The organism is Burkholderia sp. AU16741 (assembly GCF_002223345.1).
Lineage (GTDB): Bacteria > Pseudomonadota > Gammaproteobacteria > Burkholderiales > Burkholderiaceae > Burkholderia > Burkholderia sola.
Window position 1 is genome coordinate 1 of record NZ_NKEZ01000005.1, and the last position, 226605, is coordinate 226605.

The 226605-nt window shown below is 67.0% G+C and carries 203 protein-coding genes, 1 tRNA gene, 3 pseudogenes and 1 riboswitch (1 of these 208 only partly in view); of the genes and pseudogenes, 93 read left to right on the forward strand and 114 right to left on the reverse strand.

What is annotated here, in order from left to right; translation table 11 throughout:
- Nucleotides 1-349, forward strand: a 349-nt coding sequence (locus CFB89_RS13200; RefSeq protein ID WP_179233429.1) for a hypothetical protein, incomplete at its 5' end; no start/stop codon positions are given.
- Between the two features lie 27 nt (nucleotides 350-376).
- On the opposite strand, the gene CFB89_RS13205 is transcribed toward CFB89_RS13200, so the two are convergent.
- Nucleotides 377-1222, reverse strand: coding sequence for an aldo/keto reductase (locus CFB89_RS13205; RefSeq protein WP_089468278.1), 846 nt, complete (start codon nucleotides 1220-1222; stop codon nucleotides 377-379).
- Nucleotides 1223-1389: 167 nt separating this feature from the next.
- On the opposite strand from CFB89_RS13205, the gene CFB89_RS13210 reads away from it, so the two are divergent.
- Nucleotides 1390-2136 carry a GntR family transcriptional regulator gene (locus tag CFB89_RS13210; RefSeq protein ID WP_006489667.1) on the forward strand — a complete coding sequence of 249 codons (747 nt, stop codon included), beginning with the start codon at nucleotides 1390-1392 and terminating at the stop codon, nucleotides 2134-2136.
- A 21-nt stretch (nucleotides 2137-2157) separates the two neighbouring features.
- Here the strand turns inward: CFB89_RS13210 and CFB89_RS13215 are convergent, their stop codons facing one another.
- Complete coding sequence (locus CFB89_RS13215) at nucleotides 2158-3549, reverse strand: CoA transferase (RefSeq protein ID WP_089468279.1); 1392 nt, start codon at nucleotides 3547-3549, stop codon at nucleotides 2158-2160.
- 140 nt (nucleotides 3550-3689) lie between these two features.
- Here CFB89_RS13215 and CFB89_RS13220 point away from each other — a divergent pair, with 140 nt between their 5' ends.
- Nucleotides 3690-4922, forward strand: a complete 1233-nt coding sequence (locus CFB89_RS13220) for a citrate/2-methylcitrate synthase (RefSeq protein WP_089468280.1) — start codon at nucleotides 3690-3692, stop codon at nucleotides 4920-4922.
- On the opposite strand, the gene CFB89_RS13225 is transcribed toward CFB89_RS13220, so the two are convergent.
- The gene (locus CFB89_RS13225) at nucleotides 4895-5218 is read right to left on the reverse strand and encodes a DUF2917 domain-containing protein (RefSeq protein ID WP_089468281.1); all 324 of its coding nucleotides are present in this window, start codon (nucleotides 5216-5218) and stop codon (nucleotides 4895-4897) included. The two genes, CFB89_RS13220 and CFB89_RS13225, sit on opposite strands and share 28 nt — an antisense overlap.
- A 242-nt stretch (nucleotides 5219-5460) precedes the next feature.
- Here CFB89_RS13225 and mdtD point away from each other — a divergent pair, with 242 nt between their 5' ends.
- Nucleotides 5461-6897 (forward strand): multidrug transporter subunit MdtD, encoded by a 1437-nt coding sequence (mdtD, locus tag CFB89_RS13235; RefSeq protein ID WP_089468282.1) that lies wholly within the window; start codon nucleotides 5461-5463, stop codon nucleotides 6895-6897.
- A gap of 168 nt (nucleotides 6898-7065) precedes the next feature.
- Complete coding sequence (locus CFB89_RS13240) at nucleotides 7066-8340, forward strand: EAL domain-containing protein (protein WP_089468283.1); 1275 nt, start codon at nucleotides 7066-7068, stop codon at nucleotides 8338-8340.
- 17 nt (nucleotides 8341-8357) lie between these two features.
- Here the strand turns inward: CFB89_RS13240 and CFB89_RS13245 are convergent, their stop codons facing one another.
- Both CFB89_RS13245 and CFB89_RS13250 read right to left on the reverse strand, forming a co-directional pair.
- Nucleotides 8358-8963 (reverse strand): bifunctional 2-polyprenyl-6-hydroxyphenol methylase/3-demethylubiquinol 3-O-methyltransferase UbiG, encoded by a 606-nt coding sequence (locus tag CFB89_RS13245; RefSeq protein ID WP_089468284.1) that lies wholly within the window; start codon nucleotides 8961-8963, stop codon nucleotides 8358-8360.
- 95 nt (nucleotides 8964-9058) lie between these two features.
- On the reverse strand, nucleotides 9059-9583 hold the full coding sequence (locus tag CFB89_RS13250) for a DUF962 domain-containing protein (RefSeq protein ID WP_089468285.1): 525 nt from the start codon (nucleotides 9581-9583) through the stop codon (nucleotides 9059-9061).
- 81 nt (nucleotides 9584-9664) lie between these two features.
- Between CFB89_RS13250 and CFB89_RS13255 the strand changes: the two genes are divergently transcribed.
- Entirely contained in the window at nucleotides 9665-10372 is a 708-nt protein-coding gene (locus tag CFB89_RS13255; RefSeq protein ID WP_089468286.1) for a Crp/Fnr family transcriptional regulator, read from the forward strand.
- Nucleotides 10373-10478: 106 nt separating this feature from the next.
- Nucleotides 10479-11690 carry a chromate efflux transporter gene (chrA, locus tag CFB89_RS13260; RefSeq protein ID WP_089468287.1) on the forward strand — a complete coding sequence of 404 codons (1212 nt, stop codon included), beginning with the start codon at nucleotides 10479-10481 and terminating at the stop codon, nucleotides 11688-11690.
- 102 nt (nucleotides 11691-11792) lie between these two features.
- Here chrA and sodB read toward each other — a convergent pair whose 3' ends face one another.
- Both sodB and xseA read right to left on the reverse strand, forming a co-directional pair.
- Nucleotides 11793-12371 carry a superoxide dismutase [Fe] gene (gene sodB, locus CFB89_RS13265; protein WP_006489396.1) on the reverse strand — a complete coding sequence of 193 codons (579 nt, stop codon included), beginning with the start codon at nucleotides 12369-12371 and terminating at the stop codon, nucleotides 11793-11795.
- A 227-nt stretch (nucleotides 12372-12598) separates the two neighbouring features.
- Nucleotides 12599-13981: an exodeoxyribonuclease VII large subunit gene (xseA, locus tag CFB89_RS13270; protein WP_089468288.1), complete on the reverse strand. Its 1383-nt coding sequence runs from the start codon at nucleotides 13979-13981 to the stop codon at nucleotides 12599-12601.
- Nucleotides 13982-14430: 449 nt separating this feature from the next.
- On the opposite strand from xseA, the gene lpxK reads away from it, so the two are divergent.
- From lpxK to adk, 4 genes are all read left to right on the forward strand, one after another.
- A complete protein-coding gene (lpxK, locus tag CFB89_RS13280; protein ID WP_089468290.1) occupies nucleotides 14431-15459 on the forward strand; it encodes a tetraacyldisaccharide 4'-kinase in 1029 nt (342 codons plus the stop codon).
- On the forward strand, nucleotides 15440-15634 hold the full coding sequence (locus CFB89_RS13285) for a Trm112 family protein (protein ID WP_006482216.1): 195 nt from the start codon (nucleotides 15440-15442) through the stop codon (nucleotides 15632-15634). Before lpxK ends, CFB89_RS13285 begins: the two co-directional genes overlap by 20 nt.
- Before the next feature lie 132 nt (nucleotides 15635-15766).
- A complete protein-coding gene (gene kdsB, locus CFB89_RS13290) occupies nucleotides 15767-16558 on the forward strand; it encodes a 3-deoxy-manno-octulosonate cytidylyltransferase (RefSeq protein ID WP_089468291.1) in 792 nt (263 codons plus the stop codon).
- 208 nt (nucleotides 16559-16766) lie between these two features.
- On the forward strand, nucleotides 16767-17429 hold the full coding sequence (gene adk / locus CFB89_RS13295) for an adenylate kinase (RefSeq protein WP_006482212.1): 663 nt from the start codon (nucleotides 16767-16769) through the stop codon (nucleotides 17427-17429).
- Between the two features lie 141 nt (nucleotides 17430-17570).
- Here adk and CFB89_RS13300 read toward each other — a convergent pair whose 3' ends face one another.
- Nucleotides 17571-18413 carry a SirB1 family protein gene (locus tag CFB89_RS13300; RefSeq protein ID WP_011546044.1) on the reverse strand — a complete coding sequence of 281 codons (843 nt, stop codon included), beginning with the start codon at nucleotides 18411-18413 and terminating at the stop codon, nucleotides 17571-17573.
- An 8-nt stretch (nucleotides 18414-18421) separates the two neighbouring features.
- A complete protein-coding gene (gene murJ / locus CFB89_RS13305) occupies nucleotides 18422-19972 on the reverse strand; it encodes a murein biosynthesis integral membrane protein MurJ (protein ID WP_089468292.1) in 1551 nt (516 codons plus the stop codon).
- A gap of 305 nt (nucleotides 19973-20277) precedes the next feature.
- Here murJ and rpsT point away from each other — a divergent pair, with 305 nt between their 5' ends.
- The gene (gene rpsT / locus CFB89_RS13310) at nucleotides 20278-20550 is read left to right on the forward strand and encodes a 30S ribosomal protein S20 (RefSeq protein ID WP_006482211.1); all 273 of its coding nucleotides are present in this window, start codon (nucleotides 20278-20280) and stop codon (nucleotides 20548-20550) included.
- Between the two features lie 169 nt (nucleotides 20551-20719).
- On the opposite strand, the gene CFB89_RS13315 is transcribed toward rpsT, so the two are convergent.
- Nucleotides 20720-21040, reverse strand: a complete 321-nt coding sequence (locus tag CFB89_RS13315) for a DUF3579 domain-containing protein (protein WP_011546046.1) — start codon at nucleotides 21038-21040, stop codon at nucleotides 20720-20722.
- Nucleotides 21041-21452: 412 nt separating this feature from the next.
- Between CFB89_RS13315 and argF the strand changes: the two genes are divergently transcribed.
- Nucleotides 21453-22382, forward strand: a complete 930-nt coding sequence (gene argF / locus CFB89_RS13325) for an ornithine carbamoyltransferase (RefSeq protein WP_006482207.1) — start codon at nucleotides 21453-21455, stop codon at nucleotides 22380-22382.
- 85 nt (nucleotides 22383-22467) lie between these two features.
- On the opposite strand, the gene murB is transcribed toward argF, so the two are convergent.
- The gene (gene murB, locus CFB89_RS13330; protein WP_089468293.1) at nucleotides 22468-23517 is read right to left on the reverse strand and encodes a UDP-N-acetylmuramate dehydrogenase; all 1050 of its coding nucleotides are present in this window, start codon (nucleotides 23515-23517) and stop codon (nucleotides 22468-22470) included.
- A gap of 135 nt (nucleotides 23518-23652) precedes the next feature.
- On the opposite strand from murB, the gene CFB89_RS13335 reads away from it, so the two are divergent.
- On the forward strand, nucleotides 23653-24138 hold the full coding sequence (locus tag CFB89_RS13335) for a YajQ family cyclic di-GMP-binding protein (protein ID WP_006482217.1): 486 nt from the start codon (nucleotides 23653-23655) through the stop codon (nucleotides 24136-24138).
- A 79-nt stretch (nucleotides 24139-24217) separates the two neighbouring features.
- On the opposite strand, the gene plsY is transcribed toward CFB89_RS13335, so the two are convergent.
- Complete coding sequence (plsY, locus tag CFB89_RS13340) at nucleotides 24218-24859, reverse strand: glycerol-3-phosphate 1-O-acyltransferase PlsY (RefSeq protein WP_089468294.1); 642 nt, start codon at nucleotides 24857-24859, stop codon at nucleotides 24218-24220.
- Between the two features lie 116 nt (nucleotides 24860-24975).
- Entirely contained in the window at nucleotides 24976-25467 is a 492-nt protein-coding gene (gene ybaK, locus CFB89_RS13345) for a Cys-tRNA(Pro) deacylase (protein WP_089468295.1), read from the reverse strand.
- 235 nt (nucleotides 25468-25702) lie between these two features.
- On the opposite strand from ybaK, the gene CFB89_RS13350 reads away from it, so the two are divergent.
- The gene (locus CFB89_RS13350) at nucleotides 25703-27265 is read left to right on the forward strand and encodes a class I adenylate-forming enzyme family protein (RefSeq protein WP_089468296.1); all 1563 of its coding nucleotides are present in this window, start codon (nucleotides 25703-25705) and stop codon (nucleotides 27263-27265) included.
- Between the two features lie 95 nt (nucleotides 27266-27360).
- On the opposite strand, the gene xerD is transcribed toward CFB89_RS13350, so the two are convergent.
- The 3 genes from xerD to queG all read right to left on the reverse strand — a co-directional run bounded on the left by xerD (nucleotide 27361) and on the right by queG (nucleotide 30091).
- Nucleotides 27361-28311 carry a site-specific tyrosine recombinase XerD gene (xerD, locus tag CFB89_RS13355; RefSeq protein WP_089468297.1) on the reverse strand — a complete coding sequence of 317 codons (951 nt, stop codon included), beginning with the start codon at nucleotides 28309-28311 and terminating at the stop codon, nucleotides 27361-27363.
- Complete coding sequence (locus CFB89_RS13360) at nucleotides 28308-28778, reverse strand: methylated-DNA--[protein]-cysteine S-methyltransferase (protein ID WP_089468298.1); 471 nt, start codon at nucleotides 28776-28778, stop codon at nucleotides 28308-28310. The genes xerD and CFB89_RS13360 overlap by 4 nt, the downstream gene beginning before the upstream one ends.
- A 65-nt stretch (nucleotides 28779-28843) precedes the next feature.
- Nucleotides 28844-30091, reverse strand: coding sequence for a tRNA epoxyqueuosine(34) reductase QueG (gene queG / locus CFB89_RS13365; RefSeq protein ID WP_089468299.1), 1248 nt, complete (start codon nucleotides 30089-30091; stop codon nucleotides 28844-28846).
- A 17-nt stretch (nucleotides 30092-30108) separates the two neighbouring features.
- On the opposite strand from queG, the gene tsaE reads away from it, so the two are divergent.
- On the forward strand, nucleotides 30109-30660 hold the full coding sequence (gene tsaE, locus CFB89_RS13370; protein ID WP_089468300.1) for a tRNA (adenosine(37)-N6)-threonylcarbamoyltransferase complex ATPase subunit type 1 TsaE: 552 nt from the start codon (nucleotides 30109-30111) through the stop codon (nucleotides 30658-30660).
- Nucleotides 30642-32168 carry an N-acetylmuramoyl-L-alanine amidase gene (locus tag CFB89_RS13375; protein WP_089468301.1) on the forward strand — a complete coding sequence of 509 codons (1527 nt, stop codon included), beginning with the start codon at nucleotides 30642-30644 and terminating at the stop codon, nucleotides 32166-32168. The genes tsaE and CFB89_RS13375 overlap by 19 nt, the downstream gene beginning before the upstream one ends.
- A gap of 44 nt (nucleotides 32169-32212) precedes the next feature.
- On the opposite strand, the gene CFB89_RS13380 is transcribed toward CFB89_RS13375, so the two are convergent.
- The gene (locus CFB89_RS13380) at nucleotides 32213-33091 is read right to left on the reverse strand and encodes an EamA family transporter (protein WP_179233449.1); all 879 of its coding nucleotides are present in this window, start codon (nucleotides 33089-33091) and stop codon (nucleotides 32213-32215) included.
- 266 nt (nucleotides 33092-33357) lie between these two features.
- Between CFB89_RS13380 and CFB89_RS13385 the strand changes: the two genes are divergently transcribed.
- Both CFB89_RS13385 and trxA read left to right on the forward strand, forming a co-directional pair.
- Nucleotides 33358-34239, forward strand: coding sequence for a pirin family protein (locus CFB89_RS13385; protein WP_089468303.1), 882 nt, complete (start codon nucleotides 33358-33360; stop codon nucleotides 34237-34239).
- A gap of 52 nt (nucleotides 34240-34291) precedes the next feature.
- A complete protein-coding gene (trxA, locus tag CFB89_RS13390; protein WP_089468304.1) occupies nucleotides 34292-35140 on the forward strand; it encodes a thioredoxin in 849 nt (282 codons plus the stop codon).
- 143 nt (nucleotides 35141-35283) lie between these two features.
- Here the strand turns inward: trxA and CFB89_RS13395 are convergent, their stop codons facing one another.
- On the reverse strand, nucleotides 35284-36141 hold the full coding sequence (locus tag CFB89_RS13395) for a ThiF family adenylyltransferase (RefSeq protein ID WP_050017033.1): 858 nt from the start codon (nucleotides 36139-36141) through the stop codon (nucleotides 35284-35286).
- Nucleotides 36142-36270: 129 nt separating this feature from the next.
- On the opposite strand from CFB89_RS13395, the gene pdxH reads away from it, so the two are divergent.
- From pdxH to CFB89_RS13410, 3 genes are all read left to right on the forward strand, one after another.
- Entirely contained in the window at nucleotides 36271-36915 is a 645-nt protein-coding gene (gene pdxH, locus CFB89_RS13400) for a pyridoxamine 5'-phosphate oxidase (RefSeq protein ID WP_089468305.1), read from the forward strand.
- A 121-nt stretch (nucleotides 36916-37036) separates the two neighbouring features.
- Nucleotides 37037-38257 carry a cyclopropane-fatty-acyl-phospholipid synthase family protein gene (locus CFB89_RS13405; protein ID WP_089468306.1) on the forward strand — a complete coding sequence of 407 codons (1221 nt, stop codon included), beginning with the start codon at nucleotides 37037-37039 and terminating at the stop codon, nucleotides 38255-38257.
- A 23-nt stretch (nucleotides 38258-38280) separates the two neighbouring features.
- A complete protein-coding gene (locus tag CFB89_RS13410) occupies nucleotides 38281-39582 on the forward strand; it encodes a DUF72 domain-containing protein (protein WP_089468307.1) in 1302 nt (433 codons plus the stop codon).
- 22 nt (nucleotides 39583-39604) lie between these two features.
- Here CFB89_RS13410 and msrA read toward each other — a convergent pair whose 3' ends face one another.
- On the reverse strand, nucleotides 39605-40165 hold the full coding sequence (gene msrA, locus CFB89_RS13415) for a peptide-methionine (S)-S-oxide reductase MsrA (protein ID WP_089468308.1): 561 nt from the start codon (nucleotides 40163-40165) through the stop codon (nucleotides 39605-39607).
- Between the two features lie 590 nt (nucleotides 40166-40755).
- Between msrA and CFB89_RS13425 the strand changes: the two genes are divergently transcribed.
- The 3 genes from CFB89_RS13425 to CFB89_RS13435 all read left to right on the forward strand — a co-directional run bounded on the left by CFB89_RS13425 (nucleotide 40756) and on the right by CFB89_RS13435 (nucleotide 43613).
- Nucleotides 40756-42162: a selenium-binding protein SBP56-related protein gene (locus tag CFB89_RS13425; protein WP_089468309.1), complete on the forward strand. Its 1407-nt coding sequence runs from the start codon at nucleotides 40756-40758 to the stop codon at nucleotides 42160-42162.
- Complete coding sequence (locus tag CFB89_RS13430) at nucleotides 42159-42824, forward strand: hypothetical protein (RefSeq protein ID WP_089468310.1); 666 nt, start codon at nucleotides 42159-42161, stop codon at nucleotides 42822-42824. Before CFB89_RS13425 ends, CFB89_RS13430 begins: the two co-directional genes overlap by 4 nt.
- Nucleotides 42825-43100: 276 nt before the next feature.
- Nucleotides 43101-43613 (forward strand): flavin reductase family protein, encoded by a 513-nt coding sequence (locus CFB89_RS13435; protein ID WP_089468311.1) that lies wholly within the window; start codon nucleotides 43101-43103, stop codon nucleotides 43611-43613.
- On the opposite strand, the gene CFB89_RS13440 is transcribed toward CFB89_RS13435, so the two are convergent.
- A complete protein-coding gene (locus tag CFB89_RS13440; protein WP_006477992.1) occupies nucleotides 43600-44100 on the reverse strand; it encodes an Lrp/AsnC family transcriptional regulator in 501 nt (166 codons plus the stop codon). The two genes, CFB89_RS13435 and CFB89_RS13440, sit on opposite strands and share 14 nt — an antisense overlap.
- Before the next feature lie 130 nt (nucleotides 44101-44230).
- On the opposite strand from CFB89_RS13440, the gene kynB reads away from it, so the two are divergent.
- From kynB to CFB89_RS13470, 7 genes and pseudogenes are all read left to right on the forward strand, one after another.
- Entirely contained in the window at nucleotides 44231-44872 is a 642-nt protein-coding gene (gene kynB, locus CFB89_RS13445) for an arylformamidase (RefSeq protein WP_089468312.1), read from the forward strand.
- Between the two features lie 27 nt (nucleotides 44873-44899).
- Complete coding sequence (gene kynU / locus CFB89_RS13450; protein ID WP_373559863.1) at nucleotides 44900-46153, forward strand: kynureninase; 1254 nt, start codon at nucleotides 44900-44902, stop codon at nucleotides 46151-46153.
- Nucleotides 46154-46254: 101 nt separating this feature from the next.
- The gene (gene kynA, locus CFB89_RS13455; RefSeq protein WP_089468313.1) at nucleotides 46255-47190 is read left to right on the forward strand and encodes a tryptophan 2,3-dioxygenase; all 936 of its coding nucleotides are present in this window, start codon (nucleotides 46255-46257) and stop codon (nucleotides 47188-47190) included.
- Nucleotides 47191-47300: 110 nt separating this feature from the next.
- Nucleotides 47301-47456: pseudogene (locus tag CFB89_RS34190) on the forward strand (LysR family transcriptional regulator); the annotation flags it as partial.
- A 176-nt stretch (nucleotides 47457-47632) separates the two neighbouring features.
- On the forward strand, nucleotides 47633-49027 hold the full coding sequence (dalD, locus tag CFB89_RS13460) for a D-arabinitol 4-dehydrogenase (RefSeq protein WP_089468314.1): 1395 nt from the start codon (nucleotides 47633-47635) through the stop codon (nucleotides 49025-49027).
- A 105-nt stretch (nucleotides 49028-49132) separates the two neighbouring features.
- Nucleotides 49133-50614 carry a xylulokinase gene (gene xylB / locus CFB89_RS13465; protein ID WP_089468315.1) on the forward strand — a complete coding sequence of 494 codons (1482 nt, stop codon included), beginning with the start codon at nucleotides 49133-49135 and terminating at the stop codon, nucleotides 50612-50614.
- A 121-nt stretch (nucleotides 50615-50735) separates the two neighbouring features.
- Entirely contained in the window at nucleotides 50736-51692 is a 957-nt protein-coding gene (locus CFB89_RS13470) for a sugar-binding transcriptional regulator (RefSeq protein ID WP_034174431.1), read from the forward strand.
- Between the two features lie 51 nt (nucleotides 51693-51743).
- On the opposite strand, the gene CFB89_RS13475 is transcribed toward CFB89_RS13470, so the two are convergent.
- From CFB89_RS13475 to CFB89_RS13510, 8 genes are all read right to left on the reverse strand, one after another.
- The gene (locus tag CFB89_RS13475; protein WP_089468316.1) at nucleotides 51744-52853 is read right to left on the reverse strand and encodes an ABC transporter ATP-binding protein; all 1110 of its coding nucleotides are present in this window, start codon (nucleotides 52851-52853) and stop codon (nucleotides 51744-51746) included.
- A gap of 55 nt (nucleotides 52854-52908) precedes the next feature.
- Entirely contained in the window at nucleotides 52909-53637 is a 729-nt protein-coding gene (locus CFB89_RS13480) for an HAD family phosphatase (protein WP_089468317.1), read from the reverse strand.
- Nucleotides 53634-54485: a carbohydrate ABC transporter permease gene (locus tag CFB89_RS13485; protein ID WP_089468318.1), complete on the reverse strand. Its 852-nt coding sequence runs from the start codon at nucleotides 54483-54485 to the stop codon at nucleotides 53634-53636. The genes CFB89_RS13480 and CFB89_RS13485 overlap by 4 nt, the downstream gene beginning before the upstream one ends.
- Entirely contained in the window at nucleotides 54482-55435 is a 954-nt protein-coding gene (locus CFB89_RS13490) for a carbohydrate ABC transporter permease (protein ID WP_089468319.1), read from the reverse strand. Before CFB89_RS13490 ends, CFB89_RS13485 begins: the two co-directional genes overlap by 4 nt.
- 119 nt (nucleotides 55436-55554) lie before the next feature.
- Entirely contained in the window at nucleotides 55555-56880 is a 1326-nt protein-coding gene (locus tag CFB89_RS13495; RefSeq protein ID WP_089468320.1) for a sugar ABC transporter substrate-binding protein, read from the reverse strand.
- A gap of 71 nt (nucleotides 56881-56951) precedes the next feature.
- On the reverse strand, nucleotides 56952-58316 hold the full coding sequence (locus CFB89_RS13500) for a D-tagatose-bisphosphate aldolase, class II, non-catalytic subunit (protein ID WP_089468321.1): 1365 nt from the start codon (nucleotides 58314-58316) through the stop codon (nucleotides 56952-56954).
- Complete coding sequence (locus CFB89_RS13505; protein ID WP_089468322.1) at nucleotides 58304-59260, reverse strand: sugar kinase; 957 nt, start codon at nucleotides 59258-59260, stop codon at nucleotides 58304-58306. The genes CFB89_RS13500 and CFB89_RS13505 overlap by 13 nt, the downstream gene beginning before the upstream one ends.
- 78 nt (nucleotides 59261-59338) lie before the next feature.
- Nucleotides 59339-60115, reverse strand: a complete 777-nt coding sequence (locus CFB89_RS13510; RefSeq protein ID WP_089468323.1) for an L-iditol 2-dehydrogenase — start codon at nucleotides 60113-60115, stop codon at nucleotides 59339-59341.
- 330 nt (nucleotides 60116-60445) lie between these two features.
- On the opposite strand from CFB89_RS13510, the gene CFB89_RS13515 reads away from it, so the two are divergent.
- The 4 genes from CFB89_RS13515 to CFB89_RS13530 are packed head-to-tail and all read left to right on the forward strand — an operon-like array spanning nucleotide 60446 to nucleotide 63548.
- Complete coding sequence (locus CFB89_RS13515; protein WP_089468787.1) at nucleotides 60446-60907, forward strand: Fur family transcriptional regulator; 462 nt, start codon at nucleotides 60446-60448, stop codon at nucleotides 60905-60907.
- Between the two features lie 46 nt (nucleotides 60908-60953).
- A complete protein-coding gene (locus CFB89_RS13520; protein WP_089468324.1) occupies nucleotides 60954-61865 on the forward strand; it encodes a metal ABC transporter solute-binding protein in 912 nt (303 codons plus the stop codon).
- Nucleotides 61866-61882: 17 nt separating this feature from the next.
- Nucleotides 61883-62773, forward strand: a complete 891-nt coding sequence (locus tag CFB89_RS13525) for an ABC transporter ATP-binding protein (protein WP_089468325.1) — start codon at nucleotides 61883-61885, stop codon at nucleotides 62771-62773.
- Nucleotides 62766-63548: a metal ABC transporter permease gene (locus CFB89_RS13530; RefSeq protein ID WP_089468786.1), complete on the forward strand. Its 783-nt coding sequence runs from the start codon at nucleotides 62766-62768 to the stop codon at nucleotides 63546-63548. Before CFB89_RS13525 ends, CFB89_RS13530 begins: the two co-directional genes overlap by 8 nt.
- A gap of 24 nt (nucleotides 63549-63572) precedes the next feature.
- Here CFB89_RS13530 and CFB89_RS34855 read toward each other — a convergent pair whose 3' ends face one another.
- The 4 genes from CFB89_RS34855 to CFB89_RS13550 all read right to left on the reverse strand — a co-directional run bounded on the left by CFB89_RS34855 (nucleotide 63573) and on the right by CFB89_RS13550 (nucleotide 68176).
- Entirely contained in the window at nucleotides 63573-64259 is a 687-nt protein-coding gene (locus tag CFB89_RS34855) for a hypothetical protein (protein ID WP_179233430.1), read from the reverse strand.
- A gap of 250 nt (nucleotides 64260-64509) precedes the next feature.
- Nucleotides 64510-65358 carry an S-formylglutathione hydrolase gene (fghA, locus tag CFB89_RS13540; RefSeq protein WP_089468326.1) on the reverse strand — a complete coding sequence of 283 codons (849 nt, stop codon included), beginning with the start codon at nucleotides 65356-65358 and terminating at the stop codon, nucleotides 64510-64512.
- A 16-nt stretch (nucleotides 65359-65374) separates the two neighbouring features.
- A complete protein-coding gene (locus tag CFB89_RS13545) occupies nucleotides 65375-66481 on the reverse strand; it encodes an S-(hydroxymethyl)glutathione dehydrogenase/class III alcohol dehydrogenase (RefSeq protein WP_089468327.1) in 1107 nt (368 codons plus the stop codon).
- A 213-nt stretch (nucleotides 66482-66694) separates the two neighbouring features.
- The gene (locus CFB89_RS13550) at nucleotides 66695-68176 is read right to left on the reverse strand and encodes a xylulokinase (RefSeq protein WP_089468328.1); all 1482 of its coding nucleotides are present in this window, start codon (nucleotides 68174-68176) and stop codon (nucleotides 66695-66697) included.
- Nucleotides 68177-68615: 439 nt separating this feature from the next.
- On the opposite strand from CFB89_RS13550, the gene CFB89_RS13555 reads away from it, so the two are divergent.
- On the forward strand, nucleotides 68616-69989 hold the full coding sequence (locus CFB89_RS13555) for a nucleobase:cation symporter-2 family protein (RefSeq protein WP_179233431.1): 1374 nt from the start codon (nucleotides 68616-68618) through the stop codon (nucleotides 69987-69989).
- A 115-nt stretch (nucleotides 69990-70104) separates the two neighbouring features.
- Here CFB89_RS13555 and CFB89_RS34195 read toward each other — a convergent pair whose 3' ends face one another.
- The 6 genes from CFB89_RS34195 to CFB89_RS13590 form a co-directional block, all read right to left on the reverse strand.
- Nucleotides 70105-70524: a hypothetical protein gene (locus tag CFB89_RS34195; protein ID WP_144030100.1), complete on the reverse strand. Its 420-nt coding sequence runs from the start codon at nucleotides 70522-70524 to the stop codon at nucleotides 70105-70107.
- A gap of 57 nt (nucleotides 70525-70581) precedes the next feature.
- Entirely contained in the window at nucleotides 70582-71106 is a 525-nt protein-coding gene (locus CFB89_RS13565; RefSeq protein ID WP_306427125.1) for a M35 family metallo-endopeptidase, read from the reverse strand.
- Entirely contained in the window at nucleotides 70988-71425 is a 438-nt protein-coding gene (locus CFB89_RS13570; RefSeq protein WP_256979670.1) for a PAAR domain-containing protein, read from the reverse strand. Before CFB89_RS13570 ends, CFB89_RS13565 begins: the two co-directional genes overlap by 119 nt.
- A gap of 465 nt (nucleotides 71426-71890) precedes the next feature.
- Entirely contained in the window at nucleotides 71891-73414 is a 1524-nt protein-coding gene (locus CFB89_RS13580) for an efflux transporter outer membrane subunit (RefSeq protein WP_089468332.1), read from the reverse strand.
- Nucleotides 73414-76614: an efflux RND transporter permease BpeB gene (gene bpeB, locus CFB89_RS13585; protein WP_089468333.1), complete on the reverse strand. Its 3201-nt coding sequence runs from the start codon at nucleotides 76612-76614 to the stop codon at nucleotides 73414-73416. The genes CFB89_RS13580 and bpeB overlap by 1 nt, the downstream gene beginning before the upstream one ends.
- 15 nt (nucleotides 76615-76629) lie before the next feature.
- Complete coding sequence (locus tag CFB89_RS13590; RefSeq protein ID WP_089468334.1) at nucleotides 76630-77904, reverse strand: efflux RND transporter periplasmic adaptor subunit; 1275 nt, start codon at nucleotides 77902-77904, stop codon at nucleotides 76630-76632.
- A 400-nt stretch (nucleotides 77905-78304) separates the two neighbouring features.
- Between CFB89_RS13590 and CFB89_RS13595 the strand changes: the two genes are divergently transcribed.
- Nucleotides 78305-78946: a TetR family transcriptional regulator gene (locus CFB89_RS13595; RefSeq protein ID WP_089468335.1), complete on the forward strand. Its 642-nt coding sequence runs from the start codon at nucleotides 78305-78307 to the stop codon at nucleotides 78944-78946.
- Between the two features lie 37 nt (nucleotides 78947-78983).
- Here the strand turns inward: CFB89_RS13595 and CFB89_RS13600 are convergent, their stop codons facing one another.
- The gene (locus CFB89_RS13600; RefSeq protein WP_089468788.1) at nucleotides 78984-79649 is read right to left on the reverse strand and encodes a cysteine hydrolase family protein; all 666 of its coding nucleotides are present in this window, start codon (nucleotides 79647-79649) and stop codon (nucleotides 78984-78986) included.
- 152 nt (nucleotides 79650-79801) lie between these two features.
- Here CFB89_RS13600 and CFB89_RS13605 point away from each other — a divergent pair, with 152 nt between their 5' ends.
- Nucleotides 79802-80815 (forward strand): helix-turn-helix domain-containing protein, encoded by a 1014-nt coding sequence (locus CFB89_RS13605; RefSeq protein WP_089468336.1) that lies wholly within the window; start codon nucleotides 79802-79804, stop codon nucleotides 80813-80815.
- Between the two features lie 59 nt (nucleotides 80816-80874).
- Here the strand turns inward: CFB89_RS13605 and CFB89_RS13610 are convergent, their stop codons facing one another.
- From CFB89_RS13610 to CFB89_RS13635, 6 genes are all read right to left on the reverse strand, one after another.
- Nucleotides 80875-81582 carry a CoxG family protein gene (locus CFB89_RS13610; protein WP_089468337.1) on the reverse strand — a complete coding sequence of 236 codons (708 nt, stop codon included), beginning with the start codon at nucleotides 81580-81582 and terminating at the stop codon, nucleotides 80875-80877.
- A 28-nt stretch (nucleotides 81583-81610) separates the two neighbouring features.
- Nucleotides 81611-81970, reverse strand: coding sequence for a DUF427 domain-containing protein (locus CFB89_RS13615; RefSeq protein ID WP_089468338.1), 360 nt, complete (start codon nucleotides 81968-81970; stop codon nucleotides 81611-81613).
- 126 nt (nucleotides 81971-82096) lie between these two features.
- Nucleotides 82097-82534, reverse strand: a complete 438-nt coding sequence (locus CFB89_RS13620) for a carboxypeptidase-like regulatory domain-containing protein (RefSeq protein WP_089468339.1) — start codon at nucleotides 82532-82534, stop codon at nucleotides 82097-82099.
- Nucleotides 82535-82638: 104 nt separating this feature from the next.
- Nucleotides 82639-84120, reverse strand: a complete 1482-nt coding sequence (locus tag CFB89_RS13625) for a DegQ family serine endoprotease (RefSeq protein ID WP_089468340.1) — start codon at nucleotides 84118-84120, stop codon at nucleotides 82639-82641.
- 107 nt (nucleotides 84121-84227) lie between these two features.
- On the reverse strand, nucleotides 84228-85574 hold the full coding sequence (locus CFB89_RS13630; protein ID WP_089468341.1) for an ATP-binding protein: 1347 nt from the start codon (nucleotides 85572-85574) through the stop codon (nucleotides 84228-84230).
- 3 nt (nucleotides 85575-85577) lie between these two features.
- A complete protein-coding gene (locus CFB89_RS13635; protein ID WP_006481728.1) occupies nucleotides 85578-86240 on the reverse strand; it encodes a response regulator in 663 nt (220 codons plus the stop codon).
- Between the two features lie 186 nt (nucleotides 86241-86426).
- Here CFB89_RS13635 and dacB point away from each other — a divergent pair, with 186 nt between their 5' ends.
- The 3 genes from dacB (at nucleotide 86427) to CFB89_RS13650 (ending at nucleotide 90440) form a co-directional block, all read left to right on the forward strand.
- Nucleotides 86427-87959 carry a D-alanyl-D-alanine carboxypeptidase/D-alanyl-D-alanine-endopeptidase gene (gene dacB / locus CFB89_RS13640; protein WP_089468342.1) on the forward strand — a complete coding sequence of 511 codons (1533 nt, stop codon included), beginning with the start codon at nucleotides 86427-86429 and terminating at the stop codon, nucleotides 87957-87959.
- 330 nt (nucleotides 87960-88289) lie between these two features.
- On the forward strand, nucleotides 88290-89204 hold the full coding sequence (locus tag CFB89_RS13645; protein ID WP_089468343.1) for a sterol desaturase family protein: 915 nt from the start codon (nucleotides 88290-88292) through the stop codon (nucleotides 89202-89204).
- Nucleotides 89205-89300: 96 nt separating this feature from the next.
- The gene (locus CFB89_RS13650; RefSeq protein ID WP_089468344.1) at nucleotides 89301-90440 is read left to right on the forward strand and encodes an SGNH/GDSL hydrolase family protein; all 1140 of its coding nucleotides are present in this window, start codon (nucleotides 89301-89303) and stop codon (nucleotides 90438-90440) included.
- Nucleotides 90441-90529: 89 nt separating this feature from the next.
- On the opposite strand, the gene CFB89_RS13655 is transcribed toward CFB89_RS13650, so the two are convergent.
- The 6 genes from CFB89_RS13655 to pyk all read right to left on the reverse strand — a co-directional run bounded on the left by CFB89_RS13655 (nucleotide 90530) and on the right by pyk (nucleotide 97337).
- Nucleotides 90530-91558: an L-threonylcarbamoyladenylate synthase gene (locus CFB89_RS13655; protein WP_089468345.1), complete on the reverse strand. Its 1029-nt coding sequence runs from the start codon at nucleotides 91556-91558 to the stop codon at nucleotides 90530-90532.
- Between the two features lie 11 nt (nucleotides 91559-91569).
- Nucleotides 91570-92766: a 5-(carboxyamino)imidazole ribonucleotide synthase gene (locus tag CFB89_RS13660; protein WP_089468346.1), complete on the reverse strand. Its 1197-nt coding sequence runs from the start codon at nucleotides 92764-92766 to the stop codon at nucleotides 91570-91572.
- 91 nt (nucleotides 92767-92857) lie between these two features.
- A complete protein-coding gene (purE, locus tag CFB89_RS13665) occupies nucleotides 92858-93379 on the reverse strand; it encodes a 5-(carboxyamino)imidazole ribonucleotide mutase (protein WP_050014544.1) in 522 nt (173 codons plus the stop codon).
- A gap of 17 nt (nucleotides 93380-93396) precedes the next feature.
- Nucleotides 93397-94287, reverse strand: coding sequence for a phosphoribosylaminoimidazolesuccinocarboxamide synthase (locus CFB89_RS13670; protein WP_089468347.1), 891 nt, complete (start codon nucleotides 94285-94287; stop codon nucleotides 93397-93399).
- Nucleotides 94288-94519: 232 nt separating this feature from the next.
- Nucleotides 94520-95584 carry a class II fructose-bisphosphate aldolase gene (gene fba, locus CFB89_RS13675; RefSeq protein ID WP_006481730.1) on the reverse strand — a complete coding sequence of 355 codons (1065 nt, stop codon included), beginning with the start codon at nucleotides 95582-95584 and terminating at the stop codon, nucleotides 94520-94522.
- A 316-nt stretch (nucleotides 95585-95900) separates the two neighbouring features.
- The gene (pyk, locus tag CFB89_RS13680) at nucleotides 95901-97337 is read right to left on the reverse strand and encodes a pyruvate kinase (protein ID WP_050014704.1); all 1437 of its coding nucleotides are present in this window, start codon (nucleotides 97335-97337) and stop codon (nucleotides 95901-95903) included.
- Between pyk and CFB89_RS35320 the strand changes: the two genes are divergently transcribed.
- Nucleotides 97336-97464: a hypothetical protein gene (locus tag CFB89_RS35320; protein WP_256979671.1), complete on the forward strand. Its 129-nt coding sequence runs from the start codon at nucleotides 97336-97338 to the stop codon at nucleotides 97462-97464. The two genes, pyk and CFB89_RS35320, sit on opposite strands and share 2 nt — an antisense overlap.
- Nucleotides 97465-97621: 157 nt before the next feature.
- On the opposite strand, the gene CFB89_RS13685 is transcribed toward CFB89_RS35320, so the two are convergent.
- The 3 genes from CFB89_RS13685 to CFB89_RS13695 form a co-directional block, all read right to left on the reverse strand.
- The gene (locus tag CFB89_RS13685; protein WP_089468348.1) at nucleotides 97622-98818 is read right to left on the reverse strand and encodes a phosphoglycerate kinase; all 1197 of its coding nucleotides are present in this window, start codon (nucleotides 98816-98818) and stop codon (nucleotides 97622-97624) included.
- Between the two features lie 281 nt (nucleotides 98819-99099).
- Nucleotides 99100-99423 (reverse strand): AzlD domain-containing protein, encoded by a 324-nt coding sequence (locus CFB89_RS13690; RefSeq protein ID WP_006477942.1) that lies wholly within the window; start codon nucleotides 99421-99423, stop codon nucleotides 99100-99102.
- Nucleotides 99420-100175 (reverse strand): AzlC family ABC transporter permease, encoded by a 756-nt coding sequence (locus tag CFB89_RS13695; protein ID WP_089468349.1) that lies wholly within the window; start codon nucleotides 100173-100175, stop codon nucleotides 99420-99422. Before CFB89_RS13695 ends, CFB89_RS13690 begins: the two co-directional genes overlap by 4 nt.
- 207 nt (nucleotides 100176-100382) lie before the next feature.
- Between CFB89_RS13695 and CFB89_RS13700 the strand changes: the two genes are divergently transcribed.
- From CFB89_RS13700 to CFB89_RS13725, 6 genes are all read left to right on the forward strand, one after another.
- A complete protein-coding gene (locus tag CFB89_RS13700; protein ID WP_089468350.1) occupies nucleotides 100383-101306 on the forward strand; it encodes a branched-chain amino acid transaminase in 924 nt (307 codons plus the stop codon).
- Nucleotides 101307-101356: 50 nt separating this feature from the next.
- A complete protein-coding gene (locus tag CFB89_RS13705; protein ID WP_006482499.1) occupies nucleotides 101357-101551 on the forward strand; it encodes a zinc-finger domain-containing protein in 195 nt (64 codons plus the stop codon).
- Between the two features lie 140 nt (nucleotides 101552-101691).
- Entirely contained in the window at nucleotides 101692-102729 is a 1038-nt protein-coding gene (gene waaF, locus CFB89_RS13710; RefSeq protein WP_089468351.1) for a lipopolysaccharide heptosyltransferase II, read from the forward strand.
- 115 nt (nucleotides 102730-102844) lie between these two features.
- Nucleotides 102845-103291 carry a nuclear transport factor 2 family protein gene (locus CFB89_RS13715; protein ID WP_034178922.1) on the forward strand — a complete coding sequence of 149 codons (447 nt, stop codon included), beginning with the start codon at nucleotides 102845-102847 and terminating at the stop codon, nucleotides 103289-103291.
- Nucleotides 103292-103324: 33 nt separating this feature from the next.
- Nucleotides 103325-104362, forward strand: coding sequence for a hydrolase (locus CFB89_RS13720; RefSeq protein ID WP_089468352.1), 1038 nt, complete (start codon nucleotides 103325-103327; stop codon nucleotides 104360-104362).
- Complete coding sequence (locus CFB89_RS13725; protein WP_089468353.1) at nucleotides 104355-104942, forward strand: DUF2946 family protein; 588 nt, start codon at nucleotides 104355-104357, stop codon at nucleotides 104940-104942. Before CFB89_RS13720 ends, CFB89_RS13725 begins: the two co-directional genes overlap by 8 nt.
- A 39-nt stretch (nucleotides 104943-104981) precedes the next feature.
- Here the strand turns inward: CFB89_RS13725 and CFB89_RS13730 are convergent, their stop codons facing one another.
- Complete coding sequence (locus tag CFB89_RS13730; protein ID WP_089468354.1) at nucleotides 104982-106676, reverse strand: M48 family metalloprotease; 1695 nt, start codon at nucleotides 106674-106676, stop codon at nucleotides 104982-104984.
- Between the two features lie 268 nt (nucleotides 106677-106944).
- On the opposite strand from CFB89_RS13730, the gene moaC reads away from it, so the two are divergent.
- A complete protein-coding gene (gene moaC, locus CFB89_RS13735; RefSeq protein WP_089468355.1) occupies nucleotides 106945-107424 on the forward strand; it encodes a cyclic pyranopterin monophosphate synthase MoaC in 480 nt (159 codons plus the stop codon).
- Nucleotides 107425-107633: 209 nt separating this feature from the next.
- On the opposite strand, the gene CFB89_RS13740 is transcribed toward moaC, so the two are convergent.
- The 10 genes from CFB89_RS13740 to CFB89_RS34860 form a co-directional block, all read right to left on the reverse strand.
- Nucleotides 107634-107984, reverse strand: a complete 351-nt coding sequence (locus CFB89_RS13740; protein ID WP_089468356.1) for a TonB family protein — start codon at nucleotides 107982-107984, stop codon at nucleotides 107634-107636.
- Nucleotides 107985-108432: 448 nt separating this feature from the next.
- Entirely contained in the window at nucleotides 108433-110211 is a 1779-nt protein-coding gene (locus CFB89_RS13750; RefSeq protein WP_089468357.1) for a Wzy polymerase domain-containing protein, read from the reverse strand.
- 155 nt (nucleotides 110212-110366) lie between these two features.
- On the reverse strand, nucleotides 110367-110963 hold the full coding sequence (locus tag CFB89_RS13755; protein WP_089468358.1) for a pilin: 597 nt from the start codon (nucleotides 110961-110963) through the stop codon (nucleotides 110367-110369).
- A 95-nt stretch (nucleotides 110964-111058) separates the two neighbouring features.
- Nucleotides 111059-111760: a TerC family protein gene (locus CFB89_RS13760; RefSeq protein ID WP_089468359.1), complete on the reverse strand. Its 702-nt coding sequence runs from the start codon at nucleotides 111758-111760 to the stop codon at nucleotides 111059-111061.
- 157 nt (nucleotides 111761-111917) lie between these two features.
- On the reverse strand, nucleotides 111918-112799 hold the full coding sequence (gene sucD / locus CFB89_RS13765; RefSeq protein ID WP_006477916.1) for a succinate--CoA ligase subunit alpha: 882 nt from the start codon (nucleotides 112797-112799) through the stop codon (nucleotides 111918-111920).
- Between the two features lie 69 nt (nucleotides 112800-112868).
- Entirely contained in the window at nucleotides 112869-114035 is a 1167-nt protein-coding gene (gene sucC / locus CFB89_RS13770) for an ADP-forming succinate--CoA ligase subunit beta (protein ID WP_006477915.1), read from the reverse strand.
- A gap of 68 nt (nucleotides 114036-114103) precedes the next feature.
- Nucleotides 114104-114712 carry a DUF2889 domain-containing protein gene (locus CFB89_RS13775; RefSeq protein WP_050014576.1) on the reverse strand — a complete coding sequence of 203 codons (609 nt, stop codon included), beginning with the start codon at nucleotides 114710-114712 and terminating at the stop codon, nucleotides 114104-114106.
- A gap of 146 nt (nucleotides 114713-114858) precedes the next feature.
- Nucleotides 114859-115752 (reverse strand): recombination regulator RecX, encoded by an 894-nt coding sequence (recX, locus tag CFB89_RS13780; protein WP_089468360.1) that lies wholly within the window; start codon nucleotides 115750-115752, stop codon nucleotides 114859-114861.
- The gene (gene recA / locus CFB89_RS13785) at nucleotides 115752-116822 is read right to left on the reverse strand and encodes a recombinase RecA (RefSeq protein ID WP_011546125.1); all 1071 of its coding nucleotides are present in this window, start codon (nucleotides 116820-116822) and stop codon (nucleotides 115752-115754) included. The genes recX and recA overlap by 1 nt, the downstream gene beginning before the upstream one ends.
- A gap of 49 nt (nucleotides 116823-116871) precedes the next feature.
- On the reverse strand, nucleotides 116872-117009 hold the full coding sequence (locus tag CFB89_RS34860; RefSeq protein WP_179233432.1) for a hypothetical protein: 138 nt from the start codon (nucleotides 117007-117009) through the stop codon (nucleotides 116872-116874).
- On the opposite strand from CFB89_RS34860, the gene CFB89_RS13790 reads away from it, so the two are divergent.
- The 6 genes from CFB89_RS13790 to mobV all read left to right on the forward strand — a co-directional run bounded on the left by CFB89_RS13790 (nucleotide 117008) and on the right by mobV (nucleotide 124261).
- Nucleotides 117008-117736 (forward strand): response regulator transcription factor, encoded by a 729-nt coding sequence (locus CFB89_RS13790; RefSeq protein ID WP_089435843.1) that lies wholly within the window; start codon nucleotides 117008-117010, stop codon nucleotides 117734-117736. The genes CFB89_RS34860 and CFB89_RS13790 overlap by 2 nt on opposite strands.
- A 17-nt stretch (nucleotides 117737-117753) precedes the next feature.
- Nucleotides 117754-119307 carry a sensor histidine kinase gene (locus CFB89_RS13795; RefSeq protein WP_089468361.1) on the forward strand — a complete coding sequence of 518 codons (1554 nt, stop codon included), beginning with the start codon at nucleotides 117754-117756 and terminating at the stop codon, nucleotides 119305-119307.
- A gap of 227 nt (nucleotides 119308-119534) precedes the next feature.
- On the forward strand, nucleotides 119535-121193 hold the full coding sequence (locus CFB89_RS13800) for an MFS transporter (protein WP_089468362.1): 1659 nt from the start codon (nucleotides 119535-119537) through the stop codon (nucleotides 121191-121193).
- Between the two features lie 159 nt (nucleotides 121194-121352).
- Nucleotides 121353-121429 (forward strand) — tRNA-Met (locus tag CFB89_RS13805).
- A gap of 77 nt (nucleotides 121430-121506) precedes the next feature.
- Nucleotides 121507-122877, forward strand: a complete 1371-nt coding sequence (locus tag CFB89_RS13810) for a site-specific integrase (RefSeq protein WP_089468363.1) — start codon at nucleotides 121507-121509, stop codon at nucleotides 122875-122877.
- Nucleotides 122878-123232: 355 nt separating this feature from the next.
- On the forward strand, nucleotides 123233-124261 hold the full coding sequence (gene mobV, locus CFB89_RS13815; protein ID WP_089468364.1) for a MobV family relaxase: 1029 nt from the start codon (nucleotides 123233-123235) through the stop codon (nucleotides 124259-124261).
- 953 nt (nucleotides 124262-125214) lie between these two features.
- On the opposite strand, the gene CFB89_RS34200 is transcribed toward mobV, so the two are convergent.
- Together CFB89_RS34200 and CFB89_RS13820 are read right to left on the reverse strand one after the other, a co-directional pair.
- Nucleotides 125215-125439 (reverse strand): hypothetical protein, encoded by a 225-nt coding sequence (locus CFB89_RS34200; RefSeq protein ID WP_144030101.1) that lies wholly within the window; start codon nucleotides 125437-125439, stop codon nucleotides 125215-125217.
- Nucleotides 125440-125450: 11 nt separating this feature from the next.
- Complete coding sequence (locus CFB89_RS13820; protein ID WP_089468365.1) at nucleotides 125451-125669, reverse strand: helix-turn-helix domain-containing protein; 219 nt, start codon at nucleotides 125667-125669, stop codon at nucleotides 125451-125453.
- Nucleotides 125670-125734: 65 nt separating this feature from the next.
- Between CFB89_RS13820 and CFB89_RS34205 the strand changes: the two genes are divergently transcribed.
- Complete coding sequence (locus tag CFB89_RS34205) at nucleotides 125735-126166, forward strand: hypothetical protein (RefSeq protein ID WP_124680032.1); 432 nt, start codon at nucleotides 125735-125737, stop codon at nucleotides 126164-126166.
- Nucleotides 126167-126228: 62 nt separating this feature from the next.
- On the opposite strand, the gene CFB89_RS34210 is transcribed toward CFB89_RS34205, so the two are convergent.
- Entirely contained in the window at nucleotides 126229-126438 is a 210-nt protein-coding gene (locus CFB89_RS34210) for a hypothetical protein (protein WP_144030102.1), read from the reverse strand.
- Between the two features lie 717 nt (nucleotides 126439-127155).
- Between CFB89_RS34210 and CFB89_RS13825 the strand changes: the two genes are divergently transcribed.
- Entirely contained in the window at nucleotides 127156-127638 is a 483-nt protein-coding gene (locus CFB89_RS13825; RefSeq protein WP_089468366.1) for a DUF488 family protein, read from the forward strand.
- Here the strand turns inward: CFB89_RS13825 and CFB89_RS13830 are convergent.
- The 3 genes from CFB89_RS13830 to CFB89_RS35765 form a co-directional block, all read right to left on the reverse strand.
- Nucleotides 127595-128425, reverse strand: a complete 831-nt coding sequence (locus CFB89_RS13830) for a hypothetical protein (protein ID WP_089468367.1) — start codon at nucleotides 128423-128425, stop codon at nucleotides 127595-127597. The genes CFB89_RS13825 and CFB89_RS13830 overlap by 44 nt on opposite strands.
- A gap of 157 nt (nucleotides 128426-128582) precedes the next feature.
- Nucleotides 128583-129512, reverse strand: coding sequence for a hypothetical protein (locus tag CFB89_RS34215; protein WP_144030103.1), 930 nt, complete (start codon nucleotides 129510-129512; stop codon nucleotides 128583-128585).
- A gap of 112 nt (nucleotides 129513-129624) precedes the next feature.
- Complete coding sequence (locus CFB89_RS35765) at nucleotides 129625-129855, reverse strand: DUF746 domain-containing protein (RefSeq protein ID WP_089468368.1); 231 nt, start codon at nucleotides 129853-129855, stop codon at nucleotides 129625-129627.
- Nucleotides 129856-130050: 195 nt separating this feature from the next.
- On the opposite strand from CFB89_RS35765, the gene CFB89_RS13840 reads away from it, so the two are divergent.
- Nucleotides 130051-130281, forward strand: coding sequence for a hypothetical protein (locus CFB89_RS13840; RefSeq protein WP_089468369.1), 231 nt, complete (start codon nucleotides 130051-130053; stop codon nucleotides 130279-130281).
- Between the two features lie 47 nt (nucleotides 130282-130328).
- Here the strand turns inward: CFB89_RS13840 and CFB89_RS13845 are convergent, their stop codons facing one another.
- From CFB89_RS13845 to CFB89_RS13865, 6 genes are all read right to left on the reverse strand, one after another.
- A complete protein-coding gene (locus CFB89_RS13845; RefSeq protein WP_179233433.1) occupies nucleotides 130329-132086 on the reverse strand; it encodes a ShlB/FhaC/HecB family hemolysin secretion/activation protein in 1758 nt (585 codons plus the stop codon).
- The gene (locus CFB89_RS34220; protein WP_144030105.1) at nucleotides 132083-132451 is read right to left on the reverse strand and encodes a hypothetical protein; all 369 of its coding nucleotides are present in this window, start codon (nucleotides 132449-132451) and stop codon (nucleotides 132083-132085) included. Before CFB89_RS34220 ends, CFB89_RS13845 begins: the two co-directional genes overlap by 4 nt.
- On the reverse strand, nucleotides 132448-142410 hold the full coding sequence (locus CFB89_RS13850) for a hemagglutinin repeat-containing protein (RefSeq protein WP_144030106.1): 9963 nt from the start codon (nucleotides 142408-142410) through the stop codon (nucleotides 132448-132450). The genes CFB89_RS34220 and CFB89_RS13850 overlap by 4 nt, the downstream gene beginning before the upstream one ends.
- Before the next feature lie 407 nt (nucleotides 142411-142817).
- A complete protein-coding gene (locus tag CFB89_RS35325; RefSeq protein ID WP_256979672.1) occupies nucleotides 142818-143243 on the reverse strand; it encodes a transposase in 426 nt (141 codons plus the stop codon).
- Between the two features lie 68 nt (nucleotides 143244-143311).
- Nucleotides 143312-144277 (reverse strand): LysR family transcriptional regulator, encoded by a 966-nt coding sequence (locus CFB89_RS13860; protein ID WP_089468371.1) that lies wholly within the window; start codon nucleotides 144275-144277, stop codon nucleotides 143312-143314.
- 177 nt (nucleotides 144278-144454) lie between these two features.
- Nucleotides 144455-145429, reverse strand: coding sequence for a GlxA family transcriptional regulator (locus tag CFB89_RS13865; RefSeq protein ID WP_089468372.1), 975 nt, complete (start codon nucleotides 145427-145429; stop codon nucleotides 144455-144457).
- Between the two features lie 116 nt (nucleotides 145430-145545).
- Here CFB89_RS13865 and CFB89_RS13870 point away from each other — a divergent pair, with 116 nt between their 5' ends.
- Nucleotides 145546-146229 carry a DJ-1/PfpI family protein gene (locus CFB89_RS13870; protein WP_089468373.1) on the forward strand — a complete coding sequence of 228 codons (684 nt, stop codon included), beginning with the start codon at nucleotides 145546-145548 and terminating at the stop codon, nucleotides 146227-146229.
- Nucleotides 146230-146288: 59 nt separating this feature from the next.
- The gene (locus tag CFB89_RS13875; RefSeq protein ID WP_089468790.1) at nucleotides 146289-146600 is read left to right on the forward strand and encodes a cupin domain-containing protein; all 312 of its coding nucleotides are present in this window, start codon (nucleotides 146289-146291) and stop codon (nucleotides 146598-146600) included.
- Nucleotides 146601-146657: 57 nt separating this feature from the next.
- On the opposite strand, the pseudogene CFB89_RS34225 reads toward CFB89_RS13875, so the two are convergent.
- Nucleotides 146658-146831 (reverse strand): annotated as a pseudogene (locus CFB89_RS34225) (PAAR domain-containing protein); the annotation flags it as partial.
- 413 nt (nucleotides 146832-147244) lie between these two features.
- Here CFB89_RS34225 and CFB89_RS13880 point away from each other — a divergent pair.
- Nucleotides 147245-148132, forward strand: a complete 888-nt coding sequence (locus tag CFB89_RS13880) for a LysR family transcriptional regulator (RefSeq protein WP_089468374.1) — start codon at nucleotides 147245-147247, stop codon at nucleotides 148130-148132.
- Between the two features lie 244 nt (nucleotides 148133-148376).
- Nucleotides 148377-151484: a transglycosylase domain-containing protein gene (locus tag CFB89_RS13885; protein ID WP_089468375.1), complete on the forward strand. Its 3108-nt coding sequence runs from the start codon at nucleotides 148377-148379 to the stop codon at nucleotides 151482-151484.
- 39 nt (nucleotides 151485-151523) lie between these two features.
- Here CFB89_RS13885 and CFB89_RS13890 read toward each other — a convergent pair whose 3' ends face one another.
- On the reverse strand, nucleotides 151524-151871 hold the full coding sequence (locus CFB89_RS13890; RefSeq protein WP_089468376.1) for a GFA family protein: 348 nt from the start codon (nucleotides 151869-151871) through the stop codon (nucleotides 151524-151526).
- Nucleotides 151872-152019: 148 nt separating this feature from the next.
- Between CFB89_RS13890 and CFB89_RS13895 the strand changes: the two genes are divergently transcribed.
- Nucleotides 152020-152265, forward strand: a complete 246-nt coding sequence (locus CFB89_RS13895) for a DUF1272 domain-containing protein (protein ID WP_089468377.1) — start codon at nucleotides 152020-152022, stop codon at nucleotides 152263-152265.
- Between the two features lie 24 nt (nucleotides 152266-152289).
- Here CFB89_RS13895 and CFB89_RS13900 read toward each other — a convergent pair whose 3' ends face one another.
- A complete protein-coding gene (locus CFB89_RS13900; RefSeq protein ID WP_089468378.1) occupies nucleotides 152290-153000 on the reverse strand; it encodes a FadR/GntR family transcriptional regulator in 711 nt (236 codons plus the stop codon).
- Nucleotides 153001-153120: 120 nt separating this feature from the next.
- On the opposite strand from CFB89_RS13900, the gene dgoD reads away from it, so the two are divergent.
- Complete coding sequence (gene dgoD / locus CFB89_RS13905; RefSeq protein ID WP_089468379.1) at nucleotides 153121-154269, forward strand: galactonate dehydratase; 1149 nt, start codon at nucleotides 153121-153123, stop codon at nucleotides 154267-154269.
- A gap of 148 nt (nucleotides 154270-154417) precedes the next feature.
- Here the strand turns inward: dgoD and CFB89_RS13910 are convergent, their stop codons facing one another.
- A complete protein-coding gene (locus tag CFB89_RS13910) occupies nucleotides 154418-155350 on the reverse strand; it encodes a CopD family protein (protein WP_089468380.1) in 933 nt (310 codons plus the stop codon).
- A 378-nt stretch (nucleotides 155351-155728) separates the two neighbouring features.
- On the opposite strand from CFB89_RS13910, the gene CFB89_RS13915 reads away from it, so the two are divergent.
- The 3 genes from CFB89_RS13915 to CFB89_RS13925 all read left to right on the forward strand — a co-directional run bounded on the left by CFB89_RS13915 (nucleotide 155729) and on the right by CFB89_RS13925 (nucleotide 159400).
- A complete protein-coding gene (locus tag CFB89_RS13915) occupies nucleotides 155729-156493 on the forward strand; it encodes a c-type cytochrome (RefSeq protein WP_089468381.1) in 765 nt (254 codons plus the stop codon).
- Nucleotides 156494-156512: 19 nt separating this feature from the next.
- Nucleotides 156513-157811 carry a cytochrome c gene (locus CFB89_RS13920; RefSeq protein WP_006477897.1) on the forward strand — a complete coding sequence of 433 codons (1299 nt, stop codon included), beginning with the start codon at nucleotides 156513-156515 and terminating at the stop codon, nucleotides 157809-157811.
- A gap of 137 nt (nucleotides 157812-157948) precedes the next feature.
- Entirely contained in the window at nucleotides 157949-159400 is a 1452-nt protein-coding gene (locus CFB89_RS13925; RefSeq protein WP_089468382.1) for a DEAD/DEAH box helicase, read from the forward strand.
- Here the strand turns inward: CFB89_RS13925 and CFB89_RS13930 are convergent.
- The 3 genes from CFB89_RS13930 to CFB89_RS13940 all read right to left on the reverse strand — a co-directional run bounded on the left by CFB89_RS13930 (nucleotide 159394) and on the right by CFB89_RS13940 (nucleotide 162766).
- Complete coding sequence (locus tag CFB89_RS13930; RefSeq protein WP_089468383.1) at nucleotides 159394-159900, reverse strand: hypothetical protein; 507 nt, start codon at nucleotides 159898-159900, stop codon at nucleotides 159394-159396. The genes CFB89_RS13925 and CFB89_RS13930 overlap by 7 nt on opposite strands.
- 70 nt (nucleotides 159901-159970) lie before the next feature.
- The gene (locus CFB89_RS13935) at nucleotides 159971-160798 is read right to left on the reverse strand and encodes a ferritin-like domain-containing protein (protein WP_089468384.1); all 828 of its coding nucleotides are present in this window, start codon (nucleotides 160796-160798) and stop codon (nucleotides 159971-159973) included.
- 327 nt (nucleotides 160799-161125) lie between these two features.
- On the reverse strand, nucleotides 161126-162766 hold the full coding sequence (locus CFB89_RS13940; RefSeq protein ID WP_089468385.1) for a gamma-glutamyltransferase family protein: 1641 nt from the start codon (nucleotides 162764-162766) through the stop codon (nucleotides 161126-161128).
- 209 nt (nucleotides 162767-162975) lie between these two features.
- Between CFB89_RS13940 and CFB89_RS13945 the strand changes: the two genes are divergently transcribed.
- Together CFB89_RS13945 and CFB89_RS13950 are read left to right on the forward strand one after the other, a co-directional pair.
- The gene (locus CFB89_RS13945; RefSeq protein WP_006493999.1) at nucleotides 162976-163755 is read left to right on the forward strand and encodes a DeoR/GlpR family DNA-binding transcription regulator; all 780 of its coding nucleotides are present in this window, start codon (nucleotides 162976-162978) and stop codon (nucleotides 163753-163755) included.
- A gap of 300 nt (nucleotides 163756-164055) precedes the next feature.
- Nucleotides 164056-164253, forward strand: coding sequence for a hypothetical protein (locus tag CFB89_RS13950; protein WP_050014609.1), 198 nt, complete (start codon nucleotides 164056-164058; stop codon nucleotides 164251-164253).
- A 93-nt stretch (nucleotides 164254-164346) separates the two neighbouring features.
- On the opposite strand, the gene CFB89_RS13955 is transcribed toward CFB89_RS13950, so the two are convergent.
- Nucleotides 164347-164715 (reverse strand): hypothetical protein, encoded by a 369-nt coding sequence (locus tag CFB89_RS13955; protein WP_179233434.1) that lies wholly within the window; start codon nucleotides 164713-164715, stop codon nucleotides 164347-164349.
- Between the two features lie 161 nt (nucleotides 164716-164876).
- Here CFB89_RS13955 and glpD point away from each other — a divergent pair, with 161 nt between their 5' ends.
- From glpD to CFB89_RS13975, 4 genes are all read left to right on the forward strand, one after another.
- The gene (gene glpD, locus CFB89_RS13960) at nucleotides 164877-166400 is read left to right on the forward strand and encodes a glycerol-3-phosphate dehydrogenase (RefSeq protein WP_089468387.1); all 1524 of its coding nucleotides are present in this window, start codon (nucleotides 164877-164879) and stop codon (nucleotides 166398-166400) included.
- Between the two features lie 111 nt (nucleotides 166401-166511).
- A complete protein-coding gene (gene glpK, locus CFB89_RS13965; protein WP_089468388.1) occupies nucleotides 166512-168014 on the forward strand; it encodes a glycerol kinase GlpK in 1503 nt (500 codons plus the stop codon).
- An 80-nt stretch (nucleotides 168015-168094) separates the two neighbouring features.
- Complete coding sequence (locus tag CFB89_RS13970) at nucleotides 168095-168811, forward strand: MIP/aquaporin family protein (protein ID WP_050014615.1); 717 nt, start codon at nucleotides 168095-168097, stop codon at nucleotides 168809-168811.
- A 280-nt stretch (nucleotides 168812-169091) separates the two neighbouring features.
- Nucleotides 169092-169778, forward strand: a complete 687-nt coding sequence (locus tag CFB89_RS13975; protein WP_089468389.1) for an HAD family phosphatase — start codon at nucleotides 169092-169094, stop codon at nucleotides 169776-169778.
- A 68-nt stretch (nucleotides 169779-169846) separates the two neighbouring features.
- On the opposite strand, the gene ribB is transcribed toward CFB89_RS13975, so the two are convergent.
- The 3 genes and pseudogenes from ribB to CFB89_RS13990 all read right to left on the reverse strand — a co-directional run bounded on the left by ribB (nucleotide 169847) and on the right by CFB89_RS13990 (nucleotide 173086).
- Entirely contained in the window at nucleotides 169847-170557 is a 711-nt protein-coding gene (ribB, locus tag CFB89_RS13980; RefSeq protein WP_006489272.1) for a 3,4-dihydroxy-2-butanone-4-phosphate synthase, read from the reverse strand.
- Nucleotides 170558-170675: 118 nt separating this feature from the next.
- A riboswitch (FMN riboswitch) is annotated at nucleotides 170676-170824 on the reverse strand.
- 187 nt (nucleotides 170825-171011) lie between these two features.
- Nucleotides 171012-171698 (reverse strand): helix-turn-helix domain-containing protein, encoded by a 687-nt coding sequence (locus CFB89_RS13985; RefSeq protein ID WP_089468390.1) that lies wholly within the window; start codon nucleotides 171696-171698, stop codon nucleotides 171012-171014.
- Between the two features lie 213 nt (nucleotides 171699-171911).
- Nucleotides 171912-173086 (reverse strand): annotated as a pseudogene (locus CFB89_RS13990) (MFS transporter).
- 148 nt (nucleotides 173087-173234) lie between these two features.
- On the opposite strand from CFB89_RS13990, the gene CFB89_RS13995 reads away from it, so the two are divergent.
- The 8 genes from CFB89_RS13995 (at nucleotide 173235) to lnt (ending at nucleotide 181527) form a co-directional block, all read left to right on the forward strand.
- On the forward strand, nucleotides 173235-174167 hold the full coding sequence (locus CFB89_RS13995) for a LysR family transcriptional regulator (protein ID WP_089468391.1): 933 nt from the start codon (nucleotides 173235-173237) through the stop codon (nucleotides 174165-174167).
- Nucleotides 174168-174378: 211 nt separating this feature from the next.
- Entirely contained in the window at nucleotides 174379-175752 is a 1374-nt protein-coding gene (gene miaB, locus CFB89_RS14000) for a tRNA (N6-isopentenyl adenosine(37)-C2)-methylthiotransferase MiaB (protein WP_089468392.1), read from the forward strand.
- A gap of 33 nt (nucleotides 175753-175785) precedes the next feature.
- Nucleotides 175786-176832, forward strand: a complete 1047-nt coding sequence (locus CFB89_RS14005) for a PhoH family protein (RefSeq protein ID WP_006477874.1) — start codon at nucleotides 175786-175788, stop codon at nucleotides 176830-176832.
- Between the two features lie 148 nt (nucleotides 176833-176980).
- Nucleotides 176981-177757, forward strand: coding sequence for an rRNA maturation RNase YbeY (ybeY, locus tag CFB89_RS14010; RefSeq protein ID WP_089468393.1), 777 nt, complete (start codon nucleotides 176981-176983; stop codon nucleotides 177755-177757).
- Between the two features lie 12 nt (nucleotides 177758-177769).
- Nucleotides 177770-178402: a gamma-glutamylcyclotransferase gene (locus CFB89_RS14015; protein WP_089468394.1), complete on the forward strand. Its 633-nt coding sequence runs from the start codon at nucleotides 177770-177772 to the stop codon at nucleotides 178400-178402.
- A 43-nt stretch (nucleotides 178403-178445) separates the two neighbouring features.
- Complete coding sequence (locus tag CFB89_RS34875) at nucleotides 178446-178595, forward strand: hypothetical protein (RefSeq protein WP_179233436.1); 150 nt, start codon at nucleotides 178446-178448, stop codon at nucleotides 178593-178595.
- 291 nt (nucleotides 178596-178886) lie between these two features.
- The gene (locus CFB89_RS14020; RefSeq protein ID WP_021160150.1) at nucleotides 178887-179774 is read left to right on the forward strand and encodes an HlyC/CorC family transporter; all 888 of its coding nucleotides are present in this window, start codon (nucleotides 178887-178889) and stop codon (nucleotides 179772-179774) included.
- Nucleotides 179775-179826: 52 nt separating this feature from the next.
- Nucleotides 179827-181527 (forward strand): apolipoprotein N-acyltransferase, encoded by a 1701-nt coding sequence (gene lnt, locus CFB89_RS14025; RefSeq protein ID WP_089468395.1) that lies wholly within the window; start codon nucleotides 179827-179829, stop codon nucleotides 181525-181527.
- A 54-nt stretch (nucleotides 181528-181581) separates the two neighbouring features.
- On the opposite strand, the gene CFB89_RS14030 is transcribed toward lnt, so the two are convergent.
- Nucleotides 181582-183282, reverse strand: a complete 1701-nt coding sequence (locus CFB89_RS14030) for a tetratricopeptide repeat protein (protein ID WP_089468791.1) — start codon at nucleotides 183280-183282, stop codon at nucleotides 181582-181584.
- 320 nt (nucleotides 183283-183602) lie between these two features.
- Between CFB89_RS14030 and glyQ the strand changes: the two genes are divergently transcribed.
- The 5 genes from glyQ to CFB89_RS14055 are packed head-to-tail and all read left to right on the forward strand — an operon-like array spanning nucleotide 183603 to nucleotide 189044.
- On the forward strand, nucleotides 183603-184607 hold the full coding sequence (gene glyQ / locus CFB89_RS14035; protein ID WP_089468396.1) for a glycine--tRNA ligase subunit alpha: 1005 nt from the start codon (nucleotides 183603-183605) through the stop codon (nucleotides 184605-184607).
- Nucleotides 184608-184629: 22 nt separating this feature from the next.
- Complete coding sequence (glyS, locus tag CFB89_RS14040) at nucleotides 184630-186729, forward strand: glycine--tRNA ligase subunit beta (protein ID WP_089468397.1); 2100 nt, start codon at nucleotides 184630-184632, stop codon at nucleotides 186727-186729.
- Nucleotides 186730-186739: 10 nt separating this feature from the next.
- Nucleotides 186740-187303 carry a D-glycero-beta-D-manno-heptose 1,7-bisphosphate 7-phosphatase gene (gene gmhB, locus CFB89_RS14045; protein WP_089468398.1) on the forward strand — a complete coding sequence of 188 codons (564 nt, stop codon included), beginning with the start codon at nucleotides 186740-186742 and terminating at the stop codon, nucleotides 187301-187303.
- Between the two features lie 43 nt (nucleotides 187304-187346).
- Nucleotides 187347-188111 carry a 1-acyl-sn-glycerol-3-phosphate acyltransferase gene (locus tag CFB89_RS14050; protein ID WP_050014656.1) on the forward strand — a complete coding sequence of 255 codons (765 nt, stop codon included), beginning with the start codon at nucleotides 187347-187349 and terminating at the stop codon, nucleotides 188109-188111.
- A 45-nt stretch (nucleotides 188112-188156) separates the two neighbouring features.
- The gene (locus CFB89_RS14055) at nucleotides 188157-189044 is read left to right on the forward strand and encodes a M48 family metallopeptidase (protein WP_027785378.1); all 888 of its coding nucleotides are present in this window, start codon (nucleotides 188157-188159) and stop codon (nucleotides 189042-189044) included.
- A gap of 108 nt (nucleotides 189045-189152) precedes the next feature.
- Here the strand turns inward: CFB89_RS14055 and gloA are convergent, their stop codons facing one another.
- Nucleotides 189153-189536 (reverse strand): lactoylglutathione lyase, encoded by a 384-nt coding sequence (gene gloA, locus CFB89_RS14060; RefSeq protein ID WP_006477863.1) that lies wholly within the window; start codon nucleotides 189534-189536, stop codon nucleotides 189153-189155.
- Between the two features lie 405 nt (nucleotides 189537-189941).
- On the opposite strand from gloA, the gene CFB89_RS14065 reads away from it, so the two are divergent.
- Nucleotides 189942-190877, forward strand: a complete 936-nt coding sequence (locus tag CFB89_RS14065; protein WP_089468399.1) for a DMT family transporter — start codon at nucleotides 189942-189944, stop codon at nucleotides 190875-190877.
- Between the two features lie 90 nt (nucleotides 190878-190967).
- Here CFB89_RS14065 and rsmA read toward each other — a convergent pair whose 3' ends face one another.
- From rsmA to CFB89_RS14085, 4 genes are read right to left on the reverse strand one after another with little or no spacing between them, the layout of a single operon-like run.
- On the reverse strand, nucleotides 190968-191795 hold the full coding sequence (rsmA, locus tag CFB89_RS14070; protein ID WP_089468400.1) for a 16S rRNA (adenine(1518)-N(6)/adenine(1519)-N(6))-dimethyltransferase RsmA: 828 nt from the start codon (nucleotides 191793-191795) through the stop codon (nucleotides 190968-190970).
- A gap of 46 nt (nucleotides 191796-191841) precedes the next feature.
- Entirely contained in the window at nucleotides 191842-192831 is a 990-nt protein-coding gene (gene pdxA / locus CFB89_RS14075; RefSeq protein ID WP_089468401.1) for a 4-hydroxythreonine-4-phosphate dehydrogenase PdxA, read from the reverse strand.
- Between the two features lie 11 nt (nucleotides 192832-192842).
- A complete protein-coding gene (locus tag CFB89_RS14080) occupies nucleotides 192843-194201 on the reverse strand; it encodes a peptidylprolyl isomerase (RefSeq protein WP_089468402.1) in 1359 nt (452 codons plus the stop codon).
- A gap of 51 nt (nucleotides 194202-194252) precedes the next feature.
- A complete protein-coding gene (locus CFB89_RS14085) occupies nucleotides 194253-196613 on the reverse strand; it encodes an LPS-assembly protein LptD (RefSeq protein WP_089468403.1) in 2361 nt (786 codons plus the stop codon).
- 223 nt (nucleotides 196614-196836) lie between these two features.
- Here CFB89_RS14085 and CFB89_RS14090 point away from each other — a divergent pair, with 223 nt between their 5' ends.
- Together CFB89_RS14090 and murU are read left to right on the forward strand one after the other, a co-directional pair.
- The gene (locus CFB89_RS14090; protein WP_089468404.1) at nucleotides 196837-197886 is read left to right on the forward strand and encodes an aminoglycoside phosphotransferase family protein; all 1050 of its coding nucleotides are present in this window, start codon (nucleotides 196837-196839) and stop codon (nucleotides 197884-197886) included.
- Nucleotides 197887-197908: 22 nt separating this feature from the next.
- Entirely contained in the window at nucleotides 197909-198631 is a 723-nt protein-coding gene (gene murU, locus CFB89_RS14095) for an N-acetylmuramate alpha-1-phosphate uridylyltransferase MurU (RefSeq protein ID WP_089468405.1), read from the forward strand.
- Nucleotides 198632-198847: 216 nt separating this feature from the next.
- Here murU and CFB89_RS14100 read toward each other — a convergent pair whose 3' ends face one another.
- On the reverse strand, nucleotides 198848-200719 hold the full coding sequence (locus CFB89_RS14100) for an ABC transporter ATP-binding protein/permease (RefSeq protein WP_089468406.1): 1872 nt from the start codon (nucleotides 200717-200719) through the stop codon (nucleotides 198848-198850).
- A gap of 175 nt (nucleotides 200720-200894) precedes the next feature.
- On the opposite strand from CFB89_RS14100, the gene CFB89_RS14110 reads away from it, so the two are divergent.
- Complete coding sequence (locus CFB89_RS14110; protein ID WP_027809384.1) at nucleotides 200895-201290, forward strand: acyl-CoA thioesterase; 396 nt, start codon at nucleotides 200895-200897, stop codon at nucleotides 201288-201290.
- Nucleotides 201291-201324: 34 nt separating this feature from the next.
- Here the strand turns inward: CFB89_RS14110 and CFB89_RS14115 are convergent, their stop codons facing one another.
- Nucleotides 201325-201807: a nitrate reductase associated protein gene (locus CFB89_RS14115; RefSeq protein WP_089468407.1), complete on the reverse strand. Its 483-nt coding sequence runs from the start codon at nucleotides 201805-201807 to the stop codon at nucleotides 201325-201327.
- A 114-nt stretch (nucleotides 201808-201921) separates the two neighbouring features.
- Between CFB89_RS14115 and fdhD the strand changes: the two genes are divergently transcribed.
- Complete coding sequence (gene fdhD, locus CFB89_RS14120; RefSeq protein WP_089468408.1) at nucleotides 201922-202776, forward strand: formate dehydrogenase accessory sulfurtransferase FdhD; 855 nt, start codon at nucleotides 201922-201924, stop codon at nucleotides 202774-202776.
- A 51-nt stretch (nucleotides 202777-202827) separates the two neighbouring features.
- On the opposite strand, the gene CFB89_RS14125 is transcribed toward fdhD, so the two are convergent.
- From CFB89_RS14125 to CFB89_RS14210, 18 genes are all read right to left on the reverse strand, one after another.
- Nucleotides 202828-203595 carry an enoyl-CoA hydratase gene (locus CFB89_RS14125; protein WP_089468409.1) on the reverse strand — a complete coding sequence of 256 codons (768 nt, stop codon included), beginning with the start codon at nucleotides 203593-203595 and terminating at the stop codon, nucleotides 202828-202830.
- Between the two features lie 91 nt (nucleotides 203596-203686).
- The gene (locus CFB89_RS14130; protein ID WP_006477849.1) at nucleotides 203687-204886 is read right to left on the reverse strand and encodes an acetyl-CoA C-acyltransferase; all 1200 of its coding nucleotides are present in this window, start codon (nucleotides 204884-204886) and stop codon (nucleotides 203687-203689) included.
- A 22-nt stretch (nucleotides 204887-204908) separates the two neighbouring features.
- Nucleotides 204909-207344, reverse strand: a complete 2436-nt coding sequence (locus CFB89_RS14135; RefSeq protein ID WP_089468410.1) for a 3-hydroxyacyl-CoA dehydrogenase/enoyl-CoA hydratase family protein — start codon at nucleotides 207342-207344, stop codon at nucleotides 204909-204911.
- Nucleotides 207345-207461: 117 nt separating this feature from the next.
- On the reverse strand, nucleotides 207462-209249 hold the full coding sequence (locus CFB89_RS14140) for an acyl-CoA dehydrogenase C-terminal domain-containing protein (RefSeq protein WP_089468411.1): 1788 nt from the start codon (nucleotides 209247-209249) through the stop codon (nucleotides 207462-207464).
- Nucleotides 209250-209305: 56 nt separating this feature from the next.
- Nucleotides 209306-209905: a TetR/AcrR family transcriptional regulator gene (locus CFB89_RS14145; RefSeq protein WP_006477846.1), complete on the reverse strand. Its 600-nt coding sequence runs from the start codon at nucleotides 209903-209905 to the stop codon at nucleotides 209306-209308.
- A gap of 200 nt (nucleotides 209906-210105) precedes the next feature.
- Entirely contained in the window at nucleotides 210106-211380 is a 1275-nt protein-coding gene (gene clsB, locus CFB89_RS14150) for a cardiolipin synthase ClsB (RefSeq protein ID WP_089468412.1), read from the reverse strand.
- Nucleotides 211377-211871, reverse strand: coding sequence for a dihydroneopterin triphosphate diphosphatase (gene nudB, locus CFB89_RS14155; protein ID WP_089468413.1), 495 nt, complete (start codon nucleotides 211869-211871; stop codon nucleotides 211377-211379). The genes clsB and nudB overlap by 4 nt, the downstream gene beginning before the upstream one ends.
- A 155-nt stretch (nucleotides 211872-212026) precedes the next feature.
- Nucleotides 212027-213829, reverse strand: coding sequence for an aspartate--tRNA ligase (aspS, locus tag CFB89_RS14160; protein ID WP_011657896.1), 1803 nt, complete (start codon nucleotides 213827-213829; stop codon nucleotides 212027-212029).
- 67 nt (nucleotides 213830-213896) lie between these two features.
- Nucleotides 213897-214547 (reverse strand): DUF502 domain-containing protein, encoded by a 651-nt coding sequence (locus CFB89_RS14165; protein WP_012329208.1) that lies wholly within the window; start codon nucleotides 214545-214547, stop codon nucleotides 213897-213899.
- A gap of 61 nt (nucleotides 214548-214608) precedes the next feature.
- Complete coding sequence (locus CFB89_RS14170) at nucleotides 214609-214962, reverse strand: FmdB family zinc ribbon protein (RefSeq protein WP_089468414.1); 354 nt, start codon at nucleotides 214960-214962, stop codon at nucleotides 214609-214611.
- Nucleotides 214963-215058: 96 nt separating this feature from the next.
- Complete coding sequence (locus CFB89_RS14175; RefSeq protein WP_089468415.1) at nucleotides 215059-215685, reverse strand: SAM-dependent methyltransferase; 627 nt, start codon at nucleotides 215683-215685, stop codon at nucleotides 215059-215061.
- A gap of 17 nt (nucleotides 215686-215702) precedes the next feature.
- Complete coding sequence (ubiB, locus tag CFB89_RS14180) at nucleotides 215703-217280, reverse strand: ubiquinone biosynthesis regulatory protein kinase UbiB (RefSeq protein WP_089468416.1); 1578 nt, start codon at nucleotides 217278-217280, stop codon at nucleotides 215703-215705.
- A 12-nt stretch (nucleotides 217281-217292) separates the two neighbouring features.
- Nucleotides 217293-217919 (reverse strand): SCP2 domain-containing protein, encoded by a 627-nt coding sequence (locus CFB89_RS14185; protein ID WP_006487883.1) that lies wholly within the window; start codon nucleotides 217917-217919, stop codon nucleotides 217293-217295.
- A gap of 164 nt (nucleotides 217920-218083) precedes the next feature.
- Entirely contained in the window at nucleotides 218084-219118 is a 1035-nt protein-coding gene (locus tag CFB89_RS14190; RefSeq protein WP_089468417.1) for a Tim44 domain-containing protein, read from the reverse strand.
- A gap of 41 nt (nucleotides 219119-219159) precedes the next feature.
- On the reverse strand, nucleotides 219160-219891 hold the full coding sequence (gene ubiE / locus CFB89_RS14195; protein ID WP_011546189.1) for a bifunctional demethylmenaquinone methyltransferase/2-methoxy-6-polyprenyl-1,4-benzoquinol methylase UbiE: 732 nt from the start codon (nucleotides 219889-219891) through the stop codon (nucleotides 219160-219162).
- A 52-nt stretch (nucleotides 219892-219943) separates the two neighbouring features.
- Complete coding sequence (locus CFB89_RS14200) at nucleotides 219944-220357, reverse strand: gamma-butyrobetaine hydroxylase-like domain-containing protein (protein WP_089468418.1); 414 nt, start codon at nucleotides 220355-220357, stop codon at nucleotides 219944-219946.
- The gene (locus CFB89_RS14205; protein WP_011546191.1) at nucleotides 220354-220797 is read right to left on the reverse strand and encodes an HIT family protein; all 444 of its coding nucleotides are present in this window, start codon (nucleotides 220795-220797) and stop codon (nucleotides 220354-220356) included. Before CFB89_RS14205 ends, CFB89_RS14200 begins: the two co-directional genes overlap by 4 nt.
- 86 nt (nucleotides 220798-220883) lie before the next feature.
- Nucleotides 220884-224909, reverse strand: a complete 4026-nt coding sequence (locus CFB89_RS14210; RefSeq protein WP_089468419.1) for a DUF3683 domain-containing protein — start codon at nucleotides 224907-224909, stop codon at nucleotides 220884-220886.
- A gap of 599 nt (nucleotides 224910-225508) precedes the next feature.
- Between CFB89_RS14210 and ilvA the strand changes: the two genes are divergently transcribed.
- A protein-coding gene (gene ilvA / locus CFB89_RS14220) for a threonine ammonia-lyase, biosynthetic (protein WP_089468420.1) crosses the window boundary here: on the forward strand, nucleotides 225509-226605 show its 5' portion. The gene runs 427 nt beyond the window's last position; the window shows 1097 of its 1524 coding nt (coding positions 1-1097); its start codon is at nucleotides 225509-225511; its stop codon lies off the right edge, out of view.

Here is a 226605-nt window from a genome sequence, read left to right on the forward strand (position 1 = left end):
TGGCGGTGGCGGTGGCGGTGGCGGTGGCGGCGGTGGCGGTGGCGGCAACGGCGGCGGCGGCGGCGGCAACGGCGGCGGCGGCGGCGGCGGCAACGGCGGCGGCGGCCACGGCAACGGCGGCGGCGGTAACGGCAACGGTGCCGGTGGCAATGGCGGTGGAAACGGTAACGGCGGCAGCGGCGGCGCCAACGGCACCGGCGGCCACGGCAATGGCGGCGGCAACGGTAACGGCAATGGCAGTGGCGGCGCCGGCAACGGCGGAGCCAACGGCGTCGGCAATGGCCACGGCACGGGCAACGGCAATGGCGGCGGTCACGGCAACGGCGGCTCGTCCGGCGGCCGCCACTGACCCGAAGCGTTGCCCTGCCGATGTCGGTCAGAGCATCTCGAGCGCGCGCTTGCTACGTGGCGGACGGAAATACGCGTCAAGCTGCGCGCGCTCGTCATCGCTCAACACGACATCGAGCGCGGCGCGGTTGTCGCGCACGTGCTCGATCCGCGACGCCTTCGGAATCGCGAATACACCCGGCTGCGCGAGCACCCATGCCAGTGCGACGCGCATCACCGACACGCCGCGCAGCCGCGCGATTTCGTCGAGCGGCGAGCGCTTCGGCAGCCGCCCGTGATCGACCGGGCTGTACGCCATCGCCGGGATCCGACGATCGGCCAGCCACGGCAGCAGGTCGAACTCCGGGCCGCGTCGCGCGAGGTTGTAGAGAATCTGGTTGGTGGCGCACGCGCCGCCGCCAGCCTCGTCGACGAGTTCGGCCATGTCGGCCGTATCGAAATTGCTCACGCCCCAGTGCCGGATCTTGCCCGCACGCTGCAACGCATCGAAACCCTCGACCGTTTCCGCGAGCGGCACCGAACCGCGCCAGTGCAGCAGGTACAGGTCGAGGCGATCGGTACGCAGGCGCTTGAGGCTCGCGTCGCACGCGGCGACGACACCGCGCCGGCTCGCATGGTGCGGATAGACCTTGCTGACGAGGAACACGTCGTCGCGCAGGCCCGCAAGCGCATCGCCGACCAGTTCCTCGGTCGCGCCGTCGCCGTACATCTCGGCGGTATCGACCAGCGTCATCCCGAGCTCGATGCCCTCGCGCAGCGCGGCGATCTCGTCCGCGCGCCGCGCCGGCCGCTCGCCCATTTCCCAGGTGCCCAGGCCCAGCTTCGGAATCGTCTCGCCGTTCGGCAAAACGACCGTGGCGATCGTGTCTGTCATGCGTTTCCTCGTTGCGGATTCGTGGCCGCACGCCGCGGCCGAAGCATCGGATACGACGCATCAGTGTAGTCAATCGGTGCGCCCCCGGCCTATGACGCGGCAAAAACCGGCTATAACGGCGCGGCATGATGACTTAGAATGGCCGCAACCTGATCGATACCCATTGTATGAAGGCACCCACGGACGACCGCTGGCAGGACCTGCGCCCCGACCCCGACAACGATACGCCGCTCTACCTGCAGCTCGCCCGCAAGCTCGGCGATGCGATCCACGACAACCGCTGGACGGCCGGCGAAGCGCTGCCGTCCGAGCGTGTGTTGTCCGAAGCGCTCGGCGTGTCGCGCATCACCGCGCGCAAGGCGATCGCGCTGCTCGTCGAGCAAGGCCTGATCCGCCGCACGCAGGGCGCCGGCAACTTCATCCAGCCGCGCTACGAGGATCCGCTGTCGCGGCTGTCGAGCTTCAGTGAAATGCTCGAGCGCCGCGGCTTCAAGCCGAGCTCGCAGTGGCTCGCGCGCGAAATCCAGCCCGCGAACCGCGACGAAGTGATCCAGCTCGGGCTGTCGCCGGCCGCCTCGGTTACACGCCTGAAACGCCTGCGCCTCGCCGACGGCATCGTGATGGCCGTCGAGAACTCGACGTTCCCCGCGACGCTGATTCCCGATCCGCAGGCGATCGTCGGCTCGCTGTACAGCTATCTCGAAGCGCGCGGCACGCCGATCGTGCGGGCGCTGCAGCATTTCCGCGCGGTCAACGCGACCGACGAGATCGCCGAGCAGATGGGCATCGCCCCGCACGACGCGCTGCTGCTGATCACGCGGATCGGCTATACGTCCGACCAGCGCGCGATCGAACTGACCGATACCTACTGCCGCAACGACTACTACGATTTCGTCGTCGAACTGCGCAAGTAACGCGGGCCGCGTCGCCGGCGCTCACAGCCAGCGCGCGTCGTCGGTGCCGAGCGGCACGGGCGGCCGCGCGAACGACGGCGGCGTCGCCGACAACCGCTCGGCCGGCCGCACGGTGTCGAGCACGCCGAACGGCGACGCGATGCGGTCGATCCGGTCGCGCACGTCGGCCAACGCGAGATCGGGCGCATGCAACCCGTCCGGCACGGCGCCGAACGACTGCAGCCAGCGCCCCGTCTGCGCGAGCGACATCCGCACGTGCCAGCTTCCCCCTTCGCGTGCCCGCCGGGCGAGCGCGATCATCGCGCCGAACGCCGCGAGATACCCCGTTGCATGATCGAGCGCCTGGCACGGCAGATGGCGCGGCCCGCTCGCCTGCGCGGCCTGCTGCTCCTGCCATGCGATCCCGCTCGCCGACTGCACGAGGCTGTCGAACCCGCGCCGCTTCGCCCACGGCCCGGCGTGCCCGTACGCCGACACCGACACGCACACGATGCCGGGCCGCCGTTCGGCCAACGCCTGCGGCGCGAAACCGCGCGCCGCGAGCGCGCCCGGCCGGTACGACTGCAGAAACACGTCCGCCTCGCGCGCCAGTGCGTGCAGCGTATCGACGCCTGCCGCGTCGCGCAGGTCGATCCACGTCGAGCGCTTGCCGCGCCCGTTGTCGATCACGAGCGGCGCGATGTTCGGCAGGTGCGGGCCGTTGACGAGCAGCGTCTGCGCGCCGTGCGACGCCAGCGTGCGGCCCGCGACCGGCCCCGCGATGATGCGCGTCAGATCGAGCACGCGCACGCCGGCCAGCGGCTGGCCGGCTTCGCCGCGGCCGATCGGCTCGGCCGGCGCGTCGCCGATCCGCTCGATCTCGAACAGCGGCAGCGACGCGATCGCGCGCGCCTGCTCGTGCGCCGCCCATTCGTCAGGGGTTCTGATCAATGCCGCGCACAGGCCGGCGTCGGCCAGCGCGGTATCGAGCGCCGCGCCGTCCCAGGTGCGGATTGCCGCGGCGACGTCGGCGGGCTGCGGGCCGCAGCCGAGCACATCGAGAATGCCGTGCAGGTGATGCGGGAAATTCGCGTGCAGTTGAATCCAGCGTCCGTCGCGCGTCTCGAAGAAGCCGGTCACCGGATGGCGCAACTCCGGCGGCGGGCCGTCGTCCACGCGCAGGTAGCGTTCGCTGCGGAACGCCACGAGCGCGTCGCGCACCGACACGTCGACCGATTGCGCGACGCCCGTTCGCAGCCGATGGCATTCGGCAGCCGCGAGCCCGGCCGCGGCGATCGTCGCGGCGGCGAGCGTGCCGACATGGAACGTCGATGGCAGCGTCGGGTCCTGCCCAGTCAGGGTCGTGCGGGCCAGCGCGTCGCGCTCGCCGTGCGCGAGTTGCCAAAGGTGGGTCAATGCGGATTCGGGTGTCATGGTGAGGAAGATGCCGTGGAGGAGACGGAATCGAGTCTAGAATTCGCGACAGGCACGATCAATCTTGATTGCGCGAATCAATACATAACGAATAGTTGTAGCGCGCCCGCGCTTCATGTGCGGCGACAGGAGCCATCGGCATGACATCCGTCAGTGCGCAGGAAGCCGCCGGCATGCTCGGCGTCAGCGTGAGCACTCTCTACGCGTACGTGAGCCGCGGCCTGCTGCGCTCGCTGCCCGACGGCGCGACCAAGCGCCGCCGCTACGACGCCAACGAGGTGCGCCTGCTCGCGCGCCGCCGTGCCGATGCGAAGCGCGCGGGCGGCGTCGCCGAACGTTCGCTCGACTGGGGCGTGCCGGTCCTGGAATCGCGGATCACGCAGATCGCCGACGGCCGCCTGCGCTACCGCGGCGTCGATGCGCTCGCACTGGCCGACGCAGCGACGCTCGAAGAAACGGCCGCGCGGCTGTGGGACTGTCCGCCCGCGCGGCTGGCCGCCGCGTCGCTCGCTGCGAGCGGTTTCGACGCGGCGCAGTGGGACGACTGGGCGCGTCGCTGGGCACATCTCGCGCCGCTCGAACGCACGCTGGTGCTGCTGCCGGCCGCGGCCGCATCGCTGCCGCGCCTGTGGGCGCAAGGGCGCGATGCGCAGCTCGATTCCGCGGCGCTGCTGCTGCGCGTCGCGGCGGCCGCGCTCGCCGGCATCGCGCCGAACGACGCGCCCGTGCACTGCCAGCTCGCGGCCGCGTGGCGCGTGCGACGGCGCGACGAAGCCGACCTGCTGCGGCGTGCGCTCGTGTTGTGCGCCGATCACGAACTGAATCCGTCGACGTTCGCGGTGCGCTGCATCGCATCGACCGGCACCCATCTGTTCGGCGCGATCTCGGGCGGGCTCGCGGCGCTGTCGGGGCCGCGCCACGGCGGCGAGACGTTCCGCGCGGGCACGCTGCTCGACGAAGCGGCCCGCGCCGCCGATCTCGATCGCTACCTCGCGCTGCGGCTGGCGCACGACGAACGCGCGGACGGCGGCCGCACGACCCTGTCCGGCTTCGCGCATCCGCTGTACCCCGACGGCGACCCGCGCGCACGGGCGCTGCTCGATGCGCTGCATGCGACGGCGCCCGACCGGCCGGCGCTGCGCACGGCGCGCGCGCTCGCCGCACGCGTCGAAGCGGCGACGAGCCTGCGGCCCGCGATCGACTTCGCGCTCGCCGCGCTGGAGCGCACGCTCGCGCTGCCCGACGGCGCGGCGTTCACGCTGTTCGCGGCCGGCCGCACGGCCGGCTGGATCGCGCATGCGCTCGAACAGTACGCGGACGGGAAGCTGATCCGGCCGCGGGCACGCTACGTCGGCAGCGACGCGGCCGCGTGACGCCGGCCATCGCGCCGCGCGGCGATTAGGCGCCACCACGCGGGCGCGGTGCGCACGGCCGACACCGCCAGCGGCCCGAACGCGAACGTCGCGCCGCGCGGCCCGGCGCTGACCCACGCGCGCATGCCGGGCAGCAAGGTCAGCGACGCACCGGCACCCAGCCAGTGATCGTCGGGCCGGCCCTCGACGGTCACCCACACGTCGCCTTGCGCCACTTCGAGCAACGTGTGATCGACGATCCGCCACCGTCCGGCCGGCTCGTCGCCGTCCATGACGTAAAGTCGCAGTTCGCGCATCGCAGCCTCCTGGTCGCACCGGTTCGATGACACCAGTATTTCGGAGAGCGGCGGCACCCGGACAGATACGGCCGCGAACAGTTCCGGCTGAACTGTACTGGCCGTCCGACGGGGACGGGCACCCGGCCGCGGTTCGCGCCGGGCCGGATCCCGCCGGGCCGCACGACATACCGCCCCGAACCTGCACGACGCGGCGGCTTTCCCTACAATGTCGGCTGTCCCGCGCCACCGCCCCTGCCCTCATGTTCCAACGCCCGCCCGCCGCCGCTCCCGGCGAAAAGAACCTCACCGTGATGCTCTGGCTCGTTGCGACGGGCTTCTTCATGCAGACGCTCGACGCGACGATCGTCAACACGGCGCTGCCGTCGATGGCCGCGAGCCTCGGCGAATCGCCGCTGCGGATGCAATCGGTCGTGATCGCGTACTCGCTGACGATGGCGGTGATGATCCCCGTGTCGGGCTGGCTCGCCGATACGTTCGGCACGCGGCGCGTGTTCTTCAGCGCGATCCTGGTGTTCTCGCTCGGCTCGCTGCTGTGCGCGAACGCGCATACGCTGACGCAGCTCGTCGCGTTCCGCGTCGTGCAGGGCGTCGGCGGCGCGATGCTGCTGCCGGTCGGACGGCTCGCGGTGCTGCGCACGTTCCCGGCCGAGCGCTACCTGGCCGCGCTGTCGTTCGTCGCGATTCCCGGCCTGATCGGCCCGCTGATCGGGCCGACGCTCGGCGGCTGGCTCGTGAAGATCGCGTCGTGGCACTGGATCTTCCTGATCAACGTGCCGGTCGGCGTGGCGGGCTGCGTCGCGACCTTCTATTCGATGCCCGATTCGCGCAACCCGGCCGCCGGCCGCTTCGACCTGAAGGGCTATCTGCTGCTGACGATCGGCATGGTCGCGATCTCGCTGTCGCTCGACGGGCTCGCCGATCTCGGCATGCAGCACGCGGCCGTGCTGGTGCTGCTGATCCTGAGCCTCGCGTGCTTCGTCGCATACGGGCTGTACGCGGTGCGCGCGCCGCAGCCGATCTTCTCGCTCGAGCTGTTCAAGATCCACACGTTCAGCGTCGGGCTGCTCGGCAACCTGTTCGCGCGGATCGGCAGCGGCGCGATGCCGTACCTGATCCCGCTGCTGCTCCAGGTGAGCCTCGGCTACTCGGCGTTCGAGGCCGGGCTGATGATGCTGCCGGTCGCGGCGGCCGGCATGTTCTCGAAGCGGATCATCACGCACCTGATCACGCAGCACGGCTACCGCAAGGTGCTGCTCGCGAATACGATCATGGTCGGCGTGATGATGGCGAGCTTCGCGCTGATGCGCGACACGGTACCGGTGTGGGTGAAGGTCGTGCATCTCGCGCTGTTCGGCGGCTTCAACTCGATGCAGTTCACCGCGATGAACACGCTGACGCTGAAGGATCTCGGCACCGGCGGCGCGAGCAGCGGCAACAGCCTGTTCTCGCTCGTGCAGATGCTGTCGATGAGCCTCGGCGTCACGGTCGCCGGCGCGCTGCTCGCGACGTTCACCGGCATGCTGCGCACCGTGACGCCGAGCAACACGCTGCCTGCATTCCACGCGACGTTCATCTGCGTGGGCATCATCACCGCCGCGTCCGCGTGGATCTTCGCGCAGCTCGCGCCCGAGATCCGCAGCACCGCGCGCAAGACCGACCCGTCCGAACGCGCGTGACGCGCAGGGCGCGCCGAATCGGGCCGGAACGCACCATCGCGGTGCAACGCGGCCCGGCACGCGTGCGCGTATCGGCCGCGACGGGCGGCCGCACGCGGCGCCCTGCCGTGCATGCTTCTTGCTCGCCTATTCTGTAGGTAAACTGGCAGTCTTCCTTCGGCCGACATCATGAGCATGATCGAAATCGATCCCCCCGGCTTTCAGCCGCCCCGCCCGGTCGCCGGCGACGACGGCAACCGGCGCACCGTGCTGTACGGCGGCTACACCGTGTTCAGCGTGTTCCAGCCCGTGTTCTCGGTGTCGCACCGGCGCGCGATCGGCTATCACGCGTCGCTGCGCGCGCACGACGAGGAAAGCCGCCAGGTGGCGTCGCACGAGGTGTTCACACAGGCGGCGCGGCGCGGCGACCTGCTCGAGCTCGGCCGGCTCGCCGAATCGTTGCATCTCGGTAACTTCCACGCGTTCGACAGCCACGACGAATGGCTCTTCCTGAGCCTGCATCCGGCCGCGCTGATGGACACCATCTACGGCGACGCGCTGCTCGCGAACCTGAAGGCGCTCGGGCTGCCGCCGCACCGCGTGGTGCTCGAGGTGCCCGAACAGGCCGGCGGCGAGACGCCGCGCTATGCGGCGATCATCGACGGGCTGCGCAAGGCCGGCTTCCTGATCGCGCTCGTCGGGTTCGGCGCGAAGCATTCGAACATCGATCGGGTGTGGCATCTGCATCCCGACATCGTCACGCTCGACCGCGGCATCCTCGCGCAGGCGAGCGAGCACTCGCATCTCGAACGCGTGCTGCCGGGGCTCGTGTCGCTGTTGCACGAATCCGGCCAGCTCGTGCTGATGGGCGGCCTCTCGACCGAACGCGACGCGCTGATCGCGCTCGAATGCGACGTCGATTTCGTGCAGGGCCAGTACTTCGCGGGGCCGAGCGTCGATCCCGTGCAGCCGCAGGCCGCCGCGGGCTGCATGGATACGCTGTCGGCCGCGCTGCGGCTGCGCGTCGCGCAGCGCGAGCGCACGCAGGCGGAACGGCTCGCGCCGTACGTCGCCGCGCTCGAGGAAGCGAGCCGTCGGCTCGGCGCGGGCGAATCGCTCACCGATGCGGCCACCGCCGTGCTGGGGCTGCCCGAAACCGCACGCTGCTTCCTGCTCGACGCGTCGGGCCGCCAGATCGGCGACAACGTGCTCGCGCGCGGCAGCGTATCGCAACGCGCGAAGCGCTTCCGGCCGCTGCTGCATTCCGAAGGCGCGAGCTGGGAGCGCCGCCCGTACTTCATCGACGCGATGCGCGCGCCGGGCCGCGTGCATCTGACGCCGCCCTACCTGTCGATCAACGAGGCGCACCTGTGCGTGACCGCGTCGATCGCCGCGCCGGCCGCGACCGGCATGCAGGTGCTCTGCGTCGACATCAACTGGGAAGCGGCGCTCAGCCGCGAATAAGCGCCGGCGCGCCGCGTTCAGGCGTCGCCGCCCGCCTTGCGCACGATCAGCCGGTGCACGCGCTTGCCGGACGACGCGCTGACGACCTCGTGTTCGTCGATCACCTGCACGCCGGCGCCCAGCGCCGCATGCATCCGCGCCGAGTCGAGCGGCGTATAGAGGCGGCCGCGCTCGTCGCGCAACACGCCGTTTCCGGCCACCCGCCAGCTCAGGTACAACGTGCCGCCCGGCATCAGCAGATCGGCCAGGCGCGCGGCGGCGGCCGCTGCGTCCGCCTGTTCGAGATGCATGACGACCGTTTCGCACAAGACGTTGCGGAACGCGCCCGACGGTACGCCGGCCAGCGCCGGCAGCGCGGCCAGCTCGAAAGTCAGCCCGCGATGGCGCCGCCGCGCCTCGTCGAGCAGCGCGGCGCTCGCGTCGTAGCCGCGCACGTCGAAGCCGCGCGACGCGAGCCACGCGGTGTCGCGCCCCGCGCCGCAGCCGACGTCGGCGGTCAGGCCCGGCGAGAAATGCTGTTCGAGCAGCGCGTACATGTCGTCGGGCGCGGCCTGGTCGAGCCAGTCCTGCGCGTATTGCGCGGCGTGGGTGTCGTAGGCATCGAGAGTCGGGCGATCCGCCATGGCGAGTGCTCCGCGAAGACGTCGGATGACGCACTCCGCATCTTAGCCGCTGCGCGCGGCCAGCGCCGAACACGCGGACCGGCGCGGCCAGCCCCTCAGACATGCGAATGCGCGCCGCCATGCACGGGACCCGCGCGCCGCTCGACTTCGCGGCGCACGTCGCCGCGCAGCCCCGCGAAGAACGCGACCTCGGCGACGACGAACAACGGCCCGACGATCAGGCCGACCAGATCGTCGACGAATGCCGGCTTGCGGCCTTCGAACCAGTGTCCGACGAACTGCACGATCCAGCCGACGACGAACGCGCCGACGCCGATCGCGAGCCATTGCGCGGTCGGCCGCAGCGCCAGCGACTGCGCGGCCCACAGGCCGAGCGCGAGCAGCACGGTCATCACGATCCCGAACCGCAGGTCCAGACGCAGGTAGAACACCGCGGACACCACGGCGAGCAGCAGCGCCGGCGACAGCGCGACGCCGGCCAGCGCCCCGAGCACCGGCCTCGACAGCAGCACCTCGACCGCGAACACGATCATCGGAATGCCGACCAGATGCGTCGCGATGTTGCGCGCATCGCGGTGGTAGGCCGCATACTGGGAAAGATGGTCTTCGAGGGTTTTCATGGCGTCTCCCGATCGGTTATTGAGCGCTATGATGCGCGTCACGCCCGAGAACCTCTGTCAGCTACCCGACATCGCGCGCCCATGCCTGCCTCGCTCGCCCCGTACCTGCCGCAGATCGAAGCGAACCCGTGGTTCGCCGCGCTGCCGCCTGCGCTGCGCGCGGAGTTGATCGCCCGCGCGACGCTGCGCCGTCTGCCGTCCGGCCACGCGCTGTTCCGGCGCGGCGACCCGCCGTGCGGGCTGTACGCGGTCCTGGCCGGTTCACTCACGATAGGTGCGGTCGATCCGCAGGGCAAGGAAGCGCTGCTGACGGTGGCCGAGCCCGTCACGTGGTTCGGCGAGATCGCGTTGTTCGACGGCCAGCCGCGCACGCACGACGCCATCGCGCTCGACGACGCGCTGCTGCTGCACGTGCCGCAGGCCGCGCTGCTCGCGATCCTCGATACGACGCCGCAATACTGGCGGCAGTTCGCGCTGCTGATGGCGCAAAAGCTGCGCCTGAGCTTCCTGACGGTCGAATCGATGAGCGTGATGCCGGCCGCGCAGCGGCTCGCCGCGCGGCTGCTGATGATCGCCGAAGGCTACGGCGGCATCAGCGCCGGGCGCACGCACATCCGGCTGTCGCAGGAAACGCTCGCGTCGATGCTGTCGCTGACGCGGCAGACCACCAACCAGTTGCTGAAGGCGCTGCAGGCGGACGGCGTCGTGCGGCTGCACGTCGGCGAGATCGAACTCGTGGACATCGACGCGTTGCGCCGCGCGAGCGGGCTCGGCGACGGCGCGTACTGAACGCCGCGCAACGACGTCCATCGGCCGGTACTGGCCGCCATGCGCTGCCCGCGGCCACCGAGTTGCGCTATCGTGGCGGCTCCTTCCGTCCACCGCGCGCACCGCCTTGAACACGTCGACCGTCCCCGCCCCCGCCCGCCATCCGTGGCCCGTCTTCATCGCGTTCCTGCGGCTCGGCCTCACGTCGTTCGGCGGCCCGGTCGCGCATCTCGGCTACTTTCGCGCGGAATTCGTCACGCGGCGCGGCTGGCTCAGCGAGCGCACCTATGTCGATCTCGTCGGGCTGTGCCAGTTCCTGCCGGGCCCGGCGAGCAGCCAGGTCGGGATGGCGATCGGTCTCGCGCGCGCCGGCTATGCCGGCATGTTCGCCGCGTGGCTCGGGTTCACGCTGCCGTCGGCGCTGCTGATGATGCTGTTCGCGCTCGGCGTCCATGCAACGGGCGCGCCGATGGAAGCCGGCGCGCTGCACGGGCTGCGCATCGTGTCGGTCGCGGTGATCGCGCAAGCCGTGTGGGGCATGGCGCGCACGCTGTGCCCGGATGCGCGGCGCGTCACGCTGATGGCCGCGGCAGCGTGCGTCGCGCTGCTCGCGCCGGCCGCGTGGACGCAAGTCGCGGTGATCGTCGTGGCCGGCGCGGCCGGTCTCGTGCTGCTGCCGCAACCGGCGCGCGATGCGCACGAACCGTTGCCGCTGCACGTGTCGCGCCGCGCGGGCGTGCTGTGGCTCGCGCTGTTCGCGGCGCTGCTCGTCGCGCTGCCGTTCGCGGCCCGCGCGCTGCGCTCGGATACGCTCGCCGTCGTCGATGCGTTCTTCCGCACGGGCGCGCTGGTGTTCGGCGGCGGCCACGTGGTGCTCCCGCTGCTGCAGGCGGCCGTGGTCGCACCCGGCTGGGTCGGCGATTCGGCGTTTCTCGCCGGGTATGGCGTCGCGCAGGCGGTGCCGGGGCCGCTGTTCACGTTCGCGGCGTTCCTCGGTGCGTCGCTGCGCGATGCGCCGACCGGCTGGCTCGGCGGCACGCTCGCACTCGTGTCGATCTTCGCGCCGTCGTTCCTGCTCGTTGCCGGCACCGCGCCGTTCTGGGAGCGCCTGCGCCGCAGCGCGCACATGCAGGCCGCGCTCGCCGGCGTGAACGCGGCCGTCGTCGGGCTGCTGCTCGCCGCGCTCTATCATCCGGTCTGGACCGACACGATCGTCGCGCCGCGCGACCTGGCCGCCGCGCTGGTCGCGTTCGTCGCGCTGGTGTTCTGGCGCATGCCGCCATGGGCCGTGGTGATCGCGAGCGCGGCGCTCGGCTGGCTGCTCGGCATGGCCGGCTGATCCGGCCATCTCCGCACGTTCGGCCACGCAAAAAACAAAAAGCCCTCGAAACGAGGGCTTTTCTTCGATGCCGCGCGCCGTGACGGCGCGCAGGCGCCGGACTTACGCGAAATTCTTCGCGGCGAAGTCCCAGTTCACGATGTTCCAGAACGCTTCGACGAACTTCGGACGCGCGTTGCGGTAGTCGATGTAGTACGCGTGTTCCCACACGTCGATCGTCAGCAGCGCCTTGTCGGCGGTCGTCAGCGGCGTGGCGGCGTTGCTCGTCGACACGATGTCGAGCGAACCGTCGGCCTTCTTCACGAGCCATGCCCAGCCCGAACCGAACGTGCCGACCGCGGCCTTCGTGAACGCTTCCTTGAATGCGTCGTACGAACCCCACTTCGCGTTGATCGCGTCGCCCAGCGCGCCCGTCGGTGCGCCGCCGCCGTTCGGCGACAGGCTGTTCCAGAAGAACGTGTGGTTCCAGATTTGCGCGGCGTTGTTGAAGATGCCGCCCGACGACTTCTTCACGATCTCTTCCAGCGGCAGGTTTTCGAATTCCGTGCCCGGGATCAGATTGTTCAGGTTCGTCACATAAGCCTGATGGTGCTTGCCGTAGTGGTACTCGATCGTCTCTTTCGAGATGGTCGGCGCGAGTGCGTCTTCAGCGTACGGGAGCGGCGGGAGCGTATGAGCCATGGCGATTCCTTCGTTGAGTATGTAGGGAGGCTGTGTTGGATGCTGCCGAGCGTCCGATTGTAGGCGAGGACGAATAACCCCGCAAACTCACGGGCCATTTATCCGCGGTATGCGGAAAAGCGATGCTGGCGCGACGTCCGGCAGGACGAACCCGACGATGCGCAGCATCCGTTCCCGCCGCGAGGCGCGTGTTGCGACGACGCGCGTTTCGCTCGGCACCCGTTAAGTCAGATCGTATCGGTCAGGCGCGGCTGCACGTCGGCGAGCGACACGTCCGCCGAGCCTTCGGCGAGATGCACGGTCAGGCGCCGCTGCGGCTTCAGCGCGTTCGGCGCGCGCACCGCACGGCCCGTCTGCGCATCGATCAGCGCCGCATAACCGCGCTCGAGCGTGCGCTGCGGGCTCAGCACCTCGAGCCGTGCCGCACAGGCCGACACACGCGCCGTGTCGCGTTCGTGACGGCGCTGCAACGCGCTCGCGAGACGTTGCGACAGCCCCGCGAGCGCGTGGCGCGCCTGGGACGGATCGGGCCGCGCGCGCTGCCAGCGCAGTTGCGCGAGCGCGAAACGCGCACGCGCATCGCGCACCGGCCGCGACGCCGCCGACGCGAGCCGCACCGCGAGCTGCTCGACGTGCGTGCGCTGGCGCTGCAGCCGCTCGGCCGGGCTCACGAGCCGGCGCGCGAGCCAGTCGAGCTGCTGCGCACGCTGTTCGAGCCGGCGCGCCATGCCGCGCGCGAGCGCGCGCTGGCGCTCGTCGACCTCGCGCAGCAGCAGCGCCCGCTGCGGGCTCGCGAGCTCGGCCGCGCCGGTGGGCGTCGGCGCGCGCAGGTCGGCCGCGAAGTCCGCGATCGTGAAATCGGTTTCGTGCCCGACGCCGCTCACGACCGGCAGCTCGCTCGCCGCGATCGCACGCGCCAGCGCTTCGTCGTTGAACGACCACAGATCCTCGATCGAACCGCCGCCGCGACACACCAGCAGCACGTCGACCTCGCGCCGCGCGTTCGCGGTCGCCACCGCCGCGACGAGCTTTTCGGCGGAACCGGCGCCCTGCACGGGGGCCGGATAGACGATCACCGGAATGTGCGGCGCCCGGCGGGCGAGCGTGGTCACCACGTCGCGCAGCGCGGCGGCCTGCAGCGACGTGACGATGCCGATCGCGCGCGGATGAGCCGGCAACGGACGCTTGCGCTCGGGGGCGAACAGACCCTCGCCTTCGAGTTGCGCCTTCAGCCGCAGGAACGCCTCGTACAGGCGCCCCTGCCCGGTGCGCCGCACGGCTTCGACGTTGAGCTGCACCTCGCCGCGCGGCTCGTACATCGTGACGACCGCGCGCACCTCGATGCGGTCGCCTTCGCGCGGCGTGAATTCCGCGTACTGCGCGCGGCCGCGGAACATCACGCAGCGCATCTGCGCCTGCTGGTCCTTGATCGAGAAATACCAGTGGCCGCTCGCGGCGCGCGTGAAATTCGACACTTCGCCGGAAATCCACAGCAGCGGAAACGAACGCTCGAGCATCGTCGAAATCGCACGATTGAGCGCCGAAACGGGAATCACTTCGTCGCCGCCGCGCGTGGCGCCGGGTGCGGAAAAAGGAGAATCGGAAAGCATGGGCGGTCGGATGAATGCTGGCGGCGTCACGATAGTCCGACACGCGCGCGGCGTCCAGCGCCGCCGCATTCGCCGCCGTGCGCGGAAGGTGTCCACACTCTGGCATTCGTCCGCGCAAAACGCTCGGAAACCGCCAAAAAAACCAGACGATTCTTCGCAACACGTTGATTTTTATAATCTTTTAAACCTTTCGAAATAATTCTCATCCGATTCGATGCCCGCCGGGCGGGCGTTTGAGGCGATCGAGCGGGGAGTTTTTCACAGAGTTATCCACAGGCCGACTCGATCCGGCCCCGTGGACCGTGGCGGCCGGTCGCGCTTGCCGCACCGGCGTGCGGCGCGCTAGAGTGCCGCCTTCCACGGACCTTGCGGCACGCGCCGCCCAACGGAGAATCCGCCTTGACGAATCCGTCCCTCGCCGCGGCGCCCAACGCGCCGCGCCCGACCCGATGAGCACGCCCGGCGGCCCGCTCGCGCGGCTCGAAGCGCGCCTGACACGCGAATGGCAGCGGCGCGGCGCGCTCGCGTGGGCGCTCACGCCGTTCGCCTGCGTGTTCGGCCTGTGCGCGGCGCTGCGGCGCGCCGCTTACGCGCAAGGCTGGAAGCAGCCGGTCGACGTCGGCGTGCCCGTCGTCGTGGTCGGCAACGTGACCGTCGGCGGCACCGGCAAGACGCCGACCGTGATCGCGCTCGTCGACGCGCTGCGCGCGGCCGGCTTCACGCCCGGCGTCGTGTCGCGCGGCTACGGCGCGAACGTGAAGGCGCCGACGGCCGTCACGCCGGCGTCGCGCGCGGGCACGGCCGGCGACGAACCGCTGCTGATCGCGCGCCGCACCGGCGCGCCCGTGTGGGTGTGCCCCGACCGCGTCGCCGCCGCGCAGGCGCTGCGCGCCGCGCATCCGGACGTCGACGTGATCGTCAGCGACGACGGTCTGCAGCACTACCGCCTCGCGCGCGCCGTCGAGCTCGTCGTATTCGACCACCGGCTCGACGGCAACGGCTTCCTGCTGCCCGCCGGGCCGCTGCGCGAGCCGCTGTCGCGGCATCGCGACGCCACGCTCGTCAACGATCCGTACAGCGGCGCGCTGCCGCCGTGGCCCGACACCTACGCGCTCGCGCTGACCCCGGGCGCCGCATGGCACCTCGACCAGCCCGCGCTGCGCCGCCCGCTGTCGCAATTCACGAACGAGCGCGTGCTCGCCGCGGCCGGCATCGGCGCGCCGGAACGCTTTTTCGCGACGCTGCGCGCGGCCGGCCTCGCGCCGGCGACCCGCGCGCTGCCCGACCATTACGCGTTCGCCGACAATCCGTTCGTCGACGATGCCGTCGATGCGATCCTGATCACCGAGAAGGATGCAGTAAAATTGGGCGCTTCCTGGCGCGACGCCCGACTGTGGGTGGTCCCCGTCGAAGCCGCGCTCGACCCTCGCCTCATTGCCCTCGTTGTGGAGAAACTCCGTGGACGCTCGCCTGCTTGAAATCATTGTGTGCCCTATCTGCAAAGGCCCGCTCCACTACGACCGTGCCGCGCAGGAGCTGATCTGCAACGCGGACAAGCTCGCGTACCCGATCCGCGACGGCATCCCGGTGATGCTCGTCGACGAAGCGCGCCAGACCGTCGAAGGCACGCCGGTCGATCCGGCCGGCCGCTGAACCGCTGAACCACGGCGCCGCTCGCCCGGCGCACCGATTCGACACCGACGGCCCGGCTCCGGCCGGGTCGCCGCACTCCGCCGGGCGACCGGCTTCCGGCGTCGCCCGCCCCGTTCTTCCCAGCGCGCTCCGATGATTCACCCACAACCCTTCATCGCCGTCATTCCCGCCCGGCTCGCGTCGACGCGGCTCCCGAACAAGCCGCTCGCCGATCTCGGCGGCAAGCCGATGGTCGTGCGCGTCGCCGAGCGCGCGCGCGAAGCGGGCGCGCAGCAGGTGCTCGTCGCCTCCGATGCGCAGAGCGTGCTCGATGCGGCGCGCGATCACGGCTTCGAAGCGGTGCTCACCCGCGCCGATCATCCGTCCGGCACCGACCGGCTCGCGGAAGTCGCGGCGGCCTTCGGCTGGCGCGACGACACTGTGGTCGTCAACGTGCAGGGCGACGAGCCGCTGATCGACCCCGTGCTCGTGCGCGACGTAGCGTCGCACCTGGCCGCGCATCCGGCGTGCGCGATCGCGACCGCGGCCCATCCGATCCACGACGCGGCCGACGTGTTCAACCCGAACGTCGTGAAGGTCGCGCTCGACGCGCAGAGCGTCGCGCTGTACTTCTCGCGCGCGCCGATTCCGTGGAGCCGCGACGCGTACCAGCCGCACTGGCCCGACGTCGCGGCCATGCCGGCACCGGCTTTCCCGGTCTACCGGCATATCGGCCTCTATGCGTATCGCGCGCGTTTCCTGCGCACCTATCCGTCGCTCGCGCAGGCGCCGATCGAACAGGCCGAGCAGCTCGAACAGCTGCGCGCGCTCTGGCACGGCGAGCGCATCGCGGTGCTGATCACCGAATCCGCGCCCGAAGCCGGCATCGATACGCCGGCCGATCTCGCACGCGTGCAGGCCCTTTTTCGGCCGGGTTCAAAATAACCCATGGCATAATCAGGCGATTGTGCGAGCCGTCCGCGACCAGCGCGTCCTCGCTTGACCCCGCCCGTGGCTCCGCCGGCAGCCGCACGTCGCTCGAACCGACGCGCCGCATCAGACCGGTCCGCCACGCGTCAGGCAAGCCCCGCGCCCGCCGTCGCCGACGCCTTTGAGGCTCGCCACACGAATCTACATACTTGGAGATATCACCATGCGTTTGATCCTGTTGGGCGCGCCCGGCGCGGGAAAGGGCACCCAGGCAAACTTCATCAAGGAAAAATTCGGGATTCCGCAAATCTCGACGGGCGACATGCTGCGTGCGGCCGTCAAGGCCGGCACGCCGCTCGGCGTCGAGGCGAAGGGCTACATGGATGCCGGCAAGCTCGTCCCGGACGCGCTGATCATCGGCCTCGTCAAGGAGCGCCTGAAGGAATCCGACTGCGCGAACGGCTATCTGTTCGACGGCTTCCCGCGCACGATCGCGCAAGCCGACGCGATGAAGGAAGCCGGCGTCGCGATCGACTACGTGCTCGAGATCGACGTCCCGTTTTCGGAAATCATCGAGCGCATGAGCGGCCGCCGCACGCACCCGGCATCGGGCCGCACGTACCACGTCAAGTTCAACCCGCCGAAGGTCGAAGGGCACGACGACGTGACGGGCGAACCGCTGATCCAGCGCGACGACGACAAGGAAGAAACTGTCAAAAAGCGTCTCGAAGTGTACGAAGCGCAGACCAAGCCGTTGATCACGTACTACGGCGACTGGGCGCAGCGCGGCGAGGAAAACGGTTTGAAAGCGCCGCAGTATCGCAAGATCTCGGGCCTCGGCACCGTCGACGAAATTCGCGAGCGCGCGTTCGACGCACTGAAGTAAGCAGCGCGTCGCGCACCCGCAAGCCGCCCGTTCCGGGCGGTTTTTTTTCGCCTGCGCGATTGGCACGACAGGCACGCGCGCAAGAAAAACGCCCGCGATGCGGGCGTGCTTTCCGTGTGCGAGCAATGGCGTGCCGGCGGCTCAATCCTCGCCGTCGCGCTGCATCCGCTGCCGCAATTCGCTGACCTGCGACTCGACGACGGTCGCGTCTTCCGCCTCGGGCCGCTCGCCGAGATATTGCTCGAGATCCTCGAGCGCGGGACGCAGGTAGTCGAGCCGCGCATACGCGAAGCCGCGGTCGCGCACCTCGTCGAGCTGCTCGGGCAACAGGATCACGAGCCGCTGCTGCACCGCGAGCAGCCGCTGCCAGCGCTCCGTCTGCAGATAGATCGTCTTCAGGTTGCGCAGCATCCGCGCGATGATCTCGCGGCTCGTCGCGGGCTGCAGCAGTGCGCGCAACGCGCTGTCGACCGCTCCCGCCGCCCGCGCGACGTAGGGCTCGAGCATCTCGACCATCTCGGCTTCGGATAGCGAATGGCCGTTGGTCGGATCGATGATCAGGTCGCCGTCCGGCAGCGTCACGCGCAGCAGGAAATGGCCGGGGAACGATACGCCGCGCGCCGGCACGCCGATCTGCTCGGCGAGTTCTAGATACAGCACCGACAGCGAGATCGGGATCCCGCGCCGCCGTTTCAGCACGGCGTTCAGGTGGCTGTTATCGGGGTCGTAGTAATCGTTGTGATTGCACGCGAAGCCGAGCTCGCGAAAGAAGAAGTCGTTCAGCGCGGCGACGCGGCCTTTCAGGTCCGTGTCGTCGGCGAGCCGCCGGCGCAGCCGCGCCGCCAGCATGTCGAGTTCGGCCAGCGTGCCCTGCAGGTCGAGGTCGGGATACGCGTCCTGCGCCAGCGACAGCGCGGCTTCCGTGACGGGCAGACTGTCGTCGTCCGCCACGAGCGTGCTGAAGTAGTCGAGGACGCGGGTCATTGCGGTCGTCACTTGGCGCGCCTTCTGAAGTAAGCGTATTTGAAGCCCATCACCCACAACATACCGAAATATAGTGCAGCAAACAGCACGAGGCACGCCGCCATCAGCGCAATGCGATCGAGCGGCTGCGCGCGCATGCCGGTCCAGTCGAAACTGATCGCGCACCAGTGCATCAGGCCCGCGAGCACGAGCGCCGCGCCGACGAGCTGCACGAAGAAGCGCAGCCAGCCCGGCGACGGCTGGTAGATGCCGCGCTTGCGCAGCCCGAGGAACAGCAGCAGCGAATTCAGGCACGCGCCGACGCCGATGCTCAGCGTGAGGCCCGCGTGGCCGATCAGCGGCACGAACACGTAGTTCGACAGCTGCGTGACGATCAGCACGCCGACCGCGATCTTCACGGGCGTCTTGATGTCCTGCTTCGCATAGAAGCCCGGCGCGAGGATCTTGATCAGGATGATGCCGACGAGGCCGATCCCGTAGGTGGCCAGCGCGCGCGCGACCATCGTGACGGTATGCGCGTCGAACTTGCCGTAGTTGAAGAGGGTCGCGGTGAGCGGCGTCGCGAAGAAGAACAGCGCGAGCGCGCTCGGCGCCGCGAGCAGGAACGTGACGCGCAGCCCCCAGTCGAGCAGCGCCGAATATTCGTGCGAATCGGCATCGACGTGCGCCTTCGACAGGCTCGGCAGCAGGATCGTGCCGAGCGCGACGCCGAGCAGCGCGGTGGGGAATTCCATCAGGCGGTCGGCGTAATTGATCCACGACACGGCGCCCTGCCCGAGCCGCGACGCGATGTTGGTGTTGATGATCAGCGACAATTGCGCGACGGACACCGCGAACGTCGCCGGCACCATTTTCGCGAGCACGCGCTTCACGCCCGGATGACGCAGCGCGCGCAGCGGGTTGACGCCGATCAGCGGCACCATGTCGATCTTCTTCAGGCCCGGCAACTGCACGAGAAACTGCAGCACGCCGCCGACGATGACGGCCCACGCGAGCGCGTAGACGGGCACCTTCAGGTGCGGCGCGACGAATACGGCCGCGGCGATGAACGCGACGTTGAGCAGCACCGGCGCGAACGCGGGCAGCGAGAAGCTCTTGTACGTGTTCAGCACGCCCGACGCGAGCGTGGTCAACGAAATGAACACGATGTACGGGAACATGATCCGCGTCATCGTGACCGCGAGCGGGAACGCCTGGCCGTCGCTGTGCAGGCCGGACGCGACCGCGAACACGACCCACGACGCACCGGCGATGCCGACGACCGACAGCACGGCCAGCGCCCAGGCGAGCACGGTGGACATCGCGTCGACGAGCGCCTTCGTCGCATCGTGCCCCTGCTGGTTCTTGAACTCGGCGAGGATCGGCACGAACGCCTGCGAGAACGCGCCTTCGGCGGACAGGCGGCGCAGCAGGTTCGGGATACGGAAGGCGACGTAGAACGCGTCGGTGTATTGACTGGCGCCGAACGCACGGGCGATCAGCGTCTCGCGGGCCAGTCCGGTCACGCGCGACAGCAGCGTGAAGCCGCTGACCGTCAGCAGGGCTCGGAATAGATTCATGGGGCGCTCATTATACGGACGTTGTGCGACCCGGCCACCGGCCGATGCCGAAAAGCGCACCGGCCGCCGACGGCCCCATTCGGCCGGCATCACGTTGAACTTGCCACTCGCTTGATTTTGTTGCTATAATCGCCGGTTTCTGGGCTCGTACATGCACGGCAACTGCCGTTTTCATGTCCCGGCCTCGGTTAAAATCACCGTTTTTTTATGCGCCCCTGGGCAATCGTTCTCAGGGGACGGATCGAAAAGCAGCGCTTGGCCGTCAGGCTCCAAGCTCTGGAAACAGGACAGGATAAGGAACCGTCATGGCTAACTCCGCACAAGCACGCAAGCGCGCCCGCCAGGCCGCGAAGGCAAACTCGCACAACTCGGCGCTGCGCTCGAAATTCCGTACCGCGATCAAGTCGGTTCGCAAGGCTGTTGAAGCCGGCGACCAGGCAAAGGCTGCCGAGCTGTTCAAGGCTGCCGTGAAGACGATCGACACGATCGCCGACAAGAAGATCGTTCACAAGAACAAGGCCGCTCGCAGCAAGAGCCGCCTGGCCGCAGCCGTCAAGGGCCTGCAGGCAGCAGCGTAACTCCGGTGCGCCCGCTCAGGCGGGCGTTCCTGTTTCCTGCGATCACGAAAAAGCCCGCCTAGGCGGGCTTTTTTGTTGGCTGTCGCCGGCACATCGTGCACGGCGGCGGCACTTGCCGGGAGGGCGCGCGCGAAATGCACCCTCGCGCACCCTGGCCCGCCGGCATCGCTCACTTCTTCGTGTTGTAGTCCGGCAGTTCGCACGCCTCGGTCACGACGAGGTTGTTGTCCTTCGCGAAATTCAGCACGAAATCGAAAGCCATCGGCTCGATGTCGCGCAACCGCGAATCGAGGATCACGCATTTGAGGTCACCGAGCATCGTCGGGCGCACGTACAGCGAATACTTGAGACGCGCATTCGGCCCGCTCGCCCCCGGCCCGAAGCAGGCCATCACACCGGCCAGACGTTCCGACCAGTCGCTCGGGCGAAACTTTTTCCCGTCTTTCGTGATGCCCTGGATGAAAAATTCGGTCGGAGGGGTTTCAGCCATGTGGTTACCCAAGTGACGGCCCGGCGATGTCCAGGCAACGGCGCCTGGATACGCGAACACAAAGCTGGAGGGTCGGCCGCACGCGCCGATCGATATCCCGAAAACGGAGCGTCGATGCGCGCCGCCGATGGACTGCACAGGATTTGTGCAGCGCACGGCTTGTGTCCGGCAGAGCGCGAAAAGCCTTGCCTGCCGGGCTGGAGAAAACTTTTGAATTATACCGCAGCGCGCCATTGCGCGGCGTCCCGACGCCCGCCTCCCCGAATGGCCGGTCGCGCGCGGCGATCCTGCCCCGCGTCGCTCCACGGCTCGTCAAAGCACAGAAAATCCTTTATGCTGCTTTGAGTTATCCACACCCGACGGCGGCGCCGTCCGGCCTCGCGGCCGGGTGAGACCCGCCGTATTTCGTTTCATGACCGCCAAAACCATTCGTCACTACCTGCAGTTCAAGGATTTCTCGCTGGAAGACTACGAGTACGTGCTCGAACGCACGGGTATCCTGAAGCGCAAGTTCAAGAACTACGAGACCTATCACCCGCTGCACGACCGCACGCTCGCGATGATCTTCGAGAAAAGCTCGACGCGCACGCGCCTGTCGTTCGAGGCCGGGATCTTCCAGCTCGGCGGCCACGCCGTCTTCATGAGCACGCGCGACACGCAGCTCGGCCGCGGCGAACCCGTCGAGGATTCCGCACAGGTCATCTCGCGGATGGTCGACATCATCATGATCCGCACGTTCGAGCAGGACGTGATTACGCGCTTCGCGCAGAATTCCCGCGTGCCGGTGATCAACGGCCTGACGAACGAATACCACCCGTGCCAGGTGCTCGCCGATATTTTCACGTACTACGAGCACCGCGGCCCGATCGCCGGCAAGACCGTCGCGTGGGTCGGCGACGCGAACAACATGCTGTACACGTGGATCGAAGCCGCGCAGATCCTCGGCTTCAAGCTGCGCCTGTCCACCCCGCCCGGCTATGCGCTCGACATGAAGCTCGTGTCGCCCGACAGCGCGCCGTTCTACGAGGTGTTCGACGATCCGAACGAAGCGTGCAAGGGCGCCGATCTCGTGACGACCGACGTATGGACGAGCATGGGTTTCGAGGCCGAGAACGAGGCGCGCAAGCAGGCGTTCGCCGATTGGTGCGTCGACGAGGAAATGATGGGCCATGCGAATCCGGATGCCCTCTTCATGCACTGCCTGCCCGCGCACCGCGGCGAGGAAGTGACGGCCGGCGTGATCGACGGCCCGCAGAGCGTCGTGTGGGACGAAGCGGAAAACCGCCTGCACGTGCAGAAGGCGCTGATGGAGTTCCTGCTGCTCGGCCGCCTCAAGCACTGACGCGCGGCAACGCACACGCGTAAAAAAGCGCCGGTCGACGATCGGCGCTTTTCGTTTGGGCGCGCCGAAACCGGCACGCGCGCCGTTACAGGCAGACCGGCTCCGCCTCCAGCTCGACGCCGAACCGCGCGCGCACGTCGGCCTGGATCGCCCGCGCCAGCGCCAGCACGTCGGCGCCGGTCGCGCCGCCGCGATTGACGAGCACGAGCGCCTGGCGGTCGTGCACGGCCGCCGCCCCGAGTGCGCGCCCCTTCCAGCCGCAGCGGTCGATCAGCCAGCCGGCCGCGAGCTTCACGTGCCCGTCCGGCTGTGGATACGACACGACCTCCGGCACGCGGGCGCGCAGCGCCTCGAACTGCGCGGCGTCGATCACCGGATTCTTGAAGAAACTGCCCGCATTGCCGAGCACCAGCGGATCGGGCAGCTTCGCGCGGCGGATCGCGACGACCGCGTCGAACACGTCGCGCGGCGTCGCCGCATCGGGCGCGATGCCGCGCGCGTCGAGCTCCCGCGTGACGTCCGCGTAGCCAAGCCGCGGCGTCCATTGCTTCGGCAGCCGGAACGTCACCGAGACGATCGCGAACCGGCCGCGCCCTTCCCGCTTGAAGAAACTGTCTCGATAACCGAACGCGCAGCGCGCGGCGTCGAAGCGCTCGCTACGCCCCGTCGCCAGCTCGACCGCGATCAGCGAATCGAAATACGCCGTCATCTCGAGGCCGTACGCGCCGATGTTCTGGATCGGCGCGGCGCCGACGGTGCCCGGGATCAGCGCGAGATTCTCGAGGCCCGGCATCCCGTGCTCGAGCGTCCACGCGACGAACGCGTGCCAGTTCTCGCCGCCGCCGGCCTCGACGTACCACGCGTCTTCGTCCTCGCGTACGACGCGGCGGCCCGCGATCTCGTCGAGCAGCACGACGCCGTCGAAATCGCGCGTGAACACGATATTGCTGCCGCCGCCGAGCACGAGCTGCGGCAGGGCCGCGACCCGCGGGTCGCGATGCAGCGCCTCGAACTGCGCCGCCTGCGTGATGCGCGCGGCGAAGCGCGCGCGCGCGGCGATGCCGAACGTGTTGTGCGCGGCGAGCGGATGGTCGGGAAGCAGCGACAGGGCGGAATCGTCAGGAGGCATCGGCATTCGCGGTCACGTCGGCCCGGGCGGTGCTGGCCGGTCTTGGGCAAACGGAGGGGCATCGGTAAAATGGCAAACAGTCCGCAATTATAGCGAGTGCCCGCGCGCGAGCCGGGTGCCCGCATCTCAAGGGAGAATGCCATGCCATCGTTCGACGTCGTTTCCGAAGCGAACATGATCGAAGTGAAGAACGCCATCGAGCAGTCGAACAAGGAAATTTCGACGCGCTTCGACTTCAAGGGCTCCGACGCGCGCGTCGAACAGAAGGAGCGCGAGCTGACGCTGTTCGCCGACGACGATTTCAAGCTCGGCCAGGTCAAGGACGTGCTGATCGGCAAGCTGGCCAAGCGCAACGTCGACGTGCGCTTTCTCGACTACGGCAAGGTCGAGAAGATCGGCGGCGACAAGGTCAAACAGATCGTCACCGTGAAGAAGGGCGTGACGGGCGACCTGGCAAAGAAGATCGTGCGCCTCGTGAAGGACAGCAAGATCAAGGTGCAGGCGAGCATCCAGGGCGACGCGGTGCGCATTTCGGGCACGAAGCGCGACGACCTGCAGAGCACGATCGCGATGCTGCGCAAGGACGTGACCGACACGCCGCTCGACTTCAACAACTTCCGCGACTGACCGGCAACCGCCGCGTCGCGTCATCCGGCCGGGCCCCGCACATGCGGCGCGCCCGGCGCGCGGCCAGCGCCGCGCTTTCTCAGGCCTTCCCGCCGTCCTGCGCGCCGCCGTTGGCGGCCGCCTTCTTCTTGTCGCCGATCCGGCTCTCCTGCCCCGCGAGCAGCTTCGAAATGTTGCCGCGGTGACGCCACACGAGCAGCACGCTCATCGCGAGCACGGCCCATGCGATCGGGTTGTGGCCCGGCATGCCGAACAGGAACACGTCGAACACCGGCGCGAATACGGCCGCCACCAGCGCCGCGAGCGACGAATAGCGGAAGAAGAACGCGACGATCAGCCAGGTGAGCGCGGTCGCGAGCCCGAGCACCGGATGCACGGCGAGCAGTACGCCGGCCGCGGTCGCGACACCCTTGCCGCCCTGGAAGCGGAAGAACACCGGGTACAGGTGGCCGAGGAACACGGCGATCGCGACCCACGCGACCGCGACGTCGGGCAGGCCGAAGTGCCGGGCGAGCCAGACGGCGATCCAGCCCTTGAACGCGTCGCCGACGAGCGTCAGGATCGCGGCCTTCTTGTTGCCGCTGCGCAGCACGTTGGTCGCGCCGGGGTTCTTCGACCCGTACGAACGCGGGTCGGCCAGGCCCATCACGGAACTGACGACGACGGCGAACGACACCGAACCGATCAGGTAGGCAACGAGGGCGGCGAGCAGGATCTGCATGCGGAGGACTCTTCTTTCAACGTATCGGGAAAGGGACGGCCGTGCGCGGCAAGCCGGCAGGCCGAAACGGCGCCCATTCTACCGAACGGGCGCCGGATGCCACGAAGGTGAAACCCTCAGTCGACGCTCGCGCACTGCACGGGCTGCGCGTCGAGCAGCGACGTGAGCACTGCCGGCGCGAGGCTGACGAGGTAGCCGCGCCGGCCGCCGTTCAGGTAGATCGTCGGCAATGCGAGGATCGTCGCCTCGACGTAGACGGGCATCGTCTTGCGCGTGCCGAACGGCGACGTGCCGCCGACCAGATAGCCCGAATGGCGGTTCGCGACCTCGGGCTTGCACGGCTCGACGCGCTTCGCGCCGATCTGACGCGCGAGATTCTTCGTCGACACGGTGCGATCGCCGTGCATCAGCACGATCAGCGGCTTCGCGTGCTCGTCTTCCATCACGAGCGTCTTCACGACGCTGTGCTCGTCGACGCCGAGCTGGCGCGCCGATTCGCCGGTGCCGCCGTGCTCGACGTATTCGTATGGATGCTCGCCGAATGCGACGCCATGACGGCGCAGCAACTGGGTCGCGGGGGTTTCGGACACGTGTCTGGATTTGCTCATGGCGGCATTTTAATGGCGAACGATCGGGGCTCGCGCAATGGCGTGCCCGCGCCGACGGTATACTCGCGGCCCGTTTTCCGCCGGCCCGCCGCATCGCCGTCGCGCGTGTGGCCATCATCGTTGCGAACATCGTGAAGCGCTATTGTCCGATTGGCTGATTGTGGTGCGTGCATCGCCATGGCACGATCGTTCGCAAATATCGTCGGCCGCCGCCGGTCCCTCATCTGGAGACGCCATGTCCTCGCCCATCCGTTCATCCGAATCGCTCGACGTCGATGCGCTGCTCGCCGCGCTGCCGCGCCGCATCGCCGACGTGCCCGCGCACCGGGCCGCGCAGTCGCCCGCGCATCCGGCGCTGATCGAGGATGCGCGCCGGCTGTCGTACGGCGAGCTGGGGCAGGCCGTCGACGCGGCGGCCGCGCGGCTCGCGAGCCTCGGCGTGCAAGGCGGCGACCGCGTGATGATCGTCGCGGAAAACTGCGTCGCGCAGATCGTGCTGCTGTTCGCGGCCGCCCGCATCGACGCATGGGCGCTCGTGTCGAACGCGCGGCTGTCGGCCGCCGAGCTCGACGCGATCGCCGCGCACGCGCGTCCGAAGCTGATCGCGTTCACGATCGACGCATCGGCCGATGCGCGCGCCCACGCCGAGCGGCTCGGCGCGACGCCCGCCGGCGCGCTGCCGGTCGACGTCGGCGCGTGGTCGTATCGCGTCGATGCGGGCGCGCCCGCCGAACCGGTGGCCGCCGACGGCGCCGGGCAATGCGCGGCGCTGATCTACACGACGGGCACGACCGGCACGCCGAAAGGCGTGATGCTGTCGCACCGCAACCTGCTGTTCATCGCGGCGATATCGAGCACGCTGCGCCGCGTGTCGCCGGACGACGTCGTCTACACGGTGCTGCCCGTGTCGCACGTGTACGGGCTCGCGTCCGTGTGCGTCGGCAGCCTGTACGCGGGCGCGACGCTGCGGCTCGCGCCGCGCTTCTCGCCGGAAGCCGTGCGTGTCGCCCTCGCCGACGAAGGCGTGACGATCTTCCAGGGCGTGCCCGCGATGCACGCGAAGCTGCTCGAACACCTGCACACGCATGGCCGCGCATGGCGCGCGCCGCGGCTGCGCTTCGCGTATTCGGGCGGCTCGCCGCTCGATGCGAACCTGAAGGCCCGCGTCGAGCGCCTGTACGGCGTGCCGCTGCACAACGGCTACGGGATGACCGAAAGCAGCCCGACGATCACCCAGACGCCGCTCGACGCGCCGCGCGCGGACAGTTCGGTCGGCGTGCCGATTCCCGGCATCGAGGTCCGGATCGTCGCGCCGGACGGCACCGACGTGCGGCCGGGCGAAGTCGGCGAGATTCGCGTGCGCGGGCCGAACGTGATGCTCGGCTACTACCGCGACGCGAACGCGACGCGCGCGGCCGTGTCGCCGGACGGCTGGCTGAGCACCGGCGATCTCGCGCGGCAGGACGCGGACGGCGCGGTGACGATCGCGGGCCGAAGCAAGGAGCTGATCATCCGCTCGGGCTTCAACGTATATCCGGTCGAAGTCGAACAGGTGCTGAACGCGCATCCGGACGTCGTGCAGGCGGCCGTGATCGGCCGTGCGATCGAAGGCAACGAGGAAGTGCTCGCGTTCGTCGAGCTGGTGCCCGGTGCGACGGCGGACGAGGCGGCATTGCACGCGTGGTGCGCGGATCGGCTCACCGCTTACAAACGCCCTGCGCACATCCGCGTGCTCGATGCGCTGCCGGCCGCGTCGACCGGCAAGGTGCTCAAGCACCGGCTGCGCGAGCTGGTCTGACGCGGCCGCCCTACGCGGGGGAACCTGCACCGGCGCCCCACCACGCCACGCCACGCCACGCCACGCCACGCCGCACCGCATGCCCGCGTCGCGCGTCAGCCGCGCGGGTGATGCTGCGCGTGCAGCGTCCTGAGCCGCTCGCGCGCGACGTGCGTATAGATCTGCGTGGTCGAGATGTCGCTGTGGCCGAGCAGCAGCTGCACGACGCGCAGGTCGGCGCCGTGGTTCAGCAGGTGCGTCGCGAACGCGTGCCGCAGCGTGTGCGGCGACAGGTGCGCGCGCACGTCGGCGTGCTGCGCGTGACGCTTGATGATGTTCCAGAACTGCTGGCGCGTCATCCCGTCGCCGCGCGCGGTCACGAACAGCGCATCGGCCGCGCGTGCTCCGAGCAGCGCCGGCCGCGCGTCGCGCAGGTAGCGTTCGATCCAGCCGTGCGCGACTTCGCCGAACGGCACGAGCCGCTCCTTCGACCCCTTGCCCATCACGCGCACGACGCCTTCGTTGAGGCCGACCTCCACCGTCTTCAGCGTCACGAGCTCGCTCACGCGCAGCCCGCTCGCGTACATCAGCTCGAGCATCGTGCGATCGCGCAGGCCGAGCGGCGTGCCGATGTCGGGCGCGCCGAGCAGCGCCTCGACCTGCGCCTCGGACAGCGTCGACGGGAACCGGGCCGCCTGTTTCGCGGACGTGATCCGCAGCGTCGGGTCGGCGCTCGCGCGATGCTCGCGCACGGCCCAGCCGTAATAGCGACGGAACACCGACAGCCGCCGGTTCGACGAGGTCGCCTTGCCGTCGCTGCGCGCGGCGATGTAGCCGGTCACCATCGCCTCGTCGGCCGAGTCGAGCGGCGCGTCGTGCGTCGCGGCCAGCCAGTGGGAAAACAGCGCCAGGTCGCGCCGGTACGCATCGAGCGTGTTGCGCGCGAGCCCATGCTCGAGCCACAGCGCATCGCAGAACACGTCGATCGATGCGCGGCTCGCGAGCAGAGCGGGGGATGCCGCGACGGTGTCGGTGTCGGCGTCGGGGGACATCATCGGTTCGCTCATGGGTACGGCACGCCTTCGTGCGCCAGGAGCCAGCGCTTCACTTTCTGGTAATAGCCGTTGTCGTCGTGGTTCGCGAACCCGCCGAGGCCGCCCGCCGCGACGACGCGATGGCACGGGATCACGAGCGGGAAGTAGTTCCCGCCGCACGCCTGGCCGACCGCGCGCGGCGCGCTGCCGATCCGCTTCGCGACCTGGCCGTAGGTCAGCACCGTACCGGGCGGGATGTCACTGATCACGTCCCACACGCGGTGCTGGAATGCACTGCCGACGTCGGCGAGCGGCAGGTCGAAGCGCGCCGATGCGCGCTCGAAATAACGTTCGATCTGCTCGACCGCGCGCTTCGCGAGCGGTGAATCCGGATCGACCGACTTCATCGATTCGGGCAGATAGACGATCTCGCGCACCACCGCGGCATCCGTGCGGATGCCGACCTTGCCGAACGGCGCGTCGATGACTGCGTTGAACATTGCCTTCTCCTGACCAGGGGACGCGCGCGGTGCGGCCCGCGCGCCGACGACACTTTACGCCGCCTTCACGCGGCTCGCAGCGCCCATTCGACATGTTCGCGCACGACCGGCGACGGATCGTCGGCGCGGGCGCGCAGCGCGGCGACGATCGCGTCGCGCGCCGGCGGCGCGAGCCGGTCCGCGCCGGCGCGCAGCGCATTGCCGAGCCCGACCGCGAGATTGCGCAGCCAGCTTTCGTAGCCGATGCGACGGATCGCGCTGCCCTGCATCCGCGTGTCGAACGCCTGCGCGTCCCACGCGAACAGCTCGACGAGCGTCGCGCGGTCGAGGCCGTGCCGCACGTCGAAATCGGCGACGGGCGCCGCCTGCGCGAACTTGTTCCACGGGCACACGAGCTGGCAGTCGTCGCAGCCGTACACGCGATTGCCGATCATCGGCCGCAGCGGCTCGGGGATGCTGCCTTTCAGTTCGATCGTCAGGTAGGAGATGCAGCGGCGCGCATCGACGCGGTACGGCTCGACGATCGCGCCGGTCGGGCACGCGTCGATGCAGCGCGTGCAGCTGCCGCAGTGCGTGCCGGGCGTCTCGGGCGCGGTGTCGGGCGACGTATGCGCGTCGGTCGGCAGCGGCAGGTCGACGTAGATCTCGCCGAGAAAGAACAGCGAGCCGGCATCGCGCTGCAGCAGCAGCGTGTGCTTGCCGCGCCAGCCGACCCCGGCCTTCTGCGCGAGCTCGACCTCGAGCACGGGCGCCGAATCGGTGAACACGCGGTAGCCGAACCCGCCGATCTCGTGCTCGATGCGCTCCGCGAGCGTCTGCAGCCGGTTGCGCAATACCTTGTGATAGTCGCGGCCGCGCGCATAGATCGACACGACGGCCGCCTGCGGATCGTCGAGCCGCGCCCGCTCGCGCGCGCGCCAGTCGTGCGGCGCGAGCGCGCCGGGCTCGCCGCCGGGCTCGCCGCCGGGCGCGTCGGCCGCGAGCGTTTGGGCCGGCAGGTAGGCGAGCCGCACGGAGATCACGCGTCGCGTACCGGCCACAAGTTCGGCCGGCCGCGCGCGTTTCATCCCATGTTTCGCCATATAATCCATTTCGCCGTGGTATCCGGCTTCCAGCCAGGCGGCGAGGCCCGCTTCGGCATCCGAGAGATCGGTATCGCCGATGCCGATCGCCCCGAAACCCAATTCGCGCCCCCACGCCCTGATGCGAGCGGCGAGCGCAGTCAACGCCGCATCGTCGAGCGCGCACGGCGCCGAGCCTTCGGCACGAGTCGAAGGCCGGTCGGATGCGGCGTGTTCCGGTAGTCGGTTCATCGCACTATTTTACGAGAATGCCAGCCACGTCCAGCCAACCGCCTCAAGCCATGTTGCCCGCCCCGCTCGCGGAGCGCGTGATCGCGCTCGCCGACGAAGCGGCAACCGAGGCCTTCGGCACCCGCTTCGCGCACGCGCTCGACGCGGCGCGCATCGAGCTCGACCGCGCCCATGCGTTCGACGGGCTGCAGATCCAGCTGGTCGGCGATCTCGGCGCGGGCAAGACGACCCTCGTGCGCGCGATTCTGCGCGGCCTCGGCCACCCGGGCCGCGTGCGCAGCCCGACCTATACGCTCGTCGAGCCGTACGCGCTCGAACGCAGCGATGGGGAACTCGAGGTCTATCACTTCGATCTGTACCGATTCAACGATCCGGCCGAATGGTCCGATGCAGGCTTTCGCGAATATTTCAATTCCAGCGCGATCTGCCTCGTCGAATGGCCGCAACAGGCGGGCGCGCTGCTCGGCGTGCCCGATCTGGTTTTCTCGCTCGACGTGGACGGCGACGGCCGTGCCCTCACCGTCCGGGCGTACAGCGCTTCAGGAAAGGCATGTCTCGAAAGATGTTGATCAAACCGTTCCGCTCGATCGAATCGGCGGCCACCGCGACGCACAACTGGCGTCGCCGTCAGATCCTGCGCGCGGGGGCGTCGACGCTGGTGCTCGGTCTCGTCGCGCCGCGGCTCGCGCACGCGTCGTCGGTGCTCGGCGTGCGCGTGTGGCCCGCACGCGATTACACGCGCGTCACGATCGAATCCGACCAGCCGCTGCAGAATAGCCAACAACTGCTGCAGGGTCCCGACCGTCTGGTCGTCGATCTGAACGGCCTCGACCTCGACCAGTCGCTGCGCGATCTCGTATCGAAGATCGCGCCGAACGATCCGCAGATCCAGTCGGTGCGCGTCGGCCAGTATCAGCCGCACGTCGTGCGGATGGTGTTCGACCTGAAGGGCTCGGTGAAGCCGCAGGTGTTCACGCTGCCGCCCGTCGGCACCTACAAGTACCGGCTCGTGTTCGACCTGTATCCGGCCGTCGCGCCCGATCCGCTGTCCGACCTGATCGCGCAGACGGAACGCAAGGAACAGGCGCTCAACGACACCGCGCGCGCGCAGCAGATGCAGCCGCCGTCCACGCTGGCCGGCCCGGGCACACCGCCGCCCGGGGCGGGCGCGGGCGACAACAGCGACGCGTTCTTCCAGCGTTTCGCGCAGAACACGCCGGCCGCGCCGCACACGCCGCCGGCCGCCGGCACGCCGTCGACGCCCGCGAAGCCGGCCGTCAAGCCGCCGCCCGTCATCGCGCGCCGCGACGACAACGACGACGACACCTATAAGTTCACCGCGCCGAAATCGGGCAAGGGCGGCACCGTGCGCCTGCTGACGGTCGCGATCGATCCGGGCCACGGCGGCGAGGATCCGGGCGCGATCGGCGGCGGCGGCACGTACGAGAAGCACATCGCGCTCGACATCGCGAAGAAGCTGCGCGCGAAGATCGACGCCGCGCCGAACATGCGCGCGATGATGACGCGCGACGCCGATTTCTTCGTGCCGCTGAACGTGCGCGTGCAGAAAGCGCGCCGCGTCGGCGCGGATCTCTTCGTGTCGATCCACGCGGACGCGTTCACGACGCCGTCCGCGCGCGGCTCGTCGGTGTTCGCGCTGTCCGACCACGGCGCGACGAGTGCCGCGGCGCGCTGGATGGCGAACAAGGAGAATTCGTCGGACCTGATCGGCGGCATCAACATCAAGACGGCGGACGCGGCGGTGAACCGCGCGCTGTTCGACATGTCGACGACCGCGCAGATCCGCGACTCGTTGCGCTACGGCAACTACGTGCTGAAGGAGGTGGGCGGGATCAACAAGCTGCACAAGGGCTCGGTGGAGCAGGCCGGGTTCGCGGTGCTGAAGGCGCCCGACATTCCGTCGATCCTCGTCGAGACCGCGTTCATCAGCAACCCGGACGAAGAGCGCCGCCTCAACGACGACAGCTATCGCGACGAGATGGCCGACGCGATCTTCCGCGGCATCAAGCGCTATTTCGCCGCGAATCCGCCGCTCGCGAAGAGCCGGATGGCCTGAGCGCCATCCTTCCCTGCCGCCGGCACGCAGCGCGTGCCGGCGCGTCACGACGCCGCGAAGCGGCTCAGCAGTTTCCCGCCGAACACGTTCACCGCGAGCCCGCCCATCACGAGCGCGGCGCCGATCAGCTGCGATTGCGTCAGATGCTCGTCCAGCAGCAGCGCCGACGACGCGAGCCCGACGATCGGCACCAGCAGCGAGAATTGCGCGACCTGCGCGGCCGGATAGCGCGACAGCAGGCGGCTCCACAGCCCGTAGCCGAGCAGCGTCGCGACGAACGCGAGATAGACCACCGCGAAGATCGACGCGCCGTCGAGCCCCGCGAGCGCGGTCGCGATCCGCCGCGGCCCTTCGAACCACAGCGACAGCAGGAAGAACGGCACGGGCGGCACGAGGCTCGCCCACACGACGAGCGACACGAGGTTCGCCTTCCCCACCTTCTTCGTGACGATATTGCCGATGGCCCACATCGCGGCCGAGCAGATCGTCAGCAGGAAGCCCGCGAGCGTCATCGCGCGGCCGCCTTGCGCGGCGATCACGACGAGCCCGCCCGCGGCGATCGCGAGCCCGACCAGGTTCTGCACGCGCAGCCGCTCGCCGAGGAACAGCATCGCGAACACCAGCGTGAAGAACGCCTGCGACTGCAGCACGAGCGACGCGAGGCCGGCCGGCATCCCGACGTACATGCCGGTGAACAGGAACACGAACTGGCCGAGCTGGATCGTCGCGCCGTACAGCACCAGCAGCCGCCACGAAATCTGCGGCCGGCGCACGAAGAACACCGCGGGCACGGCCGCGAGCGTGAAGCGCAGCGCGCCGAGCAGCATCGGCGGCATGCCGTGCAGGCCGACCTTGATCACGACGAAGTTCACGCCCCATGCGAGGATCACGACCAGCGCGAGCAGCAAGTCCTTCGGGGCCATCATCGGCGTCTCCTCGATTGTCGAATGGTCGTGGTGAAGCCGGTCAGTCTACCGGGTTTCGCCGCCGCGCCCGATACCCGCGCGGCGTGCATCGAATCGGCGACGGGCGGCGGGTGGTGCAACGCAGCGACTTGCGCGACACGATGAAGGCCGCACGACACGTGCCTGCCGCGGCCGCCTCGCGCCTTTCGCGCGCCCCGTCACGCGCGCCACCGGGCCGCCAGTACAATGACCGTCAATCCAGCCGTTCCCCACGAAGGCCCGCCATGACCGACTCGATCAAAGCCCTGCTGAAGCCGCACGTACGCGACATCGGCAACCTGCAGGTGCGCCGCACGCTGCCCGCGCTCGCCGCCCGCCTCGTCGGCCCGTTCATCTTCTTCGATCACATGGGGCCCGCCGCGCTGCCGGCCGGCGCGGGGCTAGACGTGCGCCCGCATCCGCACATCGGGCTCGCGACGGTCACCTACCTGTTCGACGGCGCGATCCTGCACCGCGACAGCCTCGGCTCGCTGCAGGAAATCGTGCCCGGTGACGTGAACTGGATGACGGCCGGCCGCGGGATCGTGCACTCCGAGCGTACGCCCGACGCGCAGCGCGCGAGCGGCCACACCGTGCACGGCATCCAGACCTGGGTCGCGCTGCCGAAAACGCACGAGACCACCGAGCCGTCGTTCGAGCACCACGCGGCCGACACGCTGCCCAAGCGCGATGAAAACGGCGTCGCGCTGACGGTGATCGCCGGCGACGCATTCGGGCTGCATTCGCCCGTGACGACGTTCTCGCGCACGCTGTACGTCGCGGCCGAATTCGCGGCCGGCGGCCGGCTCGAACTCGATGCGTCGCACGAGGAGCGCGCGGTCTACGTGGTCGACGGCGAGCTCGCGATCGACGGCACGCCGGTGCCGGCCGAACGGATGGCCCTGCTCGCGCCGGGCGCGACCGTCACGCTCGCGAGCGGCAGCGGCGCGCGCGCGATGCTGCTCGGCGGCGACCGGATCGACGGCGAACGCTTCATCGAATGGAATTTCGTCGCGAGCAGCCGCGACGCGATCGAGCGCGCGAAAGCGGCGTGGACGCGCCAGGAGATGGGCAAGGTGCCCGGCGAGACCGAGTGGATTCCGCTGCCCGAATCGAAGCCGCGTTGAAAAAGCGGCGCGCCGCCCCCATCCTGACGATATTCGAACGGAAGAGAACGACATGGACACCACGCTTGCCACATTCGAGAAAGACGTCATCGAGGCGTCGCTGGACACGCCCGTGCTGGTCGACTTCTGGGCGCCGTGGTGCGGCCCGTGCAAGACGCTCGGCCCGCTGCTGGAAAAGCTCGAAGCCGATTACGCCGGCCGCTGGAAGCTCGTGAAGGTCAACGTCGACGAGAACCAGGAACTCGCCGCGCACTTCCAGACGCGCAGCATCCCGCACGTGATCGCGTTCGCCGACGGGCGGCCGGTCGATCAGTTCGTCGGCGTGCTGCCCGAAGGGCAGTTGCGCGCGTTCCTCGACCGGCTGCTGCCGGCGGCCGAGGAAGCCGAGCGCCGCGCCGCGCAGTACGCGATGGCCGAACAGCGCTTCGACGATGCGCTCACGCACCTCGAAGCGGCGCTCGCGCTGAACCCCGGCTACGACGACGCGCGCCTCGACCTGATCGAGCTGCTGCTCGCGCGCAACGAGGTCGACGCCGCGCGCGCGGAGACCGAGCGCCTGTCGCCGCAGACCGTGCAGAACGGCGACCCGCGCTACCAGGCGATCAAGACCCGTTTCGACGCACTCGACGCCACGGCCGACCTGCCGCCGACCGACGCGCTCGAAGCGCGCATCGCGGCGAACCCGGCCGATCTCGACGCGCGCTTCGACCTCGCGCAGAGCCTGATCGCGCGACGCGCATACGAAGGGGCGCTGGAACAGTTGCTGGAAATCGTGACGCGCGATCGCGCATATGGCGACGACCTCGGCCGCCGCACGATGATCTCGGTGTTCGAGCTGGCCGGCGATCGCCCCGACCTCGTCGCCGCATGGCGGCGCAGGCTGAGCATGGCGCTCAACTGACGCACGAGCGGCCGGGCCACGAACGGCCGGGCCGCGAAAGGCCGGGCCGCGACGGCCCGGCTGGCTCGCCGTCACCTGCCGACTCGTGCGCGGCACGCCGGCCGCGCCGCGACATGCTCATTCGCGACCCGCGCGCCGCGCGCTCAGCCGGCCGCCTGTGCCGCGATCGCCCGCAACGCATGCGCGGCCGCCGCGAAACCGAAACTCGCGGTCACGCACACGCTCGAACCGAAGCCCGCACAGTTGAGCCCCGCGACATGCGCGGCCGCCGACGGCTCCGCGCCGTCCTCGATGTCGCAGGCCGCCGCTTCCGGATAGATCAGCGGCTCGTCCGAATACACGGCGCTGACCTTGAAGCGCGCCTTCGGCCCGCGCGGAAAACCGTGCTGCTTGCGCAACTGCGCACGCACCTTCGACAGCAGCGGATCCTGGATCGTCAGCGCGAGATCGTCGATGCGGATGCGCGTCGGGTCGAGCTGCCCGCCCGCGCCGCCGACGACGATCAACGGCTGCCGTTTCGCGACGCACCACGCGATCAGCGCGACCTTCGTGCGCACGCTGTCGATCGCGTCGATCACGTAGTCGAAGCCGCCGCCGAGCAGCGCGTCGAAATTGTCGGGCTCGACGAAATCCTCGATGCGGTTCACGCGGCACGCGGGATCGATCAGCGCGATCCGCTCGGCCATCGCGTCGACCTTCGGCTTGCCGTAATTGCCGTCGAGCGCATGAACCTGCCGGTTCGTATTGCTTTCCGCGACGTTGTCGAGATCGATCAGCGTCAGCGTGCCGACCGCGTTGCGCGCGAGCGCCTCGGCCACCCACGACCCGACGCCGCCGATCCCGATCACCGCGACGTGCGCGCGCTCGAACGCGGCCGCCGCCGGCGCGCCGTACAGACGCGCGACGCCGCCGAAACGCCGCGCGCGATCCACGTCAAGCTGGATTTCCGGGGTCGGGGTAAGATCGGAAGAACGGGGCGGGGCAGCGTCGGCGGAGGACATGGCAGCAAGGAAAACGTAAGTCATGCAGCCCTCTATTTTGCCTGAACTCCTCGCCCCCTCGCCCGACTGTGCACGCACGATTTTTGCGCGTTCGCTATACTGGCCCCCAGATTGAAGCGTTTGCATAACATGACGACTCTCGCCGATCTCCGCATCAACTATTCGCGTGCTTCGCTCGACGAAGCCGATGCCGCCCCCGATCCCTTCGCCCAGTTCGATCGCTGGTTCAAGGAGGCGCTCGCCGCCAAGCTGCCCGAGCCGAACACGATGACGCTCGCGACCGTCGGCGCCGACGGCCGGCCGTCGGCCCGGATCGTGCTCATCAAGGGCGTCGACGAACGCGGGTTCGTCTTCTTCACCAATTACGAAAGCCGCAAGGGCCACGATCTCGCCGTGCATCCGCAGGCCGCGTTGCTGTTCTACTGGATCGAGCTCGAGCGCCAGGTGCGCATCGAAGGCCGGATCGAGAAAACCAGCGCGGAAGAAAGCGACCGCTATTTCGCGTCGCGCCCGCTCGGCTCGCGCATCGGCGCATGGGCGTCGGACCAGAGCACCGTGATCGACAGCCGCGCGACGCTCGAAGCGCGCGAGAAAACCGTCAGCGAACGCTACGGCGACAACCCGCCGCGCCCGCCGCACTGGGGCGGCTACCGCCTCGTGCCCGACACGATCGAGTTCTGGCAGGGGCGCCCGTCGCGGCTGCACGACCGCCTGCTCTATACGCGCGACGCCGCGGCGGCGCCGGGCTGGACGATCTCGCGCCTGTCGCCGTAAGCGCGGCGCCGGCGCACGCCGGTCGTGTCTCGTGTTGCATCCGGGTGCCTGCGCCGCAAGTGGTGGGCGCCGGTCAAGATACTTGGCTGTATTCGATTCAACGAACAAACGGAGAATCCAAATGTTCTGGGAAAAGAAGCTGGCACAGTGGGCGGATGAAGTACGGGCAAAAGCGAACATACCGGCGCGACTCGTGCTGTGGAACGGCGATCAACTCGATTTCGGCACCTTCAGCGCGCCGCAGGTCACGCTGAAGGTGAACAGCGCATCGGCGTTGCCGCTGCTGCTCGAACCGAGCCTCGACAATCTCGGCGAGGCGTACGTGAAGGGCAAGATCGACATCGAAGGCAAGCTGTCGGACATCATCAACATCGGCTACTCGCTCGCGCGCAGCACCGTGACGAGCGCGAGCAAGCTCGCACGCGTGAAGCGCTACTTCAATCACACGAAGAGCACCGACAAGAAGGCGATCCAGTACCACTACGACGTGTCGAACGAGTTCTACCAGCTGTGGCTCGACGAGAACATGGTGTACTCGTGCGCGTACTTCGAGAACGGCGACGAGGATCTCGCCACCGCGCAGATCAAGAAGATCGACCACATCCTGACGAAGATCCAGCTGCAGCCCGGCCAGCGCCTGCTCGACATCGGCTGCGGCTGGGGCGCGCTCGTGCTGCGCGCCGCGCAGAAGTTCGGCGCGACGTGTCTCGGCGTGACGCTGTCGCAGAACCAGTTCGACCTCGCGACCGCGCGCGTGAAGGCGGCGGGGCTCGAAGACAAGATCGAGATTCGTCTGCAGGATTACCGCGAGATCGAAGGCCAGTTCGACCGGATCACGAGCGTCGGGATGTTCGAGCACGTCGGCCGCAAGAACCTGCCGCTCTACTTCTCGCGCGTGCGGGAACTGCTCGCCGACGACGGCATCGCGATGAACCACGGGATCACGTCGACCGACGCGGAAAGCGGCGAAACGGCGCTCGGCGGCGGCGAATTCATCGATCGCTACGTGTTCCCGGACGGCGAGCTGCCGCACATCAGCCTCGCGCTCGAAGCGGCGCAGCGCGGCGGACTCGAGGCGGTTGACGTCGAAAGCCTGCGCCGGCACTATGCGCGCACGCTCGATATCTGGACGGAAAACTTCGAAGCGAAAGCGGAAGAAGCGAGAAAGCTCGTCGACGACGAAAAATTCCGCATCTGGCGCGTGTATCTCGCCGGCTGCGCGTATGCGTTCGAGCACGACGACGTGTCGATCTTCCAGATCGTGTGCCGCAAGGCCGGGCGCAGCGCGAAAACGCTGCCGTGGTCGCGGCGCTACATGTACGAACACGCGCTGCCGCGCTAGGCGGCGCATCACGCAGGGCATGCATGGGTGACGGCAGGACGCGGCGCAAGGCGCCGCCGCAACGACAGCCGCGCGACGACGCCGACGAGTCGCACGCCGACGGGCAGTTCGACCTGTTCGGCGCGCCGACGGACGCCGCACGCGCGTCGCCGGCCGACGACGATCGCCCCGCCGGCCCCGATGAGCACGTGACGCCGCACGCACCGGAAGACGCGCGACCGGCGCGGCCCGCCCGGACGGCCTCCCGCCCCACCCCCGATGACGACGAGCCCGCCCCGTCATCCGGCCTGCTGTGGGACGAACCGTCTCCACCGGCCGCCGCGCCGAAGCAAGGCCGCCGCAAGCGTGGCGTGCTCCCGGCACCGATCTCGGCAGACGTGGCTGAAGCCGCGGCCGGCCTGCCGCCGAACGTGCGGCTCGGCGCGTCGTCGTGGTATTTCCCCGGCTGGAACGGCATCGTCTACGATGGCGACTTCGCGCAGACGAAGCTGTCGCGCGAAGGGCTCGAAGCGTACGGCGCGCATCCGCTGCTGAAGAGCGTGAGCCTCGACCGGTCGTTCTACGGGCCGCTGTCGGTGGCCGATTACCTGCGCTACGCGCAGCAGGTGCCCGACGATTTCCGTTTCGTCGTGAAGGCGCCGGCCGCGGTGACCGACGCGGTGATCCGCGGCCGGCGCGGCGAGCCGTCCGGGCCGAACCCGACCTTCCTCGATGCCCAGCTCGCGACCCGCGAATTCGTTCAGCCGTGCCTCGATGGCCTCGGCCGGAAAGCCGGCGTGCTCGTGTTCCAGTTCTCGCCGCTGCCCGATCAGCTGCTCGCGGAGCCGGCCGCGCTGATCGACCGGCTCGCCGCGTTCTTCGCGGCGCTGCCGCCGCTGCCGCCGGACGCCGACGGCACGCGCTACGCGATCGAGATCCGCGACGCGAGCCTGCTCACGCCGCGCTTCATCCGCGCATTGGCCGCGCTCGGCGTGCGCTACTGCGTCGGCCTGCATGCGCGGATGCCCGACCCGCTGCGCCAGGCCGCCGCGCTCGCGCTGCTCGACGGCGACGCGCCGGGCCCGCTGATCGTGCGCTGGAGCCTGCACGGCGGTTTCAAGTACGAGCAGGCGAAGGCGAAATACGAGCCGTTCGACAAGCTCGTCGACGAGGATCCGGCCACGCGCTCGGCGCTCGCCGAACTGGCCGCGCGCTATGCGCTGGCCGGGCAGCCGGTGATCATCACGATCAACAACAAGGCGGAAGGCTCCGCGCCGCTGTCGTGCATCGCGCTCGCACGCGAAATCGCCGCCGCGTGCGCGCAGTGGCGCAACGAGGCGGCGTGAGCGCGGCTTGCGCCGCCGTCGCTTACGCGCCGCGCAGCGACTTCAGCCGGTGCGAGAACTTCTGCCGGAATTTCGCGAGCTTCGGCCCGATCACGACCGAGCAGTAGCCCTGCCCCGGGTTCCGCGCGTAATAGTTCTGATGGTAGTCCTCGGCCGGCCAGTAGTTGCCGTCGAGCGGCATGACCTGCGTGACGATCGGCTGGCCGAATACCTGCTCGCGCTCGAGCTCGCGGATCACGTCGAGCGCCGTGTCGCGCTGCGCATCCGAATGCGTGAACACGACCGACCGGTACTGCGTGCCGACGTCGTTGCCCTGCCGGTTCAGCGTGGTCGGATCGTGCGTCGCGAAGAAGATCTCGAGAATCTCGCGATAGCCGATGCGCGCCGGATCGAACGTCACGTTGACGACTTCCGCGTGGCCGGTGTCGCCTTCGCAGATGTCGCGGTAGCCGGGGTTGCGCGTATGGCCGCCCGCATAACCCGACTGGACGGCCGTCACGCCGTCGACGTCGAGAAACACGGCCTCCGTGCACCAGAAACACCCGCCTCCCAAAGTCGCGGTTTCAAGCATCTCGTTCCCCATGAATTCAGACCCTCGTTGATGACGGCAGCGACACGCCCGTGCCGTCTGCCACGGTTCCATCCCGCCGCCGCGCGCCCGTGATACGGGTCACCGCGGCACTCCGGCAAGTATCTCACTCGCGCGCGAACCTGGCAGATCACGCAGGCGCCGCGCCCGACTCGCCTACCGATTCTCGTCTACACTTAGGCACGCGCCAGCGCGGCGGCAAACCCGCGGTCACGCGCGCAGCGTTCGATGCATGCCCGACCCTGATGCCAACATCATCTGCCGGAACATCGCTATGCATGCCTTAACAGCATTCACCCGCGTCACCCGCCCGGCCGCTGCCGCGCCGCGGGGCGCCGCTTCGACGGCTTCATCACGTCGCCGCCCGTCCGCCCCGCCCGCGGCGCGGCGATCCGGCCGGTCGCCGTTACCCGCTTTCCCCGCTTTCACGATCTGATGCACGGCGCCGCGCGTGGCACCGACACGTGCGTCCGTGCGTCGATCGCCCCCGCCGGCACGATGCACGCCGCGCGGCCATCCCGACCCGCACGCCCGCAACGAACGGCCGTGCGCTCACGATCCAGACCCATCGAGGAGGCATCACCATGAGCATGCGGCCCGACCCGACGTTTCACGCTTCGCCCGAGCTTGCGATGCAGGCGCCGGCGGAGGAGTTTGCCTATACGTTGTTGCTGAGCCCCGATTTTTCCAGACCCGACGCGCTTGCCGTGATCGACGTGAAGCCCGGTTCGTCGACGTACGGCAAGATCGTGCATACGGTGACGATGCCGAACACCGGCGACGAGTTTCACCACTTCGGCTGGAATGCATGCTCGTCGGCGCTGTCGCCGCTCACCGGGCATGCATTCCTCGAGCGCCGCTTCCTGATCATCCCGGGCCTACGCTCGTCGCGCATCTACGTGATCGACACGAAGCCGCATCCGACGCAGGCGCGCATCCACAAGATCGTCGAGCCCGACGAGATCTTCGCGAAGACCGGCTATTCGCGGCCGCACACCGTGCATTGCGGGCCCGAGGGCATCTACGTGAGCACGCTCGGCGGCGCGGGCAAGGACGGCACCGACGGCGCGCCCGGCATCTTCATCATGGATTGCGAGACCTTCGACGTGCTCGGCCGCTGGGAGATCGACCGCGGCCCGCAGGACAAGCATTACGACTTCTGGTGGAACCTGCCGCGCGACTACATGGTGTCGAGCGAATGGGCGCTGCCGCCGCAATTCGAGAACGGGATCGTCCCCGAGGATCTGCTCGCGAACAAGTACGGGCACCGGCTGCATTTCTGGGACCTGCGCGCGCGGCGCAACGTGCAGACGATCGATCTCGGCGCGCAGCACCAGATGGCGCTCGAGGTGCGGCCCGCGCACGACCCGGTGCGCGAATACGGATTCGTCGGCGTCGTGGTCGACACGACCAATCTCGAAGGCTCGATCTGGACCTGGTGGCGCGAAGGCGGCAAGTTCCATGTGAAGAAGACCGCGACGATCCCGGCCGAGCCGGCCACGGCCGATGAGCTGCCGCCGCTGCTGCAAGGATTCGGCGCGGTGCCGCCGCTCGTGACCGACATCGACCTGTCGCTCGACGACCGCTTCCTGTACGTGTCGTGCTGGGGCACCGGCGAGATGCGCCAGTACGACGTGTCGGACCCGCACCATCCGGTGCTCGCCGGGTCGGTGCGCATTGGCGGCATCGCGCGCCGTGCGCCGCACTCGAATGGCCGAGCGTTCGCGGGCGGCCCGCAGATGGTCGAGATCAGCCGCGACGGGCGCCGCGTGTACTGGACCAATTCGCTCTATTCGACGTGGGACGACCAGTTCTATCCGGACGGCGTGCCGGCCGCGCAGGTGCTCGCGCATGCGGGGCCGGACGGCGGGCTGACGCTCGCCGACGATTACTGGGTCGAATTCCCCGACGGCTATCGCGCGCATCAGATCCGGCTCGAAGGCGGCGACTGCTCGACCGACTCGTTCTGCTATCCGTCGGTCAAGCGTTGAGCGCCGGCCTTCACGCACCGTTCGCGCTGTGGGCGGCCGTGCTCGCGAGCGGCGTCTATCACGGGCTCAACCCGGCGATGGGCTGGCCGCTCGCGGTGTCGAACGCGCTGATGACGCGCCGCGGCCGCGCACTCGTCGCGGCGCTCGGCTATCTCGCGCTCGGTCATGCGCTGGCCGTGTTCGCGGTGATGCTGCCGTTCGGGCTGCTCGCGGCGCTGCTCGCGTGGCAGACGGCGATCCGGATCGGCGCGAGCGCACTCGTGATCGGCTTCGGCGCGGTGCTGCTGATCCGGCGCCGGCATCCGCGGGCGCTCGCGCGGATTGCGCCGGCGCGGCTCGGCCTGTGGTCGTTCGCAGTCGCGCTCGCGCACGGCGCGGGGTTGATGCTGGTGCCGATCTACCTCGGCCTGTGCGGACTCGACCGGGATGCCGGCCACCGCGCGGCGGCAATGCTCGTCGATGCGCATCTCGGGATGGCGCTCGTCGTCGCGGCCGTGCATGCGGCCGCGATGATCGCCGCCGGCGGCGGGCTCGCGTGGCTCGTGTACCGCTATCTCGGGCTGAAGTTCGTGTCGAGGAGCTGGTTCAATCTCGATACGGTGTGGGCGTCGAGCCTGATCGTGACGGGGGCGTTGTCGCTCGGGCTGGCGGCGGCGCAATAGCGCGGTCGCGCTGCCGGCCGGGCAACACGGTGTCGGCCTGAACGGCCGCACCGTCAAAAAGGCGACGGAATGGCGACGCAGGCCACGCGCCGCAGTGTTCGCTACGTCACCCTGCCGTCGCGATGCGCCGCCCGACCGGGCCCGGCGACCGCGATTCCGCTAAAATCGGGCCATGCACACCCCTTCCCACTCGACCGCCTCGTCGTCTTTCGTCCGCCGCGCGCGTCACGCCCGTGTCGTGTCGCGCCCGCCCGCCCCGTTCCGGATGGCTGCCCGATGACGAGCCGCGCCAATCCGCCCGATTTCGACGCGGCCGCGTTCCGGCAGGCGCTCGGCCAGTTCGCGACGGGCGTGACGGTGATCACGACGCGCGCGCCGTCCGGCCAGTTGATCGGCATCACCGCCAGCTCGTTCAATTCGGTGTCGCTCGATCCGCCGCTCGTGCTGTGGAGCCTCGCGCACAAATCGGCGTCCACACCGGTGTTCCGCGGCAACAGCCATTACGTAGTGAACGTGCTCGCAGCGTCGCAGCTCGACCTGTGCAAGCGCTTCTCGACCTACAAGGGCGACCGCTTCGAAGGGATCGCGCACGCGGCCGGCAACTCGGGAATGCCCGTGCTCGACGGCGCGCTCGCATGGTTCGAATGCCACAACCGCAGCCGCTACGACGAAGGCGACCACGTGATCTTCGTCGGCGAAGTGGAACGCTGCGGCGTGCGCGCGGTATCGGACACCGCGCCGCCGCTCGTGTTCCACGGCGGCGGCTTCCACGGCCTCACACCGCTTTGATCGCCCCCGTGCGCGCCAGCCCCACCGGCGCGCCGGCTTCGTCCTTCAGCGTCTGCAGCACGATGTTCGAACGGATGTCCATCACGCCCGGCGCCTTGTACAGGCGGTTCAGCACGAAATCCGAGTAGTGCTTGAGGTTGTGCGCGAGCACGCGCAGCAGATAGTGGCTCTCGCCGGTCACGACGAACGCGCCGACCACCTCCGGCCATTCGCGCAGCGCTTCCGCGAAGCGCTCGTGCCATTGATTCTCTTCGTTGCGCATCGACACCTGCACGAACGCCTCGAGCTCGAAGCCGAGCTTCTCGCGGCTCAGGCACGCGCGATAGTGCTCGATCACGCCCTGCTCCTCGAGCAGGCGCATGCGGCGCAGACAGGCGGATGGCGAAAGCGAGATGCGTTCGGCCAGGTCGAGATTGCTGATTCTGCCCTCCTCCTGCAATACCGCCAGAATCCGGCAGTCGGTGGCATCGAGCGTGATCGCGTGCATTTTTGGTCCCCGTTTTCCCTCTGAGTCGAATTATCTGCCAATCCGGCGGATTGTCCATGTTTATTTCGCAAGCACTTTCTACGAGCGTCCACCTATCATTCGAAGGATCGACTCATCGAAACGTCATGCCATGGACACACTCTGGGACATCTCGCCGCCGGTCAGCCCCGCCACCCCCGTGTGGCCGGGCGATACGCCGGTTTCGGTCGAACGCGTGTGGCGAATGGAAGCCGGTTCGCCGGTCAACGTCGCACGCCTGACGCTGTCGCCGCACACGGGCGCGCACTGCGACGCGCCGCTGCACTACGACGCCGACGGCGCGCCGATCGGCGCGGTGCCGCTCGACACCTATCTCGGCCCGTGCCGCGTGATCCACTGCATCGGCGCGTCGCCGGTCGTGCGGCCGGCCGACGTGGAAGCCGCGCTCGACGGCGCGCCGCCGCGCGTGCTGCTGCGCACGTATGCGCGTGCCGCGGTCGAGCAATGGGACAGCGATTTCTGCGCGGTCGCGCCCGACACCGTCGACCTGCTCGCCGCGCACGGTGTGAAGCTGATCGGCATCGATACGCCGTCGCTCGATCCGCAGGAATCGAAGACGATGGATGCGCATCACCGCGTGCGGGCGCACCGGATGGCGATCCTCGAAGGGATCGTGCTCGACGACGTGCCGCCCGGCGACTACGAACTGATCGCGCTGCCGCTGAAATTCGCGACGCTCGACGCGAGCCCCGTGCGCGCGGTACTCCGCGCACTGCCCGCACGCGCCGCCTGATTACCCGACCTACTACCTCACACAATGATGATCAAGACCCGTGAAGACGCGCTCGCGCTCGACCGCGACGACCCGCTGGCCGCGCTGCGCGACCAGTTCTCACTGCCCGACGGCGTGATCTACCTCGACGGCAACTCGCTCGGCGCGCAGCCGCGCGCGTCGGCCGCCCGCGCGCAACAGGTGATCGGCGCCGAATGGGGCGACGGCCTGATCCGCAGCTGGAACACGGCCGGCTGGTTCGCGCTGCCGCGCCGGCTCGGCGACAAGCTCGCGACGCTGATCGGCGGCGCGCCCGGCGAAACGGTCGTGACCGACACCATCTCGATCAACCTGTTCAAGCTGCTGTCCGCGATGCTGCGCCACCAGGCCGAGCGCGCGCCCGAACGCCGCGTGATCGTGTCGGAACGCTCGAACTTCCCGACCGACCTGTACATCGCGCAGGGGCTGATCGAGCAGCTCGGCGGCGGCTACGAACTGCGCCTGATCGACGATCCGGCCGACCTGCCCGGCGCGCTCGGCGCGGACACGGCCGTCGCGATGATCACGCACGTGAACTACCGCACCGGCTACATGCACGACATGCCGGCCGTCACGCAGCTCGTGCACGACGCGGGCGCGCTGATGCTGTGGGATCTCGCGCACTCGGCCGGCGCGGTGCCGGTCGACCTGAACGGCGCGCGCGCGGACGGCGCGGTCGGCTGCACGTACAAGTACCTGAACGGCGGCCCCGGCTCGCCCGCGTTCGTGTGGGTGCCGCAGCGCCATCTCGCGCATTTCTCGCAGCCGCTGTCGGGCTGGTGGGGCCACCGCGCGCCGTTCGCGATGCAGCCGGACTTCGCGCCCGACCCGGGCATCGCGCGCTTCCTGTGCGGCACGCAGCCGATCGTGTCGATGTCGATGGTCGAATGCGGGCTCGACGTGTTCCTGCAGACCGACATGCAGACGATCCGCCGCAAGTCGCTCGCGCTGACCGACGCGTTCATCGCGCTCGTCGAGGAACGCTGCGCGGGCCTGTCGCTGAAGCTCGTCACGCCGCGCGCGCATCACCAGCGCGGCTCGCAGGCGAGCTTCGAGCATCCGCACGGCTACGAAGTGATGCAGGCGCTGATCGCGCGCGGCGTGATCGGCGACTACCGCGAGCCGTACGTGCTGCGCTTCGGCTTCACGCCGCTCTATACGCGCTTCGCCGACGTATGGGATGCGGTCGAGACGCTGCGCGACATCCTCGCCACCGACGCGTGGAAGGCGCCCGAGTTCGCCGAACGCGGCGCGGTGACCTGACCGGTTTTGCGTGGCGCGCCTCGGCTGCATGCCGCAGTTGCATGCGAAGCGCGCCACGCGTTCGTCATTCAAATCTGGAGATAGTCGTGAATTCTGGTCATATGCAGCCGCCCGGTGGCGACGCGCCGGCAGGCTGCCCGTTCTCGGGCGCACGCGCCGCCCAACCGGCGCAAGCCGCGCACGACGCGCCGCACGTGCCGGGCGAGGCCGACACGCAAGCCGGCTGGCACGACGCGCAGCTCGATTTCTCGAAGTCGATGAGCTACGGCGACTACCTGTCGCTGAATTCGATCCTCGATGCGCAGCATCCGCTGTCGCCCGATCACAACGAGATGCTGTTCATCATCCAGCATCAGACGAGCGAGCTGTGGATGAAGCTCGCGCTGTTCGAGCTGCGCGGCGCGCTCGATGCGGTGCGCACCGACGCGCTGCCGCCCGCGTTCAAGATGCTCGCGCGCGTGTCGCGCATCCTCGAGCAACTGGTGCAGGCGTGGAACGTGCTGTCGACGATGACGCCGTCCGAGTATTCGGCGATGCGGCCGTATCTCGGCCAGTCGTCGGGCTTCCAGTCGTACCAGTATCGCCAGCTCGAATTCCTGCTCGGCAACAAGAACGCGCAGATGCTGCAGCCGCATGCGCACCGGGCCGACATCCTCGAACAGGTGCGCGCGACGCTCGAGGCGCCGTCGTTCTACGACGAGGTCGTGCGCCTGCTCGCGCGGCGCGGGTTCCCGATCGCGCCCGAGCGGCTCGAGCGCGACTGGACCCAGCCGATGCGGCACGACGAGACGGTCGAAGCCGCGTGGCTCGAGGTCTATCGTCATCCGCAGCAGCACTGGGAACTGTACGAGATGGCCGAGGAACTCGTCGATCTCGAGGATGCGTTCCGCCAGTGGCGCTTCCGTCACGTGACGACGGTCGAACGCATCATCGGCTTCAAGCAGGGCACCGGTGGCACGAGCGGCGCGCCGTACCTGCGCAAGATGCTCGACGTCGTGCTGTTCCCCGAGCTCTGGCACGTGCGCACCACGCTGTAACGCACCGTCACGCGCCCGCCGTCACGACGACGGGCGGGCGCGTGCCTCTCCTTCGCGCGGGACTGCGCGTTCGAACACGGATCCGACACCAACGAGATCGCCCGCGTTTGCAGCGTGCCGCCGGGACGGTTCGCCGCGTCCTGCCGTTGCGGCGCCGCACCATCCGCTGCGCGCTCACCGCGTTCCGGCGCCGCCACGGGATTCTGCCGGGGCCGGCCGGCAAGCTGCTCGACGAACGCGTCGCACTGACGCGCGACGCGCGCTGACGCCCTTTTCCGATCAGGTCTCCCCCGCCGGCCGTGCCTCGCACGCCGCCGCAGCGCACCATCGAAATGCGGTCTCGCCGCCTTGACTTTCGCGCGTCCGAATACGATCATTCGCTCACACAAAGAGCAAATGATCGTATTCCACAGGATAGACAGGCACGAACAGGAGACACCGGATGAGCGAATCGTCCTCCGCCCGCGCGCCCGTGCTGCTGCACATCGGCGCGGGCTCGTTTCACCGCGCGCACCAGGCGTGGTATCTGCATCGCGTGAACGCGGCCGTGCCGGCCGAAGAACGCTGGTCGCTGACCGTCGGCAACATCCGCGACGACATGCGCGCGACGATGGACGCGCTCGCCGCGCAGCACGGCGCGTACACGCTCGAAACCGTCACGCCGCAAGGCGAGCGCGCGTACGAGACGATCAGCGCGATCACCCGCGTGCTGCCGTGGTCGATCGACCTCGCCGCGCTGATCGACGCGGGCGCCGATCCGGCGTGCCGGATCGTGTCGTTCACCGTCACCGAAGGCGGCTACTACCTCGACGAACACAACCGGCTCGACGTCGCGAACGCCGATCTCGCCGCCGATCTGCAGGGCGCGCGCACGACGCTGTACGGCGCGCTCGCGGCGCTGCTCGCCGAACGCGTGAAGCGCGGCGCCGGCCCGCTCACGCTGCAAAGCTGCGACAACCTGCGCAACAACGGCGCGCGCTTTCGCGCGGGGATGCGCGAATTCCTCGAACGGCGCGGCGAAGCGGATCTCCTCGCGTGGTTCGATGCGCACGTCGCGACGCCCAGCGCGATGGTCGACCGCATCACGCCGCGCCCGACCGCCGACGTGCGCGAGCGCGTGCTCGCGGCCACCGGCGTCGACGACGCATGCCCGGTGATGGGCGAATCGTTCATCCAGTGGGTGATCGAGGACCGCTTCGCGGCCGGCCGGCCGCGCTGGGAATTGGCCGGCGCGGAACTCGTCGACGACGTGCATCCGTACGAGGAAGCGAAGATCCGCATCCTCAACGCGACGCACAGCTGCATCGCGTGGGCCGGCACGCTCGCGGGCTACACCTACATCCACGAAGGCACGCACGACGCGGCGATCCGCCGCTTCGCGCACGACTACGTGACGCAGGACGTGATCCCGTGCCTGAGCCCCAGCCCGCTCGATCTCGCGCGCTACCGCGACGTCGTGCTGGAGCGCTTCGGCAATCCGTACGTGCTCGACACGAACCAGCGCGTCGCGGCCGACGGCTTCTCGAAGATTCCCGGCTTCATCGCGCCGACGCTCGTCGAATCGTTCGCGCGCGGCGCCGCACCGGGCGCCACCGCCGTGCTGCCCGCGCTGTTCCTGCGCTTTCTCGAACGCTGGGCGCGCGGCACGCTGCCGTATGCGTACCAGGACGGCGTGATGGATGAAAGCAGCGCACGCGCGATCGTCGACGCCGACGATCCGGCCGTCGCGCTGTGCGCGAGCCGCGCACTGTGGGGCTCGCTCGCCGGCAACGCGGCGCTGTTCGAGGCGCTGCGCGCCGGGCTCGCGCGCGTCGACGCGTGGCTCGCCGCGCGTTGACGACGCGCGCGCCGGCACCCGGCCGCGCTGCCGGGCGAACCCGCTTGGCACAGGCCGTGCGGCACGGCTAAAGTAGCGGCTCCTCACCGACCGAACGGATTGCTCATGTATCTCGGCATCGACCTCGGCACCTCGGAAGTGAAGGTGCTGCTGCTGGCCCCGGACGGCACGGTGGTCGGCACCGCGGGCTCGCCGTTTACCGTATCGCGCCCGCACCCGCGCTGGGCGGAGCAGCATCCGGACGACTGGTGGCGAGGCACGCTCGCCGCGCTCGCGGCATTGCGCGAACGGCATCCCCACGCGTTCGCACAGGTGCGCGGCATCGGCCTGTCGGGCCAGATGCACGGCGCGGTGCTGCTCGGCCGCGACGACCGCGTGCTGCGCCCCGCGATCCTGTGGAACGACATGCGCAGCGCCGACGAATGCGCGCTGCTGACCGAACGCGCGCCCGATCTCCACGCGCTGGCCGGCAACCTCGCGATGCCCGGCTTCACCGCGCCGAAACTGCTGTGGGTCGCGAAGCACGAACCCGACGTGTTCACGGCCACCGCGTGCGTGCTGATGCCGAAGGACTACCTGCGGTTCCGGCTGACCGGCGCGAAAGTGTCCGACCCGTCGGACGCGGCCGGCACGCTGTGGCTCGACGTCGCGCGCCGCGACTGGTCCGATGCGCTGCTCGCCGCGTGCGGGATGACGCGCGAGCAGATGCCGCGCATCGTCGAAGGCAACGCGCCGTCCGGCACGCTGCGCGCGGACGTCGCGCGCGAGCTGGGGCTGTCGGAGGCCGTGCCGGTGGCAGGCGGCGGCGGCGACAACGCGACGAGCGCGCTCGGCATCGGCGCGATCCACGCGGGCGACGGCTTCGTGTCGCTCGGCACGTCGGGCGTGCTGAGCGTGGTCGGCGACCGCTTCATGCCGAATCCCGCGTCGGCCGTGCATGCGTTCTGCCATGCGATTCCCGATCGCTGGCAACTGATGAGCGTCGTGCTGTCGGCCGCGAGCTGCCTGCGCTGGGTCTGCAAGCTGACCGGCACGGACGAGCCCGCGCTGCTCGCCGAAGTCGAGGCGCTCGACCCCGACGCGCTCGCGGCGGCCCCGCTATTCCTGCCCTATCTGTCCGGCGAACGCACGCCGCACAACGATCCGTACGCGCAGGGCGCGTTCTTCGGGATGACGCACGCGACCGAGCGCGCGCACCTCGGCTACGCGGTGCTCGAAGGCGTGACGCTCGGCCTCGCCGACGGCCTCGATGCGCTGCACGCGGCCGGCGTGGAAACCGACCAGTTGTCGCTGATCGGCGGCGGTGCGCGCAGCGCGTTCTGGGCACAATTGATCGCGGACGCGCTGAACGTGCGCACGCAGCAGATCGGCGGCGGCGAAACGGGCGCCGCGCTCGGCGCGGCACGGCTCGGCTGGCTCGCCGTCGGCGGCGATCCGCATACGGTGCTGACCAAGCCGCCGGTGCGCGCCGAATACGCGCCGGACGCCGCCCGCCATGCGCGGCTGCGCGAACGCCTCGATGCGTTCCGCACGCTGTATCGTCACGTGCGGCCGCTGTACGAACCGTCGCGCGCACGGCTCGCGTAGGCACGCCCCGTCGCGCGGCCGGGCCGCCGGCCGGCCGCGCGACATGCGGTACAGTGGATGCCGTCATGCGGCCCGCCGGCCGGCCCGCGGAGCGGCCCCCCATCCGAACCGAATCGCTATCGTGTCCAAGTCCTCAGAAAAACTCGATCTCGCCACGCGCGCCGCGTGGCTCTATTACGTCGCGGGCGACACGCAGAACGAAATCGCCGAAAAGCTGCAGGTGTCGCGCCCCGTCGCGCAGCGCCTCGTCGCGTTCGCGGTCGAGAAGAACCTGATCCGCGTGCGCGTCGACCATCGGCTCGCCGATTGTCTCGACCTCGGCGCGCAACTGTCGAAACGCTACGGCCTCGCGATGTGCGAAGTGGTGCCGGTCGACGCCGATGCGCCCGACGCGATCGACCGCAAGCTCGCGGTCGCCGGCGCGCAGGTGATGGAGCGCTACCTGAACGAAACGCGGCCGATGGTGATCGCGGTCAGCAGCGGCCGGACGCTGAAGGCCGCGGTCGCGCAGATCGCGCAGATCGACCGGCCGCAGCACCGGCTCGTGTCGATGGTCGGCGCGATCGCGGCCGACGGTTCGTCGAACCGCTACGACGTCGCGCAGTACATTTCCGAGAAAACCGGCAGCAAGCACTTCCTGCTGCCCGCGCCGCTGTTCGCCGACAGCGACGCCGAGCGCGCGCAGTGGTGCAATCATCGACTGTACCGGATCGTCGAGGCGCTGTCGGGCGAGGCCGACGTCGCGTTCGTCGGGATCGGCAACATCGGCCCGCACTGCCCGCTCTACGAAGACGGCTTCATCACCGAACAGGAGCGCGACGAGATGACCGCGCTCGGCGCGGTGGCCGAATTGCTCGGCGTGCCGATCGACGCGCAAGGTACGCAGATCACCGTGTCGACGAGCGCGCGCGTGACCAGCGTCGCGCTCGCCACGCCGCCGAAACTGCCGACGATCGCGTTCGCCGGCGGCCCGAAGAAACACGACGCGGTGATTGCCGCGCTGCGCGGCGGCTGGCTGTCGGGGCTCGTCACCGACGAAGCGTGCGCGCGCGCGGCGCTGGCCGCGAAGGCGGCCTGACGGCACCGTCGCACGGGCCGGCTCGAGCCGCGCACGCGCACGTGCCGTGCGTCACGCCGCCTTCGCGTGCACGCTCAGTCGCCGAAACGCCTGCCCGTTTTCGTCGAACAGATGACAGTGCTCGGCCTGCGCATGCACGCGCAGCGTGTCGCCGGTGCGGTACGTGTCGAGCGGCGGAATCCGCGCGATCAACCCGTCCGGCGCGACGGCCGACTCCGCATACAGATATGCGGCGTCACCCAGCGACTCGACGGCCATCGTGCGCGCGGCGACGCCCGGCGCCGCCGCATCGACCAGCAGATGCTCGGGCCGCACGCCGACGGTCACCGCCGCGCCGCGCTGCAGCCCGGCCGCATCGACCGCGACACGCTGCGTCTCGCCGCTGTCGAAGCGCACGAGCACGCCGCCCGCATCGGCCGATTCGACCGTGCCCTTCAGGAAGTTCATCTTCGGCGAGCCGATGAAGCCCGCGACGAACTGGTTCGCCGGCGCGTGATACAGCGCGTTCGGCGTGCCGACCTGCTGCACCGCGCCGCCCGACAGCACGACGATCTTGTCGGCGAGCGTCATCGCCTCGACCTGGTCGTGCGTCACGTAGATCATCGTCGTCTTCAGCTCGTCGTGCAGCCGCGCGAATTCCAGCCGCATCTTCACGCGCAGCGCGGCGTCGAGGTTCGACAGCGGTTCGTCGAACAGAAACACCTTCGGCTTGCGCGTGATCGCGCGGCCGATCGCGACGCGCTGCCGCTGGCCGCCCGACAGCTGCTTCGGCTTGCGGTCGAGCAGGTGATCGATGTGCAGAATCTTCGCGGCCTGCTTCACGGCCTGGTCGATCTCGGGCTTCTTCGCGCCGGCGAGCTTCAGGCCGAACGCCATGTTGTCGTACAGCGTCATGTGCGGGTACAGCGCATACGACTGGAACACCATCGCGATGCCGCGCTTCGCGCTCGGCACGTCGTTGACCTTCGCGCCGTCGATCAGCAGGTCGCCGTTCGAAATATCTTCCAGGCCGGCGATCATCCGCATCAGCGTGGATTTGCCGCAGCCGCTCGGGCCGACGAACACGACGAATTCGCCGTCGGCGATGTCGAGGTTCACGTTGTGCAGCACTTCGGTGTCGTCGTAGCGCTTCGCGATGTTGCGCAGGAGCACGCTTGCCATGATCTGTCTCCGTTCGTTCGTGATGCGCCGCCAAGCCGGCAGCGCTGGATCGTTGCTAGTTCGGCAGCACCTCGCCCGTCGCCTGCCAGCGCGCGACGTAGCCGGGCAGCTCGTGCATGTCGTCGAATACGTGACGCGCGCCGATGCCGCGCAGCGCGTCGATCTGGGCGGCCGACGCATGCCCGCCGCCGATGAAGCCGAGCACGGTCATGCCGGCCGCGGCCGCGGCGGTGATGCCGGTCACGCTGTCCTCGACCACGAGGCATTGCGCGGGCACCGCGCCGAGCGCGCGGGCGGCTGCCAGATACACGTCCGGCGCCGGCTTCGGCCGCGCGACCGAATCCGCGCAGAACAGCCGGTCGCCGAAGAAGCGCGCGAGGCCGGTGCGCGCGAGCGCCGCTTCGACGTATGCGCGATAGCTGTTGCTCGCGCAGGCCGTCGTCAAGTCGATCGCGGCCAGCGCCGCGTCGATGCCTTCGACCATCGGCGCCTTCACGGCCGCCGCCTCGACCGCGCGGCGGATCGCGTCGACGTCGTCGTTCGTCAGCGCCCGACCCACCGCCTCGGACGCGCCGGCCAGCACGCGCTCGATGCGCAGCCCGAGCAGCGGCATCACGGCCGGCCGCGCATCGACGCCCGGCCAGCGCGCGTCGAGTTCGCGCACGATCACGTCGGCGGCGACGGCCTCGCTGTCGATCAGCACGCCGTCGCAATCGCAGATCAGCACGTTCGCGCCGTGACCGGCCACAGCCTTGCTCGCCGCGCCTTTGCCTGCGCCGCTCATTTAACCGCCCCGAACGTGAGCCCGCGCACCAACTGCTTCTGCGACAGCCAGCCGACGATCAGGATCGGCGCGACCGCGAGCAGCGACGCCGCGGACAGCTTCGCCCAGAACAGCCCTTCGGGGCTCGAGTACGACGCGATGAACACGGTCAGCGGCGCGGCGTTCGAACTCGACAGGTTGATGCTCCAGAATGCCTCGTTCCACGACAGGATCACGAGCAGCAGCGCGGTGGACGCGAGCCCCGGCAGCGCCATCGGCATCAGCAGGTAGACGATCTCCTGCCACGTCGACGCGCCGTCGATCCGCCCGGCCTCCAGGATGTCCTTCGGGATCTCGTTGAAATACGTGAAGGTCATCCACACCGCGATCGGCAGGTTGATCAGCGTGTACACGATCACGAGCCCCGACACCGTATCGAGCAGCCCCGCGTTCTTCCACAGCAGGTAGATCGGCACGAGCACGCCGACCGACGGCATCATCTTCGTCGACAGCATCCACAGCAGCACCTTCTGCGTGCGATGGTTCGGGAAGAACGCCATCGCGTACGCGGCCGGCACCGCGAACAGCAGCGAGATCACTGTGACGCCGGCCGAGATCAGCACCGAATTCCACGCGAACGCGAAGTAGTTGCTGCGTGCGAACACCTCGCGGAAGCTGTCGAGCGTCGGCATGAAGAACAGCGACGACGCGTACGCCTGCTGCTCGGTCTTGAACGCGGTGATCGCCATCCAGAAGATCGGGAAGAACAGCAACAGCGCGATCAGCCACGCGAGCGTGCCGGGCAGCGCACGCCGCACGAGGTCGAATACGGCCGGTATGCGCCGGTTTTCCAAAGTGAGGTCGCTCATTTCTCGTACTCCCCCTTCAGGTTGCGCGCGAGCATCCGCACGAGGAAGAACGACACGACGTTCGCGACCACGACGGCGATGATCCCGCCCGCGGACGCGAGGCCGACGTCGAACTGCTGCAGGCCGAGCGCGTAGATCAGGTACGACAGGTTGGTCGTCGCGTCGCCCGGGCCGCCGCCGGTCGTCGTGTAGATTTCCGCGAAGATCGACAGCAGGAAGATCGTCTCCATCATCACGACCACGGCGATCGCGCGCTTCAGGTGCGGCAGCGTGATGTAGAAGAACATCGCGATCGGGCCGGCGCCGTCGATGCGCGCGGCTTCCTTCTGTTCCTGATCGAGCGACTGGATCGCGGTGAACAGGATCAGGAACGCGAACGGCAGCCACTGCCACGCGACGATGATGATCACCGCGGTCAACGGGTAATCGGCGAACCAGTCGATCGGCGTCATCCCGAGCGCGCGCATCGCGTTCGCGACGAGCCCGTACACCGGATGCAGAATCATGTTCTTCCAGATCAGCGCGGAGACCGTCGGCATCACGAAGAACGGCGCGATCGCGAGCAGGCGCGCGACGCCCTGCCCGTAGAACTTGCGGTCGAACAGCACGGCCATCAGCACGCCGCCGATCACGGTGATCGCGAGCACCGCGCCGATCAGCACGAGCGTGTGCCAGATCGCGGGCAGGAACGACGGATCGGTCGCGAGGAAGCGGTAGTTGTCGAGCCCGGCGAAGCCCTTCACGTCCGGGTTCAGCAGGTTGTAGCGCGAGAACGAATACCAGATCGTCATCGCGAGCGGAATCGACATCCACAGCAGCAGCACCGCGACGGACGGCGACACGAGCCAGCTCGCGCCGCCGCGCGCCCGGCGCGGCGCACCGGGCGGCGACGACGCGTCGCCGACCGACGGCGCGTGAGCGTGACTCAGGGGAAGACGCAGGTGACGCATGACGGAGTCCCTCCGGTTGATGCGCGGGCGCGAACGCGAACGGCCTGCCCGCCTGTCGGCCTCGCCGGCCCGCGCCGTGTGCCACGGCGCACGACGCGGGCCGCGCGACGGCTTGCGCGTTACTTCTTGTAGCCGGCCTGCCGCACCGCGCGGTCGGCGGCGGCCTGGCCCGCGGCGAGCGCCTGGTCGACCGTCATCTGGCCCGCGACCGCGCCCGCGATCGACTGGCCGACCACCGTGCCGAACGACTGGAACTCGGGAATCCCGACGTACTGCACGCCCGTGTACGGCACCTTCTTCAGCGACGGATCGTTCGGGTCGGCCGTCTCGATCGCCTTCAGCACGAAGTCCGAGAACGGCGCGGCGGCCTTGTACTCGGCGCGCTGATACGTCGACGTGCGCGTGCCCGGCGGCACCGACGCCCAGCCTTCGTCCTTGCCGACCATCTCGATGTACTGCTTCGACGTCGCCCACGCGATGAACTTGCGCGCGGCGTCCTGCTGCTTCGACGTCTTCGGCACGGCCAGCGCCCACGCCCACAGCCAGTGCGAGCCCTTCGGCGTCACGGCGACCGGCGCGGCCGCGAAGCCGATCTTGTCGGCCACCTGCGACTGCTGCTTGTTGTAGAGCATCCCGGCCGCGACCGTCGCGTCGATCCACATCGCGCACTTGCCGGATGCGGTCAGCGTCAGGTTCTCGTTGAAGCCGTTCGAGCTCGCTCCCGGTGGGCCGTCTTTCCTCAGCAGATTCACGTAGAACGTGATCGCCTTCTTCCATTCGGGCGACGTGAGCTGCGCGTTCCACTTCTCGTCGAACCAGCGCCCGCCGAACGTGTTCACGACGGTCGACACGTACGCCATGTTCTCGCCCCAGCCGGCCTTGCCGCGCAGGCAGATCCCGTAGGTGCCCTTCGACTTGTCGGTGAGCTTGTCCGCGAATTCGGCGATCTGGTCGTAGGTCGGCTGGTCGGGCATCTTCAGCCCCTTCGCCGCGAACAGGTCCTTGCGGTAGAACGTCATCGAGCTTTCCACGTAGAACGGCAGCGCGTACAGCTGGCCGTTGTACGACAGGCTGTCGCGCGCGGTCTTCACGATGTCGTTCAGGTCGTAGTCGGCCGGCAGCCCGGTGATCGGCGCGAGCCAGCCGCGCTTGCCCCACTGCGGCGTTTCATAGGTGCCGATCGCCATCACGTCGAACTGGCCGCTGCCGGTCGTGATGTCGGTCGTCGCGCGCTGGCGCAGCACGTTCTCCTCGAGGATCACCCAGTTCAGCTTGATGTCGGGGTTCGCCTTCTCGAACGCCGGCGACAGCTTCTTCAACTCGATCATGTCGGGGTTGTTCAGCGTCGCGATCGTCAGCGTGCCGGCGGACGCCGCGCAGGCCACCGTCGCGAGCGCGGCTCCGGCGAAACAGCGTGCGGCGGCGTCGAGCATCTTTCGTTGCATGGCATGTCTCCTGTGATTGTTCGAAATGTCGTCGGTCCTGCGTGGTGTTGCGTCGCTTCCTTCGCGGCCCGTCATGCCGGCCGCTGCATCCCGCACGCGCGCGCATAGTGCGCGATCACGTCGCGTATCCGGTGGCGCACCCATGCGCGCGGTTCCTTCGCGAGGCCGCCCGCGCGGCACGCCGCGTAGACGTCCGGCAGCCACTGCGCGACGAGCGTTTCCGGCACCGGCTGCCGCGCGAGGTTGTCGAACAGCTGCTCGACCGCGGCCGCGACGGCCGGTTGCAGCCAGTAGTAGCGGATGCGGTCGCTGTAGCTGAACTGGCGCGCGAGCCGCTGCGCGGTCTCGTCGCCGCGGTAGTACGGCGCCCAGTGTTCGGGCTGCGCGCGCATCGCCGCGTCGACGACGTCGCGCAATCGCGAGCGCTGCGCGCCGTCGTCGATCAGCGCGTCCTCGATGTACGTCAGCGCGAACAGCGCCTCGCGCAGCGCGAACGTCAGCGCGGGGCCGACCTTCAACACCGCGAAATGGTCGCGCACGAGCGCGGCGAGCGCGGCTTCGGTCTGGTAGTCGGTCGAATGCGCTTCGAACACGAGGCGCGGTGTCTGCAGGATACTCGCGGCGAGTGACGCCGCCTTGGCGCTGTCGTAATCGAGCACGTGGCGATCGTCGAAGTCGACGCCCGGCTGCGCGACGATCGCGACCACGCGCGTCCACGCATCGTCGAGCCCGGCCGCCGCGAACGCGCGGCGGTGCGCGTCGAGCGTCGCCGCGATGCTCTCGCTGCGCGTGACCGCGATCTGCGCGATCGCGTCGCCGCTCGCTTCGTTACCGGCCTCGCCGCTCACTTCGCCGCCCGGCGTCGGCACCTCGGTGCCGATCACGTAGACGGGCGCGATCCCGGCGCGCGCCGCCGCGTCTTCCGCGACGCGGCACAGCTCGGCCGCGCGCGCGGCGATCGTGCGGTCGTCGAGCCGCGCCGGATCGTCCGCGCACGCCATGCTCGCATCGAGATGAATCTTTTCGAAACCGGCTTCGACGTAGGCCGCGACCATCGCGGCCGCTTCGCGCATCGCGTCGGCCGCGCGGCGGTGCCGCCACGGGTTCGGGCCGAGATGGTCGCCGCCGAGCACGAGCGCCGACGGCGCGAGCCCGCAGCGCGCGGCGATCGCATCGACGTCGCGCCGGAAATCGGCGGGCGTCATGCCCGTATAGCCGCCGAGATGGTTCACCTGGTTGCAGGTCGCCTCGATCAGCAGCGGCGAGCCGTCCGCGCGCGCGGCTTCGCACGCGGCCTCCAGCACGAGCCGGTGCGCACTGCAGATCGAATAGATGCCGCGCTGCGCGTCCGCGCGGTTCGCGTCGAAGATCATCCGCAGCACGGTGTCCGCGTGCGCGGTGCGCGTGCGCTCGGCAACGGTCGTCAGGCCGGACATGCGATACCTCGTTCGGTCAGGAAGCGGTCGATCTCGGCCGCGCTGCTGTTGCCTTCCATCGGGCCGCGCCGCGTGACCGCGATCGCGCCGGCCGCGTTCGCGCGGCGCAGCGCGACGTCGATCGGCACGCCGGCGACGAGGCTCGCGACCAGCGTGCCGCCGAAGCAGTCGCCGGCGCCGGTCGGATCGACTTCGTCGACCGGAAATGCCGGCGCTTCGACCCGGTTCGCGCGGTCGAACGCGACGCTGCCTTGCGCGCCGCGTTTGAGCACGACGCGCTCGAGCAGCGGATGCGTCGCGAGCAGGCCCGCGATCGCGCGCTCGGCCGGCTGCGGCCCGCAAAAGAACGGCAGGTCGGCTTCGCTCGGCAGGAACAGGTGACACGCGGCGAGCATCTCGTCGAGCGCCGCGCGCATCGGGCGAAAGCTCAGCATTTCGGGCCGCACGTTCGGATCGAACGACACCTTGGCGCCCGCGCGCGCGGCCTCGATCACGCCGCGCTGCACGGCCGCGATCGCCGATTCGCTCGTCAGCGACGAACCCATCACGTGGAAGTAGCGGCAGCCGTCGAACATCGCGGTGTCGACGTCGGACGCATCGACGCACGCGGCCGCACTGGTGGACAGCGTGAAGACGAAGCTGCGCGAGCCATCGTCGCGATACGCGACGAACGCGGTGCCGGTCGGGCGCGCGACGCGGCGGATGCGCGCCACGTCCACGCCGTCGCGTTCGAGCCGCGCGACGATCGCATCGCCGAACGCGTCGCGGCCGACGCAGCCCGCATACGCGACGCGTGCGCCGAGCCGCGCGGCCTGGTCGGCGAAGATCGCCGGCGCGCCGCTCGGGAACGGCCCTTCGAACAGGCCGGGCGTATCGAAACCCTGGCCGCGCGCGGCGGCGACGAATTCGGCCAGCAGTTCGCCGGCGACGACGATCTCGGCCATCAGGCGAGCCCTCCTCGTTCGACGGCGGCCGCCGCCTCGCGGGCCGGCCAGCGCGTGGCGCGTGCGAGCGGCGGCATTTCAGCTCATCCAGTTGCCGCCGTCGACGTTCAGCGTCTGGGCGGTGATGTAATCGGCGTCCGCCGACGCGAGGAACAGCGCGGCGCCCGTCAGGTCGCCCGGCACGCCCATGCGCCCGAGCGGCACGGCTTCGCCGACGAGCCGCTTCTTCTCGCCGAGCGGCCGGTTCTCGTAGCGCGCGAACAGCGCATCGACCTGCTCCCACATCGGCGTGTCGACGACGCCCGGCGCGATGCCGTTCACGTTGATCCGATGCGGCGCGAGCGCGAGCGCGGCCGACTGCGTATAGCTGATCACCGCGGCCTTGGTCGCGCAGTAGTGCGACACGAGCGCCTCGCCGCGACGGCCGGCCTGCGACGACATGTTGACGATCTTGCCGCCGCGCCCCTGCTCGACCATCCGCTGCGCGACGGCCTGCATCAGGAAGAACAACCCTTTCACGTTGACCGAGAACAGCCGGTCGAACACGTCCCACGATTCGTCGAGGAGCGGGCGCATGTCGAACAGCGCCGCGTTGTTGAACAGGATGTCGACGCCGTCGAAGCGCTCGACCGCCGTCGCGACGATCCGCTCGATGTCGTCGCGGCGCGTGACGTCGGCCGTGACGGCCACCGCGCGGCCGGGATGGGCCTCGATCAGCCGCGCGAGCGAGCCGCCTGCCGGCTTCACGTCGACGAGCACGCAGCGCGCGCCCTCGTCCAGATAGCGTTGCGCGACCGCCTCGCCGATGCCGCTTGCGGCGCCCGTCAGGATCGCGACCTTGTCTTCCAGTCTCACTGGCTGTCTCCGGTTCGTTCTTGCTGCACGACGGTCGAGAGGTGAGCGAACGCTCTCTGACCGATCAATTGCTCTGTTAGTGATCGAATGATCGGATACGCGATACGCGCTGTCAAGACGACGCGACGGCTTTCTATGACGCGCTGCGGCACGGCGGCGCGCGACGACGCGCCGCCGCGCCCACACCGCAAGGCGAGAAGCGCACGGTGCGGCGCAGTGGCATCGACGCTGAAGGGGACGGACGGAGGACGAAAAACGGATTTCGCGCTGCACGGCGCGACGATACGTTATATCATCGCGATACTGTGTTTCATCGCCCTGCTTCACGCCATGGCTACCTCATCGTCCATTGACGCCCGGCTGTCCCGGGCCGACGCATTCGCCGCCGAGCACGGGCTCGCGTGGACGCCGCTGCGCCGCCAGGTCTACGAACGCGTGCTGGCCGCGCAGCGCCCGATCGGCGCGTACGACCTGCTCGCCGAACTCGAACCGCAACGCGGCCGCGTGCCGCCGACGACCGTCTACCGCGCGCTGGATTTCCTCGTCGAGCACGGCTTCATCCACCGGATCGAATCGAAGAACGCGTTCCTCGCGTGCTGCGAGATCGGCGTGCCGCACGAAGGCCAGTTCCTGATCTGCGATTCGTGCGGCGACACCGTCGAGATTCCCGGCGCCGACCTCGCGAAGCAGTTGTCCGCGAGCGAGCCCGCGCATGGTTTCGAAGTCCACCACCAGGTCGTCGAGCTGAGCGGCCTGTGCGGGCACTGCAAGCGCAAGCCCGCGCAGCGCTGACGTCGCATCGTGCGGTGCACGCGCCGCCCTTCCAACGAGGAGTTCCATGTCCATTGCCCTGAAGCGCGCGCCGCGGCGCGCCCTGTCGCCTGTCCGCTGGCTCGCCGCCGCCGTCGCCGCGCTATCGCTCGCCGCGCCCGCGTTCGCGCAGGCCGCCACCGTCAACGTCGTCGCCGCCGAGAATTTCTACGGCGACGTCGCGTCGCAGATCGGCGGCCGCCACGTCGCGGTCACGAGCATCCTCAGCAATCCGGACCAGGATCCGCACCTGTTCGAAGCGAGCCCGAAGACGGCCCGCGCGCTGCAGCACGCGCAGGTCGTGATCTACAACGGCGCCGACTACGATCCGTGGATGGGCAAGCTGCTCGGCGCATCGAAGCAGGCGAAGCGCGCGACGATCGTCGTCGCCGAGCTCGTCGGCAAGAAGGCCGGCGACAACCCGCACCTGTGGTACGACCCGGCGACGATGCCGGCGGCCGCCCGCGCGATCGCGGCCGAGTTCGGCCGCGCCGACCCGGCGAACAAGGCCGAGTACGATGCGAACCTGCAGAAGTTCGTCGCGTCGCTGAAGCCCGTCGACGACAAGATCGCCGCGCTGCGCGCGAAGTACAAGGGCGTGCCCGTGACGGCCACCGAGCCCGTGTTCGGCTATATGTCGGACGCGATCGGCCTCGACATGCGCAACCAGCGCTTCCAGCTCGCGACGATGAACGACACGGAGGCAAGTGCGCAGGACGTCGCCGCGTTCGAGAACGACCTGCGCAAGAAGCAGGTGCGCGTGCTGATCTACAACAGCCAGGCCGAAGAACCGATGACCAGGCGCATGCTGAAGATCGCGCACGACGGCGGCGTGCCGACCGTCAGCGTCACCGAGACGCAGCCGGCCGGCAAGACCTTCCAGCAATGGATGATCGGCCAGCTGGACGCGCTCGGCAGCGCGCTGTCGGCCGGCAAGTAATAGATAACCGTCACGACATGACCGCCACTCCCCACGCCCTCGCCGTCGATCGCGTCACGCTCGAACTGGGTGGCCGCACGATCCTGCGCGACGTCAGTTTCTCGATCGAGCCCGGCGAATTCGTCGGCGTGCTCGGGCCGAACGGCGCGGGCAAGACGACGCTGATGCGCGCGGTGCTCGGCCTCGTCCCCGTGTCGGCCGGCACGCTGTCGGTCGGCGGCGTGCCGGTCGCGCGCGGCAACGCGTCGATCGGCTACATGCCGCAGATTAGGAGCGGCCTCGCGAACCGCCGGATGCGCGGCTACGATTTCGTCGCGATGGCCGCCGACGGCCATCGCTGGGGCTTGCCGCACACGAACGCGGCCACGCGCCGCGACGTCGATCGCGTGCTCGACCTCGTCGGCGGCCCGTCGCTCGCGCGCCGGCCTCTGTCCGAACTGTCGGGCGGCGAACGGCAGCGGCTGCTGCTCGCGCAATGCCTGCTCGGCACCCCGAAGCTGCTGCTGCTCGACGAGCCGCTGATCAGCCTCGACCCGAACCACCAGCGCGGCGTCGTCGAACTCGTGCGCAACGTGCAGCGCGAGCTCGGCATCACCGTGCTGTTCTCCGCGCACGAACTGAATCCGCTGCTGAACGCGCTCGACCGCGTGCTGTATCTCGGCAACGGCGTGGCCGCGCTCGGCACCGTCGACGAGGTGATCACGAAGCCCGTGCTGTCGCGGCTCTACGGATCGCCGATCGACGTGATGCGCGTGAACGGCAAGATCTTCGTGATGTCCGGCGACGTCGAGATCGAGAAGCACGATCACGAACACGAGGACGACGACGGCCATTCGCACGGCGGTGGCGGCGGCCACGGCCATCACCACCACGGACACGCTCATCCCGGGCATTCGCACGATGTTTGAATACGACTTCATGATCAACGCGTTCGCCGCGTCGGGGATCGTCGCGGTGCTCGCGGGCATCGTCGGCTATTTCCTGGTGCTGCGCGGGCAGACCTTCGCCGGCCACGCGCTGTCGCACGTCGGTTTCACCGGCGCGACGGGCGCGGTGCTGCTCGGCCTCTCGCCGATCTGGGGGATGGTCGGCTTCACGCTCGCGGCCGGAATCGGCATGGGCGCGCTCGGCGAAAAGCTCGCGGGCCGCGACGTCGCGATCGGCGTGATCCTGTCCGGCGCGCTCGGCTTCGGCCTGCTGTTCCTGCACTTCTACACGTCGTTCGCGACACAGGTCACCGCGCTGCTGTTCGGCAACGTGCTTGCGGTCAGCCACGACACGCTCGCGGTGCTCGCGGGCATTGGCGCGGTGAGCCTCGCCGCGCTCGCGCTGATCGCGCGGCCGTTGTTGTTCGCATCGCTGCAGCCCGAACTCGCCGAAGCCAAGGGCGTGTCGCTGCGCACGGTGTCGATGCTGTTCCTCGCGGTGTGCGCGCTCGCGGTGGCCGCGGCGACGCAGATCGTCGGCGTGTTGCTCGTGTTCACGCTGCTGGTGGGGCCGGCCGCGGCCGCGCAGAACGTGTCGACGCGACTGTCGACGGGTGTGCTGCTCGCCGCGCTGTTCGCGCTGTTCGAGGCGTGGGCCGGCATCGTGCTCGCGTATCACACCGACTGGCCGACGAGTTTCTGGATTACGGCGCTGTCGGCGCTGGTGTATGGCGCGAGCTTGTTGCGGCGGGCATGATGTGTTGCATGCGTGCGGATGGCGTTACGAGATCGCCCTCCATGCGCACACAACCGTTGCCGCGAGGATCAGGAACCCGATCCAGGGTTTGGCACCTGCGGCACCGGCTCTCTTGAGCAACACGACCTGTGTGATCGCAACGACCATGAGCAACGCATAGCTGACAAGTATATGGTCGCCAGCTTCGTCCTTGATCGCGTCGACCGCGACGGATGGATCGATTTCATGCATCCACGCATACTTGCTTCCGGTGATCGTGATAACGACGAGCAATCCGATGACGCATGCAACATGAATGACGAAGCGAAGGAGACGAGCCATGTTTGCATCCCGATGCATTATTGGATGAGTCGAGCGAAGCGCGGCCAATATTCCGAGTGTTTGCGCTGCCGTGCGAAGCTGCATGCTCACCGGGCCGAACGATGTCATCGCTGGATGACGTGTCAGTGTCGGATGCCTGTCGACGAACGGCGGACCGCTCCAGTCGAATGTGCGCACTTCAAATGCAACGCGATCGATGAATTCAGGGTCGCCGCCGACCTCGATCCAACATATACCCGCGAGCATTTCCCGGGGTAGGCGGTTTCGCCCCGCTGCGGCCCGGATATGCGACTTGTTGTGCATGATCCAGGCATCCTTGAACGCCTGGATGTATTTGATGCCGCCATTCCACCGCTCGGGCGCAAGTTTCCACGCAAACAGATTGATCAACCCCCGCTTCGGGGAGTTTTTTGATACCTCGCATACCCTGTCGCCCATTCAGGTCAAAGGCTCACTCGAACAAATTTCACCACGATTAAATCGTCGATCATTATTCGGCGAATCGATTCGACTTCCTATAGAACGAGTAAGAATTTGCGACGGCAGGTGTTTTTTTCGGGCGGATGCCCCGGTGGAATGCGTAACGGAGGATGACGGCCACGTCGCCCGTTGAAGCGCAACGACGTGGCGTCAGGGACGGCTACCGCGCCAGCACACGCGCATGATGCGCGAGGTGATCGGCGATGAACGTCGAGATGAAGTAGTACCCGTGGTCGTAGCCCGGATGACGGCGCAGCGTCAGCGGCTGGCCGGCCTTCGCGCACGCGGCTTCGAACACGTCGGGGTTCAACTGGTTCGCGAGGAACTGATCGGCGAGCCCCTGATCGACGAGGATGCCGTCCGCGAACTTCGGCGCATCGGCGCGCGCGACGAGCTCGCTCGCGTCATGTGCCTTCCATGCATCGCGATCGGCGCCCAGATAGCCCGAGAATGCTTTCTCGCCCCACGGGCAGCGCGTCGGCGCGGCGATCGGCGCGAACGCCGACACCGACCGGTACAGGCCCGGATGACGCAGCGCGAGCGTCAGCGCGCCGTGCCCGCCCATCGAGTGGCCGAAGATGCCGAGCCGCGCGCCGTCGATCGGCAGCTCGGCCACGACGAGCTCGCGCAGCTCGCCCGTCACGTACGACTCCATCCGGTAATGCGTCGACCACGGCGCTTCGGTCGCATCGACGTAGAAACCCGCGCCGACGCCGAAGTCCCACGCATCGGTCTCGCCCGGCACGCCCGCGCCGCGCGGGCTCGTGTCGGGCATCACGAGCGCGATGCCGTGCTGCGCCGCGTATTGCTGTGCGCCGGCCTTAATCGCGAACGTCTCGTCGGTGCATGTGAGCCCCGCGAGATAGAACAGCGCCGGCACGCGATCCTGCGCGGCCTGCGGCGGCAGGTACACCGAAAACTTCATCGGCAGGCCGATGGCCGCCGAATCGTGACGGTAGAAACGCTGCTCGCCGCCGTGGCACGCATGCGAGGAAACGAGTTCGAGCATGGCGATGTGCTCCCGGTCAGTACAGCACGACCGAGCGGATCGACTCGCCGGCCTTCATCAGGTCGAAGCCTTCGTTGATCCGCTCGAGCGGCAGCGTGTGCGTGATCAGGTCGTCGATGTTGATCTTGCCTTCCATGTACCAGTCGACGATTTTCGGCACGTCGGTGCGACCGCGTGCGCCGCCGAACGCCGAGCCCTTCCACTCGCGGCCCGTCACCAGCTGGAACGGACGCGTGCTGATTTCCTCGCCCGCCGCCGCCACGCCGATGATGAACGACTGGCCCCAGCCCTTGTGCGTGCATTCGAGCGCCTGGCGCATCAGCTTCACGTTGCCGACGCATTCGAACGAGTAGTCGGCGCCGCCGTCGGTCAGCTGCACGATGTGGTCGACGACGTTCTCGACTTCGTTCGGGTTGATGAAGTGCGTCATCCCGAACTTCCTCGCGAGCTCGACGCGCTTCGGGTTGATGTCGACGCCGATGATCTTGTCCGCGCCGACCATCTTCGCGCCCTGGATCACGTTCAGGCCGATCCCGCCGAGGCCGAACACGACCACGTTCGCACCGGCCTCGACCTTCGCCGAATACACGACCGCGCCGACGCCCGTCGTCACGCCGCAGCCGATGTAGCAGATCTTGTCGAACGGCGCGTCCTCGCGCACCTTCGCGACCGCGATCTCCGGCACGACGATGTAGTTCGAGAACGTCGACGTGCCCATGTAGTGGAACAGCGGCTTGCCGTCGAGCGAGAAGCGCGACGTCGCGTCCGGCATCAGGCCCTTGCCCTGCGTCGCGCGGATCTTCTGGCACAGGTTGGTCTTGCGCGACAGGCAGAACTTGCACTCGCGGCATTCGGGCGTGTAGAGCGGAATCACGTGATCGCCCTTCCTCACGGTGCCGACGCCGGGGCCGACGTCGACCACCACGCCCGCGCCCTCGTGGCCGAGGATCGCCGGGAAGATCCCTTCCGGATCGGCGCCCGACAGCGTGTAGTAGTCGGTATGGCAGATGCCCGTCGCCTTCACTTCGATCAGCACTTCGCCGGCGCGCGGCCCTTCGAGATCGACTTCCTCGATCGTCAGCGGCGCACCGGCCTTCCATGCAATCGCGGCTTTCGTTTTCATCGTGTCACTCCTGTGTGTCTGTGAGATCGGCCCGGGCCGGCGCGTCGACGCCGGCCGGGGTGTCATGCAAAGCGTCGAATCCGTGCCGCGTGGCACGGCGCAAGACTATCGTGCTCGCCATGATGGCGGCTCCCGCCGCGCATCGCGTGCGCGAAACGGTCGCCGGCTTGCCAGGATGCGTCATCGCCGACGCAAAAGAACAAGTGCCCGAGTTTAAACGCCCGTCGTGAACCATGCATCCGTGCGGGCGTACAGATCGACGAAGCGCGCGTGGCGCGCGGCCAGCAGGCAGTCATCGCGCGGCGCGGCGACCGGCGACGCGCTCGGCGCCAGCGCGCGCAACGCATCCTCGCGCCAATGCCCGATCGCGACGCCCGCGAGCAGCGCGGCGCCGCGCGTCGCGGCGTTCGGGCAATCGATCGCGTGCAGCGACGCGCCGAGCGCGTCGGCGAGTAACTGGCGCCAACGCGGATCGACCGAGCCGCCGCCCGCGAGACGCAGCGTCGTCACCGCGTCGCGGCGATCGGCGTCGCGGATCGCATCGAGCCCCGCGCGCAACGCGAACGCGACGCCTTCGAACGCGGCGCGCATCATCGCGCCGCGCGTGTCGCCGAGCCCGAGGCCGAGCCAGCCGCCGCGCGCATCGGGGTTCATCCACGGCGACCGCTCGCCGGTCAGGTACGGCAGAAAACACAGCCGTTCGGACGCCGGCTGCGCGAACGCATCGTCGTACGCGTCGGCCCATCGCGCGTAGCCGAGCCAGCCGCGCACGGCTTCGAGCGCGAGCCCGACGTTCTGCATCGCCGCCATCGTGTAGTAGCCGCCGCCCGTCGCCGCACGATAGCGATGCAAGCCGCGCCGCGCGGGCGGCAACGCATCCGCGAGCACGACGATCTGCCCGCCGCTTCCCGTCGTCAGCAGGGCATCGCCTGCCGCGACCAGCCCGCTGCCGAGCGCCGCGCACGCGGTATCGGCCGCGCCCGTCGCGAGCGGCACGCCGGCCGGCAGGCCAAGCGCGGCGGCGGCCTGCGCGCCGAGCACGCCGCAGCGCGCGGTGGACGCACGAACCGGCGCAAAGCGGTCGGCCGGCAGGCCGAGCGTGTCGATCAATGCGCTGTCCCACGCGCCGTCGGGCGTCGCAAGCGCCGTTGCGCACGCGTCGCTCGGATCGGCGGCGACGTCGCCGCCGAGCGCGATGCGCAGCCAGTCCTTCGGCTGCACGGCCCAGCGCGCGGCACGCAGTGCGTCGGGTTCATGCGTCGCCAGCCAGCGCAACAGCGGGCCCGCCATGCCGGGCGCGACGGGGTTCGGGGCGGCGGGGTTCGGGGCGGCGGGCAATCCGGCGGCGGACGATCCGGGGGCTGGCCAGCCGGCCGCGTCCGCTTCGCGCACCGCGCGCGTGTCGGGCCACAGCAGCGCGGGCCGCACCGGCTGGCCGGCCGCGTCGATCAGCACGACGCCATGCATCTGGCCCGAAAAGCCGATCGCCGCGACCTGCGCGCGTTCGTCGGCCGGCAGCCGCGCGGCCGCGCGCACGAGCGCCTGCCACCACGCGTCGGGCGCGATTTCCGCCCAGCCGGGCCGCGGCGACGACAACCCATAAGGTTCGCTCGCGACGGCCCGCTCGACGCCGTCGGCATCGAGCGTGACGAGTTTGACGGAGCCGGTGCCGAGATCGATTCCGAGCAGGCGCATGACGTGAAGAGGATTCGTATGAACGGATGCCGATGATAACGGGATCGCGATGTGCGCCCCGCTTTTTGCCACCGCTTCGACGCATCGAATGTGCGGTCGGGCCGCCGCGTTCCATCGGGCGGCACCTTGCACGCAAAAGCGACCGTTCGCGGGTTAACCCGGCACGATTTGCACACACCGCTTTTTGCCACTATGCGGCCCACCCGATACACACCATAAAGCACCCCATATTTGACAGGGAGGCCGGCGCTATTTTGAAGCGCTATAAAACCGGTACACCTCACTCCCGCGGCAGTTTCCCGATGATCGCCCTCCTCTTCCATATCGAAATGGCATATCGAACCAGCAAAGAGCGGAATAGAACCCAGTGCTCTTGTTGCATGGATTCATTCCGAATAACTTCGTATCACCCCGAAAACAAGATCATGGAGTGAGACAGATGCAATCGAACACGGTCCATCCGTGCGATGAGGTGCTGCCGACCGGCAAGCTGGTAACGCTTGGTCTGCAACACGTCCTCGTCATGTACGCCGGCGCCGTCGCCGTGCCGCTTATCGTCGGCGCGGCGCTCAAGCTGCCGAAAGACCAGATCGCGTTCCTGATCAGCGCCGATCTGTTTTCCTGCGGCATCGCCACGCTGATCCAGACGCTGGGCCTGTGGATCTTCGGGATCCGCCTGCCCGTCATCATGGGCTGCACGTTCGCGGCCGTCGGCCCGATGATCGCGATCGGCACGAACCCCGGCCTCGGCATTCTCGACATCTTCGGTTCAACCATCGCGGCCGGCATCATCGGCATCGTGCTCGCGCCGATGATCGGCAAGCTGCTGCGGTTCTTCCCGCCCGTGGTCGTCGGCACGGTGATCGCCGTGATCGGGCTGTCGCTGATGGAAGTGGGCATCAACTGGGCGGCCGGCGGCGTCGGCAACCCCGAGTACGGCAGCCCCGTCTATCTCGGCCTGTCGCTGCTCGTGCTCACGCTGATCCTGCTGATCAACAAGTTCGGCCGCGGCTTCGTCGCGAACATCTCGGTGCTGCTCGGCATCGTCGCGGGCTTCGCGATCGCGTTCGCGATCGGCCGCGTGAACACCGACGGCGTGGCGCATGCGCCGTGGGTCGGCTTCGTGATGCCGTTCCACTTCGGCCTGCCGCACTTCGACCCGCTGTCGATCGTGACGATGGTCACGGTGATGTTCGTCACGTTCATCGAATCGACCGGCATGTTCCTCGCGGTCGGCGACATGGTCGATCGCCCGGTCAACCAGGAGCGCCTCGTGCGCGGCCTGCGCGTCGACGGCCTCGGCACGCTGATCGGCGGCATCTTCAACTCGTTCCCGCATACGTCGTTCTCGCAGAACGTCGGCCTGATCGGCGTGACGGGCGTGAAGAGCCGCTTCGTGTGCGCGACGGGCGGCGTGATCCTCGTGCTGCTCGGGCTGTTCCCGAAGATGGCGCAAGTCGTCGCGTCGGTGCCGCCGTTCGTGCTCGGCGGCGCAGGCATCGTGATGTTCGGGATGGTTGCCGCGAACGGCATCAAGGTGCTGTCGAAGGTCGACTTCGTGAACAATTCGCACAACCTGTTCATCGTCGCCGTGAGCGTCGGCATGGGCCTCGTGCCGGTCGTGTCGCCGCACTTCTTCTCGAAGCTGCCGCCCGCGCTCGCGCCGATCCTGCACAGCGGCATCCTGCTCGCATCGGCGTCCGCCGTGATCCTGAACATCGTGTTCAACGGCGTGAAAGGCGAAAAGGATGCGCGCTGCGAGATTCGGCGCGCGGGACACGACTTCGACGGGCGGGCCGCCGATTCGCACTGACGGACACCAGGCATGCGTCGGCTCGTGACGGGCCGGCGCTTGCTGCATGGTGCGTAAAAGGCCGCTTCACACCATCGAAATGTGCAGCACTGCGCGGCAGATCGCAGCCAGGACCTCATTTCCCTTGGCAGGGGCATTCATGCGGGCAACCGGGAAGGAAGTCGATTTCTACTCGTTGGCCATTATCCGGCACACCGTTCAGATGATGCGACTTATAAAGCCTGGCATCGACGTCGATAGGGGCTCGACCAAGCCTCAATGTGACTAGCAGCCCCTTGACACTTTCCGCGCGTTGCTGCGCCAGCACGCTCGGCTGTCTTTCGTCAGCTTCGGCAAGGCCACCGACAGACGTACGATCAAGATTGGGATATTTGAGTTGAAGGTCTATCGCCCAATTGGCCAGCTTGATGAGCTCATCGCCGCGCACTTTGGCAGAATCTCTTTCAAACGAAACATCAAGTGTATGAACCGGGGAGCAGGCGAATGTCCCGGTCGAGAAAAACGCCAGCGCAATGCAGGCCAGTCCTTTTACCATATCGATTTTCCGTTGGACCCGATCAGATTCAACAAGGAACACCCCGCCACGTCACCTCTAATCCTCATAGACAATATACCCGGCAATGCTATCCGCATTATTGATTGCGAGATCGGGGCGCGCCCGAGCCAATACCAAGCACTCGCGCATGAAATATTGATGATCCTGAGCGCCAAAAGTGTCGGCAAAATGAGTGCACTCATGAATCAGTGTCGATAACATCGAGTCCTTCGCGCTGGATATGGGACGCATCCCGCAAAAATTCTCATGGATACAAATAGTATGTGTAGCAGTGTCGGGGCCGCAAACATGAGCGACGGCACCATCAGGGTCCTTGTTATTCGGCGTACAACCAAGATATCGATCAAGCTCCTCTGATTGACGAACAAAGTTTCCAGGCTTGAGATCGCGCATCACCCGACTTACTCGTGCGAGGCCGCCTGTCAGACGTTGCCGAATCGTTTCATCGCTTGAGCCAAACCACGTTGCGACGCGTTGACGTTCGACCGCCCCCCACTTGCGCAAATCTACGAGCCGCACGTCGATCATTTGTACGGCTCTGTCGCGTAACGTTAGAACCATACGGCAATCCCTCGGCCGTTTCGCCGGCTTGTATGTGAATTCCCCACAACCGCTGAAGCGTTTCGACGATACGATCACCGTTGCTCAACCGGCTACCCACCAGCGCAAACGGCTTGTCGCTGCAAATCGCATATTCGCCTGCGCCATCCATAATGACGGCCTCGCTGCCATCCTCGTAAGTGACGACATCGCCAACACGGGCAACGACAAGCCCGGCGACTGTCAGGCCGCTGGTAGCATTGGTTACCCGCCCACCGCGCTCAGTGAGCGCCCCGATGGTGGCAAAAAGATGGGTCGGTGCAGTCTGCTCGCTCTTCATCCGGATTTCCTTTCTCGACAATGGGTGAGGAATGCTCCATGCGAAATTTGCGCGGACGAGAAAGAAGAATCAATCAGACAAATTCGAATTTTGTACAGCTAATTGTTATAAGCACCGTTCAACAGCAAATGGGCCTACAGCCGCTCGCTTCCATCGAGCCGTGATCCTGAACATCGTGTTCAACGGCGTGAAAGGCGAAAAGGATGCGCGCTGCGAGATTCGGCGCGCGGGACACGATTTCGACGGGCGGGCCGCCGACGTGCACCACTGATCGCCCCGCGCCGGACGACGGCGCGAAGCGGTAACGACGAACGCCACGGCATGCCGTGGCGTTTTGCTTGATTCCCCGCGCGATTCGACAGCGCAAATGAAAACGCCACGAACTTTCGTCCGTGGCGTTTTCGTTTCCGCGTACAGCCGGTTCGAAGCGCAAGCGCGATAAGCCGCGCCTGCCCTTCGCCGTGCCTACCCGTTCGTCGCCGTTGCCGACGCAGGCGCCGGAGCCGCCGCCTTGTCGTAATCGACCGGCGCATCCGGCGCGCGCGGCGCTTCGCCTGCATGCTGGATCCACCCGCCGCCCAGTGCACGGTAAAGGTCGACCAGATTCGTCCAGCGCGCCAGGCGCGCGCTGATCAGCGACTGCTGCGCCGAGTACAGATCCGTCTGCGCGGTCAGCACCGACAGATAGCTGTCCACACCGTTCTTGTAACGCAGGTCCGACAGGTCGAAGCGACGCTGCTGCGCGTGCTCGTTGCGCTCCAATGCCGCGATCTGCTGATCGTACGTGCCGCGTGCGGCGAGCCCGTCCGACACTTCGCGGAATGCCGACTGGATCGCCTTCTCGTAGTTCGCGATCTCGATGCGCTTCTGCACGTGCGCGAGATCGAGGTTCGCGATGTTCTGCCCGCCCTCGAAGATCGGCAGCGCGATGTTCGGCGCGAACGACCACGCCGCCGTGCCGGCCTTGAACAGGCCGCCCAGCGTCGGGCTCGCGGTGCCGAACGCGGCCGTCAGCGAGATCTTCGGGAAGAATGCCGCACGCGCCGCGCCGATGTTCGCGTTCGCGGCCAGCAGCGTCTGCTCGGCCTGCATCACGTCCGGACGACGCGTCAGCAGATCCGACGGCAGGCCGGCCGGCACGTCCGTCAGCAGGTTCTGTGCGTCGAGCGGCATGCCCGCCGGCAGGTCGTCCGGCAGCGGCTCGCCGATCAGCAGCACCAGCGCATTCAGCGCCTGCGCGCGGGCACGGGCCTGCGCCTGCTGGTTCGCGAGCGCCGTCTCGACCACCGTCTGCGCCTGACGCAGCTCGAGCTCGGAGCCCGTGCCGTTGTCGAACTGCAGCTTGGTCAGGTCGTACGACGCCTGCGCGGTCTTCAGCGTGTCCTCGGTGACCTTCAACAGATCATCGGTCGACAGCAGCGTCAGGTATTGATCCGCCACCTGCGACACCAGCGAGATCTCCGACGCCTGCCGCGCATACGCGGTCGACAGGTACTGCGCGAGCGCCTGGTCCTTCAGGCTTTGCACGCGGCCGAACAGGTCGAGCTCCCACGATGCGGACAATCCGACGTTGTAGGTGCGCGAAATCAGCGGCTGGCCCGTCTGCGAGACACCGGCCGGGAAACGCTGGATGGTGCCCGTGCCCGTACCGTCGAGCGTCGGGAACAGCCCCGCGCGCGTGATCTGGTACTGCGCACGCGCGGCCTCGATGTTCAGCACCGACACGCGCAGGTCGCGGTTGTTTTTCAGCGCGATCTCGATCAGCCGCTGCAGGCGCGGATCGACGAAGAACTCGCGCCAGCCGATGGCGGTCGCCGCCTGGCCGTTCGCGCTGCGCGCGCCGGCCGCGCCCGGCTGCGTCGCGTAGACGCCGCCGGCCGGGTACGCCTGCGCGACGGGTGCGTCGGGCCGCTTGTAATGCGGCGCCATCGTGCAGCCCGTGGCAAAGAGCGCGACTGCGATTGCAGTCAAAGCGTGTTTTTGCATCATCACTGTCCCTTGTTGCCTTCGTCGCCGTTGCCCGGCTTCTCTTCGTGGTGCGAGTGCTCCTGAGCCAGGCGCAGCGCCTCGTCGACGTCTTCCTTCTCGCCGCTGAAGATCGCGCGGATCTTCACGAAGAACATCGGGATCATGAAGATCGCGAGGAACGTCGCCGTGATCATCCCGCCGATCACGCCCGTGCCGATTGCGTGCTGGCTGGCCGAACCCGCGCCGTTGCTGATCGCGAGCGGCATCACGCCGAGAATGAACGCGAGCGACGTCATCAGGATCGGACGCAGCCGCAGGCGCGCCGCTTCCAGCGCGGCCTCGATCGGCCCCATCTTCTCCGTCTGCTGCAGTTCCCGCGCGAACTCGACGATCAGAATCGCGTTCTTCGCGGACAAGCCCACGGTAGTCAGCAGGCCGACCTGGAAGAACACGTCGTTCTCGAGGCCGCGCATCGTGGCCGCGAGCAGTGCACCGATCACGCCGAGCGGCACGACCATGATCACCGAGAACGGAATCGACCAGCTTTCATACAGCGCCGCCAGACACAGGAACACGACGAGGATCGAGATCGCGTACAGGATCGGCGCCTGCGAACCGGACTGGATTTCCTGGAACGACAGGCCCGTCCACGAATAGCCGATACCGACCGGCAGCTTCTTCGCGAGCGTTTCCATCGCGGCCATTGCCTGACCGGTCGACTTGCCCGGTGCGGCCTGACCCTGGATTTCCATCGCCGACACACCGTTGTAACGCTCGAGCTTCGGCGAACCGTACGTCCAGTGACCGGTTGCGAACGCGCTGAACGGCACCATCCCGCCCGACCCGTTGCGCACGTACCAGATGTTCATGTCTTCCGGCGTCATGCGGAACGGCGCGTCGGCCTGCACGTAGACTTTCTTGATCCGGCCGTCGGTATCGAGGAAGTTGTTCACGTACTTCGACGCCCACGCGATCGAGAACGTCTGGTCGATCGCATCCGCCGTCACGCCCAGCGCATTCGCCTTCTCGCGGTCGATGTCGACCTTGTACTGCGGCGTATCGTTCAGGCCGTTCGGACGGACACCCTGCAGCGTCGGATCCTTCGAAGCCATGCCGAGCAGTTGGTTACGCGCGGCCATCAGCGCGTCGTGGCCGAGACCGGCGTTGTCCGTCAGCTCGAAGTCGAAGCCGGCAGCCGTACCGAGTTCGGGAATCGACGGCGGGTTGAACGGGATCACGAGCGCGTCCTTGTAGCTCCCGTAACGCCCGAACATCCGGCCGATCAGCGCCTGTACCTTCTGGTTCGCATGCTGACGCTGCGAGTAATCCTTCAGGCGCACGAACACGAGACCGGAGTTCTGGCCGCGGCCCGCGAAGCTGAAGCCGTTGACCGTGAACGCCGATTCGACGATGTCCTTCTCGTCCTTCAGCAGGTAGTCGGAAATGTTCGCGAGCGTCTTCGCGGTCGTTTCCTGCGTCGAACCCGACGGCGTCTGCACGATCACGAACATCAGGCCCTGGTCTTCATCGGGCAGGAACGACTTCGGCAGGCGCACGAACAGCAGCCCGACCGCGACGATCACGACCAGATAGATGATGAGCCAGCGGCCCGAGCGCTTGATCACGTGGTGCACGCCAACGTGGTACTTGTCGCGGCTGGTGTTGAACGTGCGGTTGAACCAGCCGAAGAAGCCCTTCTTCTCTTCGTGATGCCCCTGCGGGATCGGCTTGAGGATCGTCGCGCACAATGCCGGCGTCAGAATCAACGCGACGAGCACCGACAGCACCATCGCCGACACGATCGTCAGCGAGAACTGACGATAGATCGCGCCGACCGAGCCGCCGGAGAATGCGACCGGCACGAACACCGCCGACAGCACGAGCGCCACGCCGACGAGTGCGCCGGTGATCTGGCCCATTGCCTTGCGGGTCGCCTCCTTCGGCGACAGCCCCTCCTCCGCCATCACGCGCTCGACGTTCTCGACCACCACGATCGCATCGTCGACCAGCAGGCCGATCGCGAGCACGAGCCCGAACATCGACAGCGTGTTGATCGAGAAGCCGACCATCGACATGATCGCGAACGTACCGAGCAGCACGACCGGCACCGCGATCGTCGGGATGATCGTCGCCCGCAGGTTCTGCAGGAACAGGTACATCACGAGGAACACGAGCACGATACCTTCGAGCAGCGTCTTGACCACTTCCTCGATCGACAGCTTCACGAACGGCGTCGTGTCGTACGGATACTTCACGACGAGGCCGTGCGGGAAGAATGGTGCGAGCTCGTCGATCTTCGCGCGCACGGCCTTCGCGGTCGCGAGCGCGTTCGCGTTGGTCGCGAGCTGGATACCGAGTGCCGCGGTCGGCTGACCGTTGTACTTCGTGTCGAAGTTGTAGTTTTCGCCGCCGAGGCCGATCTGCGCGACGTCCTTCAGGCGAACCTGCGAGCCGTCCTGGTTGACCTTCAGCAGGATGTTGCCGAACTGCTCGGGCGTCTGCAGCAGCGTCGATTCGGTGATCGTCGCCTGCAGCACGGTGCCCGGCTTCGCCGGCGTGCCGCCGATCTGGCCGCCCGCGATCTGCACGTTCTGCGCGGTGATCGCCGAGCTGACGTCGACCGGCGTGAGGCCGTAGTTGGTCAGGCGGTTCGGGTCGAGCCAGATCCGCATCGCGTACTGCGAGCCGAACAGCGTGACGGTACCGACGCCGTTCAGCCGGCTGATCGGATCCTTCACGTGCGACGCCACGAAGTTCGCGAGGTCGTACTTGTTCATGCTGCCGTCTTCGGAGTTGAAGGCGAGCACCAGCAGGAAGCTGCTGCTCGACTTCGTGACCGACAGACCGAGCTGCTGCACGACCTGCGGCAGAACCGGCGTCGCGAGCGACAGCTTGTTCTGCACCTGGACCTGCGCGATGTCGGCGTTGGTGCCCGGCGCGAAGGTCAGCGTGATCGTCGCGTTGCCCGAGTCGTCACTCGTCGACGACATGTACAGGAAGTTGTCGAGACCGCTCATCTGCTGCTCGATCACCTGCGTCACCGTGTCTTCCACCGTCTTCGCGGAAGCGCCCGGGTAGTTCGCGGTGATCTGGATCGATGGCGGCGCGATCGTCGGATACTGCGAGATCGGCAGCGTGAAGATCGCCGCAACCCCGGCCAGCATCAGGATGATGGCGATCACCCACGCGAAGATCGGGCGATCGATAAAAAACTTTGCCATGAAGCAGGCTCCCTGTTATTTCGCGCTCGAGGCAGCGGCAGCACTCGCCGGCGCGGCGCCCGATGCGGCGGCACCGGATGCGGCAGCGGCGCCGGACCCGGCGGCGGCCGGCGCGGCGGGGGCAGCGGCGCCCGAGGCGGCATCGGCCGCCGGGGCGAGCTGCGCGGGAACCGACTTCACGGTCGCACCCGGGCGGACCTTGTCGACGCCTTGCACGATCACGTGATCGCCCGCTTGCAGACCGCCTTCGACGATCCAGTTCTGGCCTTGCATCCCGCTAGTCTTCAGCGGACGCGGTTCGACCTTGTTGCTGGCGTTCACCACCATCGCGATCGCCTGCCCCTTCTGGTCGTGCGTGACGCCGATCTGCGGCACCAGGAATGCGTTCTCGTTCACGCCTTCCTCGATCCGGGCGCGCACGAACATCCCGGGCAGCAGCACGCGGCCCGGGTTCGGGAACACCGCGCGGATCGTCACCGAGCCGGTGGTCTGATCCACCGTCACGTCCGAGAACTGCAGCTTGCCGGCTTCCGAGTACGTCTTGCCGTCTTCGAGGATCAGCGATACCTTCGCCGCGCCCGGGCCGCTCGTCTTCAGACGGCCGCTCTGCACGTCCTGACGCAGCTTCAGCCCTTCGAGGCTCGACTGCGTGAGGTCCACGTACACCGGATCGAGCTGCTGCACCGTCGACATCAGCGTCGCCTGGCTCGCCTGCACGTACGCGCCCGGCGTCACCTGCGAGATGCCGACGCGCCCGCTGATCGGCGACACGACGTCCGTATAGCCGAGGTTGATCTGCGCGGTGTCGACCGCCGCCTTGCCGGCCGCGACGTCCGCGGCGGCCTGCCCTTGCGTGGCGACCGCGTTGTCGTAGTCCTGCTTGCTGACCGCGTTCGCGGCGACCAGTACCTTGTAGCGCGCGACCAGCGCGTTCTGCGTGACGAGGTTCGCCTGCGCCTTCGCGAGCGTCGCCTTCGCGCTGTTCAGCGCCGCGACGTACGGCGCCGGATCGATCTTGTAGAGGCGCTGACCGGCCTTCACGTCGGTGCCTTCGGTGAATTCACGGCGCAGCACGATGCCGTCGACCCGTGCGCGCACTTGCGCGACGAGGAATGCACTGGTGCGGCCCGGCAGGTCGGTGAAGACCGGTACGGCTTGCGGCTGGACGGTGACGACGCCGACTTCCGGCGTTTGCGGCGGCGGTGCCGATTCTTTTTTCCCGCACGCGGCCAGGAAAACGGCGGCCGTCGCGACAGTGATTAAGCGGTATGGAACCCGTTCGACGCGCATGGAGCGACCTCTGTGTATAACCAATGGAATGAGTGCCGCGCCCGACCGGAGCGCAACACGGATGCGCCTCGCGGCGCAGATCGAACACCTGAATTACTGGACTGCCAGATACAGCACGTCGGCACGAGACCTCCGTGCCGACGGGGATGCCGCGAACTGCGGACTGGTACTAGGGCGGGAATCAGCAGAGTGGGATATTAACTGATTGCCACTTGGGTCATTCGATCGTAGGGTGGTATTGTATATACATTCACGAATGTATGTAAAAAGCCCGTTTGTACGCCGCCAGCTGTCCAGTCTTACGAATTGTTACCCGCGGCAAGCATAGCCCGTCTGTCCGACGGCGACGAGGGGTGGCGGACCCCATATTCACCGACGATCGATTCCATCAGGCCTGCACATGGTCAGACGTACCAAGGAGGAGGCGCTCGAGACGCGCAATCGCATTCTCGACGCCGCCGAACACGTGTTTTTCGAGAAAGGCGTGTCGCATACGTCGCTCGCCGACATCGCCAAGCACGCCGGCGTGACGCGCGGCGCGATCTACTGGCATTTCGCGAACAAGAGCGAACTGTTCGATGCGATGTTCAACCGCGTGCTCCTGCCGATCGACGAACTGAAGCGGATGCCGCCCGACGCGCCGGGCGGCAATCCGCTCGAGAAGGTGCGCCAGATCCTGATCTGGTGCCTGCTCGGCGTGCAGCGCGACCCGCAGCTGCGGCGCGTGTTCAGCATCCTGTTCATGAAGTGCGAGTACGTCGCGGACATGGAGCCGCTGCTGCAGCGCAACCGCGAGGGGATGAGCGAGGCGCTGCACATGATCGACGCCGATCTCGCGGTCGCCGTGGGGCTCAAGCTGCTGCCCGAGCGGCTCGATACGTGGCGCGCGACGCTGATGCTGCACACGCTCGTCAGCGGCTTCGTGCGCGACATGCTGATGCTGCCCGACGAGATCGACGCCGAGCAGCATGCGGAAAAGCTCGTCGACGGCTGCTTCGACATGCTGCGCTACAGCCCGGCGATGCTGAAGGACGGCGGCTGACGGCGCGGCACACCACACGCCGCATCGCCGTGCCGGATCAGGCCGCCTTCGCGCGCCGCGCGCGGGCCCGCCGGTTCGACGCGGCCACCGAATCGCGCGCCGGCATCGGCGCGCCGGCCAGTCCCGCGATCCACGCGTCGGTCGACATCACTGCCGCGAAATTCGACTGGAACACCACCCCATACGCGCGGTGGATTTCTTCGGCGCTCACCGCACCCGCTTCGTTCTCGTAAGGCAGCGTGCCCGTCGCGTCGTTCAGGTACTCGACCTTCAGCCCCGCATGCGCCGCGTGATAGACCGTCGACGCATTGCAGTTGTGGGTCATGTAGCCGGCCACCGCGAGCGTGTCGATCCCGTGCGCGTCGAGCCACGCGGCGAGATCGGTGCCGGCGAACGAGCTTGCCTGCGCCTTCTCGATCCGATGCGCGTACGGCCGGCTGGCGACCACAGCGTGCAGCGCGACGCCGTCGCTGCCGGGCGCGAAAATCGGCGCGCCCGCCGGCGCGACGTGCTGCACCACGATCACCGGCACGCCGGCCGCTTGCGCGGCGTCGATCGCCCGGCCGATGTTCGCGAGCGACACGTCGAGCGGCGGATATTCGATCGGCAAGTTGCCCGTCACGTATTCGTTCTGCACGTCGATCACGATCAGTGCGCGGCGGTTGGCGGGACGGGAAGCGGGATGAGGGACGGCGTTCGACATGGCGGGCTCCGGGGCGGGAGGCGCTGCCCCGCCCCGGAGCGGGGCGGCCAGCAGCGCGATGCGATGCATTGTCGGGCCGCATGCTGCACGTCGATAGTGGCCCAATAGCCATTCTTCGATAGAATCGGGCCATCGCCTTGCCGGAGTCCGCCATGCCCGCCGCCGCGTCCACCCCGCCCGCGCCCTCCGCGCCGACCGTCGTCGCCGTGATCGCGTACGACGGCATCAGCCCGTTCCATCTGTCGGTGCCGTCGGTCGTGTTCGGCAAGGAACGCGACGCGGCCGCGTCGCCCGTGTTCGAGTTCCGCGTCTGCTCGGCCGAGCGCGGCCCGCTCGCGACCACGGGCGGCTTCACGATCACCGCGCCGTACGGGCTCGACGCGCTCGACGACGCGGACATCGTCATCGTGCCTTCCTGGCGCGACCCGGACGAAATGCCGCCCGACGCGCTGCTCGATGCCGTGCACGCGGTCGCCGCGCGCGGGGCCGAGCTCGTCGGCCTGTGCCTCGGCGCCTACGTGCTCGCCGCGGCCGGCCTGCTCGACGGCCGCCCGGCCACCACGCACTGGGCGTGGGCCGATGATTTCGCGCAGCGCTTTCCGCGCGTGCGACTCGATCCCGACGTGCTGTACGTGGGCGACGGCAACCTGGTGACGTCGGCCGGCACGGCGGCAGGCCTCGACTGCTGCCTGCACGTCGTGCGGCAGCGCTTCGGCTCGGACGCCGCGAACCGGATCGCGCGCCGCCTCGTGATCCCGCCGCACCGCCAGGGCGGGCAGGCCCAATACGTGCCGCAGCCCGTCGCGGCGCATCCGCGCGATGCGCGGCTCGCTGGCCTGCTCGATTGGGTGCGCGCCCATCTCGACGCCGCGCACAGCGTCGATTCGCTCGCTGAACGCGTGCTGATGAGCCGGCGCACGTTCACGCGCCACTTCCGCCAGGCCACGGGCACGACCGTCACCGCGTGGCTGCAGGCCGAGCGGCTCGCGCGCGCGCAGCATCTGCTCGAAACCACCGGACAATCGATCGACGCGATCGCGCAGGCGGCCGGCTACGGCTCGAGCGTGTCGCTGCGCCAGCATTTCGCGGGCGCGCTCGGCACGTCGCCGTCTGCGTATCGAAGGGAATTTCGCGGCGCCGGCGCCGGTGCCGACGCAGGACGGTGATGCCCGCCGTGCGGGCGCAAGGCAGGCCGTGATACGGAACCGGGCGGCTGCTCGGCCGCTCAGCCGCCGTTGAACCAGCGCGCCGCGTAAAGCAGCAGCGCGACGAACACGATCATCGCCGCCCAGGCCCACACCGGCACCGTGCCGGAATCGCGATGCCGGAGCGCGCTCGCCGCCCGTCCGCTCAGCGCGCCGCCGAGATGCGGCGGCAGCGAACGCTTCGTCGCGGCCATCAGCGATGCCGGCCGCAGAAACACATGCTGGCGTCGCTGCGCGGCGGCGCTCGCGCGATTCGGCACGAGGCCGTGCTTCGTCTGCACGACCGCGCAGAACTCGCGGAAGAACGTGTCGGTCCATTCGCGCAGCGCATTGTCGATCTGCCGCCCCGGCAACTCGGCGAGCGGCCCGCTCGCCGTCGCCCAGATCACGTACTCGATTCGCGTGGCGGTCGCGTCGTCATCCGGCGTCAGTACGAGTTCGACCTGGCCGCGCAGCGCGCCCAGGCCGTCGGCGCGCGCCTTGAAGTTGAGCACGCGGCGCGACTGCCCTTGCGCGTCGCCCTGCTCGGCGGCCACATGCGCGCGCACGTCGTAGCGGGCGCGCAGCGGGCCGAGCGGCACCGTGATCGTCAGCGCGAACTCGCCGTGCGCGAGTTTCACGAACGATTCGCAATGGTCGAAGCTCGCCCGCAGCAGCGCGAGATCCTCCAGCGCTTCCCGCACGACAGGCGGCGCAAGCGGTACGCGTAACGTGTCGTTCAATTCCATGACGCCTCCCCGATGAACGCGCGCCGCATCAGGACGTCTCGACAAGACTGTCGACCCGTGCGACATCGAAGGCGACGTAGTGCGCAAGCACGGCGGCCGCCTCCTTCGGTTCTTCATAACTCCATGCGGCGTTCTCGATCACGCCGTCTTCCGTCTGCAAGTCGAAATGCACGGCCTGCCCCCTGAACGGGCAGGCCGACGTCACGCCCGACTTCACGAGCCGGCGCATGTTGACGTCGCTGCGCGGCAGGTAGTGGATGTCCGGAAGCCCCGCTTCACGCACGGTCAACGCGCCGTGCGAATCGGCATAGGTGATGCCGCGATGGATCACGCGCACGCGATGACGGTTCGGCACGATTTCGAGTCGGGGGTCGGCTGCATCGGACATCGTTTCTCCTTCGGGCGGCCGCCAGGCCGGGCAGGAAACGAAAAAGCCACGGCACGCATGCCGTGGCTTTCATTATGGGCGAAACTTCGTCCGATTGCGCGCCGGGAGCCCGGGCCGCGCGAGCGGCTACTGCGCACTCCACTGGAACGCGGCCTTCGTGCCGCCCTTCGCGCCGACCGTGACGGCGCGCGATTCGTCGCTGCCCTGGTACGACGCATGCACCGTATAGCGCCCCGGCGGCACCTTCACGAGCATGTACGGGCCGCGCGCGTCGGTCTTCAGCACTTCGGCGCCCTTGCCGTCGACGATCCGGACGTGGACGTCGGCCAGGAACTCGCCGCCCTTGCCGGTAAAGCGCAGCGCGAGCGGCCACTGCGCCTCGCTGCGCTGGAACGCCGTCGACTCGTCCTGCCCGACGCCGCCGGACACGAAGGTGACGTCGCCCTGCTGGCGCGCGGCGGGCAAGCCGTCGGACTGCGCGTACGCGCCGGTCGCACCGGCTGCGAGGCCGGCGGCCAGCGCCGCGGCGACGGCAAATCGGGACACGTTGCGTAGATATTGCATGGCTCTCTCCTTGGGGTCGGAACACATACGGGGCGCAGCGTCACGCCTTCGAGCAGCGGCCGCGCCCGCCGCGGCCGGCCAGGCCGGCCGTCGGCCGTGGCCGGTCAGCTCAGGTCGACCGGCACGAAGATCTGTGCATTATCGCGCTGGATCAGCAGAGCAAGACTGTTGCCCGCGCCCTTCACCGCGTCGCGCAATTGCTCGGGGCTCGTGACCGGGCGGCCGTTCACCGCGAGGATCACGTCGCCGGGCTGGATGCCCGCGTTGGCGGCCGGGCCGCCGGCCTGCTGCACGATCAGCCCGTGCGACAGGTTGTCCGCGTTGCGCTCCTGCGGCGACAGCGGCCGCACCGCGACACCCAGGCGGCCCTGCTCGACCGGCCCGCCGTCGTTCGACGCGAGCTTCGCATCGGCCATCGCGCCGAGCGTCACGCTGATCGACTTCTTCGACTTGTCGCGCCAGATCTGCAGCTCGGCCGTCGAACCCGGCTTCAGGTTCGCGATCTGCGCGGGCAGCGACGTCGAATCGGCGACCGGCGAACCGTTGACCGACAGGATCACGTCGCCCGGCTGCAGGCCGGCCTTCGCGGCCGGACCGTTGGCGTCGACCGAGCTGACGAGCGCGCCGTCCGGCTTCTGCAGCCCGAACGAGCTCGCGAGCGTCTGGTTCAGCCCCTGCACGGCGACGCCGAGACGGCCGCGGCTCACGTGGCCCGTCTTCACGAGTTCGTCCTTCACCTTGATCGCCTCGTTGATCGGGATCGCGAACGACAGGCCCTGGAAACCGCCCGTCTGCGAGTAGATCATCGAGTTGATGCCGATCACCTCGCCCTGCAGGTTGAACAGCGGGCCGCCCGAGTTGCCGGGGTTCACCGGCACGTCGGTCTGGATGAACGGCGTGTAGTTCTCGTCCGGCAGCGCGCGCGACTTCGCGCTGATGATGCCCGACGTGACCGTGTTGTCGAAGCCGTACGGCGAGCCGATCGCGACGACCCACTGGCCGACCTTGCTCTGCGCCGGATCGCCGATCTTCACGGTCGGCAGGCCGCTCGCGTCGATCTTCAGCACGGCGACGTCGGACTGCTTGTCGGAGCCGACGACCTTCGCCTTGTATTCGCGCTTGTCGGTCAGCTTGACCGTGACGACGTTCGCGCCGTCGATCACGTGCGCATTGGTGAGGATGTACCCGTCCGAGCTGACGATGAAGCCCGACCCGAGGCTCGCGCTCGGCTGGTCGTCCGGCTGCGCGTCGCCGCCCATGCCCGGCACCTGGCCGTAGAAGTGCTTGAAGAACTGGTAGAACGGGTCGCTCGGATCGATCGGCAGTTGCTGCTGCGGCATGCGCCGCGACACCTGCTTCACGACATGCTTCGCGCTGATGTTCACGACCGCCGGGCCGTACGTCTCGACGAGCCCCGAAAAATCGGGAATGCCGGTCTTGGCGGCGGCTTCGGCCGGCATCATGGCGGCCTGCGCGGGCGTGATGATTTGCGGATCGGCGCGGCGGGTACCGGCGAAATAGCCTGCCGACAGGGCGGCCGCCACGGCGACCGCGACGGTGCCGCGTGCAAGGAATCGGGTATTCATCGTAGGACCTCCTCGTTGTTAGGACGCAGCGTAACGACCCTGACTTAAAGGAGGCTTAATCAGTCTTAAGCGGGGCTTAAGCGGCTTCCGGCGCCGGGCCGCCCCCTTCAGACGGATTCGGAAGGCTGCGGCGCCTGAGCCGGCATCTCGGCATCGCGGAACACCACGCTGACGAGCAGGCCGCCCGCGGCCGCATCGCCGAGCGACACCGTCGCGCCCTGCTGCGCCGCCACGCGCTTGACGATCGCGAGCCCGAGCCCGCTGCCCGACACGTCGGTGCGCGCGCGCGCCGTGCTGTCGCGATAGAAGCGGTCGAACACGCGCTCGCGCTCGTCGGCCGGAATGCCCGGCCCGCTGTCGGCGATCTGCACGCATGCGCGGCCGGCCGCGTCGCGCGTCAGCGATACGTCGATGCGGCCGCCGTCCGGCGTGTACTTCACCGCGTTGTCGAGCAGGTTGCCGAACATCACGCGCAGCGCGCCGACGTCCGCGACGACGCTCGCCGCGCGCGTTTCCTCGAAGCCGAGATCGATGTCGTGCCGCTGCGCGAGCGGCGCATGCGCGGCCACGCATTCGGCGAGCAGCGCCTGCAGGTCGACCGGTTCGCGCATCGTCGCGCCGTCCGGCTCCGCGCGTGCGAGCGCGAGCAGTTGCTCGGTGAGACGCGTCGCGCGCGACACGCCGTCCTGGAGATCCGCGATCGCCTCGCGGCGCGACGCATCGTCCTTCGCGCGCGCGACGAGCTGCGCCTGGATCTGCACGGCCGCGAGCGGCGTGCGCAATTCGTGCGCGGCGTCGGCGACGAACGCCTTCTGCGTGTCGAGCGCCGACGACAATCGCGCGAGCAACCCGTTCAGCGCCCGCACGAGCGGCTGCACCTCGAGCGGCAGCCGGCCGTCGGGCAGCGGATCGAGCGCTTCCGGCCGGCGCGCCTCGACCGCGCGCGTCACGCGGCCGAGCGGCGCGAGCCCGCGCCCGACGATCCCCCACACGGCCGCGCCGAGGAACGGCAGCAGCACGATCAGCGGCCACAGCGTGCGCAGCGCGACGTTCGCCGCCAGCCGGTTGCGCACCGACAGCGGCTGCGCGAGCTGCACGACGTTGTCACCGACGATCGCGCCGTACACGCGCCATTCGCCGCGGTCGGTGCGCTCGGTCGAGAAGCCGAGCTCCGCGCGCGGCGCGATCGGCGCGCGCGGATGCGAGAAATACATCAGCACGCCGTTGCGGTTCCAGATCTGGATCACGATGCCTTCGTCGCCGTTGGTGCGCGAGCCGAACACCTGCGAGAACGGCTCCGACGGCAGCGCCGCGGCGATTTCCTGCAACTGGTAGTCGAACAGCTCGTTCGCCTCGGCGAGCGCCTGCCGATAGATGAGCCAGCCCGCCATGCACACGCCCGCGACGACGATCGCGAGCAGCCAGATCAGCAATTGATGACGAATCGACCGCACGCGTCAGCTTTCCTTGACGACCATGTAGCCGAGCCCGCGCACGTTGCGGATCAGGTCCGAGCCGAGCTTCTTGCGCAGCGCGTGGATGTAGACCTCCACCGTGTTGCTGCCGATCTCCTCGCCCCAGCCGTACATCTTCTCCTCGAGCTGGCTCTTCGACAGCACCGCGCCCGGCCGCGCGAGCAGCGCCTCGAGCAGCGCGAACTCGCGCGCGGACAGCGCGACGGGCGCGCCGTCGAGCGTCACCTGGTGCGAAGCCGGGTCGAGCGTCAACGCGCCGTGGCGGATCAGCGACTCGCTGCGCCCGGCCTGGCGGCGAATCAGCGCACGCATCCGCGCGCCGAGCTCGTCGAGATCGAACGGCTTGACGAGGTAATCGTCGGCGCCCGCGTCGAGCCCCTTCACGCGATCGGCGACCGCGTCGCGCGCGGTGACGATCAGCACCGGCAGCGCCAGCCCGCGCCCGCGCAGCGTGCGCAGCACGTCGATGCCGTCGCGCTTCGGCAGCCCGAGATCGAGCAGCAGCAGATCGTACGTCTCGCCGCCGAGCGCCGTCAGCGCGGCGTCGCCGTCCTGCACCCAGTCGACCGCAAAACCGTCCGAGCGCAGCGCCTTGCGCACGCCCTCGGCAATCATTCGATCATCTTCGACAAGCAGAATCCGCATCGGGCCACGCATCCATGGGGCGAGTCAAACACGGCGACCATTGTAGCGCCGCGAATCGCGTGCGCGGCACCCTGCAATGCAACAGTAAGGCGGATTGCAAGGGGCGGCCCGCGACTTGTCTCTACAATGTGCGCTTCGGCGCCCCCCGCGCGCCTGCCCGAGCCCCCGCTTTTCCCGTATTCGCCCATGCCGATTTCCGATCTTTCCGCCCGGTTCGCCCCTCGCGCCCACGTCTGCCTGCGAGCGGCCGCCGTCGTCGCCACCTGCACCGCCCTCGCGTTCGCGCCGCCCGCGCAGGCCCGCAAGAAATCCCACAAGGAAGCGCGCAAGACCGCCGTCGTGTCGCCGGCCGCGCGCGCGGCCGGCCTGCCTGCATCGGTGCTCGTCGCGCTGCAGCGCGCGAAGGTGCCGGCATCGGCGATGAGCGTCGTGGTCGAGCGCGTCGGCGATCCGCAACCGCTGATCGCATGGAATGCGAGCCGGCCGATGCTGCCGGCCTCGACGATGAAACTCGTGACGACCTTCTCGGGCCTGTCGATCCTCGGCCCCGACTACCGCTGGCGCACGACCGCGTACACGGACGGCACGATCGACCCCGACGGCACGCTGCAGGGCAACCTGTACATCAAGGGCACCGGCGACCCGAAGCTCGTGCCCGAAGAGTTGATCGACCTCGTCGACAAGCTGCGCAAGGCGGGCGTCAAGCGCGTGGCGGGCGGCCTCGTGCTCGACAAGAGCTATTTCGCGGCATCGACGCGCGACCTGCCTTCGTTCGACGACGATGCGAGCGCGCCGTACAACGTCGGCCCCGACCCGCTGCTGTATGCATTCAAGGCCGTGTCGTTCACGGTCACGCCGGGCGAAGACGGCAAGGTCGCCGTCGACGTGCTGCCGCCGCTCGCGGACCTGTCGATCGACAACCAGCTCGTCGAAGGCCCGGGCTCTTGCAGCGCGGCCGCCGCGGCCGCGCGCCCGACGCTGACGGCCGGCGGCGGGATCATGACCGCGTCGTTCGCCGGCGACTATCCGCTGCGCTGCGGCGCGCACACGACCAACCTCGCGATCCTCGATCACACGACGTTCTTCGCGCGCGGCTTTCTCGCGCTGTGGCAGCAGGACGGCGGCACGATCGCGGGGCCGGTGAGCGAAGGCAAGGTGCCGACCACCGCGCGGCCGCTCGCCGTGCATCACAGCCCGGTGCTCGGCAGCATCGTCTACGACATCAACAAGTTCAGCAACAACGTGATGGCGCGCAACCTGTTCCTGACGATCGGCGCGGTCAGCGGCAAACCGCCCGCGACGCCCGAGCAGTCGAGCCGCGTGATCCAGGCGTTCCTGCAGAAGAACGGCATCGCGATGCCCGACCTCGTGCTCGAGAACGGCTCGGGGCTGTCGCGCGAAGAGCACGTGAGCGCGCTGTCGCTCGCCGCGCTGCTGCAAGCCGCGAACGCGAGCCCCGTCGCGCAGGCGTTCGTCGATTCGCTGCCGATCGCCGGTATCGACGGCACGATGAAGAACCGCCTCACCAACGCCGGCGTGCTCGGCAACGCGCACATCAAGACCGGCACGCTGCGCGACGTGCGCGCGATCGCCGGCTACGTCGCCGGCGCGGACGGCCAGAGCTACGTCGTCGTCAGCTTCATCAACGACGATCGCGCGGAAGGCGCACGCGCCGCGCACGACACGCTGCTCGAGTGGATCTACGCGGGCGCGCACTGACGATCGGCGCACCGTGCAGCGGGCCGCCGCGACACGGCGGCCCGCGCCCCCCACCGCGTCGCCCGCGAAATTTCGCGCTGCGCGGTTTGAAACGCCCCCCGCCACCGTCGCGCGACGCCCCGCGCGCGCACCGCGTCCGCAAAACAGGGCCGCACCGCCCGGCCCCGTGCAGTAGGGATTCCGTAGAAACCCTGTCCTCAGAGGGAACCCTCTACGCTACCCCCTCGCCTAGCGCGTGACGATTGCGTAGGCTGTTGGCCTGACCGATATCTACAACGGGCCACACGCCCGGCCTCATGGCTTGCAGGGGAACGAAGGAGACACTCGCCCATGCGATTCGACGTCGAATTGCTTCTGCTCGCGCTGGCGCCCGTCTTCCTGCTCTGCATCGCGTGGGAGGCCTGGCACCTCGCCCGCACCCGTGCGCAGGACCGCATCTATGCGTGGCGCGACACGCTGTGCAACGCGGCGCTCGCGCTGATGCACCAGGGCGCCGACAAGCTCGCATGGCTGTTGGTGATTCCCGTCTATGCGTACTGCTACCGGCACTATCGTCTTTACACGTGGCACGACGGCTGGCTGTCGTTCGCGGTGCTGTTCGTCGCGCAGGACTTCCTCTACTACGTGTTCCATCGCGCGAGCCATCGCGTGCGCTGGCTGTGGGCCGCGCACGTCGTGCACCACTCGTCCGAGCGGATGAATTTCTCGACCGCGTTCCGCCAGAGCCTGATGTACCCGGTCGCGGGCATGTGGCTGTTCTGGCTGCCGCTCGCGTTCGCGGGCTTCCCGCCGCAACAGGTCGTCGGCATCGTGCTGATCAACCTGGCGTTCCAGTTCTTCGTGCATACGCAGGCGATCGGCAAGCTCGGCTGGCTCGAATACGTGCTGAACACGCCGTCGATCCACCGCGCGCACCATGCGCGCAACCCGCGCTACATCGACCGCAATTACGCAGGGGTCCTGGTGATCTGGGATCGCCTGTTCGGCAGCTATGTCGACGAAACGCCCGACGATCCGCCGCAGTACGGGATCGTCGAGCGACTCGGCTCGAACAACCCGCTCGTCGCGACGTTCCACGAGTGGGTCGCGATGGCGTCCGACGCGTGGCGCGTCGGCGGATGGCGCAACAAGCTGCGCGCGATTTTCGGCCCGCCCGAATGGGCGAGCGCTTATCATGCGCAGATTGCCGAGGCCGCGAACCAAGATCCGCGCACCGTGCCGCAGGCCGCTGCGCGCGACCGATAAACCGTTTCAGCCAACGGCCGCCGCGCAGCCCGGAACCGAGCAGGCACGCGGCAGATGAGAAACACATCAGGGCCATATCTACGAGGAGATAGAACGATGCAGACACAACAACACGCACTTTCCCGCACGCGTCAGCGCATGCTGCGCACCGCGCAGGTCGCGATCGCCGGCGCCGCGCTCGCGCTGCTCGCCGCATGCGGCGGCGGCGACGACAACAACGGCAGCAGCGCGTCGAACACGCCGCCGTCGGGCGTGAAAATGCAGATCGTGTCGTTCGGCGACAGCCTGTCCGACGTCGGCACCTACTCGCAGATCAAGCTCGGCTTCGGCGGCGGCCGCTTCACGACCAACCCGGGCCAGGTATGGACGCAGAACGTCGCGCAGTACTACGGCGACACGCTGCAGCCCGCGAACCAGGGCGGCTTCGGCATCCCGCTGCAGGCCACCGGCGGCCTCGGCTACGCGCAGGGCGGCTCGCGCGTGACGCTGCAGCCGGGCATCGGCCATGCGGACGCCAGCGTGCCGAACCCCGACTACGCGCAGGCCACCACCACGCCGATCGCCGATCAGGTCAAGCAGTACCTGACGCAGCACGGCAGCTTCAACGCCGGCCAGATCGTGCTGATCAACGGCGGCGCGAACGACATCTTCTACCAGGCCCAGGTCGCGCAGGCGCAAGGCAATACGCCGGCGGCGCAGCTCGCGGCGGCGCAGGCGATCGGCCTGGCCGCGCAGCAGCTCGGCGGGATCGTCCAGCAGATCGTCGCGGCGGGCGCCACGCACGTGTTCGTCGCGAACGTGCCGGACATCGGCGGCACGCCGCTCGCGCTGCAGGGCGGCACGCAGGCCGCGTTCACGCAACTGTCGGGCCTCTTCAACCAGACGCTGGCCGGCACGCTGGCCGCGCTGAAGGTCGACACGACGAAGGTCGCGGTGGTCGATTCGTTCACGTGGCAGGATGGCATCGCGGCCAACTACCAGGCGAACGGCTTCAGTGTGAAGAACACCGATACGGCCTGCAACCTGAAGGCGATGGTCCAGGCCGCGACGCAGTACGGCGTCGCGAACGCGACCGCGTTCGGCTCGTCGCTGTTCTGCTCGCCGCAGACCTACACGGTCGCGAACGCGGACCAGACCTACATGTTCGCCGACACGGTCCACCCGACCACGCGCCTGCATGCGCTGTTCGCGCAGTACGTCGAACAGCAGATCGCGAAATCCGGCGTCGGCAAGTAAGCCGCCGGCCCCGCGCTCAAACGAAAACGCCTGATCGGTTCGCGCCGGTCAGGCGTTTTTTCATTGTCGAGCGGAAGGCGAAGACTGCGTCAGTCGCGCGCTTCGAACGCGGCCGCCGCGCGGCCGAGGCGATCGTTGACCGCGATCCATTCGACGGTCTCGGGCAGCTTCTCGACGAGGATGCGCGCGACCTGCGCGCGATCGAGCGCCCGCAGCATCCCGTACAGGTCGCGTGCATAGGCCTGCGGATCTTCCGGCGCCGCGACGAAATGCACGCCGTCGGCCTGCGCCCAGTGCGCTGCCCGCGACGCGCGGGCGACGAGCGCGACGCGCTCGCCGTCGGTTTGCGCGGCCGAGAGCAGCGGCTCGAGCGCGTCGAACGGCAGCAGCGCGAGCGGCGTGCGCGGCGCGTAATGCGCTTTCAGCGTGCCCGACGCGCGCGGCGCGGTCGCATCGCTGCCGTCCGGCAGCTTCGGCGCGCGGCCGAGCACGTCGGCGATCTGTTGCGGCGTCACGTGGCCCGGGCGCAGCAGCGCCGGGAAACCGCGCGACAGGTCGAGGATGGTCGACTCGATGCCGACTTCGGATGCGCCGCCGTCGAGCACGTGCACGGTATCGCCGAATTCGTCGCGCACGTGCTGCGCGGTCGTCGGGCTCACGTGGCCGAACCGGTTCGCGGACGGCGCCGCCACGCCGCCGTGGCCGCCGCGCCGCGCGCTGAACGCGGCCAGCAGCGCCTGCGCGACCGGATGCGACGGACAACGCAACCCGACCGAATCCTGCCCGCCGCTCACGGCATCCGGAATGCGCGCGTGGCGCTTCAGGATCAGCGTGAGGGGCCCCGGCCAGAACGCATCGATCAGCAAGTGCGCGTCGGCCGGCAGGTCGTCGGCCCAATAGCCCGGATCGCCGCCGGGCGGCAGATGCACGATCACCGGATGGTTCGCGGGCCGCCCCTTCGCCGCATAGATGCGCGCGACGGCCTCGGGGTTCGCCGCGTCGCCGCCGAGCCCGTAGACGGTCTCGGTCGGAAACGCGACGAGCTGGCCCGCGTCGAGCAGCGCGGCGGCCGCGTCGATCTGCGCGGGCGTCACGTGCTTCGGGAGATCGATGGACATCGGCGCGCGCCTCAGTCGAGCGGCACGCGCAGCAGTTGCGCGCATGCGGTGGCCGCGGCGACGGCTTCGTCGCGCGTCTCGGCGGTGAAGTTCACGTGGCCCATCTTGCGGCCGACGCGGGCTTCTTCCTTGCCGTACAGGTGCAGGTGCGCGGCCGGCATCGCGGCGACCGTGTCCCACGGCGGCGTGACGGCGTCGGCCGCCGCACCGTTGGGAAACCACACGTCGCCGAGAATGTTCAGCATCGCCGACGGCGAATGCTGGCGCGGATTGCCGAGCGGCATGCGCGTCATCGCGCGCACCTGCTGCTCGAACTGGCTCGTTGCGCACGCATCGACCGTGTAGTGGCCGGAGTTGTGCGGGCGCGGCGCCATTTCGTTCGCGACGAACGAGCCGTCTTCCAGCACGAAGAATTCGACGCACAGCACGCCGACGTAGCCGAGCGTATCGGCGATCCGGATCGCCGCCTGCTGCGCTTCCTCGACGCGCGCCGCGTCGGCGGCCGGCGCCGGCACGACCGTCAGCGCGAGGATACCGTTGTGATGCACGTTCTGCGCGAGCGGGAACGCGGCCGAGCGACCGTCCGCGCCGCGCGCGATCAGCGCCGACACTTCGTATTTCAGCGGCAGGCGCTTCTCCAGCACGCACGGCACGCCGCCGAGCGCGGCATGCGCGTCGCGCGCTTCCTGCGCGGTGGCGACGCGCACCTGGCCCTTGCCGTCGTAGCCGAGGCGGGCCGTCTTCAGGATGCCCGGCAGCACCGCGTCGAGCGCCGCATCGTCGAGCACGGCGAGCGCCGCCGCCGATTCGATCACGACGTGCGGCGCGACCGGCACGCCCGACGCCTCGATGAAACGCTTCTCCGCGATGCGATCCTGCGCGACCGCGACGCAGCGGCCGGCCGGTGCGACGAACGTCGTGCGCGCGAGGAAATCGAGGCTCGCGGCCGGCACGTTCTCGAACTCCGTCGATACGGCGTCGCAGAGGTCCGCCAGTTCGGCGAGCGCGGTTTCGTCGTCGTACGCCGCGCGCAGGTGGCGATCGGCGACCGCGCCGGCGGGGCTCGTCGGATCGGGATCGAGCACGGCGACGCGATAGCCCATCGACTGGGCGGCAAAGCAGAACATGCGGCCGAGCTGGCCACCGCCGACCATGCCCAGCCACGCGCCGGGCAGGATCGGGGAAACGGAATCAGGAGTTGCGGTCATGTCAGTGGTCGGTCGCGGCGGCACGCGAAAAATGCCCGCCGCAGTAGGAAAATCCGGCGCCGGCCGCAGCGTGCGGCCGCGCGCCATGCCGTCATTCCAGCGGCGGCAGCACCATCGCGTGCGCGGCTTCGTTCTGGCGCACGCGGAACGCGGCGAGCCGGTTCGCGTAGTCGACCGAGTTGCCGGACAGGATCGACACGGCGAACAGCGCGGCATTCGCGGCGCCGGCCTCGCCGATCGCGAACGTCGCGACCGGCACGCCCTTCGGCATCTGCACGATCGAGTGCAGCGAATCGACGCCCTTCAGGTACTTGCTCGCGACCGGCACGCCGAGCACGGGCACGGTCGTCTTCGCGGCCAGCATGCCGGGCAGGTGGGCGGCGCCGCCGGCGCCCGCGATGATCGCGCGCAGCCCGCGCTCGCGCGCCTTCTCCGCATAGTCGAACATCTCGTCGGGCATCCGGTGCGCGGACACGACCTTCGCTTCGTACGGCACGCCGAATTCCTGCAGGATGGCGACCGCATGCTTCATCACGTCCCAGTCGGAACTCGAGCCCATCAGCACGCCGATGAGCGGCGCGCTGTGCGTGTGGGCGGTCTGGACTTCACTCATTTCGTACGTTCCCTCTGTCAGGCGAGCGACTGGCCCGTGATGCGCTCGAGCGCTTCCTGGTACTTCGCGGCCGTCTTCTCGACGACGTCGGCCGGCAGCGCCGGCGCCGGCGCGGTCTTGCCCCACGGCTGCGCCTCGAGCCAGTCGCGCACGAACTGCTTGTCGAACGACGGCGGGTTCGTGCCCACTTCGTACTGGTCGGCCGGCCAGAAGCGCGACGAATCGGCGGTCAGCACTTCGTCCATCAGGTACAGCTTGCCGTGGTTGTCGAGGCCGAATTCGAACTTCGTGTCGGCGATGATGATGCCGCGCGTCGCCGCGTAGTCGGCCGCTTCCTTGTACAGGCGGATCGAGATGTCGCGGATCGTCGCGGCCAGCTCGGTGCCGATGCGGCGTTCGGTTTCCTCGAACGTGATGTTCTCGTCGTGCTCGCCCATCTCGGCCTTCGCGGCCGGCGTGAAGATCGGCTCGGGCAGCTTCTGCGCGTTCTGCAGGCCTGCCGGCAATTGCACGCCGCACACGGCGCCCGAAGCCTGGTATTCCTTCCAGCCGCTGCCGGCCAGGTAGCCGCGCACGACCGCTTCGATCATGATCGGCTCGAGGCGCTTGACGACCACGCCGCGGCCCTTCACCTGTTCGACCTCGTCGGCCGCGACGACCGCTTCCGGCGCGTCGCCCGTCAGGTGGTTCGGCACGATGTGCGCGAGCTTGTCGAACCAGAAGTTCGCCATCTGGTTCAGCACGCGGCCCTTGTTCGGAATCGGCTCGCCCATCACCACGTCGAAGGCCGACAGGCGATCGGTCGTGACGATCAGGAGCTTGTCGTTGCCGACCGCGTAGTTATCGCGAACCTTGCCGCGACCGAGGAGCGGCAGCGAGCGGAGCGTGGATTCGTAAAGGGTAGACATCGTCTTTTCGCAGATAAGGAGCCAAACAAAAAGGGAAACGCCGTTCCCCGCGGCAGGCGGGAACGGCGGTCTTGCAATACGTCGGCGAACCGGCGGGCGCAACGCCCGGCGGCTGCCGGCCGGCCCTCGTTCGGCCGGACGGAACGGCTGCCGGGGCCGGATCGGATCCGGCCACCCGGGCGGCCAGCCCGTGCCCGGCGGCAGAACCGGGCGGGGCAATCGTACTACAGTCTCAGCGCACGACCTGCGCGAGCGCGCCCGACTTGTACTGCTCGGCGATCTTGTCGAGCGACACCGGCTTGATCTTGCCGGCCTGCCCTTCGCAGCCGAACGCGAGGTAACGGTCGACGCACACCTTCTTCGCGGCTTCGCGCGCGGGCTTCAGGTAGTCGCGCGGATCGAACTTGCCCGGGTTCTCGAACAGGTAGCGGCGGATCGCGCCGGTGATCGCGAGACGCAGGTCGGTGTCGATGTTGATCTTGCGCACGCCGTGCTTGATGCCTTCCTGGATTTCCTCGACCGGCACGCCGTAGGTTTCCTTCATGTCGCCGCCGAATTCGCGGATCTCGGCCAGCAGTTCCTGCGGCACCGACGACGAACCGTGCATCACCAGGTGCGTGTTCGGAATGCGCGCGTGGATTTCCTTGATGCGCTGGATCGACAGGATGTCGCCCGTCGGCTTCTTCGAGAACTTGTACGCGCCGTGCGACGTGCCGATCGCGATCGCGAGCGCGTCGCACTGCGTGAGCTTCACGAAGTCGGCGGCCTGCTCCGGATCGGTCAGCAGCTGCTCGCGAGTCATCGTGCCTTCCGCGCCGTGGCCGTCTTCCTTGTCGCCCTTCATCGTCTCGAGCGAGCCGAGCACGCCGAGTTCGGCTTCGACCGTCACGCCGATCGAGTGCGCCATCTCGACGACCTTGCGCGACACGTCGACGTTGTACTCGTACGACGCGACCGTCTTGCCGTCGGCTTCGAGCGAACCGTCCATCATCACGCTCGTGAAGCCGCTGCGGATCGCCGCCGTGCAGACCGCCGGCGACTGGCCGTGATCCTGGTGCATCACGACCGGGATGTGCGGATACGATTCGACCGCCGCTTCGATCAGGTGGCGCAGGAACGGCTCGCCCGCATACTTACGCGCGCCGGCCGATGCCTGCATGATCACGGGCGCGCCGACCTGATCCGCCGCCGCCATGATCGCCTGGACCTGCTCCAGGTTGTTCACGTTGAAGGCCGGCAGGCCGTAACCGTGCTCTGCCGCGTGGTCCAGCAATTGACGCATTGATACGAGAGGCATTGTGGAACTCCTTGGAATGAAAACCGGTGCGCCCTGACGCCGGCGCGGCGCTCGCTCCCCTCTGAACCGGGACGGCGCGGCGCGGCTGAGCGTCGAATAGCCGCATTTTATCGCGAAGCGCCTCCGATTCCGACCGCCCGGTGGCGCCCGCTCGCAATTTGTTACGTTCGCACGGCACAATCGGGCCAAAAAGGAGAAAAAAAGCCGCGCGGGGCTTCGGACCCCGCGCGGCTTTGCGCAAAAAACGGTGCCGGATCGATGTCGACCGACCCGGGCTGCCGGCCCGCGGGCCGGCTCGATGCGGCTCAGCGGGCGCTCAATAGTGCTCGCCCACGCGCACGATCTTCAGCGTGTTGGTGCCGCCCGCCTGCCCCATCGGCTCGCCGACGGTCAGCACGACCATGTCGCCGTGCTGCACGTAGCCCTGCTTGACGACGATTTCGAGCGCCGCCTGCAGTGCCGAATCGCGGTCGCTGTTGAAGTCGACGTGCAGCGGCGTCACGTTGCGGTACAGCGCCATCGTGCGCTCGCTGCCGACGCGCGGCGTCAGCGCGAAGATCGGCACGTGCGTGTAGTGACGCGACATCCACAGCGCGGTCGCGCCCGATTCGGTCAGCGCGATGATCGCCTTCGCGCCCAGGTGATAGGCGGTGAACAGCGCGCCCATCGCGATCGACTGGTCGATCCGCGTGAACGTGCGATCGAGGAAATCCTTGTCCAGCTCGACTTCTTCCGACTTTTCCGCCTCGACGCACACGGCCGCCATCGTCTCGATCGTGACGACCGGATACTTGCCGGCGGCCGTCTCGGCCGACAGCATCACCGCGTCGGTGCCGTCGAGCACCGCGTTCGCGACGTCCGACACTTCCGCGCGGGTCGGCACGGGCGCGTAGATCATCGATTCCATCATCTGCGTCGCGGTGATCACGAGCTTGTTCGACTCGCGCGCCATCCGGATCATCCGCTTCTGCAGCGCCGGCACGGCCGCGTTGCCCACTTCCACCGCGAGGTCGCCGCGCGCGACCATGATGCCGTCGGACGCGTCGAGGATGCTCTGCAGCGCCGGAATCGCCTCCGCGCGCTCGATCTTTGCGATCATCTTCGGCTTGATGCCGTACGGCGCGCCCGCGATGTTCGCGAGCTGACGCGCCATTTCCATGTCGGTCGCGTTCTTCGGGAACGACACCGCGACGAGATCCGCGCCGAGCGACATCGCGGTGCGGATGTCCTCCATGTCCTTCGCGGTTAGCGCCGGCGCCGACAGGCCACCGCCCTGGCGGTTGATCCCCTTGTTGTTCGACAGCTCGCCGCCCACCTTGACGATCGTGTGGATCTCGTCGCCGAGCACGCGCTCGACGGTCAGCACGATCAGGCCGTCGTTCAGCAGCAGCAGGTCGCCCGGCTTCAGGTCGCGCGGCAGTTCCTTGTAGTCGAGGCCGACGCGCTCGTCGTTGCCGAGTTCGCAGCCCGCATCGAGGATGAACGGCTGCCCCGGCACGAGCGTCGTCTTGCCGTTCTCGAACTTGCCGACGCGGATCTTCGGGCCCTGGAGGTCGGCCATGATCGCGATCTCGCGGCCGACCTTGCGGGCGGCCTCGCGCACCATCTCGGCGCGCTGGCGGTGATCGTCGGCCGTGCCGTGCGAAAAATTGAGCCGCACGACGTCGAGGCCCGCCTGCATCATCTGCAGCAGAATCTCCGGCGAACTGGATGCCGGGCCGATCGTGGCGACTATCTTGGTGGCGCGCTGCATGAAACTCCTCATCTGGATCAAGGTGGATGCGCTGGGTGAAACGCTGCGAGAGCCGGAAGCGGCAGGCCCAGCGGCCGCCGTTCCGGGGAGCGTGCCGGTGCTGGCGCCCGGCATCGCTTTGTTCTGAATCTCGTGGTGCTGCACGGCCGCGTCGCCGGCGGCCGCCGGTGCGCGCGGGGCGGTGTTCGCCCGCGCGGGCGCGCGTGTGCGCTTGCCCGCGCCGGCCGGCTGCTCCGCTTTCGCGGAGCGCGCGGCCTTCGTCACCCCTGCGCGCGCCGCCACGCTCAGGCCGCCCGCGTTTCGAGCACTTCCACCGCCGGCAGCTTCTTCCCTTCGAGGAACTCGAGGAAGGCGCCGCCGCCCGTCGAGATGTAGCTGACCCGGTCGTGGATGCCGTACTTCGCGATGGCCGCGAGCGTGTCGCCGCCGCCCGCGATCGAGAACGCGGACGATTTGGCGATCGCTTCGGCGAGCGTCTTGGTGCCGTTGCCGAACTGGTCGAATTCGAACACGCCGACCGGGCCGTTCCACACGATCGTGCCGGCCTTCTCGAGCTGGCTCGCGAGCGCGCGGGCCGTATCGGGGCCGATGTCGAGGATCATGTCGTCCGCTTCGATGTCGGCGACCTGCTTCACCGTGGCCGCGGCCGTCGGCGAGAATTCCTTGGCGGTGACGACGTCGGTCGGGATCGGCACCGATGCGCCGCGCTCGCGCGCTTCGTCGATGATCGCCTTCGCTTCCGCGACGAGATCGGCTTCCGCGAGCGACTTGCCGATCGACAGGCCGGCCGCGAGCATGAACGTGTTCGCGATGCCGCCGCCGACGATCAGCTGGTCGACCTTGCCGGCCAGCGACTTCAGGATGGTCAGCTTGGTCGACACCTTCGAGCCGGCGACGATCGCCACCAGCGGGCGCGCCGGATTGCCGAGCGCCTTGCCGAGCGCGTCGAGTTCGGCGGCCAGCAGCGGGCCCGCGCACGCGACGGGCGCGTACTTCGCGATCCCGTGGGTGGTCGCTTCCGCGCGGTGCGCGGTGCCGAACGCGTCGTTCACGTACACGTCGCAGAGCTTCGCCATCTTCTGCGCGAGCTCGTCCGAATTCTTCTTTTCGCCCTTGTTCACGCGGCAGTTCTCGAGCAGCACGACCTGGCCCGGCGCGACGTTCACGCCGTTCTCGACCCAGTTCGACACGAGCGGCACGTCGCGGCCGAGCAGTTCGGCGAGACGCCTCGCGACCGGCGCGAGCGAGTCTTCCGGCTTGAATTCGCCTTCGGTCGGACGGCCGAGGTGCGACGTGACCATCACGGCCGCGCCGGCGTCGAGCGCGGCCTGGATGGCCGGCACGGACGCACGCACGCGCGTGTCCTCGGTGATGTTGCCCTGGTCGTCCTGCGGGACGTTCAGGTCGGCGCGGATGAACACCCGCTTGCCGGCGAGCTGGCCGGCGGCGATCAGGTCGGTAAGACGCTTGATTTGGCTCATGTTGAACAGATTGAAGTAGTGGATGGGGAAAGGGGGTTCACGCTGGACGTGCGCGGGCTGCCGCGAAAGGGCGCCGGATGCGGCCGTGGCTGGCGGTTCGCAAGACGCGCACGGGTAAAAAATCTCGAACGGGCATTCTAGCCGATCCACCCGGCAGACTGACCCGTGCGGCGGCGAATTCCGCCTATTTGGGATCGCGCGCCGGAACGGCCGGATTGCCGCAGCGCAGCAAGGCGCGCGCGCAGCCGGGCGGCCCTGCCCGGGGCCGGAACGGCGGCGCCTCAGAAAATCAGGCGCAGCGCGGTGAACACGAGCATGCCGACGACGATCGTGCCGAGCATGCTGCGCCGCCACAAAAACCAGCCGAGGCCGGCGAGCGCCGCGTAGAACGGGTGGTTCGACAGCGCGAACGACAGCCCGGCCGGCGTTTCGAGCACGTCGGGCAGCACGACGGCGACCAGCGCGGCGGCCGGCGCGTAGCGCAGCGCGCGCTGTGCGCGTTCGGGCAGCACGGTGCGCTCGCCGCCGATCAGGAACAGCGCGCGCGTGACGGCCGTGACGATCGTCATCCCGACGATGACGATCCAGATCTCGGTCGCGCTCATTCGATGTCCTTTTCGTGCACGGTCTCGGTCCGGATGCGCCGCCAGTCGGCGCGCTCGACGAAGAAATCGGCCGCGCAGCCGGCCGCGAGCGCGGCGAACACCGCGATCGGCAGCGCGAGCCGGTACGGCAGGTCGAACGCGATCAGCGACACGATGCCCGCGACCGCGACGGCCGCGAGCGTCGAGCGGTTCGCGACCGCCGACACCATGATCGGGATCAGCGCGAGCGTGCCGGCCAGCTCGAGCCCCCAGCTCGCGGGAAAGATGCTCGCGAGCAGGATGCCGGCGAGCGACGACACCTGCCACGACGCCCAGCTCGCGAGCGCCATCCCCCAGAAATACGCTTCCTTGCCCGGCACGCGGCCGTAAGCGAAGCCCTGTTTCTGGAATAGCAGATAGATCACGTCGCCGTTGAAATAGCCGATCGCGAGGCGCCGCCACAGCGGCAGGTAGGAAAAATGGGGCGCAAGCCCCGCGCTGAAGATCACGAAGCGCAGGTTGACCATCGCGGCCGTAAGCAGGACCGTCCAGATCGGCAGTTTCGCCGCGAGGAGCGGCAGCACCGCGAGCTGCGACGAGCCCGCGTAGACGAACAGCGACATCGCGCTCGCCTGCCCGAGCGTCATCACGGACTTGCTCATCGCGACGCCGGTGACGAGCCCCCAGGACAGGATCGCCATCAATGTCGGGGAATAGTCGCGCGCGCCCTGGATCAGCGCGAAGCGGTCGGTGGCGGACAATCGAGCGAGCATCGGAAAGCGGGCCGCAGCGGGCGGTTCGTCGGGACGCCGGCGCCTCCTGCCGGTGCGACCCATCGTTATTGGAATCGGTACCGGACGATTATAGCGCCGGCCCCGTGGCGCCCGACCGGATCGCCCCCAAATGACGCTAAAATAAGCGTCTTTCCGGTTCAACGCTGCACACCACCCGCAGCACCTCACCGCTTCCAGGAGAATCCTATGTCAATGGCCGACCGCGACGGCAAGATCTGGATGGACGGCAAGCTGATCGACTGGCGCGACGCCAAGATCCACGTCCTGACCCACACGCTGCACTACGGCATGGGCGTCTTCGAGGGCGTGCGCGCGTACCGGACGGCCGACGGCGGCACCGCGATCTTCCGCCTGCGCGAGCACACCAAACGTCTGCTGAATTCGGCGAAGATCTTCCAGATGGACGTGCCGTTCGATCGCGAAACGCTCGAAGCCGCGCAACTCGCGGTCGTGCGCGAGAACCACCTCGAATCGTGCTACCTGCGCCCGATCATCTGGGTCGGCTCGGAAAAGCTCGGCGTGGCCGCGAAGGGCAATACCGTCCACGTCGCGATCGCCGCGTGGCCGTGGGGCGCGTATCTCGGCGAGGACGGCCTCGCGAAGGGCATCCGCGTGAAGACGTCGTCGTTCACGCGCCACCACGTGAACGTGTCGATGGTGCGCGCGAAGGCGTCGGGCTGGTACGTGAACTCGATCCTCGCGAACCAGGAAGCGACGGCCGACGGCTACGACGAAGCGCTGCTGCTCGACGTCGACGGCTACGTGTCGGAAGGCTCCGGCGAGAACTTCTTCCTCGTGAACAACGGCAAGCTGTACACGCCCGACCTGTCGTCGTGCCTCGACGGCATCACGCGCGACACGGTCATCACGCTCGCGAAGGACGCCGGCATCGAAGTCATCGAGAAGCGCATCACGCGCGACGAGGTCTACACGGCCGACGAAGCGTTCTTCACCGGCACGGCCGCCGAAGTCACGCCGATCCGCGAGCTCGACAACCGCACGATCGGCAGCGGCGCGCGCGGCCCCGTCACGGAAAAGCTCCAGTCGGCGTTTTTCGATATCGTGTCGGGCAAGAACGCGAAGTACGCGCACTGGCTGACGAAGGTCTGAGCGCGCCGCGCCACCGACCGCCCCACACAAGAGTGATAAGAGAAAGTCTCATGAGCGAAATCAAGGAAATGCCGCTGGTCGAGCTGACGGCCAAGGATCTTCCCGCCTACTGCCCGAACCCGGCCATGACGCGCTGGAATGCGCACCCGCGCGTCTTCATCGACGTATCGCACGGCGAGGCGCGCTGCCCGTATTGCGGCACGCGCTACAAGCTGCGCGACGGCGAGGTCGTCAAGGGCCACTGAGCCCGGCGGCCGGGCCCGAGGGCCTGCCGACCCGCAAGGCGGCGCAGCCGGAAATCCCGGCGCGCCGCCCTTCCCCATTCTGGCAACCCGAACGCGGCGCCCGTGCGCCGTGCTTCATTACGACATCGGAAGTCGACCTGATGCGTCGAGCGCTGGTTATCGCACCGAACTGGATCGGTGACGCATTGATGGCGCAGCCGCTTTTTGCGCTGCTGAAAAAGCTCCATCCCCGCATCGCGATCGATGCCGTCGCACCCTCGTGGGTCGCGCCCGTGCTCGAACGGATGCCCGAGATCCACGATGTCTACGCGACCGATCTCGCGCACGGCAAGCTGCAGCTGCTGCGCCGCTGGCAGCTTGCGAGCGACCTGCGCGACGTCGGCTACGACGCGGCGTACGTGCTGCCGAATTCGCTGAAATCCGCGGTGATCCCGTGGCTCGCGAACGTCCCGCTGCGCATCGGCTATACGGGCGAGCACCGCTACGGGCTGCTGAACGTGCGGCACGCGAACCCCGACAAGTCGGGCGAGCGGCCGCCGATGACGACCCACTACGCGGCGCTCGCGTACGCACCGGGCGCGAAGCTGCCCGAGTCGATGAAAACCCTGCCCGCGCCGCGCCTGGACGCCGACCTGAACGAGACGGCGCGCGTATCCGCACGTTTCAATCTCGATACGCGCAAGCCGCTCGTCGTGTTCTGCCCCGGCGCCGAATACGGCCCGGCCAAGCGCTGGCCGCCCGAGCACTTCGCGTCGCTCGCGACCATCGTCCATCAGTCGTTCCCGTATACGCAGATCGTCGCGCTCGGCTCGCCGAAGGATTCGGCCGCCGCGCAGGCGATCGCCGACCACGCGCCGAACGTGCGCAACCTGTGCGGGCAGACGTCGTTGTCCGAGGCATGTGCGCTGATCGCGCGCGCGAACGCGGTCGTCACCAACGATTCGGGGCTGATGCACGTCGCAGCCGCGTTGCGCCGCCCGCTCGTCGCGTTGTACGGATCGACCGATCCGCGCCACACCCCTCCGCTGTCGGACCTGGCGAAGGTACAATGGTTACATCTCGAATGCAGTCCCTGCTTCGAACGCGAGTGCCCGCTCGGCCACCTGAAGTGCCTGCGCGAACTCGGTCCCGAGCAGGTATTCGGCGATTTGCGCGGCATGCTCGTCGGGCAGCGCTGACCCTGACCGGCAGCGTCGCACGGCGCGCCGGGCAATCCGATTCACCGGTGTACGGCGGCTCCACCCGGGCCGCCGTGCTGAATACGGCGCGCGATGCGCGCGAGAGACAACCCCGATGCCACGTTTTGCCCGCCTGTTCGAAGCTGCTGCCGATACGCTGAACGCCTACTACCAGGCCGTCGCGGATGCCAATCTCGACGCGCTGCTGGCGCTGTGGATCGACGAGGATTTCGCCAGCTGCGTCTGGGCGGACGGCGAGCATCTGCACGGCCTCGACCAGATCCGCAGCGGCCTCGCCAACCGGCTCGCGACGCGCCCGGTCACGATCGAGCCGCTCGACATCCGGGTGTACGACAGCCTCGGCACGGTCGTCTATACGATCGCCGAAGCGCATCAGCAGGCCGACCTGACGGCCGAACCCGACATGGTTTTCGCGACGTACGTGATGATCCACGAACGCGGCGAGTGGCGCATCGCGCACATCCACGCGAGCCCGATTCCTGAACAAGCGGCCGGACAATTCGCCGCGAAGATCCGTCACGGGCAGGGTCCGCTGCACTGACGAAAAACGAAGCAACGCATTAGCGGGGCGATCATGAGTACGGCTTCTCCGCCCACCTCGCCGCTGACTGGGGCCCCGGCCCCCGACGACGATTCATTGCGCTATCGCGCACCGCGCTGGCTGCCCAACAGCCATGTGCAAACCATCGTGCCCGCGCTGTTCGCGCGGCGTCCGGTCGTCGCTTATCGGCGAGAGCGATGGGAAACGCCCGACCACGACTTCATCGACCTCGACTGGGTCGCGCACCTCGACAGCGCGGCGCCGGCGCCCGACGCGCCGCTGTTCGTGCTGTTCCACGGCCTCGAAGGCAGCTCCGGCTCGCACTACGCGCTCGCGATGATGGCCACCGCGCGCGCGAACGGGTGGCACGCCGTCGTCCCGCACTTCCGCAGTTGCAGCGGCGAGATCAACCGCCAGCCGCGCTTCTACCATCTCGCCGACAGCGCCGAGGTCGACTGGATCCTGCGCCGGCTCGCCGCGCAGCATCGCGGGCCGCTGGTCGCGGCCGGCGTGTCGCTCGGCGGCAACGTGCTGCTGCGCTGGCTCGGCGAGCATCGCAGCGACACGTCGATCGTGCGCGCCGCGGCCGCGATCTCGACGCCGATCGACGTGCACGCCGGCGGCCGCGCGCTGTCGCAGGGGTTCGCGATGGTCTACACGCGCAGCTTCCTGAAGACGCTCAAGCGCAAGGCGCTCGCGAAGCTCGACCAGTATCCGGGGCTGTTCGACCGCGAAGCGATGCTGCAGGCCGTGACGATGCGCGACTTCGACGAGGTCGTGACCGCGCCGCTGCACGGTTTCGCGAACGCGGACGACTACTGGACGAAGGCGACCACGCGGCCGCTGCTGCCCGCGATCGACGTGCCGACGCTGATCCTCAACGCCCGCAACGACCCGTTCCTGCCCGAATCGGCGCTGCCGGGCCCGGCCGACGTGTCGCCGTCCGTCGAGCTCGACCAGCCCGCGCACGGCGGCCACGCGGGCTTCATGACCGGGCCGTTCCCCGGCCGCGTCGACTGGCTGTCGGCGCGGGTGTTCGGCTATTGCTCGAAATTCGTCGACCATGGATGACATCGTCAGGCAGGCGCTCGCCAAATGGCCGAACGTGCCGCATTGCACCGGCTGGCTGCTGCTCGACCGGCGCGGCACCTGGCGGCTGCGCGACGACGCCGCGCAGGCGGCCGGCGAGCTCGGCTCGCCGATCCGGCACGCGGCGCTGAACGCGTTCATCGGCCGCAACTACGCATGCGACGCGCAGGGCCAGTGGTTCTTCCAGAACGGGCCGCAGCGCGTGTACGTCGAACTCGCCTATACGCCGTGGGTCGTGCGGCTCGCCGAGCATGACGGGCAGCTTGCGCTCACCGACCAGACGGGCGCCCCGTTCGAACCGGATGCCGCCTGGCTCGACGACGGCGGCGGCGTGCTGTTTCGCGATGGCGGCACACCCGCGCGCATCGCGGCGCTGCACGATCACGACCTCGGGCTGTTCGCCGATCACGCGGATTTCGATGCCGAGCCGCCGGTGCTGCGCTGGCGCGATGGCCGTACGCTGCCGCTCGGCAGCATCGCGTGCGCCGACGTACCGGCGCGGTTCGGCTACGTCGCCAGCCCGGCGTGCCTCGCGCGCGACGCGGCCGACAGCGGCGAGTGAGCCGCGGCGAGGCCGGCCGCGTTCGCCGCGCGGCCGCCGCTACCCGCGGCCGTTCTTCTCGTCGTCGCGCTCTTCCTTGTAGCGCGCCTCGAATTCCAGCAGCCGCGCGCCGATGATCGACTGCTCGTAGAACGACACGTCCTTCGCGTCGCGCGCTTCCTTCAGTTGCCGGATCGCCGACGGCCATGCGCCGTCGAGCGCCAGTTTCTCCGCCAGTGCCCGGCGCCGCGCGAGCACGTCGCCCTTGCCGTCGCTCGCCTTCGCGAGGTACTCCCACCAGTCCGGCTGTTCGGGGTCGGCCTTCGCCTGCGCCCGCGCGAGCGTCTGCGCTTCGCCGAAGCGGCGCGCGGCGATCAGCGCCTGCAGGTGCGCGACGATCGCCGCGTGCGACGCCGGCCAGCGCCGCTGCGCGAGCGCCGAAAGCGGTACCGCGTCGTCGGTCCGGCCCGCGCGGCGGGCGATGTCGGCGGCCAGCACGTCGAGGCTCGGCGAACTGGTCGCCGGATCGTCGTCGCGCCGCTCGCGCTCGTCGAACGCGCCGCGCGCCGATGCGAGCGCCTTGTCCGCCGCATCGTACTGGCCGAGCAGCGTGTTCGCGAGCGCGATGCCGTACCAGTTCGCCGCGACATTCGGCGCGGTGCGATCGTCGATCTCGAGCTGCATCCGGCGCGCCTCGGCCGAGATGTCGGTCGGCGCCCGGTTCTGCAGGACGCGCAGCCGTGCACGCACGAACCCGTATTCGGCGGACTGGCGCGGCTGCCGGTACGGCGCGCGGCGCGCACGATCCTCCATGTCGGCGATCCGCTCGCCGGTCAGCGGGTGCGTGCGCGCATAGGCGGGCACGCCCGCATCGCCCGTCGACGCGCGGTCGAGCCGCTCGAAGAAGCCCGGCATGCCATACGGGTCGTAGCCGGCTCCCGCGAGCAGCTGGAAGCCCACGCGATCGGCCTCGCGCTCGGCCGACCGCGAGAAGCGCAGCTGGTTGTCGACCGCGTATGCCTGCCCGCCCATCGCGATCGCGCTGCCGAGATCGCCGCTGCGCGCGAGCACGCCGGCCAGCACGCCGAGCAGCATCGTCGCGAGCGCCGTGTAGCCGCTCTTCTCGCTCGCGCCGATCATCCGGGCGATGTGCCGCTGCAGCACGTGGCCCATCTCGTGGCCGACCACCGACGCGAGTTCCGACTCCGTCTGCGTCGTGACGACCAGCCCGCTGTTGATCCCGATGAAGCCGCCCGGCATCGAGAACGCGTTGATCTGCGGATCGCGCACCGGGAACAGATCGAAGTCCGGCGTGTAGCCGCCGATGTAGCGCGCCGCCGCCGCGGCCGCGAGCCGCGCCGCCATCGCGTTCAGGTAGTCGCGCACGAGCCAGTCGTCGAGATAGTCGGGATCGCGCCGCACTTCGCGCATCACGCGTTCGCCGAGCCGGCGCTCGGCCCGTGGCGTCAGCGAGCCGCCGGAGCCGTCGCCGAGATCGGGCAGTTCCAGCGCACGCAGCGGCGCGCGCAGGCTCGCGACCGGCGCCGATGCACCGTCCGCGCCCGAGAACCGGCTCTCCGCGCCGCCGTACGTGCCGAATACGCCGGTCGCGATGCCGGACGGCACGGTGGAAATCGACGTCGCGCCGCCAACCGCCGGCTCGAGCGGCGGCGCGGAGGCGCTCTGCGCATGGCCGCCCGGCGGCAGCGCGAGCGCGGCCGACAGCGACACGGCAAGCAACTGTTTGACACGCATGGCAGGATGAAAACGACGCCGTCCCGCGCGAACGGCGCGCATCGCGGCGTTTGGTCTGAATATTCGGCTCATTGTACCGGCGCCGCGCGACTGTCCCGTGCCGCGCGCGCGTCATCTGCGCCTGCGGCAACGCGAACGCCGCTGCTATGATAGGCGCCCGCCGAGCCGTTGGATCGGTTCGTCGCGCCGGCATGGCGTTCAGTGCCCGGCCGATCGCGAAGCAGGATCGCGGGACGTGCGTGCGCACTCCGTTCCAATAGAGGAAGACATGTCAGGACTCACCCATTTCGATGCAGCCGGTCACGCCCACATGGTCGACGTCGGCGACAAGCAGGAAACCCGACGCATCGCGATCGCGCGCGGCACGATCCGGATGCTGCCGGCCACGTTCGCGCTGATCCGCGACGGCAAGGCCAAAAAAGGCGACGTGCTCGGCGTCGCGCGCATCGCGGCGATTCAGGGCGCGAAGCGCACGGCCGATCTCATTCCGCTGTGCCACCCGCTCGCGCTGACGCGCGTGGCCGTCGAGTTCGAACTCGACGACGCGCTGCCGGGAGTCCACTGCGTCGTGCAGGTCGAGACGTTCGGCCGCACCGGCGTCGAGATGGAAGCGCTGACGGCCGTGCAGGTCGGGCTGCTGACCGTCTACGACATGTGCAAGGCGGTCGATCGCGGGATGGTGATTACCGACGTGAGCGTCAGGGAGAAGCGCGGCGGGAAGTCGGGGGACTGGAAGGCGGAAGCGTAAGCGTAACCGTATTCCTTTATAAGCCTTTCGCTCTGCGACAAGCCGACGACCCTGGTCTCGCTATCGTCGAACGAAGTCACCCAAATCTGACGACGGGTATACGCTCGAGAAGCGGCAGTTCTGATCGTTCCAATGAGATTGCCGCGAGGCCCCGTCGCGATTCGGGTGCCGGCCCCGCGGCCGCGCCCATCGAGCGCACGCCCGCCCCATCACTGCCCGCGCCGCGGCTCGAACACGAACGGTTGCGTAAGCAGGAACGGATTCGCGGTCGCGCCAGTCTGCGCGCAGGTCGCATGGGTCATCGCGTCGACGGCCGCGCGATCGGCCGCCGCATTGCGGCTGCTCGTCGTCACGGTCACGTTCTGCGCTTCGCCGGACGTCGTCATCAGCGCGCGCACGAGCACGGTCGCCGGGCGCGTGAGCGGTTTCGCGCTATCCGGATAGACGGCGCGCGGGATATGGCAGGTCAGCTTGCTTTCCTGCGATGACGACAGCATCGCGCAGCCGGAAAACAGTACCGCGACGGCGGGCAGGATCAGGTAGGTCGAGCGAATGGCCATGGTCTAATATCGTTCTTCAGCACTGTTCTGGGCACACGCGTCGCGCCGGCAGCCTTTCGCCGGCGGCATCGCGTGTGTCGCACTGCGCCGCGGCCTTCGGATCGGCGCCCCGTTACGGCCGCGCGGCCGAGCGATGCTCGATCGCGATCCTGCTCGGCGGAATGCCCGGATAGCCGGGACATTCTCCGTATTCACATCGGCTACGCCCCGCGCCGGCGGCACGCGAGGGCTTTCGCGCATTGTGCACGCGCCGCCCGGTCAGCGGCGGCGATTTGACAATGGTTGACGCGAATCGTCACCCATTCGGCCGGAATCCACGCGATCCGCGACGTAATCGATACCCGACCGGATTGGCGCCATGCGCCGGGCCGTGTTGCTCCGGCGTCAGTCGTCGTCACCGCGGCCCGGTAGACGCCGGAGTGCCCCGTTCCGGCGCGCACGACACGCATCAATCCGAATCGTCGTCGTCCGAATCGTCGCCCTCGTCGGCCGGCGCTTCCCCGTACTTCGCGACGATCGCCGCCCTGAACGTCTTCAGCGCAGGCTCCTGGTCGCACAGCTTGTACAACGCGGCCAGCTGTTGCGGCCAGTCCTTCAATTCCTTCGCAAACACGTGCAGGCGCGCGACGGTATCGAGCGCATCGGCTTCGCGGCCGGCCAGCGCCTGCAGCACCGCATAGCGGCGCAGCACCGTCTCGCCGGGCAGCAGCGCGATCGCGCGCTCATGCGCGGCGAGCTTGAGCGGCAGGTTGTCCGGCGAAATGGTCAGCAGCGTCGCCGCACCGTAATCGCCCCACGCGCCGAACAGCAGCGACGGCGCATCGCGGTACTGCGCGGCCGGGTTGCTGCCGTAATACAGCACTTCCGCGCGCTGATAGTCGCGCAGCACGGGCACCGCCGCCAGCACGCCGCCGAACGACAACACCGCGAACAGCCCGAACGCCGCACGCCCCGGCAGGATACGCAGCGGCTTCACCTCGAGCAGCCCGATCACGAACATCGCCGGCAGCAGGAAGAACATGTATTGCTGCGGATACTCGACCAGCGCATGCATCAGCAGGATGCCGATCAGCGCGAAGCCGAACACGCGCATGCTCGACTGCGGCGCCCGCACCGCGCGCACGAACCACGTGACGAGCGTGACGGCGAGCACGCCGAGCCCGACGAGACCGGACTTCGCGAGCAGGTCGATGAAGATGTCGTGCGCGTTGTTCGCGATCTCGACGCCGCCGAGCGTGCGCACGAGCGCGAACTGGTGCGACGGGAATTCGCCCCAGCCGACCCCGAGCAGCGGATGTTCGCGGAACATCGCGAGCCCGTACTTCCACAGCGCGAGGCGCGGCGCGATCTGCCCGGCATCGCGCATCCGGTCGGCTGCCGACTCCGCGAGATTCAGGTGGTAGTGCACGTTGGCCCAGCGCACGGCGACGTTCACCGCGATGAACGCGACCGCGAGCACGACCGGTATCAGCCACGCACGCGCATTGCCCGGCGTGCGGCGCGATTCGACCCAGGCCATCCAGAAGCCCGCGACCACCATCACCGCGACTTGCAGCCACGGCCCGCGCGACACCGTCAGCGCAAGACCGACCGACAGCACGAGCGACAGCGTGAGCCATGCCCACACCGCGAGCCGGCGCGTCTGCACCAGATACAGCGCACCCGCGAGCGCGAAGGCGATGTAGCTGGCCAGGTGGTTCGCCTGCGCCATGTTGCCGTACGGGCGGCGATCGACCGCGATGTTGTATACCACGACGAATGGCGAGACGGCCGATTCCAGGTGGAATAGCTGCACGATCTGGGCGCCGACCGCGAATACGCCGCCCACGAGCAGCGCCCCGGCCATCATCCGCGACACGATTTCCGCCATCCCGTCGCGCGCAAGCGTATACCCGGCCTGCATCGCGACCAGCGCGGCGGCGAGATAGCCGACCGCCAGCCAGTTCATCGACGGCACCTTGAGCGGGATCAGCGCGACCTGCGCGATCAGCACCACCGCAAAACCAAGCGGCGCCGCGAACGCGGCCGGCGCGGCAAACGGCTGGGCGGGGCGGCCGGTGCGCGCGAGCAGCACGACGGACACGCCCACCAGCAGATACAGCACCAGCGCGGAAAACTCGGAATAGAAGGTCGGGATCGGATACGTATGATTCGTGATCGCGTACGGCACGATCAGGGCGACAGCCAGCGCAACGAGCGGCAACGAACGGGAAAAAGTAGAAGGCATGAGCGAACCGGGTGTCAGCAACCGGCGCACTATACAAAACTTTCCCTGCTCTGTGCGGGGCTGTCGCTCCGCGAGCCGGCGCGCAGCCGCAGCCCCGCCGGCCGAAGCGGCGGCCGGCAGGCCGCATGCGCCGCCCTCCTCCGGCTCCGCCAGCCTTATGCACGGCACTCCGCGGGCGCATATTTCGCGGGCAGCGTCGCGGCGTTACCGGGCAACGGCCCCGCGCCGGGCGCCGGCAGCGACGATGCGTCCTTCCCGGCGGCGAAACATTCCCACGCAATCGCGCCCGCTTGTATCGACCCCTTTTTGAGCGGCACGCGCGCGGTGGGCGCATCGGCCTTGTCGGGCGCGGACGGCACGAGCACCAGCGTATTTGTGCCGGCCGCGGCGACCCGGGCGGTGAACGCGACCGTGATCTGGCCGGTATTGGCGTCGATCGAAACCGATTCGACGTTGCGGGTCGAGGTGGGTGGACTATAGCCGCCGTCGAGGCTCGCGCCGCTCGCCGCATTGTCGGCGACCGCGAGCCGCGCCGACGACGCGAGCGCAAGCCCCTCGCCGACGCGCGACCGCGCGAGGTAATCCTGGTACGCGGGAATCGCATAGGCCGCGACGACGCCGACGATCGCGAGCACGATCATCAGTTCGATCAACGTGAAGCCGGCCAGCCGCCAGCGCGGCGACGGCCGGTTCGCGCGCCGCAGATCGGCGGCAACGCGACGGAACAGGGAAACGGAAAAGGCTTCGAACATGGCAGGCTCCGGAAACGAAAAACGCCTGCCGACAAAGGCAGGCGTCTCGATCGTAGCCAGCGGGCAGCGAAGCCGGCAGTCAGCCGGATGGCCAGTCAGTGCTGCGGCACGCCGCGGCGTTTCCTGAGCGCGTAACCGATCGCGACGACGAACAGTGCGCCGACGATGCTCGCGCCGTAGACCACTTCCGGCGTATCGAGCACCGGCCAGCGGTCGCCGACCGGGTCGTTCACGATCAGCCCACCCGCGATCCAGCCGAGCAGCCCGGCGCCGAGCGCCACGACGACCGGGAACCGGTCGAGCAGCTTCAGCACCAGCGTGCTGCCCCACACGATGATCGGCACGCTGACAATGAGCCCGAAGATCACGAGCGCGATCCGGTGCGACGGGTCGGCCTGCTCGGCCGCGCCGGCGATCGCGATCACGTTGTCGAGGCTCATGACCGCATCGGCGATCACGATCGTCTTCACGGCATCCCACAGCCGGTCGGCCGGCTTGATGTTGTCGTGCGCGTCGGCGGCCGGCGCCATCAGCTTGATGCCGATCCACAGCAGCAACAACCCGCCGCCGAGCTTCAGGAACGGCACGTCGAGCAGCGCGACCGCGAACGTGATCAGCGCGACGCGCAGCAGGATCGCCCCCGCGGTGCCCCAGACGACCCCGCGCAGCCGCTGGTTCGCCGGCAGGTTGCGGCACGCAAGCGCGATCACGACCGCGTTGTCGCCGCCGAGCAGGATATCGATGATGACGATCTGGAGAATGGCGCCCCAGTGCAGCGAGGTCAGGAATTCGAGCATGGCGGTGAGGAAAGGGCAGCGGCCGCCTCGCGGGCGACCCGGTTCATCGTCGGCACATGCAGCGCACATGCCCGGTGCTTACGAATTCATTGCGGGAGCATAACAAAAAACGCCGGCAAAGCCGGCGTTTTCTGCAGGACGGACCCGATGGAAATACTTACAGCGCCTTCTTCAGCAGACGGCCCATTTCCGACGGGTTGCGCGTGACGGTGATGCCGCACGCTTCCATGATTTCCAGCTTCGCTTCGGCCGTATCCGCACCGCCCGAGATCAGCGCGCCGGCGTGGCCCATGCGCTTGCCCGGAGGCGCCGTGACGCCCGCGATGAAGCCGACGACCGGCTTCTTCATGTTGTCCTTGATCCACTCGGCGGCGTTGGCTTCGTCCGGACCGCCGATTTCGCCGATCATCACGACCGCATCCGTATCCGGATCGTCGTTGAACATCTTCATCACGTCGATGTGCTTCAGACCGTTGATCGGGTCGCCGCCGATACCGACTGCCGACGACTGGCCGAGGCCGAGTGCCGTCAGCTGGGCAACCGCTTCATACGTCAGCGTGCCCGAACGCGACACGACGCCGATACGACCCTTGCGGTGGATGTGACCCGGCATGATGCCGATCTTCAGTTCGTCCGGCGTGATCGTGCCCGGGCAGTTCGGCCCGAGCAGCAGCGTCTTGCGGCCTTCGCGACGCATGCGGTCCTTCACTTCGATCATGTCGCGCACGGGAATGCCTTCCGTGATGCAGATCGCGAGATCCAGGTCGGCTTCGACCGCTTCCCAGATCGCAGCCGCCGCGCCTGCCGGCGGCACGTAGATGACCGACACGGTCGCGCCGGTTTCCGCCTTCGCTTCCTTGACGCTCGCGTAGATCGGAATGCCTTCGAAGTCTTCGCCGGCCTTCTTCGGGTTCACGCCCGCGACGAATGCTTCGCGGCCGTTTGCGTATTCACGGCAGGCGCGCGTATGGAACTGACCGGTTTTGCCGGTAATGCCCTGCGTGATGACCTTCGTGTCCTTGTTGATCAGAATCGACATGTATTTTGACCTCTGTTCGATGGGCGTCGCGTGCAAACCGCGCCGCCCTACGTGTTCATTAGCGCGTGCTTACTTGCCTGCGGCAGCCGCGACGACCTTCTGCGCAGCCTCTTCCATGCTGTCCGCCGAGATGATCGGCAGGCCCGAATCGGCCAGCATCTTCTTGCCGAGGTCCTCGTTCGTGCCCTTCATGCGCACGACGAGCGGCACGTTCAGGTTCACGGCCTTCGAACCGGCGATCACGCCTTCCGCGATCACGTCGCAGCGCATGATGCCGCCGAAGATGTTCACGAGAATCGCCTTCAGGTCCGGGTTCTTCAGCATCAGCTTGAACGCTTCCGTGACCTTCTCGGTCGTCGCGCCGCCGCCGACGTCCAGGAAGTTCGCCGGTTCGCCGCCGAACAGCTTGATGGTGTCCATCGTCGCCATCGCGAGGCCCGCGCCGTTCACGAGGCAGCCGATGTTGCCGTCGAGCGAGATGTACGCGAGGTCGAACTTCGACGCTTCGATTTCAGCCGGATCTTCCTCGTCCAGATCGCGGTACGCGACGATTTCCGGGTGACGGAACAGCGCGTTCGAGTCGAAGTTGAACTTCGCGTCGAGTGCGGTGACCTTGCCGTCGCCGGAGACGTTCAGCGGGTTGATTTCAGCCAGCGATGCGTCGGTTTCCCAGAATGCCTTGTACAGGCCTTGCAGGATCGCGCGCGCTTGCGGAATCGATGCGGCCGGCACGCCGATCTTCGCGGCGAGGTCGTCTGCCTGCGCGTCCAGCAGGCCCGTCGACGGCTCGACGATGACCTTGTGGATCAGTTCCGGGTGCTTTTCGGCGACTTCTTCGATGTCCATGCCGCCTTCGCTCGAACCCATCAGCACGATCTTCTGCGAGATGCGGTCGACGACAAGGCTGACGTACAGTTCCTGCTTGATGTCGGCGCCCTCTTCGATCATCAGGCGGTTGACCTTCTGGCCTTCCGGGCCGGTCTGGTGCGTGACGAGCTGCATGCCGAGGATCTGGTTCGCGTATTCGCGCACCTGCTCGATCGACTTCGCCACCTTCACGCCGCCGCCCTTGCCACGGCCACCCGCGTGAATCTGAGCCTTCACGACCCAAACCGGGCCGCCGAGCTCTTCCGCCACCTTGACGGCCTCGTCCACCGAGAACGCCGGCTTGCCGCGCGGTACCGCGACGCCGAATTTCCGCAGGATTTCCTTACCCTGGTACTCGTGAATCTTCATGCGTGATTCCCTTCAGTCTGAGAGTTGGATGAAATGTCGCTTAAGACGCTTCTTCGAATGATTTCCGTTCATTCCTTCGTGCTGCCTTCACCGGGCAGATCCGGCCGAATCGGGCCATACCAGCGCGGGTAGTACTGCCGCACGACCTCGCCATCGAATCGCAGCGCGCGGCAGCGGCCGAGCTGGAAAGGCGGTTCGGCGTGCACGCCGTCATGATCCGGGCCTTCGCCGCCCTCCTCGCGCACGTTCCATACATCACCGGCGAACGCCTGGATCGCGGCCGTCGGCAGCACGGCGCACAGTTCGGTGAGATGGGAACAGCCTGCGACGCCGGCGAGCAGCCGGTTCGCGTTGCGGCGGAAATTGCGGAAGAGATTGAGCCCGATGAGGGCCCGATAGGCGGGGGAAGCGGATTGACAGTGACCGGGATAGGGCACCCATTCCGAAGACGCTTCGGCGTCGACGACATTGAGGTCACGATCGATGGTCACGCGCAGCCAGAGTTCGTGGATCGGCAGGCCCTGGGGCCGGATGCCCGACGCAAGCGCGACATCGCGCGGCTTGTGGTCGGTCAGGCAGGCTTCGATGTCCCACAAGCCGTCGCCGCGCTCGTAGGCTTCCGCTCGGATTGCGCGTCGATGTCGCAACTGACGGGGCACGGGCTCGGATAGCGGCATGCTGGAGGTTGAGGCCGAAGAGGAAAACCCGTGGATTTTAGCATATTGGGTATTTGAGGCATTCGGCCCCGACGGCGGGTATTCCCGCCTGTCCGGAAGCGGTTGCGATGCAGCAAAATCGCGCGCCACGCGCGCGACCGGGCCACTCAGTCGTCGATCGGAAAATCGTCGCCCACCTTCAGCAGCTTCACGATCGTCGCGCTCGAGAAGCCGCGCGCGGCCAGGAAGCGCGCCTGCTTCGCGCGCTCCGCGGGCGTTTGCGGCAGTGCACCGAATTTCTTGCGCCAGACGGCCTGCGCGCGGCTCCACTCGGTCTCGCGCAATTGGGCATTCACCTCTTCGACGAGACTGTCGCCGACCGCATGGCGCTTCAGTTCGCTGACGATGCGTGCGACACCGACGCGCGACGCGCGGCGATGCACGAGGCTCTCGGCAAAGCGCGCGTCGGACAGCCAGCCTTCCTTCTCCAGTACATCGAGCACCGGGTCGACGGATTCGTCTTCGCCGACGTAGGGGGCGAGCTTGCGCGCAAGCTCCGCACGGCTGTATTCGCGCCTCGACAGGTAGCCGAGCGCGCGCCCCTTCAACGACCGCGGCGGCTTCGACGACTTGCGTTCGCCGGCGCCCGGCGCATCGCTTGAAGCAGCGCCGCCGGAAGATGCGCCGAAAGCCGTGCCGGATGCGCGATGGGTGCGGCGCGGATGCTGGCTGCTGCGCGTATAGACATCTTCGGTCGCGGGCGCATCGGCTGCGCGATCGTCCGCGGCGCGATCGCCCGGGAAGCGGACACCGGACACCCGACGGCGGGAGCGATCATGCGCGTCGAACGATTCATCGTCTTCGAACGGATCGTCCGGCGCGGCAATCTCAAACGAAACGAGGGCATCGTCGGATGCCCTCGTCGCGGTGCGGTTCGCGGCGTTGCCGCCTGCGTCCGGCCGGCTGGCGCCCGAGGGGCCGGCTCGCCGGCCGGAGCGACCCGCCGTTTCGGACGTGTCGCGCTCCTCCGGCTCGCCAGCCCGGCCTCGGCGCACAACCATCACTCTTCTTCGTCCAGAGCCTCGGCTTCGTTGGCTACGCCATCGGGCATGCTGACGACACCGAGCGATTCGCGAATGCGGTTCTCGATCTCGCGTGCGATTTCCGGATTCTCGCGCAGGAATTCACGCGCGTTGTCCTTGCCCTGGCCAATCTTCTCGCCGTTGTAGCTATACCAGGCGCCGGCCTTGTCGACGATCTTCGCCTGCACGCCGAGATCGATGATCTCGCCCTGGCGCGAAATGCCTTCTCCGTACAGGATGTCGAAGATCGCTTCGCGGAACGGCGGCGACACCTTGTTCTTGACGACCTTCACGCGGGTTTCGTTGCCGATCACCTCGTCGTTTTTCTTGATCGAGCCGATCCGGCGAATGTCGAGACGCACCGACGAGTAGAACTTCAGTGCGTTGCCGCCCGTCGTGGTTTCCGGGTTGCCGAACATCACGCCAATCTTCATCCGGATCTGGTTGATGAAGATCACGAGGCAGTTCGTGCGCTTGATCGTGCCGGTCAGCTTGCGCAGCGCCTGCGACATCAGGCGGGCCTGCAGACCCGGCAGCGAATCACCCATCTCGCCTTCGATTTCGGCCTTCGGCACGAGCGCCGCGACCGAGTCGATGACGATCATGTCGATCGAGCCCGAGCGCACCAGCGCATCGGTGATTTCGAGCGCCTGCTCGCCGGTGTCCGGCTGCGAGATCAGCAGCTCCGGCACGTTCACGCCGAGCTTCGACGCGTACTGGACGTCGAGCGCGTGCTCGGCGTCGATGAAGGCTGCCGTGCCGCCGATCTTCTGCAGTTCGGCGATGACCTGCAGCGTGAGCGTGGTTTTACCGGACGATTCCGGACCGTAGATCTCGACCACCCGGCCGCGCGGCAGGCCGCCGACGCCCAGCGCGATGTCGAGACCCAGCGACCCCGTGGAGACGACCTGGATATTCTCGGCCGCCTCGCCGTCGCCCATGCGCATGATCGAGCCCTTGCCGAACTGCTTCTCGATCTGCGCGAGCGCGGCCGCCAGCGCCTTGCTCTTCTCGGCGGTCATCCCGGAGCCCTTCTTGCTATCTTCCATGAATCGTCCTTTGCTATGATGAGCAGCGTCTGTTGGAGGCGCGCCCGCATCAAGCGCTGCCCACGAATGCAGACACTGTATAAAAAAACAGTGGTTTATGCAAGCCCGCAATGCGGGTTGCGTTGTACACGAATAACTTCGGAGACAGCCGCGCCGGCGCGAACGTGCCGGCATCGGTCAGCAACATGCGAATTCTCATCGCCGAAGACGACAGCATACTCGCGGACGGCCTCACCCGGTCACTCCGCCAATCGGGCTATGCCGTCGATCACGTGAAGAGCGGCGTCGATGCCGACACCGCGCTGTCGATGCAGACTTTCGACCTGCTGATCCTCGATCTCGGGCTGCCGAAAATGTCCGGGCTCGACGTGCTCAAGCGCCTGCGCGCGCGCAATTCCAATCTCCCCGTGCTGATCCTGACCGCCGCCGACAGCGTCGACGAACGCGTGAAGGGGCTCGACCTCGGCGCCGACGACTACATGGCCAAGCCGTTCGCGCTCAACGAGCTCGAGGCGCGCGTGCGCGCGCTGACCCGGCGCGGCGCGGGCGGCGGCCCGACGGTCGTGCGCCACGGTTCGCTCGCATTCGACCAGGTCGGCCGCATCGCGTATGCGAACGATCACGTGCTCGATCTCTCCGCGCGCGAACTCGGCCTGCTCGAGGTGCTGCTGCAGCGGATCGGCCGCCTCGTGTCGAAGGAACAGCTCGTCGATCACCTGTGCGAATGGGGCGAGGAAGTCAGCAACAACGCGATCGAAGTCTACGTGCACCGGCTGCGCAAGAAGATCGAACCGAGCGGCGTGCGGATCTCGACCGTGCGCGGCCTCGGCTATTGCCTCGAGAAGGTCGCGCCCGCGACGCCGGCCGACACGGCAGCGTCCCAGCCCGCGGCCGCCGGCACGCCGCTGCGCTGACGCCGGACGGCGCCGCGATGGCCACGCCGGCCCATTCCCCTTCCCGCCCCCCGACCGGCGCGCCGTCGTCGGCTGCCGACGAGGCGCGCGACGCCCGCTACGAGAACCCGTTCGCGCCGCCCGACGAAACCGAATCGCCCGAAACGCCGCGGCCGCGCTCGCTGTTCGGCGAAATTCTCGACTGGATGCTCGCGCCGCTGCTGCTGCTGTGGCCGATGAGCATCGCCGTCACCTATCTCGTCGCGAAGACGATCGCGAACAGCCCGTTCGACCGCGCGCTCGAAACCAATGCGTACGTGCTCGCCCGGCAGATCCATCCGGTCAACGGCGTCGCCGAGCTGACGCTGCCGGAACAGACGCGCGACTTCCTGCGCGCCGACAACATCGACAGCGTCTACTTCCAGGTGCTCGGCACGCGCGGCGAACTGGTCGCGGGAGAGGCCGACATGCCGCTGCCGCGCGACGAGGACCGCCCGCCGCCGGGCGTCGTCGTGTTCCGCGACGATCTGCTGCGCGGCAACGACGTGCGCGTCGCATATACGACCGTCGCGCTGCCGCAGGCGAGCGGCACGCAGCCCGTGCTCGTGCAGGTCGGCGAGACGCTCGACAAGCGCAACGCGCTCGCGAACGACATCATCAAGGGCGTGATCCTGCCGCAATTCGTGATCCTGCCGCTCGCGATCCTGCTCGTGTGGTTCGGGCTGTCGCGCGGGCTCGCGCCGCTCAATGCGCTGCAGGCGCACATCCGCGCGCGGCGGCCCGACGACCTGTCGCCCGTCGAGGCGCAGCGCGCGCCGCCCGAGATCGAACCGCTCGTCACGTCGTTCAACGACCTGCTCGCGCGGCTCGAACAGAACATGGCGCTGCAGAAACGCTTCATCGCCGACGCCGCCCACCAGATGAAGACACCGCTCGCGGGCCTGCGCACGCAGGCCGAATTCGCGCTGCGCCACCCGGTGCCGCCCGACGTGCAGCGCTCGCTCGAGCAGATCGCGACGAGTTCCGAACAGGCCGCGCGGCTCGTCACGCAACTGCTCGCGCTCGCGCGTGCCGAGAACCGCGCGAGCGGGCTCACGTTCGAGCCGGTCGAGATCGGCGCGCTCGCGCGGCGCACGGTGCGCGACTGGGTGCAGGCCGCGCTCGCGAAACGGATGGACCTCGGTTACGAAGGGCCGGACGACGACGCGCCGCTCGACGTCGACGGCAATCCGGTGATGCTGCGCGAGATGCTCGGCAACCTGGTCGACAACGCGATCCGCTATACGCCGGAAGGCGGCCGCATCACGGTGCGCGTGCGTGCCGAACGCGCGGCGCGGCGCGTCCATCTCGAAGTCGAGGATACGGGCCCCGGCATCCCGGCCGGCGAGCGCGAGCGCGTGGTCGAGCGCTTCTACCGGATCCTCGGCCGCGAAGGCGACGGCAGCGGCCTCGGGCTCGCGATCGTGCGCGAGATCGCCACTCAGCACGGCGGCACGCTGACGCTCGACGATCACGTCTACCAACACGCACCGCGCCTCGCCGGCACGCTCGTGCGCATCAGCCTGCCGCTGACCGACACCGCCCCGGATTAACCCTGACGCGCGCCGCCGCGAATCGGCGCAACCCCGTCGAAACCGGCGATTTACCGGCCGTTCGCGCCATGATCGACACGCGAAGCGACCGATTCGACACGGGTTAACGCGCAGTCGTTTTGTACGAGCGAGTCAGTGGGCCGTAAGTTTCCGTGCCAATAATCGTCGACAGGCCCGCCCCTCCCACGGCGGCCGCACATCTATATCAAGGGACTTGGAGACGATTCATGGCAACGTTAGGCGGGCAAATTTCGCACTCGCCGATGACGGGCGAAGAGAAGAAGGTGATCTTCGCGTCGTCGCTCGGCACCGTGTTCGAGTGGTACGACTTTTACCTGGCCGGCTCGCTCGCGGCCTACATCAGCAAGAGCTTCTTCTCCGGCGTCAATCCGACCGCCGCGTTCATCTTCACGCTGCTCGGCTTCGCGGCCGGCTTCGCGGTGCGGCCGTTCGGCGCGATCGTGTTCGGCCGGCTCGGCGACCTCGTCGGCCGCAAGCACACGTTCCTCGTGACGATCGTGATCATGGGCGTCTCGACGTTCGTGGTCGGCTTCCTGCCCGGCTACGCGTCGATCGGCATCGCCGCGCCCGTGATCTTCATCGCGATGCGGCTGTTGCAGGGCCTCGCGCTCGGCGGCGAGTACGGCGGCGCGGCGACCTACGTCGCCGAGCATGCGCCGGCCAACCGGCGCGGCTTCTACACCGCGTGGATCCAGACGACGGCCACGCTCGGCCTGTTCCTGTCGCTGCTCGTGATCCTCGGCGTGCGCACGTTCATCGGCGAGGAAGCGTTCGGCAGCTGGGGCTGGCGCGTGCCGTTCGTCGCGTCGATCCTGCTGCTCGGGGTGTCGGTGTGGATCCGGCTGCAACTGAACGAATCGCCGGTGTTCCTGCGCATCAAGGCGGAAGGCAAGACGTCGAAGGCGCCGCTGACCGAGGCATTCGGCCAGTGGAAGAACCTGAAGATCGTGATCCTCGCGCTCATCGGCCTGACGGCCGGCCAGGCCGTCGTGTGGTACACGGGCCAGTTCTACGCGCTGTTCTTCCTCACGCAGACGCTGAAGGTCGACGGCGCGAGCGCGAACATCCTGATCGCGATCGCGCTGCTGATCGGCACGCCGTTCTTCCTGTTCTTCGGGTCGCTGTCGGACAAGATCGGCCGCAAGCCGATCATCCTCGCGGGCTGCCTGATCGCGGCGCTGACCTACTTCCCGCTGTTCAAGGCGCTCACGCACTACGCGAACCCGCAGCTCGAACTCGCGACGCAGAAGGCGCCGATCACGGTCATCGCCGATCCGGCCACCTGCTCGTTCCAGTTCAACCCGGTGGGCACGTCGAAGTTCACCAGCTCGTGCGACATCGCGAAGAGCGCGCTCGCCAAGGCCGGCCTGAACTACGAGAACGTCGCGGCGCCGGCCGGGACGCAGGCCCAGATCAAGGTCGGCGACACGGTGCTCCCGACTTACGACGGCAAGGCGGCCGACGCGAAGGCGCAGGGCGCGGCGTTCGACAAAACGCTCGCATCGACGCTGAAGGGGGCCGGCTACCCGGCGAAAGCGGACCCGGCGCAGCTCAACTGGCCGATGACGATCGTGATCCTGACGATCCTCGTGATCTACGTGACGATGGTCTACGGCCCGATCGCCGCGATGCTGGTCGAGATGTTCCCGACGCGGATCCGCTACACGTCGATGTCGCTGCCCTATCACATCGGCAACGGGTGGTTCGGCGGCTTCCTGCCGGCGACCGCGTTCGCGATCGTCGCGGCGAAGGGCGACATCTACTCGGGCCTCTGGTATCCGATCGTGATCGCGCTGGCCACGTTCGTGATCGGCCTGCTGTTCGTCAAGGAGACGAAGGACTCGGACATCTACGCGCAGGATTGATGTTGGGTCCGCGGCGGGGACGGCCGGCGGAGGTGCTCCTTCCGGTGACCGGCTGCCGCCCGCGATGGAGATCGGCACGGCGGCTGGCATCTTTTTTCGGGAAAGATGGAAAAAGGTATTGACAGCCGACCGGCCGATCGACATAATTCAAGTCTTCACGGCGAATTAGCTCAGTCGGTTAGAGCGACGGAATCATAATCCGCAGGTCCGGGGTTCGAATCCCTGATTCGCCACCATCTTCAAAAAGCCCAGCATAATCAATAGGTTATGCTGGGCTTTTCTCATTCGGTGGGTCACTTGGTGGGTCATTCCCATGCACAAGTTGCCCCGTCTGTATAAGTCACGCCACGGCGTTTACTACCTGAGAATCATTCGCAACAAGAAAAAGTACCGTTGGTCCCTTGGAACCAAGGACTTCAAGCAGGCTAGAATTCATGCACTAGACCTGAACATGAAGCTTGCGATGAACGAATTTGACCCCAGTAATATTAAAAAACTGGATGTTGAAATCAGCCCCTCAGGGACCGTGAATTTCAAAGATGTCAAATCGGGTGACATTGATATTGTTTCTCAAATTATCGAAAAACTGGGGCTAACGCCTGCTCAATTTAGCCAACTCAGCACGGCTGAATTGGCATCCAAATTAGCTTCTTCCCCCCAGCCCCCAAGCATGGGGGAGATGTCTGGGAACTTGCCTAAAGGCATTGTCCAAGGACAACGTGCTACGCAGAAAAGCGAATTATTTAGCACAGTTGCGAATCTCTATCTCACTGAGAAGAAAATTGACAACGTTGCGAAAACCCTCTATGACAAAGAGCGGGTTTACGACGAGTTCAAATCTTTTTTCGGTGATCTCGATATTAATCAGTACACCCCTAATGAGGCGGTAGCCTATAAGAACCGCCTGCTGGCCTCTAATGGGTCTGCAAGTGCCATTAATGCAAAAACCTCGTTCCTGCGCTCACTATTCGAATACGCGATCAACAATAATCTGTTTTTTGCCAGCAACCCGTTTGAGCGTGTTAAGATTTCAACCAAGGCAAAACTAAAAAAACAGGTTCGCTCTTATAAACCATTCGAAGATGAGGACCTGAAATTAATTTTTGAGGAATTGAAGTACAGGGATTTTCTCAAAAAGCCTGATTATCATTGGTTGCCATTTTTGAGCCTGTACACTGGTGCACGCGTGGAAGAACTGGCAAGCCTGAGACTTGACCAAATTACTAAAGTCGACGGTGTTTTGGTGTTTGATATTCAGCATGACGCGGCGAAAAATTCGAACTCAGTTCGCAAAATCCCCCTGCCTGATGTTGTCCTGAATTCCAAATTTTTGAGCTACGTTGAACAAGTCAAGGCGACGAAAGCAACACATCTTTTCCCTCACCTCAAAGATGGGAAGAATGGATTTTCTAAAAATATGTCTCGGCGTTTTGGCGAATATTTAGACAAACTTGAAATCAAAGATGACCGAAAAGTATTCCACTCTTTCCGCACAACTTTCATTAATTCGATGACTAATCTGCATGTTCATCCCGCTATTCTTATGGCGATTGTTGGACACTACGAGCAAGCAAAGGTCGATTTTTCATCACCCCATTTTCAAAATTATCAACAAGCAAAACCGTTGAAAATTTTGAAAGAGACGATGGATAAGCTCAGCTACCCCATCAAGATTTTTCACTAACCCCGTGTCAACCTGTAGAATTTTACAGGCACCCGAGACGGCAAAGTAACACTTATTCTTTTCAGTTCACCGCAGAAATAAACTCGCCGGTTGTCAAAAGAAATCCTGCTTATGGCAGGATTTTTTTGGCAATCGGAACTGGGGCAAGGGACCAAGTCCCATATGGTGAACTTGCGATAAATCAAAAATCATATAAAATGAAATGAGGGTTTGATTTTGGGTTTTGCTTTTAGCCCCATGCAATGGCCCAAGTAGGTTTGCGTAGCAAACCGTAATGGGCTACGGTTTGGTTTTTGGTTTACCCAACCTGCGCAAGAAATTCACCCCCTCACAAAAATAAAAACTAGGGTTGCCAATGGAAGAGAAGAAAAAAAAGAACGTCATAAATGTCCAAAAATATAACAAAACAATGCGTGGCGCGATGGTGGCTATTGCAGCCCACAACCTTCGAAAGGTGGAAAGTGCGAACGTGGATGAAACCCGTACCCCTGACAATATTTATTATGTCGGAGATCCCAATACGGACATTCTTGCTGAACTCGATAAGCGACTGGAGAACGTCGAAAAATTTAGAAAGGATGCGGTCCAGTTGGTCAACATAGTTTTGTCTGCAACACCTGATTGGTTTAATCAAGGTGGTAGTGCTGAGGACTGGGGCGCCAATGCTCAAAGGTGGTTGGAGGAGCAATTCGGAACGGAAAATATTATCTATTCTGTTATGCATCTCGATGAAAAGACACCACACATACACTGTGCATTTGTTCCACTCAGGAACAACAAACTGCAGGCTTCCTACTGGTTCGACGGTCCCAAAAAATTGAGAACGCTGCACGATAGTTATGCTGTTGCGACAAAAAAATTGGGAATTGAGCGTGGTACTCGTTACAGCAAAGCAACCTCAGAGTCAGTGCAAAATCATTATGATGACATCAATATGTCCGCCGAGGATGAAAGGAAATTAAACGTTGAGTTCAAACAAGTTCTAGCCAATTTGCGAGAACCCAACCTCCGTCAACGCCTGAGTTTCCCGAAATATGTCGCCGAGTGTTTAAATCCATTTCTAGGAAAATTGGCAAAACTCCTTAAGCATTACAAAGCCAAAGCCAACGAAAGAGATAAGTACAAAAAATTGGCTGACACCCTAGAAGCAGACAATTCAGCACTAAACCGCCAGGTTGAAGATCTAACAAATAAAATTGACGCTTTAGGCTTGAACCCTAACGCCAGATACTTCGATTTCGAACAAATGGGGCGATTTCTGCATCGATTTGATGTAATGACTGAAATTCAGCCCGAGCAGCGCAAAATTGATTTGGAAATGCTGGAAAATGGATATATTTTAAAGAAAATCCCTAAAGCAACCGAAAATAAACCTAAAATTTGATTTTTACGCCGCCGTCCTTTTTTAATTCACTAACGTGAATTCCCAACCCTGCGGGTTAATGTGCTTCGCTAGATCTTTAATACACCTCTGTACTAGACTTTATAACCTGCTTCGCAGGAATGTGTACTACTAATTCCCGGAAAGCTCAATCCCTACCGCGTTAAAAATAACACGGCAGTTAGCTTTCCAGGGGTCGGTAAAATTATAGTTTTATCAGCGTCGATTAAATACACTGCCACACACCCCGATTGATTTAGTTAAGTAATCAATTTGGCAGATTCAGGGTCTTTAACACCCTTGAAGCATGGTTCCACCATTGCGCTCATCATTGTAGCTTTGCTTCTTCCCATTCTCGCTACGGCACTATATTGCTCATAGGCTATTCAGTCTTTTTAGTCACCTACGTATAGTGTGCTGTCTCATAACAGTCGCCATGGCTATTCAGTCTTTTCAGTCACCACGCCTTTCCACCCTGTTACTTACCCAGTGTTAGCAATTTTTCGAATCGTGAGAATTAACCGACGCATAAAAAATTGCCCTGCTTAGTTCGTTCGCAGGGCAATTTAAACTTGATCTTGACATTCGTCGAGTTACGATTATATTTAAATTGCTCACCGTCGCACGTAAGCACCATTACCTTAAGGCAATTTCATAATTTGTCAAGAGGTAGTAAAAAGCCACCTTCGTAGGTGGCTTTTTATTTCGCCCGTTGACAAATCCAAAATATGGCGATATTTAACTTGAATTATAGGTATCGCCATGATGGTAAATTCCAATAGGAGAATTTCATGTTTAGAGATCAACAAATAATCTTGTTAGGTGAGAAGCTAAAGGCTTTGGAGGAAGCTCAGGCAGCACTACGGTTTGATACGGAGAACTCCGAATCCAAATTAAGACTCGCAAGATTGATAAAATTTGAAATAGCAGAAACTCTCTCGACGCTGGAGTCAGTTTTAATCAAATCCATTGCCTAATTTGTACTCTTCTCCTGTAATTTTTTTGGCTATATCAGCTACTTGTTTAGCACCATTCGGCCCTTTTGTCTTGGTGTCATTGTTGAGATTCTGAATTTGTTTAGAAATCTCTTCAACCACCTTACTTTTCCCCGATTTTTCGAGTGATTTATAAATTGCGATAATTATTGGAATTAAAGGGTCGTTGTTGTAATGATTATCCATTCTCGAACTCCTCAAATTTTCTTAATTACTTTATCGGACGGGGTGGTACATGCCTCACACCACTCGATGAACTCTAGCACGTCCACAAACTGTTCTCCACGCTCAACCTTGGACACGTAGCTCTGCCCTCTGCCGAGCCGTTCGGCAAGTTGAGTTTGGGTGAGACCAGCCCCAAGGCGAACTTCCTTCAAGGTGCGCCGGAGCTTCTCATAGCGTTGACCATAGAGCATCGAACGATGCTATAGTCTGATCCAGAATAGTCGAATCGAGACTATTATCACAAAGAGAGGATGCTATGGAAATTTACGAGGGTGACCTGTTAGAGGGTGGGGTAAGCGATATGGATGGGCGGTGGAAGAAGTATACGTTCTTGAAGATCGGAAACTATCAGCTTAATAATATTCGGATTGATCCAAAATTCGACCGCATCCTTCACAATCAAATTAATCGCGGGGCAGTTAAGCTGTGGGTTGTCCGCTGGTTTTCCAAAGATGTGATTGTCGGAATTACTCAACCAGATGGACAAACATTCCGCCAAGGGCTTGGTCAGTTCTATTTGCAACTGGCTATTGCTGCTGTAAGTGGGGCAGTTGTCCTGCTCGTCGGGCTTGCCAGTGGTAGTGCGTTGGCTGACGCAGCAGGTGTACTGCTCATGCTCGGGGCAAGCATGGTTCCGATGAATTTCATTAATAAAGTTAAAGCTGTGAAAGCCGATCACGTTTATTAACCAATCCTCTTGTCATGAAATGCAAAAAGCACCCCTCGGGGTGCTTTTTTAATAAAATACAGTTACTTCTTATTCTTGGCAGCTTCTTCTGCCATTTTGGCGGTGTGCTCGGCCATTTTGGGGAGAGCCTCGGTAAAAGCATACTTACCGACATTAAAAATACTTTTCCCTAAAAGCTTAAGACCTGCTACAGAGCGTTCCTTCGCTCCATAACCATGCACAAGCCCCGACCAATCCTCAGACAAGCTTAAATACTTATCATCGTTTTCCATATCAACGACGCTCAACTTTGGTTACGATAAAATCGTAGCCATCGCGGCCGCTATTTCGTTGCCTAGCCTGTCCTTCGGCAATTTTTACTGCCATGAAGTCCGACTCCGCAGAGACGTCAATGGTACTACTCGTTGAGCTACTACCCTTGCGAAAACTGTAAAAGACTCGATATTTATTCATGGTAATTTCCCCGGAAGTAAGGGCGCTACTCATAAATTTACGCTGCCCACCGACGTTAACGACATTAATCGACGCTTCTTTAGTGCAGCCCTAATTTTTATCGCAGATTTTTGTTTATAGATTACCTGTGAAAATTGACAGGTGGTTGTTCATTGGGGGCGAACGTGGGACACTACGTGTGTCCGTTTTCTTCTTAAACCGACCCGCCTTTTTGAAGTAAAGTGTTGACGGAAAAGGAAAATTTTCGATGATGAGAAAATTTCCCTGATTCGCCACCAAACAAAACAAAGGGTTACAGCGCTTCGGCCTGTAACCCTTTGTCGCTTCTGGCCTTATGTAGGCATCGTGTAGGCGTTTTGGGTCGGCATCAATCAATGCCGATCCATATCACCGCATCATAACGACAATCGAGTCACCGACAGCGCTCGGAAAATTAATGGGGCCAGTTTTCCGCAGCGGCCCTCGCCACCGCTGGCTGTCACAAATTAGCAGAGATCGGTATCCTCCGATGTACCGTCTCTCGACCGAGTTCAATAATGACTGTTTTCACGATAGGCTACGAAGGACTGGACATCGACACGTTCATGTCCCTACTCGCAGAGCACAGCATTGAGACCGTTGTGGACATCCGCGAGCTTCCGCTGTCACGCAAACCCGGCTTCTCAAAAAAGGCGCTGGCCAGCACGCTGAATCTCTCCGGGCTCGAATACATCCACATGGTCGACCTTGGCTGCCCGAAGCCGGTACGTGACCGCTACCGGGAAGATGGCGACTGGAAGCGCTATACCGTTGGCTTCCTCAAGTACCTTAAGACGCAGCAAGCGGCGATCGCTGACCTGTCCGATTTGGTCAGTTCGTCGAGCTGCGCCCTGCTTTGCTACGAGGCCGACTTCAACTTCTGCCACCGCTCGATGGTCGCTAATGCAGTGCAGGAGCACTGCGGTGCTGCCGTCGAACACATCTCCGCCGCCGAGGTCAAAACATCGAGCCCTGCCGGTCGTCAGCTGGCTTGCGCTTAGGCGGATAGATCAAGCTGATAATCAGCCACTGGTCCTGGAATCGATGCTGGTTACCCATCAGGAACATCAGCTCCTTACTCCCCAGATCTTCCTCCAGCTTGACGCGAAACGGCTTCTCCCAGTCAGCACCATAACTGTCGCGGCATTTCCAGAAGAGCGCGCCGGCCTCCCAATCGACGATTTTGTGCTTGTGCTCCTCTTCTCCGTCCGGCGTATCGCAGATGTATCGGTAATAGAAGTCGAACGGCACCTTGCGAAGCTGCTTGACCTGCTTGCGCTCTTCCGCCTCAGAAAATAGATTGCCCTGCATCTGTTCCTGCAGCAGTTTCTCCCGCTCATCGTCAGTCCAATCCGGGTTCCGAGCCTTGACAATATCCAGGCCGAGCAATCGCTTCGGATGAAGGAGCGCGAGCGACAAGCCGCCCTCAAGCCTCGCCGCGTCGATGGAATCGAAGCTGTCGAATGACGGGATCTTGTCCAGCCACTCCCACCGCGACGACCATTCTTTCTTCGTGTCGATTACGTTGCCGCAATTGATCGTGTCGACGTAGACCTTATGGCTCTCCGGGCGGTGATCTTTGTTCGCTTTCTCGACGCGCACGTCGATCCACTGCCACTTCCTGAACTGCTGACCGTCCTCGATCATCCGGAATGGTACCGGGAAGAGACGCCGCATCGCGCCGCTCTGCGCGATACCCGCGACGCAGGAGGTTTCCACGTACTGCGCACTTGGCGAAGGATAGGTCTTCGCCAGAATCAGGATGCGTTCGACTCGCCCAAGTGCCATTACTTGACCTCATCTTTTCATTGCGCAATACGCCTGCGTAGCAGTAAGGCCTCGTCATCTGTCATGCAGCATTTGCTTACCCCAGCACTACAGCAAGACTGTGGGCAATACCGCAATCCTCACCCAACGCCATTACGGCCGACACGTCCGTCACAAGCTATTGGGCCGCAGCGTTAGCCGGAGAAGTTTCGCTCACTGCAGCTCCGCTCTCTCGGTTAGGGGGTCGAACCTCGGTCTCGCATGGAAGAACGGGGAACTGCTGCGGAATATCAGTCTGCCCGCTAATCCGTGCATCGACAAATGACTCTATATCCTCGGTCTGAGGGGCATTCGGATCAAGCAACACTCGCGCATGATCTGGGCCAAGAAAGACCACGGACAAACCCTTGGGGATGTTCGTACATTCGTACTTCGCGTCGAAGTCGAGCAAGTGTGCAAGGCGATATACCTTAGCCGGCCATGCCTCATCTGAGAAGTCCTTGTGCACCCATTTGGCATAGGACGCCAGTACGAACGCCGATAATACGAGAAACGCGACCGACAGAACTGGCGGTCCATCATATCTCCCCTCGCCTGACAGTTTTAGTCTTACCCATCCGAAGAGGACCAGCGCGTGTACTGCTGCGAATAGAGCAACGACGAGAAAAAGAGGATACGCGTACTCGAAGGCCAGCAGTCCGGCTACGATTGCCCTTGTGAAGGGTAAAGCCGAGGCATCTACCGGAAAGACTCCATTGATTAAGGACGAAGCCTTGCCCGTGCTGAATACGACCAAGGCAGACACCGCAATCGACGCCGTCAGCTTCGTAAAGCCGTACGCCCATAACCGCGTGAAGAACGAACTGCGCTCGATAGACACGCCCAAGAAGACGGCCGCGAACCCAGTCGCCCAAAGTCGTATGGAGAAAAGGTATTCATCGAGCCAAGATCCTTGGCGACTCATTCCGACAAGCAAAAGTACGACAGCCAATACTGCCACCGCACCGACTGCCCACGACTTGTCTCTTTCCTCTGCTTCTTTTTCGTTTTCTCTCTGCTGCTTGGCGCGTCGAGCCTCCCGCAGGAGTTCCGCAACGTGGTCTTTCAACGTTTCGGTCGGTCGGCTATCTCTGTACTCTCGTTCGGAAAAGGAAAGTTCTTCATAGAGCGCCTCCAAGTGCTGCCGAGGATTGCGCGGTCTATCGAATCTGTATTTCCGCTCAGTCATTTGATTCCCTGCGTTTTCTTGACGCTCTCAACGCATCCCCAGCCGGTGGCTGAATCCTACTTGGTTGCGCCAGCAAACCGAGCCTCACCCATGCTTCCATTGCTCCGCTTGGATCGAGCAGCAGCAGCCGTTGCCGCCAAGCCTGTATCCAGCGTCGAACCATCCTGTGTTCTGCGCGAAGCTCCAGCGCTACTACCCTTTGACTCTCCCGCCAACCCAGCATTGTGACGAAGCGCCGGGCGTGGGCTCGTGCCGACGGAAGCAACAACGGCGTGTTCGACACCCGCGTGAAATACGCCAGACATGCCTAACAGCGAAACCCTGGCATCCCGCTCGGACGCAGGTATGGGTGGTAGCCCGTACTGGTGCTACTACACCACGGACACGAATCGGACGTCACATTCCCGCTCAACATCCAATGGACTTGCTCAAGCAGGAATGCCGACAGCGCGACATCCTGGACCTGCTCGTCACCGGCCGGTTCCCGAGCGGAGAATCCGGCGACGGTGAGATCGAAGTGACGAACTGGCGCAACGGCACCACGCGCGGGTTCCGTATCGTCTCCACGCTCTTCACCGCGAAGCAAACGATCCGTATCGATCACGCGTCAATATCCATGATGATGGCCGCCAAACAATGCGAGTCATAGTAGCAGTGCCCGTTATAGTACAGTCCCGTCTCGCATCCCGCCTTCCCTTAAAACTGCGCTGTCACCTGAAAACCAACCGTCACACGTGCAGTCGGAAATCCAGACGGCTTGTAGATCGGTGTGCCGGCAAACAAGTCGTAGCCGTATCCACCAAACCGCGTCGCAACGCTACCCTTCACGCCAATCACCGCACCGGCCAACTGCGTTCCGACCAACACAACCGGCTGCGGTCCCCACACACGGCCGTAATCCAGTCCGGCATAAATCGCTTGTCCGGTCTGCCCGATAGGCATTTGCAGTTCGTTGCGCCAATAGAGGCCACGCGCCGCCGCCAACATCGTTTCACCATCGAACCCGCGCACCGTGTAGCGGCTACCAATGGTCAGGTCATCGATGTAATACAGCGTGTTACCCGTGTACTGACCGTGAACGCTCGTCACATAACTGAACGGCTGCTTTCCAATCGCGAAAGGCACCGAAAGATTCGCGTCCAAGACCGCCATTCGGTAGCGGTAGGTCGGGCCACCGCTCGCCGCGAGGATGTCCTCCCGTGCGCCGAGACCGCCGACCCCTTGACGATAGGCCAGCGTGCCGTCGAACTGCGCCCCATCGAAGTAGTGACGATCGGTCAGGCCGAATTCGATAACCGTGTTGTTGCGACGCTGCTGCGTGATTTCCGTGTCTTCGATGAAGCTTTCGCCAAAACGACGCGACAGACGGACGTACCCGCCGAACACATCGTTCTGACTGCGCAACAGCACGCGCGCCAGTTTGAAATCAAGCGTCTTCGAATTGCCGCTCGCAACAAAAGTCTGATTCACGCCGGCAATCTGTTGATAGTACGTGTTCGTGTACGCCGCGATCGTTGCGGTCCAGTAGCCCCACGGCATCGAGTAGAAGCCGTTCCAGCCGTGTGATCCAAGGCGCTTGTCGCCGAATTCGAGGTCTTGACTCACGCCGACGTTAAACACGTCATTCAAGCCAAGCGGGTTGTCGATGCCAATCGACAGATTGCCCTGGAGTCTGCCCGTCGCGCGCGTTCCCGAATTGTCGATCGACGCTACGACGGTCCAGGGCTTGCCGCGCTTCACATCGAGCACCACGTCGCTCTCGCCGGGCATATCGCCAGGTGCGATCCGCATCGACACATCCTGGCTTGATACGCGCTTCATCTGCTCAAGCCCTTGTTCGATGTCGCGCAGGTTCAACACGTCGCCGTCGCGCGTCGGGAAGGCGGTCTTCCACGTTCCGCGCAACTTCTCGTCCTCGATACGCACGTGGCGGATCACGCCCGGAATCACGGCTAGCTTCAATGTGCCGGTGGACAAATCCTGCTCGGGCACAAGTACGCGGGTCGTGATGTAGCCGCGCGCGAGGATGGTCTGCGACAGCCCCTTAACGATCAAGTCGACGCCTTGCTTGCCGACGCATTGGCCAGCGTAGTGCGCGAGCCAGTCGCGGGCAAAGGCGAAGCGATCCATCGGCAAGGCTGATGCGCCTTGCGCCTTTGACGCGGCCGGTAACGACTCGGGCACGTCGAGCGCGAAACGATCAATTCGAAAGCACGGTGTTTCGGTCGGCAGTACCGGATAGGCTTCCGGGCGCGGCACGTCCGAACGCACGCCCGGCGCTTGCACGGTGACGTCACGCTGCTGGGCGTCACGGCGCTGTTGCACCTGCTGATTCTGCTCGGCGTTCGCGCGGGCGGCGGCGGCCTGGTCATTCGGAGTGGGGGCCTGTTGTGCCTGCGCAGAGAGCGTAACCAACGCGGACAATGGCAAGATCGACAACCGCTTAACAGTCATGACTGATGCCAATTTGCCCAATCTTTTAAGTACGCCCTCGACACATCCCCAAATTGCACTTCCATACGCGACAGAAGTGCACCATCTCGGTGTGCTTGGGCGTATAGAGCCTCCAATAGACCCGTTGCAACGAAGGTCTTCAGATCGACGTTCTCTGCCGTCATGCCGCGTTCGATAGTCTCGAAGATATATGTCCGGTCTTCGGGCGAATATTCATCGAATCTTGCTGCGACACTCTTTCCTAACTTTCCGAAGAGGAGCGTAGTCGGGATGTCTACCCCCCAATCCTCGATAGCTTCATCTCTAGCCAGCCGAAGAGATTCGATTTTCGTCAAATCGGCAACAAAATCTTTCCATGTATTCATCGCTTTCCTTTCAATGCATTCTGGAGGTCTCTCAGTACGTTCTGTGCTGCCGAACGATCGCTGAATGAGGCATTAGGATTTGAATCTATCCACTTTTGCAGGGCCGTTGAGTAATCTTGTGCTTTCTGAGTGTGGAAAACACCACCGACTGGACTGCCAGTCTCGGTTTCGTAGCGGACTGCATCAGCAGTACTCCCTGTACCAATCTTAGCCCCATCACGATAGAGATCATCCATCAGTCCACCGAGCTTCGCGTCCGTCACCACTGGTTTCGACATGCCCGCAGCAAGATCGTCGGCAAGCTTCGGAGCGGTCGCAATATTGGCTGTGCCGTTCGAAGTTATGCTGCTATTACCCGGCGAAAGTTGTGTATTCGCGCCCGAACTCCCCGCAGTGGCCGTTCCCGGAGAGGGCGATGCGCTCGCCCCATTTCCATACGGTTGGGTTCGTGCCGCATTGCCAGCCGCGTTCAAGTCACCACTTGCAGTTTTGAGCGCACCGTTTCCAACCGTGGCGACATCCGCTGATGTTGTTGCCACATCAGTTCCGACTGCCGCCTTTCCGCCGAGACCCAGCGTCGCCAAGATAGGCGTCAGGAACTCCGCGTCAGGCCCGACCGATGTTCCAGACTTGTACGGTTTCTTCAATCCATCGAGAGAAACGTATCCCGGATCGCCGGGCGACGCGAATGGCCCGCCGTTCGGAAGATTAACGATCACGCCCGCGACGTTGACCACTCCGTTCCAGACACCGGCCTTGGCATCCGAAGCCATCGCGGCGGTCCGGTTGAGCAGCCCCTGAAGTCCTGCGATTGTCGCTCGGTCGTCCGTTTTTTGGGGGTCGTTGCCTGCATTGTAAAGCTCGACGTTCGATGCCATCGCCGCGCCCGCACTGCCACCCACCAGTGCGCCACCGACCGTTGCCGCAACGTTCGCAGCGATGTTGCCGACCAGCGACGAGCCGGTCGTATCGCCCACCGATTTGCTGATCTTCTCTGCCTGTCCGGCCAGCAGTGACGACGTGCCGGCTCCCGCTGCGCCGCCGATCGCCGTGAGCGCGCTGCCGCCGCCGAGTCCGCCGATCAGTGCGCCGCCGGCTGCTTGCAAGCCCGCACGCGACGCACCTCCCTCATCCCAGCTCTTCGCCTGGTCAATGTACGACTGCATCGCAATCAGGTCGCCGCGCTCGTAGGCGGCCTTAGCCGCATCGATCGCATCCTTGCGTTTGCCGTCAGCGTACAGGCCGATCCCCTGCGAAATCGTCTGCCCGGCCGCCTGCGCCGCATTCATCGTATCGGCCTGCTGCGACAGCGTTTTCTGAACGTCGGGCGTCTTCGAAACGGTCCCGTTCAGATTCGTCGTATCGCGGTTCAGGTTCGCAACGTCCTGCGTCTGCTCGCCCGGCTTCGTGATATTGATCGTGCCGGCGCTCACCGCGCTCTTCGTCGTCGCGCTCTGGTCCCCGCTGTCGTTCTGGAACACCATCGGCGTGACGCCGCCCGAGCCCGATACCGACGACGGACCAACTGCCTTGTTGCTCGGTCCGACCGATGCACCCGCGCTAAAGCCCGCGCTGTTCGCGCTGTAGTGCGAGTGGTTCTCGATGTCGCTCGTCGTGAGCGTGCCAGTCATCAGGCTGTTCTTCGACGCGTCGGCCGTGCTGGCGATATATGCGCCCTTCAGGTCGGTGTTGCCTTTCACGGTCACATCGAAACCGCCTGCGCCCGCCTGGATGCCGGCCTGCTCAGTCACACCCGCATAATTGCCGTCCGCGTGGCCGTTCTGCGCACTGAAACTCCCGCCGACGCCGCCCGCCTGACTGATCGTGAAGCCGCCACCCGCGCTCGACTGATGCGCGGCGCTCACGGTCGTATCCTGAACGCTCGCCACGTTCAGGTTGCCGCCCACGTCGGCCACCACCTTGTTCGCGTTCACGTTCGCGCCGATCACGTTCGTGTCGCCGCCGCTCACGATGGTCGCGGTCTGGCTCGCGTTAATATGCGTGTTGTTCTGGATCGCCGCATCCGAATTGCCGTCTCCATGCGCGCGCTGCATCGACGCGGACACGCCGATGCCGTTCGTGCCGATCGACACGCCGACGCTCGACCCCGACGACGAGTTCGAGCTTTGCGTCTTGTCCGTATCGGTCGTGTTGACGAGATTGACCTGGTTGTTCGCGACCAACGCCACGTTGGCCGCGTTCACGTTCGAGCCCGCGATCGTGATGTTGCCGTCCTTCGGCGTGCCGTTGCCGGGTGTGCCCGTTGCAATCAGCGTCGCGGTGCCGCCCGCATTGATGCTGGAACCCCGCTGAATCGTCTGGTCTTCCGACGACTGCATCGAACTATGGCTCGAACCGACGCTGACCTGCACGCCGATGCTCGGAGCCTGCGGCCCCTTCGCGCCGTCCAGCAGAGCCTTGGCCCCCATACCGCCGAATGCCACGTCGCCGGCCGCCGCGATGCTGTGCAGCGCTGACGCGCGGCCGTTGCTGTCCTTCGCCGATTCGCGCGCGGCCTGCGTCTCGCTGATCGCGTTGTTGATTGCATCGCCCACCGAGCCCGACAAACCGACCGTCAGCCCGCTCTTGCTCGTCTGCTGCTGTTGCGCTTGATGCGTGGTGTCGGTGGCCGAATCGATCACGATGTTCGCGGCCGTCCCGGTCAAGTCCTTGCCCGCAACCAGATCGCTGCCTTTCACGTGCAGCGTATTGCCCGCGTTGACCGTCAGATTGCCGTCCACCGAACCCACCGTGCTGGCATTGTTCGTCACGCTGGACGATTGATTCTGCTGCGCGAGCTTGCTGTTGCCGACCGAGAAAGACAGTCCGCCGCCCGACATCAGGCCCGAGTGCTGTTCCTGATAGGTGGTCGACGACTGGCTGGTGTCCTGCGACGTCGTGATGTTCACGTCGTGCGCCGCATTGAGCGTGACATCATGCGTGCCGACGACCGTACTACCTTGTACGTTGATGTCCTTGCCGCTACCGATCGACACGCCGTCCGCAGAAATCAGGCTGCCGTTCGCCACCGTGCTGGTCGCGTCCTGGCTGCTGGCAATTTTCGTGCCGCTCACGACGCCGCTGCGGCTATGCGTCTCCCGTGAGTTGTACACATGTGTTTCAATCGCGGCCCCAATGTTCACGTCGCCGGCCGCCAACAAGTTCACATCGCCTTTCTTCAGGTCGATCGTGCTGCCGATGACATTGATGTCCTTGCCCGCCACCACATTCAACGTATCGCCCCCCTTTACGGTCGTGCCCGTCAACGCCTGGTCCGACGCATGCCGGGTTTCCGCATAGCTGCGATTCCCTTGGTCGCCCGAGCTATTGGCGTTGATGGTCGACGTGGTGCTCGCAGCGCCAAAGGTCACATCACCTTTGGCCGCGACCGTGCCGCCTTGACCGAAGTTGAGTTGCGCACCCTGTGCCGTCAGGTCACCGCCCACACCGATGGCCGACTTACCGCCCACGTTCACGGTGCTGCCGGTCGCGCTGTTGAGATCCGTATCCGACACGCCGTTCGCACGCTGCACGATCTTGTGCTCGCCCGTCTGCACCGCACCGAGATCCCAGTTACCGCCGACATTCATGCCGAAATTGCCGCCGACCGTCAGGCTGCCCGCATTCTGCTGGAAGTTCCCGCCGGTCTTGATCGACGCATCGCCGAGCACATCGAGTTGCGCGGTCGGCCCGAGCGTCATCTTGACGCTCGTCGCACCGTCACGACTGACCTGGGTGCTGGTGTTCGTCGCCGTGTTCAGAATCAAATCGCCACCGGCATTCAGATTCAGGCTACCGGCCTTCACCTTGGCCGAGGTCAAATCGACCTGACCGTCCGTCGTCAGCGACATCAGCCCGCCGCTTTGCAGTGCGCCGAACGCGTTGTCGATCTGCTTGCCCTGGATCGACAACGTATTGTCGGCCTTTACCGTGCCGCTGTTCGTGAAGTTCTGCGCATCCTTCAGATCGATGTCGGTGGCGGTGATCAGCGGACCATTGACGTTCTGCTGGTTCGCCTGTGCCAGATACACAACCGGCACGAGCACCGACTGGCCGTCGACCACGCGCGTTTCCATCATGATCACGTTGCCGGTCAGCTTCGATACCTGATCGGCGGACAGGCTCGCGCCCACCGGCAGATCGAGCGATTTCGCCAGATCCGCGCCAGCGCCCAGCAACGACTGATACATCGCCTGCAAATCGGTGTACGGGCCGAGCACGGCCTTGCCCGTGAGCGCCGTCACCTCGTTTCTGACGAGCTGCTGTTCGTAGAACCCGTCGCCGAGGCGCTTGGGGACGTGCGTCAGATCGACGCCGATCTGATTGAAAAAGTAGTCGCTCGACAGGAACGTCTTCTGATTCGTGAACGCCGGGTTCGTCTCGATCACATAGCTCGCGTTCGGCGACTGGATCGGCCTGTACAAGCCGCCTTGCGGAATCGCGAGATTGTCCAGTACTCTTTGCGCCGTCGCGCCGGCAATGATTGGGCTGACGGGCTGAACGGGCTTGCTCGTCACGGTCCCGCCTTTCGCGCCGGTGCCGGAAACCTGCCCGGTTACCATACCGCCCGACGTTTTCGACACCGCGGCATTACCGTTCAGGCTTCCAAACGTCAGGCCCGGCACTTCCTGGCCGGGAAGCAATCCGAGCGACGGAATCGATGCATTGCCCGCCGTGTTGTTGATGCTGACGCCCGTGCCCGAGATCGTGCCGTTCGAACCCAACGTCGAGTCGTAACCGGCAATCGCATACTTCTTGACATCGGCCGGCGCCGCCTGCGCGTAACCGCCGGGGTGACCACCGACGAACGGCATGTCGCCGAACGGCAATGTCCAGTTGTGCTCGCTATTGTCGTAGTTGTTGTAGTGGTAATAGCCCGAATACGTGACGGTCACGGCCGGCGCCTGCTGGCCGGAAGCCGCCCAACCGTCGCCGTCGTAATGCTGCGGCATGTCGACGTTGCCCACGGCCGTGATGTGGCTCCAGTAGTTCTGGAGGTTCCCGACCGTCGTCGCATCGATCTTGCCGCCCGACACGATCTGACCGGCAGCACTCAACGCCGTAACCGTGCTCGCGACTGCCGTGCCGGTATAAGTCGTGTATTGATAGCCGCTGTTCCATTGCCCGCCGTTGGGCGGAACGGTAAATACACCGCCCGGCTGGGTCTGCAGCTTCGCGATGATGGGCGCCGGATCGTAATCCGGATAGTTCGGATCGCGCGAGAGGTTGATCCAATGAACATCCTGACCACTACAAGCGGCCATGTAGTACGCAATGCAGCCCGACATGCTGATGCCCAGTTGCTCCAGCACCGCGGGGTCGACGCTCGTGGTCCCGTTCGATGTCTGCATCTGACGACGCGTGTTCGTGACGCGGTCCGCATGCAGTTCCATGTCGCCACCGGACTGGATCAACGCCGACGCATTGTTGACCAGCGCCGCATTCGTGTAATTGCCGCTCGCGTCCTTGCTACCCGCCAACACGACCTTACCCATGCCGAACATGGCCGTCGTCGCCATCGTGTCGGCGGACGACGTATCGTCCCGGTTCTCGATGTCATGCGCGAGTATCTCGAGCGTACCGTTGGCATCCGATCCGCCGATTAGCGCAGTCGCCCCGACGTTCGAAATCGTACCGGTCCCATTGAGTGACGCACTCGCGCCGACGAGCGCGCCCGTGTTGTACAAATTGGCCGATTGCGTTCGCAACAGCCCACCTGCCGTCAGCGCGCCCACGTTCACGATGTTGCCTGCATTGACGCTCAGGTTGTTCACCGACTGCAGGTTCGCATTGTTCGTGAAGGTGCCTGGCAGCGTGAACGTGAGATCGTGACCGACGTTGAACTGCGTGTCGGACGTCGACACGTAGTCACCCTGCAGATTCACGTTCACGTCGCGCGCCGCGCTGTACGCCCCGCCGCCCAGCAACGTGGCAACCGACATCGTCAGATTGCGCGTAGAACTGACTCGGCCATTCGTGTTCGTGATCGCGCCGCCTGTCGCCACGTTCACGTCGCCATTCGTATTCGCGACGTTACCGATCGCGCCGCCGCTGTTGTCGACGGTATTGGCGTTCACGTGCAGGGAGCCGCCGCTGAGCTGACCGCCTTGCGTGTTACTGATCGATGCCGCGCCGATGGTGACATCGCCGTTGCCGGTGATCGCGCCCATACCTGACACGTTGCCGGCATGGCTATTCGCTATCCAGGCCCCACCCTGGACGTTCAACCGGCCCGTGCCGAGATCGACGACGGCACCGTCCGTATTGTCGAGCGACGCCGCTCGAAGATCGAGCGTACTCGCGTCGCCGGTTGTCGACTGGCCCGCCTGGACATGACCGCCGCGGTTGGATATTGCGCCGCCGGCCGAGAACGATAGTGAAGCATTCGAGCGCAGCAGGCCCTGCGTATTGTTCACGTCGCCGCCGATCGCCGCGTTCATACCGCGTTGCGTGGCGAGAATCCCGTTCGCGTTGTTCCAGTTGCCCGCGCTGACGACGGCCTGCCCCTTGGTCACGATGGTGCCCGAAGCATTGTTCAGCGCGCCGGCTCCATTGCCCGGCGCGATCGTCAGCGTACCCGTACCGGCATGCGTGATCGTTCCGCCCGCATTGTTCAGCTCGGCCGGCCTGAGCGTGAGGTCCGTACTGTTGGTCTGGATCACGCCGGCCGACGAGTTGTCGAGCGTGCCGGTGACGTCGACAGCCATCGCCGACGTTCCGTATTGGGTGATCGTGCCACCACGGTTTGTCAGGTTCGTCGCGGTTAGCGCGAGCTGGTTTGCTTCAAGTCTGCCCTGACTGTTATCGAGCAGATTGCCGGCTTTCACAACGAGATTCGGTGCAACGATCGACCCTTGCTTGTTCGTCATCGCGCCGGTCTGGATCGTCGCATTCGCACTCGCGCCGATTTGTCCGCCGTCGTTGATCAACATACCGGCGGTCACGCCCAGGTCCGTACTCGACAGCAATTTGCCGTTCGCGTTGTTAAGCGTTCCGCCGACCTCGGCACCCAGCCCGGTCTGTGCAGTGATCGAACCCGCCGTGTTGTCGAGCGTTGCGGACCGGACATCGACCCGGCCATTGCCGACGATCTTCCCGCCCGCATTGCTGATCGCGTTCGCTCCGTTGCCGAGCGTCAGCGTGCCGGTTCCGACATGCGTGATCGTGCCGTGATCGTTGATCAGCGTCGCCGGAGACAGCGTAAGGTCGGTACTGCGGGTCTGGATCGCGCCGCCCGCCGAATTGTCGATCGTGTTGCTGACGTCGACGTTCATCGCCGACGAGCCATACTGGGTGATCGTCCCGTTACGGTTCGTCAAATTCGGCGCGGTCAATGCGAGCTGATTCGCCTCCAGCGTGCCTTGACTGTTGTCGAGCAATTCGCTCGCGGTCACGCTCAGCGTCGACGCGGCGATCGACCCGCCGCTGTTCGACAGCGTTCGGCCCTGGATCGACGCGTTCGTATTCGCGCTGATCCTCCCGTTATCGTTTTTCAGCGTGCCGCCTACGATACCGAGGTCGGCGTTCGACAGCAGCTTGCCTCCGGTATTGTCGAGCGCACTGCCGACGGCTGCCGTCAATCCGGTTTGGCTGCTGATTACCCCGGCCGTGTTGTTCAGCGTCCCCGTTCGAGCTGCGACACGCCCATTGCTGGTAATGGTGCCGCCGACATTCGACACTCGGCCCGTACCGTTATCGATGGTCAACGTACCGTTGCCGGCATGCGTGATCGTGCCGCCATCGTTGACGATAGCCGCCGCCCCGAGCGTGAGGTCGGTACTGTTGGTTTGCAACGTACCGCCGTTCGAATTGTCCAGCGTGCCCGACACGTTCGCGCTCGTCACGCCTGTGCCGGTCTGCGTAATCGTGCCGCCGTGGTTCACGAGGTCGGTCGCATTCAACGACACCTGGTCGGCCTGCACGGTGCCCGCACTATTGTCGAGGGTCGTGCCGGTCAGTGTGGCGGTCTGGCCGGCGATCGAACCGCCGTTATTGGTCAGGCGCGCGCCTGCGTCGACCGCCATCTTCTGTGTGGCCTGCAAAACGCCGTTTGCATTGTCGACCGATTGCCCCGAGACATGCAGGTTTGCATGGGATGTGATCCTGCCGTGATTCGCGACATTGCCGCCTTGCACGGTGACGTCTCCATTGCCGCCAATGATGCCGCCCTGTGCGCCGTTCGCGGTCGTGCCTGCCGCATTGGTCAACTCACCGCCGGTCGTCACTGTCAGGCCGTCGCCGTTGAGCGATGTGATCCGGCCCGCCGTGTTGTCCAGCGACGCGCCTGCTACTGTCATGCCGGCGGCGCTCTGGATCGTCCCTCGGTTGTTCGCGATTGCTCCGCCACGCAGGTCAGCCGTGCTTTCGGATACGAGTTCACCCGACTGGTTGGCGATCTGGCCGGCGACGTTGACCGACAGCGGCCCCTGCGACGACACCTTGCCGCCCTGGTTCGACAGGTTGCCGCCGGTCAGCGTCGTGCTGTTGCCGCTCGACAGGCTGCCGTGATCGTTGATCACGGTGCCCGATGCGTTCGCCTGAATGGCGCCTTGCGCGCTCGTCGTCGCGTTCGACAGGTTCACGTCGCCGGCCGTCGCGTTCAGCGACAAATTGCCGTTTGCAGCCGTCTGGCCGCCGGCGAGATTCACATTAGCGCCCGTCAGCGAGGCATTGCCGCCCGCGACGTTCTGGCCGGTCGCGCTCAGTTGGCCCGACGCACTCAGGTTCAGGTCGCCGCTGTGCGCGACGGAGCCGTCGTTGTTCACACCCGCACCGAGCGTGCCGGTCGAGTTGACACTGCCGGCGTTGACCGTCGTACTCTGCTGCGCCGCGAGCGTCCCGCTGTTCGTCAGATCGGCCGCAGTGTTCGCCGACAACGATTGCTGCGCATACGTGGTGCCGCTATTCTGGATGCCGCCCGACGCCGACATCGCGAGGTTGCCGCTTGCCGTGGTCTTGCCCGCGAGCACGAGCCGGCCGTCCGATTGCAACGTCAGATCGCCTGCCTGCGCCGCGATCGTCCCTGCGTTCGCGACACCCACGCCTGCGGAGTTGCCAACCAGAAACACCCTGTTGGCATACATGCCGCCCAACTGAGCTACGTCGATTGCGACAGCAGGAGCAGGGCCGTCACCGGCGATCTGCGTCGCGGCAAGCGTGTCGTGATTAATCTGGTTCGTACCGGCGATTACGTTGAGATTCTTCGCATAAATCGCGGCATTAGCCTGTACAGCACGGGCGATGATGTCGGTCTGATCAACATTCGAGGTATCGAGGCCCGCCCCTTGCACAGTTACAAGGCCGCGATTAACATTGAAGCCCGACAACGACCCGTCCGCGCCAAACTGCGGCACGCCGGTTGTCAAGACCGCGCGCGAGGTATTGATGAACCCGCCGCCGTCCACGACGATACCGGCAGGGTTGGCCAGCACGACCTCCGCCCGGCTGCCCGCGATCTCCACATATCCCTTGATCTGACTCGCCGCGGTGCTGTTGACCTGGTTGACGATGATGCGCGCCGCCTGCCCCGCACTCAGGTTCGGGTTGCCGTTGATATAGCCGGCCTGCTGCGTGTTGACGATCGTCGACGCGTTGTTCAGGATCGCGCCATTCTTCTGAACGTCGAACTGGTTATAGGTGTTCAACGACACGCCGGCAGCGCTCGGCGTGTTGATGTTGACTTGCGGCAGGCCATTGGGCGTCTGCACCACCGCGGGCGCGTGAGGCCCGCCGCCGACGATCTGCGCATTCGCCCAGATCGGATTCGCGCCGGCTGCGACCAGCGCGCCGAACACAGTAACCCGTAACGCGAACATCGCTGCCGGATGCTCACCGCCGCGCTTGGCGACGCGGCGAGTTTCGCCCGTATTTGTTTTCCCCGTCCTGCTAGCCGTTTCTTCAACGGCGACCAACATACCCCGCACGCGGCTGAATACCAGCCGATATTGGTTCTTGTTCATGATTTTGGTCTACTCGCGATTTTTTGGTTTCGATCCGCTCTCACGGCATCGAACATCGCTGGAATCTAATTGAAACGTAGAAAGTCAGCGTCAAAGAACGTCAATCGTTGCCCGGTTGAAACAGTTCGTTCGCGCCGAAGCTCCAACACGGGCGCTCGCCCCTCTCCCCCGACCGTGGCAAGTTACATATTGCGTCGTCCGCAACTATGGGCGCCATTGTAATGGCAATCCGCGCGAATATTACCTCACCCATCACCTCAAAAATCCCTGACAGAATTGCGAGGGCGAATTGGCGCACAAACGATAATCAACTTTCTTTCAACCACATATCACCTTCCTGAGCCCGGCCAGCTATGGCCGCTCCGTCGATGCATTTCCGCGCCGGCGCACTTCGCTTAAAGGCCAGTTCAAAAAGACCGCTCCGTTCGGCTGAAGATATTCCGGCAGACGAGCGCGCAGGCCAGTTTTAAGAATGCCTCGTGAATGTCGGAGCGGCGTTCAAAGCGAGTACGAAGGCGACGGAAACCATGGAGCCACGAATGAGTTCGTTCGACGACCCAACGGAATTTCCCGAGACCGCTGCCGTGTTCGGTCCGACGCCTAGCGATAACCGGTCGGATGCCGCGCTCGCGAAGTCGGCGCAGCTCCGAGGGCGACAGCCCGCCGTATTTCGTCCGCCAGTTGTAGAACGTCGCATCGCTGATCCCCATCTTGCGGCAGACCTCCGCGACAGGCGTGCCCAACTCGGCCTGCTTCAATGCGTATGCGATCTGCTCTTCGGTGAACCTGCTCTTCTTCACGGCATGACCTCCTGGTCTTGATGACAACGTCATGCCGGAATTTTCCACTTTCAAATGGGACAGTTTTGTGGGCTAGGGTCACTTCAGCCCGCGCGCCGCGACTACGCCACCACCGCTCCGCGCAGCGCCTCAACCCCCACCTTCCCCCGCCAGTTCTCCCCACCCTCCAGCGCCGGCGTCGACTCGAACACCTCCGCGATCCAGTCGGCGAACACGCGCACCTTCTGCGACAGATGCCGATTGTGCGGATACACGATCGAGATAGGCTTCGGCTTCGGATTGCTATCCGGCAGCACCTCGACCAGCGAGCCGTCGAGCAGGTGCGGCAGCACCATGAACAGCGTCGGCTGGATCATCCCGAAGCCTTCGAGCCCGCACGTCACGTACGCATCCGAATCGTTGACCGTGACGCTGCCGTTCATCCGCACCTCGAACGGCTTGCCGTCGATCATGAACACCCACGGAATCGCCCGCGCGCCGTGGCTCGCGCGGAAATTCACCGCATGATGCTCGACGAGATCGGCAATCTCGTTCGGCTCGCCGTGACGGGCGAGGTAGTCGGGCGACGCGCACGTCACGCGCTTGAGCATCCCGATGCGCCGCGCGACCATCGACGAATCCTCGAGCGGGCCGACCCGGATCATGCAATCGATGCCCTCCTCGACCGGATCGACGTAGCGGTCGGACAGCCCCAGCTCGAGCGTGATGTCCGGATAGCGCTGCCGGAAGATCGACAGCGACGGCAGCACGACGCGCCGCCCGAGCGAACTCGGCATGTGGACGCGCAGCACGCCGCTCGGCTTGCGGTTGCCGGCCTGGAAACTGGCGTCGGCCTCGGCGATCTCCGCGATGATCTTCATGCAATGCTCGTAGTACGCGGCGCCCTCCGGCGTCAGCGACAGCCGGCGCGTCGTCCGGTGCATCAGGCGCACGCCGAGCAGCGCCTCGAGATTCTGGATGATGGTCGTCACCGACGCGCGCGGCATCGCGAGCGTGTCGGCCGCCCGCGTGAAGCTGTTCGCGTCGACCACGCGGGTAAAAACTTCCATTGCCTGGATTCGGTCCATGCTGCTTCCCTCTTTCGAATCGCCAACGGAACAGAATAGAGCGCGCGGTAGGCGCGGCACAAGCCCCCGCCTATTGTTGTCCGATCCTGAATAGTTTCGGCGCTTCGGACTGGAAACCGACCGGTTTCCGTTCAGTTCCGGGCAGCGCCCGCGCCGGCCCCGCCCATCCGTCGTCCGTCACCGCACGAACCGCTCGCGATATCCCTGCGGCGACACGCCGAGCACGCGCACGAAACTGCGTCGCAGCGTCTCCTCGGAACCGAAGCCGCAACGCCCGGCGATCCGCTTGACGGGCCACGCCGTTTCGCCGAGCAGGCGTTGCGCGGCCTCGACCCGGATCTGCTCGACCGCGCGCGCCGGCGTGCGGCCGGTCTCCGCACGATAGTGGCGCACGAAGCTGCGCTCGCTCATGCTTACGCGCTCGGCGAGCGCGGGCACCGACAGGTCGGCCGTCAGGTGCTCGGCCATCCACGCGTGCAGTTCGCCGAACCGGTCGGCGGTGCGCTGCATCGACAGCATCGTGCTGAACTGCGCCTGCCCGCCCGGACGCTTCAGGAACACGACGAGTTCGCGCGCGACGTCGAGCGCGGTCGCCCGCCCGAGATCCTCCTCGACCAGCGCGAGCGCGAGATCGATGCCGGCCGTCACGCCGGCCGACGTCCACAACGCGCCTTCGCGGATGAAGATCGGGTCCGGCTCGACGCGCACGTTCGGGTAACGCGCCGCGAATTCGTCGCAGCGCGCCCAGTGCGTGACCGCGCGCCGCCCGTCGAGCAGGCCGGCCTCGGCGAGCAGGAACGCGCCGGTGCAGACCGACGCCACGCGCCGCGCGCGAGCGGCCTGCTGCCGCACCCAGCGCACCACCCGCGCATCCTTCGACGCCGCATGCACGCCCTTGCCGCCGGCGACGATCAGCGTATCGGGACGGCGCGCAGCCGCGCGCAGCGACTCGGCCATCACGACGAGGCCGGACGACGTCTCGACGGGCCCGGCTTCGACGGCCACGACACGCGGCGCATACGGCGCCGGCTGCCCGCGCTCCAGCGCGAGCTCGTTCACGGACGCGAACACCTGCAGCGGCCCGGTCACATCGAGCAGCTGCGCACGGGGAAACGCGAGGACCAGGATCGAACGCGGGGCGGCGGCAGGCACGGCGATTGGCTGAAAACGTGGGTGATATGGCAATTTCGCCAAACACTACGCGCCTAGAATCGATCTGTCCATCCCGTGCCGAACGGCACGCGTTCCCTTCCCGACGGAGTCTTCGCATGACCCTGCATATCGGCCTTCTCGTCTTTCCGGGCGTCCAGCAACTCGACCTCACCGGCCCGCACGACGTGCTCGCGTCGTTGCCCGATGCGGCCGTCCATCTGGTGTGGAAGTCGCGCGACGCAGTCGCGTCGAGCAGCGGCCTCGCGCTCGCGCCCACCTGCACGTTCGACGACTGCCCGCCGCTCGACGTGATCTGCATCCCGGGCGGGATCGGCATCAACGAGCTGCTGCTCGATGCCGACACGATCGCGTTCGTGCAGCAGCGCGCGGCCGCCGCGCGCTACGTGACGTCGGTCTGCACGGGCGCATTGCTGCTCGGCGTGGCCGGCCTGCTGCGCGGACGGCGCGCGACGACGCACTGGCGGTTCCACTCGCTGCTCGAACCGCTGGGCGCGATACCGGTGCGCGAGCGCGTCGTGCGCGACGGCAACCTGGTCACGGGCGGCGGCGTGACGGCCGGCATCGACTTCGCGCTGACGATCGCCGCGGAGCTGGTCGGCGACGAAGAAGCGCAGGCGATCCAGCTGCAGCTCGAATATGCGCCCGCGCCGCCATTCGACGCCGGCTCGCCCGACACCGCGCCGGCGGCGGTCGTGACGCGCGTCACCGAACGGACGGCAGCCGGCTTCGCGAAGCGCAAGCAGATCGTCGAGCAGGCGCTGCGCGCGACGGCGCGCTGAATACGGATGTCGGAAAAATCACGGGAAAGCGGCACACACGCGTGCCGGAGAACACATCGATGAAGATCGTCCGGAGTGCCGCATTCACGGCGGATCGCGCGTGGGATGCGCTCGACATCGCGAACCTGAACGGCATCACGGTCCGGCTGCACTGGGCCGACCAGCCGTATCGCTGGCACGTGAACGACGGCGAGGAGGTGTTCGCGGTGCTCGATGGCCGCGTCGAGATGCGCTACCGCGACGCAGGCGTCGAGCATGCGACGGTGCTCGAGACGGGCGACGTCTTCCATGCGACGGTCGGCACCGAGCACGTCGCACATCCGCTCGGCGCCGCGCGCATCCTCGTGATCGAGACCGCAGGCAGCGTCTGACGGCGGACATCGGCGTCTCGAGGCCGCGCGAGCGCCACCGCCTGCGCGCGGCGGGGCTCAGCCCGAGATCGTCCCCGTCGCCTGCGACGGGATCAGTTTCGGCTGCGGCGTGCAGTGGCACTGGCACAGGTCGTGTTCGAGCGCGACGACCTTGCCCATCACGGTCGTCGTGCGCTCGCCGCCGTCCGACACGATCACGCCCGGCGACTTGCACGCCGCACAGAACACGGATCCGGCGCCACGCGCGCTCAGCCGCCGCGATGCGCCGAACCCGACTGCGTACGACTACCCGATCCACCGTTCCGTCGAGGCCGTGCGTCGGCACGAGTGCGCGAAGCCACCAACGCAACAGGGACGTATACGGTTCGGCATCACCTTGCATCGATAACGTCCGATGCTTTAACGAAAAAATTCGCCTATATTTTCGTACAATTACTAAATACAAATCCCCAAAAAAGGTTTAATGGCATACTAAATCAAATCGCCAATTCAACGCCTTAACGCCCGGGAACCCATCATTCTCCGACCGTTCGCACACCCGATAAATACGCGATTCCATAATAATCATTCGTTAAAACGGGTCGTTAAAATTCGGTAATCCGATAGATAGAATTCAATCAACACTTTCTGTTTATCGATAAAAAATGGACGAACTCCTACCGATGCGACTATTCGTCAAGGTCGCCGAACTTCGCAGTTTCGCGCGCGCAGCCACGGAACTGAACATCTCCAACTCGTCGGCCACCCGGCTCGTGATGAGCATCGAGGATCGGCTCGGCGCACGCCTGCTGAATCGCACCACCCGCAGCCTGTCGCTGACCGATGCGGGCCACCTCTATCTGGCGCAGATCCGCCACGTGATCGACGAAATCGACCGGGTCGAGGAAACGATCGCGTCGATGCATCACGAACCGATCGGCTCGCTGAAAATCGCCGCGCCTGTCATGTTCGGCATGCACGTGCTCGCGCCGGCCATCGACGCGTTCAAGACGCGCCATCCGGCGATCGTGCCGGAAGTGACAATCGTGGACCGTCACGTCGATCTCGTGTCGGAGGGTTTCGACATCGGGCTGCTGCTGTCGCAGCACATCAGCAACAACACCCTCGTGAAGCGCCCGCTCACGCGCATCAACCGGATCGTCTGCGCGGCGCCGCACTATGTCGAGAGGCACGGCGCGCCGGGCCATCCGCACGATCTCGCGTCGCACGCGGGCCTGGCATTCCATGCCGATTTCGCGGGCGAATACCTGTCGTTCGAACACGAACAGACGCGCACCACCGTGCGCCCGAACAAATCCGCATCGTCGAACAACGTGGGGTTGATCCGGAACTGGGCGTTGTCCGGCATGGGCATCGCGGTCCTGCCCGATTTCCTCGTCAAGCCGGATCTCGACGACGGCCGGCTGCTCGCGCTGCTGCCCGGCTATCGGCTCGAGACCCTCGAGATGAATGTCGCGTACCCGAGCCGCCGGCACTTTCCGCGCAAGGCGCGGCTGTTCGTCGATCATCTGATCGAGCATTTCGTCAGTTAAATGAAGGACGCAATCGCGCCCGATTTTCCTCGCCGATTCGCCGCCGCCCGCTCCCCACGCTTGGCCGGGGCGGCACGCCGGCAGGCGTGCCGACGGCCGTCGGCCCGTCGCTGGGACGGAACGGGCACGCCTGTTGCGCCGGCGCATCTCGGTAGTCAACCGCTCTTGGCAGCTCGCTGCGGAGGACTACACTAATCCTTAATGGGGTGTGGCCGGACAACCGCGCCCTCAGGGAGACGCCGCCATGAATCGGCCGCTGAATCGTATCCTCCCGCGCGTGACCGGTCCCGCATCGGTCTGGACGTGGGCCAAGTGGTCTTTGCTCGCCGCGCTGCTGATCGCGGTGGCGATCGTCGCACGGCTCGTGCAGACCGAGATCGAAACATCCCGGCTGCAGGCACGCTACCTGTCCGAGCTCACCCGCGACGTCGGCTACACGGTCGAGGCGGGGCCGAGCGATCACATCCGCTTCCCCGGGAACGGCCCGTACGACCAGCGCTTCGGCTACGCGATGATCCCCGCGTTCCAGCAGCGGTTGCTCGCGCGCGGGTTCGTCGTCAGCGAACAGGCGCGCGATTCGCAACGGATGCTGTCGCTCGGCGAGCGCGGGCTGTTTCTCCCTTACGAAGAGAAAGACCAGACGGGCCTGATGCTGTTCGATTCGACCGGCTCGCCGCTGTTCGCGACCGTGTTCCCGCAGCGCGTCTACGCCGACTTCGACACGGTGCCGCGCGTGATCACCGATTCACTGCTGTTCATCGAGGATCGCTACCTGCTCGATGCGAACCAACCGAACCGCAACCCGGCGATCGACTGGGGGCGCTTCAGCCGCGCGCTGGCCGACCAGGCGCTGCACGTGGTCAACCGCCATCAGGCGCGCCCGGGCGGCAGCACGCTCGCGACGCAGATCGAGAAATTCCGCCATTCGCCCGAGGGCCGCACCGCGACGCCGCCCGAGAAGCTGCGGCAGATCGCGTCCGCGTCGGTGCGCGCGTACCTGAACGGCCCGCAGACGATGCTCGCGCGCCGCACGATCGTGGTGCGCTACCTGAACTCGGTGCCGCTCGCGGCGCGGCCGCACGTCGGAGAAATCACCGGCATCGGCGACGGTCTCGCCGCGTGGTACGGCCGCGACTTCAACGAGGTGAACCGCGTGCTGTCCGCGCCGACGACCGGCGACAACGTCGACCAGCAGGGCAAGATGTTCCGCGAGACGCTGTCGCTGCTGATCGCGCAGCGCGCGCCGTCGTACTTCCTCAACCGCGGCTATCCGGCGCTGCAGAAGCTGACCGACAGCTACCTGCGGTTGCTGTCGAACGGCGGCGTGATATCGCCCGCGCTGCGCGATGCCGCGCTCGCCGCGCAGATCGAACGCAGCGCGCCGCCGGCCGCCGCGCGCGTGCAGTCGTTCGTGTCGCGCAAGGCCGTGACGTCCGCGCGCGCGTCGCTGCTGTCGGCGCTCGGCATCAGCGACCTGTACCAGCTCGACCAGCTCGACCTGCAGGCCACCAGCACGCTCGACAACGGCGTGCAGCAGGCGGTCGCCGAGCGGCTCGCGCGGGCATCGACGCGCGACGGCGCGCAGGCTGCCGGCCTGTACGGTTTCGAGATGCTCGCGCCGAAGGACGATCCGTCGCACCTCACGTACAGCTTCACGCTGTACGAGCACCGCAACGGCGCGAACATGCTGCGCGTGCAGACCGACAGCGTGAACCAGCCGTTCGACGTGAATCGCGGCGGCCGCATCAACCTCGGCTCGACCGCGAAGCTGCGCACGCTGATCACGTACCTGCAGATCGTCACCGATCTGCATGCGCGCTATGCGAACCTGTCGAACGCGGAGCTCGCGCGCGTGAAACCCGATCCGATCGACGGGCTGTCGCGCTGGGCGCTCGACTACCTGTCGCATACGCGCGACCGCTCGCTGCAGGCGATGCTCGATGCGTCCGTCGAACGCAAGTATTCGGCGAGCCCGGACGTGTTCTATACGGGCGGCGGCGCGCAGGTGTTCTCCAACTTCGAGAAGTCGGACAACGGCCGCATCCTGACGCTGCACGCGGCGTTCGAGCACTCGGTCAACCTCGTGTTCGTGCGGCTGATGCGCGACATCGTCCACTACGAAATGCTGCAGGCGGCCGGCCCGTCGTCGTCGTGGCTCAACGATCCCGCGCAGCGCCAGCATTACCTGCAGCAATTCGTCGACGGAGAAAGCCAGGTCTACGTGAAGCGCTACTACACGCGCTATGCGGGCAAGGCGCCCGACGACGCGCTCGCGCTGATGCTGCGCGACGTGCGCAAGTCGCCGCCGAAGCTCGCGACGGTGCTGCGCAGCGTCGCGCCGAACGAATCGCTCGCGTGGTTCGATGCGCAGATGCGCGCGCAACTGAAAGGCACGCCGGCCGCGACGCTGTCCGACGACGATCTCGCCGCGCTCTACGCGAAGTACGCGATCGACCGCTTCAACCTCAACGATCGCGGCTATATCGCGAGCGTCCATCCGCTCGCGCTGTGGACGCTCAACTACCTGCGCGCGCATCCGGCCGCGTCGCTCGCCGAGGTGCAGCGCGACAGCCGCGATGCGCGTTTCTACACGTATTCGTGGCTGTACAAGACCCGCTACCACGCGACGCAGGACCGGCGCATCCGCCGCATGGTCGAACTGCGCGCGTACGCGGAGATCACGAAGTCGTGGCGCGCGCTCGGCTACCCGTTCGCGGAAGTGACGCCGTCCTACGCGGCCGCGATCGGCGCATCGGGCGACCAGCCGGACGCGCTCGCGAAGCTGATCGGCCTGATCGCGAACGGCGGCCAGAAGGCGCCGACCGAGACGATCACGCGGCTCGATTTCGCGAAGGGCACGCCGTACGAAACCCGCTTCGTGCGCGCGGCCGCGCAGCCGCAGCCGATGCTGGCGCCGGAGATCGTCAACGTGGCGCACACGCTGCTGCGCAACGTCGTGCTCCACGGCACCGCGCGCCGCCTCGCGGGCGGGCTCACGCTGCCGGACGGCAAGACGCTCGACGTGTACGGCAAGACCGGGACGGGCGACCAGCGCTTCAACGTCTACGCCCGTGGCGCGCGGCTGATCGAGTCGCGCAAGGTCAACCGCAGCGGCACCTTCGTGTTCGCGATCGGCGACCGGTTCTTCGGCGTGCTGACGGCGACCGCGCACGAACCGTATGCGGCGCGCTACGACTTCACGAGCGCGATGGCTGTGCAGTTGCTGAAGTCGATGGCGCCGGCGCTCGCACCGCTGATCGAACGCCCGGCCGACGCCGGCACGCGCACCGCCGGCCCGGCGCCGCAGGCGGAGACGCCTGCGCCGAACGCGGCGGCCGCGCAACCGTCGTGATCGGGCCGCGCCGCGCAGGCGCCCGCAACGGCGCGCCGCTCAGTGCGAGCGGCCGTCGTAGTGCGTGACGGGCAATGCGTCGAGATCGACGCCCTCGACGCAGCGCACGTTGATCGCGGCCATCGCGGTGCCGTCCGGATGGACGCCTTCGCCGAACGCGTGAATCCCGCAGCGCTTGCAGAAGCGATGCCGGATCACGTGCTTGTTGAACAGGTAGGTCGCGAGATTTTCGTCGGGCGTCAGCAGCTTCATGTGGTCGCGCGGCACGAACCACATCAGCGCGCCCTTGCGCTGGCAGATCGAGCAGTTGCACGCCATCACGCCCTGCAGGTCGCCTTCCGCCTCGAACGTCACGTCCCCGCAATGACAGCTTCCGCGATAAAGCATGGTCGTCTCCCGGTGCAGCCCGTGCGCAGCGCCGGCGCCCGAGCGGGACACCGTTGGCCGGGCCGATCCAAACGCGTACAGTAGCGCTCGCACGTGCCGCACGCAATGTCCGGGCGGCGCCCATCCCTCATCGACCCAGGAGACGATCATGCTCGAACTGCGCCCCGGCTGCGAATGCTGCAACAAGGACCTGCCGCCCGACTCGGCGGAAGCGCGCATCTGTACGTTCGAATGCACGTTCTGCGCGACCTGCGCGGACGACGTGCTGAAGGGCCGCTGCCCGAACTGCGGCGGCGACCTGGTCGCGCGGCCGCGACGGCCGGCGAGCTTGCTCTCGAAATACCCGCCGTCGACGGAACGCATCCACAAGCCGGGCGGCTGCGCGAACGCCTGACGGCACCGCCTCACCCCGCGTCCGTCACGACATCTCGATCCGCGCACGCGTCACCGCGAGCAGCGTCGCCATCGCGCGGCGCGCGCCGCTCTCGTCGCGCACGCGGATCGCGTCGCTGACGGCCGTATGCTCGGCAAGCGACGCGTTGTACACGTCCGCCCGGCGCGCGTTCAGTTGCAGTTGCGCCTCGAGCGTGCGATCGATCAGCGCGCCGAGCGGCACCAGCAACTCGTTGCCGCCGGCCTCCAGCACGCTCAGGTGAAAGTACAGGTCGGCGCGCACCCATTCGTCGACGTTGCGCGCGGCGGCCATCGCGCGCACCGCGTCGTCGATCGCGTCGAATGCTTCGGGCGTATGCGTGCGCGCGGCCAGCGCGGCCGCGTGCGGCTCGATCATCTCGCGCATCTCCTGCAGCTTCAGCGCGAACGCGAGCGGCGGCGCGACGCGCGCATACCAGTCGAGCAGGTCGGCATCGAGCAGGTTCCACGAACGACGCGGCCGCACGCGCGTGCCGACCTTCGGCCGCGATTCGACCAGCCCCTTCGACGTCAGCGTGCGCAGCGCCTCGCGCATCACCGTGCGGCTCACGCCGTACATCTCCATCAGGTCGGGTTCCCTCGGCAGCAACGATTCGGGCGGATAGTCGCCGCGCAGGATCGCCGTCGCGAGCCGGAAGGCCGTTTGTCCATGCAGGTCGCGTTGAATGATCGTTCTCCGTCGGGCGGGGCTGCCCACTATCTGCGCATTAATGCTATTAATACTATTTTTTATTCGACTACGCTAGGATAACCGCGAAAGCACGGATCGTGCGCCGCGCCCGCCCGGGCGCGCCGGTCAATCATGGAGACTCGCGTCATGAAAATCACCCGCCTCGAAACGTTCGTCGTCCCGCCCCGCTGGCTGTTCCTCAAGATCGAGACCGACGAGGGCATCATCGGCTGGGGCGAGCCGGTCGTCGAAGGCCGCGCGCACACGGTCGAGGCCGCCGTGCAGGAACTGGCCGACTATCTCGTCGGCCGCGACCCGCTCCTGATCGAGGATCACTGGCAGGTGATGTACCGCGCGGGCTTCTACCGAGGCGGCCCGATCATGATGAGCGCGATCGCGGGCGTCGACCAGGCGTTGTGGGACATCAAGGGCAAGCATCACGGCGTGCCCGTGCATGCGCTGCTCGGCGGCCAGGTGCGCGACCGCATCAAGGTGTATTCGTGGATCGGCGGCGACCGGCCGAGCGACGTCGCGAACAACGCGCGCGCGGTGGTCGAGCGCGGCTTCAAGGCCGTGAAGATGAACGGCTCCGAGGAGCTGCAGATCGTCGACACCTACGACAAGGTCGAGCAGGTGATCGCGAACGTCGCGGCGGTGCGCGACGCGGTCGGCCCGCACGTCGGGATCGGCGTCGACTTCCACGGCCGCGTGCACAAGCCGATGGCGAAGGTGCTCGCGAAGGAGCTCGACCCGTACAAGCTGATGTTCATCGAGGAGCCGGTGCTGTCGGAGAACGCCGAGGCGCTGCGCGACATCGTCAACCAGACCAACACGCCGATCGCGCTCGGCGAGCGGCTCTACTCGCGCTGGGATTTCAAGCACATCCTCGCGGGCGGCTACGTCGACATCATCCAGCCGGACGCGTCGCACGCGGGCGGCATCACCGAGTGCCGCAAGATCGCGACGCTCGCGGAAAGCTACGACGTCGCGCTCGCGCTGCATTGCCCGCTCGGGCCGATCGCGCTCGCCGCGTGCCTGCAGCTCGACGCGCTCAGCTACAACGCGTTCATCCAGGAACAGAGCCTCGGCATCCATTACAACCAGGGCAACGACCTGCTCGACTATCTGCGCAACCCCGAGGTGTTCCGCTACGAGGACGGCTTCGTCGCGATCCCGCAAGGGCCGGGGCTCGGTATCGACGTGAACGAGGAGAAGGTGCGCGAGATGGCGAAGACCGGCCATCGCTGGCGCAACCCGGTATGGCGCCACGCGGACGGCAGCGTCGCCGAGTGGTGATGAACGCGTGAGATGGAAGGATGCGTTGCGCGGCACGTGCGCCGCGCGACGCGTTCGACACGGCCGCCCCGACAAGGCGGCCGTTTTTGCATCCGCGCCATGCCGGCGGCGCGCGCCGGCGCCGGCCCGGCGCCCCGCCGTTCGGCCGTCAGCCGAGCGCGGCGAACCCCGGCACGCTGAACGACAGCACGGCCGCCGCGACGAACACGCCGATCATCGTCATCCCTTCGAGATGCAGGATGTTGCGGAACGTGTACGCGTCCTCGGTCGACGCGGTGCGGCGCAGGCGCGGCAGCGCCGAGAAGCGGTTGAGCCCGCCGAGCACGAGCGCGAGCGCGACGAGCAGCAGCTTCAGCAGCAACACGCGCCCCCACGTGCTGCCGTCGAGCGGCGCGAGCGAGCCGCCGAGCCCGCGAATCGCGTTGAGCACGCCGGTGCCGAGCACGAAGACGACCGCGACGATCGACGTGCGCGACAGGTGCTGGCCGATGCGGATCAGCGCGCCGCGCGCGACCGACGTACCCAGCGCCGGCAACACCGCGAGCCCGCCCGCGAGCACGAGGCCGCCCCACACGGCGGTGGCCAGCAGGTGCAGCGTCTGCACGCCGACCGCCGCGGACAACGCGCCGCTGTCGGCCGCATGGCCGAGCGACGCCTTGCCGGCCGCGACCACGATCACCGCGAGCCACAGCACCGCATGCGCGAGCGGGCCGTCCGGCTTCGCGAGCGCGACGATCGCGAGCAGCACCGCGCCGGCGAACGCGACGCTCCAGGCGAAGCCCGTGTGCGTTTGCATCAGCATCACGGGAATCGCGGCGAACGCGCCGCCGAGCCCCGCGCCGCTCATCGCCGCGGCCTCGTAGACGAGCCAGCCGAGATCGGCGAGCACCAGCGCCAGCGCCGCCGCGACCAGCGAATGTTGCGCGCGCAGCCATGCGGGGTGCGACGGCGCGACGAGCGGCCGCGCGCCGTCCTTGCCGAGCCACGCCTTGAGCAGCGCCGAGCCGACCGCCATCGCGAACGCCGCATCCATCAGCGCCGCGAGCGCGACCTGACCGATCCACAAGCTGTCGAACTTCATCGCGCGGCCCCTCCCGCAAGCGGCAGGCCGGCAGTGCGGCGGCAAGGGAACGGGCAGCGGGAGGCAGGCAACGGCACGGTAGAAAACGTCATCGATGAATCCGGAAACGGGAGAAATGACTGGACCTGCGGCGGAGGCGGCGCCGCGCGACCCGCGAGTGTACGGTCTTCGATGGGGAAAACGCACGCCGGTTCACATGAGCCCGGCGCAATGCGCGTCAAATTGTCGCAAGTCGCAAACGGACAGGAACCGATGTCCTTTTGCCAAATAGCCGTCATTACCCATCGATGATAGAATGCCGCGTCGCAGCAGCCCGGCTGTCCTGCCGTCCATGCGCCGAGCCGATCGTAGCCCGGACAAGGTCCCCGACGAATAAACATGGAGTCTCGTGTGTCTTCAAGACGCCTCTTCCGTCCGCTGCTCGCCGTTCTGATGATCGGCGGCGCGGGCCTTATGAGCGCTGCCCAAGCGCAGACCAAGCCCACGGAGCAAGCGCACGCCCAGCAGGCGCCGCTCAAGGCACCCGATACGATGGCCGAGCGTGTGCGCGGCTGTACCGCATGCCACGGCGTCCACGGCCAGGGCACGGACAACGACTACTTCCCGCGTCTGGCCGGCAAGCCCGCCGAGTACCTGTACAACCAGCTCGTCAACTTCCGCGACGGCCGGCGCAAGTACCCGCCGATGAACTATCTGCTGACGTACCTGAACGACGATTACCTGAAGGAAATCGCCGAGCACTTCTCGGCCGAACGTCCGCCGTACCCGACGCCGGCGAAGCCGACGCTGCCGGCCGCGACGCTCGCGCGCGGCAAGCAGCTCGTCACGCAGGGCGACCCGTCCCGCAAGCTGCCTGCCTGCGTGGCCTGCCACGGCGCAGGGCTGACCGGCATGCAGCCGGCGATCCCGGGCCTCGTCGGCCTGCACGCCGATTACCTGAGCGCGCAGCTCGGCGCATGGCGCTCGGGCAACCGTCACGCGAAGGCACCGGATTGCATGCACGAGATCGCGTCGAAGCTGTCGGATGAAGACGTGACGGCCGTGACCGCATGGCTCGCCGCGCAACCGGCGCCCGCCAACCCCGTGCCGGCCCCGGCGCGTTCGATGAAGACTCCGCTCGCCTGCGGCAGCGAACCGCAATAAGGCAAGGGAGACAGACACAATGAAACGCAAGTCCCTGTTTGCACTCTCGGCCGTCGCGATCGTCGCGGCTGCCGCCCTCGTGCCGGTCCTGTGGCCGGGCAACGACACGCTGCACGGCGCCGCCGCCGTCGCGGCCACGCCGGCCGACCAGGCCGCGCTGATCAAGAAGGGCGAATACCTCGCGCGCGTCGGCGACTGTATCGCGTGCCACACCGTGCGCGGCGGCAAGTCGTTCGCGGGCGGCCTGCCGATGGCGACGCCGTTCGGCACGATGTACACGCCGAACATCACGCCGGACGACCAGAACGGTATCGGCAAGTGGACGTCGGACGACTTCTACCGCGCGATGCACACGGGTCGCTCGAAGGACGGCAGCCTGCTGTACCCGGGCTTCCCGTTCGCGAGCTACACGAAGGTCACGCGCGCCGATTCGGACGCGATCTACGCGTACCTGCGTTCGGTGCCGCCGGTGTCGGTGCCGAGCCGTCCGCACGAACTGAAGTTCCCGTTCAACAACCGCAACCTGCTGATCGGCTGGCGCACGCTGTTCTTCAAGGAAGGCGAGTACAAGCCGGATCCGACGAAGTCGGTCGAATGGAACCGCGGCGCGTATCTCGTCGAAGGCCTCGGCCATTGCTCGATGTGCCACACGTCGATCAACATGATGGGCGGCCCGGTGAGTTCGTCGGCGTTCGCCGGCGGCCTGATCCCGCTGCAGAACTGGTATGCGCCGTCGCTGACGAACGACAAGGAACTCGGCCTCGGCGACTGGCACGTGCAGGAGCTGTCCGACCTGCTGCAGGCCGGCGTGTCGCAGAAGGGCGCGGTGTTCGGCCCGATGGCGGACGTGGTCCACAACAGCCTGCAGTACATGACCGACGAAGATACGCGCGCGATGTCGACGTACCTGAAGTCGATCCCGCAGAAGGCTGAAGCGCCGAAGAACATGCAGTACGAGCCGTCGAAGCAGTTCGGCAACGCGCTGTTCGACCAGGGCAAGAAGATCTACGCGGACAACTGCGCGACCTGCCACGCCGAAACCGGCGCCGGCAAGCCGCCGGCCTATCCGCCGCTCGCGGGCAACCACTCGATCATGATGGAATCGGCGGTCAACCCGATCCGCATGGTGCTGAATGGCGGCTACCCGCCGAGCACGTTCAAGAATCCGCGTCCGTACGGGATGCCGCCGTTCGCGCAGTCGCTGTCGAACCAGGAAGTCGCGGCGGTCGTCACGTATATCCGGATGTCTTGGGGTAACAACGGTACGCCGATCTCGCCGCAACAGGTGAGCGACCTGCGTTCCGCGCCGCTCGACTAAGAAGCGGCTCACACAAACGGGGCGCGGCTGCGGGAAACCGCGGCCGCGCCCTTTTGCTTTTTGGCTGTTTAGCGATGCAGGTTTGCCGCGCGGGCCGCGCGCTGTGTCGCCGATCATAAAACTCAAGAGTGGTATCTATGTCTTTCGAATCTCTCGGCTTGGCCGAACCGCTGGTCAAGGCGGTCAACGAGCTCGGCTACACGTCGCCGACCCCGATCCAGCAGCAGGCGATCCCGGCCGTCCTCGGCGGCGGCGACCTGCTCGCCGGCGCGCAAACCGGCACCGGCAAGACCGCCGGCTTCACGCTGCCGATCCTGCAACGCCTGCACACGTTCTACGCCGAGCACCGTGGCGCGAAGCGCGCGGTGCGCGCACTGATCCTCACGCCGACGCGCGAACTCGCCGCCCAGGTCGAGGAAAGCGTGCGCGCGTACAGCAAGTACCTGAAGCTGCGCTCGACCGTCATGTTCGGCGGCGTCAGCATCAATCCGCAGATCGACGCGCTCAAGCGCGGCGTCGACATCGTCGTCGCGACGCCGGGGCGCCTGCTCGACCACATGCAGCAGAAGACCATCGACCTGTCGGATCTCGACATCCTCGTGCTCGACGAAGCCGACCGGATGCTCGACATGGGCTTCATCCACGACATCAAGCGCGTGCTCGCGAAGCTGCCGCCGCAGCGCCAGAACCTGCTGTTCTCGGCCACCTTCTCCGATGAAATCAAGGCGCTCGCCGACAGCCTGCTCGACTCGCCCGCGCTGATCGAGGTCGCCCGCCGCAACACGACCGCCGAAAGCGTCGCGCAGAAGATCCACCCGGTCGACCGCGACCGCAAGCGCGAGCTGCTCACGCACCTGATCCGCGAACACAACTGGTTCCAGGTGCTGGTGTTCACGCGCACCAAGCACGGCGCGAACCGGCTCGCCGAACAGTTGACGAAGGACGGCATCAGCGCGATGGCGATCCACGGCAACAAGAGCCAGTCGGCGCGTACGCGCGCGCTGGCCGAGTTCAAGAACAGCACGCTGCAGGTGCTCGTCGCGACCGATATCGCCGCGCGCGGGATCGACATCGACCAGTTGCCGCACGTCGTCAACTTCGACCTGCCGAACGTGCCCGAGGATTACGTGCACCGGATCGGCCGCACGGGCCGCGCGGGCGCGACCGGCGAAGCCGTGTCGCTCGTGTGCGTCGACGAGAAGCAACTGCTGCGCGACATCGAGCGGCTGATCAAGCGCGAGATCCCGCAGGAAGTGATCGCGGGCTTCGAACCCGATCCGAATGCGAAGCCGGAGCCGATCCAGCAGCGCCGCGGGCAGCAGCAGCCGCGCGGCGGTGGCGGTGGTGGCGGCAATCGCCAGCCGCGTGCCGGCGGCTCAGGCCAGCCGGCCGCGAAACGCGACGGCAACGCGCAACCGAAGGCTGCCCAGCAGAAGGCCGCGAAGCCGCGCACGCAAGGCGGCGCCGGCGCTGGCAGCAACAGCGGCGGACGTCCGGCAGGCGGCGGCAACGGCGCCCGCCCGGCAAGCGGCAACGCCGCGCATCCGAACCGCAACCGTTCGTCGCGCAGCGGCCAGCGCGGTCACTGAAGCCGCGCGGCCGCGCGCCGCAGGTGCTCGATCTGGCGTTGCCAGCGTGCGAGCACCGCGGCGCGCTCCCCTTCCAGCGTGAACGTGACGCCTGTCGCGAGACGCGCATAGCCGACCCGCTGCGCATCGCCGTGCGCGATCGTCGCAGCGAATCCGGCCAGCCCGCCGAAGTCTCCTTCGAGCGGCGCCATCTCCAGTTGCGCCTGAAAGAACGCGCCGTCCGCGACGAGCGTCAACGCGGCCGCGCGCCGTCGCGCGATCGCGCGTGCCGCTCGCGACTGCGGCCAGAGCGCGATCAGCAGCGTGCGCGCATCGTGTGCGTAGATCTCGCCGACGCCGAGCAGCGTCGTGCGCAACTGGCCGTCGTCGGTCGCGACGATCAGCGACGCGGCGACGTCGGCATGACGCTCGAGCGCGGTGCCGTCGAACAGCGACACGACGGCGGGCGGCCACGCGTCGAACGTCCATTGTTCGAGCGCGTGGCGATGGGTATCGGTCATGATGGCGTGGTCCGGCTGCGGATCGGATGAGGAGGCGCCAGCATACGCGCGCCGGGCCGGGCCGCAGCGATCAGCGCAGGAAAACGTGCCGCGTGATCTTCGTGAGCGGATAGTGAACGCCCGGCTGGATCTTCGCGGGCAGGTCGAGCGGCTTGAGCAGCATCTTCACGCACATGTCGGCCGACAGGTTGCGACGAACGAGCGAATTGATGCGCGCCGCGCGCTCGCGGTTGTACTGGCTGTCGCCGACGCGGTCCGGATAGCGGATCGCGAACACGTGGCGCAGCGCGATCTCGGAATCCTCGTTCTTGATTTCCATCACGCGGCGCGCGAGCGCACCAAGCACCGCGAGCCGGCCGTTGCCTTCGACCTGGTTGTACTTCTTGAAGAACTTGAAGAAGTGCTTGTAGTGACGCACTTCGTCGGTGCGGATGTTGTCGGTGATTTCCTTCAGCACCGGCTCGTCCGAGCATTCGTTGATCGCGCGATAGAGCGTGGCCGTGCCCGTCTCGACGACGCAGCGTGCGACCATTTCGAGCGCGCGGGTTTTTTCGAACGCCTCGACCGAGCAGGTCTTCGAATACTCGGCGAAGAAATTCGCGAAGGCCGTATCCCAGTCGAACTCGGGCCACACGTGCGCGATATACGCCTTCAGCGCGCGGCCGTGCTGCAATTCTTCGGGCTCCCATGCACTGTTGAGCCATGCGGAGACTTCCGGATCGTCATTGAAGAATTCGCTCAGATTGCTCGTATAGAGATCCGAGCCGCTCTCGATGAACGACGACGCGCACAGCAGCAGCAGCAGATCCTCGTTCGCGGCGGCACGCTGACGATCGATCCGGTTCAGGTCGATGTCCTCGATACGCCACGGCATCACATGCGTCGTTTTGGTGTCCATGGTAGTGCGCTCCCAGTCGTCGCGCGGAGGCCGGGCCGTGCCTGGGGCACAGGCGCCAGCCGATCCGCAGGCGGCGTTTTACTTGCGTTTATAGTGAGTCGGTCCGGCCGAACCATCCTGGCATCTTAGCCGGACTTTGAGGTTCGTGCTCCAGAGCACTGACCATACCCGACAGGCGCAGTTCCACGGCGTCTGTTGCCGTTCGTTAGATGAGTCCTTCAAACCGCTTGCGCGCGTTCGATCGGATGCGCCGCGCCAAACGAAAACGGGCGGCCGGCGGGCCGCCCGGGATGCCGGGAAACTGCAAAGGACGCTGGAAGCGATCCGTCAGAAACCGGCCGCCAGCCCGTCGCGCCGGCTGTCGCTCGCGGCCACGTAGCCGCGCTCCGGATCGTCGGGATCGAGGCGCCACACGAACTGTCCGGACCCGAAATCCATGTAAGGATCGTCGATCGACTGGATCGTATGGCCGCGGGCGGCCAGCGCGTCGACCGTCGCGCGGTTCATCGTCGCCTCGACGTCGAGCGTGAAGTCGCGGTTGACCTTCCAGCGCGGCGCGCAGCACGCGGCCTGCGGCTGCTGGCCATAGCCGAGCATCCGCACGATGGTCTGCAGATGGCCCTGCGGCTGCATGTCGCCGCCCATCACGCCGAAGCTCATCACGGCCTCGGTGCGGCCGTTGGCTTCCTCGGTGACGAACGCCGGGATGATCGTGTGGAAAGGCCGCTTGCCGCCCGCGACGACGTTCGGCGAAGCCGGGTCCATCGAGAAGCCGTACCCGCGGTTCTGCAGCGCAATGCCGGCGCCGGGCACGACGAGCCCCGAACCGAAGCCCATGTAGTTCGACTGGATGAAGCTCACCATCATCCCGCGCTCGTCGGCCGCCGACAGGTAGATCGTGCCGCCCGAATGCGGCCGGCCGGCGGCGAAGTGCGTCGCGCGCGCACGATCGATCAGCTTCGCGCGTTCGGCGAGGTACGCATCGTCGAGCATCTGTTCGGGCGTGACGTCCATCGCGCGCGGGTCGGCGACGTAGCGATAGACGTCGGCGAACGCGAGCTTCATCGCCTCGATCTGCAGATGCTGCGAATCGACCGAGTCGACCGGCCATTCGGTCAGGCCCGCATGCTCGGCGATGCCGAGCGCGATCAGCGCGGCGATGCCCTGCCCGTTCGGCGGGATCTCGTGAATCGTGTGACGGCCGAAGCGCTTGCCGATCGGCTCGACCCATTCCGGCCGGTACGCGCGCAGGTCGGCTTCGGTCAGCGCGCCGCCGCCTTCGCGCGCGAACGCGGCGATGCGCTCGGCGAGCGCGCCTTCGTAGAAGGCCCGGGCGCCGTCCTTCGCGAGCGTGCGCAGCGTCTGCGCATGACCGGGCAGGCACACGCGTTCGCCGACGAGCGGTGCGCGGCCGCGCGGCATGAAGGTGTCCGCGAAACCGGGCAAGCCCTGCAGTTCGGGAATGGCCGCCGCCCACTTGTGCGCGACGATCGGCGGCACCGAATAGCCGCGCTCCGCGATCTCGATCGCCGGCTCGAGCAGGTCCGCGAACGGCAGCGAACCGAACTTCGCGTGCAGTGCTTCCCAGCCCGCGATCACGCCCGGCACGGTGACGGTGTCCCAGCCGCGCGTCGGCTTGTTCGCGATGCCACGGGCGTCCTCGCCGTGGCGCTTGCGGAAGTAGTCGACGTTCCATGCGGCCGGCGCAACGCCCGATGCGTTGAGCCCCGACAGTCGCTCGCCATCCCACACGAGCGCGAACGCATCGCCGCCGAGCCCGCACGACACGGGTTCCACCACCGTGATCGCGGCGGCCGCGGCCAGCGCCGCGTCGACCGCGTTGCCGCCCTTCCACAGCATCCGCAGCCCGGCCTGCGCGGCAAGCGGGTGCGACGTCGACACGACGTTGCGCGCGAACACCGGAATGCGGGTAGACGGATACGGGTTGTGCCAGTTGAAGCCACTCATCGATACACCTCGCGAAAGCTGGATGAACGTGCCCGCGCGAACGGGCAGTCCGCCATTCCAGCGCGATAAGCGCGATCGCGCAAATTCATTTGTCACATGAATCCATGCCATTTCCGCATGAATCATGGGCGCCGACGCCCGGCAGGCCGGCCGAACGCCGTTACCGCCCTTACAATACCCGCTCCGTCTCACGACACGACCATCGAGCCATGACCCGAGATCCCCGCCTCACCCTCAACGCGCGCCAGCAGGAATTGCTCGAATGGGTGCAGCGCGACGGCTTCGTGACCGTCGACGATCTCGCCGCGCACTTCGCGGTCACGCCGCAGACGATCCGCCGCGACGTGAACTGGCTGGCGGACCTGAACCTGCTGCGCCGCTACCACGGCGGCGCAAGCCTGCCGACCAGCTCGGAGAACGTGTCGTACACCGCGCGCCAGCGGATGTTCCACGACGAGAAGCGGCGCATCGCGGCGCTCGCGGCGTCGCACATCCCCGACCAGGCGTCGCTGTTCATCAACCTCGGCACGACGACCGAGGAAGTCGCGCGCGCGCTGAACCGCCATCACGGGCTGCACGTGATCACGAACAACCTGAACGTCGCGTCGATGATGAGCGGCTACCCCGACTGCGAGGTGCTGATCACGGGCGGCATCGTGCGGCCGTGGGACAAGGGCATCGTCGGCGAGCTCGCGATCGACTTCATCCGGCAGTTCAAGGTCGACTACGCGATCATCGGCACGTCGGCGATCGAGGCCGACGGCACGCTGCGCGATTTCGACACGCGCGAGGTGCGCGTCGCCGAGGCGATCATGCAGCATGCGCGCACGGTCTATCTCGTCACCGATCATTCGAAGGTCGGCCGCCCGGCGCTCGTGCGCCAGGGGCATCTGAGCCAGGTGCACGCGCTCTTCACCGACAAGCCGCTGCCGCCCGAGATGGCCGATACGGTGGCCGCGGCCGGCACCCAGGTGTACGTCGCGGAATGACGGTTGCGATGCTGCACCGCACCTGAAACTTCAAGTGAAATCAAGAAGTTGGCGCCCCGCGCGAACCGCTTGGGGAGGGCGCTTCTGTCAAACGGAAAATTAACGGGGCACGATTTGTCGTTGCGTGCGCGCTCGACTAGACTCCAGTTCCCCGGCCCGTTCGCCGATCCGCCTGTGCCAGGGCGGTGCGAATTTCAAGGCCGGCGAATACAGCTTTCCCCCCAAGCCATACCCCGTGGGGTATCGCGCGTCGGCGTATGCGCCGGCCGCGCGGGCAGTCCGATTGCCATGGAGAGAACGATGCTGAGTCCGCATGAATTCGCCACGCTCTTGCTTGTGAAGGACGCGCCTGATCAGCGCGACATGGATCGGGATGAACTGGACATCCTGCTCGAACAACAGCTCGTCCGCCTGGAAGGGCTCGGCTCGGGGCGCAGATACTGCGTGACCGAGACCGGCGACGCCACGCTGCGATCCGTCAAGTACCGCTATTCGTAAGCCCCGCTGTTCCCGACCTTGACCTGATCGCGCGGCCGGCCTCCCGGCCGCGCGGTCGTTCCCCGCCTCCCGCCTGCCCGTTCGCCGCCGGCTTCAACCGCCGCGCAGCGTCGGATCGACCGCCGCCCGCCAACTGATGGCCTGCGCGCGCGCCCCGTTGAAATACGCGATCCAGCCCGCGCGTGCCGCCGCGTCCGGCGCCACGTAGTGGGTCGAAAGTTCGTTTACGAACGCACAATAGTTCGCTTCGGTCAGCCCGCGATACCGTTTCGCGACGTACGCGTCGTACAGCGTCGAATAGACCGGCTGCGCGTCCGCGCCCCAGTCGCGTGCGGCGCCGCCGCACGACGTCTGCAGATCGACGAATGACGGCGCCCGCCAGTTGCCGGCGAGCGGCGGCGTACCCGCGCTGCACCCCGCCAGAAGGACGGCACACGCGCCGGCCCACATCCCAATACGCATGATTCACCTCGCGAAACGGTCGATTTCGCCAGTATCGTCCGGGATCGTGTCGCACGCTACTGCCCCGCTTTATCGAACTTTACTTTTTCGATTTCGTTCGTTAAATTTCGAATTCGAACATTTCATGTTCGCCCTATTTCAACAGACGATAAGGACAGCAGGTGACCCAACCGAATCGCTACGATCTGCTCGTCGTCGGCGGCGGCATCAACGGCGCGGGCATCGCGCGCGATGCGGCCGGCCGCGGCCTGTCGGTCATGCTCTGCGAGCAGGACGACCTCGCGTCGCACACGTCGTCGTCCAGCACGAAGCTGATTCACGGCGGCCTGCGTTATCTCGAGTACAACGAGTTCGGACTGGTGCGCAAGGCGCTGCAGGAACGCGAGACGCTGCTGCGCGCGGCGCCGCACATCATGTGGCCGCTGCGCTTCGTGATGCCGCACATGCCGAACCTGCGCCCGGCCTGGCTGATCCGCATCGGCCTGTTCCTCTACGATCACCTCGCGAAACGCGAACTGCTGCCCGGCTCGCGCGGCATCGACATGCGCCGCCATGCGGCCGGCGCGCCGCTGATCGACTCGATCAAGCGCGGCTTCGTGTATTCCGACGGCTGGGTGGACGATGCCCGCCTCGTCGTGCTGAACGCGATGGATGCGAAGGAGCGCGGCGCCGAGATCCTCACCCGCACGAAGCTCGTTTCCGCCGAACGCCGCGGCGACGAATGGGAAGCGCGGCTCCAGCAGGCCGACGGCTCGATCCGCGTCGTGCAGGCGCGCGCGATCGCGAACGCGGCCGGCCCGTGGGTCGGCGACGTGCTGCACGGCGCGCTCGGCCGCGGCGCGCATCACAGCGTGCGGCTCGTGAAGGGCAGTCACATCATTACGCGCCGCCTGTTCGATCACGATCACGCGTACATCTTCCAGAACCCGGACAAGCGGATCATCTTCGCGATTCCGTACGAGCACGACTTCACGCTGATCGGCACGACCGACGTCGAATACACGAACGATCCCGCGAAGGTCGCGATCGATCGCGACGAAACGCAGTATCTGTGCGATTCGATCAACCGCTACTTCAAGCGCAAGATCTCGCCGGCCGACGTGCACTGGACCTATTCGGGCGTGCGCCCGCTGCTGGAAGACGAGAACGCGGCGAACGCGTCGGCCGTCACGCGCGACTATCGCCTCGAACTCGACGACGGCGCGGGCGCGCCGCTGCTGTCGGTGTTCGGCGGCAAGATCACGACGTTCCGCAAGCTCGCGGAAGAAGCCGGCGACATGCTGTGCCGCGCGCTCGGCCGCGACGCGAAAACCTGGACGGCGGGCGTCGCGCTGCCCGGCGGCGATATCGCCGACGCGAAATTCGACGCGTTCGCCAGCGCGTTCGCGAAACGCCATCCGTGGCTGCCCGCCGCGCTCGCACGCCGCTATGCGCGCGCGTACGGCACGCGTGCGGAGCGCGTGGTCGACGGCGCGAGCTCGCTCGCCGACCTCGGCGCCGAAATCGCGCCGGGCATCCACGACGCCGAACTGCGCTACCTGCGCGACGCCGAATGGGCGACCTGCGCGCAGGACGTGCTGTGGCGCCGCTCGAAGCTGGGCCTGCACGTCGCGCCCGGCACGCTCGACGCCGTGACCGCCGCGGTCGACGCGTGGTTCGCCGCCGCGCATGCGCCGCACGCGTGACTCGAATGCACATTGCAGTTGCAGTTGCCTGACCGACGTTGATTCACCGACGCGCCGCCCACATGCGGCGCGCATCACAACTAAGCCTATCCACGGATGGAGATGAGAGACATGCAGGACCAGTACATCCTCGCGCTTGACCAGGGCACCACGAGTTCCCGCGCGATGCTGTTCGATCGCCAGGGCAATATCGTATCGATCGCCCAGAAGGAATTCGAACAGATCTACCCGCAACCCGGCTGGGTCGAGCACGACCCGCAGGAAATCTGGTCGACGCAAGCCGGCGTCGCCGCGGAAGCCGTCACGCGCACGGGCCTGAACGGCACGTCGATCGCGGCGATCGGCATCACGAACCAGCGCGAGACGACGATCGTCTGGGATCGCGAGACGGGCCAGCCCGTCTACAACGCGATCGTCTGGCAGGATCGCCGCACGGCCGACTTCTGCGATTCGCTGAAGAAGCAGGGACTCGAAGCGAAGGTGCGCGCGAAGACCGGCCTGCCGATCGACTCGTACTTCTCCGCGACGAAGATCCGCTGGATCCTCGACAACGTGCCGGGTGCGCGCGAGAAGGCCAGGCAGGGCAAGCTCGCGTTCGGCACCGTCGACAGCTGGCTCGTGTGGAACTTCACGAAGCACGAGCTGCACGTGACCGACGTGACGAACGCGTCGCGCACGATGCTGTTCAACATCCATACGCGCGAGTGGGACAGCGAGCTGCTCGAACTGCTCGACATCCCGCGCAGCATGCTGCCGGAAGTCAAGGCGTCGTCGGAGATCTACGGCCACACGAAGACCACCGTGTTCGCGTCGAAGATCCCGCTCGCGGGCATCGCCGGCGACCAGCACGCGGCGCTGTTCGGCCAGATGTGCACGACGTCGGGCATGGTGAAGAACACCTACGGCACCGGCTGCTTCCTGATGATGAACACCGGCGACAAACCGATCGAGTCGAAGAACAACCTCGTCACGACGATCGCGTGGCAGATCGGCGACGACGTGCAGTACGCGCTCGAAGGCAGCATCTTCATCGCGGGCGCGGTCGTGCAGTGGCTGCGCGACGGCGTCGGCCTCATCAAGACGGCCGCCGAGATCGAGGCGCTGGCCGCGAGCGTGCCTCATACCGACGGCGTGTATCTCGTACCCGCGTTCGCCGGCCTCGGCGCGCCGCACTGGAACGCGCGGGCCCGCGGCTCGGTGTTCGGCGTCACGCGCGGCACGACGGCCGCGCACCTCGCGCGCGCGGCGCTCGATGCGATCGCGTACCAGTCGCTCGACGTGCTGGCCGCGATGGAGGCCGACTCGGGCATCAGCATCGGCGAGCTGCGAGTGGACGGCGGCGCGAGCGCGAACGACCTGCTGATGCAGTTCCAGGCCGACCTGCTCGGCGTCGACGCGGTGCGTCCGCAGATCACCGAGACGACCGCGCTCGGCGCGGCCTATCTCGCGGGCCTCGCGATCGGCTACTGGAAGAACCTCGACGAAGTGCGCAGCCAGTGGCAGCTCGATCGCCGCTTCGCGCCGTCGATGCCGAAGGAGCAGGTCGAGCAGCGCATGGCCGGCTGGCAACGTGCGGTACGTGCCGCGAAGGCATGGGCCGACGACACGCAGTAATCCGAACAACACCAAACGACATACAACAACACCGGCGGACCGCGCAGCGCGCGAGTCCGCCGTGACTTCGAGAGACAACCATGTCACCTTATATTGCAGAATTCATCGGCACCGCGATCCTCGTGCTGCTCGGCAACGGCGCGGTTGCAAACGTGCTGCTTGCAAAGACCAAGGGCAAAGGCGCGGACCTGATCGTGATCGTGATGGGCTGGGCGATGGCGGTATTCGTCGCGGTCTACGTGACCGCGTCGTTCAGCGGCGCGCACCTGAACCCGATCGTCACGATCAGCCTCGCGCTCGCGGGCAAGTTCGCGTGGTCGAAAGTCGGCGGCTACGTGCTCGCGCAGATGCTCGGCGGGATGGCGGGCGCGCTGCTCGTGTGGCTCGCGTATCGCCAGCACTTCGCGAAGGAAGCCGATGCGGACCTGAAGCTCGCGGTGTTCTGCACGGCGCCCGCGATCCGCAGCACCACGCACAACGTGCTGACCGAAGCGATCTGCACGTTCGTGCTGATCCTCGGCGTGCTGTATCTCGCATCGCCGCAGGTCGGCCTCGGCGCGCTCGACGCGCTGCCCGTCGGCCTGCTGGTGCTCGGCATCGGCATCTCGCTCGGCGGCCCGACCGGCTATGCGATGAGCCCCGCGCGCGACCTGTCGCCGCGCATCATGCATGCGCTGCTGCCGATTCCGGGCAAGCGCGACAGCGACTGGCGCTATGCGTGGGTGCCGGTGATCGGCCCGCTGCTCGGCGGCGCCGCGGCGGCCGGCCTGTATCTGCGCCTGCACGCGATGGCCTGATCGCGGTCTGAACGACGCGTGCGGCGTTCGCTGCCGCGCGCGTCGCTCCCCTCTTTTTTCCCTCGGTCGTCATGAGCCGCGACCCGGGCGCGAGGCCGACTCCATTCGCCACTCGGGCGGCATCGCGACGGACACGCCCGAACCGTTCCTCCTCGAACGCTACCGGCACGCGTACGCGGCCGCATCGGGCACATTGACCGCCGCGCCGCACGGTCCGCGCGTGAAAGCACGTATGATGGCGAATCGATCGGCGTCGCCGATATCCCGCGTTTTCATCACCATGCTCGATCACCTCATCTGCGACTGCGACGGCGTGCTCGTCGACAGCGAAGTCATCGCCGACCGCGTGCTGCTCGACACGCTGTCCGCCACGTTCCCGAACCTCGATTTCGAAGCCGCCGCGAAGTCGGCATTCGGCCAGCAGACGTCGCGTTTCCTCACCGGCATCGAATCCCGCTTCGGGATCGAAATGCCCGCCAACTTCATCGAGACCATCGAGCACAACATCGAGGTCGCGCTCGCGCAATCGCTCGCGCCGATCAGCGGCGTGCGCGATGCGCTGCTGAAGGTCACGCTGCCGGCCGCCGTCGTGTCGAACAGCCGGCTCGTGCGCGTGCGCAGCTCGCTCAAGCGCGCATCGCTCACCGAGATCTTCGGCGAGCGCGTGTTCAGCGCCGAACAGGTCGCGCGGCCGAAGCCCTACCCCGACGTCTACCTGCACGCGGCGCACACGCTCGGTGTCGCGCCGGCGCGCTGCGTCGTCGTCGAGGACAGCATCTCGGGGTTGAATGCCGCGCGCGCGGCCGGGATGAAGACGATCGCGTTCGTCGGCGCGAGCCACATCCCCGACAACTACGCGGACGCGCTGCGCGCGATGGGCATCACGCGGATCATGCGCAGGATGGAAGAACTGCCGGCGCTCGTCGAAGCCGGCATGCGCGGCGAATTCGGCGACGTGCAGTCCTGATCGTCATTCGGGCCGGATCGGTCGATCCGGCCGCGCTACGGACGCGCGAACGCGCGCCTTTCCTTCGCTCAAGCCGGCTCGCAGCAGCGTTCGCGCGCCGCGGCCAGCGCCTCGCGGAACTCGACGAGTTCCGCGATCGTCAGCATCGGCAGCCCGTGCCGTTGCGCGAAGCGCTCGACATCGTCGCCGCGCGTCATCGTGCCGTCCGGATTCATCAGCTCGCACAGCACGCCGGCCGGCTTCAGGCCCGCGAGAATCGACAGGTCGACCGTGCCCTCGGTGTGACCGCGGCGCGCGAGCACGCCGCCCGGTTGCGCACGCAACGGAAATACGTGGCCGGGGCGCACGATGTCGTGCGGCTTCGCGCCGTCGGCGATCGCCGCGCGAATCGTCGTCACGCGATCGGCCGCCGACACGCCGGTATGCACGCCTTCGCGCGCCTCGATCGACACGGTGAACGCGGTGCCGTTGCGGCTTTCGTTGGTCTGCACCATCGGCGGCAGTTCGAGCGCCCGCACCGTGTCGTCGGTCAGGCACAGGCACACGATGCCGCTGCACTCGCGAATCAGCAGCGCCATCGTCTCGGGCGTGATGCGCTCGGCGGCGACGATCAGGTCGGCTTCGTTCTCGCGGTCGTGGTCGTCCTGCAGCACGACCGCGCGGCCTGCGCGCATCGCGTCGAGCGCGGCGGCGATGCGCGGCGGCACCGGTTCGGAATCCAGCAGAGGGAGATCGGCAAAGGCGTCGGCAGGCGCCGACGAAACGGACATCAAGGACATGTGAAACGCTCCTCGCAAAGACGATTTGGGCGAAAAACGTTTCAGGGCATTGCAAACAGACAGAACGACAACCCGCTTCGCATGCAGCGCGAAGCGGCCCTGACGGACATGACTATCTGCACATCTTCTCTCATCCGGACTGTGACCGTCGGCTCTGGCATTCGACCAGATCTGCTGACCCCGCGCGGATGCGCGGGCGCTCGCGGGCTCGCCGGCTTACGCCAGCCTACCGCCGGTGGGGAATTTCGCCCCGCCCTGAAGACGCACTGATTGCCGGGCGGGAACGCCCCGTCACCGGCGAGCCAAGCATACAACAGCCGCACGCGACGCGCAGCGAATGACCGGTAAAACCTTACTGACGACCCCGTCTAACGGCATCGTCGGAACGGCCGGAGCGCCCGCTCGCGATCCCGCGACGATCGGGGCGCACCGCCGCGCCGCTCGGCCTGCGCGATCAGTTGACGGCCGCGTGCGCCGCGTCGGGCACGAGCCAGCGCGGCGGCACCTCGGGGCTCACCGTCACGCGGAACGCACGCGCTTCGCTGTCGCCCGGGTTGCGCAGGCTGTACGGCTGGTCGGCGTCGAACACGATCGCGTCGCCGGTCGCGAGCAACTGGCGGCGGTCGTGCACGCTCACTTCGAGCGTGCCTTCGCTGACGACGAGGTTGACCGTCGTGCCGGGCGCGCGGCGCGCGCCCGGCTCGGTATGCAGCGGCGCGATCCGCAGCTCGTGGAATTCGGCCGCGGCCGGCTCGCCCTCCGGATACAACGCACGTGCCGAAAAACGGCCGTTCGAGCTGACGACGCGCGACGCGCGCTCGGCCGCCAGATGCTCGAAACCGTTCACCGCATGGCGCCGCAGGAACGCGGCGACCGACACCTTCAACGCCGCGGCGATCTTGCAGAGCACCTTGATCGACGGCACGCTGCGCGCGGATTCGATCTGCGCGAGCATCGCGCGCGACACGCCGGACAGCCGGGCGAGCGCATCGAGCGACAGTTGCCGCTCGGCGCGCAAGCGCGCGAGATTCACGCCGACGACCTGCTCGAGCACGTCGAACGACGCGGAGCCGCGCCCGTCGGCGGCATTACCGGACTCGAAGGAAGACACGTCGCGCACGAGCGCCAGGGATGAAGACATAGCATGGCCTTCGGGCCGCTGCGCGGCCCTGCGTAGGGGGTAAGCCGGAATCGGGTTGCGCCGGTCGTTGGCGCGTATCGAGACGCTATCACCCGGCCTGGTACGGGCAAACGAAGTTATCTTCACACCGTTATCAGCATCGCGGAGGAATGTGTTTCTCGCGAACCTTTTCCCGCCGCCATGGCGTCGCCGCGCAGCGGGCCGTGACGGCGCTCACCGCGCCGCCGGCGCCGCGCCGCGTGCCGGGCCGCGCGCATCGAGCCGCATCGCGAGCCACGTGACGACCAGCGCCGCGAACGTCACCGCGACCGCGACCCACGGCAGCGCATCGAGCGCGAAGCCGTGTTCCAGCGCGAGGCCGCCGAGCCAAGCGCCGCCCGCGTTGCCGACGTTGAACGCGCCGATGTTCAGCGTCGACGCGAGATGCGGCGCGCTCGCGGCCTTCTCGACCACGCGCGCCTGCAGCGGCGGCACCGTCGCGAACGCGGCGATCCCCCAGACGAATACCGTAACCGCAGCCGCGACCGGCAGGTGGCTCGTCTTCGCGAACACGGCCATCACGGCCATCAGCGCGACGAGGATCGCGATCAGCGACGGCATCAGCGCGCGGTCGGCCAGCTTGCCGCCGATCGTGTTGCCGATCGTCAGTCCCGCGCCGAACAGCACGAGGATCAGCGCGACCGCGCGCGGCGAGTAGCCCGACACGGTCTCGAGAATCGGTGCGATGTAGGTGAACACGACGAACACGCCGCCGAAGCCGAGCACGGTCATCAGCAGCGCGAGCCACACCTGCGGCTCCTTCAGCACGCGCACTTCGTGGCCGAGGCCGACCGGCCCGCCGTCGCGGCGGTTCGGCACCAGCGCGGCCACGCCGCCGAGCGCGAGCACGCCGAGCGCGGCGACGATCCAGAACGATGCGCGCCAGCCGAGCACCTGGCCGACGAACGTGCCGAACGGCACGCCCAGCACGTTCGACAGCGTGAGCCCGGTGAACATCAGCGCGATCGCGCTCGCGCGCTTGTCGGCCGGCACGAGCGACGCGGCGACCACCGCGCCGATCCCGAAGAACGAGCCGTGCGCGAACGACGTGACGACGCGCGCGACCATCAGCATCGCGTAGCCGGACGCGGTCGCGCACAGCACGTTGCCGACGATGAAGATCGCCATCAGCAGTTGCAGCGCGGCCTTGCGCGGCATGCGGCTCGTCAGCACCGCGAGCAGCGGCGCGCCGGCCGCGACGCCGAGCGCGTAGCCGGTGACGAGCAGGCCGGCCGACGGCAGCGACACGGCGAGGTCGTGCGCGACTTCGGGCAAGAGGCCCATGATGATGAATCGGTGGTGCCGATGGCGAAGGCGCTGATCGCGAGCGCCAGGAGCGGAATGGGCATGACGTTCTCCGGAAGGCGGCGGCTGCGGCGCGTGGTCGGGTGCCGCACCGCACAAGAAAGCGGGATGTGCGCGCATTGTCCCGAAGACGCCTATATTTGATAATTGGCGTGGCATTTGAACCATTTTCAAATATTTCTGGAAAATCGCATGGACCGACTGGGCGATATCCGGCTGTTCGTCGAGGCGGCGGAGCTGGGCAGCCTGTCCGCCGCCGGGCGCAAGCTGAACCTGACGCCGGCCGCCGCGAGCGCGCGGCTCGCGAAGCTCGAGGCGAAGATCGCGACGCGGCTGTTCGAGCGCTCGACGCGCCAACTGCGGCTCACCGACGAAGGCAGGCTGTACCTGAACTGCTGCCGGCAAGCGCTGCAGGCGCTCGACGACGCGGATGCGATGCTGCAGGAAGGCCGCAACGTCGTGAGCGGCAAGGTGCGGCTGTCGTCGACGTCCGATTTCGGCCGTCACCAGTTGCTCGACTGGCTCCACGAATTCACGACGCTGCATCCGGGCGTCACGTTCTCGCTGACGGCGTCCGATTCGTCGTCGAACCTGTGGCAGGACGAGATCGACCTCGCGATCCGCTTCGCCGCGCCGCCCGACGGCGCGCTGATCGCCCGCCGGCTTGCGACCAACCGGCGCGTGCTGTGCGCGGCGCCGTCGTTCGTCGAACGCCATGGCGTGCCGGCCGATCCGCACGACCTGGCCCGCTTTCCTTGCAACGTGATCACGATCGCGTCCGGCCCGATGAACACCTGGCATTTCACGCGCGGCGACGAAGTGCAGATCCACACGGTGCCGGTGGCGACCGCGTTCGAGACCAACGACGGCGGCCTCACGCGCGAATGGACGCTGCGCGGCCACGGCATTGCGCTGAAGTCGCTGTGGGACATCGCCGACGACGTCCGCGCGGGCCGGCTGCGCGTGCTGCTGCCCGACTGGCGGCACCAGGACGCGCCGCTGCACGTGATCTATCACAGCAAGCGCTACATGGCGCCGCGCGTGCGCGCGCTGCTCGATTTCCTCGCCGAGCGCTTCGCGCGCGAGGAAGCGGCGCTCGACGACCTGCTGAACGCGTGCCGCTGACGGCCGGCCCCACCACTTCAGGGTCGGAACGCGAAACCCGGCGTCGCACGCCCGCAACCGGCCGCCCGTCCGCGTGACGTGAAAAGCTATAATGGAAGGCTTTCCCGACGGCCTTGCCTGCCCGATGCGCGCGATTCGCGTGCCGCGCACGGCCGTCCCGATTCACCCTTGACGACGCCCCCAGGTCAACCACTGCGAACGGCGAATCCCCATGACCAAGAAAGTTTACGTAAAGACCTTCGGCTGCCAGATGAACGAGTACGACTCGGACAAGATGGTGGACGTGCTCAATGCGGCCGAAGGCCTCGAAAAGACCGACACGCCGGAAGACGCCGACATCATCCTGTTCAACACGTGCTCGGTGCGCGAGAAGGCGCAGGAAAAGGTGTTCTCCGATCTCGGCCGCGTGCGCGAGCTGAAGGAAGCGAAGCCGGGCCTGCTGATCGGCGTCGGCGGCTGCGTCGCGAGCCAGGAAGGCGCGTCGATCGTGTCGCGCGCGCCGTACGTCGACCTCGTGTTCGGCCCGCAAACCCTGCATCGCCTGCCGCAGATGATCGACGCGCGCCGCGCGAGCGGCCGCGCGCAGGTCGACATCACGTTCCCCGAAATCGAGAAGTTCGACCACCTGCCGCCCGCGCGCGTCGAGGGGCCGAGCGCGTTCGTGTCGATCATGGAAGGCTGCTCGAAGTACTGCAGCTACTGCGTGGTGCCGTACACGCGCGGCGATGAAGTGTCGCGCCCGCTCGACGACGTGCTGACCGAAGTGGCCGGCCTCGCCGACCAGGGCGTGCGCGAAGTCACGCTGCTCGGCCAGAACGTGAACGCCTACCGCGGCACGCTGACGGCCGGTTCGACCGACATCGCCGATTTCGCGACGCTGATCGAATACGTCGCCGACATCCCCGGCATCGAGCGGATCCGCTACACGACGTCGCACCCGAAGGAATTCACGCAGCGCCTGATCGACACGTACGCGAAGGTGCCGAAGCTCGTGAGCCACCTGCACCTGCCGGTCCAGCACGGTTCCGACCGCATCCTGATGGCGATGAAGCGCGGCTACACGGTGCTCGAATACAAGTCGGTGATCCGCAAGCTGCGCGCGATCCGCCCCGACCTGTCGCTGTCGACCGACATGATCGTCGGCTTCCCCGGCGAGACCGAGGAGGATTTCGACAAGATGATGGCGCTCGTGCACGAGATGAGCTACGACACCAGCTTCTCGTTCATCTACAGCCCGCGCCCCGGCACGCCGGCCGCGAATCTCGCCGACGACACGCCGCGCGAGGTGAAACTCAAACGCCTGCAACATCTGCAGGCGACGATCGAGGAGAACGTCGCGCGCATCAGCCAGTCGATGGTCGGGAAGGTCGAGCGGATCCTCGTGGAGGGCCCGTCGCGCAAGGACCCGAACGAGCTCGCGGGCCGCACCGAGAACAACCGTGTGGTGAATTTCCCGGCGCCGCTCGCGTCGCACCCGCGCCTGATCGGCCAGATGATCGACGTGAAGATCAACCATGCGTACCCGCATTCGCTGCGCGGCGAGCTCCTGCTCGTCAGCGACGACGCGAGCGCGGCCACCCACTGACCGACCGACGCCCGACAGGAGCCCGACGCTACTTTGAAGACCGTCCAAGCACTGGAATTCACCGCCCCGCGCGACGACAACGCGCGCCTCGCCAACCTCTGCGGCCCGCTCGACGAAAACCTGCGGCAGATCGAACAGGCGCTCGACGTCACGCTCGCGCGGCGCGGCCACCGGATCACGATCCGAGGGCGCGGCGCCAAGCTCGCGCTCGCCGCGCTCGAAAACTTCTACAACCGCGCGCGCGATCCGCTGTCGGTCGACGACATCCAGCTCGCGCTGGTCGAAGTGCGCCACACGGCCGGCAACGGCCGCCAGGACACGGTCGACGTGCGCTTTCGCGGCGACCCCGACCATCCGTTCGACGAGCCCGTCGCGCAGCTCGACGCCAGCGAGCCGGAGGAAGAGCCGGGGCCGAAGCTCTACACGCGGCGCGCCGACCTGCGCGGCCGCACGCCCGCCCAGCGCGAATACCTAAAGCAGATCCTGCAGCACGACGTGACGTTCGGCATCGGGCCGGCCGGCACCGGCAAGACCTACCTCGCGGTCGCGTGCGCGGTCGACGCGCTCGAGCGCGACCAGGTCAAGCGGATCGTGCTGACGCGCCCGGCCGTCGAGGCCGGCGAGCGGCTCGGCTTCCTGCCCGGCGATCTCGCGCAGAAGGTCGACCCGTACCTGCGTCCGCTGTACGACGCGCTGTACGACCTGCTCGGCTTCGACAAGACGGCGAAGATGTTCGAGCGCCAGATGATCGAGATCGCGCCGCTCGCGTACATGCGCGGCCGCACGCTGAACCACGCGTTCATCATCCTCGACGAGGCGCAGAACACCACGCCCGAGCAGATGAAGATGTTCCTCACGCGGATCGGCTTCGGCTCGAAGGCGGTCGTGACCGGCGACACGAGCCAGGTCGACCTGCCGCGCGGCCATAAGAGCGGCCTCGTCGAGGCGCAGCAGGTGCTCGGCGGCGTGCGCGGCATCGCGCTCACGCGCTTCACGAGCGCGGACGTGGTGCGCCATCCGCTCGTCGCGCGCATCGTCGAGGCGTACGACGAGTTCCACGCGCAGCATCAGGACGGCTGAGCGGCGGCGCGCGCGCTGCCCCCCACCTCCCGGCCCGGCCCGCCAGACGGCGCGCCGGGCTTTTTTTCGCCCGCGCGCGGCCGGTCCGAATTCGGGCGCGATCGGCCGTTTGGTGTATCCTCGACGCGTCCCAATCGCCGCACGCGTCATGAAATCCTCCCGTTCCCGCAAGTCCGGTCGCGCATCGTCCGCCGCGTCCGAATCCCCCCGCCTTTCGCTGTTCGACGCGAAGGGCAAAGCCCGCACCGTCAACGCGCAAGGGCTGCGGATCGACTTCCCGGACGGCCGCAGCCTGATGTTCGACCTGTCGGGCAGCTCGGGCGACGCGGCCGTCGCGATCGTCGCGCAGCACAACGATCCGGCGATGCGCGCGAAGCTCGCGCTGCAGCCCGAGCACTACGACAGCGTGACACTGCACGTCGGCGCCGAGTTCGCACCGCGCGAAGACGATCCCGAAGACGGGCCGCGCGCGCTGGAATTCGACCTGTCCGTGCAGTACGGCGACGAGATCACGAGCGACGTGCGCAAGACGCTGCCGAAGCGCAAGCTGATCGCCGAATGGATCGAACCGGCGCTGTTCGCGAGCGCGCAGCTCACCGTGCGTTTCGTCGGCGAGAACGAAGGCCGTACGCTGAACGCCGGCTACCGTCACAAGGACTATCCGACCAACGTGCTGACCTTCGCGTACGACCCGGCGCCTGACGGCACCGTGATCGGCGACCTCGTGCTGTGCTGCCCGGTGGTCGAGAAGGAAGCGCACGACCAGGGCAAGCCGCTCGCGGCCCATTACGCGCACCTGCTGGTGCACGGCGCGCTGCACGCGCAGGGCTACGACCACGAGACGAGCGACGAGGACGCGGCCGAAATGGAAGCGCTCGAAGTCGACATCCTCGCGAAACTGGGTTTCCCGAACCCGTACCAGTAAGCCGTCCGCCCGATGCGCCACGCCGCGATGCTGCCGCCCGCCTACCCGCCGTCGATCGGCGAAGGACGCCTACTGACGAAAGACGAGCTCGCGGCGTCGCTCGCGCACACGATGCGCGAATGGGACGGCCGGCAGGATCTCTGGCTGTTCGGCTATGGCTCGCTGATCTGGAATCCCGGGCTGCCGACCGTCGCCGCCGTGCGCGGCAAGGTGCACGGCTATCACCGCGGGCTCTACCTGTGGTCGCGGGTGAATCGCGGCACCCCCGAACGGCCGGGCCTCGTGCTCGCGCTCGATCGCGGCGGCTCGTGCTCGGGCATCGCATTCCGGCTCGCCGGCCCGACCGCGCAGCCGCATCTCGAGACGTTGTGGAAGCGCGAAATGCCGATGGGCTCGTACCGGCCCGCGTGGCTGCCGTGCTCGCTCGAGACCGGCGAACGCGTGAACGCGCTCGCGTTCGTGATGCGTCGCGACGCACCGACCTATACGGGCAAGCTGACCGACGCCGTCGTGAAGGAAGTGTTCGGCTGCGCGGCCGGCCGCTACGGCACCACGCTCGACTACGTGAGCCGCACGGTCGACGCGCTGCGCGCGAGCGGCATCCCCGACCGCGCGCTCGAAGGGTTGCTGGCGCGATGCCGATGATCCGGCACCGCGCCGCCCGCGCATCCGAACGAGGACCCCTTCGATGAAACCGTCCCGCCGGTCGCGTTGCAGGATCGCCGCGCTGCTCGTCGCCGCGAGCGTCGTGCTATCCGGCTGCGGGATACTCGGCTGCGGCGGCGCCGCGACCAACGGCGCGGCCGCCGGCGGCTGCTCGGCCGGCATGCGGTTCTGAGCCGCGTGCGACGCGTGCGCCCGCCTGCGGCGGAATGCCGCCTCGCCGGCCGTTTCCCGCGTCCGGCCGCCCGCCCTGCCCGCCGCCATTTTTTTGCCGCCGCGCCCCGCCGGCGCTTTCTGCGATAGGATGGACCCGACGACGACGCGCCCCGCGCGGCCGTCCGCGAGCGGGGCCCGCGCGAGCCGCCCACCCTGGCCGTACGGCCGGGTGACACGGTCGCGTCGTGCCCTTGGTGTATCCTTGCCTACTCCGTGACCGCGCGCCCCGGCATGACCCGGGCGCACCACCATGAACGATTCGTATCCCAGTCGTAAGCCAACCGACAAACCGCAAGAAAAGCGCTCGCTGCTCGAGCGCCTGACCGACTTCATCTCGCCCGAGCCCGAATCCCGCGGCGAGCTGCTGGAAATCCTCCAGGACGCCCACGAACGCAACCTGATCGACGCCGATTCGCTGTCGATGATCGAAGGCGTGTTCCAGGTCTCCGATCTGTGCGCGCGCGACATCATGGTGCCGCGCGCGCAGATGGACGCGATCAACATCGCCGACAAGCCCGAGGATTTCATCCCGTTCGTCCTCGAAAAGGCGCACTCGCGCTACCCAGTGTACGAGGAGAACCGCGACAACGTGATCGGCGTGCTGCTCGCGAAGGATCTGCTGCGCTTCTACGCCGAGGAAGAATTCGACGTGCGCGGGATGCTGCGCCCGGCCGTGTTCATTCCGGAATCGAAGCGCCTGAACGTGCTGCTGCACGACTTCCGCGTGAACCGCAACCACCTGGCGATCGTCGTCGACGAATACGGCGGCGTGGCGGGCCTGATCACGATCGAGGACGTGCTCGAACAGATCGTCGGCGACATCGAGGACGAATACGACTTCGACGAGGAAGCCGGCAACATCATCTCGGGGCCGGACGGCCGCTACCGCGTGCGCGCGCTCACCGAGATCGAACAGTTCAACGAGACGTTCGGCACCGATTTCCCCGACGACGAAGTCGACACGATCGGCGGCCTGATCACCCATCATTTCGGACGCGTGCCGCACCGCGGCGAGAAGCTGCAGCTCGGCAACCTCGTGTTCGAAATCCAGCGCGGCGATGCGCGCCAGGTTCACGTGCTGCTGGTGCGCCGCAACCCGCTCGCCAGCCGTCGCGCCGAAACCTCGCACGAAGACTGACCGTTCCGCGCCAGCCGCCCCTCCTTCAACCGCTCGCCCTCTTCCGCTTCACATGGACGATCCGATTCCGTCCCGCCCGGCTGGCGGCCTTCTCGCGCCGGCGCCCGCCCGCGCGCTGCCGCGCTGGCACTATCCGGCCGCGCTGCTCGCCGGCGCGGCCAATACGCTCAGCTTCGCGCCCACGCCGCACGGCGGCTGGCTGCAGCTCGTCGTATTCGTCTGGTTTTTCGCGCAGCTCACGCGCACGTCGAGCTGGCGCGGCGCCGCGCTCACCGGCGGCGCGTTCGGCTTCGGCAACTTCATCAGCGGCGTCTGGTGGCTCTACATCAGCATGCACGTGTACGGCGAAATGGCCGCGCCGCTCGCGGGCGGCGCGCTCGTGCTGTTCGCGCTGTACCTGTCGCTGTACCCGGCGTTCTCGGCCGGGCTGTGGTCGTTCTGCGCGGGCCATGCGTGGCATCGCCGCGCGCCCGACCCGCGGCCGTTCTCGCCGACCTGGCATGGCGCGTTCGCGTTCGCGAGCGCGTGGGCGCTCGGCGAATGGCTGCGCGGCACCGTGTTCACCGGCTTTCCGTGGCTCGGCAGCGGCTACCCGCAGGTCGACGGCCCGTTCGCGGGCTTCGCGCCCGTGGTCGGCGTATACGGGATCGCATGGGTGCTCGCGCTGTTCGCCGCGCTCGTCGTGCAGGCGCTCGCCGCCGCGCGCCCGTCGCCGGTGCGTGACGGCGAAGCCGGCGCATCGGGCGGCGACGCTCGCGTGCGCATCGCCGCGCCGGCCGGCATCGCCGTCGTGCTCGTCGCGGCCGGGCTCGGGCTGTCGCAGGTCACATGGACCGTGCCCGCGAACGCGCCGCTCACCGTGCGGCTGCTGCAAGGCAACGTGAAGCAGGACATCAAGTTCGAGCAGGAAGGCATCGACGCGGCGATCAAGATGTACCAGCAGATGATCGTCGAGAAGCCGGCCGACCTGATCGTCACGCCCGAGACCGCGATCGCGGTGATGATCCAGGAGCTGCCCGAGCCGTTCGCCGTCGCGATCCGCAAGTTCAGCGACACGACCGGCTCGGCCGTGCTGTTCGGCGCAGTCGGCGCATCGGTGACCGAGGACGGCCGCTACTTCGACTACACGAACAGTCTGTACGGCGTGACGCCGAACTCGCGCGACATCTATCACTACGACAAGCATCACCTCGTGCCCTTCGGCGAATTCATTCCGTGGGGCTTCCGGTGGTTCGTCAACCTGATGAAGATGCCGCTCGGCGATTTCGCGCGCGGCGCGCCGGTGCAGAAGCCGTTCCTCGTGCACAACCAGCCGGTGATGGCCGATATCTGCTACGAGGACTTGTTCGGCGAGGAAATCGCCGCGACGATCCGCGACAACCCGCAGCCGCCCGGCGTGCTCGTCAACGTGACGAACCTCGCGTGGTTCGGCGACACGATCGCGCTCGACCAGCATCTGCAGATCGCACGGATGCGCTCGCTCGAAACGGGCCGGCCGATGCTGCGCTCGACCAACACGGGGATGACGGCCGCGATCGACGCGCACGGGCGCGTGCTCGGCCAGTTGAAGCCGTTCACGATCGGCTCGCTCGACGTGCGGATCGAAGGCACGAGCGGCTTCACGCCGTACGTGATGAGCGGCAACAACATCGTGCTCGCGGTGTCGTTCGTGCTGCTCGCGTTCGGCTTCACGTTCGGGCCCGGGCTGCGCCGACGCAACGGCCGGAAGCCCGGCGACGACGCAGCGCAATGACGCGACGGGCCGCTGCCGCGCGCGGCGGCCCGTGAGCGCGAACCGGCCGGCTCCTCAGGCCTGCCGGGCCGGCCGCTCCGATTGATCCGATTGATCCGATTGATCCGATTGATCCGATTGATCCGACGGATCCGGCTGCGCGGCGAGCGCCCGCAAGTCGCGGCTCACTTCGTCCATCACCGGCGCCCACGCGCCGAACGTCGGCTGGCGGTACAGCGTCGCGGTCGGATACCACGGGCTGTCCCGGCGATCGAGCAGCCACGGCCAGTGCGGATTCACGTCGAGCAGCACCCACGTGCGCGCGCCGAGCGCGCCGGCCAGATGCGCGACCGACGTGCACACGGTGATCACGAGATCCAGCGCGCCGATGAACGCGGCCGTGTCGTCGAAGCTCGTCAATTCGGCCGTATAGTCTTCGATCGCGAAACCGGCCGCGCGCGCGGCGGCGACATCCGCATCCGCACCCGGCTGCAGCGAATAGAACGTAACGCCGTCGATGCCGCGAAACGCGCTCGCGTAGCGCTCGAGCCCGACGCGCCGGAACGGATTGCGCTGGTGGCCCGCACTGCCCGTCCACACGAGCCCGACCTTCAGCCGGCCGTCGCCCGCGAGCCGCGCGCGCCATGCGTCGCATGCGGCCGGCTCGGCCCGCAGGTACGGCACCGACGCGGCGAGCGTCGACGCCTCCATGCCGAGCATCAGCGGCAGGCCGATCAGCGGCACTTCGTAATCGAACGCCGGCAGCGCATCGACGCCGCCGCCCGCGCCGAACACGTCCGCGTGCACGCCGAGGCTGCGCTGCATCAGCGTGCCGAGCGCCGGAAACGTATTCCACGCGAGCCGGCCGCCCTCGCGATGCACGCGCTCGGCGAGCGGCGCGACGAAACGGCAGAACTGCAGCACGTCGCCGAGCCCCTGCTCGCCCCACACCAGCAGCGTCTTGCCGGCGAGCGGTTCGCCCTGCCAGCGCGGGCCCGGCAGCGCCGGCCGGCGACCGCGCAACTCGCCCGCGCCGTCCCAGCGCGCCTCGTGGCCGCGCCAGCCGACCGCATGGTTGCCGCGCACCAGCTGGATGATCGCGAGATTGAAGCGGAACGATGCGTCGTCGGGCGCCAGCTCGCACGCACGCGCCGCATGGCGCTCGGCGTCGTCCCAGCGCTGCGCCTCCTTCATCGCCATCGCGACGTTGTTCATCGCGAGCGCATTGTCGGGCGCGAGATCGGCGAGCCGCGCGGCGCACGCGAGCGCGCCGTCGAGGTCATGCGTCGCGATCCGCGCGACGACGAGGTTGATCCATGCCTGCACGTCCCGCGGATCGTGCTTCACAGCCGCGTCGAGCAGCGCGATCTCCTCCGCGCGTTCACCGCCCGACAATCGCAGCGCGATCGCGAGGTTGTTGCGCAGCGACGGCCAGCCGGCATCGATCGCAAGCGCCGCGCGGTACGGCGCGACCGCATCCGCGTGACGGCCGGCCACCTGCAGCGCATAGCCGTGGTTGAAATACGTGCTTGCGCCCGGCTGCGCGCGCACCGCGCATTCGGCGAGCGCAATCGCGTCGGCCGTGCGCTGCCGCGCGACGAGCGCCGTCGTGAGCCGCGCCAGCGCGTCGGCATCGACCGCATGCAGATGGGCGGCGGCGGCCAGCCACAGATCGTGCGCGGCGCGCTCGCCGCGCGCCTGCGCGTCGGCGGCCTGCCCGAGCAGGGCGAGAAACGGCGGAAGCAGCGGAATCAGAATGTCGTTCGGTTCGTCCATGCAGTCGGCATCGGCAAGCGGTGACGCGGCACGCATGGCGCGCGCCGCAATACACGCATCTTAACGCCCGCGCGAAGCGGTACGGCACGCACGTCGCGGCAGGTCGCACGCGGCCCCGCGGCGCCCGTGGGCCATGCGCGCGCGGGCCGCGGGAAGCAGGCCGGCGGTGCCGGCATCCGCCTTCCGGCCGCATCCGGTCGCCGATCCGGTAAAATTACGCGTTTCAGCACACTAACAAGCCGCGCCGCCGCGCGAGCCGACCCTCCGGGCCCGCCCGGAGCGCCGCCCGCAACGGAGCGCCAGCGCCACGAAGGCTCTTCATGCTTACGTTTCAGCAAATCATCCTGACGCTGCAGTCCTACTGGGACAAGCAGGGTTGCGCCCTGCTCCAGCCCATCGACATGGAAGTCGGCGCGGGCACGTCGCACGTCCACACGTTCCTGCGCGCGGTCGGCCCCGAGCCGTGGCGCGCCGCGTACGTGCAGCCGTCGCGCCGCCCGAAGGACGGCCGCTACGGCGAAAACCCGAACCGCCTGCAGCACTACTACCAGTACCAGGTCGTGCTCAAGCCGGCGCCGGAAAACATCCTCGACCTGTACCTCGGCTCGCTCGAGGCGCTCGGCTTCGACCTGAAGCAGAACGACGTGCGCTTCGTCGAGGACGACTGGGAAAACCCGACGCTCGGCGCGTGGGGCCTCGGTTGGGAAGTGTGGCTGAACGGGATGGAAGTCACGCAGTTCACGTATTTCCAGGAAGTCGGCGGCCTCGAATGCAAGCCGGTGCTCGGCGAGATCACGTACGGCCTCGAGCGCCTCGCGATGTACCTGCAGAAGGTCGAGAACGTGTACGACCTCGTGTGGACCGAGTGGGAAGAGCAAGGCCCGAACGGCCCCGAGCTGCGCCGCCTGTCGTATGGCGACGTGTACCACCAGAACGAGGTCGAGCAGTCGACCTACAACTTCGAGCACGCGAACGTCGACCTGCTGTTCACGTTCTTCAACAGCTACGAAGCGGAAGCGAAGAAGATGATCGACGCGCAGCTCGCGCTGCCCGCGTACGAGCTCGCGCTGAAGGCCGGCCACACGTTCAACCTGCTCGACGCGCGCGGCGCGATCTCGGTCACCGAGCGGGCAGCGTACATCGGCCGCATCCGCGCGCTGTCGCGTCTCGTCGCGCAGGCTTACTACGACTCGCGCGAGAAGCTCGGCTTCCCGATGCTCGGCAACCCGCCGGGCGTGCCGGGCCTCACCACCGACGCCCAGGACGCCGCGCAACCGGCATGGGCGCCGCCGCTCAAGGTCGAACGCAAGATCGATCAGGACTGACGAGACGAGATTTATTCCAGACATGACGCACAATCATCCCGCCCCCCTGCTCGTCGAACTGCTGACCGAAGAGCTGCCGCCGAAGGCCCTCGCGCGCCTCGGCGACGCGTTCGCCGAAGGTATCGCCCAACGCCTCGCCGCGCGCGACCTCGTCGAAGGCGAACTCGTGTTCGAGCGCTACGCCACGCCGCGCCGCCTCGCGGTCGTCGTGCAGAACGTGCGCGCCGTCGCGCCCGACAAGCAGGTCCGCGAAAAAGTCCTGCCGGTGTCGGTCGCGCTCGACGCCGAAGGCAAGCCGACGGCCCCGCTCGCGAAGAAGCTCGCGGCGCTCGGCCACCCGAACGCGTCGATCGCCGATCTCGAACGCGCGCAGGACGGCAAGGCCGAAGCGTTCTTCATCAACTACTCGGCGGCCGGCGCCACGCTCGCCGACGGCCTGCAGGCCGCGCTCGACGAAGCGCTCGCGAAGCTGCCGATCCCGAAATTCATGACGTACCAGCGCCCGGACGGCTCGGACGTGAAGTTCGTGCGCCCGGTGCATCGCCTGACGGTGCTCCACGACGACCGCGTCGTGCCCGTCACCGCGTTCGGCGTCGATGCCGGCGATACGACGCTCGGCCACCGCTTCCTGTCCGACGGACTCGTCGCGATCCAGCATGCCCGCGCCTATGCCGACACGCTGCGCGACAAGGGCCGCGTGATCGCGCACTTCGCCGATCGCCGCGAAACGATCCGCACGCAACTGAACGAACATGCGAACGGCGACACGGTCGTGATGCCCGAAGCGCTGCTCGACGAAGTCACGTCGCTGGTCGAATGGCCGGTCGTCTACCCGTGCCGCTTCGAGGACGAATTCCTGCAGGTGCCGCAGGAATGCCTGATCCTCACGATGCAGACGAACCAGAAGTATTTCGCGCTGACCGACGTCGCCGGCAAGCTGCGCTCGCGCTTCCTGATCGTGTCGAACATCGAGACGAAGACGCCGGGCGAGATCGTCGAAGGCAACGAGCGCGTCGTGCGCCCGCGCCTCGCCGATGCGAAGTTCTTCTTCGAGCAGGACAAGAAGAAGCCGCTCGCCGAGCGCGTGCCGCAACTCGCGAACGTCGTCTATCACAACAAGCTCGGTTCGGCGCTCGCGCGCGTCGAGCGCCTCGAGGCGCTGGCCGGCGAGATCGCCCCGGCGATCGGCGCCGACACCGCGCACGCGAAGCGCGCCGCGCGTCTCGCGAAGGCCGACCTGCTGACCGACATGGTCGGCGAATTCCCGGAACTGCAGGGCACGATGGGCACGTACTACGCGCGTCACGACGGCGAAGCCGACGACGTCGCGCTCGCGTGCGCCGAGCACTACCAGCCGCGCTTCTCCGGCGACGCACTGCCGACCACGCCGGTGTCGACCGCCGTCGCGCTCGCCGACAAGCTCGAAACGATCGTCGGCATCTGGGGCATCGGCCTCGCGCCGACCGGCGAGAAGGATCCGTTCGCGCTGCGCCGCCACGCGCTCGGCGTGCTGCGCCTGCTGCTCGAGAAGCAGTTGCCGCTCGATCTCGTGTCGCTGCTGCGCACGGCCCACGCACGCTTCGACGGCGTGCCGGGCGTCGCCGAATCGACCGACGCGATCTTCGCGTTCTTCATGGATCGCCTGCGCGGCCTGCTGCGCGAGCGCGGCTATTCGGCCGGCGAAATCGACGCGGTGCTGAGCCTGAACCCGACGCGCATCGACGATCTCGTCGCGCGCCTGGACGCGGTGCGCGAATTCACGCGCCTCGCCGAAGCCGAAGCGCTCGCGGCCGCGAACAAGCGGATCTCGAACATCCTGAAGAAGTCGGAAGGCGGCGCGAACGGCGCGGTGCAGCCGACGCTGCTCGTCGAGGCGGCCGAGAAGGCGCTGCACGAACAGCTCGCAGCCGTCACGCCGCACGTGCAGTCGCAGCTCGAGGCGCGTGCGTACACGGGCGCGCTGTCGGCGCTCGCCGCGCTGCGCGCGCCGGTCGACACGTTCTTCAACGACGTGATGGTCAACGCGGAAGATCCGGCGCTGCGCGCGAACCGTCTCGCGCTGCTGTCCGCGCTGCACCAGCAGATGAACTGCGTCGCCGACATCTCGAAGCTCGCCGCGTAAGGGCCGCACGATGCCGACCAGCCCCAACCGAAAGCTCGTCGTCCTCGACCGGGACGGCGTGATCAACGTCGATTCGGATGCGTTCATCAAGACGCCCGACGAATGGATCGCGCTGCCCGGCAGCTTCGAGGCGATCGCCCGGCTCAACCACGCGGGCTACCGCGTGGTGGTCGCGACCAACCAGTCCGGCATCGGTCGCGGGCTGTTCGACATGGCCGCGCTCAACGAGATGCACCTGAAAATGCATCGCGCGGCGGCCGCGGTCGGCGCGCGCATCGACGCGGTGTTCTTCTGCCCGCACACGGCGGAGGATCACTGCGACTGCCGCAAGCCGAAACCCGGCATGATGCAGATGATCGCCGAGCGCTTCGAGATCGATCCCGGTCACACGCCGGTCGTCGGCGATTCGCTGCGCGACCTGCAGGCCGGCGTCGAGGTCGGCTTCCAGCCGCACCTCGTGCTGACCGGCAAGGGCAAGAAGACGCTCGCCGCGGGCAATCTGCCGCCCGACACGAAGGTCCACGACGACCTGCGCGCGTTTGCGCTCGATTTTCTTTCACACGAACACGAGTGATGCGGCTGCCGCGCGCATCCTCCCCAACGCCAGACTCACGCCGATGCGCTTCGTCCGCTCCCTGCTGCTGCTGATCTACTTCATCCTGTACACGGTGCCGTACGCCACCGCGTGCTTCATCGCGTTCCCGTTCATGCGCCCCGACGCGCGCTACTGGATGGCGGCCGGCTGGTGCAAGTCGACGCTGTGGGTCGTGCGCTGGCTGAACGGCATCCGCTACCGAATCGAAGGGTTCGAGAACCTGCCCGACGGCCCGGCCGTGCTGCTGTCGAAGCACCAGTCCGCGTGGGAAACGCTCGCGTTTCCGGCGCTGATGCCGAAGCCGCTGTGCTACGTGTTCAAGCGCGAGCTGCTATACGTGCCGTTCTTCGGCTGGGCGCTCGGGCTGCTGCACATGGTCAACATCAACCGCAAGGAAGGCAAGAACGCGTTCAATTCGGTGATCCGCCAGGGCAAGAAGCGCCTGTCGGAAGGCGCATGGATGATCATGTTCCCCGAAGGCACGCGCACGCCGGTCGGCAAGCAGGGCAAGTACAAGACGGGCGGCGCGCGCTTCGCGATCGAAACCGGCACGCCGGTCGTGCCGATCGCGCACAATGCAGGTCGTGTGTGGCCGCGCAACTCGTTCACGAAATTCCCGGGCGTCGTCACGGTGTCGATCGGCAAGCCGATCCCGAGCGAAGGGCTGACGCCCGATGCATTGAACTCGCAGGTCGAAGCATGGATCGAAGCGGAAATGCGCCGCATCGATCCCGATGCGTATCGTCAGGCGGGCAACGCCGGCACACGCGATGCCGCGCGCGCCTGACGCCCCGGATTGCAGCCGTTGCGTACGACAAAAAGAAGCGAACTGATGAAACAGCGTCCGCGGCCACGGCCTGCCGTCGTGGCCCTCGATCATCGCCAGATGGATCTGCCGCTCTTCGACGGGCCGGCCGCCGCGCCGTCGGCGCCGGCCGCTCCGCCCGCACCGCCCGAAGCCGCCCCCGCTGCTCCACTCGATCCGGGTCCGGCGCCCGATCGCTCGCGCGTGCGCACGTTCGCGCTCGACAGCCGCGTGCTCGAATACCGGCTGAAGCGCTCCGCGCGCCGCACGATCGGCTTCACGATCGACGGCAGCGGGCTGTCGATCACCGCGCCGCGCTGGGTCACGCTCGCCGACATCGAAGCGGCGATCGCCGAAAAGCAACGCTGGATCTTCGCGAAGCTCGCCGAGTGGAAGACGCGCACCGAGCAGCGCGCGCTGCCGCAGATCGACTGGCGCGACGGCGCGCAACTGCCGTATCTCGGCAAGACGGTGACGATCGCGCTCGGCGCGGGCGCCGTCGCCTTCGACGCCGACGCGCTGCGGCTGTCGCTGCCGCTGCCCGTGCAGGCCGACATGCAGCAGATCAAGGATCGCGTGCAGGGCTGGCTGCAGGGCGAAGCGAAACGCATCTTCGGCGAACGCCTCGTCGTGTATGCGGAAAAGCTCGGCGTCACGTATTCGATGTATGCGCTGTCGTCGGCCGCGACGCGCTGGGGCAGCTGCTCGAGCGACGGCAAGATTCGCCTGAACTGGCGGCTGATCCATTTCCCGATGTCGATCATCGACTACGTCGTCGCGCACGAGCTGTCGCACCTGCGCGAGATGAACCACAGCCCGGCCTTCTGGCAGACCGTCGAATCGATTTTCCCCGAGTTCCGCGAAGCGCGGCACACGCTCAAGCATCATCCGCCCGAGCTGCTGCCGTCGCTTTGACGCGCGCGGCTGCGCTGCCAACGAAAAAGGGCGATGCGGATTACCCCCGCACCGCCCTCTTTGCTGCTGCGGCGCACGTCGTACGCCGCAGCCCGGTTCATCCGGCGCTTACTTCTTCTGGATGAACTCGATCTTGTAGCCGTCCGGATCCTCGACGAACGCGATCACGGTCGTGCCGTGCTTCATCGGGCCCGCCTCGCGCGTGACCTTGCCGCCTTGCGCCTTGATCTTCTCGCAGGCCGCGTACGCATCGTCGACCGCCACCGCCAGATGGCCGAAGCCGTTGCCGAGATCGTAGGACGGCGTCTCCCAGTTGTGGGTCAGCTCGATCACGGTGCCCGTGCTTTCGTCTTCGTAGCCGACGAACGCGAGCGTGAACTTGCCTTCCGGATAATCCTCGCGACGCAGCAGCTTCATGCCGAGCAATTCGGTGTAGAACTTGATCGAGCGGTCGAGATCGCCGACTCGCAGCATCGTATGCAGCAAACGCATGTGTTGTACTCCTGTGGGGACTTTCCAGAGTTGGAAATTCTACCGGAGTCGGGTGAAATTCGCCGGGGGCGCCTAGCCGGGAGCGCCTAGCCGGGGGCGCCTAGCCCGGCGCGCCGAGCCCGGAACGGGCCCAACAAGCACGCGGCCGATGCCGCGTATCGGTTGCCTCGGCGCGAGCAAGCGCGCAACGACTGAAAGCGGCAAGATCCGGCTCGCCCGACCCCGCGTCGATCGGGTAACATCCTGCCACTTCGCACCAAAAGCGGGCATGCGCGCCGCCGCCCGACCGCGACCACCCACTTTTTCTTGCCGCCCCACTGCCGTGCGAAACCGTCGATTCGAGCGCGCCGGACGCGCCGCCCGCCTGACCTCCGTGCCGCAAGGTCCGACCAGCGAGGCGCGCCGATGACCGCACTTGCCGCCGCCCCCGTGCGCCGCGCACTCGATACGCGCGCCGTCGGCCTGATGCTGCTGCTGTGCGCGATCTGGGGCTTCCAGCAGGTCGCGATCAAGAGCACGAACGCCGCGATCGCGCCGATGTTCCAGGCCGGGCTGCGCTCGGTGATCGCCGCGGTGCTGCTGTGGGGCTGGGCCCGCACGCGCGGCACGCCGCTGTTTCAGGCGGACGGCACGCTCGGCGCAGGCATCGCGGCCGGTGCGCTGTTCGCCGGCGAATTCATCTGCGTGTTCTTCGGGCTGACGCTGACGAGCGCGTCGCACATGGCGATCTTCCTGTACACGGCGCCGTGCTTCACCGCGCTCGGCCTGCACCTGTTCGCACCGGGCGAGCGGCTGCAGCGCACGCAATGGGCCGGCGTCGGCCTCGCATTCGCCGGTATCGCGCTCGCGTTCGCGGACGGCTTCCTGAAGCCGCGCGCGCCCGGCGCATCGGTGCTGGCAGGGCTCGCCGGCGACGCGCTCGGGATCCTCGGCGGCGCGATGTGGGCCGCGACGACGGTCGTCGTGCGCTCGACCGCGCTCGCGCGGGCCAGCGCGAGCAAGACGCTGTTCTACCAGCTCGCGGTATCGGCGGTCGTGCTGGTCGCGCTCGCCGCGCTGTTCGGCCAGATGTCGTTCGCGCGGATCACGCCGGTCGCGCTCGCGAGCCTCGCGTACCAGTCGGTGATCGTCGCGTTCGTCAGCTACCTGTCGTGGTTCTGGCTGCTGACGCGCTACAGCGCGTCCCGGCTGTCCGTGTTCACGTTCCTGTCGCCGCTGTTCGGCGTCGCGTTCGGCGTGCTGCTGCTCGGCGAATCGGTCGGCTGGCGCTTCATGTCCGCGGCCGCGCTCGTGCTGACCGGCATCGCGCTCGTCAACGCGCCGCCGCGCCGGCGGATGTGACGACCGGCGCAAAGACACGCGGGCAATAAAAAAGCTGCCAGTCGGGCAGCTCTCTTCGATACAGCGGGTGGGCGGCTCGCGCCACGCACGTCATCCGGCCTTGCGCAGCGCCGCCAGCGCCTGCGCCGCGCCGACGTATTCGGCCACGCTCACGTCCTCCGCACGGCGCGCGAGATCGAAGCCGAGCGCATCGAAATCGATCGTCTCGCGGTAGTCGCCGAGCGTGTTGCGCAGCATCTTGCGGCGCTGCGAGAATGCGGCGGTGACGATTTCACCGAGCAGCACCGGGTCGACGTCCGGCAGTTCGTGCGGCTCGTACGGAATCATCCGGACGATCGCCGAATCGACTTTCGGCGGCGGCTGGAACGATTCCGGCGGCACGTCGAGCATCTTTTCCATCACGTAGCGGTACTGCAGCATCACCGACAGCCGCGAGAACGCCTTCGTGCCCGGCTCCGCGACCATCCGCTCGACGACCTCGTTCTGCAGCATGAAATGCTGGTCGATGACCGCATCGGCGAACGTCATCAGGTGAAACAGCAGCGGGCTGGAGATGTTGTACGGCAGGTTGCCGACGATCCGCAGCGACGGCTTGTCGCCGGGCGCCGCGAGCGAGCGGAAGTCGAACGCGAGCGCGTCGCCCGCGTGCAGCTCCAGCAGCGCGCCGAAGCGTTGCTGCAGGCGCCCGATCAGGTCGCGGTCGAGCTCGACCGCGTGCAGCGGCGACTCGGGCGTCGCGAGGCGCTCGATCAGCGGGCCGGTCAGCGCACCGAGCCCGGGGCCGATCTCGACCATCCGCTGGCCGCGCGCGGGGCCGATCGTCGCGACGATCGAGTCGATCACGCCGTGATCGACGAGGAAGTTCTGCCCGAAGCGCTTGCGCGCGAAATGGCCTTGGTGCTGTCTGCTGTTCGACATCGACTGACTAAACGAAAAATGCGACGAATGGGATAAACCGGCAGCGTCAGGCTGCGCGGCGGTGGCGCGCCATCGTGACGGCCGTATCGAGCGCGGCGATCATGCTGCCCGGATCCGCGCGGCCGGTGCCGGCCAGATCGAGCGCGGTGCCGTGATCGACCGACGTGCGGATGATCGGCAGCCCGAGCGTCACGTTGATGCCCTCGCCGAACGTCGCGTACTTCAGCACGGGCAGACCCTGGTCATGGAACATCGCGAGCACGCAATCGGCATCGGCCAGATGGCGCGGCTGGAACAGCGTGTCGGCCGGATACGGGCCGCGCGCGTCGATGTGCTGCGCGTTCGCGCGAGCCAGTGCCGGCGAGATCACGTCGATCTCCTCGCGGCCGAGATAACCGTTCTCGCCCGCGTGCGGGTTCAGGCCCGTCACGAGGATGCGCGGCGCGGCGAGACCGAAATCGCGCCGCAGGTCGCGGTCGATGATCGCGAGCGTCTCGACGAGCCCGTCGATCGTCAGCGCGGCCGATACGTCCTTCAGCGGCAGATGCGTGGTTGCGAGCGCGACGCGCAGCGGCCGATGGCCGGTGCCGGCCAGCATCATTACGACGCGCGGCGTATGCGTGCGTTCGGCCAGGTATTCGGTGTGACCGGTGAACGGCACGCCCGCATCGTTGATCGTGCTCTTCTGCAGCGGCGCGGTGACGATCGCGTCGTACCGGCCCGCCAGCGCGCCGTCGATCGCGGCGTCGAGCAAGCCGAGCACGTACCGGCCGTTCGCCGCGTCCAGCTTGCCCGCTTGCGCGGGCGCCGCCAGCGCGTGATGCGCGACCGACACCTGCGCGCCGCCGGCCAGCGTGACCGCGTCGGCGCCGACCGCCGCCGCTCGCGCGTCGAGCAGCGCGGCATCGCCGAGCACGGTGAAATGCGCGTCGGGCCAGCGCTGCGCCGCATCACGCAGCGCCTGCACGGTCAGTTCCGGGCCGACCCCCGCGGGTTCGCCGGTCGTGATCGCGATCTGCAGCGCGCGCGTGGTCATCCGATGCTCGCTCAGTTCGCCGGGCCGACGCCGCCAATCTTGTACTGCACGTACGACGAATCGCGCAGCTCGCGCAGCCAGTCGGCATAGGCCTGTTCGGCCTTGCGCTGGCCGATCGCCTGACGGGCGATGTCCATCTGCTGCTGCACCGATCCTTCCGCGTCGCGGCGGTTCAGCACCTGGATCAGGTGATAGCCGTATTCGGTACGAATCGGCTGGCTGATCTGCCCGTCCTGCAGGTTGTTCATCGCGCGCTCGAATTCCGGCACGGTCTCGCCCGGGCTGATCCAGCCGAGATCGCCGCCCTGCGACGCCGAGCCGTCCTGCGAGTAGGTGCGCGCGAACTTCGCGAAATCGCCGCCGGCCTCGATCTGGTTGCGGATGTCGATCAGTTGCTGGCGCGCCTGGCCTTCCGACTTGCCTTCGCCGACGCGCAGCAGGATGTGGCGCACGTGCGTCTGGACGATCTTCGGCGCCGCGGCGCTCGCGCCCTGGCTCGGGCGGCGATCGACGAGGCGCACGATCTCGAAGCCGTCCGGCACGCGGATCAGCGTCGGGTTGACCTGGCCCGGACGCAGCTTCGACGCGGCGTCGACGACGTCCGGCGGCAGCGCGCTCGGCGACTTGAAGCCGAGATCGCCGCCCTTCTTCGCGTCGTTCGCTTCGGAGTTGTTCTTCGCGAGGCGCTCGAAATCGGCGCCCGACTTCGCCTGCTGCAGCAGCGCTTCGGCCTTCTTCTGCGCGGCTTCGATGTCGGCCTGCGGCGCGTTGGTGGGCGCCTTGATGAAGATGTGCTGGAAGCGCAGGTCCTGCTGCTGCGATGCGTTCGGCCCGCGCTGGCTCGCGATGTAGTTCGCGACCTCGGCGTCCGACACCGTGATCTTGCCGTCGACCTCGCGCTCGCGCAGCTTCGACAGCATCAGCTCGGTGCGTGCGTCGCCCGTGAAGACGCTCCAGGGCACGCCCTGCGCCTCGAGGCGCGCGCGGTACTGGTCGAGCGTCATCCCGTTCGCCTGCGCGAGACGCTGCAGCGTGGCCTGCACGGTCGCGTCGTCGATGCGGATCCCGTCGTCCTTGGCCTTCTGCACCTGGATACGTTCGAGCACCATCTGGTTCAGCACCTGCGCGCGCAACTGGTCGGCCGGCGGCACCGGCGCGTTCTGCTGCTGCAGCCGGCGCGCGATCAGGCCGACGCGCTGGTCGAGTTCGCGGCCCGTGATCACGTCGTTGTTGACCACGGCGACGACTTCGTCGGCGAGCTGCGCACCTTGCGAACCGAGTGCCTGCGCCGCGGCCGGCGCGGCGGCGAGCAGCGCGGCGGACGCGGCGAGGCTGGACACGACTGCCGCGAAACGAAGGGTTTTCTTCATTGCCACTGAAACTCCATTGAAATCGTGCTGACCGGTGCAGACATGCCGGCGTTACTCGTAGTTGCTGAAGCGGGACATCGGCGGCGGCGGCGGCGGCAACGGCGTGTAGCCCGGCACCCCGGCGCGGAATGCGGACACGAGGCCGTTGTCGACGGTCGACAAGCCCTTGAGCGTCAGTTGCATCATGAAGCGCGTCGACGAGTTCTGCTGTCCCGACGAATTGATACCGTTCGCCGCCCGCTGCACCCCGACCCCGAGCGCCCAGCAATCCGCGTCGTATTGTAAGCCGACCAGACCGTCGACCACGCGATCTCCGGCGAAGTCGTAGTTGAAGCGGCCGATCGCATACAGGCGGCGCGTGAGCGGCCACTGCGCGGACACCAGGAACTGGTTGATCGGCTGGTTGTCGAGCGTGGTGTTCGTGCGCGTATAGCGGTAGCCGACGTTGATCACGCGGCGCTCGCCCGGGCTGTAGCCGAAACCGATGCTCGACTTCACGAGCTGATTGTTGTTCTGGTTGTACTGGAACGCCGTTTCCGACATGAAGCCCGAGCCGAGCTTCAGCGCGGCGCCGACGATCAGGTCCGAGTGGCGCGCGAGCACGGCGCTCTGCCCGGGGGTCAGCGTGACGCGCTGATCGGCGAAGTAGTACTGCTGCGCGATCACGAAGCGCGCGCGCTCGTCGCCGGTGCGCGGATCGATGAAGCGCGACGTGAGGCCGGCCGTGATCCGGTTCGCGTCGGCGATCCGGTCGTTGCCGACGAACGTGTTCGGCTGGTAGATCTCCGCGAGGCCGAAATCCGATTCCGCGGTGTCGAACAGCGGCGCGTTCGACTGGTCGCGATACGGCGTGTACACGTAGTACAGGCGCGGCTCGAGGGTCTGGATGAAATCCTGGCCGAACAGGCGCACCGAACGGTCGAAGATCAGGCCCGAATCGAAGCTCACGGTCGGGATCGACTCGGTGAAACGCTTCGGGTTGTTCGGTGTGGTCGACGACAGGTAGTTCAGGTCGTACGACGCCAGGTGGTACTGGACCTTCGGCACCGCGAAGTAGCCGGGGCCGTACACGCCGTACGAGATGTACGGGTTGAAGACGACCCGGTCGCCCTGGGTCGCATCGGCGGTCGTGATGCGGAACCGCGAATAGTCGGCTTCCGCGCCGAAGTCGAACCCGCCGACGTTGTACTTCGTGTACTTCACGTTCAACTGCGGCTCGCGGCTGTACGGCGCGATCGACGGCGGCAGCGTCTGCCAGTGCTGGTAGCGCGCGAGCACCGACCACGGACCGTTGTTGTACGTGAGGCCGGCTTCCTGCTGGTACAGCGTCTGCGTCCCGTTGATGAACTGGTTCGCCGACCCGAGGTCTTCCGGATACGTGTTGTCCGAGACCTTGTTGAAGTAGACGTAGCCGCCGAAACCGCCACCGAAGTTCTGCTGGTGCTGCCAGTAGATCGCGTAGCGGTTGCGATGCGCGAGCCGGTCGTCCGGCAGGTAATTGGCCGTGAATGTGCCCGAATACGACGGCGACAGGTAGCGGAACGTCGCTTCGGCCATCACGCCGCGCCGCGAGATGATGCGCGGCGTGAGCGTCAGGTCGCGGTTCGGCGCGATGTTGAAGTAGTACGGCAGCGACAGCTCGAACCCGTTGTTCGAGTTCACCGAGAACGTCGGCGGCAGCAGGCCGCTGCGCCGCTCGCCGGACAGCGGGAACGTCATCCACGGGCTCGCGAAGATCGGCACGCCCTGGAAGAACAGCACGCCGTTGCGCGCGGTGCCCTCGTCGGCGCCCGTATCGAAGTCGAAGCGGCTGCCCTTGATGTACCACGCGGGGTTCGTCGAGCACTGGCACGCGGTATACGTGCCGTTGACGAACACCGAGCGCTCGTTGTCGACCATGTCGACGCGCTCCGCGCTGCCCGACCCGCCCGTCACGTTGAAGTGGTACTTCGGCGCGGTCATGAAGCCCTGGTTCGCCTCGATCTTCAGGTGCGCCTCGGGGCCGGCGAACGACGTGCCGCCATTGACCACCTTGACCTGGCCGTACGCATCGGCCATGTCGGTATCCTGATCGTAGTGGATCGCGTCGGCCTTCACGACGGCGTCGCCGCGCCGCAGCTCGGCCGAACCCTTCGCGGCGAGATCCTGCTCGGCGGTGCCGCTCGTATGGTCGGCGATCACGAAGGCGGCCGGCTTCGCGCCGTCCTTCAGCGGATGATCCTCGAGCTGGGGCGCGAGACGCAGATCCCACGGCGAGTCGAGCGGCTGCGGCTGCGCGGCCGCGCCCGACAGCTGCGCGTACGACACGGCCGGCACGAGGCCCGGCACGGCCAGGAGCGCAAGCGCGAGCCGCCGTTTGCGCGGCGCCCCGTCACCGGGGAAAACATTCGGGAATAGCGGTTTGGGCGGCATCTATCGTTTGGCGAATCGCCCCTTGTCAACCGCGCCTGCACGGCACCTTCGCGCGCGGCGGGCCGCGCCGTCGAGCCGCGACTGCGGCTCTTCGCAAACCGGGGAGGCGATCGGGCGGACGGCGCGACAGGCGGCGGGCCTGCACGGCGGAAGCTGACGCGGGGCGCGTCAAAAAAGTCGTGGGGTATTATATGGCAAGACGTTCCCCCCTCCGCCGAGTTTCATGACGCCCCCATCCGCCGCATCCCAGCCCGACGCCCGCCTCGACGCGCTCACCGCGTGGCTGCACCCGCTCGCCGAGCGCTACGCCCTCGATCTGTCGACCCTCGCGCCCGCGTCGTCGGACGCCAGTTTCCGCCGCTATTTCCGCGTCGCGTCGGCCACGCGCCCCGGCGGCACGCTGATCGCGGTCGATGCGCCGCCGCCCGAGAAGTGCCGCGAGTTCGTCCAGGTCGCGCAGCTGCTCGCCGCGGCCGGCGACCACGTGCCGGACGTGCTGGCCCACGATTTCGACGCGGGCTTCATGCTCGTGACCGACCTCGGCCGCACGTCGTACATCTCGGTGCTCGATCCGGCCGATCCGGCCGCGGCCCGCCCGCTGATGCGCGCCGCGCTCGACGCGCTGATCCGTTTCCAGCTCACGTCGAGGCCCGACGTGCTGCCGCCGTTCGACGAGGCGTTCCTGCGCCGCGAAATGGAGCTGCTGCCCGAATGGTTCGTCGGCCGCCATCTCGGCAAGCCCGTCACCGACGCGATGCGCGGCACGCTCGACCGCACGTTCGCGCTGCTGGTCGCGAGCGCGCACGCGCAGCCGCAAGGCTTCATGCTGCGCGACTTCATGCCGCGCAACCTGATGGTCTGCGAGCCGAACCCGGGCGTGCTCGACTTCCAGGACGCCGTCTACGGGCCGCTGACGTACGACGTCGTGTCGCTGCTGCGCGACGCGTTCATCAGCTGGGACGAGGAGTTCGAGCTCGACTGCTTCGCGTACTACTGGGAAAAAGCGAAGAAGGCCGGCCTGCCGGTCGATCCGGATTTCGGCGAGTTCTACCGCCAGCTCGAATGGATGGGGCTGCAGCGCCACATCAAGATTCTCGGCCTGTTCGCGCGCATCAATTATCGTGACGGCAAGCCGCACTACCTGAACGACCTGCCGCGCTTCCTGACCTATGCGCGCAAGGTCGCGCTGCGCTATCGCCCGCTCGTGCCGTTCGCGAAGCTGCTCGACGAGCTCGAGGGCAACGCGCCGGCCGACGTCGGCTATACGTTCTGACCGTCCTCACACCCAGTCGACCATGAGCACACCCCTGACCACGGCGATGATCTTCGCCGCCGGGCGCGGCGAACGGATGCGCCCGCTCACGGACACGCGCCCGAAACCGCTGCTCGAAGCCGGCGGCAAGCCGCTGATCGTGTGGCAGATCGAGGCGCTCGCGCGCGCGGGCATCGACACGATCGTGATCAACCACGCATGGCTCGGCGAGCAGATCGAGGCCGCGCTCGGCGACGGCTCGCGCTGGGGCGTGCGGCTCGCGTATTCGGCCGAGGGCGATGCACTCGAAACCGCCGGCGGCATCGCGCAGGCGCTGCCGCTGCTCGAACGCGGCGGGCAGCCGACGGTGTTCGCGGCCGTCAGCGGCGACGTGTACTGCGCGTTCGACTACCGGACGCTCGCGCCGCACGCCGCCCGGATGGCCGCGCTCGACGCGCCGGCGATGCACCTCGTGATGGTGCCGAACCCGCCGTTCCACCCGGCCGGCGACTTCGCGCTCGGCGACGACGGCCATCTCGCGCTCGACGGCGCCGCGCGCGTCACGTTCGGCAACATCGGCGTGTACGACACGCGAATGTTCCGCGACCTCGCGCCCGGCACGCGGCGCGCGTTGACGCCGTACTACCGCGCGACGATCGAAGCCGGCCGCGCGACCGGCGAACTGTACGAAGGGATCTGGGAGAACGTCGGCACGCCCGCGCAGCTCGGCGAGCTCGACGCACGGTTGCGCGCCGCCGCGGGCTGACGGTTTCGCGGCCGGGCGACGGTTCGTCGAGCAGCCGGCGCGGTGCACCGATGGCCTGACGGGCCGATGAATACCCGGCCAAGCCGGGATCACGTGCCGCGGACGTCCGCCGGTTCACCGACCGCGACGCCGTCCCGCCGCCCGTTGCCGAGCGGGCAGCCGAACGGGCGGCCAACCCTCCGCGCCCGCCGCGCACGTGCCGCGCGGCACCCGCGCTCACGCGGCCTCGGCCTCTTCCCCGCCCGCCGCCGCGCGCTGCTGCTGCAGCGCCCACATCTGCGCATACAGCCCGTCCGCGCGCACGAGTCCGTCGTGCGTGCCGCGCTCGACGATCCGCCCGCGGTCCATCACGAGAATCTGCTGCGCGTGCACGACCGTCGACAGCCGGTGCGCGATCACGAGCGTCGTGCGATGCCGCGCGATCTGATCCAGCTCGTGCTGGATCGCGCGTTCCGAGCGCGAATCGAGCGCCGACGTCGCTTCGTCGAACAGCAGCACCGGCGGATCCTTCAGCAGCGTGCGGGCGATCGCGACGCGCTGCTTCTCGCCGCCCGACAGCTTCAGCCCGCGCTCGCCGACCGGCGTGTCATAGCCCTTCGGCAACCCTTCGATGAAATCGTGGATGTGCGCGGCACGCGCGGCCGCGACCACCTCGTCGCGGGTCGCCGTCGGCCGGCCGTACGCGATGTTGTAGTAGATCGAATCGTTGAACAGCACGGTGTCCTGCGGCACGATCCCGATCGACGCGCGCAGCGATTCCTGCGTCACGTCGCGGATGTCCTGCCCGTCGATCCGGATCGCGCCGCCCGTCTGCCGGTCGAGATCGTAGAAGCGGAACAGCAGCCGCGACAGCGTCGATTTCCCCGAACCGCTGTGGCCGACCACCGCGGTCGTCGTGCCGGCCTCGATCGTAAACGTCACGTCGTGCAGGATCTGCCGCGACGGCTCGTACGCGAAGTTCACGTGCTCGAAGCGCACCTGCGCGCCGGCCACCGCGAGCGGCGGCGCATCGGGCCGGTCGGCCACTTCCTTCGGCGCCGACAGCAGCCCGAACATCCGGTCCATGTCGGTGAGGCTCTGCTTCAGCTCGCGATAGACGACGCCGAGGAAGTTCAGCGGGATGTACAACTGCAGCATGAACGTGTTGATCAACACGAGATCGCCGAGCGTCAGCTTGCCCGCGAGCACGCCCTGCGTCGCGCGCCACAGAATGAACACGAGCCCCGTGCCGATGATCGCCTGCCGGCCGAAGTTCAGCACCGACAGCGAGTTCTGCGAGCGAATCGCGGCCTTCCGGTAGCGCTTCAGGTTCTCGTCGTAGCGCTGCGCCTCCCACGCCTCGTTGCCGAAGTACTTCACCGTCTCGTAGTTGATCAGCGAGTCGATCGCCCGCGAATTCGCACGCGAATCGAGTTCGTTCATCGTGCGGCGAAAGTGCGTGCGCCAGTTGGTGACCTTCACGGTGAACACGATGTACGTGACCAGCGCCGCGAACGTCACGTACGCGTAATAGGCCTCGTACTTGACCACGAAGAAGCCGAGCACGAGCCCGACCTCGACGAGCGTCGGCAGGATGCTGTACAGCGAGTACGAAATCAGTTGCTGGATGCCGCGCGTGCCGCGCTCGATGTCGCGCGACATGCCGCCCGTCTGCCGCTCGAGATGGAACCGCAGCGACAGCCCGTGCAGATGCCGGAACACCTGCAGCGCGAGCTGGCGCACCGCGCTCTCGGTGACCTTCGAGAACAGGATCTCGCGCAACTCGGTAAAGAGCGACGTCGACAGCCGCACGAGCGCATACGCGACGACCAGCAGCCCGATCCCGCCCGCGAGCACGATCCCGGCCGACTGCTCGGCCCGGCCGAGCGCGGTGAGTTGCTGCACGGCGGACAGGTGGTCGACGATGCGCTTCATCACGACCGGCACGCCGAGGTTCGCGACCTTCGCGCCGATCAGGCAGCCGAGCGCGAGCGCGACGCGCCATTTATAGGTGACCAGGTACGGCAGCAGCGACCGGATGGTCTGCCAGTCGTTGCGAGGCCCGGTCGAAGCCGGCGCGGGCTCGCCGGAAGCGGGAAATCGGCGCATGGGGAAAAGGTCCTGCGGCGATGCGGGACGCGCGTATCGGCGGCCGGCTCGCGCGCTTTCTCGTACAATTTGCGAACGTTGTATTGTCGCAGAAGCCGCTTCGCGCCGCTGCCGGCGGCCTCGCCGGCCAGCCTGCGCGCGGCGGCTCGTTTATTACAGGATGAAAGCCCCCGCCATGACCGATTCGACCCTCGAACTCCCGCAGAAGCAGCCCGCGCTGCGCGTCGTCCCGCAACCGCACGACGCGAACGTTCACGGCGACGTATTCGGCGGCTGGATCATGTCGCAGGTCGACATCGCCGGCTCGATTCCCGCTAGCCAGCGCGCGAACGGCCGCGTCGCGACGGTCGCGGTCAATTCATTCGTGTTCAAGCAGCCGGTATTCGTCGGCGATCTGCTGAGCTTCTATGCGACCATCATGCGCACCGGCAACACGTCGATCACGGTCGACGTCGAGGTGTACGCGCAGCGCATGCGCCTGATGGGCGAAGTCGTGAAAGTCACGGAAGCGACGCTCACCTACGTCGCGACCGGCTCGGACCGCAAACCGCGGCAACTGCCGCCGCTTTGACGGCGGGCAAGCGCCGCGGCGCGGCGTGCGCCCGTCAGTGCGTGGCCGCCAGCCCGAACTCCCGCATCGCGGGCACGAAATCGTGATTCAGCGTCGGCTTGCGCGACAGCTTGACCAGCACGTAGCGCTGGAACGGCGCAAGCCGCTGCCACTGCGCGAGCGCGGGCGCCGGCAGCCCGGCCAGCGCGCTCTGCTGCACGAGCGACTCCGGCACCGCGTCGACGGCGCGCCAGGCCGGCTGCTCGTCTGGCTGGAACCATGACGGCTCCAGATCGGCGTGCGTGCGCAGCATTTCGAACAGCGCGTGATCGAAGTTGGGCTCGATCGCGGTGTCGTCGTCGGCCGGAAAGCGCGCGAGCAGCTTGCGGTCCTCGAGCGGCAGCAGTTGCCACTGTTCGAGCGAAATCCGCAGCCCGAAGCGGTCGAGATTGAAACGCACGATCATCGGGATGTACGTGAAGTTTTCCGACGAATCGTGTTCGAAGTTGAAGAGCAACGGAGCGTCGCTGAGTCCCATGATCGTTACCTGACGTGGCGGATGCCGGCGCGGCCGGCTTGCCTGCGGTATTTTAGAACCTCTGCGCGCGGGCGGCGGCACGATCGTCGCCGGCCGTACTTCGAATCAACGGGAGTGCTCGTGAATCCGACCCAATCAGACGAACCGCGCGGCGCGTTGCGCGACGAACCGCGCGGCGCGATCGAGCTGTCCGTGAGCCGCACGCGCGGCGACGCGGTAGAGACCGCGCACGACTTCGTCGGCCAGGAATGGCCGGTCGCACTCGTCTTCAACGGCATCTCGCATGCGGTGATGATGTGCACGCCCTGCGACCTCGAAGCGTTCGCGGTCGGCTTCGCGATCTCGGAGGGAATCGTCGCGCGCGGCAGCGACATCAAGGACATCGACGTGATCCTGCACGCCGACGCACCGCTGCCGCATGCGGAAGTGCATCTGGAAGTCGTCCAGCAGGCGTTCGCCGCGCTGAAGGACCGGCGCCGCGCGCTCGCGGGGCGCACGGGCTGCGGCGTTTGCGGCATCGAAAGCATCGACCTGCTCGACCTTGCGCCCGAACGCGTGCCCGACACCGGCTTTCTCGCGCGCCTCGCGCCCGACGCGCTGGCACGCGCCGCGCATGCGCTGCCGGCTCATCAGGCGCTGACGAAACTGACCGGCGGCCTGCATGCGGCCGCGTGGTGCGACGCAACAGGCGCGATCCGCACCGCATTCGAGGACGTCGGCCGCCACAACGCACTCGACAAGCTGATCGGCTCGCTCGTGCTGGCGCGCGCCGATACCACCGACGGCTTCGTGTTCCTGTCGAGCCGTGCGAGCTACGAGCTCGTGCGCAAGGCCGCGCGGGTCGGCATCCCGTTGGTCGCGACCATCTCCGCGCCGTCGTCGCTGGCGATCGAAATCGCGAAGGCGGCCGGCTTGCGACTCGTCAGCTTCTGCCGCGAAACGGGCCACGTCGACTACGGCACGGCCTGAACGCACTTTAGGCCGCGCACCGGCGATCCACCGCCGGCGCGGCCTGCGCCGTCAGTCGAACTGACGGAAATCCGGCTTGCGCTTCTCGAAGAACGCCGTCATCGCCTCGCGCGCTTCCGGCGCGCGCAGCATCGCGGAGAAGTGTGCGGCTTCCTCGGCCATCCGCGCGGGCGTCGCCACGCCGCCCGTATCCTTGAGCAGCGCCTTCGTCACGCGCAGCGATGCCGCCGGCAGCGCCGCTAGCTTCGCCGCCTGCTTCGCCGCGAACGCGTCGAGCTCGGCCGCCGGCAGCACGCGGTTGACGATGCCGATCCGGTGCGCTTCCAGCGCGTCGAACGCCTCGCCGAGCAGCAGCTTCTCGGCCGCGACCTGATGGCCGGCCAGGCGCGGCAGCAGTGCGCTCGACGCGGCTTCCGGGCACAGCCCGAGCTGCACGAAAGGCAGCGAGAACGTCGCGGTGTCGGCCGCATAGACCAGATCGCAGTGCAGCAGCATCGTCACGCCGACCCCGACCGCAATGCCGGGCACGGCCGCCACGACCGGCTTGCTCGCGCTGCTGATCCGCGCCAGAAACTGGAAGACCGATGCGGTGTCGTCCTTCGGCGGCGACTTCAGGAAATCCTCGAGATCGTTGCCCGAGCTGAAATTGCCGTCGCTGCCGCGCAGCAGGATCACGCGCGTCGCCTTGTCTTCCTGCGCGTCGGCGAGCGCATCGGCCATCGTCTGGTACATCGCCGCCGTCAGCGCATTCTTCTTCGCCGGGCGCGCGATCGTGATCGTCATCACGCCGTCGGCGCGTTCCACTTGAATGTCGGCCACAACCGTCTCCTTTGACTGTCTCTGCCGGAATGAAAAAACGGTGCGCGAGCCCGTGGCCCGCGCACCGTCGTCGCTTTTCGTCGCGTCCCGCTTACAGGCGTTCGATGATGCCCGCGGCGCCCATGCCGGTGCCGACGCACATCGTGACCATCCCGTACTTCAGGTTACGGCGGCGCAGGCCGTGCACGACGGTCGCCGCGCGGATCGCGCCGGTCGCGCCGAGCGGGTGGCCCAGTGCGATCGCGCCGCCCATCGGGTTGACCTTCGACGGATCGAGGCCGAGATCGCGCATCACCGCCAGCGATTGCGCGGCGAACGCCTCGTTCAGCTCGATCCAGTCGAGATCGTCCTGCTTCAGGCCGGCGGCCTTCAGCGCGGCCGGAATCGCTTCCTTCGGGCCGATCCCCATGATTTCCGGCGGCACGCCGCGCACCGCGAAGCTCACGAAGCGCGCGAGCGGCGTCAGGTTGAATTCCTTCAGCACCTTCTCCGACACGACGAGCAGCGCGCCCGCGCCGTCCGACGTCTGCGAGCTGTTGCCGGCCGTGACCGAGCCCTTGTTCGCGAACACCGTGCGCAGCTTCGCGAGGCCTTCGAGCGACGTATCCGCGCGCGGACCTTCGTCGAGCTTGATCTCGCGCGTCTTCACGTCGACTTCGCCGGTCGCCAGGTTCGGGAAGCGCTCGGTGATCGTGTACGCGGCGATTTCGTCGCCGAACTCGCCGGCCTGCTGCGCGGCGAGCGCCTTGCGGTGCGATTCGACCGAGAACGCGTCCTGGTCGTCGCGGCTCACTTTCCACTGCTCGGCGACGCGCTCGGCCGTCAGGCCCATCCCGTACGCGATGCCGAAGTCTTCGCTGCGATCGAAGATGTGCGGCGACATCGACGGCTTGTTGCCCATCATCGGCACCATGCTCATCGATTCGCAGCCGCCCGCGAAGATCGCGTCCGATTCGCCGACGCGAATGCGGTCGGCCGCCATCGCGAGCGCGGTGATGCCCGATGCGCAGAAGCGGTTGACCGTCACGCCGCCGACCGTCTGCGGCAGGCCCGCGAGCAGCGCGCCCATGCGCGCGACGTTCAGGCCCTGCTCGGCTTCCGGAATCGCGCAGCCGATGATCGCGTCCTCGATCACCTTCGTGTCGAGGCCTGGCACCTGCGCGACCGCCGACTTGATCGCGTGAACCAGCAGCTCGTCGGGGCGCGTGTTCTTGAAGACACCGCGCGGGGCCTTGCCGATCGGGGTGCGGCTGGCGGCGACGATGTATGCGTCTTGCAGTTGTTTGCTCATTTCAGACTCCTTGTCTGCTCGCTCAGTTACGCACCGGCTTGCCGGTCTGCAACATGCCCATGATCCGTTCCTGCGTCTTCTGCGTGCCGAGCAGCTCGACGAACGCGCGGCGCTCGAGCGCGAGCAGCCATTGCTCGTCGACGAGGCTGCCGGCCTCGACGTCGCCGCCGCACACGGCTTCGGCGATGCGGCTCGCGATCAGGTAGTCGTGGTCGCTGATGAAGCGGCCGTCGCGCATGTTGACGAGCGAGGCCTTGATCGTCGCGATCGCCGAACGGCCGGCGACCGGCACGTCCTTCGCGCGCAGCGGTGCGCGGTAACCGGTATCGGCCAGCGCACGCGCTTCCTTCTTCGCGGTGTCGAGCAGTTCGAACACGTTGAAGACGATCGTGTCGGACGGCTTCACGTAGCCCATCGCACGGGCGTCGTGCGCGGACGCCGACACCTTCGCCATCGCCGCGTTCTCGAACGACTTCGTGACGAACTTCAGGATGTCGGTGGTCGCGTTCGCGGCCGTCGCGGCGTCCGCGGCGCGCAGCGCCGCTTCCTTCAGGCCGCCGCCGGCCGGCACGAGGCCGACGCCCACTTCGACGAGACCGATATAGCTCTCGACGTGCACGACGCGCTTCGCGCTGTGCAGCATCAGCTCGCACCCGCCGCCGAGCGCGATGCCCGACACGGCCGCGACGACCGGTACGTTCGCGTACTTCACGCGCAGCATGCCTTCCTGGAACTTCTTCACGAACGGCTCGATGCCCTTCGCGCCGCCCATCATGAACGCGGGCATCGCCTCCTCGAGGTTCGCGCCGGCCGAGAACGGGCCGCCCGGCGTGCCGAGCTTCAGCGACGTCGGCTGCCAGATCACCACGCCCTTGTAGTCCTTCTCCGCGAGTTCGATCGCCTGCACGAGGCCGTCGATCACGCTCGGTCCGATCGTGTTCATCTTCGACTTGAACGACACGATCACGACGTCGTCTTCACCGGCACGATCGTCGACCCACGCGCGCACCGCGTCGGTCTCGAACAGCGTCTTGCCGTACGTCTTCGGATCGGCGCCGGCTTCGCCCAGCAGCGGCGCGCGGAACACCTGCTTGCGGTACACGGCCAGGTCCGAACGCGGCACGAAGCGCTTCGATGCCGGCGCCCACGAGCCTTCGGCCGTGTGCACGCCGCCCTTCTCGGCGACCGGGCCTTCGAGCACCCACGACGGCAGCGGCACGTTCGCGAGCGCCTTGCCGGCCGCGATGTCTTCCTGCACCCACTCGGCGACCTGCTTCCAGCCGGCGGCCTGCCAGCCTTCGAACGGGCCTTCGTTCCAGCCGAAGCCCCAGCGGATCGCGAGGTCGACGTCGCGCGCGTTGTCGGCGATCGACTCGAGATGCACGCCGATGTAGTGGAACACGTCGCGGAAGATCGACCACAGGAACTGCGCGTGCGGATGATCCGTCTCGCGCAACAGCTTCAGGCGCTCCGCCGGCGGGCGCTTCAGGATGCGGCCGACCGTTTCGTCCGCTTTCGCGCCCGAATCGACGTAGCTGCCCGTCTTCGCGTCGAGCACCTTGATCGCCTTGCCTTCCTTCTTGTAGAACCCGGCGCCCGTCTTCTGGCCGAGCGCGCCCTGCTTCACCAGTTCGGCGAGCACGGCGGGCGTCTGGTAGACCGGGAAGAACGGATCGTCGGCGAGGTTGTCCTGCATCGTCTTGATCACGTGCGCCATCGTGTCGAGGCCGACCACGTCCGCGGTGCGGAACGTCGCCGACTTCGCGCGGCCGAGGCGGCTGCCCGTCAGGTCGTCGACTTCGTCGAAGCGCAGGCCGAACTTCGCGGCCTCGGTGATCACCGCGAGGATCGAGAAGATGCCGACGCGGTTCGCGATGAAGTTCGGCGTGTCCTTCGCGCGCACGACGCCCTTGCCGACGACGCTCGTCAGGAAGGTTTCGAGCTGGTCGAGGATCTCGGCACGCGTATGCGCGGTCGGGATCAGCTCGACGAGGTGCATGTAGCGCGGCGGGTTGAAAAAGTGCACGCCGCAGAAGCGCGCCTTCAGCTCGTCCGAGAAACCTTCGGACAGCTTCGTGATCGACAGGCCCGACGTGTTGGTCGCGAAGATCGCATTCGGCGCGATGTGCGGCGCGACCTTCTTGTACAGGTCGTGCTTCCAGTCCATCCGCTCGGCGATCGCCTCGATCACGACGTCGCACTCGGCGAGCTTCGCGATGTCGTCTTCGTAGTTCGCCGCTTCGAGGTACTTGGCGTCGTCCTTCACGCCGAACGGCGCGGGCGACAGCTTCTTCAGGTTCTCGATCGCCTTCAGCGCGATCGCGTTTTTCGGGCCTTCCTTGGCCGGCAGGTCGAACAGCAGCACCGGCACGCGCGCGTTGACGAGATGCGCGGCGATCTGCGCGCCCATCACGCCGGCGCCCAGCACGGCGACCTTGCGAATCAGGAAATTGCTCACGGGATGTCTCCGGATAGTGTCGTGCAGCGCGAGATGTGAGGGCTGCACGGCGAAGTGAGTACCAGGAACCGTTGCGTTCGGGCGGCGCGGCGCAGGCGCGCACCGCCCGGACTCGCGTCAGAACAGCGATTCGTCGACTTCCATCAGCGTCTTCGAACCGGCGCGCGCGGCGCGGATCGTCGACGCCGTTTCGGGCAGCAGGCGCGCGAAGTAGAAGCGGGCGGTGGCGAGCTTCGACTTGTAGAACGGATCGCCCGACGCTTCCTTGTCGAGGGCGAGGCGCGCCATGCGCGCCCAGAAGTACGAGAACACCAGGTGGCCGACGGTGCGCAGGTACGGCACGGCGGCCGCGCCGACTTCGTCCGGGTTCTGCATCGCCTTCATGCCGATTTCCATCGTCAGCTTCTGCACCTTTTCACCGATGTCGGCGAGCGGGTTGATGAACTCGGCCATCTCCGGCTTCACGCCTTCGGCTTCCGCGAATTCGGTGACGAGCTTGCCGAACTTCTTCAGCTTCGCGCCCATGTCGCCGAGCACCTTGCGGCCCAGCAGGTCCAGCGACTGGATCGAGTTCGTGCCTTCGTAGATCATGTTGATCCGCGCGTCGCGCACGTACTGCTCCATGCCCCACTCGGAGATGAAGCCGTGGCCGCCGTAGATCTGCATCGCGTGGTTCGTGCACTCGAACGCGTTGTCGGTCAGGAACGCCTTGATGATCGGCGTGAGCAGCGCGACGAGATCGGCCGCTTCCTTGCGCACGGCTTCGTCGGCGTGCGACAGTTCCTTGTCGATCTGCAGCGCGGACCAGTACGTGAATGCACGCGCGCCTTCCGCGTAAGCTTTCTGCGTGAGCAGCATGCGGCGCACGTCCGGGTGCACGATGATCGGGTCGGCCGGCTTGTCCGGCGCCTTCGGGCCCGTCAGCGAACGCATCTGCAGGCGTTCCTTCGCGTACGTCAGCGAGTTCTGGTAAGCGACTTCCGTGAGGCCGAGGCCCTGCATGCCGACGCCGAGGCGCGCGGCATTCATCATCACGAACATCGCGTTCAAGCCCTTGTTCGGCTCGCCGACCATCCAGCCCTTCGCGCCGTCGAGGTTCATCACGCAGGTCGAGTTGCCGTGGATGCCCATCTTGTGTTCGATCGACCCGCACTTGATGCCGTTGCGTTCGCCCGGCTCGCCCGACGCGTCCGGAACGAACTTCGGCACGATGAACAGCGAGATTCCCTTCGTGCCTTGCGGCGCGTCCGGCAGGCGCGCGAGCACGAGGTGGACGATGTTCTTCGACATGTCGTGCTCGCCGCTCGAGATGAAAATCTTCGTGCCGCTGATCGAGTACGAGCCGTCGCCGTTCGGTTCGGCCTTGGTGCGCAGGATGCCGAGGTCGGTGCCGCAGTGCGGCTCGGTCAGGCACATCGTGCCCGTCCATTCGCCCGACACGAGCTTCGGCAGGTATTGCTGCTGCAGTTCCGGCGCGCCGTGCGCGTGCAGGCATTCGTATGCGCCGTGCGACAGGCCCGGATACATCGTCCATGCCTGGTTCGCCGAGTTCAGCATTTCGTAGAGCGCGTTGTTCACGAACGCGGGCAGGCCCTGGCCGCCGTAGTCGGGATCGCAGCCGAGCGCCGGCCAGCCGGCCTCGACGTACTGCCGATACGCTTCCTTGAAGCCGGTCGGGGTCTTCACGACGCCGTCGCCTTCATACGTGCAGCCTTCGCGGTCGCCGACCTGGTTCAGCGGGAACAGTACCTCGGAGCAGAACTTGCCCGCTTCCTCGAGGACCTGGTTGATCGTGTCGGCGTCGAGGTCCGCATGCTTGGGCATTTGCTTGACTTCGGCTTCGACGTTCAGAAGCTCGTGCAACACGAATTGCATGTCGCGCAGCGGCGCGGCGTACTGTCCCATGACTCTCTCCAAAGGTGGGCAACGGCTCGAGCTCCTGGCGGGCGGGTCACGCGCCGCTAACGGCTCTCGCTCTGATACGAAACAATCGTCTTTTCCAGCGCGGCCCACGTGAGGCGCACGGCGTCCGGCGAATGCAGGAAGCGTGCGTCGTGATGCAGGCCGAGCGTGAAGCTGTACAACTCGAAGAGCATCAGTTCCGGATCCGTATCCGCGCGCAGATGCCCTTCTTCCATCGCCTGCGAAATGGCGCGCAGCAACGCGGCACGCCAGGCGGTCACGCTCGCGATCAACTGCTCGCGCACGGGGCTGTCCGGCCGGTCGTCGTACTCCACTGCGCCGCTGATGTAGATGCACCCGGTCGTCACCTCCTGGATGCGCTTCTCGATCCAGCGCGCCAGCATCGCCCGAAGACGCGGCAGACCGCGCGACTCGCGCAGGCTCGGAAAGAACACCTCGTTCTCGAAACGATGGTGATACTCGCGCACGACCTCGACCTGCAAGTCCTCGCGCGATCCGAAGTGCGCGAACACGCCGCTCTTGCTCATCTGCATGCGCTCGGCCAGCAGGCCGATCGTCAGCCCCTCCAGCCCGTCACGGCTGGCGAGGTCCAAAGCAGCTTCGAGTATCGCGGCACGCGTCTGTTCGCCTTTTCGCATAGCTATTTCTGTAACCGTTCGGGGGTTCGAATAAAATCGAACGGCCGTACTATTATTGAGTGCGGCCGCTCGCGAAACAAGGAAATTATTAGAAACCGGTGTCTAACCGAGCCGCTATTTTGCGCGATTCCGGCGGGACCGGAGCGGCTTTTCCGCACGAACGTGCGGACAGATTTTTTGAAGCGAATACTTAGTCTGCGTCAGTCGTAACCGCCGACCGTCAGCGCCTTCATCACGAGGCGGTACGTGTTGTACGCCAGCCAGTTCAGCAGCCGCTCGACGCGCGGGCGCGCGGCGTAGTGCGCGGCGTCGATCTCCCGGCCTTCGGCGAACGCGGTGGCGATCGCGTCGCGCAACTGGTTCGTCACAGCATCGTAGCGCACCAGCACGACGTTCGCTTCATTGTTCAGCATCAGGCTCAGCGCGTCCAGATTCGACGAGCCGACCGTCGCCCAGTTGTCGTCGATCACGGCGACCTTGCCGTGCAGGATCGTCTTGTCGTATTCGGCGACGCGCACGCCCGCGCGCAGCAGCGAGTGATACAGGAACGGCACGGCCGTATCGAGCGCCGTGAACTCCTTGCGGCCGATCAGCACCTGCACGTCCACGCCGCGGCGGGCCGCGCCCGTCAGCGCGCGGCGCAGCTTGCGGCCCGGCATGAAGTATGGATTCGCGAGCAGGATCCGCTGGTGCGCCTGGCCGATCGCCGCGAGATAGGCCTTCTCGATCGCACGGCGGTTCACGACGTTGTCGCGCGCGACGAACGCGACGCTCGGCTCGGTCACGACCCGCAGCGCGCCGGCCTTGATCCATCGGTGGCTGCGCATCCAGCGCCGGAACATGTCCGGGAACGCTTCGCCGCCATGCAGCCCGGCCGCATACTGCGCATACGGCTTGTGGCCGAACCGGATCCGGTGCCACTGCAGCTCGAACGCGGCGCGCACGTCGGACACCGCGGGCCCGGCCATCTCGACCGCGAAATCCCAGCGCGGGAACGGCAGCGTCGCGCTGCCCTGCGTGTAGTCGTCGACGATGTTGATGCCGCCGCAGAACGCGGCCGCATGATCGATCACCGCGAGCTTGCGGTGCGTGCGCGAGAAGCCGAAGCGGCCGAACAGGAAGCGGTTGTAGATGCAGTGCTCGACGCCGGCCTCGGCCCATGTGTCGAACAGCGGCAGGCGCGCGGTGCCGATGCCGTCGGTGATCACGCGCACGCGCACGCCGCGCTGCGCCGCGCGGATCAGCGCGTCCGATACCGGACGGCCGGCCGCATCGTCGCAGAAGATGTAGGTTTCGAGCATCACCTGCTCGCGGGCGGCGTCGATCCGTTCGATCAACGCGTGGAAGAATTCGCCGCCGGTTTCGCACAGCCGCACGGTGTTGCCGGCCGTAAATGCGAGCCGCGACGCGGAGCCGCGCTCCTGCAGGAACATCTGCCGCAATTGCGCGAAGCGCTTGCGGGTCTCCGCATTCATGCGGACGAGCCGTGCGGCGCACGCGCGAGAGCCGCGCGCACGGGCAATTGCAGGATCGCCTCGGCGTTCGACGGCGAGAAGCAGCGCGCGGCCGCCTCGCGGAACGGCAGCCACGCATGGTCCACGTGCTCGCGCGGCGACAGCGTCACGTCGACGCGATGCGGCACGCACAGGCCGAACCAGTGCTCGACGTTGCGCGTGACGCCAGATGCATAGCGGTGCAGGTATTGCGGATAGATCGTGTATTCGATCCGGTGATGCCAGTCGACGAGCGCGGTGGCCGGCACGGCCGGCGTGCCGACCGCGATGCCGGTTTCCTCGGCCACCTCGCGCGCGGCGGTGAGCGCGAGCGGCTCGTCGAGCGTGTCCTTCGAGCCGGTGACCGACTGCCAGAAATCGGGCTGGTCGGCACGCTTGATCACGAGCACATCGAGATCGGGCGTGTAGATCACGACGAGAACGGATTCGGGAATTTTCGGCGGCTTCGTCATCTTTGTTTCATGCGGCACAGGGCCGTGCGCGGGGCTGTGCCCGAACGTGCGGCAAGTGCTGCGACTGTACCGCAAAAAGTGAAAAAGGCGCACGACGGCGCCTTCTTCGTTGGGCATCGTGCGCGCGTCACCACACACACGATCTTTGACAAGCGTTACGCCTTCGGCTGTTCCGGCTGACGCAGACGGATGTGCAGCTCGCGCAGCTGACGCTCGTCGACCGGGCTCGGCGCCTGCGTGAGCAGATCCTGCGCACGCTGCGTCTTCGGGAACGCGATCACGTCGCGGATCGAGTCGGCGCCGGCCATCATCGTGACGATGCGGTCGAGACCGAATGCGATCCCGCCATGCGGCGGCGCGCCGTACTGCAGCGCGTCCAGCAGGAAGCCGAACTTCAGTTGCGCCTCTTCCGCGCCGATCTTCAGCGCGCGGAACACCTTGCTCTGCACTTCCTCGCGGTGGATACGCACCGAGCCGCCGCCGATTTCCCAGCCGTTCAGCACCATGTCATACGCCTTCGCGAGGCAGCGGCCCGGGTCGGTCTCGAGATACTCGAGGTGCTCGTCCTTCGGGCTCGTGAACGGATGGTGCGCGGCGACGTAGCGCGCGTCTTCGTCGTCGTATTCGAACATCGGGAAGTCGACGACCCACAGCGGCTTCCAGCCGGCCTGGACGAGGCCGTTCGCCTTGCCGAATTCCGAATGGCCGATCTTCAGGCGCAGCGCGCCGAGGCTGTCGTTGACGACCTTCGCGCGATCGGCCGCGAAGAAGATGATGTCGCCGTCTTCAGCGCCGGTGCGCTCGAGGATCGCCGCGATCGATGCGTCGTGCAGGTTCTTGACGATCGGGCTCTGCAGGCCGTCGCGGCCCTTCGCCTTCTCGTTGACCTTGATCCAGGCGAGGCCCTTCGCGCCGTAGATGCGCACGAATTCCGTGTAGCCGTCGATGTCGCCGCGCGACAGCTCGCCGCCCTTCGGCACGCGCAGCGCCGCGACCCGGCCGTCCTTCGCGTTGGCCGGCGTGCTGAACACCTTGAAGTCGACGTCCTTCATCGCGTCGGTCAGCTCGGTGAATTCGAGCTGCACGCGCAGGTCCGGCTTGTCGGAGCCGAAACGCGCCATCGCTTCCGAATACGGCATCACCGGGAACGTCGCGTCGAGTTCGACGTCGATCGTCGTCTTGAAGATGTGACGGATCATGTCTTCGAACAGGTCGCGGATTTCCTGCTCGCCGAGGAACGACGTTTCGCAGTCGATCTGCGTGAATTCCGGCTGACGGTCGGCGCGCAGATCCTCGTCGCGGAAGCACTTGGTGATCTGGTAGTAACGGTCGAAGTTCGCGACCATCAGCAGCTGCTTGAACAACTGCGGCGACTGCGGCAGCGCGAAGAACTGGCCCGCGTTCACGCGCGACGGCACGAGGTAGTCGCGCGCGCCTTCCGGCGTGCTCTTCGTCAGCATCGGCGTTTCGATGTCGATGAAGCCCTGCTCGTCGAGGTACTTGCGCGCCTCGATCGCGACGCGGTAGCGCAGGCGCAGGTTGTGCTGCATCTGCGGGCGGCGCAGGTCGAGCACGCGGTGCGTGAGGCGCGTCGTTTCCGACAGGTTGTCGTCGTCGAGCTGGAACGGCGGCGTGACCGACGCGTTCAGCACGTTCAGCTCATGGCACAGCACTTCGATCTTGCCGCTCTTCAGGCCGGCGTTGACCGTGCCTTCCGGACGGTTGCGCACGAGGCCCTTGATCTGCACGCAGAACTCGTTGCGCACGCCTTCGGCGGTCGCGAACATTTCCGCGCGATCCGGATCGCACACCACCTGCACGAGGCCTTCACGATCGCGCAGGTCGATGAAGATCACACCGCCGTGATCGCGGCGGCGCTGCACCCAGCCGCACAGCGACACGGTTTGGCCCAGCAGGTGTTCGGTCACGAGACCGCAGTATTCAGTACGCATCGACATGATGTTTGCTTTCGTTCGGTTTGATCAACGGGCGCCGCGACGCGCGGCCCGGGCGATGATTCTTTACTTACAGCGGCGGCTCGACGGGACGGCGGGCGGGCGCAGGAACCGGCGCCGAAGGCGCCACGACGCCCATCGAGACGATGTACTTGAGCGCGGCATCGACCGACATGTCGAGTTCGATGACTTCGCTCTTCGGCAGCATCAGGAAGAAGCCCGACGTCGGGTTCGGCGTCGTGGGCACGTACACGCTCACGTATTCTTCCGTCAGATGGTTGACCACGTCGCCGCCGGGCGTGCCGGTCAGAAACGCGATCGTATACGAGCCGCGGCGCGGATATTCGATCAGCAGCGCCTTGCGGAACGCGTTGCCGCTGCTCGACAGCAGCGTGTCCGATACCTGCTTGACGCTCGTGTAGATCGGCCCGACGACCGGGATGTGACGCACGACCGCGTTCCACCACGTGACGAGCTTCTGGCCGATGAAGTTCTGCGTGGCCAGCCCGACGACGAAGATGAACGCGAGCGTCAGCACCGCGCCGATCCCCGGCAGATGGAAGCCGAGCATCCGCTCGGGCTGCCACGATTCGGGCAGCAGGAGCAGTGTCTGATCCATCGTGCCGATGATGAGGCCGAGCACCCACAGCGTGATCGCGAGCGGGACGAGAACCAGCAAGCCGGTCAGGAACACCGTTTTCAGGGTCGTCTTTTTCATCATCTGCCGTCAATGAACCGCGCCGGAAGCGCGGGTTGGTCGCGACCCGGCCGGGCCGCGACGGTCAACTGCCGGCGGCGGGCGTCGCGGCCGGTGCCGGCGCGGCGCTCGTCGTCGTGGTGCTGCCCGCACTGCTCGCCGCAGCCGGCGCGGCTGCAGCGGGGGCGGCTTGCGCCGCGGGTGCCGCCGGCGCCGCGTCGCCCGACGTCGCCGCCGGGGCGCTGGCGCCGCCCGAGCCGCCGCGGAAATCGGTGACATACCACCCCGAGCCCTTCAGCTGGAAACCGGCGGCGGTTACCTGTTTGCGAAAAGCATCCTTCCCGCATTCAGGGCATTGCGACAGCGGCGCGTCGCTCATCTTCTGGAGCACGTCCTTCGCGAAACCGCACGCTTCGCATCGATAGGCGTAGATCGGCATGATATTTTTTCCCGCAGAAACTGGAAACGGCTTGCAAAACCTTGAATTATAGCCGAAACCCCGGCGCGCTCCGGCAACGGGCGCGACGCACGGGAATCAGCGACGGCGCCACGTGAGCCAGCGCTCGCGCCCTTCGAACACGGCCAGCGAATCGGTCACCGGCAGATCCTCGATCTGTTCGAAGTGCGGCGCGAGCAACGCGTCGAGTTCCGCGCGCTCGATCCCGAACGGCGGCCCCTTCGGCTTCGCCATCACAAAGAAATAGCCGGCCAGCAATCCGCCGGCGGGCAGCAGTTCGGCCATCCGCGCCGCATAGTCCACGCGCAGGCTCGGCGGCAGCGCGCACAAAAACGCGCGCTCGTACACCCACTGCACGTCGAACGGCGGCTGGTACGCGAAGAAATCGGCCTGCTCGACGACGTCCGCATGCGCGCCGAGCTGCGCCTTCGCGGCCGCCACCGCCTGCGCGGCGAAATCGATCGCGCGCACCGGCCAGCCGGCGCGCGCCAGCCAGCCGGCTTCCTGTGCGCTGCCGCAGCCCGGAATCAGCACCGCGCACGGCTCGCGCCACTGCGCGAACGCGCGAAATCCGTCCGGCACGCCGCCGAATTCCCACGGCGTCACGCCGCGCGCGAAACGCTCGTCCCAGAACGATGCGTCGCCGGGATCGCGCGTCGCGAAATCGGCCGCGCCGGGCGCTGAAGGTCGTTTCGGTTCGGGCATCGCCGTGCTCCTTTGGGTCACGCGCCGTACGCGAGCGCGAGCAGCACGCGCGCGACGAGCGCCCCGACGCCGACGGCCAGGCCGAAGATCAGCAACGCCTGCATCAGTCGGTTCGTCCGTTTCTGCTCGACGAGGATCTGGCGCATCAGCTCCTCGCTCGCGGCGCGCGGCGCGTCGTGGCGCGCGGCCATCGCGTGGTGGATCAGGCGCGGCAGTTGCGGCAGCGTCTTGCTCCACTGCGGCGCCTCGACCTTGAACCGCTCGTACCAGCCGCGCAGGCCGATCTGCTCGGTCATCCAGCGCTCGAGATACGGCTTCGCGGTCTTCCACAGGTCGAGTTCGGGGTCGAGCGAACGGCCGAGCCCCTCGACGTTCAGCATCGTCTTCTGCAGCAGCACGAGCTGCGGCTGGATCTCGACGTTGAAGCGACGCGACGTCGAGAACAGGCGCATCAGCACCTGGCCGAGCGAGATGTCCTTCAGCGCGCGATCGAAATACGGCTCGCACACCGCGCGGATCGCGCTTTCGAGCTCCTCGACGCGCGTCTCGGGCGGCACCCAGCCCGATTCGAGGTGCAGCGTCGCGACACGGTGGTAGTCGCGCTTGAAGAACGCGAGGAAGTTCTGCGCGAGGTAATTCTTGTCGAAATCGGACAGCGCGCCGACGATCCCGAAATCGAGCGCGATATAGCGGCCGAACGTGTTCGGGTCGAGGCTCACCTGAATGTTGCCGGGGTGCATGTCCGCATGGAAGAAGCCGTCGCGGAACACCTGCGTGAAGAAGATTTCGACGCCTTCGCGCGCGAGCTTCTTGATGTCGACGCCGGCCGAGCGCAGCGTCTCGACCTGGCTGATCGGCACGCCGGTCATGCGCTCCATCACGAGCACCTGCGACGTCGAGAAATCCCAGAACATCTCCGGCACGAGCAGCAGGTCGAGGCCGGCGAAGTTGCGGCGCAGCTGGCTGCCGTTCGCGGCCTCGCGCATCAGGTCGAGCTCGTCGTGCAGGTACTTGTCGAATTCGGCGACGACTTCGCGCGGCTTCAGGCGCCGGCCGTCGGCCCACATGCGCTCGGTCCACGTCGCAATGTCGCGCATCAGTGCAAGGTCGGAATCGATCACCGGCAGCATGTTCGGCCGCAGCACCTTGACGGCGACGGCCTTGCCCGCGTGCACGCCCTGCTTCAGCTTCGCGAAATGCACCTGCGCGATCGACGCGCTCGCGATCGGCTCGCGCTCGAATTCGTCGAACAGCTCGTCGACCGGCGCGCCGAGCGACTTCTCGATGATCGCGATCGCGACGGCCGAATCGAACGGCGGCACCTGGTCCTGCAGCTTCGCGAGTTCGTTCGCGAAATCGACCGACAGCAGGTCGCGGCGCGTCGACAGCACCTGGCCGAATTTCACGAAGATCGGGCCGAGGCTTTCGAGCGCGTGGCGCAGCCGCACGGCGGGCGGATCGGAGTAGCGGCGACCGATCGTCGTGATCCGCAGCAGCAGCTTCACGCGCCGGTCGTCGATCCGGGACAGCATCACTTCGTCGAGACCAAAACGGATGACGGTGTAGACAATCTTGATGAAACGGAAAATGCGCATGCCCTGCGGCCCTCAGTGCGCGCCGCGCGGGCCGGAACCCGTGCGCGCGCCGATTTTTTGTTCGAGTCGCTCGACCCGCTTTTCGACCCGCGCGAGCGCATCGCGTGCGCGCGCCAGTTCGGCGTCGAAGCCGCCGAGCGACGCGCGCCGGACGACTTGCGGGTTCTCGTCGAGCCAGTATTCGGCGACGGAATCGAGCACGTTGCGGCCGGTGCGGCGCGCGCGCGCGCCGGCATCGCGCACGACCGTCGCGATCCGGTACGCCGCCGCGTCGCCGACCAGCTTCGCGAGATCTTCTTCCGGTTCCCAGCGCAAATGCTCGGCCAGCTTCGCGATCTGCGTCGCGAATTCCGCGTCGCCTTCGATCTTCACATGCTTCATCACGGCCGCCTGGCCGCCCTGCAGAAACGCGGCGACCGTGTCGCCGGCAAGCGCGATCGACACGTCGACCTGTTGCGCATCGTGCGCGTCGACAGCCGACAGATAGCCGTCGGGCTGCACCAGCAGCGTGAGCGTGACGGGAGGCACGTCGATCCGGGCAGTCTTGCCCGCATAGGGAATCAGGCGGTCACGTGCCCACGATTCGCGCGCGAGCAGGTGATTGACGGCAGCAGCAAAAGGCTTGGCGGCAAAGGTCATCGGGCTGGGAAAGAAAAAACCCGCGCAGGCCGGGCGCCCACGCGGGTTTCTATTGTAACGTCGGATCGACGGCAGACCGTGCCCGACCGTACACCCGGGTGGCAAGCGGTCGCAGTGCGGCGGCCGTCGCCCGGGTGCCCGGCGGCGCGGGCCGCCGGCCGCGCTCAGTGGGTGTTGAGCTGCTGGATACCCGCGAGCAGCCAGCCCTGACTGCCCGACTTCGACAGGTTCCAGACCTCGTCGAACGACGCGGCCGACGTATTCGCCGCTTCGCGGATCAGGCCATGGAAGCGCACGCTCGCCGACTGCTCGATGCCGCGATCCTCGATCGCGACCAGTTCCGCGTCGAGCTGCACGATGTCGGTCTGGTTCGCGTCGTTGCCGCGCGAGTCGAGGTCGATCTTGATCTCGGCGAACATTTCCGGCGTCGTGAACTCGCGGATGTCGGCCAGGTTGCCCTGATCCCACGCCGCCTGCAGGCGCACGAAGTAAACCTTCGCGCTGCGCAGGAACGCTTCGGTGTCGAAGCCGGCCGGCACCTGGAGCGGCGCAGCCGCCATCGCGCCTGCCGCGCCGGCGGCCGCCGCACCGCCGCCGAACACGCCCTGTGCTTCGTTGGCATAGCTGCTGCCGCTGCCCGCGTAGTTGCTGCCCGTGTTGCTCTGCTGAAACGACGGGCTTTGCGAGTAGCCGCCCGACGACGACGATGCGCCGCCGACCGAGTACGCGGGCTCCTGCGGGCGACGGCGGTTCATGAACTTGCGGACGAGCCAGATGCCGACCATCGCGAGCAACGCGATCACGATGACGTTCGCCATCATGCTCGCGAACGCGCCGCCGAGACCGAAGTGCGAGAGCAGCGCCGCGATGCCGAGACCGGCCGCGAGACCGGCGATCGGCCCGAGCCAGCGCGAGCGGTTGGGCTGCGCGGCCGGCGCGGGCGCGGCCGGGTTCGGACGCTGCGCCTGCGACGGCGCGGCCTGCTGCATCGGCTGCTGCGCGGGCGGCGTGGCCTGGCGCTGCGTGACGGTGGAGCTCTGGCGGCCGATGCTGCGCCCGCCGCCCATGCGCTTCGCTTCGGCGTCGAGCGATGCGAACGTGCCGGCCGTGAGCAGGCCGACCATCAGCAGCGTGCCGACCCGTCGAGCCCACGGCTTCGACGGTTTGCTACGGTTGAACAACGAACGCGATTCAGACATCAGCTTCTCCGAATGTAAGACGAATGTAGGGAAAGAACCCCTTAGTACTTGGTCCCTAGGTGTAAAGCTACCACGCCACCTGACAAATTGTAATATTTGACGGCGTCGAGGCCCGCTTGTTCCATCATCGTCTTCAGCGTGTCCTGATCGGGGTGCATCCGGATAGATTCAGCAAGATACCGATAACTTTCAGCATCTTTCGCGAACTTGTCGCCAAGCCACGGTAATACTTTGAAAGAATACAAATCGTACGCTTTTTTCAGCGGATCCCAGACTTTCGAGAATTCCAGGACCATCACGCGGCCGCCGGGCTTCGTCACGCGGCGCATCTCGGCGAGCGCGGCATCCTTGTGCGTCATGTTGCGCAGCCCGAACGCGACCGTGACCACGTCGAAGTAGTTGTCCGGAAACGGAATTTTCTCGGCGTCGCACAGCAGCGACGGCGTCACGATGCCCTTGTCGAGCAGCCGGTCGCGACCGACGCGCAGCATCGATTCGTTGATGTCGGTATGCCAGACTTCACCCGTCGGCCCGGCCGCCTTCGCGAACGACTTGGTCAGGTCGCCGGTGCCGGCCGCGATGTCGAGCACCTTGAAGCCGGGGCGCACGTTCGCCTGCGCGATCGTGAACGCCTTCCACGCGCGGTGCATGCCCGCCGACATCAGGTCGTTCATCAGATCGTAGTTGCTCGCGACCGAATGAAACACGCCCGCCACTTTCTTCGCTTTTTCGTTTTCCTCGACGCTTTCGAAGCCGAAGTGGGTTTTGCTCATCGCGTTGATCCTCAGTAAATGGCAAGACGGCGCCGAACGGGCGCCGTCGATTTCAGTGGCAGTGGCCATGCGGCGCGCCGGCCGCCTGCATCGGGGCGTCGCGCTCGGCGCCCGCCGCCTTCAGTTTGTCGAAATAGTCGCGCCATAGCGCGTCCTGCCGCGTCGCCAGTTCGTACAGCAGGTCCCACGAGTAGATGCCGGTCGAATGGCCGTCGGAGAACGTCGGCTGCAACGCGTAGTTGCCGACGCCCTCGAGCGCGGTGATCGTCACTTCGCGCTTGCCGGTCTGCAACGTCTCCTGGCCGGGCCCGTGGCCGCGCACCTCGGCCGACGGCGAATAGACGCGCATCAGCTCGAACGGAATCCGGTAGCTCTCGCCGTTCGGGTACTGCAATTCGAGCACGCGCGATACCGCGTGCACGACGACGCCGGACGGAATCGGCGTCGTGGAAGTCAAACCGCTCATGCTTGCCTCGAATCGGTCATGCGTTGAATTTCCTCGCGCACCGCATTGTGCAGCAGCGAGGCCTGCGCCGCGCGAGAGCGCAGCAGCGCCTCGGACACGCTGCGCTGACGCGGCGCCCACACGGGCTGCGGGAAATGAGCATCGTTGGAAAAGCGCGGAATCACGTGCCAGTGCACGTGCGGCACCATGTTGCCGAGGCTCGCGAGATTCACCTTGTTCGGCTGCATCACACGGCGCACGGCCCGCTCGACCGCGTAGACCACGCGCATCAGATGTGCCCGCTCGGGCTCGCCGAGATCGGAGAACTCGGCCACGTGCGCACCCCAGATCACCCGGCAGAAGCCCGGGTAGTCGTGCTCGCCGGTGGCCAGCACGACGCGCAGCGCATCGTCCTGCCAGAGCACCTCGCCGCCGTCTTCACGGCAAAACACGCATTCCATCGTCGCTCCCATGTGGACGGGCGCCGGCACATCAGCGCCGGCGCCCGCTCTCATCCTAGTCCCGCTGGGCGGTCGTCATGCCCGCATTAGACCAGCACGCGCTCGATCCCGCCATGGTTGGCCCGTGCGACATAATCGGCCATCCAGTTCTCGCCGAGCACCTGGCGCGCAATTTCGACCACGATGTAGTCGGCCTCCAGGTTCGCGTCCTCGTTGTAGCGCGACAGCCCCTGCAGGCACGACGGGCAGCTCGTCAGGATCTTCACGTCCGGGCCGTTCGTGCCCGCATTGGCCGGCGCCGGCGCGTCGCCCGCCACCACCGGAATCGCGCGCAGCTTCGCCGCGCCCTTGCGGATCTCCTCTTCCTTGCGGAAGCGCACCTGCGTCGACACGTCCGGACGCGTCACCGCCAGCGTGCCCGACTCGCCGCAGCAGCGATCGTTCTTCTCGATCCTGTAGCCGTCCTTCTCCGCACCCATCAGTTCGTTGACCAGCTTCACCGGGTCGATCGTCTTGATCGGCGTGTGGCACGGGTCGTGATACATGTAGCGCGTGCCCGTCACCCCGTCCAGCTTCATCCCCTTCTCGAGCAGGAACTCGTGGATGTCGATGATCCGGCACCCCGGGAAGATCTTGTCGAATTCGTAGCCCGCGAGCTGGTCGTAGCACGTGCCGCACGACACCACCACCGTCTTGATGTCCAGATAGTTCAGCGTGTTCGCCACCCGGTGGAACAGCACGCGATTGTCCGTGACGATCTTCTCGGCCTTGTCGTACTGGCCCGAGCCGCGCTGCGGATAGCCGCAGCACAGGTAGCCCGGCGGCAGCACCGTCTGCACGCCCGCCTCCCACAGCATCGCCTGCGTCGCCAGCCCCACCTGCGAGAACAGCCGCTCGGAGCCGCAGCCCGGGAAGTAGAACACCGCCTCCGAATCGACGGTCGTCGTCTTCGGGTTGCGGATGATCGGCACGATCTTGTTGTCCTCGATGTCCAGCAGCGCCCGCGCCGTCTTCTTCGGCAGGTTGCCCGGCATCTTCTTGTTCACGAAGTGGATCACCTGCTCCACCGCCGGCGGCTTGCCCGTCGTCGCCGGCGGGTGCTGCGTCTGCTTCGTCACGACCTTCTTCAGCATGTCGTTCGCGAAGCGCTGCACCTTGTAGCCCACGCCCATCATCACGCCGCGCGCGAGGTTGATCGTCTGCGGGTTGGTCGCGTTCAGGAAGAACATGCCCGCCGCGTTGCCGGCGTTGAACTTCTTCTTGCCCATCTTGCGCAACAGGTTGCGCATGTTCATCGTCACGTCGCCGAAGTCGATCTTCACCGGGCACGGTGTCGCGCACTTGTGGCACACCGTGCAGTGGTCGGCCACGTCGTTGAACTCGTCCCAGTGCTTGATCGACACGCCGCGGCGCGTCTGCTCCTCGTACAGGAACGCCTCGACCAGCAGCGACGTCGCGAGGATCTTGTTGCGCGGGCTGTACAGCAGGTTCGCGCGCGGCACGTGCGTCGCGCACACCGGCTTGCACTTGCCGCAGCGCAGGCAGTCCTTCACCGAATCGGCGATCGCGCCGATGTCGGACTGCTGCATGATCAGCGACTCGTAGCCCATCAGCCCGAAGCTCGGCGTGTACGCATTGCGCAGATCGGCGCCGTCGAGCAGCTTGCCCTTGTTGAAGCGGCCGTTCGGGTCCACGCGCTGCTTGTACGCGCGGAATTCGGCGATCTCGTCGTCGGTCAGGAATTCGAGCTTCGTGATGCCGATCCCGTGTTCGCCGGAGATCACGCCGTCCAGCGAGCGCGCGAGCGTCATGATGCGCGCGACCGACGCGTGCGCGTCCTGCAGCATCTCGTAGTTGTCGGAGTTGACCGGGATGTTCGTGTGGACGTTGCCGTCGCCCGCGTGCATGTGCAGCGCGACGAACACGCGCCCGCGCAGCACGCGCTTGTGGATCGCCTGCGCTTCGTCGAGGATCTGCTTGAACGCGCCGCCGTTGAAGATCGCGCGCAGCTCCGCGCGGATCTCCTGCTTCCACGAAATCCGGACCGTGCGGTCCTGCGTGATGTGGAACACGGTCGCGCCCGGCTGCTCGTCCGCGCGATCGGCGAACTTCTCGGCGAGCGCCGCGTAGCCGAGCTGCACCAGGTAGTGCTGCGCCTCGCGCAGCGGCTGGTCGAGCCGGTCACGCACGAATTCCCAGCGCGCACGCACGCGCTTGAGCAGCTCCAGCGCCTGCTGCACGCGGTCTTCGAGCAGTTCCGCGCTCGGGATCTCGTTCGCGTCGTCGGTCTTGCCGAGCGGCAGGTTGCCGCCCCTGAAGAACGCTTCGAGCGCGTCGACCAGTTGCAGCTTGTTCTTCAGCGACAGCTCGATGTTGATCCGCTCGATGCCGTCGGTGTACTCGCCCATCCGGTTCAGCGGGATCACGACGTCTTCGTTGATCTTGAACGCGTTCGTGTGCTTCGCGATCGCGGCCGTGCGGCTGCGGTCGAGCCAGAAGCGCTTGCGCGCCTCCGCGCTGACCGCGACGAAGCCTTCGCCGCTCTTGCCGTTCGCCATCCGGATCACTTCGGACGTCGCCTGCGCGACCGCATCGGCGTCGTCGCCGACGATGTCGCCGATCAGCACCATCTTCGGGAACGCATTGCGCTTGCTCTTGGTCGCGTAGCCGACCGCGCGCAGGTAGCGCTCGTCGAGGTGCTCGAGGCCCGCGAGGATGGCGCCGCCCTGCTTCGACGTCTCGAACAGGTAGTCCTTGATCTCGACGATGCTCGGGATCGCCTCGCGCGCCTGGCCGAAGAATTCGAGGCAGACGGTACGCGTGTGCGCGGGCATCTTGTGCAGCACCCAGCGCGCGGACGTGATGAGCCCGTCGCAGCCTTCCTTCTGCACGCCCGGCAGGCCGGCGAGGAACTTGTCGGTCACGTCCTTGCCGAGCCCTTCCTTGCGGAACCGGCGGCCTTCGATCTCGAGCATTTCGGTGCGCAGCAGCTTCTCGCCGGGCGCATGCGCGCCGTCGAACCACTTCAGCTCGAAGCGCGCGACCGCGATGTCGTGGATCTTGCCCTGGTTGTGCTCATGGCGCGTGACTTCGAGCCAGTTGCCGTCCGGGTCGACCATCCGCCACCACGCGAGGTTGTCGAGCGCGGTGCCCCACAGCACGGCCTTCTTGCCGCCCGCGTTCATCGCGACGTTGCCGCCGATGCACGACGCGTCGAGCGAGGTCGGATCGACCGCGAACACGTAGCCGGCCGCCTCCGCCGCCTCGGTCACGCGGCGCGTGACGACGCCCGCGCCGGAGAAGATCGTCGGCACCTTGTGCGCGACGCCCGGCAGCTCGGTCAGCTCGACCGCGCCGAGCTGTTCGAGCTTCTCGGTGTTGATCACCGCGGAGAACGGCGTGAGCGGCACCGCGCCGCCCGTGTAGCCGGTGCCGCCGCCGCGCGGGATCACGGTCAGGCCGAGCTCGAAGCACGCCTTGATCAGCGCGGCGATCTCGGCTTCGGTGTCGGGGGTCAGCACGACGAACGGGTATTCGACGCGCCAGTCGGTCGCGTCGGTCACGTGCGACACGCGCGACAGCCCGTCGAAGCGGATGTTGTCCTTCTGCGTGCAGCGGCCGAGCGCCTTGGTCGCGCGGCGGCGCAGCTCCGCCATCTTGTCGAATTCGTCCGCGAATTCGTCGACCGCGCGCTGCGCGGCGGTTTCGAGCATCTCGACGCGCGATGCGCGTTCGCGGCCGGCGTCGTCGCGGTGCGCGGTGAGATCGGCGCTGCGGCGCTTGCCGATCTCGGTCAGGCGGTGGTTCAGCGCCTCGATCAGCAGCGCGCGGCGCTTCGGGTTGTCGAGCAGGTCGTCCTGCAGGTACGGGTTGCGACGCACGACCCAGATGTCGCCGAGCACTTCATACAGCATCCGTGCCGAGCGGCCCGTGCGGCGCTCGGCGCGCAGTTCGTCGAGCACCGCCCACGCCTCTTCGCCGAGCAGGCGGATCACGATCTCGCGATCCGAGAAGGACGTGTAGTTGTAGGGAATCTCGCGCAAGCGGGGCGCGGGGTCGGCGGCGACGGTGGCGGCCGCGCCATGCGGATCGAAAACTTGTGGTGCGTTCATGTTCGGACGACTCGGAGGGCCGATATCCCGTGCACGGGCGTCGGCAAGCGCGTGGGCGCAATCTTGGGGAAATCTGTTCTGTTACCAGGCGCGCGGCTGTCCTTCATGGGGCCGGAGCGGGCGACTCGCCCCTCCTGGCCGGCGACAGGGCCTGGCGGCACTCGGGATCATCAGCACGATCGCGCGCGGCGCGCATGCCGTTCGGCCGCGGGGCTGGCTGCGCGCGGCGTCGGCTTCAACGGTGCGATCCGAGGGTGCCTCTGCATCTTCCGAATCCTTGATTCAAAACGGAATTCTAACCCATGATCGCGCCGCCCGTGACACGCCGGACAGGTCGTGGGGCTATCGCCGCGAGCCGCGCCGGGCGGGGCTCGCGGCGGTTTCGCGCGACCATTCGCCGTCCGTCCGGTCGGTAACCATGCGGTTAAGCCGGTAAAGCGCGCCGGTAAAAAGCGGCGCCCCGGCGGCGGGAATGCCCTGCCCGCGCGCACACGCGGCCGCTCATGACCACCCGCCCGGCATGCCGCTTGCGTGCGGGCGGACCCTTGGCGCTATCATTGACCCTTTACCGTCTGCATCCGCACTGCACGCGAGCGCCCATGGCATCCCACGATTACCTGAAGAAAATCCTCACCGCGCGCGTCTACGACGTCGCGATCGAGACGGAACTCGAACCGGCCCGCAACCTGTCGGCCCGGCTGCGCAACGCCGTTTACCTGAAGCGCGAGGACAACCAGCCGGTGTTCTCGTTCAAGCTGCGCGGCGCGTACAACAAGATGGCGCACATTCCGGCGGACGCGCTCGCGCGCGGCGTGATCACGGCGTCGGCCGGCAACCATGCGCAGGGCGTCGCGTTCTCGGCGGCGCGGATGGGCGTCAAGGCCGTGATCGTCGTACCGGTCACGACGCCGCAGGTGAAGGTCGACGCGGTGCGCGCGCACGGCGGCCCGAGCGTCGAGGTGATCCAGGCGGGCGAATCGTACAGCGACGCGTACGCGCACGCGGTCAAGGTGCAGCAGGCGCGCGACCTCACGTTCGTCCACCCGTTCGACGACCCGTACGTGATCGCCGGCCAGGGCACGATCGCGATGGAGATCCTGCGCCAGCACCAGGGCCCGATCCACGCGATCTTCGTGCCGATCGGCGGCGGCGGGCTCGCGTCCGGCGTCGCCGCGTACGTGAAGGCGGTGCGCCCGGAGATCAAGGTGATCGGCGTGCAGGCCGAGGATTCGTGCGCGATGGCGCAATCGCTGAACGCCGGCGAGCGCATCGAGCTGAGCGAAGTCGGGCTGTTCGCGGACGGCACCGCGGTGAAGCTCGTCGGCGAGGAAACCTTCCGGCTGTGCCGCGAATTCCTCGACGGCGTCGTGACGGTCAACACCGACGCGCTGTGCGCGGCGATCAAGGACGTGTTCCAGGACACGCGCAGCGTGCTCGAGCCGTCCGGCGCGCTCGCGGTCGCGGGCGCGAAGCTGTACGCGGAACGCGAAGGCATCGAGAACCAGACGCTCGTCGCGGTCACGTCCGGCGCGAACATGAATTTCGACCGGATGCGCTTCGTCGCCGAACGCGCCGAGGTCGGCGAGGCGCGCGAAGCCGTGTTCGCGGTCACGATCCCCGAGGAACGCGGCAGCTTCAAGCGCTTCTGCTCGCTGGTCGGCGATCGCAACGTCACCGAGTTCAACTACCGGATCGC

What these genes read in the sequence shown, in the direction of transcription:
- CFB89_RS13205 (WP_089468278.1), bottom strand. Translation starts at nt 1,222, where the DNA reads ATGACAGACACGATCGCCACGGTCGTTTTGCCGAACGGCGAGACGATT.
- CFB89_RS13210 (WP_006489667.1), top strand. Translation starts at nt 1,390, where the DNA reads ATGAAGGCACCCACGGACGACCGCTGGCAGGACCTGCGCCCCGACCCC.
- CFB89_RS13215 (WP_089468279.1), bottom strand. Translation starts at nt 3,549, where the DNA reads ATGACACCCGAATCCGCATTGACCCACCTTTGGCAACTCGCGCACGGC.
- CFB89_RS13220 (WP_089468280.1), top strand. Translation starts at nt 3,690, where the DNA reads ATGACATCCGTCAGTGCGCAGGAAGCCGCCGGCATGCTCGGCGTCAGC.
- CFB89_RS13225 (WP_089468281.1), bottom strand. Translation starts at nt 5,218, where the DNA reads ATGCGCGAACTGCGACTTTACGTCATGGACGGCGACGAGCCGGCCGGA.
- mdtD (WP_089468282.1), top strand. Translation starts at nt 5,461, where the DNA reads ATGTTCCAACGCCCGCCCGCCGCCGCTCCCGGCGAAAAGAACCTCACC.
- CFB89_RS13240 (WP_089468283.1), top strand. Translation starts at nt 7,066, where the DNA reads ATGAGCATGATCGAAATCGATCCCCCCGGCTTTCAGCCGCCCCGCCCG.
- CFB89_RS13245 (WP_089468284.1), bottom strand. Translation starts at nt 8,963, where the DNA reads ATGGCGGATCGCCCGACTCTCGATGCCTACGACACCCACGCCGCGCAA.
- CFB89_RS13250 (WP_089468285.1), bottom strand. Translation starts at nt 9,583, where the DNA reads ATGAAAACCCTCGAAGACCATCTTTCCCAGTATGCGGCCTACCACCGC.
- CFB89_RS13255 (WP_089468286.1), top strand. Translation starts at nt 9,665, where the DNA reads ATGCCTGCCTCGCTCGCCCCGTACCTGCCGCAGATCGAAGCGAACCCG.
- sodB (WP_006489396.1), bottom strand. Translation starts at nt 12,371, where the DNA reads ATGGCTCATACGCTCCCGCCGCTCCCGTACGCTGAAGACGCACTCGCG.
- xseA (WP_089468288.1), bottom strand. Translation starts at nt 13,981, where the DNA reads ATGCTTTCCGATTCTCCTTTTTCCGCACCCGGCGCCACGCGCGGCGGC.
- lpxK (WP_089468290.1), top strand. Translation starts at nt 14,431, where the DNA reads ATGAGCACGCCCGGCGGCCCGCTCGCGCGGCTCGAAGCGCGCCTGACA.
- kdsB (WP_089468291.1), top strand. Translation starts at nt 15,767, where the DNA reads ATGATTCACCCACAACCCTTCATCGCCGTCATTCCCGCCCGGCTCGCG.
- adk (WP_006482212.1), top strand. Translation starts at nt 16,767, where the DNA reads ATGCGTTTGATCCTGTTGGGCGCGCCCGGCGCGGGAAAGGGCACCCAG.
- CFB89_RS13300 (WP_011546044.1), bottom strand. Translation starts at nt 18,413, where the DNA reads ATGACCCGCGTCCTCGACTACTTCAGCACGCTCGTGGCGGACGACGAC.
- murJ (WP_089468292.1), bottom strand. Translation starts at nt 19,972, where the DNA reads ATGAATCTATTCCGAGCCCTGCTGACGGTCAGCGGCTTCACGCTGCTG.
- rpsT (WP_006482211.1), top strand. Translation starts at nt 20,278, where the DNA reads ATGGCTAACTCCGCACAAGCACGCAAGCGCGCCCGCCAGGCCGCGAAG.
- CFB89_RS13315 (WP_011546046.1), bottom strand. Translation starts at nt 21,040, where the DNA reads ATGGCTGAAACCCCTCCGACCGAATTTTTCATCCAGGGCATCACGAAA.
- argF (WP_006482207.1), top strand. Translation starts at nt 21,453, where the DNA reads ATGACCGCCAAAACCATTCGTCACTACCTGCAGTTCAAGGATTTCTCG.
- murB (WP_089468293.1), bottom strand. Translation starts at nt 23,517, where the DNA reads ATGCCGATGCCTCCTGACGATTCCGCCCTGTCGCTGCTTCCCGACCAT.
- CFB89_RS13335 (WP_006482217.1), top strand. Translation starts at nt 23,653, where the DNA reads ATGCCATCGTTCGACGTCGTTTCCGAAGCGAACATGATCGAAGTGAAG.
- plsY (WP_089468294.1), bottom strand. Translation starts at nt 24,859, where the DNA reads ATGCAGATCCTGCTCGCCGCCCTCGTTGCCTACCTGATCGGTTCGGTG.
- ybaK (WP_089468295.1), bottom strand. Translation starts at nt 25,467, where the DNA reads ATGAGCAAATCCAGACACGTGTCCGAAACCCCCGCGACCCAGTTGCTG.
- CFB89_RS13350 (WP_089468296.1), top strand. Translation starts at nt 25,703, where the DNA reads ATGTCCTCGCCCATCCGTTCATCCGAATCGCTCGACGTCGATGCGCTG.
- xerD (WP_089468297.1), bottom strand. Translation starts at nt 28,311, where the DNA reads ATGAGCGAACCGATGATGTCCCCCGACGCCGACACCGACACCGTCGCG.
- CFB89_RS13360 (WP_089468298.1), bottom strand. Translation starts at nt 28,778, where the DNA reads ATGTTCAACGCAGTCATCGACGCGCCGTTCGGCAAGGTCGGCATCCGC.
- queG (WP_089468299.1), bottom strand. Translation starts at nt 30,091, where the DNA reads ATGAACCGACTACCGGAACACGCCGCATCCGACCGGCCTTCGACTCGT.
- tsaE (WP_089468300.1), top strand. Translation starts at nt 30,109, where the DNA reads ATGCCAGCCACGTCCAGCCAACCGCCTCAAGCCATGTTGCCCGCCCCG.
- CFB89_RS13375 (WP_089468301.1), top strand. Translation starts at nt 30,642, where the DNA reads ATGTCTCGAAAGATGTTGATCAAACCGTTCCGCTCGATCGAATCGGCG.
- CFB89_RS13380 (WP_179233449.1), bottom strand. Translation starts at nt 33,091, where the DNA reads ATGGCCCCGAAGGACTTGCTGCTCGCGCTGGTCGTGATCCTCGCATGG.
- CFB89_RS13385 (WP_089468303.1), top strand. Translation starts at nt 33,358, where the DNA reads ATGACCGACTCGATCAAAGCCCTGCTGAAGCCGCACGTACGCGACATC.
- trxA (WP_089468304.1), top strand. Translation starts at nt 34,292, where the DNA reads ATGGACACCACGCTTGCCACATTCGAGAAAGACGTCATCGAGGCGTCG.
- CFB89_RS13395 (WP_050017033.1), bottom strand. Translation starts at nt 36,141, where the DNA reads ATGTCCTCCGCCGACGCTGCCCCGCCCCGTTCTTCCGATCTTACCCCG.
- pdxH (WP_089468305.1), top strand. Translation starts at nt 36,271, where the DNA reads ATGACGACTCTCGCCGATCTCCGCATCAACTATTCGCGTGCTTCGCTC.
- CFB89_RS13405 (WP_089468306.1), top strand. Translation starts at nt 37,037, where the DNA reads ATGTTCTGGGAAAAGAAGCTGGCACAGTGGGCGGATGAAGTACGGGCA.
- CFB89_RS13410 (WP_089468307.1), top strand. Translation starts at nt 38,281, where the DNA reads ATGGGTGACGGCAGGACGCGGCGCAAGGCGCCGCCGCAACGACAGCCG.
- msrA (WP_089468308.1), bottom strand. Translation starts at nt 40,165, where the DNA reads ATGGGGAACGAGATGCTTGAAACCGCGACTTTGGGAGGCGGGTGTTTC.
- CFB89_RS13425 (WP_089468309.1), top strand. Translation starts at nt 40,756, where the DNA reads ATGAGCATGCGGCCCGACCCGACGTTTCACGCTTCGCCCGAGCTTGCG.
- CFB89_RS13435 (WP_089468311.1), top strand. Translation starts at nt 43,101, where the DNA reads ATGACGAGCCGCGCCAATCCGCCCGATTTCGACGCGGCCGCGTTCCGG.
- CFB89_RS13440 (WP_006477992.1), bottom strand. Translation starts at nt 44,100, where the DNA reads ATGCACGCGATCACGCTCGATGCCACCGACTGCCGGATTCTGGCGGTA.
- kynB (WP_089468312.1), top strand. Translation starts at nt 44,231, where the DNA reads ATGGACACACTCTGGGACATCTCGCCGCCGGTCAGCCCCGCCACCCCC.
- kynU (WP_373559863.1), top strand. Translation starts at nt 44,900, where the DNA reads ATGATCAAGACCCGTGAAGACGCGCTCGCGCTCGACCGCGACGACCCG.
- kynA (WP_089468313.1), top strand. Translation starts at nt 46,255, where the DNA reads ATGCAGCCGCCCGGTGGCGACGCGCCGGCAGGCTGCCCGTTCTCGGGC.
- dalD (WP_089468314.1), top strand. Translation starts at nt 47,633, where the DNA reads ATGAGCGAATCGTCCTCCGCCCGCGCGCCCGTGCTGCTGCACATCGGC.
- xylB (WP_089468315.1), top strand. Translation starts at nt 49,133, where the DNA reads ATGTATCTCGGCATCGACCTCGGCACCTCGGAAGTGAAGGTGCTGCTG.
- CFB89_RS13475 (WP_089468316.1), bottom strand. Translation starts at nt 52,853, where the DNA reads ATGGCAAGCGTGCTCCTGCGCAACATCGCGAAGCGCTACGACGACACC.
- CFB89_RS13480 (WP_089468317.1), bottom strand. Translation starts at nt 53,637, where the DNA reads ATGAGCGGCGCAGGCAAAGGCGCGGCGAGCAAGGCTGTGGCCGGTCAC.
- CFB89_RS13485 (WP_089468318.1), bottom strand. Translation starts at nt 54,485, where the DNA reads ATGAGCGACCTCACTTTGGAAAACCGGCGCATACCGGCCGTATTCGAC.
- CFB89_RS13490 (WP_089468319.1), bottom strand. Translation starts at nt 55,435, where the DNA reads ATGCGTCACCTGCGTCTTCCCCTGAGTCACGCTCACGCGCCGTCGGTC.
- CFB89_RS13495 (WP_089468320.1), bottom strand. Translation starts at nt 56,880, where the DNA reads ATGCAACGAAAGATGCTCGACGCCGCCGCACGCTGTTTCGCCGGAGCC.
- CFB89_RS13500 (WP_089468321.1), bottom strand. Translation starts at nt 58,316, where the DNA reads ATGTCCGGCCTGACGACCGTTGCCGAGCGCACGCGCACCGCGCACGCG.
- CFB89_RS13505 (WP_089468322.1), bottom strand. Translation starts at nt 59,260, where the DNA reads ATGGCCGAGATCGTCGTCGCCGGCGAACTGCTGGCCGAATTCGTCGCC.
- CFB89_RS13515 (WP_089468787.1), top strand. Translation starts at nt 60,446, where the DNA reads ATGGCTACCTCATCGTCCATTGACGCCCGGCTGTCCCGGGCCGACGCA.
- CFB89_RS13520 (WP_089468324.1), top strand. Translation starts at nt 60,954, where the DNA reads ATGTCCATTGCCCTGAAGCGCGCGCCGCGGCGCGCCCTGTCGCCTGTC.
- CFB89_RS13525 (WP_089468325.1), top strand. Translation starts at nt 61,883, where the DNA reads ATGACCGCCACTCCCCACGCCCTCGCCGTCGATCGCGTCACGCTCGAA.
- CFB89_RS13530 (WP_089468786.1), top strand. Translation starts at nt 62,766, where the DNA reads ATGTTTGAATACGACTTCATGATCAACGCGTTCGCCGCGTCGGGGATC.
- fghA (WP_089468326.1), bottom strand. Translation starts at nt 65,358, where the DNA reads ATGCTCGAACTCGTTTCCTCGCATGCGTGCCACGGCGGCGAGCAGCGT.
- CFB89_RS13545 (WP_089468327.1), bottom strand. Translation starts at nt 66,481, where the DNA reads ATGAAAACGAAAGCCGCGATTGCATGGAAGGCCGGTGCGCCGCTGACG.
- CFB89_RS13550 (WP_089468328.1), bottom strand. Translation starts at nt 68,176, where the DNA reads ATGCGCCTGCTCGGAATCGATCTCGGCACCGGCTCCGTCAAACTCGTC.
- CFB89_RS13555 (WP_179233431.1), top strand. Translation starts at nt 68,616, where the DNA reads ATGCAATCGAACACGGTCCATCCGTGCGATGAGGTGCTGCCGACCGGC.
- CFB89_RS34195 (WP_144030100.1), bottom strand. Translation starts at nt 70,524, where the DNA reads ATGGTAAAAGGACTGGCCTGCATTGCGCTGGCGTTTTTCTCGACCGGG.
- CFB89_RS13565 (WP_306427125.1), bottom strand. Translation starts at nt 71,106, where the DNA reads ATGGTTCTAACGTTACGCGACAGAGCCGTACAAATGATCGACGTGCGG.
- CFB89_RS13570 (WP_256979670.1), bottom strand. Translation starts at nt 71,425, where the DNA reads ATGAAGAGCGAGCAGACTGCACCGACCCATCTTTTTGCCACCATCGGG.
- CFB89_RS13580 (WP_089468332.1), bottom strand. Translation starts at nt 73,414, where the DNA reads ATGATGCAAAAACACGCTTTGACTGCAATCGCAGTCGCGCTCTTTGCC.
- bpeB (WP_089468333.1), bottom strand. Translation starts at nt 76,614, where the DNA reads ATGGCAAAGTTTTTTATCGATCGCCCGATCTTCGCGTGGGTGATCGCC.
- CFB89_RS13590 (WP_089468334.1), bottom strand. Translation starts at nt 77,904, where the DNA reads ATGCGCGTCGAACGGGTTCCATACCGCTTAATCACTGTCGCGACGGCC.
- CFB89_RS13595 (WP_089468335.1), top strand. Translation starts at nt 78,305, where the DNA reads ATGGTCAGACGTACCAAGGAGGAGGCGCTCGAGACGCGCAATCGCATT.
- CFB89_RS13600 (WP_089468788.1), bottom strand. Translation starts at nt 79,649, where the DNA reads ATGTCGAACGCCGTCCCTCATCCCGCTTCCCGTCCCGCCAACCGCCGC.
- CFB89_RS13605 (WP_089468336.1), top strand. Translation starts at nt 79,802, where the DNA reads ATGCCCGCCGCCGCGTCCACCCCGCCCGCGCCCTCCGCGCCGACCGTC.
- CFB89_RS13610 (WP_089468337.1), bottom strand. Translation starts at nt 81,582, where the DNA reads ATGGAATTGAACGACACGTTACGCGTACCGCTTGCGCCGCCTGTCGTG.
- CFB89_RS13615 (WP_089468338.1), bottom strand. Translation starts at nt 81,970, where the DNA reads ATGTCCGATGCAGCCGACCCCCGACTCGAAATCGTGCCGAACCGTCAT.
- CFB89_RS13620 (WP_089468339.1), bottom strand. Translation starts at nt 82,534, where the DNA reads ATGCAATATCTACGCAACGTGTCCCGATTTGCCGTCGCCGCGGCGCTG.
- CFB89_RS13625 (WP_089468340.1), bottom strand. Translation starts at nt 84,120, where the DNA reads ATGAATACCCGATTCCTTGCACGCGGCACCGTCGCGGTCGCCGTGGCG.
- CFB89_RS13635 (WP_006481728.1), bottom strand. Translation starts at nt 86,240, where the DNA reads ATGCGGATTCTGCTTGTCGAAGATGATCGAATGATTGCCGAGGGCGTG.
- dacB (WP_089468342.1), top strand. Translation starts at nt 86,427, where the DNA reads ATGCCGATTTCCGATCTTTCCGCCCGGTTCGCCCCTCGCGCCCACGTC.
- CFB89_RS13645 (WP_089468343.1), top strand. Translation starts at nt 88,290, where the DNA reads ATGCGATTCGACGTCGAATTGCTTCTGCTCGCGCTGGCGCCCGTCTTC.
- CFB89_RS13650 (WP_089468344.1), top strand. Translation starts at nt 89,301, where the DNA reads ATGCAGACACAACAACACGCACTTTCCCGCACGCGTCAGCGCATGCTG.
- CFB89_RS13655 (WP_089468345.1), bottom strand. Translation starts at nt 91,558, where the DNA reads ATGTCCATCGATCTCCCGAAGCACGTGACGCCCGCGCAGATCGACGCG.
- CFB89_RS13660 (WP_089468346.1), bottom strand. Translation starts at nt 92,766, where the DNA reads ATGACCGCAACTCCTGATTCCGTTTCCCCGATCCTGCCCGGCGCGTGG.
- purE (WP_050014544.1), bottom strand. Translation starts at nt 93,379, where the DNA reads ATGAGTGAAGTCCAGACCGCCCACACGCACAGCGCGCCGCTCATCGGC.
- CFB89_RS13670 (WP_089468347.1), bottom strand. Translation starts at nt 94,287, where the DNA reads ATGTCTACCCTTTACGAATCCACGCTCCGCTCGCTGCCGCTCCTCGGT.
- fba (WP_006481730.1), bottom strand. Translation starts at nt 95,584, where the DNA reads ATGCCTCTCGTATCAATGCGTCAATTGCTGGACCACGCGGCAGAGCAC.
- CFB89_RS35320 (WP_256979671.1), top strand. Translation starts at nt 97,336, where the DNA reads ATGAAACTCCTCATCTGGATCAAGGTGGATGCGCTGGGTGAAACGCTG.
- pyk (WP_050014704.1), bottom strand. Translation starts at nt 97,337, where the DNA reads ATGCAGCGCGCCACCAAGATAGTCGCCACGATCGGCCCGGCATCCAGT.
- CFB89_RS13685 (WP_089468348.1), bottom strand. Translation starts at nt 98,818, where the DNA reads ATGAGCCAAATCAAGCGTCTTACCGACCTGATCGCCGCCGGCCAGCTC.
- CFB89_RS13690 (WP_006477942.1), bottom strand. Translation starts at nt 99,423, where the DNA reads ATGAGCGCGACCGAGATCTGGATCGTCATCGTCGGGATGACGATCGTC.
- CFB89_RS13695 (WP_089468349.1), bottom strand. Translation starts at nt 100,175, where the DNA reads ATGCTCGCTCGATTGTCCGCCACCGACCGCTTCGCGCTGATCCAGGGC.
- CFB89_RS13700 (WP_089468350.1), top strand. Translation starts at nt 100,383, where the DNA reads ATGTCAATGGCCGACCGCGACGGCAAGATCTGGATGGACGGCAAGCTG.
- CFB89_RS13705 (WP_006482499.1), top strand. Translation starts at nt 101,357, where the DNA reads ATGAGCGAAATCAAGGAAATGCCGCTGGTCGAGCTGACGGCCAAGGAT.
- waaF (WP_089468351.1), top strand. Translation starts at nt 101,692, where the DNA reads ATGCGTCGAGCGCTGGTTATCGCACCGAACTGGATCGGTGACGCATTG.
- CFB89_RS13715 (WP_034178922.1), top strand. Translation starts at nt 102,845, where the DNA reads ATGCCACGTTTTGCCCGCCTGTTCGAAGCTGCTGCCGATACGCTGAAC.
- CFB89_RS13720 (WP_089468352.1), top strand. Translation starts at nt 103,325, where the DNA reads ATGAGTACGGCTTCTCCGCCCACCTCGCCGCTGACTGGGGCCCCGGCC.
- CFB89_RS13725 (WP_089468353.1), top strand. Translation starts at nt 104,355, where the DNA reads ATGGATGACATCGTCAGGCAGGCGCTCGCCAAATGGCCGAACGTGCCG.
- CFB89_RS13730 (WP_089468354.1), bottom strand. Translation starts at nt 106,676, where the DNA reads ATGCGTGTCAAACAGTTGCTTGCCGTGTCGCTGTCGGCCGCGCTCGCG.
- moaC (WP_089468355.1), top strand. Translation starts at nt 106,945, where the DNA reads ATGTCAGGACTCACCCATTTCGATGCAGCCGGTCACGCCCACATGGTC.
- CFB89_RS13740 (WP_089468356.1), bottom strand. Translation starts at nt 107,984, where the DNA reads ATGGCCATTCGCTCGACCTACCTGATCCTGCCCGCCGTCGCGGTACTG.
- CFB89_RS13750 (WP_089468357.1), bottom strand. Translation starts at nt 110,211, where the DNA reads ATGCCTTCTACTTTTTCCCGTTCGTTGCCGCTCGTTGCGCTGGCTGTC.
- CFB89_RS13755 (WP_089468358.1), bottom strand. Translation starts at nt 110,963, where the DNA reads ATGTTCGAAGCCTTTTCCGTTTCCCTGTTCCGTCGCGTTGCCGCCGAT.
- CFB89_RS13760 (WP_089468359.1), bottom strand. Translation starts at nt 111,760, where the DNA reads ATGCTCGAATTCCTGACCTCGCTGCACTGGGGCGCCATTCTCCAGATC.
- sucD (WP_006477916.1), bottom strand. Translation starts at nt 112,799, where the DNA reads ATGTCGATTCTGATCAACAAGGACACGAAGGTCATCACGCAGGGCATT.
- sucC (WP_006477915.1), bottom strand. Translation starts at nt 114,035, where the DNA reads ATGAAGATTCACGAGTACCAGGGTAAGGAAATCCTGCGGAAATTCGGC.
- CFB89_RS13775 (WP_050014576.1), bottom strand. Translation starts at nt 114,712, where the DNA reads ATGCCGCTATCCGAGCCCGTGCCCCGTCAGTTGCGACATCGACGCGCA.
- recX (WP_089468360.1), bottom strand. Translation starts at nt 115,752, where the DNA reads ATGGTTGTGCGCCGAGGCCGGGCTGGCGAGCCGGAGGAGCGCGACACG.
- recA (WP_011546125.1), bottom strand. Translation starts at nt 116,822, where the DNA reads ATGGAAGATAGCAAGAAGGGCTCCGGGATGACCGCCGAGAAGAGCAAG.
- CFB89_RS13790 (WP_089435843.1), top strand. Translation starts at nt 117,008, where the DNA reads ATGCGAATTCTCATCGCCGAAGACGACAGCATACTCGCGGACGGCCTC.
- CFB89_RS34860 (WP_179233432.1), bottom strand. Translation starts at nt 117,009, where the DNA reads ATGTTGCTGACCGATGCCGGCACGTTCGCGCCGGCGCGGCTGTCTCCG.
- CFB89_RS13795 (WP_089468361.1), top strand. Translation starts at nt 117,754, where the DNA reads ATGGCCACGCCGGCCCATTCCCCTTCCCGCCCCCCGACCGGCGCGCCG.
- CFB89_RS13800 (WP_089468362.1), top strand. Translation starts at nt 119,535, where the DNA reads ATGGCAACGTTAGGCGGGCAAATTTCGCACTCGCCGATGACGGGCGAA.
- CFB89_RS13810 (WP_089468363.1), top strand. Translation starts at nt 121,507, where the DNA reads ATGCACAAGTTGCCCCGTCTGTATAAGTCACGCCACGGCGTTTACTAC.
- mobV (WP_089468364.1), top strand. Translation starts at nt 123,233, where the DNA reads ATGGAAGAGAAGAAAAAAAAGAACGTCATAAATGTCCAAAAATATAAC.
- CFB89_RS34200 (WP_144030101.1), bottom strand. Translation starts at nt 125,439, where the DNA reads ATGGATAATCATTACAACAACGACCCTTTAATTCCAATAATTATCGCA.
- CFB89_RS13820 (WP_089468365.1), bottom strand. Translation starts at nt 125,669, where the DNA reads ATGCTCTATGGTCAACGCTATGAGAAGCTCCGGCGCACCTTGAAGGAA.
- CFB89_RS34205 (WP_124680032.1), top strand. Translation starts at nt 125,735, where the DNA reads ATGGAAATTTACGAGGGTGACCTGTTAGAGGGTGGGGTAAGCGATATG.
- CFB89_RS34210 (WP_144030102.1), bottom strand. Translation starts at nt 126,438, where the DNA reads ATGGAAAACGATGATAAGTATTTAAGCTTGTCTGAGGATTGGTCGGGG.
- CFB89_RS13825 (WP_089468366.1), top strand. Translation starts at nt 127,156, where the DNA reads ATGACTGTTTTCACGATAGGCTACGAAGGACTGGACATCGACACGTTC.
- CFB89_RS13830 (WP_089468367.1), bottom strand. Translation starts at nt 128,425, where the DNA reads ATGGCACTTGGGCGAGTCGAACGCATCCTGATTCTGGCGAAGACCTAT.
- CFB89_RS35765 (WP_089468368.1), bottom strand. Translation starts at nt 129,855, where the DNA reads ATGCTGGGTTGGCGGGAGAGTCAAAGGGTAGTAGCGCTGGAGCTTCGC.
- CFB89_RS13840 (WP_089468369.1), top strand. Translation starts at nt 130,051, where the DNA reads ATGGACTTGCTCAAGCAGGAATGCCGACAGCGCGACATCCTGGACCTG.
- CFB89_RS13845 (WP_179233433.1), bottom strand. Translation starts at nt 132,086, where the DNA reads ATGACTGTTAAGCGGTTGTCGATCTTGCCATTGTCCGCGTTGGTTACG.
- CFB89_RS34220 (WP_144030105.1), bottom strand. Translation starts at nt 132,451, where the DNA reads ATGAATACATGGAAAGATTTTGTTGCCGATTTGACGAAAATCGAATCT.
- CFB89_RS13850 (WP_144030106.1), bottom strand. Translation starts at nt 142,410, where the DNA reads ATGAACAAGAACCAATATCGGCTGGTATTCAGCCGCGTGCGGGGTATG.
- CFB89_RS35325 (WP_256979672.1), bottom strand. Translation starts at nt 143,243, where the DNA reads ATGACGTTGTCATCAAGACCAGGAGGTCATGCCGTGAAGAAGAGCAGG.
- CFB89_RS13860 (WP_089468371.1), bottom strand. Translation starts at nt 144,277, where the DNA reads ATGGACCGAATCCAGGCAATGGAAGTTTTTACCCGCGTGGTCGACGCG.
- CFB89_RS13870 (WP_089468373.1), top strand. Translation starts at nt 145,546, where the DNA reads ATGACCCTGCATATCGGCCTTCTCGTCTTTCCGGGCGTCCAGCAACTC.
- CFB89_RS13875 (WP_089468790.1), top strand. Translation starts at nt 146,289, where the DNA reads ATGAAGATCGTCCGGAGTGCCGCATTCACGGCGGATCGCGCGTGGGAT.
- CFB89_RS13880 (WP_089468374.1), top strand. Translation starts at nt 147,245, where the DNA reads ATGGACGAACTCCTACCGATGCGACTATTCGTCAAGGTCGCCGAACTT.
- CFB89_RS13885 (WP_089468375.1), top strand. Translation starts at nt 148,377, where the DNA reads ATGAATCGGCCGCTGAATCGTATCCTCCCGCGCGTGACCGGTCCCGCA.
- CFB89_RS13890 (WP_089468376.1), bottom strand. Translation starts at nt 151,871, where the DNA reads ATGCTTTATCGCGGAAGCTGTCATTGCGGGGACGTGACGTTCGAGGCG.
- CFB89_RS13895 (WP_089468377.1), top strand. Translation starts at nt 152,020, where the DNA reads ATGCTCGAACTGCGCCCCGGCTGCGAATGCTGCAACAAGGACCTGCCG.
- dgoD (WP_089468379.1), top strand. Translation starts at nt 153,121, where the DNA reads ATGAAAATCACCCGCCTCGAAACGTTCGTCGTCCCGCCCCGCTGGCTG.
- CFB89_RS13910 (WP_089468380.1), bottom strand. Translation starts at nt 155,350, where the DNA reads ATGAAGTTCGACAGCTTGTGGATCGGTCAGGTCGCGCTCGCGGCGCTG.
- CFB89_RS13915 (WP_089468381.1), top strand. Translation starts at nt 155,729, where the DNA reads ATGGAGTCTCGTGTGTCTTCAAGACGCCTCTTCCGTCCGCTGCTCGCC.
- CFB89_RS13920 (WP_006477897.1), top strand. Translation starts at nt 156,513, where the DNA reads ATGAAACGCAAGTCCCTGTTTGCACTCTCGGCCGTCGCGATCGTCGCG.
- CFB89_RS13925 (WP_089468382.1), top strand. Translation starts at nt 157,949, where the DNA reads ATGTCTTTCGAATCTCTCGGCTTGGCCGAACCGCTGGTCAAGGCGGTC.
- CFB89_RS13930 (WP_089468383.1), bottom strand. Translation starts at nt 159,900, where the DNA reads ATGACCGATACCCATCGCCACGCGCTCGAACAATGGACGTTCGACGCG.
- CFB89_RS13935 (WP_089468384.1), bottom strand. Translation starts at nt 160,798, where the DNA reads ATGGACACCAAAACGACGCATGTGATGCCGTGGCGTATCGAGGACATC.
- CFB89_RS13940 (WP_089468385.1), bottom strand. Translation starts at nt 162,766, where the DNA reads ATGAGTGGCTTCAACTGGCACAACCCGTATCCGTCTACCCGCATTCCG.
- CFB89_RS13945 (WP_006493999.1), top strand. Translation starts at nt 162,976, where the DNA reads ATGACCCGAGATCCCCGCCTCACCCTCAACGCGCGCCAGCAGGAATTG.
- CFB89_RS13950 (WP_050014609.1), top strand. Translation starts at nt 164,056, where the DNA reads ATGCTGAGTCCGCATGAATTCGCCACGCTCTTGCTTGTGAAGGACGCG.
- CFB89_RS13955 (WP_179233434.1), bottom strand. Translation starts at nt 164,715, where the DNA reads ATGCGTATTGGGATGTGGGCCGGCGCGTGTGCCGTCCTTCTGGCGGGG.
- glpK (WP_089468388.1), top strand. Translation starts at nt 166,512, where the DNA reads ATGCAGGACCAGTACATCCTCGCGCTTGACCAGGGCACCACGAGTTCC.
- CFB89_RS13970 (WP_050014615.1), top strand. Translation starts at nt 168,095, where the DNA reads ATGTCACCTTATATTGCAGAATTCATCGGCACCGCGATCCTCGTGCTG.
- CFB89_RS13975 (WP_089468389.1), top strand. Translation starts at nt 169,092, where the DNA reads ATGCTCGATCACCTCATCTGCGACTGCGACGGCGTGCTCGTCGACAGC.
- ribB (WP_006489272.1), bottom strand. Translation starts at nt 170,557, where the DNA reads ATGTCCTTGATGTCCGTTTCGTCGGCGCCTGCCGACGCCTTTGCCGAT.
- CFB89_RS13985 (WP_089468390.1), bottom strand. Translation starts at nt 171,698, where the DNA reads ATGTCTTCATCCCTGGCGCTCGTGCGCGACGTGTCTTCCTTCGAGTCC.
- CFB89_RS13995 (WP_089468391.1), top strand. Translation starts at nt 173,235, where the DNA reads ATGGACCGACTGGGCGATATCCGGCTGTTCGTCGAGGCGGCGGAGCTG.
- miaB (WP_089468392.1), top strand. Translation starts at nt 174,379, where the DNA reads ATGACCAAGAAAGTTTACGTAAAGACCTTCGGCTGCCAGATGAACGAG.
- ybeY (WP_089468393.1), top strand. Translation starts at nt 176,981, where the DNA reads ATGAAATCCTCCCGTTCCCGCAAGTCCGGTCGCGCATCGTCCGCCGCG.
- CFB89_RS14015 (WP_089468394.1), top strand. Translation starts at nt 177,770, where the DNA reads ATGCGCCACGCCGCGATGCTGCCGCCCGCCTACCCGCCGTCGATCGGC.
- CFB89_RS34875 (WP_179233436.1), top strand. Translation starts at nt 178,446, where the DNA reads ATGAAACCGTCCCGCCGGTCGCGTTGCAGGATCGCCGCGCTGCTCGTC.
- CFB89_RS14020 (WP_021160150.1), top strand. Translation starts at nt 178,887, where the DNA reads ATGAACGATTCGTATCCCAGTCGTAAGCCAACCGACAAACCGCAAGAA.
- lnt (WP_089468395.1), top strand. Translation starts at nt 179,827, where the DNA reads ATGGACGATCCGATTCCGTCCCGCCCGGCTGGCGGCCTTCTCGCGCCG.
- CFB89_RS14030 (WP_089468791.1), bottom strand. Translation starts at nt 183,282, where the DNA reads ATGGACGAACCGAACGACATTCTGATTCCGCTGCTTCCGCCGTTTCTC.
- glyQ (WP_089468396.1), top strand. Translation starts at nt 183,603, where the DNA reads ATGCTTACGTTTCAGCAAATCATCCTGACGCTGCAGTCCTACTGGGAC.
- glyS (WP_089468397.1), top strand. Translation starts at nt 184,630, where the DNA reads ATGACGCACAATCATCCCGCCCCCCTGCTCGTCGAACTGCTGACCGAA.
- gmhB (WP_089468398.1), top strand. Translation starts at nt 186,740, where the DNA reads ATGCCGACCAGCCCCAACCGAAAGCTCGTCGTCCTCGACCGGGACGGC.
- CFB89_RS14050 (WP_050014656.1), top strand. Translation starts at nt 187,347, where the DNA reads ATGCGCTTCGTCCGCTCCCTGCTGCTGCTGATCTACTTCATCCTGTAC.
- CFB89_RS14055 (WP_027785378.1), top strand. Translation starts at nt 188,157, where the DNA reads ATGAAACAGCGTCCGCGGCCACGGCCTGCCGTCGTGGCCCTCGATCAT.
- gloA (WP_006477863.1), bottom strand. Translation starts at nt 189,536, where the DNA reads ATGCGTTTGCTGCATACGATGCTGCGAGTCGGCGATCTCGACCGCTCG.
- CFB89_RS14065 (WP_089468399.1), top strand. Translation starts at nt 189,942, where the DNA reads ATGACCGCACTTGCCGCCGCCCCCGTGCGCCGCGCACTCGATACGCGC.
- rsmA (WP_089468400.1), bottom strand. Translation starts at nt 191,795, where the DNA reads ATGTCGAACAGCAGACAGCACCAAGGCCATTTCGCGCGCAAGCGCTTC.
- pdxA (WP_089468401.1), bottom strand. Translation starts at nt 192,831, where the DNA reads ATGACCACGCGCGCGCTGCAGATCGCGATCACGACCGGCGAACCCGCG.
- CFB89_RS14080 (WP_089468402.1), bottom strand. Translation starts at nt 194,201, where the DNA reads ATGAAGAAAACCCTTCGTTTCGCGGCAGTCGTGTCCAGCCTCGCCGCG.
- CFB89_RS14085 (WP_089468403.1), bottom strand. Translation starts at nt 196,613, where the DNA reads ATGCCGCCCAAACCGCTATTCCCGAATGTTTTCCCCGGTGACGGGGCG.
- CFB89_RS14090 (WP_089468404.1), top strand. Translation starts at nt 196,837, where the DNA reads ATGACGCCCCCATCCGCCGCATCCCAGCCCGACGCCCGCCTCGACGCG.
- murU (WP_089468405.1), top strand. Translation starts at nt 197,909, where the DNA reads ATGAGCACACCCCTGACCACGGCGATGATCTTCGCCGCCGGGCGCGGC.
- CFB89_RS14100 (WP_089468406.1), bottom strand. Translation starts at nt 200,719, where the DNA reads ATGCGCCGATTTCCCGCTTCCGGCGAGCCCGCGCCGGCTTCGACCGGG.
- CFB89_RS14110 (WP_027809384.1), top strand. Translation starts at nt 200,895, where the DNA reads ATGACCGATTCGACCCTCGAACTCCCGCAGAAGCAGCCCGCGCTGCGC.
- CFB89_RS14115 (WP_089468407.1), bottom strand. Translation starts at nt 201,807, where the DNA reads ATGGGACTCAGCGACGCTCCGTTGCTCTTCAACTTCGAACACGATTCG.
- CFB89_RS14130 (WP_006477849.1), bottom strand. Translation starts at nt 204,886, where the DNA reads ATGAGCAAACAACTGCAAGACGCATACATCGTCGCCGCCAGCCGCACC.
- CFB89_RS14140 (WP_089468411.1), bottom strand. Translation starts at nt 209,249, where the DNA reads ATGGGACAGTACGCCGCGCCGCTGCGCGACATGCAATTCGTGTTGCAC.
- CFB89_RS14145 (WP_006477846.1), bottom strand. Translation starts at nt 209,905, where the DNA reads ATGCGAAAAGGCGAACAGACGCGTGCCGCGATACTCGAAGCTGCTTTG.
- clsB (WP_089468412.1), bottom strand. Translation starts at nt 211,380, where the DNA reads ATGAATGCGGAGACCCGCAAGCGCTTCGCGCAATTGCGGCAGATGTTC.
- nudB (WP_089468413.1), bottom strand. Translation starts at nt 211,871, where the DNA reads ATGACGAAGCCGCCGAAAATTCCCGAATCCGTTCTCGTCGTGATCTAC.
- aspS (WP_011657896.1), bottom strand. Translation starts at nt 213,829, where the DNA reads ATGTCGATGCGTACTGAATACTGCGGTCTCGTGACCGAACACCTGCTG.
- CFB89_RS14165 (WP_012329208.1), bottom strand. Translation starts at nt 214,547, where the DNA reads ATGATGAAAAAGACGACCCTGAAAACGGTGTTCCTGACCGGCTTGCTG.
- CFB89_RS14170 (WP_089468414.1), bottom strand. Translation starts at nt 214,962, where the DNA reads ATGCCGATCTACGCCTATCGATGCGAAGCGTGCGGTTTCGCGAAGGAC.
- CFB89_RS14175 (WP_089468415.1), bottom strand. Translation starts at nt 215,685, where the DNA reads ATGCCCGAACCGAAACGACCTTCAGCGCCCGGCGCGGCCGATTTCGCG.
- ubiB (WP_089468416.1), bottom strand. Translation starts at nt 217,280, where the DNA reads ATGCGCATTTTCCGTTTCATCAAGATTGTCTACACCGTCATCCGTTTT.
- CFB89_RS14185 (WP_006487883.1), bottom strand. Translation starts at nt 217,919, where the DNA reads ATGACCTTTGCCGCCAAGCCTTTTGCTGCTGCCGTCAATCACCTGCTC.
- CFB89_RS14190 (WP_089468417.1), bottom strand. Translation starts at nt 219,118, where the DNA reads ATGTCTGAATCGCGTTCGTTGTTCAACCGTAGCAAACCGTCGAAGCCG.
- ubiE (WP_011546189.1), bottom strand. Translation starts at nt 219,891, where the DNA reads ATGAGCAAAACCCACTTCGGCTTCGAAAGCGTCGAGGAAAACGAAAAA.
- CFB89_RS14200 (WP_089468418.1), bottom strand. Translation starts at nt 220,357, where the DNA reads ATGAGCGGTTTGACTTCCACGACGCCGATTCCGTCCGGCGTCGTCGTG.
- CFB89_RS14205 (WP_011546191.1), bottom strand. Translation starts at nt 220,797, where the DNA reads ATGGAATGCGTGTTTTGCCGTGAAGACGGCGGCGAGGTGCTCTGGCAG.
- CFB89_RS14210 (WP_089468419.1), bottom strand. Translation starts at nt 224,909, where the DNA reads ATGAACGCACCACAAGTTTTCGATCCGCATGGCGCGGCCGCCACCGTC.